Genomic DNA, 229,163 nt, shown 5'->3' with positions numbered 1-229,163 from the left:
GCCACTCGTTCACCGACTTCACGAGGTTCTTGTTGTTCTGGATCACCGGCAGCTTCGTGATGCTCTTCTTCACCGGCAGGTCGGTCTCGACGCCGCTGGTCCAGAACAGGTGGATCTGGTCGAGGTACCAGGCGAGAAAGGCCTCCGACGACTCCTGCGACGGACTCGTGTCGAACATCATCAACGGGTTGATGTAATACACGGTTCCAGTGTCGCCGTGCGGTCCCTTCAAGGGGGCGATCACTTCGAGGTCCGACTGCTGATCCGGGCGGAAGGTCTTGTCGAGCCCGGTCTGGTTGAAGCCCATCGCCACGTGGCCGTCCGTCCAGTCGGTCGCGAGGTTGGTGTTCGTGTAGCTGAGCGAGGGCGGGTCGATGATGCCCTTCTTCACGCACTCGTTCAGAAAATCCAGCGTCTCGATGTTGCGGTCTGTCACGCAGTCGAGGTTGCCGTTCTCGTCGAACATGCCGCCGCCGTTGTTGATCATCAACGCGGACACCGTGTGCTGGGCATCCGTCGTGGTGCTCCCGGCGGCGAGGCCGAGGCCGACTTGCCCCTTCTTCTGCAGGGCCTCGCCTGCCCTGATGAAGGAATCCCAGTCGGTGGGGAAGTCCGCGCCCGCTTTCTCGAGCAGCGACTTGCGCACCCAGAGCACACGAAGATCCATCGACCACGGCAGCGCCGCGTAGCCCTTGCTGGTCTTCATCTGCTGGAGCAGGCCGGGAAGAAAGTCGTTCGCGCCGTTCTTGTCGAGCGTCTTGACCAGGTCGTCGGCGGCAACCACCGAGCCCTGCTCCAAGAAGTAGAACGGCAGGAACGCGGCACCGGATGCGACGGCCGGAGTGGTCTTCGACGCCGCCGCCGACGTGAACGTCTGGTTCCAGTTCGCCCACGGAATCGACTGGTACTTGATTCCCCGGTCGCGGCCCTTCGGCTGGTAACCGTTCACGATGGAACGCGCCTTGGCGGTGTAGGTCGTGCCCGTTCCCCACACCATGTCCCAGAACGTGATGGGGCCCCCGGTGCTGGAGGATCCGCTCCCGGATGCCGCGCACGCGCTCAGCCCGAGGCTCACTGCCACGGCGGCGCTGCCCGCCAGGAACCCTCGTCTGCTCACGCTGCTGGATGCGCCGGTCTGCATGTCAAACTCCTTCGTTTGAGGCGATGTCTCGCGCTTGAATGTGACGTCGGTGCTGCCGTCCTGCCTCCCGCTGCCGCCCATGAACGACCTTGCCGGACTCGGCCGACGGTATTACAGAACCGGTTTAGTAGTCAAGGGCAGAACCGGTTCACTGACCGCTACCGCGCGGGCGCGGGCGCCGGGCCCACGCTCGCGCGCTTCACCAGCGTGGGCGGCTCGAGCCAGGCATCCGTGCCCGTGCCGTCGCCGATCTGCTGGATCAACCGACGGGTGAAGGCCCTGCCGTATTCGACGACCGGATGTGCCAGTGCCGTGACTGGCGGAAGCGCCACCTCGCAGAGCGTCGAATCGATGAACGACGCGACGGAGACGTCACGCGGCACGCCATAGCCCGAGGCGTTGAGGGCCGACAGGCCGGCGAGCGCCATGATGTCGCTGTCGAAGACGATGAACGTCGGCGGGGAGTCCGAGCGCAGAAGCTCCACGGCGCGCTGCGCACCGGCACTCGGGCTGTAGTCCGTGTACACGGTTCGCACGGCGACGCCGTTGTCTCCGGACCACCTGTCGACGGCCCGCTCCCGCAGCACGACGGCCGCCTTCGACGGGTCGCCGCTCACCCACGCGATGCGACGATGGCCGAAGGTGCGCGCGTGATCGAGCAGAGTCGCGACCGTCGTGAGCTCCTGGAACCACACCGTCGGAACCTGCAACCCCTCGGGCACCGACGTCACGCGCAACTCCGCTGGCATGGCGCCTTCGGCCGCGGTCGTGCTCCGAAAGGCCACGAACGGCGTCTCGAGTTCGCGGAGTTGCTCGAACCGTGGCTCGTCGACATCGATGTCGGAGATGAGCACCCCGGCCACGCGCCGCTCGGATGCCCAGCGCCGGTAGAGCACGGCCTCCGCCTCACGATCGGCGACGAGCTTGGTGACGAGCGAGAGGTCCGTGGTCTCGAGTTCCAGTTCGATGCCCGAGAACAGCTCGGTGAAATACGGATCGATCGCGGGGGTCTTGGCGGTACGCACGATCGCCCATCCGACCGAATCACCCCGCGACCCCGACAGCGCCTGCGCAAGCCGGTTGGGTGACCATCCGAGTCGCTCGGCCGCGTCTTTGACCCGCTGGCGGGTCGTCTCAGAGACACCTGGCCGATCGTTGAGCGCGTTGGATGCCGCCCCTTTGCTGACCCCGGCCGCGAGCGCGACGTCCTTGATGGTCACCCGAGCCGGCATGTCGGCCAATCTAGCGCCACGGGCCACGGCCCACCCGACGCGGCGGCGAGCACCTCACCGGACGATCAGCACCGGACACTTAGCGTGCGCGGCGCAGGCCGAGCTGACCGACCCGAGAAGCAGGCCGGCGAATCCGCCTCGCCCGCGAGAGCCGACGATCAGCATCTCCGCACCTTCGCTGCGCTGCACGAGCACGTGCGCCGCCTGACCGTACTCGACCTCTGCGGTCAGGTTGTGCGGGCGATCCTCGCCGTAGGCATCCACGAGCGCCTGACCGAGTGTCTCCTTCGCGAGCTGTTCGAGCGGCTGCTCGGCGTCGGTGTACGGTCCTGGCGACACGGGATAGGTCCATGTGGCGATCGCCTCGATGCCCGCACCCAACAGCCGAGCAAACCTGGCCGCTTCGCGCAGCGCCTGCAACGAGGGATCCGACCCATCCACCCCGACGATGATTCTGGGGAGGATCGGCTGCTCGGCTGCATCGGCTTCAGGCTGGTTCGTGTCGGTCATGACCCCAGCATGGCCCGCTCTCGCGAGCGACCCGCCCTGTGACACGGGTCGGCGGATGCTGCGACGCGGCCGGATTCCGCGCTCAGCGCACGATCAGCACCGGGCACTTCGCGTGCGAAGCGCACTCGGAGCTGACTGATCCGAGAAGCAGGCCCGCGAACCCGCCGCGTCCACGCGAGCCCAGAACGAGCAACTCTGCACCCTCGCTGCGCTCGATGAGCACTTGAGCAGGATGTCCGAACGCGACCAGCGAGGACAGGTTCGACGGAACGTCGGCTCCATAGGCATCCGCGATCGAGTGCTCCAGCGTCTCCTTCGCCAGATCCTCGAACGTCGGACCGTCGCCCATCGCATACGGCCCGACCGACACGGGATAGCTCCACGTCGTGACGGCCTCGATGCTCGCACCCAGGAGCGGGGCGTACTTGGCGGCTTGGCGCAAGGCATCCAACGACGGATCGGAACCGTCGACCCCGACGACGATTCGAGGACCGGAGGTCTGAGCGGTGGTGTCGGCTGCTGGCTGCGTTGTGTCGGTCATGAAGCCAGCATGCCGCGCTTTCCGCGCGGATGCATCCACCTCCGGCGCGCCTCGTCGGAGTCGGGTGACGTCAGCGGCCCGACGTCTCGCCGCCCTGCGCCGCGCGATACCCCTCGTGCACCTCGGCATCGACGCCGAGGGATGTCGCGAGGTCACTCAGCAGAACGAAGAGTTCGTCGCGTTGGGGCGTCGCGAGCGATCCGGCAAGCTCCGCCTCGTGCACTTCGGCGATGCCCCGCAGCTCGCGCAGCTTGGCACCGCCGGCATGCGTGAGCGTCAGTTCATAGCTGCGGCGATCGGCCTCGCTGCGGGTGCGCGCAACGAGGCCGGCGTGCTCGAGCCCATCGATGAGCGCGACCATGCGGCTCTGCACCAGTCCCAGTCGATCGGCGAGGTCGCGCTGGCTGACGCCTGGCTGCCGGCCGAGGATGCGCAGCACGCCCGCCTGCTGCGCCGTGAGCCCCACCTCGGCGACGCGCTCGTCGAAGCGTCGCGACGCGTGGGCGCCGAGTTGGCTGAGCAGAAAGCCGATGCGAGCGGGTCGATGTGTTGGCACTCATCCAGAATACAGCGTTGACAGAATGATTCTGTGATGTAATCATTGCGTGTTGTAACGAATTGAAGAAGGAGCGAGACCATGACATCGCCCACCACGACTCACACGGTGCGCCGCCCGGATGGACCTAACGCGGGTATCGTCGCCGTCGTCGCGACGGTGCTCACGCTCGCGGGCATCGCGATCAGCGCCGCCATCGCAGGGAGTGCAGTGCCCTCGCCGCTCGGCAGCACCGCGGATGTCGCCGCCTACTATGCGCACAACCCCGCCGCCGCCACGATCGGCGGGTTCTTCACGTTCGGGGCATCGGTGCCACTCGGCATCTACGCCGCGACCACCTACGCCCGCATGCTCCGTCTCGGCGCGCGCGTTCCGGGTCCCGCCATCGGGTACTACGGCGGCATCGCCGCAAGCGTCTTCCTCGGCGCCTCCGGCCTCATCGGCTGGGTGCTCGGCCAGTCGATCAGCGGCATGAGCCCCGCGCTCGTGCACGCGTTCGCCTACATCACCTATGCCCTCGGCGGCATCGGATTCGTCGGCGGCATCGGCTTGCTGATCGCGGGAGCGGCCGTTCCCTCGCTGATCCTGCGGCTCACACCTCGCTGGTTCGCGTGGGTCGGCCTGGTGATCGCGGTGATCTCGGAGTTGTCGTTCTTCGCCCTGATCTGGCCGCCGGCGAGCATCGGGCTGCCGATCGGCCGTTTCGCCGGACTGCTCTGGCTGATCGTCGCCGGATTTCTGCTGCCGCACGACCGCCGCGATGTCCCACGCGATCGGAGCGAGAGCAGTCGGAACGCGGCCTGAACGTCAGGATAGAGAGGCCGTGGCGCCCGCTCTTTTCGGCGGCTTCGCAACTGACAAGCGCGAGAAGTACTGTTCGGTGGCGTCGATCATCCGCTGTCGCTGGAGCGGCGTGCGATGCTCGACACGGTCGTAGTTGCGCCAGCGCAGGTTCTTGACGCCGATTTTGCCGAAGGCTCCTTTGAACATCACCTTGGTCACGGGGTCGCCGAACCACCATCGGTATGCCGCAGTCGGAGTCGTCATCACGGTCAGCAGGGTCACGCCGTTCAGCCTTGGCATCAATGATCGGAAGGGGTTGCCTTTCGCTCCCTCGAGTTCTTCGTAGAGCACGCCCTCGGCCAGCACGCGATCCAGGAATCCTTTGGTTGCAGCAGGCATCGCCTCCCACCAGATCGGGAATGCGAACACGAGTTGCTCAGCCTCCAGCACACGCCGCTGGTAGTCCAGCACCTGTGGATCGCTCTGCGTTCGCAGTCGCCACTCTGTGAGATCGTCCGCCGACATGCGGGGGTCGAACCCATCGGCGCTGAGGTCGATCAGATCGACCTCGTGCCCTGCAGATCGTGCACCGCGGATCGCGGCCTCGGTGACGGCCGCGGTGAAGCTCCGCCTGTGTGGCACGTTGTCAGCGGAATCGACCGTGTACGGGTGGTCGAGAACGACGAGGATGCGCATCGTGACTCCTTGATCTCCTATGACGCGTACGTCGGTTTGGATTTGGTTGATCAAACAACCGTTGCATATGCAACCGTCGCCTGTCAAACGAAATGTAGGATGGGCGTCATGGCAAGATCCCGTGCGTCCTCCCCGCCCGCCGGGAAACGGAGTCAACGGTCCCCGTTGTCGGACGCGACCGGTGACATCGCCGCTCTGTGGTTCCTGGTGCGTCGCGTCGACGCGCTGATGGATCGGGCAGGCGAGGCGCTCTACCGGGACGGTCTCGGCATCTCGCTCGCCCAGTTCCTTGTTCTCAGCGTTGTGGATGCGTATCCGGGCGAGATCAACCAGCAGGCGGTCGCCGACCGGCTGGCCCTGACCAAAGGGACGGTGAGTCGGCAGATCGACTCCGCCGTCGCGGCTGGGCTCATGACGGTCGCAGTCTCACCACGCTCGCGGCGCGAGCACGTCGTCACGCTCACTCCCCTGGGCACCGAACTGGTGCGCAAGGGTGACGCCCTGCTCGACGATTCGATGACGGACGGAATCGCAGAGCTCGACGCGCGCGATCTCGCGGCCACGATCCGCACATTGGGGGCTTTGAACACGGCGATGGGAGGCTCACCGCTCGAGGTGTGAAACCGGGTGCGACGTTCGCGCGAGGCGTCGGCGACCGAAAATCGGCAGCGGCTCAGCCCTCGTCGTCCTCCCAATCGGTGTCGTCCACCCAGGGCGCGAGGTCGATCTCGTTGCCCTCCGAGTCGGCCAGGGTCCACCAGTGCGGCGCGAACGCGTCGTTCGCGACGTGTCCGCCGGCAGCGAGCGCCGCCGCGATGCGACCTTCGACTTGAGAACGGGGCAGCGCGAGGTCGATGTGGATGCGATTGCGCTGCGGTCGCGGAGCATCCATCTGCTGGAACCAGACCGATGGCCCGAGCCGGCGAGGGTCGACCAGGTCGTCGTCGCCCCGCCGTTCGTAGGCCAGCACGGCCTCCCAGAACGGAAGCACCTCCGAAATGTCCAGGGCGTCGATCGCGATCTGCACGGTGTGGATCTGCGCGGGCTCGGAACGGATGCCCAACTCTCGCGCAGCATCCGAGATCTGCACCGCAAGGGCGGTGTCGCGCTCGCTCAGCCCCTGCACCTCGTGCGTGCGCAGGCGCACGACGACCGCACCGTAGCGCAGGTCGATGTCGGGGTGGTGGTTCGCGGCATCCGCGAGTGCGCCGATCGCGTTGACGAGTTGCAGCCCCTTCGCGAACGAACCGCTGACGAAGTACGCCGTCGCTCCGCCATAAGCACGATGCCAGTCGTTACCGGGAACCGCCTCGTAGAACTCTCGTACCGTGATGGCCTGCACCATGGATGCCTCCGCACCTCGATCGCGTCGCTCGGACGACTCCATGCAAGACCCCACCACCGACATCGTCAACACTTCGGCGCCCTTCGACTCGCTCCGCTCGCTCAGGGAACTGGGGGCGACGCGCTTCGCTGGCGCAGCGAACAGAGGCGGTGGAATGATGAACCCATGACCGGCACCCTGCACATCACCGGCGATGCGGCCGCCGACGCCCTGTTGTCATCCGATCCGCTCGCCCTGCTCATCGGAATGCTGCTCGATCAGCAGGTGGCGATGGAGACCGCGTTCAGCGGTCCCGAGAAGATCCGCGATCGAATGGGCGGTCTGGATGCCGCCACCATCGCCGCCGCCGATCCCGATGCCTTCGCGAAGCTCTGCTCCACCCCACCCGCTGTGCACCGGTATCCGGGGTCGATGGCCGGTCGCATCCAAGCCGTCTGCAGAGCGATCGTCGACGACTGGGGCGGCCAGGCATCCGCCATCTGGACGCAGGGCGATCCCGATGGACGCGAAGTGTTCAAGCGACTGAAGGCGCTGCCCGGGTTCGGCGACCAGAAGGCGCGCATCTTCGTTGCCTTGCTCGGCAAGCAGTACGGCTTCGACGGAGCGGGATGGCGCGAGGCGGCCGGCGCATATGGCGAGCCCGGATCGCACAGGTCGGTCGCCGACATCGTGGACGAGGCATCCCTCGCCAGAGTCCGGGAGACCAAGAAGGCCCTTAAGGCCGCTGCGAAGCAAGGCTGAGGGCCCAACGGTCGCCGCAGTTCGTCACCTCGCCACGAACGCTTCCCAGGGCACGCGTCTGCGGGCCAGAATGAGCGGCAGCGCGCATCCGTCGCGACGACAGTTCCACCCGAAGGGCAATCCATGACCGACACATCCGAGAAGCGTGACAACGGCTTCGTCAGGTTCCTCAAGCGCAAGTGGCTGGCGATCATCCTCGTCATTCTGCTGATCGTCATCGCCATTCAGAACGGGGTCGCCGACGAGACGTCGAAGATCTTCCTGCTGTTCTGGCATGTGGAGTGGCCGACGTGGGTGGTCGTGCTTCTCGTGTTCATCATCGGCGGCATCGTCGGCTGGATCTTCGCACGCAACCGAGCCGCCCGGAAAGCGCGTCGCTGACAGCACGCTCAGCGAACTGGATACTCGGCGGGCGTCCGACTCACTCCCAGGCTTAGGTCAGAGTCAATACAGCATTCACACTGATGACGCACATAGAGTTGCACCGCGGTCGGGGATATCCCCCCAAAATTCTCGGCCGCGCAGCGCGCGATTCGCCCGAAGCCGCGCGCGAGATCCCCGGATACGCCGTTTCGCGTAGCCGGGGATCTTTTCGGCTCAGAACCGGTGCGTCCGCCCCGGGTTGCAGATGATCCCGCGCAGATCCCGCGCATCGGCACGGTCGGCACCCCAGGGGCACCGACCTAGGCTGACAGCATGGCTGCACCTCGCGAACCCGTCACCGTGACCATCACAGGAGCGGGAGGACAGATCGGATACGCGCTGCTCTTCCGCATCGCCTCCGGCGAGATACTCGGCCATGACACTCCCGTTCGCCTGCGCCTGCTCGAGATCCCCCAGGGCCTGCACGCCGCAGAGGGCACCGCGCTGGAGCTGCTCGACTCGGCCTTCCCGCTGCTGCGGTCCGTCGAGGTGACGGATGTCCCATCCAGCGCGTTCGACGGCACGAACGTCGCGCTGCTGCTCGGGGCCCGCCCCCGGTCGGCCGGCATGGAGCGTGCCGACCTGCTCGAAGCGAACGCCGCGATCTTCGCGCCTCAGGGCGAAGCGATCAACGAGCACGCGGCATCCGATGTGCGGGTGCTGGTGGTCGGCAACCCGGCGAACACGAATGCGCTGATCGCCGCGTCGCACGCACCCGACGTGCCGACCGAGCGCTTCACCGCGATGACGCGGCTCGACCACAATCGTGCGATCGCACAGCTCGCGCTGAAGATCGAGGTGCCCGTCACAGCGATCGACGGCGTCATCGTGTGGGGCAATCACTCGGCGACGCAGTATCCGGATGTCTCGCACGCGACGGTGGACGGCCGCCCCGTGTCCGAACTGGTCGACGCCGAATGGCTCGACGAGGTGTTCGTGCCGCGGGTGGCGCGGCGCGGGGCGCAGATCATCGAGGTGCGGGGGGCATCCAGCGCGGCATCCGCTGCCAGCGCCGCCATCGACCACGTTTACGACTGGGTGAACGGAACCAGCGAGCACTGGACGTCGGCCGGCGTGACGACCGGTGGCACGAACGCCGACGCCGCCACCGCGTACGGAGTACCGGAGGGGTTGGTGTGCTCCCTGCCGGTGAAGTCCGTCGGCGGCGAGTGGGTCGTGGCGACGGGGCTCGAGATCTCGGCGGATGCCCGAGCCCACATCGACGCGTCGGTCGCAGAGCTCGCGGAGGAGCGCGATGCTGTGCGCGCCCTGGGGCTGCTGTAGAAAGCCCGCCACGACGGTCGCAGCGCTCGGCGTCACGCGTCCTTCTGCAGCTGCATCAGCAGCTCGGGGCTGCGGCGGTCGAGGATGCGGCCTCCCACGTTCGCGCCGATCACCAGCGTGACCGGGCCGAGAATGACTCCGACAACGAGGGCGATCCAGCCCCAGAGCGGTTGGCCCGTCACGAGGTTCACGATCAGGAGGGCGATCTCCGGCGCAGTGACCACCGCGAGCACGCCCCACGTGATGAACGTCGATCCGAGCAGGGCGGTATTGGCACCTGGCCGCGTCTTGAACGGGTTGTCGCCAGGGGAAGGCGCGGGGAAGACCACGACGGCAGACGTCACGGAGCAGACACCGAGGCCGCCGAGCAGCAGACCGACGGAGAGGCCGAGCAGGGCGGGCACGGGCATCCAGTCGTGCGCGACGGCTGCGGTGATGAACGTGATCGCGACCACGGCGGGAAGCCCGAAGACCAGCACGGCGGATGCCCGCCCCCACCGGTCGGCGCGCCCCGGCACCGCCTTGCTCATGTGCAGCACGAACGCCGTCGAGTCGTACGACACGTCGGCGATCAGGGTGATGCCGAGCACAAACGCGACGAACGGTCCGGCCGCCTGCAGCAGGAACGTCCCGCCCGTCAGCGACGAGTAGAACCAGAGCAGCAGTGGAAGCACGGGGATGATCACGAGCTGGCGCAGGTAGCGCGGATCGCGGAACCAGTAGGTGAGGCAGCGCGCCGCGATGACGCCCGCCGGCGTGTCAGGGAACCGCCCGAAGAGACCCAGCTTGCCTTGCGCGCGCACGCGTGACGCGGCGTGCACCGGCGTGACGAGCGCACGCGCCAGCCCCCAGCGCCACACCAGGAACACCACGGCGATCGTCGCCAGCCCGATCAGTGCCCTCAGCACCGCGCCGAGCGGATCGCCGAGTGCGACTTGCGACGGGATCGCCCAGATCGCCCCGAGCGGAGTCCACGACATCGCGTTCGCGAGATTCGGCAGCACATCCTTCGAGTTCTCGAGCGACGAGGCGGTGCCTGCGATGATCGGCCCGAGCAACACGAGCGGAATGAAGATCAGGATGCCGGCGGCCTCGCGGAACCGCCGCCCCGACGACAAGCCGCTTGCCGCCGCGGTGACCGCGCGGGACAGCATCACGCAGAGCAGCGCGCCCGCGATGCCGCAGAGCAGGGCGAGCACGGCGATGCCGGGCATCCTGAGCCACGACCCGAACGTGAAGATCGATGCCACCATGGTGATCGCGCCGGGAATACCGACGACGCCGGAGATGAGCAGCCCGGTGAGCAGCTTGTTCAGCGGGATGGGATAGACGGCGAGGTGCGGCGCGTCGAGCGTCTGCTCGATCGGCAGGAACAGCGGGATGATCGCCCAGCCGAGCGTGAGCGCCGAACCGGCGAGCACGATGATGGTGCGCAGCAGATCGACCGGAGCCAAGTTCAGCGCGAACAGGCCGAGGATGACCATGGCGAGCACGAAGAGCCCGTACAGTCCGCCGATGATCACGGCGATCAACTGCCCTACGCTGCGCTTGAGGCTGTTGCGCAGTACGAGGAGGCGCAGCCCTACGAGTACCGCAACCACTCCGGGCCCTCCTGCACGCGTCGGCCTCCGACGAGCTCGACGAAGCGGTCCTCGAGGTCCTCGCCGCCGCGCACGTCGTCGACGGTTCCTGATGCCACGACCCGCCCGCTCGTGATCACAGCGACGTGATCGCACATGCGCTGCACCAGGTCCATCACGTGCGACGACACGATGACGGTGCCTCCTCCGCTCACGAACCCGCCGAGGATGTCACGGATGTTCGCGGCCGACACCGGATCGACGGATTCGAACGGTTCGTCGAGCACGAGAAGCCGCGGGGCGTGCACCATGGCGCACGCGAGCGCGATCTTCTTCGTCATGCCAGCCGAGTAGTCGACGACGAGGGTTCCGGCAGCGGACTGCAGGTCGAGCAGCTGCAGCAGATCTTTGGTGCGCGAAATGGCCGTCGGGCGGTCCATGCCGCTGAGCACGCCCGCGTAGATGACCAGTTGCTCGCCGGTCAGCCGGTCGAACAGCCGCGCGCCGTCGGAAAGCACACCGACCCGCGCCTTCGCATCGAGAGGGTGCTGCCAGACATCCACTCCGTGCACTGCCACCACGCCGGCATCCGGTCGCAGCAGCCCCGTCGCCATGCTCAGCGTCGTGGTCTTGCCCGCGCCGTTCGGCCCCACCAGACCGTAGAAGCTTCCGGCGGGAACGTCGAGGCTGATGCCGTCGACGGCGTGATTCTGCCCGAACGTCTTGAAGAGTCCGCGGATCGACAGCGCCGCCTCCGGGTCCGGATCCGGCGACGCGTACTGAGCCGTCGGCGCGACGTACGCGGCCCGCGCACTCGCAGGTGGCACGGCATCCTGTGCCGGATGCTGCTGCCCCCGCTCGGGCGGAGTCGGAGGGTTCACGGCGGTCATATCGTCCTTTCCGATGACGGTATGGAACTCGTGGTGCTGCAGTGCGACCCTGCGCCGCGAACGCACGACGAATCGTCCGTGCGGTGAGGGCTGAGCTACACACTCTATTGGCGCGAGCGTCCAGCGGCATCCTCCCTGCGACGGATGCCGCCCCTCCTCCCGGCCGCCCGACTACCAGCCGACCGACTTGGCCGCGCCGACGAATCCGATGATCCAGCACGCCAGGCTCAGCACGAGCGCGCCGAGGCCGACCCACCACGACGTCTGTCGCTCCACGATGCGGACGATCCCCCACACGAGTCCGGTGAGCAGCAGGAAGATCGACGCGACGCCCGCGACGATCAGGGAGAGGAACGCACCCTGAGCGCTACACGACTCGGGAGGGCAGTAGTCGATGAACGCCAGGCCGAACAGCGCGACGAATGCCGCCACTCCGATCAGCCCGACGGACAGCACCCACATCACGATCGAGACGATGATGTCCCACACGATCAGCGGAGGCTTCTCGGCGGGCAGGGTCACACCCGCGAGCCTACCGTTCTGTCTACTGTGGGATCCCTGGCAGATGCCGGGAACTCCGGCTGGGGCTGGTAGCTCCGGCTACTGCACCCCACGCGGCTCGATCTACTTCCACTTCCCGGGCGGAAAGGACCAGCTGGTCACCGAAGCGGTGCAGCTCGCAGGGGAACGGTCGCTCGCGCTGATCAAGAGCTTTCGCGGCAAGAGTGCGCGCGGTGTGGCATCCGCCTATCTGGATGCCTGGCGCGAGGTGCTCACGCGCTCGGACCTCTCGGCCGGATGCGCCGCCCTCGCCGTCACCGTCGCGACGGACTCGCCGGAGCTGCTCGAGACGACATCCGCCGTGTTCCGTACATGGCGCACGGAGCTGGCCGCCGCTCTGAAGCAAGGCGGACTGAAGCGCACGGATGCCACTGGCTTCGCCGCCGTGCTCGTCGCTGCCGCAGAGGGCGCCGTCGCGCTCAGCCGTGCGGAGCGAAGCCTCGAGCCCTTCGACGCCGTTCGGCGCCAGCTGCTGGCTCAGGCGACGGCCTTGACGAAAGCGGGCCGACGCTGAGTACGAGCATCCACTCTTTGAACAGGTCTGTCTGATAGTATGCCCGCATGATCACGCGAGAGAAGGGTCCATCGCCACGCGAGCGCCTGCTCGCCGCGGCCGATGACCTGTTCTATTCCGAGGGCATCCACACCGTCGGCATCGACCGCATCATCGAGAAGGCGGGCGTGGCCAAAGGGTCGCTGTACTACAACTTCGACGGCAAGGAAGATCTGGTACGCGAGTACCTGCTGGGCAGGCAGGAGCGCTCGGCTGCTCTGATCGGGAGTGCGATCGCCGCGGTCGAGGATCCGAAGGCGAGGATCCTCGCCGTCTTCGACGTGCTCGGCACGAGGTTCCACCATTCCGACTACAAGGGCTGCGCGTTCTCACGCGCGGTCGCAGAGGCGCAGCCGGGCAGCGCCGAGGTGCAGGAGGCCGACAGCTACCGGGTATGGGTGCACGAGTTGTTCGGCCGACTCGCCTCCGCGCTTCCCATCACGGATGCCGCCGGCCTGGCCGACCGCCTCGTCGTACTGTACGACGGTGCTCGCATGGGCTTCCAGATGGACCGTCGACCCGAAGTCGCAAGCATCGCGCGCGACCTCGCATCCGATGTGGTCGACGCCGCGCTCGCAGCCGACTGAGCGCACTCTGCGGTCCACCGCGACCCTCGCGGGATGGGGCGGCGCGCCGGGCGTCAGCCCAGCACTGCCCGTTCGCGGCGCGCCATGGTGGCTTCGGCGACCGTGCCAACAGCGGCGACGGCGAAGATGACGACCGCGTAAGCGATGCTCGTACCGAGCAGACCGAGCGGCGCGATGAGCAGGCCGCCGATGATCGCAGGAAGCCCGAACGCCAGGTACGCCGCGACGTAGATGGCGGCGAACAACCCGGCCCTTTCGTGCGGCTGAGCAAGAGGAGCCATCGCGCGCAGCGCCCCGGAGAACGAGGCGCCGAACCCGACACCGCCGATGATCCCGCCTCCGACGAACAACGGCAATGAGCCGCCCCAGATGCCACCGATGATCACGGCCGTGCCGACCAGTACAGCGACGCCACCGATGAGAACGGTACGTCGGGCGGTCAGCCCCCCGAGCAGGAATCCGGTGATCGCGGCGGCGGCCGGCGCAGCGAAGGCGGTGACACCGTCGACGGCGCCGCTGTCGATGTGGAACACGTCGGCCACGATCGTCGGGCCGAGTCCCATGAAGAGAGAGGCGAACATCCAGGCGCCCACGATTCCCGGCGCGGCAGCCGCGAATTCACGGCGAGCCTGCCGCGGCACCGCAACACGCGGCACGAGAGCGCTCAGCGCACCCGACTGAGGGCTCGATGTCTCTGGCGAGAGCAGCGCGATCACCAGACCGAGCACCGCCACGATCGCCAGCACCGTGAACACGATCGCGTCGGCGTCCGTGCTCCACTGCACCACGATTCCGGCGAAGAGTGCGCCGAGTCCGAGCCCACTCGCCGCCGCCGTACCCACGATGATCGATCCGAGCCGCTTGAACCGTTCAGGCGCGAGCTCGACGACGGATGCCGTGAACGCGCTCGTCGCGGCACCGGTCGCGATGCCCTGCAAGGCGCGTGCACCGATGACCCATCCGATGTTCGGCGCGAACACGAACGCGATCATCGCCACCACCTGCACCGCCAGCGCCACGGCGATGACAGGACGGCGCCCGACGTGATCCGAGAGCTTGCCAACGACGAGGAGCGATGCGATGAGCGCGAATGCGTAGGTGGCGAAGGCAACCGTCAGCGCCCACGCCGGAAAGCCCCAGTGCTGTTGCAGCAGAAAGAGGATCGGCGTCGGCGCACCCGCGGCGAGGTAGAGGCCGGCAAAGGCGAACGATGTGCCTGCGAACGCGATGCCGCGGGGCAGTGCGAGCCGACGCAGCCCGATGTCGACTACGGCGGTCGGTGCGGTTGCGGGTGCGTCTGTCGTCATGGTGCCTTCTTTCGCCGGAATGGGCATCCGCTCTCTTGAACCGATCTGTCCAAAGATTAGACCAGTCTGTTCAAAGATGCAAAGGGAGGCTCACCCGGTCGAGACCATCTCCGGCGAGCGGGCCCATGACGCGACGACCGGTCGCATACGGTGTGTCGCATCCGGATGAGTGTCGCCCGACGCGCGGCGACGACCGGGCGTTGACGAGGGGGCAGCCGTGGCCGACACAGGGGTGACCGGGCACGCGGGGGCGGCGGATGCCGGACCGAGCGTGCGCATGCTGCTCGCGCTGTCGATACCGGCAATCCTCATCGGCGTCGTCTCCGCAGCGGTGTTGTGGTTGCTCGACCTGCTCTCCGGATGGCTGCAGACCGCCGTCTGGGACGACCTGCCGCACGCCATCGGGATCGGAGCCGGCACCGACAACCCCTGGTGGATTCTCACGGTTCTGACCGTCGCAGGCTTCGCGGTCGGGCTCGTGCTCTGGCTGATGCCAGGGCATGGTGGACCCGACACAGCGACGACCGGGCTCGATTCGCCGCCGCCGCCGCTGAAGACGCTTCCGGGCATCGCGGTCGTGGTGCTGATCGGGCTGGCCGGCGGCGTGAGCCTCGGGCCGGAGAACCCGATCATCGCTATCAACTCCGCGCTGGCGGTTGCGGCGGCTGCGCGCTTCGCCACGAAGGTGCCGCCGGCATTGGTCATGCTGCTCGCGTCGTCGGCCACGATCGGCGCCCTGTTCGGCACGCCGGTCGCTGCAGCCCTGGTGCTCACGGGGACTGTCGCGGCGATCAAAGGCGGCGGGTCACTGTGGGACAAGCTGTTCCTCCCGGTGGCGGCAGCGGCAGCGGGATCGTTGACGATGCACCTGCTGGGCGGTCAGTCGCTGGCCTTCCACGTCGCGCCGTACGGCTCGCCGCGAGCGATCGACTTCGTCACGGGCGTCCTGGTCGCCGCGTTGTCGGCGGGGATCGGCATCGCGGCCGCATTCGCCTTCCCTTACCTGCACTCGGGATTCCACGCCCTGCGGAATCCGTTGCTTTTCGCGACGTTCGGTGGGGTGCTGCTCGGACTGCTCGGCATCATCGGCGGACCGATGACTCTGTTCAAAGGGCTGGAGCAGACCGGCGAGCTCATCTCGAACCCCGGCAAGTACTCCGCAGGAACGCTCGCGGTGTTCGCCATCGTCAAGGTCGTCGCGCTGCTCGTGGCGGCGAGCGCCGGGTTCCGCGGCGGACGCGTCTTTCCTGCGGTGTTCATCGGCGTGGCGATCGGCCTCTTCGGTCACGCCGTGATTCCCGGGATGCCGCTCGGACTCGCGATCGCGTGCGGAGCGATGGGCATCGTGATGGTCGAGACCCGCGACGGATGGATCGCGCTGTTCCTCGGCGTCGCCCTCACCGGCGACCTCACGCTGCTGCCCATGCTCTGCGTGATCACGCTGCCGACCTGGCTGCTGATCACGAAGGCGCCGCCGTTTGAGATCACACCGAAGAGCGGGCTGACGGCTCCGCCCGCGAAGCTGGCATAGCCGCAGCCCGCAGCCCCTCCCACTCGCAATCCACCACTCCCGCCCGCTCAGGTGTCACATACGGTCGCGAATGTCGCGCCGAGACGACCACATTCGACAGCGGAGAAGGCGACACGGAGGTCGGCGCGGCGCAGACCCATCCGCTCCGCTGTCACGTGTGGTCGGTGCGGCGCAGCGATGGCGATCATGTGTGACAGCGCAATGACGCCGCGCACACGCGCAACTATGAGTTGCGCTTTGAGGGCGACGACTGTATCGTGATGCGCAACCGAACATTGCGTATTGAAGGAGACGACGTGGAGTACGGCAGCATCGAGCGCGAGATCTACGTGGATGCCTCACCCGAGATCGTTTTCGAGGTCGTGAGCCGACCCGAGCATCTGCGTGAGTGGTGGCCGGACGATGCGGATCTCGACCCCGTTCCTGGCGGCACCGGCGAACTGCGATGGGGTGAGCACGGCGGTGAACCCATGGTCGTTCCGATGACCGTCGTCGAAGCCGACTCGCCGCGCAAGTTCTCGTTCCGCTGGGCGTATCCCCTCGGCACGCAGCCCGAACGTGGCAACTCATTCCTCGTCACCTTCGAACTCACGCCAGCTGGCGACGGCACAACCGTGCGCATGACCGAGGTCGGGTTCCGTGAGCAGGGATGGGAAGTCGCCGTGCTCGAGTCCGCCTATCTCGACCACGTGGCCGGCTGGGACCGCTTCATCCCGCAACTGGCCGCGTACGCACCGAGAGTGGTCGCAGCGCCATGAGTGCGACGAGCGTCGACGACGAGCTGTGGTCCGCGATCGGCGACCCGACGAGGCGGCGGATGCTCGACATGCTGCTCGCCGGGGGGGCCGGCACAGCCACAACACTCAGCGCCCAATTGCCGATCACGCGCCAGGCGGTCGCCAAACACCTGGTCGTGCTCGACGCTGTCGGTCTCGTTCACGGTACGAGCGTTGGCCGTGAGCGACACTTCGAGGTCGACCGCGCCCAGCTCGCCAAGGCGGCGGCGCAACTCGAGGCGGTCGGCGCCGCATGGGATGCCCGCCTCGGGCGTATCAAGCGCATCGCCGAAAGCATCCAGCGCCAGCGGAACGCCTGACCCGGCAGACCTAGCGCGACACAACACCCACCCGCCGCCCGAGTGCGGCACGCGGGGCGCGCGAGCGCGCCCGCACGAGATGAAAAGGAGAAACACCGATGGTCGACATCATTCACCGCGTCGGGGCGCGACCGTCCTCGCGCGACGCCGCCTACGCGGCACTCACCACCCTCGACGGCCTGAGCGGCTGGTGGACCCGGGACACGACTGGCGAGCCCGATCGCGTCGGCGGCGTCGTCGCCTTCCGGTTCCTCCAGGGCGGCTTCGACATGAAGGTGCTCGAACTGCTGCCAGGCGAACGCGTGCTCTGGGAGGTCGTGGACGGGCCGGCCGAGTGGATGGGTACGACGGTCGCCTTCGACCTGCACGACTCGGAGGACTTCACGATCGTGCTCTTCGCCCATCGCGGTTGGCGTGAAGAGGTCGAGTTCATGAACCACTGCAGCACCAAGTGGGCGACCTTCCTGGTCAGCCTCAAGCAGTTGCTCGAGACCGGGGTGGGCGCGCCCGCTCCGGACGATCTGCAGATCAGCGACTGGCACTGAACCGGCTCATCCCTCGCAAGGGCGGGTCGAGGCGCGGGTCTCGATACGCGACCGCTGCGCGGGCGCTACTCGACCAGCGGGGGCGGGAGGGGCTACCTCTTCTTCTTGGTGAGGGTCTTCTCGTCGATCGGGGCGGTTCCGGATGCCCGCTGCTGGCGGAAGTATTCCCTCGCCTCGTTCTGACGCTCCGCCTCGACACCGCTGGAGATCTTCGCGCGCAGGTGCTCCTGCTCGAAGCCGAAGGCATCCACGAGGCTCTGTGCCTGCGGACGCAGCCGCGCGACGAGTCGGTCGATGTACGCCGTGACCGCCTGTGCCCGCTGGGGCGAAAGCCGGCCGTGGATGATGTGCCAGGCGACGTGCTTCTCGATCAGGCCCAGCCCGAAGAGGTCTCGCAGCCAGGTGAGCACCTGCTTGGTGCCGGCATCCTGAACCGTCTCAAGGGCCTCGGTGAACGCCTCCCATTGCAGCAACTCGCCGTGGGCGCGCGCCGCCTCGATCAGCTCGTTCTGCTGCGAGTTGAAGAGGTCGGCCGCCTTCTCCTTCGGTAGCTTGTTCGCGTTGCGCAGCCGCGTGGCGACCTCGGAGATCATCGTCTCCACGCGATCGGTGAGCAGCTCTCGCTGCACCTCGGGGTCACGAAGTTGTCCGACCGATCGCGCCGTCGAGCCGAAGTCGGCGACCGTCTGAGCCAGACGGCGCAGACCGCTGCCGTGGTAGGCGCGATCGGCGGCCTGCCCGACGACGTAGCGGGTGAGGGCGCCGGCATCCGCCTTGGCGAACTTCTTCGAGTAGTCGGTCAGCAGGCGCTTGGCGACGAGCTGGAGCAGCACGTTGTTGTCACCCTCGAAGGTGACGTACACGTCGAGGTCGGCGCGAAGGCTGGTCATGCGGTTCTCGACGAGGAAGCCGGCACCGCCGCACGCCTCCCGCGCCTCTTGCAGTGTGTCGAGCGCGTGCCAGGTCGACAGCGGCTTGAGCGCGGCGGCGAGGGTCTCGAGGTCTTGACGGTCGTCATCCGAGTCCGCTTTTCCGCTGAAGACCTCGTCGAACTTCACCAGCAGCTTGTCGTGTGCGAACACCTGAGCGTACGTGGTGGCGAGACGCGGGATGAGGCGACGCTGGTGGCGCTGGTAGTCGAGCAGCACCTCTTCGTCGGTATCGCTGCCCGCCGTGAACTGGCGGCGCTGGTTGCCGTAGGTGATCGCAATCGTCAGGCCCATCGCCGCACCGAGCGTCGATGCGCCGTCGAGCGACACACGGCCCTGGACGAGCGTGCCGAGCATGGTGAAGAAACGACGGCCGGGGCTCGCGATGCTGCTCGTGTAGGTGCCGTCTTCAGCGACGTCGCCGTAGCGGTTCAGCAGGTTGTCGCGCGGGATGCGCACATCGGCGAAGTGCAGGCGTCCGTTGTCGATGCCGTTCAGGCCCCCCTTCAGGCCGTCGTCTTCACCGCCGATGCCCGGCAAGAACTCGCCGGTCGCGGCGTCGCGGATCGGCACGTAGAAGCAGTGCACGCCGTGGTTGACGCCGTTCGTGATCAGCTGCGCGAAGAGCGTGCAGGCGATGCCGTCCTTCGCCGCGTTGCCGAGGTAGTCCTTCCACGCGCCGCGGAACGGCGTATCGATGACGAACTCCTGAGTCTCGGGATCGTACGTGGCGGTCGTCGCGATCGAGGCGACATCCGAACCGTGTCCCGTCTCGGTCATGGCGAACGCGCCGGGAACCTCGAGGCTCATGATGCCCGGCAGGTACTTCTCGTGGTGCTTCTCGGTGCCGAGATGCAGCACTGCCGCGCCGAACAGTCCCCACTGCACGCCGCTCTTGATCTGCAGCGACGGGTCTGCTGTGACCAGTTCCTCGAATCCGGCGATGTTGCCGCCGTGGTCGTCGCCGCCGCCGACCGTCTTCGGGAACGCGCGATGCACCTGACCGTTGGCGACGAGCAGCTTCAGTTGGCCGAAAACGCGTGCGCGGTGTTCGTCGAGGGTCAGCCCCTCGATGCGCTGAAGGTCGGGGTTCTTGGCGAACTCGCGGGCGGCGATGCGGATGTCCGCCCACGTGCCCATCAACCTGCGGCCGAGCTCGGCGACATCCACCGTCGCGGGCGGTGCATCGACGTCGATCGGCCCCGTCTGTGCTGTGTAGTCGGAGCGCTGCGGACGCGTGGTGCGCTCGGTCGCGGGCTTCGAAGCGGTGTCAACCATCGCAAGGCCTTCTTCCGTGGGTCGTGTCGGGGATGCTGCGCGCGGCGGATGCTGTGCTGCAGCGGTCGCGACGGATGCGGGCACGGCGAAGCCGGCTGCCGACATCCGTTTCTTCACGGTAGGTCGGCATGCTGTGAGCGGCCAGTTCGCCGTGCGGATGCGACAAACGTGGTTCGAGACGCTCGCCGGATGCCTGTGGAATTGCGCAACGAAGCTCAGGGAGCTGGGTGAGGCCTCGACCAGCGGGCCCAGGCCGCCACGTAGATCGTGAGGCCGGCGATGAGGCCGACGACGACCCAGAGCACCACCGTGAAGTCGATCCATGAGCCGATCGGCGGGGAGCCAGGAAGGAACGTGCGCAGCGGAATCGTTGCGAAGAGCATGGCGCCCATCCAGCCCATGAAGGAGGGTTCGAGCTTGCGCCTGCCGCGGAATGCGGTGATCGCGACGAAGAGCACGAGACACGGCATGGTCACGAGCAGAGCCAGAAGCACGAAGGCGAACGCGATCGTGCTGCCGGAGCGCACGGCCGACAGCTCGACCCGCTGCGAGACGGCGATCGCTTCCCCGAGCGTCTGCGGAGCCTCGGCGACCGGCTTGCCGCGCCCCGCGACGTCGACGCTCCATCCGGGAACCTCCCCTTTGAACCAGACGGAGGTGGGAATCGGCCGCGAGACGCCGTCGGTGGTGACGTACGCCAGCACCAGCATGTGGTCCGCGTGATACCTGTCGAACGGCCAGTTCTCGATCTCACCGCCGGTCAGCACGCTGACCTCCTTCGTCTCCGGCGCGGAGCGCGCCGGGAAGGTGATGACCTGGCTGCCCTGAACCGGAGCGACGATGACGTGGATGTCGGTCGCGACGGAGAACTTGTCGCCCGAGTAGAGGGCGTCGGACGCGTCGATCGTGACGCTCATGTCCGCACGCTGGTGTGCGGCATCCACGCTCTCGACGGTGAGCACGACTGTGACGCCGCCAGACTCCGGCTCCGGCTCCGTAGGCCCGAGGGATGTCACCCGGCCGCTCAGCGCATAGAGCGTGACCACCGCGGCGTAGACCACGACGAACGCGGCGATCAGCACCAGAAGCAATCGAGGCACCCGGCGACGGCTGGCGACGCTCGGCCCGGCAAGCGCAGAGCTCTTCACGTCGTTCATCGCGTCGCCACCCGCGCCATCGTCAACGCGATCCCCTGCGCCGTCCCCCACGCGTGAGAGCCTACGGCTCACGCTGCGTCGGTGGGCGCTGCCATGCTGGATGCCATGACTCGCTTCATCGCGCTGCTCCGCGGCGTCAATGTCGGCGGCCGCACGATCAAGTCCGCGGAGCTGAGCGACGTGTTCCGGTCGCTCGGGTACGACGGCGTGAAGACGGTGCTTGCGAGCGGCAACGTGGTGTTCGATGCGGAGGGCGAGGCATCCGCTCGCCGTGCCGACATCGAGAAGGCCCTGAGCGACCGCTTCGGCTATGACGCGCGGGCACATGTGCTCGCGACGGATGCCCTGGCATCCGTGATCGACGCCTACCCGTTCGCCGCACGCGAAGGCTGGCATCGCTACGTCGTGTTCTTCATCGGTGCGACGCCGGGCGGGCCGGAAACGCAGCGCACCGCCGAACTCGATTCCGTCGCCCGCGATGTGCTCGACCTCACGCTGGACCCCGAGTTGGAGCAGGCGGCCGACGGCGGCTCGGTCGTCTACTGGGCCGTCGAGCGCGGTCGCACCCTCGACAGCGTCGTCGGCAAACGCCTCGGCACGGCCCGCGGCAAGACGCTCACGACCAACCGCAACCTCAACACGTTGGAGAAGCTGCTGTGAGCCCTGCTTCGGAACGTCCCGTTCTGCGTGTGGCCGATGCGGATGCCTGGCGCGCATGGCTCGAAGCGAACCACACGTCGAGCCCCGGGGTGCAGCTCGCTCTCGCAAAGGGCATAGCGGAGGGCATCCGTTACGCGGAAGCCCTGGACGAGGCGCTCTGCTTCGGCTGGATCGACGGCCGCAAACAGGGCCTCAGCGACACCGAGTGGCTGCAGACCTTCACGCCGCGCACCGCGAAGAGCATCTGGTCGCAGCGCAACCGGGAGCACATTGATCGGCTCGAGCGCTCGGGCCGACTGACCGACCGCGGCAGACTCGAGGTGGACCGCGCCAAGGCGGACGGACGATGGGATGCCGCCTACGCCGGCTCGCGCACCATCGAGGTGCCCGACGATCTGGCGGCGGCGTTGGCGTCGAGCCCGGAGGCATCCGCGATGTTCGCGACGCTGACGAGCCAGAACCGGTTCGCCATTCTGTTCCGAATCGGCAACGTGAAGCGCGCGGAGACACGGGCACGCAAGATCACGGAGTACGTGGCGATGCTGGAGCGCGGCGAGACGATTTACCCGCAATTGAGACGAGAGTGATGAGAGCTTGCTCTCATCACCGAGCCGATTGCAGCGGGTTGAGCGGCGCCAGCCGCGATCATCCACAGAAGCTGCGCTGAGCTGGCCGCCGGTCTGGTCGCGGGCGACGCCCTTCGCTAGCTTCGTGTCATGACTCTCTGGATCTGCGCCACCTGCGGCGTCGAGCACCCCGACACCCCCCAACCGCCCACCGAATGCGTGATCTGCAGCGACGAACGCCAGTGGGTGCCGCGCTCAGGCCAGTCGTGGACGACCGCCGATGAGCTGCGGTCGCGAGGCATCCAGATCTCGCTCGACGAGATCGAGCCGGGGCTGATCGCCGTCACGAGCAAGCCCGAGGTGGGCATCGGGCAGCAGTCCATGCTCGCGGCGACCGCAGCGGGCAACGTGCTCTTCGACCCGATCGGCTATGTCGACGCGGATGCCGCGGCTCGCGTGCTCGAGCACGGCCCCGTGCTCGGCATCGTCGCCAGCCACCCGCACATGTACGGAGCGCAGGTGTCGTGGTCGCGGGCACTGGGCGACGCCCCGGTGTACGTCAACGCGGCCGACGTCGAGTGGGTGCGCAGGCCGGATGCGAGCATCCAGCCGTTCAGCGGATCCCTCGACGTCGCCCCCGGACTCGCCCTCCACACGCTCGGCGGGCACTTCCCAGGGAGCACGGCACTGCTCTGGGACGCCGGCGCAGATGGCAAGGGCGTGCTGTTCGCGGGGGACGGGATCTTCCCGAACCCGAACGGCACATCCGTATCCTTCATGCGCAGTTACCCCAACCTGCTGCCGCTGTCTGCTGCGGTCGTCGAACGAGTGGCGTCGCGGGCGTTGGCGCTGCGTTTCGATCGGCTCTACAACAACTTCGGGCGGAGCGTCCCCTCGGATGCTCACGCGATCGTGCGCGCGTCGGCCGACCGGTACATCGAGTGGGTGCGCGGCGACCACGACGACCTGACGTAGTCGCCGCTACTCGGCTAGCGCCGCGGGCGAGGCGGCCACCACCGCGAGGAGCTGCTCGCCGTAGGTCTCGAGCTTCTTCGCGCCGACGCCGGAGATCTGCGCGAGTTCGTCGAGGGTGCCGGGACGCGAGGCCGCGACGCCACGCAGCGTGGCATCACCGAAGACGATGTACGCGGGCACGCCCTGTTCCTTGGCCTGCTCGGCGCGCCAGGTGCGGAGTGCTTCGAACAGCGGATGCGCGGCATCCGGCAGCTCCGCGATGCTCGCTTTCGACGCCCGCGAGCGAGACGCCTTCTCGGGTCGATCCGCCTGCTGTCGCAGCAGCACGGTGTGCGATCCGCTCAGCACGTCGGCGCTCGCCGGCGTGATGGTCAACGTTCCGTACCCGTCGTCGTTCACGGCGAGCAGCCCCTGCGCGAGCAGCTGCCGCACGACTCCGCGCCACTGCTGGTCGCTCAGGTCGTCTCCGATGCCCCAGGTGCTCAGCCCGTCGTGACCGTACTGGTCGACCCGAGGCGTGCGCTTCCCACGCAGGATGTCGACGAGGTGGCCTGCCCCGAAGCGCTGGTTGCGCTCGCGCTTCAACCGCACGACAGTGCTCAGCAGCTTCTGAGCGGGGACGGTGCCGTCCCACGTCTGCGGTGGGTTGAGGCAGGTGTCGCAGTTGCCGCACGGCTCCGACGCCTGCCCGAAGTACTGCAGCAGGTTCTGTCGCCTGCAGTGCGCGGTCTCGCAGAGCGCGAGCATGGCATCCAGGTGCGCTGACATGCGTCGGCGGTGAGCCAGATCGCCTGGCGACTGCTCGATCATGCGTCGCTGCTGCACCACGTCTTGCAGGCCGTACGCGAGCCACGCGACCGCCGGCTCACCGTCACGGCCGGCGCGGCCGGTCTCCTGGTAGTAGCCCTCGACCGACTTGGGCAGGTCGATGTGCGCGACGAAGCGCACGTCGGGTTTGTCGATGCCCATGCCGAAAGCGATCGTCGCGACAATGACGACTCCGTCGTCGCGCAGGAAGCGGGACTGCGTGCGGGCGCGGGTGCCGGCATCCAATCCGGCGTGGTACGGCATGGCGTCGATGCCCTGCTTCTTCAGGTGCTCGGCGGTCTGCTCGACCGTCTTGCGACTCAGCGCGTAGACGATGCCCGAGGCGGGGGTGTCGATCGCGGACTGCCCTTCGAGGCGTCCCGAGTGTGCGGAGGACCCTTCGACGCGCTGCGCTCGCTCAGGGTTCTGGGAGTGGATGAAGTCGACGAGCTGCCTTCGCACCTCGTTCTTCTCCACGATGCGGTACTGGATGTTCGGGCGATCGAAGCTCGAGACGAAGTGCTTGGCGCTCTGCAGGCGGAGCCGCTCGGTGATCTCCTTGTGAGTCGCGTCGGTGGCCGTTGCGGTGAGCGCGATGCGCGGCACGTCGGGCCAGCGCTCCGCGAGCTCGGAGAGCGCGAGGTAATCCGGCCGGAAATCGTGACCCCACTGCGACACGCAGTGCGCTTCGTCGATCGCGAAGAGCGCGATGCGCCCGCGCCCGAGCAGCTGTTTCGTCTGTTCGGACGACAATCGCTCCGGTGCCACGTATAAGAGGTCGAGCTCGCCGCGCAGGTAGGCGCGCTCGACGGATGCCCGCTCGCCGGCATCCTGCGTCGAGTTCAGGAACGCGGCACGAACGCCGACCGCCTTGAGCGCCTCGACCTGGTCGTGCATCAGCGCGATGAGCGGCGAGATCACGATGCCCGTGCCGTCACGGATGATCGACGGCACCTGGTAGCAGAGGCTCTTGCCGCCGCCGGTGGGCATGAGCACGACGGCGTCGCCACCGTCGACCAAGCGGTCGATGATCTCGGCCTGCTCACCGCGGAACGCGTCGTAGCCCCACACGGTGTGCAGCACGTCGAGCGGATCGGCACCGATCATGCGGCGAACTGATGCCTGTTCCAGCCGTGCCTCGAACGCGTCGACGACGTCGTGTCGGCTGCCGACAGCCGACGTTGCGAATTCGGGGCCGTACTCGTCGTCAGGCGGGACGTAGTCATCGGGCGGCAGGTAGTCGTCCGGCGGGAGTGGATCGTCGGGCGGGACGAGGTCGTCCGGACCCCACGCGGCCCCGTCCAGCGGAACGGAGTCGAGGGGATCGGGGGTGCTCACCGGTCCAGGGTACGCGGGCCCGCCGACGCCTGACGCGCTCGGCCGCTCTCGGTGGATGACACGTTCTCCACAGGGCGATGGTGGGGAAGAGCGGCCGCGCCGGGCGGGCATGGTGTCGACTAGCCTGGAAGGCATCCCACTCCATCGAGGACCGGCATGACATCACGCGGCATCCGCACGGCGCGAGGCATCGCGGCCGCGGGCTTCGCCGTCTTCGTCGCCGCACTCTTCCATGATGCGGCGGGAGGCGGACTGCCCTCGCCGTTCGCGGTCGCGCTGGCGCTTGCCTTCGCTGCGCCGCTCTGCATCGCGCTGGCCGGACGCCGCATCGCGTTGTGGCGGCAGGCAGCATCCGTCGGCGTCAGCCAGCTGTTGCTGCACCTGCTGTTCGGGCTCGGAGGCGACTCCACGGGCACCACGCTGAGCGTGCCGGCGGGGCACCTGCATGCCGGCATGCAGATCGGCGTCACGGGCGGGCACGTCGTCGCCATGCATGACGACACGGCACCGATGCTCCTTGCCCACGTCGCCGCTGCGGTCGTGACCATCGCCGCCCTGCGTCACGGCGAACGCGCCATCGCCGCGCTTGCGAACTTCACCGTTCTGCTGGTCACCGCCATCACGAGGCTGGTCGTCACTCCGGTGCCGGTCGTCGTGCGGATGCCCGTGCAGACCCGCCCCCTCACCCTTCGTGCACCTGCGCTGGTGCTCGGCTCGCTTCGCCACCGCGGCCCGCCGGTCCTCTCACCCGCGATCTGATCGCCCGCATCCCACGCCGCACGCCACGTTCTGGCAGAACGTCTCGACGAGACGACAGACAGTGGTGCGTCTGCGACATGCGATGACGTGCGGATGGCCGCGCGCTCGAGCAGAGAAGACATCAGATTCTCTCGCGCTTTATATGCGCGAGCAGGCATACGAAGAGAGCCATGAAGATCAAGAAGAGCATCACCGCCGTCGGCGCCGCCGCGCTGGCGGCAGCAGCACTCGCGCTGGCCGCGCCGCTTGCCGCGAGCGCGCACGTGCGCGTCGACCCGGATCAGGCGTCCGCCGGCAGCTACGCCGTGCTGACGTTCCGTGTTCCGACCGAGTCCGCAACGGCGGGCACGGTCAAGCTGGAGGTCGACTTCTCGACCACCACGCCGTTCACGTCCGTCTCGTACCAGCCTGTTGCGGGTTGGTCGGCGGTCGTGACCACCTCGAAGCTGGCGAAGCCCGTGAAGATCTCGGGCGCCACTGTGACCGAGGCGCCGACCAAGATCGTCTGGACGGCCGATCCAGGCGTGCAGATCGAGCCGGGACAGTTCCAGCAGTTCAGCGTCTCGGCCGGGATCGTGCCCGACACCGACAAGGTCGAGATGCCGGCCACGCAGACCTACTCGGACGGCACCGTCGTGAAATGGGATCAGCCGACACCCGCGTCGGGCGATGAGCCGGAGCATCCCGCGCCCACGCTCTACATCAATGAGGCACCGCCCGGGGATGCGTCGCCGACGATCGTGAGCAGCTCGCCCGCCGCCGCCGCGACGACGAGTTCGGCCTCGACCTCGACAGACGCCGCCGCTCTCGGCCTCGGCATCGCCGGCATCGCGCTCGGTGCGATCGCGCTTGTCGTAGCCGTGCTCGCGTTCACCCGCCGGCCGCGCGTCGCCGCGCAGCCTGCGGCATCCGCCGACAGCGCACGCAGCTCCGACTCCACCTCGGAGGACGTGTGATGCGACGCGTTCGCCTTGCCGCACTCGCCACGGTCGCCGCCATTGCGGCGGCCGTGGCGGTCGGCGCCCTCACGGCCGAGCCGGCGAGCGCGCACGACTACCTCGTCGACAGCTCGCCGAAGGCCGGGTCGGTGCAGACCACGCCGATCGACAAGGTTCGGCTGACGTTCGACGACGTCGTGCTCAACCTGTCGAAGACGGGGCCGTCGGCTCTGTTGCAGGTGACCGGCCCCGGCTCGAAACACTTCGAGACCGGATGCCCGACCATCAGCGATCGCGTTGTGAGCGTTCCGGTCTCGATGGGAGGTGCCGGCGAGTACCGGGCGACCTGGCAGATCGTCTCGGCCGACGGCCACGTCGTCTCGGACTCGATCACCTTCACCTACAAACCGCCGGCAGGTACGAAGGCCGCGGCCGGGACATCCGTCAGTCCGTGCAAGGGAGCCGGCGCCACTGCGACGCCGACCGCCGGTGCGGGCACGGCGCAGGGGACCGTGAACTCGAGCGCAATCGTGATCGTGACCGTCATCGCCGCTGCGATCGTCGTGCTGGCTCTGATCGCTGTGCTCGTGATCGTGCTGACCCGCCGTCGCAGCAGCGACGAGGACGGCGGCGACGACGACGACTGAGGATCATGCGATTCGCCCTCCCGGGGTGACGGGAGCCCACGTCCCGAGTCCTAGCGTTGGACCCACCGTTGCCAACTGGGGGGCATATGCCGGACACGACAGTCAACGTCGACAACTTCACGCGAGCCGAGACGGATGCGATGTTCACCGGCATCCTGAAGCTCACCGGCGGCATCAACGGATTCCATCACGACCGCGAGCTCGGCTCGCTCGACAATCAGACCGTGATCCGCCAGAACCGGGACACGCTCTACTCCGCCGCGATCGTCGACATCTCGGAGGGCGCGTCGCTCACCATCCCGGACTTCGGCGACAGGTACCTCACGGTCATGCTCATCAACAGGGACCACTACATCAATCGGGTGCTGCGCGAACCCGGCACGTTCACCCTCACGCCGGACGAGCTCGGCTCCGACTACATCGCTCTGGCCGCGCGCATCCTGTTCGATCCGAACGATCCGGACGACATCGCCCAGGTGCACGCCCTGCAAGACGGACTGATTCTGGATGCCGCCGCCGCTCGTCCATTCGAGCCCGCGCCGTTCGACCTCGCCAGCCACATGAGCACCCGCGACGCCATCCTGGCCCTGGCGAGGGGCCTCCATGGTTTCGATCGCGCCTTCGGCCGGCGAGAAGCTGTGGATGCCGTACATCATCTTCTCGGTACGGCCGCCGGCTGGGGTGGGCTGCCCGATGACGAGGCCCAGTACATCTCGATCTTCCCCACGAACCCGGAGGGGAAGCACGCTCTCACGCTCCGCGACGTGCCTGCTGACGCGTTCTATTCGGTAAGCGTGTACAACGGCGACGGCTACTTCGATCAGCACGTGCCAGGGGCGACGAACGTGAACAGTGTCTTCGGTGTGCTGAACGACGACGGCTCGCTGACGGTGCGCCTCGGCGAATTCGACGAGGCGCTGCCGAACAGGCTCGCCACACCGCCCGGGTGGAACCTGCTCATCCGGCTCTACCGACCCCGGCTTGACGAAGCACAGAATTGGGTTGCTCCCGAGCTCGAGCCGGTTCCCTGACGAAGCCGCGCCCATACTGGGGGGATGCCAACGCATCTTCTGACCGGCGCATCCTCCGGTATCGGCGCGGCCATCGCCCGAGTCCTGCACGACCGCGGCCACCACCTCGTGCTGCTCGCCCGCAGCACCCAACGCGCCGAGCAGTTGGCCGGCACGTATGCGGGCGCAAGCACACTGGTCGGCGACCTCGAGGCGCCGGAGACGCTCGAGACATCCGTCGGGGCACGCATGCCCGACCACCTCGACTCGCTGCTCCACGTCGCCGGAGTGGTCGACCTCGGCCCGGTGTCCGAGCTGAGTGCGCAGGTATGGCGCCGCACCCTCACCGTCAACCTGGCAGCTCCCGCCGAGCTGACCCGGCTCGCGCTGCCCGGGCTGCGTGCCGCGCGCGGCCGGGTCGTCTTCGTCAATTCGGGTGCTGGGCTGAATGCGTCGCCGGACTGGAGCGCTTACGCGGCCAGCAAGTTCGGACTCCGCGCTCTGGCGGATTCGTTGCGCGCCGAGGAGCGCGACAGTGGAGTGCGTGTGACGAGCGTGTACCCGGGACGCACCGCGACTCCCATGCAGCAAAGGGTGCATGAGCAGGAGGGCACGGCATACGACGCGGACGATTGGATTCGCGCCGAGTCCGTCGCGACGGCCGTGCTGACCGCTCTGGATCTGCCGCGCGACGCCGATCTCACGGACATCAGGGTGCGTCCCGGCAGGTGACCGGAGCCGGGTCGGTCGTCATCAGTCGGCGCGCTTGACGACCCCTGCCAGGGCCTCGAGCTCGGCCAGCCTCGCCTGCGGGCTTCCCGTCACCTCTGCGACCACAAGGCGACTGCCAACCAGGTCCGGATCGTCGATGAGTTCGAGGAGCACGCCGTTCATGGTCAGTCGCAGGGCAGGGTCTTCGTCCGCGTCGACATAGATGGAATCGCTCTCGGTCAACGGCACGACGGCGAGCAGGTCGACCCGGCGTAGCGCCTCCGCTGTCAGCGCGGTTCCACGCTCGATCAGGTCGTCGCGGACATCCCGTCCGGTCAATTCCGCCAGCGCGAGAATGTACGCCAGGAAGTCGATCGGGCCGCGCTCGGCGATGAAATGCTCACCATGCTCGCCACTGACGAGGCGCTCCGCCGAGATGCGGAGCTGCCGGGCGAACATCGACGTGCTCGGGGCGTCCCACGCCTCGTCCATGAGCTCGAACGGGTCGGGGAGCACGGCGAACTCGGGATGACGCAGGGCGAAGTCCGAGACCAAGGTGCTCTTTCCACTGGCGTGGGTGCCTGACACGACGATGCGCATTGCACGAGGGTAGCCCGACCCATCGCGAACGCACTCCCGCGCGTATAGTTACTTCACGTCAAGCAAGTAATTCTGTTGCAACGTCTTGGAGTTCTGTGACCGCCGCCACCACACCGCCGCCCCCTCGCGCACTTTTCACCAAAGACCACCCGCGCTACAAATGGGTCGCGCTGAGCAACACGACGCTCGGCATGCTGATGGCGACGATCAACGCCTCCATCGTCATCATCTCGCTGCCCGCCATCTTCAAGGGCATCGACCTGAACCCGCTCGGCGCGGGCAACGTGAGTTACCTGCTCTGGATGCTGATGGGCTACATGCTCGTCACCGCCGTTCTGGTCGTGACCTTCGGGCGCCTCGGCGACATGTTCGGCCGCGTGCGCATCTACAACCTGGGGTTCATCGTCTTCACGCTCGGATCCGTGGCGCTCGCCTTCGATCCGTTCACCAGCAGCGGCGGCGCGATGTGGCTGATCGCGTGGCGGTTCGTGCAGGGCATCGGCGGCGCCATGCTCTTCGCCAACTCGACAGCGATCTTGACGGATGCCTTCCCCTCGAACCGCCGCGGCATGGCGCTCGGCATCAACCAGGTCGCCGCGATCGCGGGAAGTTTCATCGGCCTGATCGTCGGCGGACTGCTCGCCGTCATCGACTGGCGCGCCGTCTTCTTCGTCAGCGTGCCGATCGGCATCATCGGCACGATCTGGTCGTACATCTCCCTCAAAGAGGTCGGAACGCGCAACCCTGGCAAGTTGGACTGGCCGGGAAACATCACGTTCGCCGTCGGCCTCTTCGCGCTGCTCACGGCGATCACGTACGGCATCCAGCCCTACGGCTCGAGCTCGACAGGCTGGGGCAATCCGTGGGTGATCGGCGGCATCGTCGGCGGCATCGTGCTGCTCGTCGTGTTCACGTTCATCGAGCTGCGCACCAAGGCGCCGATGTTCAACATGCGACTGTTCAGGATCCGAGCGTTCGCCATGGCGAACCTGGCCGGCCTCCTGGCATCCGTCGGCCGGGGCGGCCTGCAGTTCATGCTGATCATCTGGCTGCAGGGCATCTGGCTCCCGCTGCACGGCTTCAACTACGCGGACACGCCGCTCTGGGCCGGCATCTACATGCTGCCGATCACGATCGGGTTCCTGATCGCCGGACCGCTCTCCGGCACCCTTTCGGATCGCTTCGGCGCACGGATGTTCGCCACCGTCGGTCTGGTGATCGTTGCCGTCACCTTCGTGCTGCTGCTGGTCATCCCGGTGAACTTCGAATACTGGCAGTTCGCGATCATCACGGGCCTCTCCGGAATCGGATCCGGCATGTTCGGGGCGCCCAACCGCACCGCGATCATGAACAGCGTGCCCGCTAATCAGCGAGGAGCGGCATCCGGCATGGCGGGTACCGTGCAGAACGCCGGCACGTCCCTCTCGATCGGACTGTTCTTCTCGCTGCTCATCGCCGGCCTGGCCGCATCGCTGCCGAGCGCTCTCTACAACGGGCTGACGTCCCACGGCGTCCCGACGGCAGCAGCACAGAAGATCTCCGAACTGCCGCCAGTCGGCAGCGTTTTCGCCGCGTTCCTCGGCTACAACCCGATCCAGAGCCTGCTCGGCCCGACCGGCGTGCTCGACAAGCTGCCTGCGAAGGATGCCGCCGCGCTGACGGGCAAGGATTTCTTCCCGCAGTTGATCCAGCAGCCGTTCCACGACGGCCTGGTCGTGGTCTTCATCGCAGCAGCCATCATGTCGCTGATCGGGGCCGTCGCGTCGTTCAGCCGCGGCAAGAAGTACATGCACGTCGACACCGTTCCGACTCGTCTTCCTCACACCGGCGCGAAGCACGGCGGAGCATCCGATGCGAACACCCGCACCGCATCGACTCCCGGCGCCGTGACGGCAGCCGACGCCCCAACGGCTGCCGTCACGCATCCCTCGTCCACTGCGAAAGCGGCCGGGCGCCGCAGAGCTGCCGATCAGTAGGATCGACGGATGCCCAATTCGTCCGAGCCCGCCCCGCTCGATCGCGCCGAGACCGCCGCTCGACTCGCGGTGGCGATCGGACGCATCAACCGGCGCATCCGCCCGGTCGGCGAGGGCCTGACCCAGGCACAGCTCTCTGCACTCTCGAGCATCGTGCGCAAGGGGCCGCTGCGTCCAGGCGACCTCGGCCGCATCGAGTCGATCGCCGCGCCCAGCGCGACGCGCGTGATCGCCGAGCTGGAGTCGCGCGGGCTCGTCGATCGACACGCGGATCCGGTCGACGGACGCTCGTCGCTCGTCAGCGCGACCGCCGCAGGATCCGCCGCCGTGCGTAGCGCACGCATCGAACGCGCCGAGCGCATCTCGGTGCTGCTCGACGGACTGGACGACGACGAATTCGCCACGGTGACGGCTGCGCTCGACGCGCTCGAGATCACCGCCGTTCACGTGCCGGAGAAGACGATCGCCGCGGCGGAATCCGGCGCCGCATCGGTCTGAAGGGCAGCAGGTCCCGGCCGAGTGCGCGAGCGCTCGCCTACGCCCGCACCGCGAGCTCCGGCGGAACGGTGGCCTCCGCATCCTCCTCGAGCCAGCACGCGACGAGGCGTCCAGGTTCGGAGCCGCCCGCGGTCGGTTCGATGAGTGTCGGGATCTTCTCGCTGCAGATCGGCATCGCGTAGGGGCAGCGCGGGTGGTAGGGGCATCCGGTCGGCAGGTTCACCAGGTCGGGCGGCGACCCGGGGATTCCCGTCATCTCGCGCCTGGGACCACGCAGTGGGGGAAACGAGTTCAGAAGGCCACGAGTGTACGGATGTCTGGGCTGACGGTACATGCGCGACGCCGGTCCCTGCTCCACGATGTCGCCCGCATACATGATCGCGATGCGGTCGGCGATCTCGATGAGCAGCGACACGTCGTGCGTGATGAAGATGACCGAGAATCCGAGATTCTGGCGCAGGTCTACGATCTGCTCGATGATCTGCCGCTGCATCACCACGTCGAGGGCGGTCGTCGGTTCGTCCATGATGAGCACCCGAGGCTCGAGGGCGAGCGCCATCGCGATCATCACGCGCTGCCGCATGCCGCCGGAGAGCTGGTGCGGGAACGACGAGATGCGCCCTGGGTCGATTCCGACCATGTCGAGCAGTTCGCGAGCGCGATCCTGGCGTTCCGCCTTCGTCGTCTCCGGGCGATGCGCGGCGATGGCATCGGTGATCTGCCGCCCGATGCGGTGCACAGGGTTCAGCGAGTTCATCGCACCCTGGAAAACGATCGCCGTGTCCTGCCAGCGGCTGGCGCGCAGAGCGTCCTCCGGCTGGCGCAGGATGTCGACCGGCTCGCCGCCGTCCTCCGGATAGTAGAGCACCTCGCCGCTGGAGATCAGCCCCGGCGGCGGCAGCAGCCGGGTCGCGCCGTAGACGAGGGTCGACTTGCCGCAGCCGGACTCGCCTGCAAGCCCGAGCACCTCGCCTTCGCGGAGCGTGAGGCTCACGTTGCGCAGGGCGTGCACGCGGTCCTCGCCGTAGCCGTAGTCGACCGAAAGATTCTTGATCTCGAGCACCGGTCGGCCGGCGCCGGTGCCGCGCACGGACCCGCGGGTGCTGTCGGGAGCCTGGGTGGAAACGGTGTTCATCGGGATGCCTCCGGTGCATTGGCTGACGATGGTGTTGCTGGTACCGCAGGGACCGGCACTGCGGAGGGTGCAGGGCCGTGAGCCGTCGGAGCATCGCGCACCATGGCGGTGAACCCGATGCGCGGGCGGATGCCCGTCTTGCGCATCCTGCGCGCGCTGAGCCCCGCGAGTCGCAGGCGCGGATTCACGAACTCGTCGATGCCGAAGTTGATCAACGTGAGCGACATGCCGAGGATCGCGATCAGCAGACCGGCCGGCACGAACCACCACCATGCGCCGCGCGCGAGCGCGCCGTTGGCTTGGGCCCAGTAGAGCACCGTTCCCCAGCTCCAGTCGGTGACCGATGTGACGCCGATGAACGCGAGCGTGGTCTGCGTCAGCACCGCGAACGTCACCGTGCTGATGAAGCTCGAGGCGATGATCGCCGTGAGGTTCGGCAGCGTCTCGAACCACACGATGCGCCACGTCGATTCGCCGTTGGCCCTCGAGGCCTCGATGAAGTCCCGACCGCGCAGCGAGAGCGTCTGAGCACGCAGGATGCGCGCGCCCCATGCCCATCCTGTGACGGCCAGCACGAACGCGATCAGCAGGTTGCCTGCGTTGGGCAACGCACCGGCGACGATCACGATCAGCGGCAGGGCAGGGATCACCAGGAAGATGTTCGACAGCGCGGAGAGGATCTCGTCCGCCGCCCCGCCGAGGAATCCGGCGCTCACGCCGATCAGCACGGCGAGCGCGGTCGCCAGCACGCCGGCGAGCACTCCGACGATCATGACGCCCTGCGTGCCGACCAGTAGCTGCGACAGGATGTCCCGCCCGAGGTGATCTGTGCCGAGCCAGTGCTGCGGACCGGGTGGCAGCAGCAGATCGTTCGTGATCGCGCTGGGATCGTACGGCGCGATCCACGGACCGATGATCGCCAGGATCACGAAGACGCCGAAGATCACGAGGCCCGTGATGGACTTCGCGTTGCGCAGGGACGCGAAGCGCTTGCGGTGACGCTTGCCGCCTGCAGAGGTGGCGGTCGGAGTCGGCTGCGACGTGACATCCGTTCCGATGATCTCTGCGTCGTTGACGATCGGAGCATTCGACATTCTCAGCCCTCCTGTCGGGTGCGCGGATCGAGGAACACGTAGACCATGTCGGCGATGATGTTCGCGATCAGCACCGAAATGGTGATGACGAGGAAGATGCCCTGCATCAGCGGATAGTCATGGGCGTTGATCGCCTGGAACAGGGAATACCCGATTCCGGGATACGAGAAGACCAGCTCCATGACGAGGGTTCCAGACACCACGAAGCCGAGCGACAGCGCGAAGCCCGACACCTGGGGGAGGATCGCGTTGCGTGCCGCGTAGTCGAACATCACGGTGCGTTCCTTGAGGCCCTTCGCCTGTGCGACGGTGACGTAGTCCTCCGACGTGACGGTGACCATCATGTTGCGCTGGGAGAGGATCCAGCCCGCGACCGACGACAGCACGATCGTGATCGCCGGCAGAGCTGCGTGCTGCAGCACCGAGCCGATGAACTCGGTGTTGAACGCCGGAATCAGGGCGCCGTCGTAGCCACCGCCCGCAGGGAAGACCGGGAGGAGCACGGCGAAAACAGCGATGAAGATGAGGCCGAGCCAGAAGTACGGCACAGAGGAGAAGAAGGTGGTGACGGGCAGCACGCCGTCCATCCAGGTGCCGCGACGCCACCCGATGAACGTGCCGAGCAGTGTGCCGAGCACCACCGAGATGATCGTCGAGAGCCCGACCAGGGCGATCGTCCACGGCAGCGCCTGCCCGATGACCTCGCTGACCGGGGTCGGGAAGTACGCGAACGAGATGCCGAGATTGCCATGCAGCAGCTCGCCCCAGTAGGTCCAGTACTGATCCCAGAGGCTCTGCTTCTTGTCGAGTCCGAACAGCACGTACAGCGAGTGGGTCGCACTGGTCGACAGCTGTCCCTGGAACTTGTTGATCAGGGACTGCACCGGGTTGCCGGGCATCAGCCGGGGGATCACGAAGTTGAGGGTGATGGCCGCCCACGCCGTGATCACGTAGAAGATGATTCGGCGAACGAGGAACTTCACGCGGCGACCTCCTTCAGCGGGATGACGGGCGCGGCCGCCTCCCCGAGGTCGGGGATCCGCACGCCCTGCGCCCTGGCATCCTGAGGCACGGCATCAACACCGCCTTCGACCTTGTCGGCGTAACCCCAGCACGCGACCTGACGGTCTGGAGCGATGTCGAACATCGGTGGCGCGGTCTCGCAGAGGGCGGTGGCGAACGGGCAGCGCGGGCGGAACCGGCATCCCGATGGCGGCTTCACCATGTTCGGCGGCTCGCCCTTCGCCCCGGTCTTGTCGAGCACGGCGAGGTTGTCGGGGTCGGGTGCAGAGCGCACGAGCAGCTGTGTGTATGGGTGGGCGGGCTGCTGCGTCGTCGACTCGCTGTCGCCGGTCTCGACGACCCGGCCCGCGTACATGACGTACGTCTCATCGGCGAAGTAGCGAGCGGACGCGATGTCGTGCGTGATGTAGAGGATCGCGATGCCGAATCGGTCGCGCAGGTCCTGCAGCAGGTTCAGGATGCCGACGCGGATCGACACGTCGAGCATCGAGATCGGCTCGTCCGCCAGCAGTACCTCGGGGTCCGCGGCGAGCGCTCGGGCGATCACGACGCGCTGGCGCTGACCGCCGGAGAGCTCGTGGGGAAACTTGTCGAGATATCGCTCCGGGCTCAATTGCACCCGATTCAAGAGATCGTTGAGCTGCTCCTCGAGCTTCTCGCCTCGCAGACCAGGGGTCTGGATGCGCACGGCCCTTGTGAGCACGTATCGCACGGTGTGCACCGGGTTGAGTGACGCGAACGGGTCCTGGAAGATCATCTGCGCGTTGCGCGTGTACCTGCGGAATGCCTTGCCCCGCTTGGCCGTGACAGGCTTGCCGTGCAGCAGGAGCTCTCCGCTGGTCTGCGTGTACAGCCTGGCGAGCAGGCGCGCCACGGTGGACTTGCCGGACCCCGACTCGCCGACGAGGGCGACGACGTGACCTGGTCGCAGCGCGACGTTGAAGTCGTCGACGGCGTGCACGACGCCGGAGCTTCGGATGCCTCGCAGCGGAAAGTGCTTGGTGAGATGCACCGCCTCGAGCACGGCTGCTTCGGGGGCGGGGAGAGGATGCCCGGCAGCGGCCTGTTCGGTCGCGTCGCCGGTGGCGTCGTTGCTCATCGAATTACCTGGTTCTGCGTGGTTCGCGGAAAGGGAATCATGTCCGGTGAACCCGTCGGGGCATGGTCCGACGGGTTCACCGTGACCAGTTCCCTGAGCGAGCGCCAGCGAGTCGAAGGACTAGGAGCCCGGGTGGCCTTGCCTTGGGGCGGCCCTTGCCTTGGACGACCCTTCGACTCGCTCCGCTCGCTCAGGGAGCTGAGGGCGCTACTTGGCGGCCTTCAGCTTGGTGAGGATCAGCGCGACGTTCGGAACCGTCGGCTGCGGGTTGGCGTACGCGTTGCTCTCGGACGGCCACCCCGTGTAGTACTTCGAGGAGAATTCAGCGCCTGCCGGACGGGCATCCATCGCGATCGTCGGAACCTCGTCGAGGTAGATCTTCTGCAGGCCGTCCAGTGCCTTTGCGCGGCCCGCGTCGTCCGTCGCGTCCGTGTACTCCTTGAACAGCGCCTTCGCGTCGTCGTTCTGGTAGCGACCGTAGTTCCAGACAGCGGTCTGGCCGGCTGGCACGTAGTACGCCGGATCGAACATGTCGGAGTACATCTCCCAGGGCGTCACGCCGGCGTTGGTCCAGTGCAGCGCTGCCTGGAAGTCACCGGTGTTCAGGGAGTCGGTCCAGGAGTCGGCGGTCGGTGTGTCGACCTTCGCGTCGATGCCGATCGACTTCGCCGACGCAGCGATGAGCGTCAGGCCGGAGTCGTAGTCGTTCCATCCAGCAGGGTCGATGAGCGTGAACGTGACAGGCTGACCATCCTTGCCGATCAGCGTCGAGCCCTTGTACGTGTACCCGGCGTCCGTCAACGTCTTCTTCGCGGTGGTGACGTCGACCTTGAAGGTCTTGTCCTTGTACGCGTCGGCGATGAACGAGGAGCCGGCGGGCGTGGGGATGCCCGTCACGTTCTTCAACTCCGGGAAGATGCCCGACTCGGCGACCTTGCTCTCCTTGGCACGGTCGACCACGGAGTTCAGCGCCTCACGCACCGCGACGTCGTTGAACGGCGCCTTCTGCGTGTTCAGGGCGAGGTAGTCGATGCCGAGACCGGCGGGGAAGAAGGCCTGGTTGTGGGCCTTGTCCTTGTTGATGTACACGTTCTGGTAGTCGGCGATGAACGTCCAACCCCACTGCGCAGCACCCGTCGAGAGCGCCGTAGTGAGGGTGTCGTTGCCGCTGTACGACGTGTAGCGCAGCTGAGGTGCCGCGAGCTTGCCGCCCCAGTAGTCCGGGTTGGCATCGAGCGTGACGGCCTGCGTCGTCCAGCTCTTCAGCACGTACGGTCCGGTGCCGACCGGATTCTTGTTCGCGTCCTTCGTCGGGTCGGAGATGTTCTTCCAGATGTGCTCCGGCACGATGAAGAGCTGCAGCACCTTGATCTGGTTGACGTACTGACCGGTCGTGAAGTCGACAGTGACGGTGTCGCCACTTGTGGTGATGTCGCCGTAGGGCAGACCCTCGGTGTTCAGCGCCGCGTTCTTCTTGCGCAGCTCGAGGGAGTACGCGATGTCCTTCGCGGTGAACGGCTTGCCGTCCGACCACTTCACGCCGTCGCGGGCGGTGATGGTCAGTTGCGTGTAATCCTGATTCCATTTCCAGGACTTGGCCAGCCACGGAACTGCCTTGTTCGCCGGGCGGGTGTCGTTCACTTCGGCGAGCGGTTCGTAGATCGCGAATCGGTAGCCGAGCGACGATGCCGCCGAGGTGTTCAGGAACGGGTTCGAGTTGTTGGTCTGCGGACCGTTCGGCATGCCGATGGTCAGCGCGTGGGAGCCCGAACTCGAGCTGCCCGAACTGCTCGAGCAGCCGGAGAGCGTGAGCCCGACGGCAGCGATCGCCACTGCTGCGGCGATCAGTCCTTTCTTGATCTTCATTTCTCTATGCCTCCTTGCATGGTGAGGGGATAGGGGTGCTGTTACTGCGGAGCTCCGTCACCGGCTGCGGATCCGGTGACGGTGGCTGAGATCCGTAGGTCGCGACTGGACCTGCCGGCGTGCACCAGATAGGCGCACTCCGGTGTGGCCCAGGCGTGCGCCTCGGTGTCCCAGATCTGGAAGGAACGGTGGGGGATGACGACGTGCGCCGTGCCCTGCTCCCTTGGCGCGACGTCGAGCGTCGCGAAGCCGGCGAGCCAGCGCAGCGGGCGCGAGTCATCCGCTTCGGCGGGCTCGAGGTAGACCTGCACGACCTCACGGCCGGGTCGATCGCCGATGTTGCTGACGACGACGTCGACCTCGAGGTCTCCCTCGGCAACGGATGCCGCGGCCACGGCATCGTAGCGCCACGTCGTGTAGCCGAGTCCGAAGCCGAACTCACGGGCTGGGGTTCGACCGAGCCGGTCCCAGGCGCGGTGACCGACATCCACGCCCTCGCGGTAGACGATGCGACCGTTCACCGGGAGGCCGTTGGGAACGGGAACGTCGGCCTCGGACGCGGGAAGGGTCCAGGGAAGCCGACCCGACGGCTCGGTCGCGCCGGTGAGCACGTCGGCGAGCGAAGCGCCGGCCTCCTGGCCGGGCAGCCACCACCAGAGAACGGTGGAAACCTCCTCGAGCCACGGCAGCAGCACCGGCGCTCCGGCGTTCACGACGACGACCGCGCGCGGATTCGCCTCTGCAACGCGTCGCACGAGTTCGTCCTGGTGCCCCGGCAGAGCGAGGGTCGGGCGGTCCCAGCCCTCGGACTCCGTCTCGGGGTTGGTGCCGATCACGACGACGGCGACATCGGCGGCTGCCGCGGCGGCGACCGCCTCCGCGATCTCGACGTCGGCGCCGACCTCGGGGGCGAGATGCCGCAGGTGAACGCGGGCGAAGCGGCCGAAGGCGTGGGCGTCGACGACCTGGGCGGTCACGGTGATGCGGGCTGCGGCATCCGTTCCACCCGACAGCCGCGCCGCGACGGCCTGCGGGTTGGCGTACGACGAGTCGAGCACGACCTCGGGGCCGACGACCTGGCGGGATGCCGACACCTCGCGCCCGTTCACCACGACCGTGTGCGCTCCGACCGGCGCGATCTCGACGAGATGCTCGCCCGGCTCGCGCAGTGCGACGGCGGTGGTGAGGCGGACCGAAGCGGCTGCGTCGGGGAGGTCGGTGATCCACACCGAGCCCTGTGCCGACGGGATGCTCCTGGTCGCGACGACGACGCCGCTCTCGTCGAGCAGCTCAGCGCGGATGCCCTGCGTGCCGTCGGGTGCAGCGAGGTCTGCATCCGCGACCACCGGCGCGCCGACGAGCGTGCTGCCACCACGGTGCAGCGTGACGGCCGCGCCAGGGAACGCCTCGGTCAGCGCCTGAAGCGGGTCGGAGAGAAGCGGCGGGTCGACGTGGGCGCTCCCACCACCCTGCACGAACGGTGTCACCGCGTTGGCGCCGATCAGCGCGATGCTGCGCACGGCGGGATCGAGCGGCAGCAGGCTCTGCTCGTTGCGCAGCACGACTGTCGAGCGCGCGGCCGCCTCGCGCAGTTGGGCGCGCACGGCATCCGAACCGGGCTGCAGCATGCTCGCGTCACGCGGTCGTACCGGGTCCGCTTCGTCCAAGCCCTCCGCGAACACCTCGCCGAGCGCACCGACGCGCTGCGCGAGCAGCAGGATGCGGGCCACCTTGTCGTCGATCACCGACTCGCAGACGTCTCCGCGCTCGACAGCGGCGAGGAGGTCCTCGTCCCAGGGTCCGCCTGGGCCGGGCATGACGAGGTCGAGCCCAGCCAGCGCAGGCTCGACAGCGGTCTTCGTGGCGAGCCAGTCGCTGATGACGACGCCGTCGTAGCCCCACTCGCCTTTCAGCACGTCGGTGATCAGAGCCGTGTGCGCGGTGGCGGGCGAGTCCTCGCCAAGCGCATCCAGCTCGTTGTACGCGGCCATGATCGTCCATGAACGGGCCTGCTCGATGACCTGCTGGAACGGCGCGAGGTAGACCTCTCGCAGCGTTCGCTCGTCGATCGCCGAGTGGTACTCGGTGCGATCGGTCTCGGTCTCGTTGCCGACGAAATGCTTGACGCAGGCTGCGATGCCCTCGACCTGGATGCCGCTGATGAACGGCACCGCGAGGCTTCCCGCGAGCAGCGGATCTTCCGACAGGCACTCGAAGTGCCGGCCGCCGACGGGACTGCGCTGCAGATTGACGACAGGGGCCAGGATGACGTCGACGCCCTTGCGCTTCGCCTCGTTCGCCATCAGTGCGCCGAGGCGTGCGATCAGGTCACGGTCCCACGTGGCGGCGGTCGCGCTCGGGGCGGGAAGCTGCGCAGAGGGGATGCCGTCGCCGTCGATTCCTCGAACACCGATCGGACCGTCGGAGACCGTGAGCGACCGCAGCCCGATCGCGCCCGACGCGTGGAGCGTCCACGTGTTCGAACCGGTCAGCAGCCGCACCTTCTCAGTCAGACTCAGCCGCCTGATGGCCGACGCGATCGACACCCGCATGGAGGCATCGGGTCCTGATGCGGCGCTGACGGATGCAGCTGGTGCTGTCTGGGAGGCCGGGCTGGGGCTCACGCCTATACTCCGAATCAGGCTCGTCGTTGAGGGGGACGCAGGCCATGCTGGCACAGTTACTTACATGTCAGTAAGTTAAACCCGATAACGTTTCCGTAACGCGGCGATGCCCCTTGCGTCGCGACAAGCGGTCCTTCGAGGAGGCAGCGGTGTCCGATCACGCGGATGGCACGGCCGACCAGGCAGCGTCGCCCACTACGACATTCAGCGAGCAGAATGTGCCCCTGACCGCGGAACAAGCGGCGAACCATGCGCAGAAGAAGCCACCGTCGAAGCAACAGGCCCGCACGCTCGAGCGCCGCGAAGCAGTGCTCAAGGCCGCGATGAGCGTGTTCGGCGCCCACGGCTACAACAAGGGCGCTCTCGTCGAGGTCGCCCAGCAGGCCGGCATGACGCATGCCGGCGTGCTGCACCACTTCGGCAGCAAGGAGGGCCTGCTCGTCGCTGTGCTGCGCTACCGCGACGGCGAGGCTGTCGATGGCGTGCAGGGCATGCCGCAGGTCGTCGGACCGGCGTTCCTGTCGCACCTGCTCGATACCGTCGAGCTCAACACGCAGCAGCGCGGGGTCGTGCAGACCTATGCGGTGCTGTCAGCGGAGTCGGTGACCGAGGGGCATCCGGCGCAGGAGTACTTTCGCGGCCGCATGGTGGGGCTGCGCGCGAAGCTGGTCGAGGTCATCCGCGAGGTCGTCGGCGACGGGCCGTCGGAGAAAGAACTGAACGACGCGGCCAGCGCCCTGATCGCCGTGATGGACGGCCTGCAGGTGCAGTGGCTGCTCGATCCGGATGCCGTCGACATGCCGGGCACCGTCGAGCTGGTGATGAACGAGATCATCGAGCGGCTGGCATCCGGTCACGAGGCGCCGAGCGCCAGAGTGCGCGCAACGGCAGTGCTCGACGGGCGGGTGGACGGGGGCGAGCACTAGCGGCACCTCGCCGGCGGCCACCGTCCGCCGACAGACGTGTCTGCCAGACTCCGCACGTGGAATTCTCGCAGCCTCCGGTCGTTTCGATCAGCCGACGTGCGGATGCGAATACGCGTCCCGGCTCGTGGCCGATGACCGTACCGGCGGTTGCCCAGCTGCTCGACGACGGCCTGCGCCTTCCGCCGGGCGTGACGTTTCTCGTCGGAGAGAACGGTTCGGGCAAGTCCACGATCGTGGAGGCGGTCGCCACGGCGTACGGCTTCTCTCCCGAGGGCGGATCGGCCTTCTCGCAGCACCGCACGCGCGCCACCGAGTCACCTCTGTCGGACTGGCTGCAGTTGCAGCGCGGCATCGGTGCGGGCCGCTGGGGGTTCTTCCTGCGCGCAGAGACGATGCACGCGTTCTACACCTACCTCGAGCAGAACCCGAGCCGAGGCCCGGAGCCGGCGTTCCACGAGATGAGCCACGGCGAGTCATTTCTGGCGATCCTCGAGACTCGCTTCGACTCGCCCGGGTTCTACTGCCTCGACGAGCCGGAGGCAGCACTGTCGTTCGGGTCGACGTTGACGCTCATCGCCACTCTGCACCGCATCGTCGACGAGGGAGGTCAGGTGCTCTGCGCCACGCACTCTCCGGTGCTCGCCGCCTTGCCAGGGGCGAACATCCTCGAGATCGGGTCGTGGGGGATGCGCAGCGCCGCGTGGGAGGACCTCGAACTCGTGCAGCACTGGAGGTCGTATCTCGATGCGCCGGAGCGATACCTGCGACACCTCCTGGGCTGAGGTCCCGGGCCGTTCGGCCGCTTCACCGCACTGGGGAATCGGATAGCAGACCCTTGACACGCGCTCAGCAAACGGACCACACTTTCATCACGCCTTGGCGGAAGTGAGCCCTGTTTGCACGCCGTGCGTGCACGCCAGGTGTCGCAGTTTCTCAAGCCTGTTCGAAGGAGAACATCGTGAGTAGTCCTGCCACGCGTCTGCGCCGAACATCGAGGATGGTGACCCTTCTTGCGACGGCAGCACTGGCGATCACGGGCCTCAGCCTCGCGGGCAGCCTGCCGGCCAACGCCGCTCCGCTTTCGCACGGAAAGACCGTGACGTCGTCGACCCCGAACAGTGTCGATACGAGTAATCCGACCTGTGCGACCACGAACGTCGCACTGAACCGGCCGGCTACCGCGTCGAGCACGCAGGACGCGAACCAGTTCGCGGCATCCGCCGCCGTGGACGGCAACGGCACCACCCGCTGGTCGAGCGCGGCGAGCGACCCGCAGTGGCTGCAGGTCGACCTCGGTTCGAGCCAGGCGATCTGCGGAGTCTCGATCACCTGGGAGGCCGCCTATGCGAGCGCGTTCCAGGTGCAGACATCCGAGAACGGCAAGGACTGGACCGACATCTACTCCACGGCGACTGCGACCGGTGGCGCGCAGACGCTCGACGTGGCCGGCAGCGGACGGTTCATCCGTGTCTACGGCACCGTGCGCGGCACGCCGTACGGCTACTCGATCTACGAGTTGCAGGTCTTTTCGAGCGGGGCGGACGGCAACGACGATCCGACCCTGAACGCCGGATGCCAGCCCGACGGCTCGTACGTCGCACCGGCCGCGCCCGACTTCGGCGACAACGTGGTGATCGTCGACCCGAGCATGACCAACGCGCAGATCAACGCGAAGCTGGCCGCTGTCTCGAACGAAGACGAGTTCTCCGCGAATCGCCACCAGGTGTACTTCCTGCCGGGCACCTACGGCTGCGGAACGGACACCGACAACACGACGGCGACGAACATCATCAACGCGAACGTCGGCTTCTACGAGTCGGTCGCCGGTCTCGGCGCATCGCCCGACGACGTGACGATCAACGGTGCTCTGCACGTCGAGCCCGTGCAGTCCGACCCGACCCAGCCGTGGGCAGCGCAGAGCCCGGGGTCGCTGGACAACTTCTGGCGCAGCTTGAGCAATGTGAAGATCAACCCGATCCAGCAGCCGCTGGGCGACGACGCCTCGCGCACGTACCCGGAGGGCATCACCGACCAGAACACGATGCGTTGGGCGGTGTCGCAGGCATCCCCCCTGCGTCGCGTCGACATCACCGGCAACCTGACGGTCTTCGGACGTTTCGGCGCCTACGCCTCTGGCGGCTACATCGCTGATTCGAAGGTGGCCGGCACGGTCCAGAACGGCTCGCAGCAGCAATGGTACACACGCGACAGCACGGTGGGCAGCTGGGACGGCGCCGTCTGGAACCAGGTGTTCTCCGGCGTGCAAGGCGCCCCGAGCGACGCCTCCTACCCGTCGCCGCCGTACACGACACTGAACGCGACGCCCGAGAGTCGTGAGGCGCCGTTCCTCTACGTCGACGGCGGGCAGTACAAGGTGTTCGTGCCGAACGCGAAACAGGATGCCTCGGGAGCCGACTGGTCGACGGATGCCGCACACGGCACATCCCTCGGCATCGATTCGTTCTTCATCGCCAAGCCGAGCGACTCGGCCGCGACGATCAACGCGCAGCTGGCCGCAGGCAAGAACCTGATCGTCACGCCCGGTGTCTACGACCTGAGCGAGTCGCTGAAGGTGACGCGCGCCGACACCGTGATCCTCGGTCAGGGTGAGGCGACGCTGTCGCCGACGAGCGGCAACGCGGCGATCGAGATCGGCGACGTCAAGGGCGTGAAGGTCGCCGGCGTCACGATCGACGCGGGTGCGAAGACGAGCGACGTGCTCATCCAGGTTGGTCCGAAGGATGCCTCGGTCAGTGACTCCGCCGACCCGACGACGCTGAGCGACGTGTTCGTTCGCATCGGCGGCGCTCACGCCGGCAGCGTGAAGACCGCGATCGTCGTGAACAGCGACAACGTGCTGCTCGACGACATCTGGTCATGGCGCGCCGATCACGGCACGGGTGTCGGATGGACCGACAACACGGCTGAACACGGCCTGATCGTGAACGGCGACCACGTCACAGCGACCGGCCTCTTCGTCGAGCACTACCAGAAGGCGCAGGTCGTCTGGAACGGCAACGACGGAACGACTGTGTTCTATCAGAGCGAGCTGCCCTACGACCCGCCGACCCAGACGGACTGGATGGACGGCACCCGTGACGGCTACGCGTCGTACCAGGTGGCGGACTCCGTGACGAGTCACCACGCATACGGCCTCGGCGTCTACTCGTTCTTCGATCCGACGCGCGAACAGGGCGGGGTCGACCAGAACGTGTTCGCCGAGTCCGCCATCCAGGCGCCGGTGAACCCGAACGTGACGTTCCACCACGTGGTCACGCAGTTCCTGAACGGTGGAGGGGGCATCACGCACGGCGTGAACAGCACGGGCAACACCGTCTCGGCCACGTCGCCGACCGGATCGACGGCGTACGTCGTGGACTATCCCCCGGCGGGCACGCCCGCCACGTCGATCACGTTCGGGGCGTCGTCGGCGGCGTCGGCATCCGGGTGGTATCGGGGTCCGTTGTCGCTGACGGTCGCAGCCACGGGTGACACCTCCGCCGCACTGACGGCGAGCGTCGACGGCGGTGCCGCAGCCGCGGTGACCGGCCCGATCACGCTCAACGACGGCGAGCACACCGTCGCCGTCACCGCGAAGGACGCCGACGGCGATGTCGAAGCCGTTGCGACGTGGAGCGGCAAGATCGACGGCACGGCGCCGACGGCATCCGCATCCGCTGACCCGAAGACCGCAACGGTGAGCATCACCGCCAGCGACTCCGGGTCGGGGGTCGCGAACGTGCAGTACGCGATCGACGGCGGCGCCTGGCAGACGTACTCGGCGCCGATCGTCGTCACGGGCACGCATGCCGTGAGCTATCGGGCGACGGATGCCGCGGGCAACGTGTCCGCGACGCGAAGCCTGTCCATCGCGCCCACCTTCATCGTCGATCCGACGTCAGTGAAGACGGGTGGCTCGCTCGCCGTCGGCGGTACGTTCCTGTCGCCGGGGACCTACACCGTGCAGCTCGGCACCACGAAGCTGGGCACGGTGCGCGTCGGCGCCAACGGCGTGCTCGCCGCCACCGTCAACATCCCCCTCGGAGCGAAGACGGGTGCACAGACGGTTCAGCTGGTGGATTCGGGAAACCACACGGTGGCGTCCGCGAGTGTGACCGTGTCGCGAGGGTCGATCTTCGACACGCTCGCGAACCTTATTCAGCAACTGGTGGACTACATCCTGGGGCTGCTCGGCTTCTAGCTGGTCGCGACTCGGCCAGGACGCGTGTCTGCGCCAGGTCCGCACTGCCGCACCGCACAAGGTGGAGCAGTGCGGACCTGGCGCTGTGGCGCGCGGTGCGGGCATCCGTCAGGCGGCGACCGGCCCGAGTCGCGCACCGCCGTCGGTCTCGATCACGGTGCCGGTGAGGTTGCGATTGGTCGCCGCGAAGACGACGGCCTCCGCCACCTCGTCTGCCGTGGCGACGTGCCCGACGGGTAGTGTCGCTGCCGTCTGCGCGAACAGCTGCGCGCGAAGCTCGGCCGGCACGAAATCCCACCACGGGGTGTCGACGCCTCCCGGGCTCACCGCGTTCACCCTGATCGGGGCGAGCTCCGTGGCGAGTGGCCGCACGAGTCCTTCCACCGCCGCGTTCAGCGACCCGATTCCGGCCGTCTCGTTCATGCCCATGCGTGCCGTGATGGCCCCGATCAGGGTGATGGACGCGTCCGCCGCCAGGTGCGGGATCGCTGCTTGCATGCTCGTCACCGTCGGCCAGTACTTCGCATCGAACGCCGACCGCAGCACATCGACATCGAGCGTCGAGAATGCCCCGGCGCCGGCGCTGCTCGCGACCGTGATCACGAGGCGGTCGAGTGTTCCAAGCTCGGCGAACACTGCGTCAAGCGCGCCCCGGTCGTTCGCGTCGAGGACATGTCCGACGAGCTCAGGATGCTCGCCCGTCGCCGCAGCAACACGCTCGCCCCTGCGTCCCGCGACATGCACGCTGTCGCCGATCGCGGCCAGGCGCATCGCCGCAGCGAGTCCGATTCCCGATGTTCCCCCGATGACGAGTGATGTGGTTGTCATGTCTCCTCCTATTTCGAACCGTACCGTCTCGAAATGCAGACTAGCATGGCAGTGTGAGCAAGGTGCAGGCATCCGATCGGACCTCCAAGGCCGGGCGAAAACGCAGCGAGCAGAGCCGGGATGCCATCCTCGCGGCCGCCTTCGCGCTCTTCACCGAATCCGGACTGCGCGCACTCACGATCGAGGGCATCGCGGCCGAGGCAGGCGTCGGCAAGCAGACCATCTACCGGTGGTGGCCGTCGAAGGCACACGTTCTCATGGAGGCCGTGACGCTCAACGCCGAGCAGGTCGTGTCGACTGAGGATCACGGCAGCTACGAAGGAGACCTCAGAGCGTTTCTGACGGAGTCGTTCGATGTCGGACGCGCTCCCGGCGTCGTCGAGCTCCTCGCGGCGCTGATGGGCGAGGCCCAGGTGGACTCGGAGTTCGGCCAGGTGTTCCGCGACCAGTTTCTGACGAGCCGGCGCGAGGCCCTCGCCGTGATCGTCGATCGTGCGCTCGCCCGTGGCGATTTCCCGCACGACCTTCGCCGCGAGACGGTTCCGGACGTCGTGTTCGGCGTGATCTGGTATCGGGTGCTTGCCACGCGCACGCCGCCGGACGAGCGACTCGTCGGCGAGCTGACGCGGATGCTCACAATGGAGTCACCCTCCCCGATCATTACGCTCGGAACATGACGCAAGACCGAGTCCAGCCCGAGCTTCTGCCGGGCGAGGTCGAGGAGCCGCTTGCCGGTGGGGATGTCACGGAGGGCGTCGTTCGGGTCGGCGATACCGTCCGACGACCGGCGAGTCAGGTGTCGGATGCCGTGCGTCGCGTCTTGAAGCACTTGGAGTCCGCGCGATTTGGCGGCGCACCCCGCTTCCACGGCGTAGACGCACGTGGTCGCGACGCTTTCGACTACATCGATGGTGACGTGGCTGGTCGCCCATGGCCCGCCTGGGTCGCTGATCAGGGATCTATCGCGAGTGTGGCGCGGCTGGTCCGTGCCTATGACGATGCGATGGTCGAGCTCGGCGTTCCTGCTTGGGCGGAAGGGCTGCGGCTACCCGCGCCGCAGGGCATTCCCGAATCGATTGCCGGCGCGCCGACCTTCATCGCCCACCTGGATATCACTCCCGAGAACGTCGTGTTTCGCGAAGGGCGCGCGTTCGCTCTGATCGATTTCGACCTCATCCGTCCAGGCACTCGCGCCGAAGAGGTCGTCAACATGCTGCTCTGGTGGGGCGCCTGGATGCCGGAATCAGATCGTGAGGACGTCGCCCGTCGCCTCGATCCGGTGGACACCGGAGCTTTGATCGTCGATGCATACGGCCTGGATGATGCGGCGCGGGCCACCCTGGTCGACCTGTCGATCAACGGTGCAGATCGCTCCTGGTTCACGATGAAGTCCCGCGCAGAGACGCTCGGCGGAGGCTGGCGACGCATGTGGGAAGAGGGCGTCGGTGATCGCATCCTGCGCCGTGCACAATGGCTGCGGGACAATCACGACGAGCTGGCCCGCGCCGTCGGTCCGACCGTGTAGAGCTCGCGACGATCACGAACCCTAGACGGCGACGGGCCGCCGCTGCTCGGCGGGGATGATGATCCACATCGCCAGATAGGCGATGAACTGCGGGCCGGGCAACAGGCACGAAAGCAGGAACAGCAATCGCACCGTGAAAGGTCGGATGCCGAAGCGACGAGCGAGCGCTGCGCACACACCGGCAATGAGCCGGCCTTCGAGAGGACGTTCGAGAGTGTTCATGCACCCAGTCTTGTCAGGGCCGGCGCCCACCACCATCGGGGAAACCCCCTAACGCACCCGGACGTCTCCCCGAGTTCAACCGCGATCCGGAAGCGATCGGGGCAGTCCGAACTGTGGGAACGTGCGGCTCTCGAATCGGGTCAGGGCACTGATCTCGGAGCCGGCGAGGGTGAGGACCAGGAGTCCTGCGCCGTGGCGCAGTCCGTCTCTACGTCGCAGATAGTAGGCACCGAACGCAAGCTGGCCGTTGGCTCGCGTCGGCGATGGCACGAGTTCATAGACGGCCCCCTCGCCCATCACGCTCGCATAGAACCTTCTGATCGCATCGCGTCCGTGGTATTCGAACGGGAGCGGTGGCATCGTGACCGTCGCATCGTCGGTGAGCAACGCGACGAGGGCTTCGATGTCGCCGTCTTCGTAGGCGCGCACGAACTTCGACGCCAGCGTCCATTCAACGGCCGAGTTCGCTGCAGGGGTCGGTCGGTGGTCAGCCTCCGGGGAGGTCCGGCGCTTCAGCGTTGCACGCGCCCGCTTCAGCGCACTGTTCACCGCGTCGACGGTCGAATCGAGCATGTCCGCGACCTCGTCAGCGTGGTACCCGAGAACGTCACGCAAGATCAGAACGGCGCGTTGGCGAGCCGGCAAGAACTGCAGGGTCGTGATGAAGGCCAAGGACATTGCCTCGACCTGCTCGTAATGCGTCTCAGGATCTGACGGCGCCGTCGGTGCGTCTGCCAGCAGTGCATCTGGGTAGGGCTCCAGCCACAGAACCTCACCGAGCCGGCTCGGCTCTGGAGCAGCGAATTCGAACATTTCCCGCTCCTTCAGCGCTCGCCGACTGGTGGCGCGTAGCGCATTGAGACACGCGTTGGTGGCGATGCGGTACAGCCAGGTTCTGATCGATGCGCGCCCTTCGAATGATCCGAGACCTTGCCAAGCGCGCAGAAGGGTGTCCTGGAGCGCATCCTCTGCGTCGTGGAAAGATCCGAGCATCCGATAGCAGTGCACCTGCAGTTCCCGACGATAGGGGTCAGTCAGGGTGCGGAAGGCGTCTCCGTCTCCGGCGCGTGCCTTCGTGAGCAATTCGAGCTCGGTGATTTCCATCTCGCTCCGATTCTGGCCTTGCTTCTCGTTCGCTGATACGGACCCCGGCCGCACGCCAAACCGGGCGGTTGTCCTGTCGTTGGCCGCAATCGCCGTCATGACCGTTCCGATCACGGGAGCCAGATCGTGCGGATACGCGCAAGGCGCCCAGTTTCAGGCGGTGCCGGGGTCTGCATCCATGACAGCCCATTCGGATTCCAGAACAGAGGGTGACATGAGTGATTCATCGAGCAAGATGACGATCGTGGTCGGCGCAAGCCGCGGGCTTGGGCGAGAAATGGCCCTTGCATTCGCGGCCGCCGGTGACTCGGTAGTGGGGGTCTCGAGAACTGGCAGCACGTCGACCGGCGTCGACGATGGCATCCGAGAGGAGATCGCCGACGCGACGGATGCCGATGCCGCCGCCGCCCTGCTGACCCGGTATCAGCCAGACGTCGTCGTTGTCGTGGCCGGCGCCGTTCCCGGCATGGCGCCGCTCACCGAACAGACGTGGGAGACGTTCTCCGTCAACTGGCACGCCGACGTGAAGATCGCCTTCACCTGGCTGCAACAAGCACTGCTCGTGCCCCTCAAGCCCGGCGCAGAGATCGTGATCATCAGCAGCGGTGCCGCAGTGAAGGGATCGCCCGAAAGCGGCGGGTACGCCGGCGCGAAAGCGGCCCAACGATTCCTCGCCCAGTACGCCCAAGACGAATCTCGTCGAGCCGGTCTCGACCTCACGGTCACCACTGTGTTGCCGCAAATGACGCCGCACGGCGCCGTGGGCCGCAGCGGCATCCGGGCCTATGCCGCCAGGGCCGGCCAAACCGAGGATGCCTACACAGAGCAACTGGCCCCGTTGCTCACACCCGAAACCGCCGGCACGGCACTCGTCCAATTGCTCAAGACACCGGCCCCACGCGAGGCAGACTCGTACCTCCTCACCGGCGCCGGACTGCGTCCGCTGGCGACATGAGCTGCCGCGGGCAGACAATGACCGGAGACTTCGTCACGCGGCCACTCGACCATCGGGAAAAGCGCATCCGGCGACCGATCGGGTTGCAGGCGACCGCAGCGAAATCCCAGAACGAACCCCTTCGCGGGCGACCGCGAACGCCGGCACGTCCGCGACGTCGAACGCGACAGCGTTCACGGCCTTGTCCACGTGATCGGGGATGACCGCGTCGAAGAGCTTTCTCTTCGAGCAGGATGGCCCACCGAACGTGAACCCGTAGACTCTTCGACGAACGTGACACGAACCGAGGAGGTGAGCCCGATGTACACACTGTCCACTCTGGGCGCTCCTTCGAGTTCACGATCGCGCGACTGACGTAGCCGTCGCAGGGAGCGCTTGCCAGGCACTCTCAGAAAGCTACGACCATGAATCTTTCTCTTCAGCGCAACGCGCACACGACGCCAGCCGAAGTGCAAGAACATCGCTCCGGCACGGCTCTGGTTCTCGCTGGCGCCGGAGCGGCCGGCAATGCCTGGCAGCTCGGTCTCATCGCCGGCCTGTCCGAGGCCGGGGTAGATCTCACCGCGGCCGATCTCATCATCGGGACATCCGCAGGCTCGACGGTGGCTGCACAGATCACGAGCGGGAAACGGCCCGCGGAGCTTTACGCCGCCATCCTTGCCGAGGGGCCTCCACCGATGGCCGGTGACAGGTCGGACAGGGGACGCGGCCACCTCTCCGGGCCGAACTACATGGAATGGTCGAATGCGATCATCGCCGCAGCCGAGGATGCGTCCGATCTGCGCCGCAGAATGGGTGTCGCAGCGCTCGAAAGGGAAGCATCCGACCGCTCTGGCCAGAACCGATGGCACGACATCGTCGCCGCACGGCTTCCCAGCCATGACTGGCCGCAACAGCGGGTGCTGATCACGGCGGTCGATGCGCAGACAGGGGTACCCGTCGTGTTCGACCGCCGCAGCGGAATCGACCTGGTGGATGCCGTTGCCGCCAGCACGAGCAACGGCTTCGGAGGGCCTTACAAGATCGGCGAGAACCGATACATCAACGGCGCCTATCGACGCAGTTCGAACGCCGACCTTGCGGCTGGGTACAGGCAGGTGCTCGTGCTGGAGCCATTCAGCGGCGCATCGCGACACCCGCTGGAGTGGGGCATGGATCTCGCAACCCAGGTCGAGGAGTTGCGCGCCGCCGGCAGCAGAGTCGAGACCGTCTTTCCGGATGCCGGCTCGGGCGACGTGTTCAACGCCAATGCCTTGGATCCGTCGACGCGGCTGCCGGCAGCACGGGGCGGCCACGCTCAAGGACTGTCCCTCGCCGGGCAGCTCGCCGTGTTCTGGCGCCGACGCTAGCGAGACGGGTCACTGGATCAGCACGGCTCTCGAGAACCTGCAGCGGGGTTCGTTCAACTCCCGGTCTTCACCCCGCTCAAAGTGCTGTGCAGGTCCTGACCCGTGGCCTTTTGGTAGGCCTTGAAGCTGGAGTATGTCTTCCCGAGCCATCCGAACGAGACATCTGACGTACCGCTCACCGCGAAGGTGTTCTTGTCGCTGACGTTGTGGCCGCTGACCTTGTCTGCGTCGGCTCGCTCGACGGTCCCAAGAAGGGCGCCGGCGTCGTTGGTCGCGGTGATGGTGTTGTTCTCGAACACGTTGTCGTACGCGTAGAACTGGATGAGCACTTCGGGCGAACCGTCGTTCAGTTTGTTGTTGTTGCGCAGGGTATTGCCGACGAACTGATTGTCATGGGATTGCCCCGTTTTGACATCGCCGCAGTCGCTCGCGCCATCGCAGTAACCTCCGGTGGCGATTCCGACGTACAGGCTGTTGTTGATCGTGTTCGATCGCACATCGACGTGGTCTGCAGAACCGCGCGCATTCTCTGCAGCGACTTCGATTCCGATGTCGTTGCCCGTGACCACGTTGTTTCGAATCGCGATGTGTGTGGCCCCATCGACGTAGATCCCGTCGGCGCAATTGCACCAAACGCCGTCCTCGTAGTACGCGGGGTTGCCCTGCGACCTGATGTAGCTCACGGTGTTATCTGAAATCACACCGTTTCTCGCTCGATTGAGATCGGTGTACCGGTACTTGCCCGAAAGTGTCGGTTCGTAGCCGATCGCGTCGATTCCGATGTTGTTGTTGTCGTGGATGTCGTTGCCCGAGATGGACCATCCGTCGACGTTCCCATTGACCACGACGCTCTCGCTCGCGCCAAGGCTGAGGTGATCGACCGTGTTCTTGCTGATCGTCAGGTCGCTGATGGAGTGAGAGGCATTGTCCCCGTAGACGGCGATGCCGTGAGCGTTGATATCGAAGCTGCCAAGGGTCTGGTTGTCATTGCCGAGATCATGCACGTGATTGCCGCTGATACGAATGTGATCGTCGGCTCCGTGCACATAGATTCCGATCGGCATGGCATCCAATTCGCTGGACCGATAATCGGTTATCTCCAGGCCCGACAGCGTCACATGGGAACTGCCGGCGATATTCACCATCGCGGATCGGCCATCCGCGGGCTTGAACCGTGAGCCGTCGAGTATCACGTGTTCGTGTCGATAGGCCTCGATCGTGACACCGGTAGCACCGGTCAAATCGACCTTTTGGTAATAGCGGCCGCCGCGGACATCCACAGTTCCGCCTCCGTGGAGTCGTTTCACGGCCTCCTGCACCGTCTGAAGTGGCGCACTGATAGTGCCGGCAGCGCGATCGCTGCCATTGGGCGCAACGAAGGTCGTCTTGGACGTGGCCGCTGCGGAAGTGGGTGCCGCGAGGCCGAGACCCACCAAGGCAAGAGCGGCGAGCGATGACAGCAGAGCCGGACGGAAAGTCGACAACATTGCGAATCCCATCTACGAATGCCCCGCCTCGAGCAATTCTCTGGCGAAACGCGCCGGACCTACCAAACAGGCAGCCAGCTGGGCTCTTCGTAACTATCGCGAAGCTATCAGCCGATCTCGCGCGGCGACACCAATGCGCACTATGAATGAGTGATTGCGCGTGGAGCACCGGGATTCTCGGGCGGCGCGGTCGGATTCGGTTCCGTCGGGTCGGGGAAGGTCGGCTCGACCGGGGTGGGCACACTGGGTTCGCTGGGCGACGGCACGGTCGGCTCGGAGGGCGTACCTGGGCCGCCAGGCTGATTCGGCTGGTCGGGCGTTGGGGATTCCGGCGTTCCGGGAGGGTCAGGCGTTCGGGGAACGTCGGGCACGTGCGTGTCGTCGCGGATGTTCGGTGCTTCGGTCATGAGGAGACGCTCGCGCCTGCTGCCCGATTCCGCCAGGGGTTGACGCGTCGACATCGACAGCAAAGCGCGGCCCACCTGAAAACAGGACGGACCGCGCTCTCCCACCCAGAACAGGCGAAAACGTCCTGTTGCGGAACACTCGTCCTGTTCTCGGGTGGGTGGGGTGTGCGCCAGGTGCTGGCAGCGGGGCTGCCGGCACCTGGCGCTGTGGCTACTCGGCCTTGGCGACGACGTCGCTGATGCGGGCGTCGCCTGCGACGACATCCTCGAACGCCGCCTCGATCTCCGCGCGACCGAGCAGCTCGGTCATGCGACGACGGCGCTGGCGCGGGATCAGTGTGACCACCGTGCCGGGCTTGCCGGCGCGACCGGTGCGGCCGGAGCGGTGCAGGTACGTCTTGTACTCGTCCGGGGCATCCGCCTGGATGACCAGGTCGATGTCGTCGACGTGGATGCCGCGAGCAGCGACATCCGTCGCCACGAGCACCGAGACTCGACCGTTCGACAACTTGTCGAGGTTGCGCTGACGGCGCGACTGGCTGAGGTCGCCGTGCAGCGAGACGGCCGGAATGCCGGCGTCGTCGAGCTGCTCAGCGAGCTGTTCCGCGAACGCACGCGTACGGGCGAAGACCAGCGTCTTGCCGTCGCGGTCGGTCAGCTGCTCGACGATCGCACCCTTGTCGCGGTGCTCGATCACGAACACGCGGTGGTCGATAGTGCCGGATGCCTGATCCTCACCCGCGACCTCGTGCACGGCCGGCTCCACGAGGAACTCCTTCACCAGAGCGGCAACACCGGTGTCGAGCGTCGCCGAGAACAGCAGCTTCTGGCCGCCATCGCTCGTGCGACGCAGGATGCGCTGCACCGGCTCGAGGAACCCGAGGTCGCACATGTGGTCGGCCTCGTCGAGAACCGTGATGACGACCTCGCTGAGGTCGAGATGGCCCTGCTCGATGAGGTCCTCGATGCGACCGGGCGTGCCGATCACGATGTCGACGCCGCGACGCAATGCACCCACCTGGCGGGCCTGCGGCACGCCGCCGTAGATCTGGGTGGTGAACAGTCCGACGCTGCGCGCGATCGGCTGCACCGTGCGGTCGATCTGCAGAGCGAGCTCGCGGGTCGGCGCCATGATCAGTGCGCGCGGCGAGCGTCCCATGGTGCGCTTGCCGCTCGCGCGACCCGACTCCGACCAGAGCTGCATGAGACGCTCGACCAGCGGAGCACCGAAGGCGATCGTCTTGCCACTGCCTGTACGACCGCGGCCGAGCACATCGCGCCCCGAGAGCACGTCGGGGATCGTCGCGGCCTGGATCGGGAACGGTGCAGCAGCACCGAGCTCAGCCAGAACTCGCTCGATGTTGCCACCGAGACCGAGGTCGCCGAAGGTCACGCCGTCGACATCGGATGCCTGGATCGCATCCGCCTGCAGGCGCTCGAGCACGACGTCGTCGTTGGACGTGTGCGTGGCGTGCTGCTCGTCGCGCTTCGGGTAGAAATCGCTCGCGCGCTGCTCGCGCGGGGCTTCCGTGCTGCGGGCGTCGTTGGAACGGCGCGGACGGTCCTCGTTGAACTGACGACGCGGGCGATCGTCGCTGAAGGTGCGACGTGGACGGTCGTTGTCGAAGTTGCGGCGCGGACGCTCGTCGTTGTACTGACGGCGCGGACGGTCATCGCTCTGCTCACGACGGGGACGATCGTCGCTGAAGGTGCGACGCGGACGATCCTCATCGAAGCTGCGGCGGGGACGGTCGTTCTCGAACTGACGACGCGGGCGGTCGTTGTTGGAGTCACGACGGGGACGGTCGCTGTTGAACTCGCGACGCGGACGCTCGTCGTTCGAGTCACGACGCGGACGATCGTCGTTGAACTGACGGCGGGGACGGTCATCGTTGAAGTCGCGACGCGGACGCTCGTCGTTGAAACGACGGGCCGGACGGTCGTCGTTCTGACGCCGGCGGTCGCCATCGTACGAACGGGGTGCGCGGTCGTCGCGGTACGAACGCTCCCCACGCTGACGGTCGTCGCGCTGCTGACGCTCGTCGCGGCCACGGTACGGGCGGTCGTCGCGGTTCGGGCGAGCCTCGTCGCGGTTGCCGCGATAGCCGCCATCACGGCGGTCGGTGCGCGGAGCGCGGTCATCGGAGCGGTCGCGCGAGGGGTACGCGGATTCGCCTCGTGCTCCGCCGCGCGGACGCACGGGAGCGACACCGCGGGCGGCGCGCTCGTCGGCGGTCCAGCGACGCTTGGGGGCGGCATCCGATTGGTCGGTCGCGCGATACCCGCGGTGGCCGGCGCTACGGCTGCCGGGCTTCACACCGGACTTCTTGTCGGCGTAGCGCGGATCGAAATCGCGCGCGACACGGCCGCCAGTCGGCTTCTTGTTCTTAGGCATGATGATTTCTCTGGGTTGTCTTAGGTGTGCATGGCAGAAACCGCGACAGTACGTCGCGTCCTTGCAGAACCTTGGGCAGACAGCACTCAGCTGCCACCGTGAGGGCCGTTCACATACAGTGGTTATCCGCTTGTCGATCGGTGCGAGTGCACCAGCGGAACCGGCCCAACGAACTTACAAACCCATCCACGCTCACTGCGCGGTGTCCAGAGCCGACCAGATAACAGTACAGGATGCCCGCTGGCAGCGGGCTGAGCGGCCTCAGCCGGCGATTCTCCAACGTCGCACGGCAGCCTCGACGACCAGCATCACCACGAGCACGACGACCACTGCGGCGAGCTGAACGATCACCGGGGCAACCAGCCCGACGAACGCCGTGGCGAGCACGACCAGCACGCCGATCAGGCGAACGCCGATCGGTCCCAGCCGAAGGGCGAGTCGGAACATCGCCTCACCCGCAACGAACATCGCGGCTCCGACGGCAACGAACCAGACGAACGGAGGTGAAGCGATCGCGAACGCGTCGACGAGCGAACCGTGGAGCCCAGCCGCCAAGAAGATCAGCCCGACGATCATCACCAGGTGATCCGCGTAGAACGCGCTCATGCCGAGGGCGGCGCGGCGCTGCGGCGAGGCAGCCGTCATCACAGCGACCGCCCGGTCGTCGTCTCCGGAGAAGTAGCACCACCAGAGAGCGGCCACGACGGCAACCGTCGCCACCGCTCCTGCCACCACTGCTGGGCCGAGCTCACGGCCGACGAGCCCGGCGCCGACCGAGACGATCGATTCACCGAACACGATGATCATGACGAGGCCGTGCCGCTCGACGAAGTGTGCAGGACCGAGTGGCAACCCCACCCGCCGCGCGATCAGGCCAGAGATCGCGAAGCAGACATACGGCGCGAGCAGGAAGGGCCACTTGTACGGTTCGCCGACGAATCCCGAGGCGATCAGGCTGATCGCTGCGAGCAGGTTGAGCGGTCCGACCCGCAGCATCGCGCGCATGCCACTGATGCCTCCGCGTGCAATGAACATGCCGGCGTGGATCACCACGACCACGGCGTAGCAGATGCCGAAAAGCACGCCGCTGTCGCCCCAGACATCGGCGATCGCCAGCGACATCACGAGGAATGTCGCCATCGCCGCGATCAGCAACAGCCGGCTCAGCACAGTCTGCTGCGCCGCCTGGTTGGTCAGCCACGAGTAGGCGGCGTACATCCACCACACGATGCCGACCGTGATCGCCGCCTGAACCGCGACGATCACGGTCGGATGCTCGACGATCGACCCCGCCACCTGGCTCACGGTGAACACGAAGACGAGGTCGAACAGCAGCTCGAGCGTCGACACTCGCGAGGCGATGCGCCCCGCGCGCCCCACGGGCCGGGTCGCCTTCGGGGAATCGGTCACGCCCCATTGTCGGATGCCCGCGACCGACTGAGAAGATCCGCAGACCGGTTCGGCTCCGATACGTGCTCCCGATCAGGGTTTCGGGCACGCAGTGACATATTCTCGTTTGCAGCCTGCCCCATTGAGCAGACAGCTACACCCTCGAAGAATCCCGACCACTGTGAACACAGCACAACCGGAGGGCCGTCGCCCGCACGGGCGTCGCCTGCGCGCCCTTCTCTTCTCCGCGGCGGCAATCGTCGTCGCCGCCACCGCGATCGCGGTCGGAGTCGTCGGCGGCACGCAGCGCGCGAGCGGCACCGATACCGGTTCCGCGTCGGCCGCGGGCGGCGTGGCGGGAAGTGCCACGGGGATCGGCTCGTTCGTGGCACCCAATGGCATCCGCACCGTCGCGAACGTTCGATACGCCGTCGCGGGTGGCGCATCGCAGCGGCTGGATGTCTGCCTGCCGCTGACGACGGGATCGAGCCGGCCCGCGGTGCTCGTCGTGCACGGCGGCGCGTGGACGCATGGCGACAAGTCAACCGCCGGCTGGCACTCCGTGTGCCAGTGGCTCGCGTCGGAAGGCTTCGTGACCTTCTCGGCCGACTACTCTCTGGTGCCTCGGTCGCGGTTCCCGGTGGCGATCGACGAGCTCGCGAAGGCGATCACGTGGATGCGCACGGCATCGACGGTGGCGCGCTACGGCATCGATCCGAAGCGCATCGGAGTCTTCGGCGGTTCGGCGGGCGGAAGCATGGCCGCACTGCTCGCCACTCGCGGGTCGGGCGCGACGGATCGCGGAACCCGCGTGGCGGCTGTCGCCGAGATCTCAGGGCCCGTCGACATGACGGCGAAGGGGCAGACCCTCGGGCGCCCAGGCGCAGGCATCCAGCGCATCGAGCTGGACTACCTCGGATGCTCGACGTTCGCGAACTGCCCGCAAGCGGCGACGGCGTCCGCGATCACGCACGTCGACTCGAGCGACCCGCCCACGTTCATCCAGGGCTCGGCCGGCGACTTCGTTCCCCACGAACAGGGCGAGGCGTTCGCCATGGCACTGGCGAAGGCCGGCGTGCCGCACGTCTCACGCGTGGTCCCCGGCAACGCGCACTCGATCGCCGAGCTCGATGCCTCGACCCGCTCCGACATCGCCGCCTTCCTGCACCGCTACCTCGGCCGCTGACGCTGCTTCGCATCAACGGCGTCCCTCCCGAAACATCGACGACACAGGCGTTGCCTACAGTGTCGTCGTGCCATCGGTTGTGACCCTCGAACTCGAGACGGCCTACGCCCCGGGAATCGAAGAGCTGCTGCGCCTCGGTTCGGAGTACGCGCTGTCGCTGTATCCGCCGGAGGAGTGCTTTCTACTCACGCCCGCCGAGCTCGACGAGCCGGGCGTGCGGGTGTACGTCGCTCGCACCGAACGCGGTGATGCCGTGGCGATGGGCGCCCTCGTGCCGCACGGCGACGAGGGAGAGTTGAAGCGGATGTTCGTGCATCAGGATGCCCGCCGCCTCGGCCTGGCATCACGCATCCTGACCCGCATCGAAGACGATGCACGCGCAATCGGCCTCACCCGCCTGGTACTCGAGACCGGCCGCCTTCATGATGCGGCTCTTGCGCTCTACGGCAGGCACGGGTACTCGCGGATTCCGCGATTCGGCCCGTACGTCACGTCGTCGTCCAGCGTCTGCCTCGCCAAGTCGCTGACCGCATAAGCGACGAGTGGTCGCTCAGCCCTCGAAGACGGCTTCCGCCTCGTTCGCCACCGCAAGACGCACCGATTCCTGGAATCGCGGCGCTATCGGCGGTAGTTCGGCGAGCGGATACCATCTGACATCTGTGTTCTCGTCGTCGCCCACGGCGGCCTCGCCCGACACATACCGGCAGCGGAATACGACGTCGAGGTACTGAGCGCGGTCGCCGTTGCCGTATTCCACGGGGTCCGTGACCGTCACCCAGACGAGCCGCTCCGGCTCGACGACGACGCTGGCCTCCTCGAGAGCCTCGCGTCGCGCGGCCGCCGCCGGATGCTCGCCCGGATCGATGATGCCGGTGATGGGCGTCCACGCGCCGGTGTCCGCCCTGCGCACCAGCAGCACCTCCTGCGCGCTTCCCTCGCCGCGGAGCACGACCGCTGTCGTTCCGCTCAGCCAGAGCGGATGCGTGCCGATCTGCTCGCGCAACGACAGGATGAAATCGGGAATCGGCATGTCTCGAGCCTAAGGTCCGTCAGACAGTTCGCTGCAGGCGGCGGCGCACCCGCTCAGCCGACCGGAACGGGCTCGGGCTCGTCGGGAGCCGACGCGGGCGGCGTGCTCGGCGGCGTTGACGCGGCCGGCTCGACCCCACCGGTTCCTCCGCCGTCTCCGCGCTTCGCCGCCTTGCGCGCCTGCCGCCGCCCGCGCGCACCCTCGACGAGGTTGTAGAGGGTCGGCAGCACGACCAACGTGAGCAGCGTGGACGAGACGAGTCCGCCGATCACGACGATCGCCAGCGGCTGCGAGATGAACCCGCCGTGGCCGGTGAGTCCGACCGCCATCGGCAGCAGGGCGAAGATCGTAGCCAGGGCCGTCATCAGAATCGGGCGCAGACGGCGGGATGCGCCGTGCCGCACCGCATCGGGAACCGAGAGTCCTCGCCTGCGGTACTGGTTCACCAGGTCGACGAGCACGATCGCGTTCGTCACCACGATGCCGATCAGCATCAGCACGCCGATCAGCGACGCGACACCCAGCGGGATGCCCGAGATGATCTGCAACGCGATCGCACCCGTCGCCGCGAACGGAACCGAGATGAGCAGCATCAAGGGCTGGCGCAGCGACTTGAACGTCGCCACCATCACGATGTACACGATCAGGATGGCGAGAAGCAGCGCGAGCCCGAGCTGAGAGAACGCAGACGACTGACTCGAGGTGACGCCGCCGATCACCGCTGTCGCCCCGCTGGGCAGCTTGGCATCGGCGAGCGCCGTCGAGACCTGCGAGTTCGCGGTGGTCAGATCGTCGCTCGACGGGGTCGCCGTCACGGTCGCGCTGCGTTGTCCGCCCGAGGTGGTCACCGTCGCCGGGCCGTTCGTCTGCGCGACATCGGCGAGCGCGCTCAGCGGCTGGGGGCCGCTGGTCGTCAGGATCTTCAGGTTCTTCAGCGCATCGACGCTCATCGGCTGGTCCGCGTCGGCGATGTAGATGCTGAGCGTCGTGTCGTTGATCGCCACGGTACCGACCTGGGTCGGCTGCATGGCCTGCGAGACCTGGCTGCCGACAGCGACCTCGCTCAGACCGTATTCCGCAGCCTTGGAGCGATCGACGTTCACCGCAATATAGGGCAGCGATGCGCTCAGGTTGCTCGTCACCTGCGTGACGGAGTCCAGCTTCTTCACCTTGTCGACGATGGTGTCGGATGCCTGCTGCAACTCGGCCTGCGTCGAGGCTGTGATGTCGACCTCGATGTCGCTCGACGCACCGAAGCCGCTGCTGGACGACACGGTGATGTCGCCGTCGCCCTTGATCGTGCCGAGCTGCTTCTCGACGGTGGCCTGCAACGCGTCCTGGTCGGCGTTCGGGTCCGTGGTGATCGAGAAGGTGGCGCCGCCCCCGCCGCCGGTGAAGGCATCCTGCAGCGCGCTGCCGCTGGAGCCGATGGAGAGCTGCACCGTGTCGATGCCCTCGATGCCCTCGAGCTTCTTCTCCACGACGCGCGCCGCGTCATCCTGGGCCTGCAGGCTCGTGCCTGGCGCGAAGGTCTGCGAGACGTTCAGCGTGTTCTGGCCGGTGGATCCGAGGAAGTTCGTCTTCATGAACGGCGTCAGCGCAAGCGTTCCGCCGAGCACCAGCACCGCGATGATGATCGTGACCGCCGAGTGCTTGAGCGTCCAGTTGATGATCGGCAGGTAGCCCCGCTGCAGGCGAGTCGGATGCTCGAGCTCGTCGTGTCCGCTGGCGACGGCGTCGCCGATCGACATGTGGCTCGCCGCATCGTCGGCCGCCAGCTCGGCGGACACCGGCCGCTTCGCCTTCTTGGGCTTCGGCGGCCGCAGGAACCAGTACGCCAACACGGGCACGATCGTCAGCGCGACGAGCAGCGACGCGAGCAGGGCGATCGTGACCGTGACGGCGAACGGACGGAACAACTCGCCGGTGACGTCGCCCACGAACGCGAGCGGCAGGAATACGGCAACGGTGGTGATCGTGGAAGCCGTGACGGCTCCGGCGACCTCGCGCACGGCATCCACCACCGTCTTCGCCCGATCGACCCCGGCGACGAGATGTCGTTTGATGTTCTCGATCACCACGATCGAGTCGTCGACGACTCGTCCGATCGCGATGGTCAGTGCGCCGAGGGTGATGATGTTCAGCGTGTAGCCGCTCGCCCACATGCCGATGAACGTGATCAACACGGAGGTCGGGATCGAGATCGCTGTCACGAGCGTCGACCGGATGGACAACAAGAAGATCAGGATCACGATCACCGCGAAGAGCAGGCCGAGCAGGCCCTCTTCGGTCAGCGAGTTGATCGACTGCGTGATGAACGGCGCCTGATCGAAGACCGTCGTGAACTTCGCACCGTGGCCGAGCTTGTCCCGCAGGTCGGGCACGAGCTTGTTGACGGCCTGGGAGACCTCGACGGTGTTGGCGCTCGGCAGCTTCGTGACGGCGATGGTGAGTGCAGGCTTGCCGTTCACCCGCGAGATCGAGGTGCTCGGGTCATCCGTGATCTTGACGGATGCCACATCACCGATCGTGGACACCGCCGGCGCCTGCGCGGCAGCTTCCCCTGCGGCGGCGGACGCGTCAGCCGCGCTTCCGGTAGCGGAGCCGGCGGTCCCGGATCCAGCGGATGCCTGCGCAGCTCCCGCGCTCGCGGTTGCGCCCGCACTCGCACTCGGCACCAGCGGAAGAGACGCGATCTGGTCGACGGAGGTGATCGTCGATCCGGCCTGCACCGACAACGTCTTGTCGTCCTGCGTGATCGAGCCGGCTGGCAGCAGCACGCCGTTCTGGCTGAGCGCGTCCTTAATGGACTGCACACTGCCACCGGCCGCGGCGAGCTTCGCGGCATCCGGCGTGATGGTCACGCGCTGGCCGATCTCGCCGATGAGTTGCGCATCGTTGACGCCGTCGATCTTCTTGAGGTCGGGCAGTACGAGTCGGTTGATGTCGGCGCCGAGCTGCTTGCCGCTCTCGTCGCTCGTCACCGCCAGCTGGATGATCGGCAGGTCGTCGATGCTGCCCTGGATCACCTGGGGATCCACATTGTCGGGCAGAGTCGACTTGATGCGGTTGATCGCCTGGTCGAGCTTCTGCGACGAGTTGTCGAGGTTGGTCCCGTAGTTGAATTTCACGGTGATGATCGACTGGTTGGTGCTGCTCACCGCCGAGGTGCTGTCGAGGTCGGGCACGCCCTGAATGGCTGTCTCGATCGGCGTGCTCACGTCGTTGTTGACGACCTCGGGCGACGCGCCGGGATAGCTGCTGACGATCGCCAGCTGCGGAAAGGAGATCGATGGCGCGAGCTCCTGCTTGAGGTTCGTCAACGCGATGGCCCCGAAGACGGCGACGACGATCGTGATGAGCGCGATGAGCGCCCTGTTCTTCATGCTGAGAACGGCGAGGGAGTGCACGCGAGATCCTTTTCAGGTCGGTGGCGACGCGATGTGCAGAACGTCGGCAACTCCGCCGAACTGTGTGATTATCACACTCCCTGCTGAGCGGTTGACGTTTGTCAACGCTTCGGAAGGCTCGAATCACACGACGGCGCTCAGACCGCCCTGCTCGCCGTACGGATGCCTGGATGCCTCCGGCCATGCCGTCACGAGGGTCGCGACCGCGCGACTCATCGCCTCAGGACCGCACGTGAGGGGGAAGCGGAGAAAACGCTCGAACGCACCGTCGATGCCGAATCGCGGTCCGGCGGTGATGAGCAGGCCGTGCGAGCGCGCGGCGAGCGCGAGCTGGGAGCTGACCGGCTCGCCGATGCCCACCCAGGCCGCAAGGCCGCCCGCCAGATTCGGAACGGTCCATGCCGGAAAGTGCTCGGTCAGTTCGCGCACGAGCGCGTCGCGACCGGCGGCGAGAACGGCACGTCTCTCGGCGAGCACCTCGGGCATCCGCTCGAGAAGGTATGCGGTCGTGAGTTGCTCGATGATGGGGGTGCCGAGATCCATGTTCGCCCTGGTGGCGAGCAGCCTGCGGATGATCGAGCGCTCGGCCCTGATCCAGCCGATGCGCAGCCCGCCCCACATGGTCTTGCTGGCGGAGCCGATCGTGATGACCGGCACACCCCTCGCACCGGACGCGAGCGGCTGCATCGCGATGTGCGGGTCGATCGCCAGCTCCGCCGGCGTCTCGTCCGCGACCACGATCGTGCCCTGCCCGGCCGCCGCATCCAACAGCTGGCGGCGCACCGCGGCCGGCATGACGCGTCCCGTCGGGTTCTGGAAGTCGGGCATGACGTACGCGAGCGTGGGGCTGGCGCGACGGATGCCCGCGACGAGCGCTGCGGCATCCCACCCCGTCTCAGTCTCGGTGGAGACCGGCGCGGTGACGAACCTCGCGCCGACGGCCTGGAACGCGTCGTACGCGTGCGGATACGTCGGCGACTCGATGAGCACGCGATCGCCACGGCTGAGGAACACACGCGCGATGAGGTTGATGGCCTGCTGGGCTCCGGTCGTCACGAGAATCTCGTCTGCATCGGTCGGCAGCCCGCGCTGCGTGAAGCGCGCAGCGACCGCCGACCGCAGCGACGGCAGTCCGACCGCCTCATAGCCGGTGCCGCCGAGGTACGCGGGCAGATCGCGCACGGCGCGCGCGAGGGCATCCGGCAGCAGCGAGGTGGCCGGCGGCGCCGCCTTGGAGAGGTCGAGCAGCCCCTCGCCGATCGGATCGGAGGCGGGCGCCGATCCGAGCTTGACCACGGTGCCAGAACCGCGCACACTCTGGGCGAGGCCGAGATCACGCAGCCGCTGGTACGCGGCGGCGACGGTCGTGCGGCTGACGCCCAGCCGTTCGGCCAGCTCGCGTTCCGCCGGCAGCCGGCTCTCGGCCGCCAGCCTGCCGTCGATGAGAATCAGACGGATGCGGTCGGCCAACGCCTCGTACGCCGTCGCGTCCGTGCGCCACTCGCCGAGCAGGCCGATGAGTGTCTTGGAACCGATCGGTGTGGACGTCACCAGTCCACCTTATGCAGATTGGCACTGTTCCACTAGGCCAATCGTGGGATTGGATTGACATCATGCAGCCGATCGCCACTGCCCCGACAGCCACAGTATCGACAGGCGCCGCCCTGACCGTCTCAAGCGGGTTCGCGCGCACCGCACGACGCTTCAGCCTGCCGACGCTCGCTCCGATTCGCCGCCGGCCCGCCTCGCGCACCCGGCGCATGACCCAACTGCTCATCGGCCTGTTCCTCTACGGCATCGCCATCGCCACCATGATGCAGGCGTCGATCGGCATCGAGCCGTGGGATGTGCTCGCTCAGGGCATCACGCTGCGCACCGGTATCCCGTTCGGCCTCGTGACCAACATCGTCGGCGCCCTCGTGCTCCTGCTGTGGATCCCGCTTCGGCAGCGCCCGGGGATCGGCACCGTGCTCAACGTGCTGCTCGTCGGGCCCTCCGCGCAGTTCGGCCTGTGGGCCATACCGCAGCCGAGCGAGCTGTGGGCGCGCATCCTGCTGTTCGCGGGCGGACTGGTGCTGATCGCCATCGCGTCCGGACTCTACATCGGAGCGCAACACGGGCCGGGCCCGCGCGACGGGCTGATGACCGGCCTTCACGCGCGAACCGGCCGGCCGATCTGGCTGGTGCGCACGGCGATCGAGGCGACGGTGCTCCTCATCGGCTGGCTGCTCGGGGGCAACGTCGGCTGGGGCACTCTCGCGGTCGTCGCCTTCATCGGGCCGCTCGTGCACCTGACCATCCCGTTGTTCGCGCTGCAGGTGCAGCCCCGCACACTCGGGCGGGCCGACGTCTGCGACGAGGGACCGGCATCCGACCCGGGCCGTTTGATCGAGACGGATGTCGCGGCTCGCGCCCGCGTCGCACCCGACGGTTCCGGTTGGCCGTTCGCCCGTCGCTGAGGCGAGCCGTTTCGCCGAACTCGTGCCGCACCGAGTACGAAGCGGCTACGCCAACCGCGACGTGTCGATCATGATGCGGTCGTGGCGCTGCGGGTCGGCGAGGACGGGCAGTTCGCGACCGATGGCCGCGATCGTCTGCTGCTTCTGCACGCTGCTGAACCCGATGCGCATCACCGTCGAGTAGCCGGAATTGCCGCCGACCGGAGTCACGTCGAGGGTCAGATCCCAGACACCGCCAGGTGCCGTCGGCACGCCCGCCGGCGGCTGCACGGCATACGCAGCGAGCACCCGAGCCGTCGTCGGCAGGAGTCCGAGCGCCACGGCGCCGCCGGCGAGCGCCTGGGCGCTCTCCTGCGGGGTGAGCCCGCCACCCGGCGCACCGGGAAGCGGCCGCGACGGGTCGCCGATGACGCTCGGCGAAGCGAAGACCGAGGCCCCCGTGGCCTGCGCAGCGGCCATTTGTTGCGCCTGCTGGGCGGCATACATCTGCGCCACCTCGCGGTTCGTCGGCATCTGATCCCACCTGATCTTCAGGCGGTCGGGATGCTCCCGGTCGAACGTCACGGGAAGCGTCTGGCCGGGCTGCGGCCACTTGGCCACCGGCGTTGCCAGCGAAGAGTGGTGCACCGAGGTCGGCGTCACGCCAGGACCCGAGACGACACCGTCCATCGAGCAGTTCTCGTACACGGCGCCGCCGGACGCGATAGAACAGGAGACCAGATTGAACTGGCCGTCGACCGGATCCTTGATTCTGTTGAACAGTCCCATAACACTCCCCACGCGAATCACCCAACGCTAGCGTGGCGCTCGCCTCGGCCAGACCGAGCTGAAAGGGGCAACGCTGACGGGCATCCATGCGTCCAAGGCGGACTTCAGCCAGGACGACCTCGCCGGCCTATCCCTGCGGGGCGCCGACCTGCGCGGGGCCGACCTCACTCAGACGACCCTGAAGGATGCCGATCTCACGAACGCGGACCTCACGAACGCGGCCCTCACGAACGCCACGCTCGTCCAGGCAGACCTCTCGGGGGCGAAGCTCACCGGTGCAAAGATCTCCGGCGCCGCGCTCGATCAGGCAGATACCACTGGGACGAGGGTTGAGGGCAGCTCGGGCGCCTTCCCACTGGATGCTTACTCGGCGCTTCTCACGTTCATCCTGTCGCTCATCGTGTTCATCCCGAGCCTGCGCACGTCGCAGGGTCGCGCTGCTGCGTGGCTCGCCCTGCTGATCGTCGCGGCCGGATCCGCTGCCGAACTGGTCTCGGTGATCGGCTGGGCACCGACGCTGGACGCCCTGATCGTCCTGCCGCTCCTCCCGCCGATCGTCTTCCTGGCGATCTACGTCGGCACCTCGCTGCACAAGATGCGCGGCGGATGGGCAGCGGCCGTTTCGGTGCATCCTGCCACTTTGAGCATCCGCGGCCACCTTGCGTGGCTGCACTTGCTCAAGGTGGCCGCGAACGCGGCATCCGGATGTCCACTTGCCTTCGAGCGCGCTCGAATCCGTAGCGTCGTGGGTATGACGAAGACATCACGGAGCAAGACATGGATCATCACCGGCGCAACGTCCGGGCTGGGACTCGCCCTGACCACGGCGGCTATCGCATCCGGGGACCGCGTCCTCGGCACGGCGCGGCGATCCGAACGTCTCGACGGGTTGGTCCGTGAGTTCGGCGAGAGCTTCGTGCCGGTGCGTCACGACGTGCGTGACATCGACGGCGCGGCGGCAACGATCGAGCGTGCGATCGACGCGTTCGGCGGCGTCGACGTTCTCGTCAACAACGCCGGGGGCGGTCTTGTCGGCGCCGCCGAGGAGGTCACCGATGATGAGTTGCGCGACATGCTCGCGCAACATCTTTTCGGGCCGGCTGCCTACGTGCGAGCCGCGCTGCCCCACATGCGCGCCGCCGGGCATGGTGCGATCGTGCAGATGAGCAGCCAAGGCGGTCGGCGAACCTTCCCAGCGGTCGGCAGCTATTCCGCCGGCAAGTTCGCCTTGGAGGGTTGGTCGGAGGCTCTTGCCGGCGAGGTTGCACCGTTCGGTATCCGCGTGCTGATCGTGGAGCCGAGCCGCTTCCGCACGAGGTTCAACCAGCAGGACGTGCTGCTTGATGCAAAGCGCAATCCAGAGTACGACGGCGTGATCGGCACAGTGCGAACGGATATGTCGGGCGCCGACGGATTGCAGGAGGGCGATCCCGTTCGTGCGGCGGCGGCCATCCGACTCGCACTGGAGTCCCCGGATGCCCCGCTACGGCTCCCTCTCGGAGCCGCGGCCGTTCGCAACATCGCCGCCGCCTACCAGCGATCGCTCGATGAGCTCCGCACCTGGACGGCGGTGAGCGAGTCGGCCGACTTTCCCGACGCGGTGTCGGCAACGCGCGCTTTCTGAGGACCTACGGTGTGATCATGGCGACAGACGTACTGATCGAGCAGCTTCTGCGAGTGCCGGAGGATTCCGGCACGTCGACGATCGCGACTCTTGATGGGCTCCTGGACGATTCGACGATCGAGGCTTCGGCAGCGCCCAAAAGCGTGGCCGAAGCCGCCCGGCTCGTTGGTCTGACGGCGCACACACTGCGTTATTACGAGCACGAGGGCCTGGTGCGACCGGCACGGAACTCGTCGGGGTATCGCGAGTACTCGGCGTTCGACCTGCGACGTCTCGTCTTCCTCACACGGATGAGGGTCTCTGGCATGACGATGCACGACCTCAAGCGCTACATCGCGCTCGTGGAGCAAGGAGACCCGACCATCTCCGAGCGCCGCACGATCATGCTCGAGCAGCGTGAGCGCATTCGGCGGCAGCTTCGGGGCCTGGAACTGGCCCTCGAGACCACCGAATACAAGATCCATGTCTACGGCGGCACACCCGACGCCTCCTGATCTGACAGCACCCGGCGGGGCGCGCGGGTGCGTTAGAGGTTGCTCTCCGCGTACACACGCATCGCGTCGCGCACGAACGCGGCGCTTTCCGATCCGCCGTAGTGCGCGGCGAAACGCTCGTCGGCGACGTACATCTCGCCGAGGCCGATGAAGTACTCCTTCGTCGGGCGGCCGTCCTTGCTCCCCGGAGTCCCCGGCACACTGCCGAGCCACTTCGCTTGTCGCGCAGCGAGCGCTTGCGCTTCGTCGCCGGCCGGGTCGATGCCGCGGGCGGCGGCATCCTTCCAATCGTCGCTCAGCGATTGCTGGCGCTGCTGCCACTCCGCCCGCTCAGCGTCGCTCATGCCGCGCCACCAGGCGTCGCCCTTCGCGTACGCGTCCTTGCCCCAGCGCTCCTCGACCTCCTCCTTGTACTGCGTGTGATCGAATCCGTCGAATGCCGTCTCGGCCATGATCGGTTCTCCTCTCTGTAGTGCGTCGATGGTGGATGCGACGGATGCCGCTTGCCTCGCCAGCCGGTCCCGCTCGGCCTGCAGCCAACTCAAGTGGTGCTGCAGCGCCGGTACCGCGTCGGTCTGCCGTTCCAGCGCCTCCGCGATGGCCGGCAGCCGCAGCCCGAGCCCGCGCAGCAGCAGGATGCGCTGCAGCCGCACGAGCGCGTCGCCGTCGTAGTAGCGGTAACCGTTCTGGCCGATGCGGCTCGGCTTCAGCAGCCCGATGTCGTCGTAATGACGCAGCGTGCGACTCGTCGTGCCGGTCAACCGGGCCAACTGCTGAATCGAGCGTTCGTGCTCGGCAGCGGCCGTGGCATCCGTGTCATCCGTCATGTCTCTGACGATAAAGGTTGACGTTGCGTCAATGTCAAGCGTCGCGCGCCGTCGCCAACGGCTTTCATCTGCAGACGAGGTTCTGCGCTCACGCGATTCATACGCCCGCCACTTGCAACATCCAAGAACGCGATATATCGTGTTACTCATCAGTCGCGATATATCTCGATTGTCCGAATGAAACTTCCCGAAGAAGAAAGGTACCGACGATGACTCAGGAACGCTGGCTCGTGATGCCAGGTGAGAGCAAGACCATCGACTTCGAGGTCGTGCGCAAGCTCAAGGTGAGCCTCGTCGGCGGGCAGGTCGATGTGATCGGGCACGACGAGCCGACCGCTCGCGTCGAGGTGAACGACGTCGATGGCAAGGAGCTCAAAATCTCCATCGACGGCGACACCCTCGAGGTCGACCACCCACAGTGGCGCTGGGACAACTTCATCGACGTGTTCCGCTCCTGGCGCGGCAAGGCGCGAGCGGATGTCACCATCCTCGTTCCCCGTGACGTCGTGCTGAAGCTCGGCGTCGTGTCGGCGACGGCGCTGGTCAGCGGACTGGTCACTGACGCGAAGCTGAACACCGTCAGTGGTGAGATCACGACCGACGGCTTGATCGGAGACGTCGACCTCAACACGGTCAGCGGCGAGCTCACGGCACGTGACCACCGCGGCGAGGTGACAGCCCACACGGTCTCCGGCGACATCACGGTGTCGGGCAGCGTGCCGAAGTTCTCGGTCGACGGCGTCAGCGCGAACATCTACCTCGACCTGTTCGACGTGCCCTTCAACGTGAACACGAACACGGTCTCCGGTGACGTCACCCTGCGCATCGACGAGGGGATCGGCGTGCGCTACCGCATCAACACGGTCAGCGGCGTCGCCCACCTCGACGGCACGACGATCGTGCGCGGGTCGATGGGAAAGACGTTCACCCACCAGACCGGCACGCTGGAGGGCCGCTGGCTCGACATGTCGTCCAATTCGGTGTCGGGCAACCTCTCCGTCGTACGCCGCACACCTGCTGCATCGCAGCAGAGCACGGATGCCACGAGCGGCGCGGCATGACCCCCGCGGTGTTCTCGCACGGAAGCTTGCGGCTGTACCTGCTCAGTCTGCTCGACGAGTCCCCGAAGCACGGCTACGAACTCATCCAGGCGCTCAGCGATCGCTTCGGCGGCACATACAGTCCGAGCGCCGGCACCATCTATCCGCGGCTGGCGAAGCTCGAGGAGGAGGGCCTGGTCACAAAGACCGCCGTCGGCCGCAAGACGGTGTACGCGATCACCGACGCGGGGCGCGCTGAGCTGCAGTCACGGGCATCCGATCTCGACGACATCGAGCACGAGGTCACCGACTCGCTGCGTCGCATGGCCGACGAGGTGCGTGCCGGCGTGACCGAGGCGATGAAGAGTCTGCGCGCCGACCTCGCCACCGCCGCACGCGAGGCGAAGCAGGACGCCAAGGAGCAGGCGAAGCGAGGCACCGCATCGACGGCGAGAGTCTTCGATCTGCAGGCAGAGTCGCGATTCGCGCTCCGCGAGGCTGAGATCGTGCTGAACGAGTTCCGTCAGCAGGTGCGCTCCGACTTGCGGCGGGCATCCGGACTCGGCGGAATTCCGGATGCCGTCGTCGCGGACCTGCGAGGCGACCTCGCGAAGGTGCGCGACGACATCGTGCGCCGGCTCTCACTCTGAGCCAGGCGTAGTCGCCTTCGCAGCGTCGCGATCGCGTACGGCGTGCGCCGTGCCTCAGTCAGGCCACCCGTCCGGTCTCCGTGACGGTGCCGTCCGGGCAGTGCATGAACACGTGCCCTTCCTCTTTCTCCGTGCGATGACCGGCGAGCGACTGGCCGCAGAGCGGACACGTCGTGGCGTGCGGTGACTCAGCACCGTAGGGGCCGAGCGGCGGGGGTCCCAGCACCGGGATCAGTTTGCCGTCCAACCACTCGGCCGCATGGGCCAGGCCGTGCGCGTGGACCGTTTCGCCACTCGTTTTGCGTGGCATGCCGCCAGGTTAAGCCCACACCCCCGGAAAGGCTCCGCCCTCTGCCGCCGGTCGACCAGCAGGGGCGCTACGAAGTGCGTGGAAACCGCCGCTGAACGGGCGAAACGTCGTGTAGGCCGTGCGCGCGCCGTTACTACGCTGTGGGTTCGCTCGGCGGCCCGACGCGCTGACTTGACAGCCATTAGGCAGGTAGTAGTGTCATCCCTCGTGACAAATGAGGGGAAGGTCCCCGGGCTAGACGGTCGCACCGCAAAACGGTGGCTGATCGGGGAACCTCTACCCAGCGAGAAACTCGAGGGGCAGCTGCTCCCCAAGCACCTCGCTCTGCCGATCTTCGCGAGCGACGCGCTGTCGTCTGTGGCCTACGCGCCGCAGGAGCTCATGATGGTGCTCCTGATCGGCGGCGTCGCCTTCCTGGCCTACTCGCCGTGGATCGCTCTCGCGGTCATCGTGCTTCTGCTCACGGTGGTCGCGTCGTACCGACAGCTCGTCAAGGCGTACCCGTCGGGCGGCGGCGACTACGAGGTCGCGCACAAGAACCTGGGCGAGAAGGCCGGCCTGGTCGTGGCATCCGCTCTGCTCGTCGACTACGTCATGACGGTGGCCGTCTCGGTGGCCAGCGGCGTGGACAACATCATCTCGGCGTTGCCGTTCCTCAGCGAGTTCCGCGTCGAGCTGGCCGTGGGGTTCGTCATCCTGATCGCCGCCATGAATCTGCGTGGCGTTCGTGAGGCGAGCAAGGCCTTCGCGGTGCCCACCTACCTCTTCATCGGGTCCATCGTCGTCATGATCGTGACGGCGCTGATCCGAACCGCTCTCGGCTTCGCGCCAGTGGCGGAATCGGCGCAGTACGCGGTGAAGACCGAGGGCGTGGCCCAGGCCGCCATGATCCTGCTCCTGCTGCGCGCCTTCTCCAGTGGATGCTCCGCCCTCACCGGCGTCGAAGCCGTCGCCAATGGCGTGCCCGCGTTCCGCACACCTAAGATCCGCAACGCGCGGACGACGCTGCTGCTGATGGGCGGCATCGCGATCTTCCTCTTCGCGGGGCTGATGGCCGTCTCGCTGATCAGCGGCGTGCACTACGCAGAGAATCCCTGCGATCTGATCGGGTGGAAGCAGTGCAGTACGGAGCCGCAACGGTCTCTGGTCGCGCAGCTGGCATCCGCGACCTTCGGCAACAACTCGATACCGTTCTTCATCGTGCAGGCGGCGACAGCCATCGTGCTGCTGCTGGCCGCGAACACGGCGTTCAACGGGTTCCCGCTTCTCGGCTCTGTGCTGGCCCGCGACTCCTACGCACCGAAGGCGCTCTCCACCCGCGGTGATCGCCTCGTGTTCTCGAACGGTGTGATCGCCCTGGCGCTGGCCGCGATCGTGCTGCTGATCGTCTACGAGGCGAACCTCACCAACCTGATCCAGCTCTACATCATCGGTGTGTTCGTGTCGTTCACCCTGGGTCAATCCGGCATGGTCAAGCACTGGATCACGCTGCTGCGCGGTGGCGCGACCGAGCGGTTCAGCATCATCCGCTCACTGTGCATCAACGCGTTCGGCGCGCTGCTGACGTTCAGCGTGCTCGTCGTCGTCACGATCACCAAGTTCACCCACGGAGCGTGGCTGGTGTTCATCATGATGCCGATCCTGTTCCTGCTCATGATGGGCGTGAACCGGTACTACCGGGACGTGGCCAAAGAGGTCGAGGTCGATCCGACCACCACCTTCGGCGCCAGCGGCGACCACGCGATCGTGCTCGTCGGCAAGATGCAGAAGCCGGTGTTGAAGGCCCTGGACTATGCGATCGCCGCCAGACACCAGTCGATCGAGGCTGTGCACATCTCCGTCGAGGACGAATCGACCGACCTGCTGCAGCAGCAATGGCACGACATGAACATCCACGTGCCCCTCACGATCATCGAGTCGCCGTACCGCGACTTCGGCATTCCGTTGATCAAGTACATCAAGCACAGGCGTGAGGAACGCGGCTCGGAGGTGACGACGGTGTACCTGCCGCAGTACATCGTCGGGCACTGGTGGGAGGGCATCCTGCACAACCATCGCGCCCGCCGCATCTCCAAGCAGCTCATGCTCATGCACGGCGTGACCATCGCGCTCGTTCCGTGGCTGCTCGATTCGACGGAGCTCATCTACGGTCGCCGATCGCGTCCGCTGCCGGGGCAGGATCGTCGTGGTGAACCGATTCGCGCCATTCCCCGACGGCCCCTTGCGCCGGCGAGTGCCGCCGGTGCGTCGCGCGGACGACGGGATGCCGCAGCCAAGCCGACGACAGCGACCCCCGAGACACCGCGCCGCGGCCAAGACGGCACACCGACCCCCGGTCAAGGCGGAACCCCGGCGTCCGGCCAGCACGGCACCGCAGCATCCGGGCAGCCCGACTCGAAACAATCGGGCGACGACACGCCGACGCCGACGCACGCCGGCCGCCGCTGAACCCTCAGGCCGCTCGCGTGGGCAGCGGCATCACCTCGCGGCTGCGGAAGTGCTCGTACACGACCGACGTTCGCACGTCGGCGATCTCGGGACGCTGCGTGAGCCTGTCGATCACGAACGCGTAGAGCGCGTCGTTGTCGGGCACGGCGACGTGCACGATGAAATCCTCGGTTCCGCTGGTGACGAAGACCCCGATCGTCTCGGGCAGCGCGGCGACCCAATCGCGGAACGACTCGATCCGCTCGCGCGAAGGCGGCCGGATGCGCACGGCGATGAGCGCCTGAACGCCACGGCCGACCGCGTTCAAGTCGACGTCCAGCGTGGCACCACGGATGACGCCTCTGCGCTGCAACGCCCTGGTCCGCTCCAGCGCCGTGCTGGGTGAGACGCCCACGGCGGCCGCCACGTCGCGATTGCTCGTGCGCGCGTTCGACTGGAGCACGCGCAGAATCGCCTGATCAAGTTCATCCATGTCGCCTATTGTTCCGTCTTTGCCGAATTTCGTTCGACCAGCCGCACACGACATTGCACTTTCTTCTATCTTTGACGGGTTCTTCCGATCGCAAACCGAAGGGATCTGATGTCGATGATCACCACCGACCACACCGTGGGATTCACGGAGGACGAGATCGACACGTCCGCGCCGACACGATCCACGCGGCTGAAATGGGTCATCATCGTCAACGACCGTCTGCCGTCCGGCCGAGCCGTCAACGCAGCGGTCTGCGCAGCCGCGGCGACGTCCCGGCGCGTCACGGGCATTCTCGGCAGCGCGGCCGTCGACGCCGACGGAAACACCCACGAAGGTCTCCCTTGGGCCGGGTGCTCGATTCTGGTCGCCGACACCGCGATGCTGCGACGCATCCGTCTCAAGGCGGCCGGATCACCCGGCTGTTTCGTCGCCGACACACCGCTGGCCGCGCAAGAGACCCGCGTCTACGACGAGTATCTCGACACCTTGCGTTCCGTCGCCGCCGATCAGATCGACTACTCGGCGATCAGTCTCGTCGGCCCGCGCAATCGCGTCGATCGCATCACCGGGCGTCTACCGTTGATGCCGTGAGCCGCAAGTCGAGGCATCGACCGTCTCAACTCATGCGCTCACCGGCATCGGCCGCAAACGGAAGACTGGGATGACGGGCGGCGGTCTGCCCGAGAAGCCGATGGAGTTGTGGAAAACAATGCGGAAGATGGGCCCCAGCACAGCGGGACGACTGTCGAGTTACACGGACGCGGTGTTCGCCGTCATCATCACCATCATGGTGCTGGAGCTCCGGCCTCCCGCTTCCGCGGATTTCACGGCATTGCTCGCACTCTGGCCGACCGTGATCAGCTACGTCGTGAGCTACGCGTTCATCGCGATCATCTGGATCAACCATCACTACCTGATGGGCTATATCTCCGTTCCCTCGTTGCGCCTCATCTGGCTCAACTTCGGCCACTTGTTCTTCGTGTCGCTGCTGCCCTTCGCCACGGCCTGGATGGCTGAGACCGTGCTGGCGCGCGGGCCGGTCGTCACCTACGCGTCGTTGTTCGTCCTGACCGACGGAATGTACAACCTGTTCGAGCGAGAGATCCTGCGGAACTCGTCCGAGTTCTCGGCGAGCGAATATCGAGCTACCCGACGCCGATCGCTTCTCGCGCTGCTCTTGTTCGCCGTGGCGGCCGGACTGGCCGCGATCGAGCCGTGGCTCGGGTTCGGCGTGATCTGTGTCGCCTTGGCGCTTCACCTGGTGCCCGATGTGAGCGGTTGGCGGAGAGTACCCAGACGAGCACGTCGCAGCAGGCGGCTGGCGCCCTGACCGACACCCTGTGCACAGCTGTTCGCCCTGAGCCGTCGATCCGACTCTCCTCCGCAGCCACTTCGCGCAACCACAGCCAGGCGTTGTGGCTGCACGCAACACGTGGCCGCGAACGCTCGGCCTCGCTACGCTTCTGCGCGTTTGGGCTCGACGTCGTAGCCGAGCGCGGTCAGCACGCGGACCGCGCCGCTCTTGCCACCTTCGAAGTCGGCCGAAGCCAGACGGTCACCCGTCGCAAGCTCGTACGCGGCGCCGAGTATGGCCTTGGGCGGATACGCACGTCCTGCTTCCACCAGGTCGTAGGTGGTCGTGGGGGCGAAGCCGAACCGCGAGAAGAACGCATCCGCTCCCAGGTGGTCGTACTCGTGCAGTGCGGATTCGACGTGCTCGGTTGTAACCAGGGACCAATCGATCGCGCGCGCCATCGTCCTACCACCTCTCTCGCGCGGCGTCGCAGACGCCGACTTCCCGTTGTGCAGGTTAGCCCGTCGTCGGGGTCGGCGGGGCACAATCGTCGGACACGGAGATCATCGGCGAGAGGAAGAAGAACGTGGCCATCAGTCTCGGGGACAGCAAGGTAGTCGTGGTCGGCCGAGGATCAGGCATCGCGAGGGCCATCGCCCTGGCCGCCTCGGCCGCGGGCGCCGACGTCATCGTCGCAGGCCGCCATCCGGACGACCTCGACGACGCCTATCGGTCCGAAGGATTCCGCGCGGAGCGCGTCGACCTCAACGACGAAGGATCGGTCGCCGCGCTGGCGGACCGCCTTGGACGGGTCGACCACATCGTCAGCACCGCCTCTGCGCGAGCCCGCGGAGACCTGCGAGACCTCGACCGCGACGCGGTGAGGCTCTCCTTCGACACGAAGGTGGTCGGGCCGTTGATGCTGGCGAAGCACTTCGCCGACCGATTCAACCCCGGCGGTTCGTTGACGATCTTCTCCGGCGTCGCGGCGTTCAAGGTGGCCACAGGATTCTTGGGCGTCGCTATCACGAACGGCGCGGCGGACACGCTCGCTCGTTCGCTCGCCCTGGAGATGGCTCCCGTGCGCGTCAACGCCGTCTCTCCCGGTGTGATCGACACCGGTGCCTGGGACGGACTGGGAGAACAGGGTAAGGCCGACTACTTCGAGCACTTCCGCACGCACAACCCGGCCAGAAGAATCGGCTCCGCCGACGACGTCGCCGAGGCGGTCCTCTTCGCGATGACGAACGAATTCCTCACCGGCGCGAACCTGCACGTCGACGGCGGGGAACCGCTCACCTGATTCGTCAGGGCTCGTCGGGCACCGCCGGCGGATGCGACGATCTGATCACGAGCTCGGGAGTGACGAGCCGGTGGCGCGGGGCATCCGGTGCACCCTCGAGCAGGGCGAGAACGCCTTCCGCTACTTCGCCTAACCGCTGATCGACGCTCGAGAAACCCATCGCCGCCGAGACGGGCGTGTTGTCGAACCCCACGACGGGCAGCGCCGCCTGCTCTCGTACCACCGCTCCGAGCGCGAGGCTGTCGCTCGCGGCGACCACGGCCTCGAGGTCGGGCACCCGCGCGGCCAGACGCGACGTGGCATCCCGCCCAGCGGCCACAGTGTCGACGCCGGCCTCCTGCAACCGGTCGAGGTCCTCGCCGAGGCCGGCGGCCTGCATGGCGTCGACCCAGCCGCCCCTGCGCTCGTCGCCGGTACCCGACCCGCCCGGCCAGCCGACGAATCCGATGCGCTGCAGACCTCGTCGAAGCAGTGACTCGGTCGCGTCGCGCACACCGGCGCGCCCGTCGACATCGACCCACGGATGCCGCGGGTCGTTCATGTCGTCGATGCCCCACGGGCGGCCGAACGTGACGAACCGCTGCGCATGTTCGATGAGCCACTCGGTGCGGGGGTCGCCGTGGAACGTCGAGGTGAGCACGAACGCGTCGACGTCGGAGCCGTCGATCAGGCGGCCGAACTGCCTGATCTCGTCCTCTGGACTCGTGGCTGTGAAGAGCAGGATGCGCAGGCCGACGGCATCCGCCTGCTCGGTCAGCGCGTGCAGGAACCTGTCCAGGATCGAACCGGAAATGCCGTCGACCATGGGATCGAGGCGGATGCCGATGGTCGAACTCTTCTGCGTGCGCAACCGGCGAGCTGACGCATGCGGGCGGTATCCCAACCGTTCGATCGCCTCGCGCACGCGCTCACGTGTGTCAGGCCGCACGATGTCCGGAGCGTTCAGCACGTTCGACACGGTCTGGCGGGAGACACCGGCGGCGAGCGCGACGTCGTGCACGGTCGGCAGTCGTGACATCGGTTCCTCCTCGTCGACGGCGACGGATGGTGCGGGTGTCGGCCCCTTCGCACGAAGCCGCAGCGCGACGGGGTTGCCTTGACACGGCATGCGTCGCGGGTTACTTTGACCGTACACGAATTTGAACGATCAAATGAGTCAGCGACTCGGTCTTTTGATCGTTCTAATCACCGCGAGGACGCCACAGTCGCGTGTCGCGCGGTCCATGCACACAAGGAGTCACACCATGCAAAGACGCACACGATGGCTGGCGTCCGGCGCGCTCGCGGTGGCAACCGCACTCGCGCTGAGCGCCTGCGGTTCAGGTTTCAGCGGCAGTAGCAGCACGTCGACGAGCGGGGCCCTCACCTCCTCGAAGAAGCCACTGACCGTACTGATCGGCTCGAGCGGGCCGGCCGAGACGAAGGCCGTGACCAGCGCCGTCGGCGACTGGTCGAAGTCGTCGGGCACCGACGCCAAGGTTCTCGCGGCGAACAACCTCGACCAGCAGCTCGCGCAGGGCTTCGCGGCCAAGAAGCCCGCGGATGTCTTCTACCTGTCCACCGGAGCGCTTGCGGGATACGCCTCCAACGGCGATCTTCTTTCCTACGGCAGCATGCTTTCGAACAAGAGCGACTTCTACCCGAGCCTCGTGAAGTCCTTCACATACAACGGGCAGCTCTACTGCGCACCCAAGGACTTCTCGACGCTGCAGCTCGTCATCAACACCGACATGTGGAAGGCGGCGGGACTCACGTCCTCCGACTACCCCAAGACCTGGGACCAGCTGGAGGCCGTCGCGAAGAAGCTCACCACGTCGTCGCACGTCGGGCTGAGCATGAACGGGCAGTACGAGCGGATGGGCGCCTTCATGGTGCAGGCCGGCGGCAATTTGATGAACGCGGACAGCACGAAGGCGACCGCCAACAGCGCGGCCAACGTCTCGGCGCTCACCTACCTGAAGAAGCTCCTGAACGAGGGCGTCATGAAGACGGCGAAGGACCTCGGCCAGGGTGACGGCGGCCAGGCGCTCGGCACAGGCCAGGCGGCCATGACGGTCGAGGGCAACTGGGTGCAGGGCGAACTCTCGAACGACTACCCGAACGTGAAGTACACGGTCGTGCAGTTGCCGGCAGGCAAGGCCGGCATGGGAACGCTGCAGTTCAGCAACTGCTGGGGCATCGCGGCCGACAGCCCGAACCAGAAGGCGGCACTCAAGCTGGTCGAGCAGCTCACGACCAAGCAGGACCAGCTCGCGTTCTCGAAGGCGTTCGGCGTGATGCCGTCGATCAAGTCCGCGGCGTCGGAGTGGAAGAGCGAGAACCCCGCGTCGGCGGCGTTCCTCGAGGGTGCGTCGTACGCGCAGGGCGTGCCGACAGCCAAGGGCTCGGCCGACGTCGTCACGAACCTCGACTCGCAACTCGAGAGCCTGGCGACGAGCGATCCGAAGACGCTCCTCGACCAGACGCAGAAGAACCTTCAGGCGCTGCTGAAGTAGCACCGTGACGACAACCACGATCCGCCCTCACCGCTCGAACATCCGACGCGGTGAGGCAGCGTCGGGGTGGCTCTTCACCGCTCCGATGCTGATCTTGCTTGGACTCTTCCTGGTCATCCCGGTGCTGATGGCACTCTGGGTCAGCTTCTCGGACTGGGGCGGGAACGGCAGCCCGTTCTCGGGCAACGTGCACTTCGTCGGCACGCAGAACTACCAGAGCATCTTGAGCGGCGGCGGCCTCGCCGAGCAGAACTTCGGCACGTCGCTGCGCAACAACGCCTGGTACGTGGTCCTCGTCGTGCCCATCCAGACCGCCGTGTCGTTGTTCCTCGCCGTGATGGTGAACCGCGCCGTACTGCGGGGTCGCGGATTCTTCCGCACGGCGTTCTACTTTCCGTCGGTCACCAGCTCGGTCGCGATCACGGTGCTCTGGCTGTTCCTCTTCAGCACGACCGGAGCCATCAACAAGGTGCTGTCGTGGGTCGGCATCCACGGGCCGAACTGGTTCAACGACCCCGACGGCATCCTGCATCTCTTCCTCGGCCTGTTCGGCGTGCAGAGCGGACCGGCGTCGCTCACCTCGAGCGGATTCCTCGGCGTCACCTGGTGGGACTGGCTGGCGGGTCCGTCGGTGGCCATGTCCGCCTTCATCCTGATGGCCGTCTTCACGACGAGCGGCACGTTCATACTGTTGTTCATCGCCGCACTGCAGAACCTGGGCGGCGACATCCAAGAGGCCGCCATGATCGACGGCGCGAACGGATGGCAGCGGTTCTGGCGCATCACGCTGCCGCAACTGCGCCCGACGCTCTTCACCGTGCTCACCCTCGGGCTGATCGGATGCTGGCAGGTCTTCGACCAGATCTACACGGGCACCCAGGGCGCACCGGGCAACACGACGCTCACGCCCGCCTACCTTTCGTACACGTCCGCGTTCACGAATCAGGCGTGGGGTCAGGGCGCGGCGATCGCCTTCATCCTCTTCGTCATCATCGTCGCTTTCACCATTCTGCAGCGCTGGATCCTGCGCGAGCGCACGGTGTCGAAGCGCCGCATGAGGGCGTATCTGCCGAAGACCGAGGTTCCGCTGGAAGGAGGTTCGCGATGACCACCGGTGTGAACGCACAACAGCTGTCGGTCGCGGCGACCACCGGCAAGGATCATCCGAAGCCCCGACGTCCTCGGGCTCCGCGGTCGCGCAGGGCGATCATCGCCACGTCGGTGATCTATGCGGTCCTCGTCGTGCTCGCCGTCGTCTACATCTTCCCGTTCCTCCTGCAGGTCGCCACGGCGTTCAAGACCAATCCGGATGCCACCGCCAACCCGGTCTCGCTGATCCCGACCACGTGGAGCACCGCTGCCCTGCAGCAGCTCTTCGTGAACTCGGACTTTCCGCTCTGGTTCATGAACTCGGCGATCGTGACGATCTTCGTCACGTTCGGCCGCGTCTTCTTCGACTCGCTCGCCGGCTACGCCCTCGCCCGGCTGCATTTCCGCGGCCGAAACGTGATCTTCGCGGGCCTGATCGCCGTGATGGCCGTTCCTGCTGTCGTCCTGATGATCCCGAAGTTCCTGGTGATCAACCAGCTCGGCATCTACGACTCCTACACCGGCATGATCGTTCCGCTCCTCGTGGACGCGGCGGGCGTGTTCATCATGAAGGGGTTCTTCGAGTCGATCCCGGTGAGCGTCGAGGAACAGGCACGCATCGACGGCGCAGGGACGTTCCGGCTGTTCTGGTCGGTCGTGCTGCCGATGGCGAGACCGGCGCTCGTGACGATCATCATCCTGTCGTTCCAGGGGTCGTGGAACGAGCTGGCGCAGTTCATCATCTCGGCGCAGAGCCCGTCGCTCACGACACTGACGAAGGGCGTCGCCTCGTTGAGCAGCGGCCAGCTCGGGCAGGGGAACCAGTACCCGCTCAAGCTCGCCGCTGCGGCGATCATGACCATCCCGGTCGCGGTGATGTTCTTCGTCTTCCAGCGCCGCATCATGAACAACAGCGAAGGCGCCGTCAAGGAATAGCGACCGCGTCGCGTCGCCGAAGGGAACCATGCAAGAACACCGTCAACCGCTGCTCAGCGACCAGATCATCGTGCTGCGCGCACCGACCCAGCTGTGGTCCGACCGCACGGGGGATGCCGGAGCGGCAGACATCCACGGCCTCTACCACGGCGATGTGCGCGTGCTCTCGGGAGTCGTGCTGACCGTCGATGGCAGACGGCCGGAGTGGATCTCCGTCGCGCCGCACGGGGCATCCGCTGCGACGTTCACCGGCGTGCTGCGGCACCTCGACGGCGAGGGCGCTGACCCTCGAGTGCGCATCGATCGCGAACGCACCGCGACGACGGATGCCGTCGAGGAGCGCATCGTCGTGCGCTCGGCACGCGACGTGCCGGTGCGCACCAGGGTAGAGGTCGAACTCGCACCGGCCTTCACGCCGATGCAGGACGTGAAGGCGGGCATCCACGTCAGCCACGACTGGGGTTCGACGCTGCGCGATGACGGAGCCGAATGGTCGGACGGCGCGACGACCGCGACGCTGCAGGCGCCGGGATCCGCAGTCCGGTCAGAGCGCGAGAAGACGGTCGTCTCGTGGGGCGTCGAGCTGCCGCCGCAGAGCTCCGTCGAACTCACGTGGCGCGTCGCGATGGCGGATGCCTCGTCGGTGGTCGCTGGAGCGACCGACGCACCTGCGTGGGAGGGATTCTCCGTCGAGAGCGGTGACTCGAGGCTGAGCCGGTGGGTGACCACCGCGCTCTCCGACCTCGACGCGCTGCGCATGTCGACGACGCGGGAGCCGGGCGACGAGTTCTTCGCCGCCGGCGCCCCCTGGTTCTTCACCCTGTTCGGCCGCGACTCGATCTGGGCGGCGCGCTTCCTGCTGCCCGCCTCGACCGAGCCCGCTCTGGCGACGCTCAGGGTGCTCGCCGCGTTCCAGGGAACACAGACCGATCCCGAGACGGCCGAGCAGCCGGGGAAGATCATGCACGAGCTGAGGGCGGGTTCGTTGTCCCTCCCCGACCACGGGATCACGCTGCCGCCGCTCTATTACGGCACGATCGACGCGACGCCGTTGTGGGTGTGCCTGCTGCACGACGTATGGAAGTGGGGCGCGCGGGATGCCGACATCGCTCCCCTGCTGCCGCACCTCGAGGCTGCCATGGCATGGATGCGCGACAGCGGCGACAGCGACGGCGACGGCTTTCTCGAGTACGTCGACACGACCGGCCACGGGCTCGCGAACCAGGGCTGGAAGGACTCGGGGGACTCGATCCAGTGGCGAGACGGGACCCTGGCCGATGGACCGATCGCGCTCTGCGAAGTGCAGGCCTACGCGTACGAGGCAGCCGTGCACGGCGCCGATCTGCTCGAGCACTTCGGCTTGCCTGGCGCGCACGATTGGCGCGACTGGGCTGCGCGGCTGAAGAGCCGGTTCGCCGACGAGTTCTGGGTGGACGACCCGCAGGGCGGACGCTACCCGGCCGTCGCGTTGGATGCCGGCAAGCAGCCCGTCGACTCGCTCACCAGCAACATCGGGCATCTGCTGGGCACGGGCATCCTGTCGCCGGATGAGGAGGCGACGGTCGCCGACCGCATCACGTCGCCCCGCCTGGACTCCGGATTCGGCCTGCGCACGCTGTCGACGGACTCCGCCGGCTTCTGGCCGCTCAGCTACCACGGCGGCTCGGTCTGGACGCACGACACCGCGATCGCGATCGGGGGCCTCGCGCGAGCCGGCATGGGCGAACGCGCAGGCGGGCTGATCGAGGGCCTGCTGCGCGCTGCCGAACGCTTCGACTTCAGGATGCCCGAGCTCCACTCCGGCGACGCCGCCTCCGACACCGGCACCCCGGCCCCGTACCCTGCGGCATGTCGTCCGCAGGCATGGTCGGCCGCGGCCGCGGTGGAAGTGCTCGCGGTACGCCTGGGGCTGCGACCCCACGGCGACGCGGTGTCGGCCGCGCCCGTCGCCGGCGCGGGAAGCATCAGCGTGAAGGGCGTGCGTGTGGGCGGCCGCGCGTTCGACGTCGACACCCCCGGCGACGGCACAGCCGTCGTGACGGCGTCAGCACGAGTCGAGTAGTCGACGCTGGTCGAGTAGCGGGAGAGGGTCAGATCTGCGCCATGATCTGGCGAGCGATGATGCGGCCGGAGCGGTTCGCACCGATCGTCGACGCGTACGGGCCGTAGCCGGCGAGGAAGATGCGCGGATCCGTCCAGACCTGCCCCGATTCCACCGTCACGCCGCCCTGTTTCTCACGCAGCTTGAGAGGGGCGAGGTGGCGCAGCTCCGGACGGAAACCGGTGGCCCAGATGATGGCATCCGCTGCGGTGAAGGAGCCGTCGTTCCAGCGAACGCCTTCCGGCTCGATGCGGGCGAACATCGGACGCTCCTTGAGCAGGCCACGGGCGATGCCCGCCGCGATCTTGCGGGTGAGCGGCACCCCGGTGGTGCTCACGAGGCTGGGCAACGCCTTGCCGGCGCGGGCTGCGGCATCCGCCTCGCGCACGGCCGCCACACCGCCCTCGATCGTCAGCACGGACTCCGTGTTGTAGTCGATCGGGCGACGTGATGCCCACGACACGACATCCGCCACGTTCTCGAGCTCGAGCAGAAAGCCGATCGCGCTCGTGCCGCCGCCGACCACGACGACGTTCTGACCGCGGAACTCCTCTGCAGTGACGTACCCGTTCGTGTGTACATGCCGCCCGCGGAATGTACTCGCGCCCGGGTAGTACGGAACGAACGGCGAACCCCATGTTCCGGTCGCATTCACCAGCACCTGGGCGGCCGTCTCGCCCTCGGAGTGCTGTACGACGAGGTCCGCGCCGCGGTTCACGACCGACGAGATCGTGACCGGTCGCCGCACCTGCAGGCCGAAGTGATCCTCGTAGCGACGGTAGTAACCGGCGACGATGTCCTTGGCCGGAAGCGTGCGGTCGGCGGTGTCGAAGCCGATGCCGAGTTCCTGCATGCCCGGAAGGTCGTGCACCTTGTGCGCACTGCCGAGGCGGAGGGCGTCCCATCGGAATTGCCATGCACCACCGGTGCCGGGGCCACGGTCGTAGACGACGAAATCGACGCCGGGTTCAAGCTGAAAGCGCTTCAGATAATAGGCGACGGCGAGCCCCGCCTGGCCTGCACCGATGACCACCACCTGGGCGCGTTCAGACACTGGGGACACGGTATATACCATCATGGATGACTGTGAACGAGTACCCAGGCTGGCAGTGGCCTGCATGCTAAACTCGTCGCTAGTTTTCATTCCCGTTCGGAACCCCGGTTGAGCGTCATCCGCCCCGGGCCTGTCATCGTGAGGGGGTCTCGCATGGGGCGCGGCCGTCAAAAGGCGAAGCACACCAAAATCGCCCGTGAGCTGAAGTCCTACAGCCCGACTGTGGACTACAACAAGCTCGAGGAAGAACTCACCGGGCACCCGCACGACGACGAGCGATACTCGGCATGGGCCGACTTCGAGTCGCCGGACGGGCAGCGGTCGGACGACTTCCAGGAGCGCTCGGCGGGCTGATCGCCGGAGCGCATCGCGGCGCGCATCCCTCACGGGGTGCGCGTTTTGCGTCCCTTCGCGCCCGGTGGTCGAGTAGCGCCGCCACCCCGGTGGTCGAGTACAGCGGGGCAAGGCAGGTCGGCGGCACCGATGTGACAGATGTCACGCGGATGTCGTGACGGGCGTGTGCACGTCGGCGCGAGGCTCCGCCGCAGAGTGGTCGGTATGAACGCTGAACCAGCACGGCAGACCGCGGATGCCGCCACCCAGACCCTCGCGATCGACGCTCGCGGAATCACCAAGCGCTTCGGGCGCGTGCTCGCGGTCGACGGAGTCGACCTGCGCATCGGCCAGGGCGAGGTCGTCGCTTTTCTCGGACCGAACGGCGCCGGAAAGTCCACCACCATCGACATGCTGCTCGGGCTGAGCCGACCCGACCAGGGCGAGGTGCGTGTGTTCGGCGACTCGCCGCGTGCCGCCATCGCCAACGGGCGGATCTCGGCGGTGCTCCAATCGGGCGGCCTGCTGAAGGACCTCACCGTTCGCGAGACGGTGACCCTCACCGCAAGCTTCTTCACCGCGCCGCGGCCGGTGGATGAGGTGCTCGAGCGGGCAGGCATCCTCGACATCGCGGATCGCATGGTCGGCAAATGCTCCGGCGGTCAGCTGCAACGCCTTCGGTTCGCCCTCGCGCTGCTCTCTGACCCAGGGCTGCTCATTCTCGACGAACCGACGACGGGCATGGACGTGGACGGGCGCCGAACGTTCTGGCAAGCGATCCGAGCGGATGCCTCGCGCGGCCGCACCGTCGTCTTCGCCACGCACTACCTCGAGGAGGCCGATCTCTACGCAGACCGCGTCATCCTGGTGCGCAAGGGCCGCATCGTCGCAGACGGTACGTCGGCGGAGATCAAGAACCTCGCGGCGGGCCGAGTCGTTCGCGCGAAGCTTCGCGGTGCCGACCTCGCTGTTCTGCAGACGATCGCAGGCGTGAAGTCTGCCGAGCAGCAGGGCGACACGGTGATCGTCACAACCACCGATTCCGACGCCGCTGCCCGCTACCTGCTCAACCAGACCTCCGCCGTCGACCTCGAAGTCACGTCGCACAACCTCGAAGACGCGTTCGTTGCGCTCACCGGGGACGCAGACGGTGCCGGCTCAGACATCCAAAGCACGGCCACCGCGCCTGCCCGCGAAAACGCATAAGGACGACATCATGACCACCATCTCTCCTGCACTGCAGCAACGCACAGTTCGCCCCTTCGGAGGCTTCAACCTCACCTACCTGTGGATCGAGCTCAAGCGCAAGCTGCGCAACCGACGCACCCTCGTCTTCACACTGGTGTTCCCGGTGGCCCTCTACCTGCTGGTCGGATACCCGCAGCGGGATGTCGCGCTCGGCAATGTGCCGGTGAGCGCAGGCGGTGTCTCCGTCGCCGCGTACATCATGGTGTCGATGGCTCTGTACGGCGCGATGATGTCGGCCACCGCCGCCGGCGGAGCCGTGGCCATCGAGCGCACGCAGGGCTGGAGCCGTCAGCTCAGGCTCACGCCGGTGAGCCCGATCGCCAACGTCGCCACCAAGATCGTCGCGGGGCTCGTCGTCGGGCTGGTCGCCGTGGCGGCCACGTTCGCCGTCGGCGCCGCAACCGGCGTGCGCATGCCGATCCAGGACTGGCTGTTGGCGGGACTCGCCGTGTGGCTGCTCGGCACTCTCGTCTTCACGACGCTCGGCCTGATGATCGGATACCTCGTGCCGAGCGAGAACTCGATGCAGTTCGTGAGCCTGGCGATCGTGCTGCTGTCGTTCCTCGGCGGTCTGTTCATCCCCCTCGATCAGATGCCGGCGGTGATGCACGACATCGCGGTGTGGACGCCGGTATACGGAATCGGTGAACTCGGGCGGGCACCGCTGACGGGTGACGCATTCAACATCCTGGCTCTGCTTAACGCCATCGGCTGGCTCGCCGTGTTCGCCGCAGGAACGGCGCTGCTGTTCCGCCGCGACACACAGCGCGGCTGACCGCGCCGCGAACTGCGAGAGTAGACGGATGAGTGCCATCCGGTTTCCCACGGTGCAGCTGCCGGAACCGCCAGACGATATCGACGTGACGCGACGAGTCGACGCCAGCGTGCCTGGCGCACCGCATCTGGGACGTCGCTGGTACATCGGCCCGCTCGTTGCGGTGTTCTGGCTGGCGGCTCTGCTGTCGTCGTATCTGCACGGCCCGACCAGCTTGTGGATGAATGTGCTCGCGGTTGCAGGCGGCGTCGCGTACGGCGTAGGCATCGTCGCAGCGGTTCCCGTCGCATGGCGGCTCCCGCGAAGTCACCGCCTCTGGGCATCGGTCGCGCTGTTCGCGTTGAGCTTCGTGCTCTGGCCGATCCTCGGCTGGGCAGTCGGGCAGACCTGGGTCTTCGTCGGCATCGTCATCGGTTTGAGTCTGTTCACGATGCGAGTGACGTACCTTCTCACGGGCACCCTTGTCGGGATGGCGCTCGTCTTCGAGTTGGCAGGCGGCGCGACGGTCAGCGGGGGCGTCTGGATGCCGGCGATCATCGCATCCATCACCATGATGGTCACCGGATTCGCCAGGCAGAACGCCACGATCCGCACCTTGCATGCCACTCGGCTCGAGCTGGCCGCGCTCGAGGTGCAGAAGGAGCGCGGGCGGGTGGCGCGCGACATGCACGACATCCTTGGCCACTCTCTCACGGCCATCGCCGTCAAAGCGGAACTCGCCGGCATGCTGATCGACACGGATGCCCGCCAGCAGGCGCGCGCGGAAGTCACAGCACTCGAAGACCTCGCCCGCGGCGCCCTCGCCGACGTTCGCTCGACGGTGGCCGGATACCGGGGCGTCAACGTGGTCGGCGAACTCGCCAACGCACGGTCGATCCTGGCCAGCGCCGGCATCGAGGCACAGCTGCCGTCCACGGTCGACGAGCTGGCGGCGGCGGACCGCGAGCTCGCCGGCTGGGTCGTGCGGGAAGGGGTCACGAACGTCATGCGACACTCGCGTGCGAGTCTCTGTCGCGTGACGGTCCGAGCGAATCTGGTCGAGGTCGACGACAACGGCCACGGTGCCCCCAACGACGGGGCAGACGATGGCAACGGTCTGCGCGGTCTCCGTGAGCGAGCCGAAGCCGCAGGGTGGCGGCTGAAGACCGGCTCGAGCGACCTCGGCGGTTTCCGACTCACTCTCGTGCGGGGAGATGCCGCGTGACCGATCGAACGATCAGGCTGCTGCTCGCCGACGACCAGGCACTCGTGCGCGGGGCGCTCGCCACCATGCTCGGACTCGAGTCCGACATCGAGGTCGTTGCGGAGGTGGGCCGGGGTGACGAGGTCGTGGCAGCGGCGCTCGGCACGAACCCCGACGTCGCCCTGCTCGACGTGGAGATGCCGGGCCTCGACGGCATCACGGCAGCGGCCGATCTTCGGGAGCGCGCTCCTGGCATCCGTGTGCTGATGGTGACGACGTTCGGCCGGCCGGGCTATCTGCGGCGGGCAATGAAAGCCGGCGTCGCGGGGTTCGTCGTCAAAGACACCCCCGCGAAACGGCTGGCGGCAATCGTTCGCGACATCGATGCCGGCATGCGGGTGATCGACCCGGAGCTGGCGGCGGAGTCGCTGGCCTCCGGAGATTCACCCTTGACAGAGCGAGAGACGGACGTGCTCACGTCGGCGCAATCCGGCGGGACGAACGCGGACATCGCACGTGAGCTGCACCTGTCGGAGGGCACGGTGCGCAACTATCTCTCGAGCGCGATCGGCAAAACCGGTGCGCGAACCCGCGCCGAGGCCGTGCGCATAGCGGTCGAGAACGGGTGGCTGTAGGCGCCGCGCTGGTCGGTTACAGCCAGCCGTTGGCGGAGGCCTGCGCAGCGGCATCCGCTCGGTTGCGGGCACCGGTTTTGCCGATGGCCGCCGAGAGGTGGTTGCGCACCGTGCCCTCCGAGAGGTGCAGCTGCCTGGCGATCTCGTTCACGGAGCCGCCGCGCACAGCAACTCGCAGCACCTCGGTCTCGCGTTGTGTGAGCGGCGAGCTTCCGGATGCCAGTGACTCCGCCGCCAGCGCCGGGTCCACCACCCGCAGGCCCTGCGCGACGCGGCGAACGGCATCCGCCAGCTGGGCCGCTGGAGTGTCCTTCACGACGAAGCCGCTCGCACCGGCTTCCATCGCGCGCCGCAGGTAGCCCGGCCGGCCGAACGTCGTCACGATGAGCGACCTGCACTGCGGGAGCTTGCGGTGCAGCAACTCGGCCGCAGCGAGGCCGTCGAGGCCGGGCATCTCCACGTCGAGCAAGGCGACCTGGGCGTTCGCGTCGCGGGCGGCATCCAGCACTTCGTCGCCCCTGCCGACCTGGGCCACCACTTCCAGATCGTTCTCGAGCTCGAGCAGTGCGGCGAGCGCACCGCGCACGAGGGCCTGATCGTCGGCGAGCAGCAGTCTGATCGGTTCGCTCATTCCGCCCTCACTGTGATCAACGTTCCTCCGTCGTCGCTCGGCCCGACCGTGAGCCTGGCCCCGACCTTCGCCGCTCGCTCGCCCAGCCCCGAGAGACCGTGTCCGCCCACGACCGCGGCCGGCATCCCTCGTCCGTCGTCGCCGATCATGACGGCGTCGCGCTCGAGTCCGACCCAGCAGTTCTTCGCGCCGGAGTGGCGCACGACGTTCGTCACGGACTCGCGCAGTATCCAGGCGAACGCCTCGCGCAGCTGGGGGGCGACCACGTCGCCGGATGCCGGAAGATGAGGCACGATGTCCGCCGCCACGAGCGCGGCGTGCGCCGCCGACAGCTCCGTCTCGAGCGTCATGGCGCGGTACCCGGCGACGGATGCCCGCAGGTCGGCCAGCGCCGCCCTCGACAGCCGTTCGATGTCCGCGAGTTCCGCCTCTGCGCGCTCCGGATCCCGTGCGACGAGCTTGCGGGCGAGCTCGCTCTTGACCGTCACCACGGTGAGCGAGTGCCCGAGCACGTCGTGCATATCGCGGGCGAAACGCTCGCGCTCGTCGACCACGGCGAGTCTCGCGATCTCGCTCTGGGCATCCCTCAGGCGTGCGATCGCCTTGATCTGCTCGCCGAAGGTGAGCATCATGACCGAGATGGATGCCGTGAGTGCCGCAACGTACCAGTAGGTGGCGAACGATCCGGTCGCGGCCACCAGCACAAGTTGTGCCCCCACCACGACGACGATCGTGGTGATCGTGAGCCGGGCAGGCAACCAGCTCATCGCGGCCATGATCGGCACGTACAGCCAGAACCACAACGTGTCGAGCCCGATCAAGGGGAACGCCAAGCAGGTGTAGCCGAAGAAAAGGGCATACGCGATCGCGGCAACCGGCCACGGCCTGCCCCACAGCAGCGGAGGAAGCACGACATAGATCGCGGCAAGCACAGCGACGTGGATGGTGAGCAGAGTCGCCACGAGGGGATCGGCATCGCCGACCCACGTCAGGATGATCGGGATCGCAAGGTACGCGAGCCCCCATAGGGAACCGAAGTACCACCTGCGCGCGCCCCGAGAGCGAACTCGGGAGAAGGCATCCCGCCAGGCGGACGCGAACTGACGGCCGCCCGCCCGCGTCGAACCCGTGTCGGTCGTCACGGAGTTCAGCGTAGGCGGGTCGGCGTCGAGGTGCTCGCTGGACAGGATGCTCACTGCCTGGCAGCGTCGCGGCGGTAGCGCCAGATGATGAAAGCGCCGAGCACCAGAGTCCAGGCCAGCAGCACGAGTACGGGCTCGAGAACGTCGCCGCCCAGGTGTGCGCCCATCTGCCCGAGGCGGTTGAGCCAGTACGACGGAACGATCTGAGCGATGTTCGTCATCCAGGACGGGAGGACCGATAGCGGGACCCACAGCCCGCCGAGGATCGCCATTCCGAGGAAGACCACCATGAACAGGGGCTGTGCGAACTGAGGCTTGGCGAACTGGCCGATCAGCACCGCGATCAGGGCGAACGGGATGACGCCGAGCCAGAGCCCGAGCGCCGCCATCGCCCAGGCTGCCGGGCTCAACGACGCGTGGAAGACGATCACCGAGATGACGATGAGGGCGACGATGCTGACCAGGGCGACGGACAGAGCCGCCACGACCTTCGAGAGCAGGTAGCCCATGCCGCTGAGCGGAGTGAGCCGCAGCTGACGATTCCAGCCGACTGAACGCTCTGTAACGATCGTGAAGGCCTGTCCGAGCGCGGCCATCATGCCGCCGTAGCCGGCCATCTGAACCGTCGTGACGACGATCCACGGCAGCCCCGTGACCTTGTCGAACTGGCCGCTCGAGCCGTAGATGCCGCCGAAGAGCAGCAGCATGACGAGCGGCACAGCGAACGTGAAGATGGTGTTCCGCACGTTCTTCAGCTGGCGGAAGGACTCGAGTCCCAGGTACGCGATGCTCATGAGCGGTCTCCGATCAGGGTGGACTCGCGGCCCGCGGAAGAGGTGGTCAGGGTGGACTCGCGGTCGGCGGAAGACGTGGTCAACGCGAGGAACGCGTCATCCATCGAGTGCGCGGTGACCTCGATGTCGTGGATGTCGTTGTGGTGCGAGAGCAGTGTGCGCAGGGCGGAGTCCGAGTCGTCGCTCACTACGGTGAGAACGTCGCCGCGGTGGTCGACGCTGCGAACGCCGGGCAGCTCGAAGAGCTCGGCCTCGATCTCCGCGCTCCACACGAAGTCGAAGGATGCCCGGATGCGGCGGCCGCTCACCACGGCTTTCACCTCACCCGGAGTGCCGTCGGCGACCACGCGACCGGCGGCCATCATGACGATGCGGTCGGCGTAGGCATCCGCCTCGTCGAGATAGTGGGTGGCGAAGACCACCGTGCGGCCGGCGTCCGTGTACTCCCGCATGGACTGCCAGAACGTGCGGCGGGCTTCGACGTCCATCGCGGCCGTCGGCTCGTCGAGAATCAGCAGGTCGGGGTTCGAGACGATCGCCACGGCGAATCGCGCCCGCTGCATCTGCCCGCCGGAGAGCTTGCTCACGCGCTGCTTGGCGATCTCGGTGCATTTGGCACGCTCGAGCGCCTCCTGCACCGACAGCGGATGCCTGTGCGCCGCAGCGATCAACGCCACCGACTGCGCGACGGTCATGGTCGGCAGCAGCGCCCCGCCCTGAAGCATGGCGCCGACACGTCCCGTCTCGATCGCCGCGCGAGGTGTGCCACCGAAGAGCTCGGCGGCACCCGTCGTCGGAGTGGCCAGTCCCAGCGCCATGTCGATCGTGGTCGACTTGCCCGCGCCGTTCGGCCCGAGCAGCGCGACGACCTCGCCGGGCTGAATGGAGAGGTCGATCCCGTCGACCGCGGTGAGGGACCCGAAGGTCTTGCTCAGGCCCGTCAGCGCAATGGCTGGAGCCTCGATGCCTTGTCTGGTGTTCACGCTTCCTATCGAAGCGGTGAACGGATGCCCGTGCCTCGGCCACCCATCACGTCACGTGGGTGACATTTGTCACTGCGCGCGCCGCGCCTCAAGCAGAATGCGGCTGCTGTACGACACGAAGGCGCCTTCGCGCCGAATCGTCTCGTGCACGGCGCGCAGCCGGTCGCGGTACCGATCGACAGTGAAGTCGGGCACCGTCCAGACCACCTTGCGCAGAAAGTGCACGACGGCAGCGGTGTCGAAGAACTCGATGCGGGTGCGTTCCTCGCGCAATGAGACCACCTCGAGGCCGGCATCCGTCGCACCCGTACGCAACGCGTCGATGCGGGCGACCTGGCCACGCGGCTGCGGCCCCATCAGAAGCTCGTACAGCTCGCTGTTGGACCGTTCGCCGATCTGCTGCGACAGGTACGTGCCGCCCGACACGAGCACCCTGGCGATCTCGGCGAAGTCCGTGACCACCGGATGCCTGCTCGTCACGAGCGCGACGCTCGCGTCCGCATACGGCAGCGGGGCATCCTCTGGCGACTCCACGACGATGCCATCGAACTTCTCCAGCGCCGCCCGTGCGATCGCCACGTTCGGATGCCAGCCCTCTGTCGCCGCGACCACCGGCGGTCGCGGATCGGCGCCGGCCAGGATCTCCGCGTACACCTCGCCGCCGCCCGTCTGCACGTCGAGCACGCTGGACGCGTTGCTCGCGCGAGCCGCGGCCATGCGCGCGTATCCCCAGCTCGGTCGCTCCTCGGTGGCGCGGCCGCTGAACCAGGAGAAGTCCCAGCCCTCGGTCGGCACGGACTCGCCCTCGGCGACCAGGTCATCGAAGTCGGGCATCCGCCCATCGTGTCACGCCACGTCTCATCCGTCGCACCTGGCGGCTCGGGAGGTGTGACGTGCCACGTGCGACGGATGAGACGGGTTCGGCTGCTAGGTGCCGATCGGGCGGGTTGAGGCGGGAACGGATGCTGCCATGGCCGGAACCCACCACTGCGGGTCCGTCCACCTGCCGGAAAGCTCGGCATGAGGCAGATCGGGAAGGTAGGAGGGATCGGCCGAACGACGATCCTGCACGGATTCGTGCAACACGGCGTCGTCGGGGATGCGACGGTGAAGCGGGACCAGAAGGTTCCACGCCCACGAGTTCTTGTGCAGCGGCGCCGCCGCCGCATATGCCCGCTCCACAGCGCAGTACCTGGCGTACGCCTCTGCGGGCTCGGCGTCGCGCAGCAGCAGGTCCTGACAGACGCCGTCGAAGACCCACTTCAGCGCGATCGCGGCCAGGTCGTGGTTCTCGAAGGTTCCTCCGACGTCGCAGTGGACGCCGGGGAACCACACCTCCTCGAACCCTCCCCGCGGGTCGACGGGCACGTAGCGGAACGGGCGCCGCTCCTCGTTGATCGAGACGGCGTGCCGCAACCGTTTCACATTCCAGAGCGACTTCGTGTCGGGCCATTCCAGGCTGCCGAGGCCGCCGAACCACGCTTCGACCGTGTCCCAGACACCGAGATATTCGATGGGGACCGCGTGGATGTCCTTCCCGAGCTTGGCGGGAACGTCCGGGTGGAAACCACCCGACGCGGCGGCGACCGGCTGTCCAGGCGTACCCCAGCACAGGGCATCCGCGAACGCCTTCGCCTCGCGGGTGCGGCGTGCGATCGCCTTCTTCGTGCCCGCCGGCTTCACGTACTCCTGCACCGCGTAGGCGACCAGGTTGGAGGAACCGGAGCGCAGCATGCCGGGCCGGGCGAGCAGCCCGACGAGCGCTCGTGCCGTGAACGCGCCGCGGCTGAAGCCGAAGATGTACACCCGGTCGCCAGGGTGGTAGCGCTCCATCAGCCAGTCGTACGCCTGACTGACCTTGCCCCTCATGCCGAAGCCGAATGCGAGACCGAACGCCCGTGAGAGCCACTTGCCGATCACACCGCGGGCCGTCGCGGACGGCAGAGTACCGACCCCGGGGTCGTAGTACGCGACCTGCTCCGCCGGCCGGTCGAGGTCGAGCATCATGAACACCTTCGCGGCGTTCGTCGGGTGATAGTCGAGCTCGTTGCTCGTGCCGTCGAGACAGATGACGATGTTCTTCGGTGGTGCGGGCGGCTCGTTCGGGTCGAGCCGCCCGCCGGTGCGTTCCGCTGTCATCACGAGCCTCCGACGTTATCTACAAGGAGACGTCGTCCGCCCGTTTGATACGAGAGATGCTCACAAACCCGCCGGTTGAGTAGCGCGCGGCAAAGCCGCACGCGCCGCGGGCGCTGCTCGACCAGCGACTAGGAGTAGTCCCCGACGAGGCGCACGGCGCCGCCGTCGACACCCTTCGCACCCTGCTCGTAGCCGCCGATGTCGTGCTCAGCGGTCGACACCGCGCCGACCTGCCACGCCGGGATGCCGTCCACCGCGAGGGTCGAGACCACGGATGCCGCGGCATCCGCTTCGACGACCGCGAAGAAGCCGACGCCGAGATTCCAGGTGCCCTCTGCACTCTGCAGCGTCGTGCCGGCGAGGTCGCTCAGCACGCGGAACACCGGCGAGGGCGACCAGGTCGAACGGTCGACATCCACCCACGATCCGCGTGGCAGCACGCGCGCGAGGTTGGCGGCGATGCCGCCACCGGTCACGTGGGAGAGCGCGTGAACGGATGCCCCGCTCGGCGACGCGAGCACCCGTAACAGCGGCGCCGTGTAGAGTCGCGTGGGCTCGAGCAAGGTCTCGCCGACCACGCCGCCGAATTCGTCCAGGCGGTCGGTGAACGCGATGTTCCGCTTGGCGAGGATGTGGCGCACGAGCGAGTATCCGTTGGAGTGCAGGCCCGAACTGCCGAGCGCGAGCACGACGTCGCCGTTCCGCACCTTCTCTGGGCCCAGAACGGCATCCGCCTCGACCACACCGGTCGCGGCGCCCGCAACGTCGTAGTCGTCTGCACCGAGAAGCCCGGGATGCTCGGCCGTCTCGCCGCCGACGAGCGCCGTACGCGTCTCGGAGCACGCGGCGGCGATGCCGCGCACGATGTCGGCGATGCGCTCAGGCACCACCTTGCCGCAGGCGATGTAGTCGGTCATGAACAGAGGCCGGGCTCCGACCACGACGATGTCGTCGACCACCATGCCGACGAGGTCTTGCCCGATCGTGTCGTGCTTGTCGAGCGCTTGCGCGATCGCCACCTTCGTGCCGACGCCGTCCGTCGACGTGGCCAGCAGTGGGCGGTGGTAGCCGCGCAGCACGGATGCGTCGAACAGGCCGGCGAATCCACCGACGCCGCCCAGCACCTCCGGCCCGTGCGTCTGCGCCACTGCCGACTTCATGAGCTCGACGGCGAGGTCACCCGCCGCCGTGTCGACGCCGGCCTCGCGATACGTGCTGGTGGAGTTGTCGGTCACGTGATCCAGGGTAGCCGGGCGAAACGGCGTGCTGGATTTCGGAGATCCGAGGCGACACGCCGCTGTGGCGAATTCACGGACGGCGCGTCGGCGTGAATCTCCGAAATTCGGCACACCGTCGGCGCGGAGAGGCCCCGAATGGCCTATCGGCCGTCGAGGTAGTCGCCGTCCTCGAGGTCCTCCAGCAAGGCGACTCCTGCCGGGGTCCAGCCGAGCCGTTGCTTGGTGAGCGTGCCGGATGCCGGCACGTCGGCCCCGTAGATCATGGCCATGAACGGGCTCGCGAAGTGGGCCGCGGCGACCTCCGCCGACAGCGATGCGGTCGGAAGGTTCAGGCCGCGTCCGATCGTCTCGGCGATGGCGTTGAACGGCACCGTCTCGGCCACCGCGTGGTAGATGCTCCCCGGGCGGCCGTTCTCCAATGCCAGTCGGAATAGCACAGCAGCGTCTGAGCGGTGGACGGCCGGCCATCGGTTGCCCCCATCGCCGATGTAGGCGGAGATGCCCGTCTTTCTCGCGATGCCGATGAGCATCGGCACGAACCCGTGGTCGTCAGGGCCGTGAACCGTCGGAGCGAGGCGGACGACACTGGCGCGAACGCCGCGGTCGGCGAAGGAGAAGCAGGCGTCTTCACCGGCGATGCGGAACGGGGCGAGGCCGTTCCTGTCGGGTTCGTGGTCCTCCGTGCCTTCCCTGCCCACCTGCATCACGAGGGTTCCGGAGGTGATGACAAGCGGCTTATCCGTTCCGACCAGAGCCGTTCCGAGAGCGGTGATGGCGTCGACGTCGCGGCGCATCATCGGCTCCGGGTCGGCGAAGTCGCCGCCATAGGCCATGTGGATGACGCCATCGGCGGCAGCTGCGGCCTCGGCCAGAACGTCGAGATCCTCAAGCGACCCGCGCACCGGCGTGGCGCCGAGGGCTTCGAGCGCCCGAGCGGAGGCATCCGATCGGGCGAGTGCTGTGACCGTGTGGCCCGCGGCACGGAGTTCGGCGACGACCGCCGGCCCCGTCTGTCCGGAGCCGCCTGTGATGAAGACCTGCATGAGCCTCATTCCTTCGAGTTCGGGTGACGTTGTAGCGCCACTTACTGGCGTTACATTACGCCACAATATGGCGCAACGCCATCCGGTCGCGTACCGTTGCCCCATGCCCAGAAGCGGAGAGGATGCCCGGCGACGGTTGCAGGATGCCGCTCTCGAGTTGTACCTCGAGCGCGGTTACGACGCGACCACGACGGCGGCGATCGCAGCGAGAGCCGGCGTCAACCACCGGACCTTCTTCCGTCACTTCCCCGACAAGCGCGAGGTGCTCTTCGGCGGAGAGGATGACCTCCGTCGCGAGATCGAGGACTCGCTCCTGAGCGCACCCGCGGAGCAGGCGACCGCCGAAGTGCTCTTGCGCGCCTTCGTCGCTTCCGCGCACGTGCTGGAAGACAACCGGGAGAGTGGCATCGCCCGGCTGCACCTCATCGCCGCCACCCCGGCGCTTCAGGAACGCGACCTCGCCAAGGGCGCGACGATCACGGCATCCATCGCGGCTGCACTGGAGAGACGGGGCGAGCCGACCGACATCGCGAACCTTGCGGCGGCCGTCGGCTGGGCCACATTCCACCGGGCTGCATCCGACTGGATCGATGACCCAGCGCGCTCGCTCGAACAGCATCTGCGCTCGTCCTTCCACGCTCTCGCCGATTTCGCGAGTCCGCTGCGCTCACTCTCCCCTTAGCCCCACTCCCGCCCACGAACGCAGCCACGTCGCGCGTCCGCAGCCCGATGAAGTGGCTGCAGTCGCACGACGTGGCTGCGATTGGGAGACGGATGCCCGCGTCATGCCTCCCGGAAGAAGTCGCGGATGTCGCCGGTCACCGTCTCGGGCAGCTCGAGCGACGCGTAGTGGCCGCCGCGCTCGTGGTCGGCCCAGAACACGATGTTGCTGTTGTCGCGCTCGGCGAAGACCCGCACGGACTTGAAGTCGTCGGCGAACACCGAGACACCGATGCGGGCGTTGTTCACCCGCGGCTCCGCGCCGGAGTGAGCCTCTTCGAAGTGATACCTGCCGAACGCAGCAGACCCGTTGGTGAACCATTCAAGGGCCACCTCGGTGACGACCTGTTCCTTCGTCACCAGGCTCGTGCCGTTGCCGAACGACTCGAAGAGTTCGTTCCAGGCGAGCTGGCCGATCGGGGAGTCGGAGAGTCCGACCGCCACGGTCTGCGGGCGCGAGGCGTTGATGGCGTTGTACCCGCCGACGGACTGGAACCACTGCATGTGCTCGAGCGCCGCGTAGTCGGCGGGCTGCAGCTTCTCGAACTCGGCGGGGTCACCGGACGGGAACGAGAACAGCTGCAGCACGTGCGAGCCCAGGAAGCCCTCCGGCTTGAGCAGGCAGAGCTCGCGGCCGATCATCGCTCCGCCGTCGCTGCCGTGGGCGCCATAGCTCTGGTAGCCGAGACGCCTCATCAGCGTGTCGTACGTGGCGGCGACTCGGGCCATCGTCCAGCCGCGATCGACCAGCGGCGTGCTGAATGCGGTGCCCGGCATCGACGGCACGACGACCGAGAACGCGTCCTCGGCTCGTCCCCCGTGCGCGACGGGGTCGGTGAGCGGCCCGATCATGTCGAGAAAGTCGGCGAAGGAGCCGGGGTAGGTGTGCAGGAGCAGCAGCGGGGTGGCATCCTGCTCCGCCGACGGCACGTGGATGAAGTGCACCGTCTGCCCGTCGATCTCGGTGAGGTAGTGCGGAAAGGCGTTCATGCGCTCTTCCTGCTCACGCCAGTCGAACTCCTGCTGCCAGTAGCCCAGCACATCACGCAGGTAGTGGTTGGGGGTGCCGTAGCTCCAGTCGTCGCCTGGAGCCTCGGCGGGCAGCCGTGTGCCGGCCAGCCGACGGTCGAGGTCGTCGAGGTCGGCCTGGGGGATCGCGATGCGGAACGGGCGGAGGTCCGTGGCATCGTTCGCGTCGAGCTGCGTCGCGTCGGCTGCGTTCTGGTTCGTGCTCTCTGTGTTCGTCATGGTTCAAAGGTAGAATCGATATAGGAATGTTTCGTTCCTAGAGAAAGAAGTTCTCCGATGTCTTCAACGCCCGTGCGGCTGCTCTCGCTGCTCGCCGCGCTGCAGTCGCGGCCGCAGTGGTCGGCGACGGAACTCGCCGCTCGCTTCGACGTCACGACCCGCACCGTGCGGAACGACATCGAGCGCCTCAGGGAGCTCGGTTATCCGGTCGAGACGTCGCGCGGACGCACCGGCGGCTACCGCCTCGGCGCCGGCGCGTCGCTCCCGCCGTTGCTGCTCGACGACGACGAGGCCGTCGCGGTGACACTCGGCCTGCGGGCCGTCGCCACCGGCGCTCTCGAGAGGGTCGCTGAAACCAGCGCCCGCGCGCTCGCCAAGCTGGACTACCTGTTGCCGAACCGGCTTCGCCGCCAGGTCTCCGCGCTGTCGAAGGCCACCGTGCAGGTCGCCGATGACGCGGGCATCCCGGACCCCGACCCGCACCTCGACCCCGATGCGCTGACCGCCATCTCGCTGGCGATCCGGGACACGCATTGGCTGCGCTTCGAGACCGATGGTGCCGCCCGCGTGCTGGAGCCCTATCGCCTGGTGAGCTGGGAGCGCCGATGGTATCTGCTCGGGCGCGACCCGGAGACGGACGAGTGGCCCGTCATCCGTGTGGATGCGATGACCCTGCGCATGCCGACGCACCGGCCCTTCCGACCGCACCCGCTGCCCATGGACGACGTGCGCGCCTACGTGATGCACGCCGTCGCCTACAGCGGGTGGAAGGTGCACGCCCGCGTCACCGTGCTCGCCTCAGCCGAGGAGGTGCGCTCGCGCATCAACGCCGCGGTCGGCATCGTCGACCCGGTCGACGAGCGCACGTGCGTTCTGATCACCGGCGCCGACAGCGTCGGAACGCTCGCCGTCTACCTCGGGCTCCTCGACCTCGACGTGCGTGTGACGGAACCGCCCGAACTCGTGGAGCGGATGCGCACCCTGGCTGCGCGCTACGCGGCCGCCACGCCCTGAGCCCCCGCGATCGCGGTGACGGCGACGTCGATCGCCTCCGCGAAGCGCGACTCCGGCGGTGCACCGAAGCCGAGCACCATGGCAGGCGGATGCGTATCGGAAAGTTCCGCGGACTCCACCCGGTAGGCACGCAGTCCCTCCCAGTGCAGTCCGAGGTCCGCGGCGCGCGCGGCGACTTCCGACTCGGCGACACCTTCGGGGAGTTCGAGGAGGGACTGCAGGCCGGCGGCCATGCCGGTGAGGCGCGCTGCGGGCATCCGCTCGCGCAGTACCTCGTCCGCGTGCTCGCGGCGGGCACGGTACCGCAACCGGGATGCCCGCACCGTGCGGTCGTAGCCGCCGGCGTCGATGAATGCGGCGAGGGCGAGCTCGGTGACGGCATCCGTCGCCGCACCTGCGAGGCGATGCTGTTCGAGCACCGGCGCGGCGAGCTCGCCGGGCAGCACGCCCCAGCCGAGTCCGATCGCCGGCGCGAGCGCCTTGCTCGCCGTGCCCGCGTAGACGACGTGTTGCGGCGCGAGCGCCTGCAGAGCGCCGATCGCCCTGCGGTCGAAGCGGAACTCGCCGTCGTAGTCGTCTTCGATGACGATTGCTCCCGTGTGCTCGGCCCAGCGCACCACGGACGTTCGACGCGCAGCACTCAGCGCCACCCCGGTCGGAAACTGGTGAGCCGGCGTGAGGAGAACGGCGTCGACGTCGAGATCATCGAGCAGGTGGACCGCAGCTCCCTCGTCGTCGACGGGCAACGGCACGGTCTGCAGTCCGGCGTCGAGCAGGACCTCGCGGTGCAAGGCGTGCCCGTACTCCTCAACGGCGATGCGCCGCGCGCCCCGTGTCACGAGCGCCCGCGCGACGAGCCGCAGCACGCCGCCGAAGCCCGGCGCGATCACCACGTCGTCGGGCGTGACCCAGACGCCGCGCGCCCTGGCCAGGTAGCCGGCGAGCGCGACCCTGGCGGACTCGACGCCCCGCAGATCCTGGTAGCCGAGGGCGGTGGCAGGCGCTGCGGCCAGTGCCGTACGCACCGCGGCAGCCCAGGCGGTACGGGGAAATCCCGAGACATCGGGGACGCCGCCCCTCAGATCGAGCCGCAACGTACGCTCCGCGGACGGTTGCGCCCCCACCGTCGGCACGAAGGTGCGATCGGCGACGCTCGTGCCCGAGCCGACACGCGCCTCGAGCCATCCTTCGGCGACCAGTCGGGAGTATGCCTCGGCGACGCTGTTGCGCGCGATTCCGAGGTCACGGGCCAGGCTTCTGGATGCCGGCAGTCGCGTTCCAGTGGCCAGCCGGCCGTCTCGGATGGCCGTGCGCACGGCATCCTCGAGCGACGCGGCCTTGCGGCGCGGGTCGATCGGGAGGTGCAGATCCAATCCGGAATTGGCCCAGGCATCCGTCATGCCATTGGACTCTACCAAGGGGCCATAGCTCTCGTAACGTGATGATCATGACCGACATCGCCAGCACGACCCGCCCCTTCGCTCCCGCTCGTCGCCTCGACTTCGACGGACTCGTTCCCGCCTTCTCCCGCGCCGTCAGCGCACTCGACGACGCAGCCGTCGCGGAGCTCGACCGCACCGGAATCGACGCCGGGCTGCGCGAGCTCGTTCGGCTGCGGGCATCCCAGCTGAACGGATGCTCCTACTGCGTCGACACCCACACCCGCGCCGCGCACGATGCCGGCGAGCCACTGCAGCGCATCGCCGCTGTCGCCGTCTGGGCGGAGTCCAACTTCTTCACGGTCGCCGAGCGCGCCGCTTTCACACTCACGGATGCCGTGACCCGCCTCTCCGAGACGCACGTGCCCGACGAGGTGGTCGCCGAGGCCCGCGCGCAGTACAGCGACGAGCAGGTCGCGGCCCTGCTCTCGCTGATCGTCTCCATCAACGCCTGGAACGAGATCGGCGTGACGGCCCGCTGCTGGCGCCCGCGCCTGGAGCGCTGAGCGTCACTTCCCGCTTCTCCCTTCCCCGATCCCCACCGAATCTCCATTCGCAACCGGTTGTTAGCCGTGCAGTTTGGCGTCCAGGTACTGCTCCCACGTCTGCACTCCGCGCTCAGCCCCCGTGGACAGGATGGCGTCGTGCGACACCGCCTTCGCACCCGCTCCCGGCAGTCCGATCGAGACGATCCACCGGCGTTTGCCCGCCCGTCTCAGGTAGGCGCGCTCGAGTTCGTGAGTCGAGTGCGCCTCAGGGCCGCCGAACTCCGGCACGTACCCGGCGGGCTCGCCCTCCGCGAGGGCGACGAGCCGGTCGGCCACCTCCTCGACGGCGACCGGCTGAACGCGCATCTTCTTCGGCAGAGGGATGACTGGCGACTTCGCCGCGAACTCGGCCACAGTGAAGGCGAGCGTGTGGAACTGCGTCGCCCGCAGGGTGCTGAACGGAATCCCGGACTCCTCGATCACGATCTCGCCCTCGCGCTTCTGCGCGAAGTACTCGAACATCGCGTGATCCACCCGCGAGCGCACCGGAATGCGGTCTGCGCCCGCCACCGAGATGTACGCGATGTGCTGGACACCGGCCGTGCGCGCAGGCGCGACCAGTCGGCGCGCCTTGTCGCCGTCACCCTTCTGGCTGCCGGCGCAGTGCACCACGGTGATGACGCCGGCGAGAGCATCCTCGACACCCGCGCCCGTGTCGAGATCGCCGGTCACATACTCGACGTCCGATCGTGGTCCGGCACCGCGGCGGCTGACCACTCGGACCGCATGCCCGTGCTCACGCAACCTGTCGACGACGAGCGTGCCCAGCGTGCCTGACCCACCGGTGACGAGCACGAGGCCGGCTCGCGGTGAATCGGCTGCACGTTCGGGGATCGACGGTGTCATGTCTCTTCCTTCCGTTCGAGGTCTACACGCTGTTCATACTCACGGCACCGCCGCTCAACACGCCCAATCGCCTCACTGATACGAGCAAGCTCGCATCAGCTTCGCCTCAGTCGTGTGTACTCGCGGCACCGCCGCTCAACACACTCAATCGCCTCACTGATACGAGCAAGCTCGCATCAGCTTCGCCTCAGTCGTGTGTGGGACACTGGTCACGCCGGATTCCCGGCGAACTTTCCCCCACCTCAGGAGCACCTCTCCAGCATGTGCGGCATCGTCGGCATCGTCTCTACCGAGCCGGTCAATCAACTGGTCTACGACAGCCTCCTCCTTCTGCAGCACCGCGGTCAGGATTCCACCGGAATCGCCACAGCTGAAGGCAGCACGTTCCACATCCACAAGGCGCGAGGACAGGTGCGCGAGGCCTTCCGCACCAGGGACATGCGCTCTCTGCTGGGCACGATGGGACTCGGTCACGCGCGCTACACCACGAAGGGCGACGCGACCAACGAGCAGGAGGCGCAGCCGTTCTATGTGAACGCGCCGTACGGCATCATCCTGGTGCACAACGGCAACCTCACGAACACGCGTGAATTGGCGAACGACCTCTTCCACATCGACCGCAGGCACGTGAACTCCACGAGCGACACCGAGCTGCTGCTCAACGTGCTCGCCACAGAGCTGCAGAGTCTGGTCTCCGGCGTCGAGCTCGACCCCGACCAGGTGTTCAAGGCCGTGTCTCACGTGCACGAACGCGTCGAGGGAGCCTATGCGGCTGTCGCGATGATCGCGGGACAAGGTCTGCTGGCGTTCCGCGACCCCTTCGGCATCCGCCCGCTCATCCTCGGCCGCAAGCCGGCCGGCCTGGTGGGCGACGAGTGGATCGTGGCATCCGAATCGGTCGTGCTCGAGGCGCTCGGCTACGAGGTCGTGCGGGATGTCGCGCCGGGCGAGGCCGTCTTCATCACGCTGAGCGGCGAGCTCTACTCCCAGCAGTGCGCGAAGTCTCCCGTGCTCGTACCGTGCTCGTTCGAGTACGTGTACCTCGCGCGGCCGGACTCCGTGATGAACGGCATCTCGGTCTACGAAGCGCGGCTGCGGCTGGGCAACCGGCTCGCGGACACCATCGCCCGCTATGCACCGACAGGTGATATCGACGTGGTCATGCCGATCCCCGATTCGTCGCGTCCCGCAGCGTCTCAAGTGGCCCAGAAGCTCGGCATCGAGTACCGGGAGGGCTTCTACAAGAACCGCTACGTCGGCCGCACCTTCATCATGCCCGGGCAGGCGGAACGCAAGAAGAGTGTGCGACAGAAACTGAACGCGATGTCGAGCGAGTTCAAGGGCAAGAACGTGCTCATCGTCGACGACTCGATCGTGCGCGGCACGACGTCGAAACAGATCGTCGACATGGCACGTGCCGCAGGCGCCAACAAGGTGACGTTCACCTCCGCAGCACCGCCCGTGCGATTCCCGCACGTGTACGGCATCAACATGCCGAGCCGCTCGGAGCTCATCGCTGCAGGACGCAAGATCCCCGAGATCGCACTCGAGCTGGACGCGGACAGCCTCATCTACCAGGAGGTGAGCGACATGAAGGATGCCATCCTCGAGGGCCAGAGCGCCGTCACCGACCTCGAGATGAGCTGCTTCACCGGCGATTACATCACCGGCACCGTCACCCCCGAATACCTCGAGTGGGTCGAGCGCACGCAGTTGAGTTGACTGCGCGCCGGTCCCTGCCCGGCCGGGCAGGGCATCCAGTACGGTCGACGGATGCACAGGCATCCGTGGCGACGACTGCTCGCGTGGCTCATCGACTGGGTCTGCGTGCTCGTCTGGGTCGGCATCCTCGTGGCAATCGGTGTTCCGCTCTACCTGTCGGGAGTGACCGGCGGCGTCGGCCCGATCTCGCTGAACGTCATCAGCGGCCTGGTGCTCGTCGTACCTGTGACCGTCGTGCTCGCGGCACTGGAGGCGAGCCGTTCGGGCGCCACTCTCGGCAAGCGGGTTCTTCATCTGCGGGTTCAGACCCACCAGGATGCTCGCGTCTCCTTCGGTCGAGCGCTCGCCCGAAACGCGCTGAAGATCGCCCTACCGTGGGCCGTCGGGCACGTGGCGGTGATCGCGATCGTCGTCTCGAGCGAGGCCGGGAGCGTGCCACCCTGGGTGTGGGTGGTCACGATCGCGGCCTACGTGCTCCCGATCGCATATGTGGTCGCGCTCTTCGTGCGCAGCGGCCGTACGCCATACGACGCGGCAGCCGGCACGAGCGTGGTGCTCGCAGCGCAGGTCGGATCGCGCGCCCCTCGCTGATCGAGTAGCGCCCGCGCAGCGAGGGCGACCAGTGGGGAGTGACCAGCGGAGGACTACTCGGCGTCGCGCTTCGCCGGTGCAGTCGGCTCGCTGTTGTCCGTCTTGGCCGGCAGCTCGCCGAGGTCGGGCAGCTCGTCGGCGGATGTCCCGACATCGACCTGCCGAACGTCGATACGGTCCGCGAGGACAGTGCGCTCCGTGTGCTTGGTGGCTGCCGCCGCGATGATCGCGGCGAGCGCACCGAGCCCGACACCGACGGCAACGGAACCCACCAACACGAATCCGAACACCGTGTTGCGGTCGTAGCCCGTGCCCTGCGGCAGCGAATACGTGACGATGAACGACGCGACCGCGAAGACCACACCGCCCAAGATCATGAAGCGGCCATAGCGCGGCGTGCGACGCACCCGCACCTCGTGCTCCGACTCGACCGCGACCTCTTCCCGGATCGGCTCGCCGACGGATGCCTCGTCGCCGGCACCCGAGTCCGCCTCAGCAGCAGCGGGAGCGCTGGCATCCTGCAGTCCGGCATCCTGAGCCTCGACGAGCTCCTCCCGAGCCGTCACCTCAGCGGGGGCGGTCAGATCATCGTCATGGGATTCGCGTGGCACTGGCCCATTCTCTCGCACCCTCTGTCACAGTTCCTGACCGCCCGTCGCCCCCTGCGTCGACCCCTCTGCGTCGACCCCTCTGCGTCGACCCGGCACTGTATTGCCGAACCCCCACTCAATTCACGCGAATCCAGGGGTGGCTCGGCAATACAGTGTCGGCTCGACGCAAGAGCGGACTGGGGCGGGGGCGAGGGGGCGGGGTGGGCGTGGGGTAGGGGGCTCAGCGCGGGCGGTAGACCGGGAGGTAGGGCTCGAGGGTGGCTCGGGTGCCGGAGGCGTGCACGACTCCGGATGCGACGGCATCCGACCACGACGTCGCGCCCGTTGCGAGAGCGAGCCAGGTGGCGGCATCCGTCTCGATCACGTTCGGCGGGGTACCTCTGGTGTGCCGCGGTCCCTCGACGCACTGCACGGCACCGAACGGCGGCACGCGCACCTCGACGGTGTTACCGGGCACCTTCTCGGCGAGCGCCTGGAGCAGGTAGCGCACGGCCATCGCCGTGGCGTCACGCGACGCGGATGCCTGCAACGCCGCCGTCACCGCTGTCATGCCGTCCGCCTCGCCGATGCGTGCCCGTGCCATGCCTCTATTCTGCCTGCGGCCCGCCACGGTGCTCGAAGAACCCGAGCAGGGTGCTCGCGACACGTGGCGCACCGCGCTTCTCCGCGGGAGAAGTGTGATCGAGCCCCGAGATCTCGATGCGGCTCGAGCGCGGAAGCACGGCCTCGAGCGCATCGAGCGCGATGGTTCGAAGGTACTCAGGGCTCTTCGATCCGCCGATCAGGAGGACCTCCGTCTGGAGGTCCTCGAAGTCAGAAGCGGTGTCCGCCAGTTCTGCCACGAGCTGCATGTCGTAGTGCGTCGCGGGCAGCAGCTCCTTCAACGGGATCTCGTCGTCCAAGGCGCCAGAAGCCTGAACACCGCGCAGAATCGGGACGACGAGCCATCGTGGCAGACGCGCGAACCAGGGTGGCATACCAAGACCGCGCAAGCAGGTGAGCAGCGCATCCGCCCACTTGCCGTGTGCGACCTCGCGATCGAAACGGCTCACCCAGCCGATCGGGGCCGATCCGTTCACCGACAGCGGCGGCTCGTAAACAGCGACCTGGGTCAGCTGTGGCATGACAAGCGCGCTGCGCAGTGCGACGAGCGCGCCGGAACTCAAACCGAACACCCGTGTGGCTCCGGTTGCCTGGACAAGTGCTCGCACATCCTCGATCTCACGGTCCATCCCGTATTGGTTGCCGTGCCCGCCGCTGAGACCCCGCCCGCGTCGATCGGGCACGATCAGGTCGAACTCGCCCGACAGTGCGCTTGCCAGGGGCATGAGGTCGAGGGAGGTCAGCAAGTTTCCGTGCAGCAAGAGCACGGCCTCTCCCGAGCCGATGCGTCGAAAGCCGATCACTGTGCCGTCGGCCGAGGTCACGTGACCGGTCGAGTGCGTGATGCCGGGAGTCGCTGTCATGAGTCGAGCATCCGCCTCCCCGCTTACACGGTTCTTACGCTGCGCTTTCAGCGCGGAGTCGGCGGCGTTCCGCGCCTGACTACCATGGGCAGCGTGAGGATTCTCGTTCTTGGCTCGGGCGCGCGCGAGCACGCCATCATCCGTGCACTGCTCGCGGAGGATGCCCGCCACGACATCACGGCCGCCCCCGGCAACGCGGGGATCGGCGCCGACGTGCGCACGCTCGACATCGACCCGAACGACGGTGTGCTGGTCGCGTCGTATGCCGAAGCGCACAACGTGGACCTCGTCGTCGTCGGGCCGGAGGCTCCCCTTGTCGCCGGTGTGAGCGATGCGCTGCGGGAGCGCGGCATCGCCGTGTTCGGGCCGAGCAAGGCCGCTGCACAGCTCGAGGGTTCGAAGGCGTTCGCGAAGCGCATCATGGAGGCAGCTGGCGTGCCCACCGGCCGCGCCGAGGTCGTCGGCACCCTGGCGGAGGCCGAGGCGACGCTGGACAGGTTCGGCGCACCGTACGTCGTGAAGGCGAACGGTCTCGCGGCGGGCAAGGGCGTGCTGGTCACGAGCGACAGGGCGGCGGCGCTCGCGCATGCCACCCAGTGGCTGGAGCACGGCACGGTACTCGTCGAGGAGTTTCTCGCCGGCCAGGAGGTCTCGCTGTTCGTGCTCAGCGACGGCGAGCACGTGCTGCCCCTCGCTCCCGCGCAGGACTACAAGCGGCTGCTCGACGCCGACGAAGGCCCGAACACCGGCGGCATGGGCGCCTACTCCCCGCTGCCGTGGCTCGACGAGAACTTCGTCGACGAAGTACTCGAGACCGTCGCGCTCCCGACCGTACGCACCATGGCCGCAGAGGGGACTCCGTTCGTCGGGTTGCTTTACTGCGGTCTGATCGTGACGGATGCCGGCGTGCGCGTCATCGAATTCAACGCCCGCTTCGGCGATCCGGAGACCCAGGTGGTGCTGCCCCGCCTGCTCACGCCGCTCTCCGGCTTGCTCTACGGCGCGGCGACAGGTGAGCTCGGCGGCGTTCCGCGTCCCGAGTTCGCGCTCGACGTCGCGGTCGGCGTTGTGCTGGCGAGCGAGGGCTACCCTGTGGCACCGGTGACAGGACGGGCGCTGCTCGGCCTGGATACGGCATCCGCCGATCCCGAGGTGCAGATTCTGCACGCTGCAACCGACCTGCAGGCGCTGAGTGCGGACGCCACCTCCAGCTGGGCGACCGAATCACCGGTCGCCACCGGCGGACGCGTGCTCACGGTCGTCGCACTGGGTTCGACCTTCGACGAGGCGCGCGAGCGCGCTTACCGTGCGATCGGCTCGATCCACCTCGAGGGCGGCCAGTACCGCACCGACATCGCGGCGCGGGTCGCGGCATCCGCCGCGGACTGAGCCAGGATCCGACGTTCGAGGCTAGGACATGCCCTCAGCGCCGGCCGGTGGGTCGACCAGCAGTGCGACGCGATCGGCGAGGTACGCGTCGAAATCTGTCGTGACATCCGGATCGGCGGTGTTCCACCGCACGAGAGCCTGCCCGTTCTCGACCGTGAGAGAGCCGGATGCCCCCACCAGGCTCTCATCGAGCGCGATCGGCGCCGCGTCGAAGTTGACGCTCTCGCCAGGCTCGAAATGCCCGCGACACGCCGCGACCCGCAGCTGACGCCGCCGCTCGGCCGACGCCGCCTGATACGTCGGGCGGCCGGGCTCGTGGGATCGGGTGATCGATCCCGTCGCGTAGAGCGACGGCCGCGCGCCCGCTCCCTGAACACCTGCACCCTGCACGTCCGCGCCGAGTAGCAGCACGCCGAGCCGCCAGACGTGCGCGACCGGCCGAAGACGTTCGGCCCGTGGGATGAGCAGCACCCGACCCGGGGGCTCGTACTCGGCGAGCGCCTCGGTGCGTGCGCCGGCAGCGAGGAGCCGGGCTGCGGCATCCGTCAGCCCGGCTCGCACGCGCTCGATCGCCGCGGCGTCCGCATCGGCGATTCCCGGTGGCATGGACTCACCCTATGACTCGTTCCGCGCCCGCCCGCCCTCGCAAACGTGACCCGCTCCACAAGGCGGCGGCTGTGCCGTCGCCGAACGCATCCATGCGTTCGACCCGACCGCGGTGCGCTGGACAGGGACCGGCGCACAAGACCGATCAGCGCAGCAGACGCTCCAGGTACGCGTTGCGGAACACACCGTGCGGGTCGTACTTCGCGACCAGCGCGCGGAAGTCGTCGAACCGCGGATACAGCGAAGGAACCACGCCGTCGACGTCGAGGAAGAGCTTGCCCCAGTGCGGTCGCGCCCCGAGCGGGAACAGCGCAGCCTCGATCGCAGGCAGCACGGCCTCGACCGCAGGCTGGTCGCGCTTCCAGGTGAAGTGGATGCCCAGCACATCGGTGCCGTACTCCCCGCTCAGCCAGAGGTCGTCAGCCGCGACCTCGCGCAGCTCCGTCACCTGCAGAACCGGCGCGATCTGGTCTGCCAACGGCAGCAGCGCACGGATGGCGTCGGTCGCCCGAGCGCGCGGCACGAGGTACTCGGTTTGGATCTCTTCGCCGTTCGACGGCGTGAAAGCGAGCTTGAAGTGCGGAAGCCGGTCGTACCAGGGTCCAGGAACCCCGAACTGGTCCGTGCACGCTGTCGCATCGACACCGGGCAGCGGATGCCGCTTCTCGGCCGCCTGCGTCGCCCCGAAGAGCGACGCAGGCGCGGGGTCCTCCGAGACGAGTCGCTTGAGCCAGATCTGCTGAACGCCGCCGACCCAGTTTGTGAACATGCTCACGCTGTAGCCGGACGACGTGATCGCGTCGAAGTTGTCGAGCACGGTGTCCCAGTCGAGCCCCGTGAACACGGTCTGCGCCACCTCGAACGTCGGCACGACATCGAGCGTCACGCTCGTGAAGATGCCGAAGGCGCCGAGGCCGACGACCGCGCCGGCGAAGTCCTCGTCTGCGCGGCGCAGGGTGACGAGCTCACCCGAACCGTCGACGAACTCGAAGCCGCTGACGACCGCCGCCAGGTTGACGTTGCGGTCGCCTGAGCCGTGCGTGGCAGTGGCGATCGCACCGGCGACGGAGATGTGGGGGAGCGAGGCGAGGTTCGGGAGGGCCCAGCCACGGGCATCTAACTGCTGGGCGATGTCGCCGTAGCGCGACCCTGCGGAGACCGTGACGGTGCGCGCAGCCTCGTCGAGCTCGAAGCGCGGGGGCAGCGACGTCATGGCGAGCTGGATGCCGGCCGTGTCGGCGATGTCGTTGAAGCAGTGCCGGGTGCCGAGGGCGCGCACCGTGCTGCCGGCGTCGACGGCATCCGTCACGGCGCGCTGCACTTCGTCGACGGACGACGGATGCACCAGCCCCGCCGACCGATACGTGTAGTTGCCCGCCCAGTTGGTTCCTGCCGATTCGGCCACGTCGCCTCTCCTGCTCTCCCACGGGATGCGCCCCGTTGCGTGTCTGATGGTGTCGATGCGCGAGCCGGATGCCGACATCGCCGCTTTTGTTTTGAGCAAGAACAATTCTGCACGATACGGTCGCTGCCACCAAACCTCCGTCGACAGCGGGCGCTGTCCAACGCTAGACGAAGGCCGTCCGGAACCACAGCCGATCTGCAGTCGGTCTGCGGGCGACCCATCCGTCAGATCGCGGGTAATATCATTACTCCAGTGGTAATAGGTATTATCAGTTGACACTCGTTCTCGCTCGCGGAGATGATCACTTAAGGCAGGGCGGTGCGGCTCCCGTCGCGACGCCTCAGTCCCCTTCTGATTCGTCTTCTTCGAGAGGTGTCCCATGGTGGGAGATTCCCTGGCGTCCGGCATGAGCCGACGCGCTGTACTCACGGGCGGGGCGGTCGCGACCGTGCTCGCCGCGACGGTGACCTTGTCGCCGACAACCCGCGCCGACGCCGCTGCCGCTGCCGCGACGACGGACTTCGACCGAGTCAGGAACCAGTGGCGTGGCACGCTGCTCGGTGACTACGACCCGTCGGACCCTGTGATTCAGAAGTACGTCACCGACTCTGCTGCGGCTGCGCAGCCGTTCTGGACGAGCATGAACACGTCCGCCGGTCGCACGTACCTCTGGTCGGACCTCGACAGCAGCAGCACCTCGGCCGTGCAGCGCAACAACATCGGCCGCCTTCGCTCACTCGCGCTCGCCCTGAAGTCCCCCGGTTCCTCGCTGTCCGACAGCACCCAGCTGAAGGCCGACCTGCTGTCAGCCCTCGACTGGTTCCTCTCCGCCAAGTACGGCCCGTCGGTGCACTCCTACGACAACTGGTGGGATTGGCAGATCGGCATCCCTCTTGCGCTCAACGACTTCTGTGTGCTGATGTACGACGATCTGAGCCCCGCGCAGTTGTCGGCAGCCATGGCGGCGATCGCGCACTACGCACCGGACCCGACGAGCACGGGCGGACTGGTCTCGACGGGCGCCAACCGCAACTGGGCGTGTTCGATCGCGATCCTGCGCGGCGCGCTGAGCCAGGACAGCGCTGTGATCGACAACGCGAAGTCCGCGATCGTGACGATCTTTCCCTATTCGACCAGCAGCGACGGCTTCTACACCGACGGCGGATTCATCCAGCACGTCTTCTTCGCGTACACCGGCGGCTACGGTGTCTCGCTCCTGCAGTACCTCGCGTATTCGATGATCGCGACGCAGGGAACGCCGTGGGCCTTCGATGCCGCCCAGGTCGGCGAGGTCTACGACTGGGTGCAGAAGAACTTTCGGCCATGGATCTACGCCGGCGCCCTGATGGACATGAACCGCGGGCGCGGACTGTCCCGGTTCTACGAGACCGACCACCGGATCGGGCGGCTGACGATCGCCACCATCCTTCAGCTGGCCACCGTGTTCCCTGCGCAACAGGCGCTCACGGTGAGGTCGCAGTGCAAGGGATGGATCGGTGCAGATTCCTTCCTGCCCTTCTTCAGTTACGATCCGGTGCCCATCGAGCAGGTGCGCCTGTCGTCGATCGCAGCGGGACGTGCGCTGGTCGCCGACTCGAGCATCCCGTCGAGCGGTGAATCGACCGACACCGTCGTGGCGACCTCGATGGCACGCGCGGTGCACCGCAGGCCGGGATTCGCCTTCGGCGTCGCCATGGACACCGCGAAGATCAAGCCCTACGAATCCGCCAACTCGGAGAACCTCGAGGGTTGGTACACAGGCGAGGGTGCTGTGTACATGTACTTGCCGAATCAGCTCGGCCACTGGCCCAACGAGTACTGGCCGACGGCCGACAAATATCGCATCCCCGGCACCACGGTGACCAACCGCACATTGACGCTCGGCAAGGGCCGCACCACCGACAACACGTGGGCAGGGGGTGCGCTGCTCGACGGCGACGTCGCACTCGGGATGCCGGTCGTCTTCTCCATCCTCAAGGCCAGAAAATCCTGGTTCTGCGTCGGCGACGTGATCGTCTGCCTCGGCGCTGGAATCACGAGCACGGACCCCGGTGGTATCGAGACCATCATCGAGCAGCGCAACATCGGGCCGAACGGCAAGACTGTCCCGATCATCGACGGCGAGTCCGCGCTGGCGACGGCGAGCAGCACGCCGTCGGACCTCACGCCGAAATGGGTATGGATTCCCAACGCATGCGGCTACGTGTTCCCCGACGGCGCGACGATCAAGGGCATGCGCAACGATCGCACTGGCAAGTGGACTGACATGGACCACCGCGGCGTCTACGACGACACGACCGCGTACTCCCGTCGCTTCATCACCCTCTGGTTCGATCACGGCCTGACGCCGACCGATGCGACGTACGCGTACTTCCAGCTGCCGGGGGCGACACAGGATGCGACGGCCACGATGGCCGCATCGCCCGACGTCGCAGTCGTGGCGAACACCGGTGAGGTGCAAGCGATCACCAGGACGAGAGCCGCCGCGTCGTCCCCCGCCTCGCAGAAGGCGCCAGCAACCTCACCGTCGGACGAGGTTGTCACCATGGCCAATTTCTGGTCGGCGGATGCACCGACGACCGCCGGAATCACGGTCGACAAGCCGGCATCCGTCGTGATGAGCCGCAAGGGCGGGCGTCTGTCGCTCGCGGTGAGCGATCCGACGAAGGCGCTCACGGGAAGCATCACGGTCACGGTCGACGTTGCCGCACGAGCGATCACCTCGGTCGATCCGGGTGTGACCGTGTTGTCGATCAGCCCGAAGGTGGTGATCTCGGTGCCCATGTCCGGTGCCGCCGGGGCGTCGTTCGTCGCCAGGTTCGCTGCACCCCCTTCGCCGCACGGTAGCGGAACGTCGACCGCCGGCAGCGGAGCAGTGGTTTCAGGATGACCGACGCTCACCCCGTGTGACGGAGTCGGAAGAAGGGCGGTGCCTCATCGGCACCGCCCTTCTTCCGCGACGACCATCGTCTCGCGTCGATCAGCCCTTCAGGCCGGTCTGAGCCAGGCCCTCGACGAACTGGCGCTGCGCGATCACGAACACGATCAACACGGGTACCGCCGTCATCGTGGCCGCCGCGAGCTGCACGTTCCACATCGGTCCGCTGTATGGGTCGACGTAGTGCGTCAGCGCCTCGGGCAACGTGAAGAGCCCGGGCGTCGAGAGATACACCGTCGGCTCGAGGTACAGATTCCAAGCGTTCAGGAAGGTGAAGATCGCGACAGCCGCCAGAGCCGACTTCGCCAACGGCATCGCCACACGCCACCAGATTCCAGGGCGGCCGAGTCCGTCGAGACGTCCCGCTTCCTCGAGCTCGCCCGGCAGGGCGATGAAGAACTGCCGCATGATGAACGTGGCCAGCACGCTCGGCGCGCCGAACGACGTGACGAGGATCAGCGGCCAATGCGTGTTGATGAGACCCAGGGAGTTGAAGACCTGGAACAGGGGCACGATCGTGACCTCGCTCGGGATGAGCAGCCCGATCAGCACGACGAGGAACAGGATGTTCTGCCCTGGGAACTTGATCCGCGCGAACGCGTATCCCGCGAGCGAGGAGACCAGCATCGTGACCACCGTCACGACGACCGCGATGTACATGCTGTTGAAGTACTGCTGCGCGAACGGCTGGAACGTGAACGCCTTGACGTAGGCATCCATCGACGGCGTCAACGGGATCAGCGAGGGAGGGAACGCGAAGATCTGGTTCACGGTCTTGAACGACGAGGTGATCATCCACCAGGTCGGGAACAGGAACGGGATCGCGATGATCGAGAGCACGACGTAGAGCAGTGCACGCATCCAGCGCTTGCGGGTGCGATCAGCTTTCATAGAACACCCACCTCTTGCGGAGCTGCCATTGGATGACGGTGAGGATCAGCACGATGACGAACAAGAGGATCGCCAGCGTCGAGCCGTAGCCGAAGTTGTGGAACTGGAACGCCTGTTGGAACAGGTAGTAGACGAGGACCGTCGTCGAGATGCCGGGGCCGCCCTTGGTGAGCACCGCGATCTGAGCGAAGACCTGCAGCGAGCCGACGATCGTGATGATCACGGTCAAGAGAATGGTCGGCGAGATCAACGGCAGCGTGATGCGGGCGAAGACGGTCTGCGCGGAAGCACCGTCGACGCGTGCAGCTTCCTGGATCTCTGCTGGCACTCCCTGCAGGCCGGAGAGGAACAGCACCATGTTCAGGCCGACGTTCTTGAAGACCTGCACGACGATCACCGCGGCCATCGCGGTCGGCCCGCTTTCGAGCCAGTTCGGTCCCGCGATGCCGAACAGCTTGAGAAAGCCGTTGACACCACCGTTGTCCTGCAACAGGAACTGCCAGACGATCGTCCACGCGACGATCGCGATGACGACCGGTGAGAAGAACACGGTGCGGAAGAAGGCGATACCCCGGCCGCTGCGATTGAGCAGTACGGCGAGAAGGAGCGCCAACGGGATGTTGAACAACACGAGCCCGACGGAGAAGATCGCCGTCGCGCCCAGCACGGACGGCATCTGCGGGTCGCTGAGGAGCTTCTGGTAGTTGTCGAGGCCTGCAGGTTCGATGGATCCGCTCAACACGTTCCATTTCTGGAAGCTGTAGTAGACGACCAGCACCAGTGGAATCAGGACGAACGCGACGATGCCGGCCAGTTGCGGAGTGATGAAGAGGTAACCGGCGATGCGGTCCCGGCGCTTCAGCGTCAGGAACCGTCGCCGAGGGCGTTGACCGGCCCCGCCGGCGCGGGTCTCGACCCGTGCCGGCGGAGCCAAGGTGTTCGTGTTCATGGCGGAGACGTTCAACCCGCCAGGCTCGACTGCACCGAGCTGCAGACGTTCTTCAGAATCGAAGAGACATCGGCGTTCGGCTTCCACATCGGCGTCAAGGCGGTCTTGACCTCCGACGCGACCTGAGTCTGGTTGACGTGGCCCGGCCGGGTCACGGCGTTCTTGAGTGATGGGATGACGACGTCGTTGAGCTGCTTCTTGCTCAGCACGGGGTTGGTCGCGGCGAGCGTCTCCGCGTTCACGAGCGACGTACGGGGCGGCGGAAAGTACTGTGCGAGCTTCTTGGCGTTGCTCGGATTCGTGAAGTACGCGAGGAAGTCCTGCGCCTCCTGAGCGTTCTTTCCCTTGGCGAGCACACCCACGCCGGCCTGCCCGATCACGTGATTCGTCGAATCGGCGGTACGCCCGGGCAACGGGAGCATATTCCAGGCGAATCCGCCTGCGGGCAGCAGATTCGCGCTCGAGATCTGCGTGATCACGAAGGCGGAGCCACCCGAGAAGAAGTTGAGGTTCGTTCCGGGTCCCGGCATCGCGTTCTGATCGAAGACCGCCTTGTTGATGAAGTCGAACGCGTCGTTCATCTTCGACGAGGTGAACGTGCACTTCGATCCGTCAGCGCTCCACGGGGCAGCGCCCCACGCGTTCCAGATGGTCGAGAGCAGAGTCCAGTCGTCGTAGTTGAAGTTGTTGACGATGAGGCCGCCCTGGCCGGTCTTGGCGTTGACCTGCGATGCGACGTCGGCGATGTCCTTGAGATCCCATTTGCCCTGGGCCTGGAGTTCCGCCGACGTCGGCTCGCCCGCCTTCTTCAGCAGGGCATCGTTGGCGAAGACCACGAACGGTGACGTCGAGAAGGGGTATGCGTAGAGCTGCTTGTCCTTCGTCCACAGCTTCGCAGCGCTCGAGCCGATGTCACCGTAGTCGTACCCCTTCGTCGCTTTCAACGAATCGGTGAGCGGCGACAGGACTCCCGACTGCACGAAGTCGGTCGCGTCGGTGTCGAGCACCCACGCCAGGTCCGGTGCCGATCCACCTGCGATCTGGGTGGTGAGCGTCGAGGTGTAGTCGTCGTAGGGGAGCGAGTCGAAGGTGATCGACTTGATCTCGGGGTGCGTCTGCTTGTAGGCATCCGCGATCTTGTTGAAAAGGGCGAGTTGGTCGGGGTTGGCCGTCCACGTCGTCATCCTCAGCGACACGCTGTTCGGGGCCGCAGTGGTCTTCGCCGGGGTCGGTGACGACCCGCTGCAGGCTGAGAGCGCTAGCGCGGCGACGGCGATCGCCGCGACTCCTGCCAGCTTCCTTGCTGTTCTCATCAGTGCTCCTTGATCAGTAGCCGGCGACGTCGGGCCAGTGCAGCTCGACGCCGTTGCCGACCAACCGGGTTTGAAACTCCTCCAGAAGAGAAGGAGTGTGGTGGACCGCGCGGGGATCAGTCGCGCGGTCCAGGCAGAAGGCCGCTAGCCAGCCCGCCGCCTCGCCGATCGACCACTCCACCGGGTGGAGCCTGAAGGCGCCGTTGGTGATGTGGGTCGTTCCGACGTTCTTCGCCGCTGGAAGCAGGTTGCGCATCCTGATCGGGATGAGCGCCCCCAGTGGAATCTCGAAGGGCACCGAGGCGATGTCGATGTAGTTGTCGCCGCCGGTGGAGGGATGCAAGTCGATGCGGTACATGCCGACGCCGACCGAGTCCGAGAAGGTCGCGGGCGAATCACTGCCGCGCGCGCCGATCGAAAGGTCCTGCTCGACGACCGTGTACTCGGCGCGGATTCGCCTGGACTCGCGGATGTAGGGCGCCTGGGCGAAGCCGTCATCGGTGCCGGTGACGTCCGGCCGCAGTCGCAACCCTGGCCAACCCCGACCTCCGTCGGGTCTCGGAGCCTCGGTCTGCAGCCAGTAGAGCATCGCCCTGGACTGCCTCCGCGCAGCGTCGAGATGGCTCTCCGCGTCGGGGCTGTCGATGATGCTGCCTCCGACGTAGTCGATCATCGGCCAGTTGACCAGCACGATGTCGCTGTCGAGGAAGCCCGGCTCCAGCACCTTGCGAGCGAGGAGGCGCCGGAACGTCCAGAGCTCCTGGTCCCCGCCGTCCGCTCGCTGGTCGGCGATCCTGGAGAACGGGTCATCGTCGATGTTGGGGGTGAAGTCCCGGGTCACGGTTTCAAGCGTGCGGGGGTGCGGGCCCGTGAGGCCGATCATCGGTGCACCCCAGAACTCCGGGGCGAAGGTGGCCCAGTAGTCGTAATCATCGGGACGCGGAATCGTGTGATCCCCCTCGACGTGATCGACGACGAAGCACCAGGAGATCGCCTGCACGTTGCCGGGATCCGCGACCGCGGGAGCGTTCGGCTCACCCGTGTCCTCTCGCGATTCACTGCCGACCACGTACTCGGTGCCGGTGAGCGGGAGCAGCTCCCCGGTCTCGGTCGCGTCGAGCACGTAGTCGCCGCGCAACTCGATGCGCTCATCCTGGGTCGCTACCTCGACACTGGTGACGACGTCGCCGTCGACGTGTGCCCCGACCGGAACCGCCGGCTGCAGCACGACGAGCCGTCCCGCGCTGATGAACGGGCCCAGCAGCTCGTCGATCACCGCGACCGCGACCTTCGGCTCGCTGCACAGGCGACTGACGAGACCGGCTCCCGGGTTGAGGTAGCGCTGCGCAGCAGCCTCGGCCGACAGCGGGTAGTTGTCGCGGTAGTACCGACGGATGCCGTCGCGCAGCTCCCGATAGCTCGCCGTGCATCCGAACTGCTCGATCCAGGTGTGCTCATCGAGGGTCACGGCCTGGCTGGTCAGCTGGCCGCCGAGCCAGGCGTACTGCTCCGTGAGGATGACGCGCCGCCCGGCTCGTAGCACGGCGAGCGCCGCCGCGACCCCGCCAAGGCCACCGCCGACGACGACGACATCGGTATCGAGCCGCCTCATCGTGCCGTCGCCTGCGCAAGAGTCGAGCCGTCGATCAGGGCGCACGGAAGAAGCTGCTGCTCCGGCAGACCCTCCTCCGCTTCGTCCACGCCGTTGAGCGTCTCGTGCAGAAGCGCCATCGCCGCCGCTCCGAGCGCGATTCGAGGCGCGCTCAAGCGCGTGAAGTCGATGGCCTGGTCTTGCGGCCGGCTCCGCTCGCCGAGTACGACCATCGACAGCTGGGAGGGCACGGCGATCCCCTTCGCACGCAAGGCCGCGTGCAGCGTCTCTGCTTCTGTCGGGTCTTCGACGACGAGAACCGTCGCCCCGGCGGAGACCACGAGGTCGAGTACCTGCTCGACGGAGACATCCTTCAGTTGCGCGGTCTCGACGGCGACGTCGCTCGAGCTGAGCCGCTCGATCAGCCCATCGGCACGATCGCGCGACGATTCGGCATTCAGAGAGAGGTGCACGTACACCGCGCGACGGTGTCCGGCCTCGATGATGCGACTGGCCAGGTCGGCACTCGCGGACTTGTAGTCCAGACCCACCCAGCGGATGTTCTCGCCATCGCGACGTCCGACCGTGACGAACGGGTAGCCGCTTTCGCTCAGTTGTTGCAGCTCGTCGGCGTCCATCTCGCGGCCGAGCAGAAGGCATCCGTCGGCCAGGCGCAGTCGGCTGCGCTCATGCAGGATCTTGCGTCGTCCGTCGACGACCGGCGCACTGGTGAACATCAGCAGGTCGACGCCGAGCTGTTCGGCTGCGCTCTCGATGCCGGTCAGCAGAGGCGTGTAGAAGTCCGAGGTCTCGCTCGGAAATGCGTGCTCGTAGGTGAAGATGCCCACGAGATTGTTCGCCTGCCCCGCCAGCCTGCGCGCGGCCGGATCTGCGACATAGGTCGTCTCGTTGATGACGTCGAGCACGCGCTGACGCGTCGCTTCGGGAATGCGGGCGGAGTCTTCTTTTCCATTGAGCACGAGCGACACGGTCGTCTGACTCACCCCCGCCAACTCGGCGATGCGTTGTTGTGTCACTCGCGGTGCCACGGGCAGCCTCCTTGCTAATGCGCATGAGCATGTGCGCTGCAGCGATGATATGGGCTGATCATGCGCATTAGCAAATTCTCCGGCGCTCTCAGATCACGGTGGCGCCTCCGCCGGCAACGAGCTCCATCGGCGTAGCGACCTGGTCCGATCCGCGTCACGGCTTCGTCCGGCGCGTCCTCCCGCCGGCCGAGATGAAGACGCGGGCCCGTTCCCCGACGAACAACCTTGAGCCGGCCAGTGCGATGCCACTCGTCGCGCCGGTGATCACCGCGACCTCGCCATCGAGCTTTCTCGCCGCTACTTGACCCCCAGTGCGATGTCGAAGCCACCTCCGTTGCGGGCCAGACCCATGATCAGGATGCCTGCCCACTCCAGAGCGTGCGTCGTTTCGAGTCCTCCCGCGTCGAGGGGCCGCATGCCCAGGCTCTCCAGGAACGCCGCGAACCGTGCCCGCGCTTCGGCGTTGCCTCCGGCGAAGAACACGTCCAACGGCTCGTCTGCGGCGAGTACACCGCGGAAGATCGTGTTGAACGCCTTCACGACGTGCGTGCCCTCTGGGGCGGCGGCGGCGATCTGCTGGGTCGCCGAGTTGCCCGAGGCGGTAACGACCCCGTTCGCGTCGGCGTTGAATGGATTGGTGATGTCGACGAGGATCTTGCCGGCTAAGGCATCGCCGTAGTGCTCGACCACCTCGACCGCGCCGGCGTACAGAACGGCGAGGAAGACGATTTCACCGGCCGGCTTTGCGCCGAACGTGCCGACGGTTGCCCGGTCGCCGATCTGGTCGGCGGCTGCCTGAGCCTTGACGGTGTCGCGGCTCATGATCTCGATCGCGTACCCGTGCTTCGCCGCCCGGGTGCCGATGGCGGTAGCCATGTTGCCCGAGCCGATGATGGTGATGGTGGACATAGCGGGTTCTCCTTCGTGGTGGTTGTTGCGGTGGGCCGTGGGAGTGCTCGATGGTGGTCGAGTTCGATCAAGATGAGGCACCCCTCCGGTAGTCGATTGAACCGGAGGGGTGCCTCAGGTATTCCGGACAGCGGCCCGAATCTCGTAAAAGAATGTTCGTCATCGACATGGAGCGGCGTTGCTGCATGAGAAGCGGAGGGGGCCCTCGCCCCGCGAGGTAACCTGGTCGCATGAGCATCGGCGACCTCGAGCTGACGCAGACTCCCCGGCGCCGGGACGCACAAGAGCGCCACGACCGACTCATCGCCGCAGCACGGCGCGAGTTCGCGGCCCGGGGAGTGGACGCCTCCTTGGAAAGGATCGCTCGCGACGCGGACGTCGCCATCGGTACCCTCTATCGTCACTTCCCGACCCGCATGGACCTGCTCATGAGCGCCTTCGAGCCTCGGCTTCGGGAGTTTCTCGACGGGTCGACGAAGGCCCTGGAGATCGACGACCCCTGGGAAGGGTTCGTCTACTATCTGGAGAACCTGTTTCGCGTGCAGGCGGGAGACCGAGGTTTCAACGACTTCCTTTCCCGCCGCTTCCCGGGCAGCGCCGACACCGAGCGCATCCACGACCAGATGTGCGAACAAATCGAAGATGTGCTCACCCGGGCTCAAGAAGCCGGCGAGGCGCGCCCTGACATCACTCTGGCCGACATCGTCAACCTCATCTGGTCCAACGGCCGGATGATCGACGCCACGAGCACCACCGCGCCCAACGCATGGCGGCGCTACCTCTACCTCATGCTGGACGCCTACCGGGCAAAGCGGGCGCACCCGATCCCCGAGCCGCCGATGACGGACAGGCAACTCTACGACGCCATGGTCCACCTCAGCACAGCGGACTGAGGAGCGGCCGCTCGCGGCAGCCGGCCCGCAAACGGTACAGCCTGCGGATACCTCGGGCAGGCCGCCGTCTGAAGGTGGAACCGACAAGCGCGCGCACCTACGATTGGCGCGTGACCACGACGACCCGCACTACCGGAGCCCTAGCCGGCTGGACTCATCTCTACTCAGGCAAGGTGCGCGACCTGTACGTGCCGGAGGGCACGGCATCCGTCGAGACCGCCGACGCGCTGCTCGTCGTCGCGAGCGACCGCGTGAGCGCGTTCGACTTCGTGCTCGAGCCGGGCATCCCCGGCAAGGGCGAGCTGCTCACGACGCTGTCGCTGTGGTGGTTCGACCGGCTCAGCGACGTGCGCAACCACCTGCTCGCCGATCGCACGATCGACGGTGTGGAGCGCATCCCCGCTGCCGTCGCCGGGCGCGCCATGCTGGTCAAGCCCCTCGACATGTACCCGATCGAGTGCGTCGTGCGCGGATACCTCACGGGCACCGGCTGGCTCGATTACCAGCGCACGCAGGGCGTCTGCGGCGTACCGCTTCCCGCCGGCCTGCAGAACGGCGACCGGCTCCCCGAGCCGATCTACACCCCGGCGTTCAAGGCCGAGCAGGGCGAGCACGACGAGAACATCAGCTTCGAGCGCACTGTCGAGTTGGTCGGTGCGGATGCCGCAGCGCAGCTTCGCGACGCATCCCTCGACGTGTATCGGCGGGCATCCGCCATCGCCGAAAAGCGCGGTCTGATCCTTGCTGACACGAAGTTCGAGTTCGGCACCGACCGCACTACCGGCGAGCTCACGCTGGCCGACGAGGTGCTCACCAGCGACTCGAGCCGCTACTGGGATGCCTCAGCCTGGCGCACCGGCACCACTCCCGCCGAGCGCATGGCGAGCTTCGACAAGCAGATCGTGCGCGACTGGCTGTCTGCGAATTGGGACAAACAGGGAACCCCGCCGACGCTCCCTGACGACATCGTGCAGCGCACGGCCGCGCGCTATCGCGAGCTGCTCGAGCGACTGTCAGGGGACTGACGCAGCGAACGAGGCCCCCTGCGCGCCAACCCGGCAACGACCAGCAGCGCGCCGGCAGCGAGCATGGCGGCAGCGGTCCACGCCGTTCCGACGACGCTCGAGCCCGAGTCGGCCAGAACATCGGACGGTGCGGCGGGTGAACTCGGCGGGGTCGAGGGACTCGTACCGGGCGACGACGGCACGACGACGATCTCGGGCGCTGTGACGTTCGCCGCCAACGCCGGCACCACGATCGGGGGCGGCGGGTCGAACCCGGCGGGCGGCAGGACGGCGAGCTGATACTCGTCTCGCTGTTCCGTGACGATCGAGTAGGTGCCATCCGGCTGCACGGGCACCGTCACCGGCGAGTCGTCGATGGCCATGACAGGCGTGCCATCCGATGACTGAAGCTCGACGCTGGTCCCGGGGGGCACCGGCTGCGAGGCATCCGCACCGCCGAGCGCCACCTGACCGGTGATCGTGGCGGTGGGTGCAGGTTGCGCGAGCCACAGCTGGTAGTTCGGGCTGCCGGAGAGCGCGCCGTACAGAAGGCGGATGCCGCGCACCGCGGTCGTGGGCATGAACCAGGCGTACGCGCCGGCCGTGTCCTTGATGTTTCCGTAGACCGTGCCTGGCGTGTACGTGATCGAGGTCGTCCCATAGGTGACGGTCTGGCTGCCCGGCCCCGGCACCCAATTCGGCACGTCGAAGGGTGCGGTCGCAGTCGAGCACACGGAAGGCTTCGGAGAGGCGTTGTCGCAATAGTTGCCGACACCCTGTTCGCCGAGTTCGCTGGCAGGCAACGCGTTGCCTGAGGCATCCAGCGGCTGGATGAACACCCAGTCTGCATCGATGTCACCGACCGCGAATCCCCAGCCTGCGACGGGCGCCGAGTCGAACGTCACCGTGGTGGTGGACGGCGTAGGCGTGCTGGTGGACGGCGGTGTGGGTGCAGGGGACCCGCTGCGCGGTCGCAGGGTCAGGTAGGGCTGCTTTCGCGTCGAGCCGAACTCCTGACCGAACGCGGTGTTCGCTCCGAGGTACGCGGACTCGCCGCTCGGTGTCGTCACGGAGACCGAGTCGGTCGAGACAGTGGCATCCGCATCGCTCGGGCTCGTGAAGGTCGCCGTTCCCGTGAAGGCGTTGGCGGAACCCGATGTCGTCCACGTCGGAAATGCGCCGATCGTGCCGGCCGGCACGGCCGACGCGGGCATCGCCCCGATGATCATCATGGCCCCGAACACCGCCGCAACAGCCAGCGCTTTTCCCCGAATACGCACGAAGGGAACGATACGTGGAATGCACGCGAGTGACCAGAGTCGCCCGGAATGGATGCGTTCGCATCGACGTTGCACACGACATGTCCGACGCACGCAATCTCGACCGGCTCGCCGCCGACACGGCGATGGGCGGCGTGACCCTGCTCGTCGCCGACCTCGATGCCATGACCACCTACTACCGCGACGCGGTGACGCTGCGTGCTGGCGGCAGAAGGCGACCGCGTGGTGCTCGGACGTCGGAACACTACGGTGATCACCCTGCAGCACAGCCCCGAGCTGAAGCGCGCCGCGCCGCGCTCGGCCGGGCTGTTCCACACGGCGATCCTGTTCGAATCGCAGCGGGCACTGGCATCCGCCGTGTACTCCGTCGCACAGCGTGCGCCCGGCACGTTCACCGGCAGCTCCGACCACCTCGTCAGTCAGGCGTTCTACTTCGACGACCCGGAGGGCAACGGCGTCGAGCTGTACTGGGATCGCGACCGCACGCAGTGGAGCTGGACGCACGGTCGCATCGAGATGGGCACGCTCTACCTCGATCCGAACGCGTTCCTGCAGCAGCACCTCGTCGAGCAGGATGTCGACGACCCGGCCGTCGGGGGCGCCAGCGTCGGACACGTGCACCTGTCTGTCGGCGACGTGGCCTCCGCGAGGGAGTTCTACGTCGACCGGCTCGGATTCGACACGACGGCAGAACTCGGCGGATCCGCATTGTTCGTCAGCGCCGGCGGATACCACCATCACATGGCGATGAACACGTGGAACAGTGCCGGCGCCGGCCGGCGATCACCGGCACTCGGGCTCGGTCGCGTCGACATCGTGCTGCCGTCGAACGATGACCTCGGAGCGGCGGCGGAGCGGATGTCGCACTACCGCGTGCCCGTACGCGACGACGGCCGGGCCCTCGCGTTCGAGGATCCATGGGCGAACGCCATCCGGCTGACGGCGTCGTCGCCCACGACGGCCGCGTAGCCGCATCTCGCCGATCGAGTAGCGGCACGGGCGCGTGGCGCTACTCGGCCACCGGGGCTGGATTCTTTGCGCCGACGACGGGCGTGCCCTGCGTTGAGCTCCAGTTCGTCGTGTTCTTCGGCCGCACGAAGAACAGCACAACGACGGCACCGAGCAGCGCGACCGCTGCCGGCAGCAGTAGCGTCTGCGACATGGCATCCGTGAAGGGCTGCGCCACGATCGCGGGAAGCTTCGTTCCGCTGAATTCCGATCCGCTCGACGCGGAGTGCAGGCCGTTCGCCGACAGCCGTCCTTGAATGAGTGCTGCGATCGCCGCGCTGCCGAGCACGCTGCCGACCTGGCGAACGGTGTTGTAGATGCCCGCGCCCGCGCCGGCTTGGGCCGGAGGCAGGTTGTGCGTCGCGGTCACCGACAGCGGTGCCCAGATGAACGCGTTCGCGATACCGAGCACGGCGCTCGGTATGAGCAGGCGCGCCCACACGTCGACGTTCGGGTCGAGCCACGCGGAGTACCAGACCAGGCCGATCGCCATCAGGAAGAGCCCGAAGAACGCCAGGTAGCGCGGATGCACCCGGTCGGCCAGGCGTCCGACGAACGGTGAGATCGGAATGACGACCAGAGCCATCGGCACCATCAACAGCGCCGATTGGGTAGGCGTGAATCCGAGCACCAGCTGGGCGAAGAAGATCAGCGGCAGCGACATGCTCGTGACGGTGAATCCGACCGTGCTGATCGCCATGTTCGCGAGCGAGAAGTTGCGGTCGCGGAAGAGCTTCAGCGGCATCAGGGGTTCGCCCTTGTTGACCGCCTGCCACACCACGAAGGCGGCCAGCACCACGATTCCCGCGATGATCAGCCCCCACACGGTGATCGGGCCGGTGATGGTTCCCCAGTCGTACGTCGCGCCCTCCTGAATGCCGAAGACGACCAGGAAGAGCCCGATCGCGCTGAGGATGACGCCCAGGATGTCGAACGAGTGCTGGTGCGTCGGAAGCTTCGGCACGAGGATCACGGCGGCGATGAAGCCGATCACGCCGACGGGCACATTGATGAAGAAGATCCACTCCCAGCCGAGGCCGTCGACGAGCACGCCGCCGAGCAGCGGGCCGACCAGCATCGCAACGCCGGAGGTGGCGCCCCAGAGCGCCATCGCTGCTCCGCGCTTGTTCGGCGGGAAGGTGCGGGTGATCACGGCCATGGTCTGCGGCGTCATCATCGCGGCACCGAGTCCCTGCACGACGCGGGCCGTGATGAGCAGCTCGATCGAACCCGCGAAACCGCACCACAGCGAGGCGCCGGTGAACAGCACGAGACCGATCAGGTAGATGTTCTTGGGTCCGAAACGGTCACCGAGGCGTCCTGTGACGAGCAGCGGAACCGCGTACGCGAGCAGGTAGGCGCTCGTGACCCAGATGACCGAGTTGATGTCGGTTTTCAGGCCCTCGAGAATCTTCGGGTTGGCGACCGACACGATGGTCGTGTCGACCAGGATCATGAAGAATCCGATGACCAGCGCCCAGAGCGCCGGCCACGGACGAGTCTGCTTGTCCATGTTCTTCTTTCTTGATGAGGAGGGTCGATCGGTGATGACCGATCGAAGTCGATGGGGGTTGTTCGGCGATGCGGATGACCGCCTTTGTTGTTACGACGCGCAGGGCGCGGTCTGATCGACGGTTACCAGTCGATGGTTTCGTTCTTGAGGTCGACGATGAGGGCCTCGACCCAGGCGATCTCCGCCTCGACGACGGCGCGCATGTACGAGGCTTCGAGCCAGTACTTGCGCTCGAGTTGCTTGTTCTCGAGATGATCCACCGCACGACCGACAAGCTCGATCTGACCGTGCATCTCCATTGCGCGCTTGTGCAGCAGCCGGATCACCGTGTCACGGGGCAGGTTGTGCGCCTCGGCGATCGCCTGCGGAAATTCCGGGTACTCGTACTTCCAATCGCCGAGCATCTCGGTGATGCGCTCGAGCATGCGGTCGTGACCGGCATCCGTGATCTCGTAGGTGGTGCGCTCCGGCCGGTTGCCTTCGCGCGCCGTTCCGGTGGCACGCACGAGACCGTCGCGTTCGAGCCTTTCGACCGCGTGGTACAGGGAGCCGGGACGCACCTTGACGATCCGATCCTCCGATCGGGTCATCAACGTCTGGAACATCTCGTACGGATGCATCGGCCGCTCGATCAGCAGGCCGAGGATCGCGATCCCCAGTGGCGTGAGCCCTGCCATGTGCGTTCCTCCTCTCTGCCAGAGCGACGGGTGTGGGCGGCGTGATCGACGCACTTCACCCGGTTTGATTATTCCATCTGGAATATTAGACGCGGAATAGCGAAAATCGCAAGCTCGGCGTGAAGCGTCGACGACGTGTGCTCGACTGCCCGGCTGCCCGACTGCCCGGCTGCCGAGGCGAGACCGCTGCTAGCCGCGGCGTCGCGAGGCGGATGCCGTGAGGTGCGCGCGCATCGCCGCCGCAGCACCGAGGGGGTCGCCCGAGCGGATCGCGTCGGCGACAGAGCGGTGCTCGGCGAGCGCTGCCGCGGCATCCACACCGTCGTGCTGCGCCGGATCGATGCGTGCGTGCGTCACCACGATCGCTCGTGCGCCGACCCGCTCCAGACTCGCCAGCAGGTACCGGTTGCCGGAAGCGGCAGCGACAGCACGGTGGAACGCGAAGTCGGCCTCGACTGACTCGGCGGGGTCCGCGGCATCCTCGAGCGCTGCCGCCGCGGCCTCCACCGCGGCGAGATCACCGTCGGATGCCCGACGTGCGGCCAGCGCAGCCGCCTCGGTCTCGATGGCGAGGCGGAATGCGTGCAGCTCTGCGCGCTCTGTCTCGCTGCGTGCAGCGAGCCAGTCGTCCCCGGCGACGGGCGCCGGCGGTGTCAGCGCATAACTGCCCGATCCGACGCGGGTGCGCACGAGGCCGCGGGACTGGAGCCGCTGAAGAGCCTCTCGGATCACGCTGCGGCTCGCGCCGAATTCCTCAACGAGGCGCCCCTCGCTCGGCAGACGCTCGCCCGGGGCGATCTCGCCGTCGACGATCCGCTCGGCGAGGGTGCGGGCGATCGCTTCCGCGCGCGGTGCTGTCATGCGCTCATCGTCCCATCCGCGCTCAGGCCTCGATCGTGACCGACTCGGTCGTCCACGCCCTCGCCTGGTCGCTGAAGGTGATGCCGAGCCCAGGGCGGTCGGGCACGATCATGCGACCGTCGCGCGTCTCCAGCCGCTCCTCGAAGAGCGGATCGAGCCAGTCGAAGTGCTCCACCCACGGCTCTCGTGGATAGCACGCTGCTAGGTGCAGATGGATCTCCATCGCGAAATGCGGAGCGAGGTCGAGTCCCGCGCGATCGGCGAGAGTCATGAGCCGCAGGAACTGGGTGATGCCTCCGATGCGCGGCGCATCCGGCTGGATGATGTCGCACGAGCGGGCGGCGATCAGCTGCTCGTGCTCGGCGACGGAGGAGAGCATCTCGCCGGTCGCGATCGGGGTGTCGAGTGCGCGTGCCAGATCGGCGTGCCCCTCGGCGTCGTAGGCGTCGAGCGGCTCTTCGATCCAAGTGAGGTCGAACTCCTCGAGGCGACGACCCATGCGGAGCGCCGTCGTGCGGTCCCACTGCTGGTTGGCGTCGACCATCAACGGAATCTCGTCGCCGAGGTGCTCGCGAACGGCGCGCACGCGGCCGAGGTCTTCGAAGACATCCGGCAGCCCGACTTTCATCTTGATGCCTCCGATCCCCTCGTCGATCGACTGGTCGGCCCGGGCGAGCACCTCGCCGATCGACGCGTTGAGAAATCCGCCAGACGTGTTGTACGTGCGCACAGAGTCGCGATGCGCCCCGAGCAGCTTCGAGAGCGGCAACCCCGCGCGCTTGGCCTTCAGGTCGTAGAGGGCGATGTCGATTGCGGCGAGCGCCTGCGTTGCGACGCCCGATCGGCCGACCGAGGCACCCGCCCAGAGCAGCTTCGTGGAGAGCTTGGCGATGTCGTTCGGGTCTTCGCCGATCGCAGTGCCAGCGACCTCTCGAGCGTGCGCATACTGCGCCGGCCCTCCCGCACGCTTCGAGTAGCTGAAGCCGTGGCCGGAGAAGCCCAGTTCCGTATCGATCTCGGCGATCAGGAAGACGACCTCGGTCATCGGCTTCTGCCGCCCTGTGAACACCTTCGCGTCGGAGATGGCGACCGGCAACGGGAGGCGCAGCGTCGAAAGCGTCACCGTACGGATCGCGTCGGGGGTGTAGGTCATGCCCGTTAATCTATCGGACAGATCTGCAATCCATCAGACATATGATCATGGATGCCCGACGACAGGCCTCGACGGCGAGCACCGAATGAGGCGAGCCGAGGAATTCCGGGCGAGGCACGCCGAGGAACCGGATCAGGCGATGCGGTCGTTCCTCAGGCCGAGCAGCGCCGGAAGGTCCGCGATGCTGTCGATGACGGCATCCGCTCCGGCGAAGGTGAGCGCGCGCTCGTCGTGCCACCCCGTGAGCACGCCGACGGTGACCCCGGCGCCGGCCGCGAGCCCGCTCTCGATATCGGAGACGGTGTCGCCGACGACGATCATCGAGTCGACGGACGACGTACCGGTGCGCAGCAGAGCCGTCAGCGCCAGATCTGGGTATGGCCGGCCGCGCTGAACGTCGTCCGAGCACAACACGACGTCGGCGAGGTCGTTCCACGACAGCGCGCCCAGAATCGCCTCCATCGTGCACCGCGTCAGCCCGGTCGTGAGGGCGACCCGAACGCCGTTCTCGCGGAGCGTGCGGATGGTCAGCTCGGCGCCCGGCACCGGCTCGAGCCCCTCGCGCTCCGCCAGTTCGGAGAAGGCGCCTTCGAACTCACCGACCGCACGAGCGGTCTGGTCCTCATCGGCGGCGAGCTCGCGGAGCACCTCGCCCTTGGCCCGGCCGAAGTTCTCGCGCACGAACTCGAGAGCAGACACGCGCGCCTCCGCGGCCGTCGCGATGCCGGCGCGATCCATCGCCAGCACGTACGCGTGCTCCACCATGCCGTCGTCGACGACCGTGGTGCCCGCCAGTGCCAGCACGACGAGTTCCACCTCGATCTCTTCCACCTCGTCGAGGTCGTCGATCTGCTCGTCAGGCACGTCGTCGAGGTCGCGGAATGCGAACTGCTCGGCTGCGCGCCTGCTGCTGACGACGACGTCGTGTGTGCTCATCGAAGACCCCCTCGACCCTGCGTCGGCGAGCACACGGGCGGTACTCACCGGTGGTGACAGTAGGCGACTGCGCGGAACATCCGGCCGAGCGCCGGTGGATGCCAGGTGAACGGCAATCGAGCGATCGGCACGCACACCCGTTCACCGGTAGAATTGCAGGCATCCGTCCCGCAACCTCCAGGGGGTTCACCGTGCCCACCATCGTCGTCGACGTCATGCCGAAGGCCGAGCTGCTCGATCCGCAGGGCAAGGCCATCGCCGGGGCGCTCGCACGCACCGGCCGTGGCAGCTTCGACGTGCGCATGGGCAAGCGGTTCGAGCTCACGACGGATGCCCCCGTGACCGACGAGCTGCTGGCATCCGTTCGGGAGATCGCAGCTGACGTGCTGTCGAACGGCGTGATCGAAGACGTCGTGGCCGTGACAGTGGTCGAGCCGGCAGTCGTCGACGCAGCAGAGATCGCCTGATGCGCATCGGCGTCATCACCTTCCCAGGATCGCTCGACGACCGGGATGCCCGCCGCGCCGTACGCGCCGCCGGCGCCGAGGATGTCGCGCTCTGGCACGGCGACCACGATCTCTCCGGTGTCGACGCGCTCGTCCTGCCCGGCGGGTTCAGCTACGGCGACTACCTGCGCTGCGGCGCGATCGCCAGCCTTTCGCCGATCATGAACGAGGTCGTCGACGCCGCGAACAAGGGGATGCCCGTGCTCGGCATCTGCAACGGATTCCAGATGCTCGCCGAGGCGCACCTGCTGCCTGGCGGGCTGATCCGCAACGACCACGGCGCGTTCATCCGCCGTGACCAGCACCTTCGGGTCGAGAACACCGCGACCGCCTGGACGAACGGCTTCACGGCTGGTCAGCAGATCGTCATCCCGTTGAAGAACGGGGAGGGCGAATACGTGGCATCCGCCGAGACGATCGAACGGCTCGAAGGCGATGGCCGGGTGGCGTTCCGCTACCTGGGTGTGAACCCGAACGGTTCGATCAACGACATCGCCGGTGTGACGAACGAACGCGGCAACGTCGTCGGGCTGATGCCGCACCCCGAGCACGCAACCGAGCCCGGCTTCGGTCCCGACACCCGTGCCGCGATGCGTTCAGGCGTCGACGGCCTGACGTTCTTCACGTCGGCGATCGCCGCACTGCAGGCGGCGTGACCGCACGGGTCGCGTAAGAACGCCAGGGTGTCCGCAAGGTGCAGACACGGTGACCGGTGAGGAGTGCGATGTTCCGGGGCATGCTCGCACGGTTCGAACCGCTCTTCCGCCGCGTCGACCGTCTGGCGGGAGGCCGTCGCTCCGACGTGCGCATCGACGAGGCGATGCTGACGCATCCGCGTACGAAGCGTGCGTTCACCGCGATCACCTGGCTGCTCGTGGTGGAGTTCGCGATCGGGATCGCCGCGGTGGTCGTCGCGCTGGTGCTGGCGACCGACGGCGTTCCCGTCGAGTGGTCGGTGTGGATGCGCACCGTCGTCGTACTCGGCATGACGGCGACGCTGTTCTATTTCGCGTGGCGGGCATCCCTCGGGTACTACTGGGGGTACTCGCGGCTGCGGCTGTTCAGCAAGATCTTCCCCGTCATCACGCTTGTGCTTGCGGCGATCCCCGGGCTGTATCCGCTCTGGATGGTCACCGAGCAGATCGTGTTCAGCCTCATCTTGATCGGCGTCGCCGACTACCTCGACTCGGACCACATGCGAGCCGCGTTCCCGAAGCCACAGCAGGGCTGACGTCTCGCCCCCAGCTGGTTCAACCGACGGCGACCCTGCGGTAACGGATATGGGTCGTCAACGGCGAGTGGAGCACCTCGACGGGCTCGAAGTCGAAGGTCTCGATGCCGTCGAACAAGCGCTCGCCGCTGCCCAGCAGAACGGGCGCGATGTCGAGCGTGAGCTCATCGATCACGCCGGCGCTGAGCGCCTGTCGAACCGTCGAGCCACCGCCCGCGATGTCGACACCTCTGCCGTCGGCCGTTTCGAGTGCCAGCGCGTAGGCGACGTCGAAGCCCTCGGTGACGAAGTGGAACGTCGTCCCGCCCTCCATCTCGATCGGTTCGCGGGCATGGTGCGTGAGCACGAAGACCGGAGCGTGGTACGGCGGCTCGGGTCCCCACCATCCGTTCCACGGTCCGTTCCACTCACCACGGATCGGGCCGAACATGTTCCGACCCATGACGTAGGCACCGCGAGGACGCATGAGCCATCCGTTGGCCGTCGCGTCGGCTTCGGTCGCGCGCGGGTCGCCGACGTGCCAGCCGTGCAGCTCACCGCCCCGCTTGCCCAGCGGATTGTCCCGGCTCTGGTCCGGTCCCGCGACGAAGCCGTCGAGCGAGATCGACATGTGGCAGGTGGTGTCGGGCATCGGAAGCTCCCAGGAATCGGTGACGAACGCAGGTGATATGCGCCAACGTAGCCGATGGCCCCTACGCCTCGGTATGCCCCAACTGCGCCCGCGGCACGAACGCGACCGATGTGCGAGACGACGAGTTCAGCTCGAACAGGATCACCTCGTTACCGTCGCGGCGCAGCACAGGTCCCGGCACGAAGAGTGTCGACTGCGGTCCGCGCGACCAGTAGCGGCCGAGGTTGAACCCGTTAACCCAGGCGATGCCCTTGCCCCAGCCGGAAGTGTCGAGGAACAGTCCCGGAATGGAGCTCGGTTCCGTGTCGAGGTCGAAGTGGGCACGCACAAAGGCCGGACCGCGCACGCCGTCGGCATCCGTCGGAGCCGCGGTGACGGCATCCAGCACGACCGTCAACTCCTCGAGACACAGCGGACGCACGTCCCAGCCGGTCAGCGGCTCGCCGCCCAGCGTGACCGGACCGATCAGCCCCTTCGGCTCCCCGATCCTCGGGCCGTAGTCCACTCGCCCCTGGTCTTCAACCAGCAACGTGAGGCGTCCCGATCCCGCCGGCACGACGAGCGTGCTCTCGTGGTGGTCGCGCGAGAGAACGCCGATGGGTCGGTCGTTCAGGAACACCTGGGCGCGGTCCCGCACCTCGGCGAAGCTGAGCACGGCATCCGCGCGTAGATCGATGTCAGTACCGTAGAGCGCAAAACCGCCGTAGTGCCCGAGCTCGTCGAGGGTCGGCGTCTCGTCGCGATGGTGCTCGGTGCCGAGCCGGTCGGCAACTGCGCGCAACGGGACGACGCGGTCAACGGATGCCGTCAGCTCTGGAGCTGGTTGCGCCACCTGGGGCACCTCGTCGGGCACCGGCGCGTACCTGGCGATGACCTCCCTGAACGCCCAGAACTTCGCCGTCGGATCCCCCGACTCGCTCAGCGGCGCGTCGTAGTCGTAGCTCGTCACGATCGGCTTGTAGACGCCCTTGTCGTTGGCGCCGTTCGTGAAGCCGAAGTTGGTGCCGCCGTGGAACATGTAGATGTTCACGGATGCACCGGCGGCGAGCAGCTCGTCGAGGTCGGCTGCCGACTGCTCGACGGACGTCGTGTGGTGGTGCGCACCCCAGTCGTCGAACCAGCCGTCCCAGAACTCCGAGCACATCAGGGGGCCGGTTGCCTGGTGCCTGCGCAGCACGGTGAGGCGCTCGGCGGCACGGGAGCCGAACGACCCCGTCGTGAGAAGGTCCGGCAGGGTGCCTGCGGCGAGCATGGCATCCGTCGGTTGGTCCACCGTGGTCAGCGGCACGGTGATGCCGGCCGCCCTGGTGACGTCGGTGAGTTCGCGCAGGTAGTCGTGGTCGTCGCCGTAGGCGCCGTACTCGTTCTCGACCTGCACCAGGATGACCGGTCCGCCCCGGTCGATCTGCTGCGGCGCCACGATCCCCAGCACTCGCTGCAGATAGGCGGTCACCGCGGCGACGAAGTTCGGCTCGTTTTCACGAATGCCCACCGCTGCGTCACGGAACAGCCAGGCGGGGAGGCCGCCGTTGTCCCATTCAGCGCAGATATACGGTCCAGGCCGCACGATCAGGTACATGCCGGCCTCTGCGACGATGCGGATGAAGCGCGCGAAGTCATGACGGCCGGACTCGAGCCACACGCCGGGCTCCGGTTCGTGGAAGTTCCACGGAACATACGTCTCGATCGTGTTGAGGCCCATCGCCTTGGCCTTGGCCACGCGATCGGCCCAGTGGTCCGGGTGCACCCTGAAGTAGTGGATGGCGCCGGAGAGAATGCGGAACGGCCGACCGTCGAGAACGAAATCGTCCCCCGCGATACCGAAACTGCTCATGGAATGTTGCCTTCGTGACAGCAGAAGTCGGCCGGCCGAGCGTGCGGCCGACCGACTTCTGTAGGGATGTTGCTACTTGCCCGTTACCGTGAAGCCCTGCTGGTTTCCGTAGGAGACCAGCGCCTTCTGCCAGCTCTGCAGAGCCGGATCGAGACTCGTGCCGTTGGTGTATGCGCTCGAGAAGGAGTCGCTGAACACGCTGTTCGCATAGACCTGATACGGCAGGTATGACCAGCCGGAGAGCACGTTCTTCGACCCGTCGACCAGAACCTGGTTGATCTTCTGGCCACCGAAGTACGCCGGCGCCTGGTTCAGGAAGGAACTGGACTCGAGGTCGGACGTCGTCGACGGGAATCCGCCCGACTTCACGAAGATGCTCGTCGAGGCCTTGCTGTTGTTCAGCCACTTCAGGAACCCTGCGGCGAGCGCCTGGTTCTTGCTCTGCTTCAGCACGGCCTGCGAGCTTCCGCCGTTCTCGGCGTTGGCGGCCTTGCCGTCATACGTCGGCATCGGGGCGACGCGCCAGTTTCCCGAACCGTCTGGCACTGATGCCTCGAAGTTGCCCGGCATCCAGGCGCCGGTCACGAGCGTGGCGATGGTGCCGTTGCCGAGGCCCTTGAACCAGTCGTCGCTCCACCCGGCGACCGGGGAGAGCAGCTTGTTCTCGACCAGCTGGTTCCAGACCGCTGTGTACTTCTTGGTGCCGGAGTCCTGCAGGTTGATGCCGACCTTGGTGCCGTTCACCGTGAACGGGTGGCCGCCGGCCTGCCAGATCATGCTCGTCGCCATGCCTGCGTCACCGGTGTCGGACGTGATGTAGGCATCCGGGTTCGCTGCGTGCAGCTTCTTGGCGTCGGCCACGTACTGGTCCCAGGTGGTGGGAACCGTGAGGCCGTACTTGTCGAACACTGCCTTGTTGTAGAACAGCGCCATGGGGCCGGAGTCTTGCGGCAGGCCGTAGACGCCGCCGTCGATGTTCACGTCGTTCCAGGAGCCGGTCGAGTAGTCGCTCTTCAGCTTGTCGAAGCCGAACGAGGTGAGGTCGACGAGCGATTTGCTGAGGGCGAACTGCGGCAGTGCGAAGTACTCGATCTGCGCGACATCCGGAGCACCGGAGCCCGCCTTGATCGTGTTCTGCAGCTTCGTGTATTCGTCGTTGCTGGTGCCGGCGTTGACGAGCTTGACGTGCACCTTCGGGTACGCCTTCTCGAACGCGGCGACCTGGTCCTTCGCCGAGGGGGTCCACGACCAATAGGTGATCGTGCCGCCCTTGGCGAGCGCCGCTGCGACGTCATCCGAGCTGCCGCTGCTGCCGGTACCTGTCGACGAGCACGCCACCAGCGCGCCGCCGACCATGGCGGTCGCTGCGATCACTGTGGAGATGCGCCGCCAGGTCCGAGCGGAGCGAAGTCCGTTCTTCATGGGGTTTCCTTTCGCTTCTTTGGGGAGGAGATGGGCAGGACGCCCTGGGAGGTGAGGTCTATTGCTTGACGCTTCCTGCGGCGAGGCCGGATTGCCAGAAGCGCTGCAGGAGCAGGAAGATCACGACGACCGGGATGATCGTGAGCAGCGAGCCCGTGATCACGAGGTTGTAGATGGGCACGGCCGCTGCACCGTTCGCCTGGGCACTCCACTGGCTGAGGCCGACCGTGAGCGGATACCATGTCGGGTCGCTCAGCATGATCAGCGGCAGGAAGTAGTTGTTCCACGTCGCGACGACCGCGAACAGCAGCACGGTGACGATGCCAGGCGCGAGCAGCTTGATCGAGATCGTGAAGAACGTGCGGAACTCGCCTGCGCCATCCATGCGGGCCGCCTCGAGCAACTCGGTCGGGATGGCCTCCGAGGCGTATGTCCAGATCAGGTAGAACCCGAACGGACTGATCAGAGACGGCAGGATGATCGCCCACGGCGTGTTCGTGAGGCCGACCTGGCTGAAGAGCAGGAACGTCGGAACCGCAAGAGCTGTACCAGGGACGGCGACCGCACCCAGCACGACAGCGAAGACCACGCGACGACCGGGGAAGCGGAACTTCGCCATACCGTACCCGGCGATGGTGGCCAGCAGCGTCGCGCCTCCCGCGCCGAACACGACGTAGAGCAGGGTGTTGCCGAACCAGTGCAGGAAGATGCCGTTGTCGTAGGTGAACGTCTGGCCGATGTTCTGGAACAGCACCATGGTGTTGCCGAACCAGAGGCCGAACGACGAGAACAAGTCGCCCTGGGTTTTCGTGGCGTTGAAGATGAGCCAGAGCAGCGGCACCACCGAGTAGAGGACGAAGATCACCATGATGATCGTCAGGGTGATCGACTTCTTCGATCGAGGTGCCCCGGACTTGGAGCTCGACCGCATGCGACGTGCGGCGCGCGACGGCGGACGGGTCGGGGTTCGAGTGGTCACTGTTCTCGTGGTCACGGTGCTGTCGCTCGCGGCGCTCATCAGCGGTTCTCCTGACTCGTTCCGCGCAGCTGCACGACGTAGGCGATGACAGCGGTGATGATGCCCATCACGATGGCGACGGCCGCTGCGTAGTTGTACTGCTGACCCGAGAACGACAGGTTGTATGCGTACATGTTCGGGGTGAAGTACGTGCTGATCGCGTTCGGTGCCAAAGGCTTGAGCAACTGCGGCTCGTTGAACAGCTGGAAGCTTCCGATGATCGAGAAGATCGTGGCGATCACGATCGCACCGCGCACGGCGGGGATCTTGATGCTGAAGACGGTGCGGATGGCTCCGGCTCCGTCGATCTCGGCCGCCTCGTAGAGCTCGGTCGGGATGACTTTGAGCGCCGCGTAGAAGATGAGCATGTTGTAGCCCATGAACTCCCAGGTGACGATGTTGCCGATCGAGCCGAGGATCCAGTTGGAGCTGAGCGGCTGCAGCAGGTCGAAGCCGAGCAGATGATTGATGTTGCCGGCGAGGCCGAACTGGTCGCCGTAGATGAAGCCCCAGATCAGCGCGGCGACCACGCCGGGAACGGCGTAGGGCAGGAAGACCATGATGCGGAAGAACCCTGCGCCGTGCACGCGGGCGCTGTCGAGCGCGAGCGCCGCGATCAGCGACAGCACGAGCATGATCGGCACCTGCACGACCAGGAACAGAGAGACTCGGCCGAGCGAGCCCCAGAACTTCGGATCGCTCAGCACGGACACGTAGTTGGCGAAGCCGACGAACGCGTTGCCGCCGACGAGCTGATCGCGGAAGAAGCTGAGGTAGATCGCGTAGACGACCGGTACCACGATCATGGCCAGGAACACGATCGCGAAGGGTGCGATGAACACCCAGCCCTTCCAGTCCTTACGATCTCGCCGGGCCGTTGGCGATTGGCCCTTTCGGCGTGCGGCCGACAACGTCGTCATGTAGGTGATTCCTTTTTCTCGTCCCGATGTTTACGTGAACATCAGCCGCTGTACCATAACATGTTCACGTCAACATGCGCGAAACGAGGGTGAATCGATGACGGAGGCGCGACGAGGCGGCCAACCGAGCAGGGGCCCGTCGATGCAAGACGTGGCCAAGCATGCTGGAGTCTCGTCACAGACCGTCTCGCGCGTCGCGAATGGCCTGCAGAATGTCGAGGAATCGACCAAGAAGCGGGTGCAGGAGTCGATGCAAGCGCTCGGGTACCGGCCGAACAAAGCGGCAAGGGCACTGCGGTCCGGCCGCTTCCACAACATCGGCGTCGCGATGTTCACGCTGTCGTCGTACGGCAACATGCGCATGCTGGATGCCGTGGCATCCGCTGCCGCCGACAGCGGATACTCGCTGACGCTGGTGCTGGTCGGCAAGCCGACGCAGCACGACGTGAGCGACGCATTCGACCGACTGCTCGAGCACGGGGTGGACGGCATTCTGATCGTCATCGAGGCGCATCTGGCCGACGCCGCAGTCGTCGAGCTGCCGGCCGGACTTCCCCTCGTGGTGGTCGACTCGGTGACCCGCTCGGACTATCCCGTCGTCGACAACGACCAGGCGGGAGGTGCACGCCTGGCGACGCAGCACCTGCTCGATCTCGGCCACGAGACGGTCTGGCACCTCGCCGGCCCCGAGCCGTCGTACTCGGCGACCCGGCGACTCGACGAATGGAGGTCGGTGCTCTTGCACGCCGGACGCACGGTACCTCCCGTGATGCACGGCGACTGGTCGACGGCTGCCGGGTACCGAGCCGGTCTGGAGTTGGCGGCACGCGACGATGTCACAGCGGTGTTCGCCGCGAACGACCAGATGGCGCTCGGCCTGCTGCGCGCCTTCCACGAGCTAGGGCGCGACGTACCTGGCGACATCAGCGTCGTCGGCTACGACGACATGCCGGAGGCCGAGTCGTTCTGGCCGCCGCTGACGACGGTGCACCAGAACTTCGAATCCGTCGGGCAGCGCAGCGTGCAGGCCCTGCTCGCTGAGATCGAAGACGGCCCCGGCCGCACCGGGACTCTGGTGGTGCCGACCAGGCTCGTCGTGCGCTCGAGCACTGCAGCCCCGCGCGCGATCGCCGCGACCGGGTAGCCTGCCGACGCCCAGTCGCGGCCGTGCGGAACACATCTAGACTCGAGGGGTTCTGCGCGCTTCATCTGCGCTCACAATCCTCGAGGAGTACGCCGCGTGACCGAGCCCGTGAACCAGCCGCCCGCGAACCGGCAGCAGGGCACAGCACCCGAAGCATCCGCCGCCCCCGTGGCCTCCGGCCTCGACACGGTCGAGAACGCCGCGGCGACCCCGGACAAAGAGCAGCCCTACGCGACGCTCGGACTCAAGGACGACGAATACGCGCGCATCCGCGAGATCCTCGGCCGCAGGCCCACCAGCGGTGAGCTAGCGATGTACTCCGTGATGTGGAGCGAGCACTGCTCCTACAAGAGCTCCAAGAAGTATCTGCGCCAGTTCGGGCAGAAGGTCACGCCTGAGATGAAGAAGAACCTCATGGTGGGCATCGGCGAGAACGCCGGCGTGGTGGATGTCGGCGAGGGCTGGGCGGTCACGTTCAAGGTCGAATCCCACAATCACCCCAGCTACATCGAGCCGTTCCAAGGGGCGGCGACAGGCGTCGGCGGCATCGTGCGCGACATCATCTCGATGGGCGCACGTCCGGTCGCCGTGATGGACCAGCTGCGGTTCGGCAAGATCGACGAGCCCGACACCGCACGCGTCGTGCACGGCGTCGTCGGCGGCATCTCGTTCTACGGCAACTGCCTCGGCCTGCCGAACATCGGCGGCGAGACCTACTTCGACCCGGTGTACCAGGGCAACCCGCTCGTCAACGCGCTCTCGGTCGGCGTGCTCCGCCACGAGGACCTGCACCTGGCGAATGCGTCGGGTGTCGGCAACAAGGTCGTGCTCTTCGGGGCGCGCACCGGCGGGGACGGCATCGGCGGGGCATCCATTCTGGCCTCCGACACGTTCGCGTCGGGTGGCCCGACCAAGCGGCCGGCCGTGCAGGTGGGCGACCCGTTCGCCGAGAAGGTGCTCATCGAGTGCTGCCTCGAGTTGTTCGCGGAGAAGCTGGTGGAGGGCATCCAGGACCTGGGCGCCGCCGGCATCTCGTGCGCGACCAGCGAGCTGGCCTCCAATGGTGATGGCGGCATGTACATCTCGCTCGACGATGTCCTGCTGCGCGACCCGACGCTGACGGCCGAGGAGATCCTCATGTCGGAGTCGCAGGAGCGCATGATGGCGGTCGTCACGCCAGAGAAGCTCGACGCGTTCCTCGCCGTGACTGCCAAGTGGGATGTCGAGACGAGCGTGCTCGGCGAGGTCACCGACACGGGGCGGCTGATCATCGACTGGCATGGCGAGCGGATCGTCGACGTCGACCCTCGCACGGTCGCGGTCGACGGGCCGGTATACGACCGCCCCGTCGCATACCCGGCGTGGATCGACGCGCTGCAGGCATCCTCGGCCTCCACCTTGGCGCGACCCGACGGCACAACCGAGTCGGGCACGGCCGAGCTGCGCGACCAGTTCCTTGCGCTGGTCGGCTCACCGAACCTCGCCGACAAGAGCTGGATCACGAACCAGTACGACTACTACGTCGGCGGCAACACGGCGCTCTCGTTCCCCGACGACGGCGGGATGATCCGCGTCGACGAGGGCAGCGGCCTCGGCTTCGCGATCGCCACCGACGCCAACGGCCGCTACGGTCAGCTCGACCCGCGCCAGGCTGCGCGTCTGGCGCTCGCGGAGGCGTACCGCAACGTCGCCGTCACCGGGGCCGTGCCCGCCGCGGTCACGGACTGCCTCAACTTCGGATCCCCGGAGAACCCCGAGGTGATGTGGCAGTTCTCCGAAGCGGTCGAGGGGCTGTCGGATGCCTGCCTCGAGCTCGGCATCCCGGTCACCGGCGGCAACGTGTCGTTCTACAACCAGACAGGCGCCACCCCGATCTTCCCGACGACGGTCGCCGGTGTGCTCGGTGTGATCGACGACGTCGCACGTCGCATCCCCTCGGGCTGGCAGGATGCCGGCGACAACATCTACCTGCTCGGCACCACCCGCGAGGAGCTCGACGGTTCGGCGTGGGCCGGAACCGTGCACGGTCACCTCGGCGGTCGCCCGCCGGTGGTGGATCTCGACGCTGAGAGGCGTCTCGCAGAACTTCTGCGAGCCGGATCGCTGGAGAGCCTCGTCGGCTCAGCGCACGACCTCTCAGACGGCGGTCTCGCCCAGGCGCTCGCCGAGAGCGTGCTGCGCTTCGGTGTCGGCGCTCGCGTGTGGTTGAGCGAGATCGTCGAGCGCGACGGCGTGGACGTCGCGACCGCCCTGTTCTCCGAGTCCACCGGACGGGTCATCGTCTCGGTGCCGCGCGAGGACGACGTCAAGTTCCGCGGACTGTGCGATGGTCGCGGCTACCCGGTGCTGCGCATCGGCGTCACGGACGCAGCTGTCGGCGAGCAGCCGGTGCTCGAGGTGCAGGATGTCTTCACCGTCGGCCTCGAGGAGCTGCGGGCATCCCACCAGGCGACGCTCGCCGAGCACTTCGGCCCGGTCGTCGGCCAGGGTGCGGCGCAGGAGTACTACACCCCCGGCGCCTGACCCCGCGCCGCCCGCCGGCGCGCCCCCGCCCCGCGAGCACCAGCGGGCGTCCGTTCGCCGACGGCGGTGGCGGGATGGGTTGGCGGGTGGGCGGGGTGGCCGAGGCGGGTCGACGGACTCTTGACCGGGCGGTCAATCAGTTCTACCGTTGTGAGTACCCCGATGGCGGGTCGGCGAGACACGTGGGCACGCACTCGGAGCGACATCGAGGAGGTGTTGATCCATGAAGAAGTGGACACGGTGGCAGGACTGGGTGACGGTGGCAGCTGGTGCGGTCGTGGCACTCGCCGCGATCTGGGTTGCACCGGCGGGTCTCTCGGTCGTCTTGATGGTCGTACTCGGCGTGCTGCTCGTCGCCGCGGGCCTCGTGAACCTCGCGATGCCGGGCCTCGAGTGGATGGAGTGGGTGCACGGCGTGATCGGCGTGCTTCTCTTCGTCTCGCCGTGGGCGGGCATGTACGCGACGCAGATGGGCGCTGCATGGTTCTCGTGGGTGTGCGGTGGAGTCGTCATCGTCGTGACCGTGCTGGAACTGATGCCGAGCTTCACCGAGCGCCGTCATATGGCGCACTCGCACTGAGCATGACACCACAGCGCAGAACCGGCAGCGCGGCCGACACGAGGGCAGGCATCCTGGATGCCGCCGAGCGACTCTTCGCCGAACGCGGCTTCGACGCCACGCCGACCTCCGCCATCGCGGAGGCGGCCGGCGTGCCGAAGGGACTGCTGTTCTATTACTTCCCCACGAAGAAGGAGTTGCTGCGCGCCCTCGTGGCCGAACGGATGACGCTGGGCCCGCTCGACATCGACGCGTTCGCCGAGCCCGGCGACCCGGCGCGCTCCCTGCTCAATCTGACGGCGAAGATCAGGGAGCTCGAGAAGTCCTCCCACGTGCTCGGAATCATCGTCTCGCGGGAGCAGCACACGCATCCCGAGGTGCTGACCGCACTGCTGGAGCACCGAGACCGGCTTCAAGCCCTCATCGAGCGAGTGCTTACGGCGAGCTCGCCTGTGCGTCCGACCGCCGCACGGTTGCGGAGCGCAGCACGTGCCTGGATCGGCATCCTCGCGCTGGGTTCCGACCACGCGACCGAGGCCGCGCGCACCGAACTCACGGCCCTCGCCGACTTCGTCTGCGACGGGCTGCTGCCCGGCAGGCGAGCAAGCGCGACGGGCTGAGAGCGCTACGACTCCTGCGGTGTGCGACCGACGCGGGATGCCGCGGCCAGCGCGGCCAGCGCGAGAACGCTTCCGAGCACGAAGCACGCCGTGAACGGCCATGACCCGCCCGCTGCAGTCAGCGACGCGAACACGAGACCGGCGATCGCGACGGCAGACGACGCGCCGACGGCATCCGCGATGGCCTGCGCCGAGCTGTTGAAGCCCTGGTCTACCTGAGTCGAATAGCCGATCATCATCACGGAGAGCCTTGGTGTCGCGAGGCCCATGCCCAGGCCCGCGAAGATCCACACCCCGAAGAGCGTGAACGGCGAGAGGCCGAACGCCGAGATGAGGGTCGTTCCGACGAGACCGAACGCGATGGATGCCACGCCAAGCACGATCCAGCCCCGGTTGCTCAAGCGGCGCCCGAGCTTGCCCTGCAGCCATGACCCGCCCGACCAGGCGATGGCGCCGCCGGTCAGCGCGAGTCCCGCGATGGCCGGGCTCAGGTGATACCGGTCGATGAGCAGATAGGGCACGTAGACCTCGCAGGCCAGCTCGGCCCCCGATATCAGGATGCGCGTGATCATCACCGAGGGCAGCCCCCGCGCCACCCGGAGAGTCCCCTGCGGCAGGAGCGGACGCACCGCGATCGCCAGCGTCGCGATCGCCACGAGGAACATCGCCCACCGCCACGCGCCCTCCAACTGGGTGGCCGTGCCGACAGCCAGCACGGAACCTGCGGCGATCACGGACCACACGATGCGAGAAGGTCGCAGCGGCGGCGCGTCATCGTTTCGTTCGGAACTGCCGCCCACCAGAACGCGGCGGATCATCACGAGTCCTGCGACGGCGACGACGATGACGCCGAGGAAGATCCACCGCCAGCCGACGGTCTCGGCGAGCACCCCGGCGAGGAATGGCCCGACGAGCGACGGAACCACCCACGCGGTGGAGAAGCCGACGAAGATCATCGGCTGCAGCCGAACGGGATACCTCCTGGCCACCACCACGTACAACGCGACAGTGAGAGCGCCTCCGCCGAGTCCCTGCACGAGACGTCCGATGACGAGCACGACCATCGTCGGCGCCAGCCCTGCGACGGCCAGCCCCGCGACGAAGAGCACGACGGAGATCACCAGCGGCGTCGACGGACCGCGTCTGTCGCACCACGCGCCGGCGACCACCATGCCGATCACGCTCACGGCCGTCGACCCGGAGAAGGCGAGCGTGTACAGCGAAGCCCCGTGCAGCTCGCGCGCGATCACCGGCATCACGGTGGTCACGGCCATCGCCTCGAACGCGACGAACAGAACGAGCGCGCACATGCCGATGGTGATCCAGCGCAAGCGCGGGCCGAGCACGCCGTTGGCGTCGAGGGTCGAGGGGATGGCTGCCGTCGGCGCGGCATCCGTCTTGTCGGTCATGCTGACCACGGTAGGACCGCAACTATGGTTGAGGTCAAGGAGGTGAGGCATGCCGAGGGTGACGGGCGGGGCGCATCGCATGCTCTCCGTCGGAGAGCTGGCGGAGCGCAGCGGCGTTGCTGTCTCTGCCCTGCATTTCTACGAGCGCAAGGGACTCGTGGCCAGCGAACGCACGGCGGGCAACCAACGCCGCTATCGAAGGGACATGCTGCGCAGGGTGGCGTTCATCCGCGTGTCGCAACGGGTGGGCATCCCGTTGGCCGACATCCGCACAGCACTCGACTCGCTGCCGGACGGTCGCACTCCCACCAAACGCGACTGGGCGCGATTGTCATCGATCTGGCGCGAGGCACTGGACGAGCGCATCGCGGCGCTCGAGCACCTGCGCAACGACCTGACGGGCTGCATCGGCTGCGGATGTCTGAGCCTACGCACCTGCAGCCTGCAGAATCACGACGACGAGCTCGGCGACACCGGTGACGGCACAGGGCCGCGGCGGTGGGACGACCTCAATCCACAACCGTGACGAGCACGTCGATGTTGCCGCGTGTCGCGTTCGAGTACGGGCACACCAGGTGGGCGGCATCCGCGAGCGCCTGCGCCTCATCGCGCGCGAGGTTCGGCGCGTAGACGTCAAGTTCGACGGCGAGGCCGTATCCACCGTCACCGTTCGGGCCGATGCTGACGCTGGCCGACACGGCGGCATCCGTCGTGTCCAGCTTCTGGGCACGACCGACAGCGTGCAGGGCGCTCAAGAAGCACGCCGAGAACCCAGCGGCGAACAGCTGCTCAGGGTTAGTCCCCTCGCCCGAACCGCCCATCTCCTTCGGCGGCCTGGCGTCGAGGTCGAGCCGGTCGTCTTCGCTGTGAACGTGTCCGTCGCGTCCGCCGCCGGTGGCGGTGGCGATCGCCGTGTAGAGGGTCTCCATGCGCTCCAGCACACACTGCCGATCTGGATGCCTGCCCAGCGTGGAACGGAGGCCATCGCGGTACGCTCCGCCCCTGCCTGCATCCCTACCCGAGGCCGCTGCTACCAGCTGCCTCGGTGGTTCGGCACCAACGCGATCAGGGGCATGACGGCGAGCAGCAGGCAGGCGAGCACGACGAACGAGATGGCCAGCGCGAAGCCCTGGTCCGTGCTCCGAGCGAGCACAGCAGTCACGATCGAGACGGAGATGATGCCGCCGCCCTGCCGGAACATCCCGCGCAGACCCGCGATCGCCGCGATGTTCTCGGGGGCGAGGTGCATGGTCGCGTTGTTGGCCGCCGGCATGGCGAGCCCCATGCCGATTCCGGTGACCGCTCCCGCGATTGACAGCCACCAGTACGGCGACGCGCTCTGCGGCACGGCGCTGAGACCGACGAGTCCCACGATCACGATCGAGAACCCGATCACCATCGGCAGACGGTACCCGGTGCGCCGCAGCGCCATGGTCGCCATGCCGGCCACCAGGATCATGCCGATCGCCCTGGCCGTGAGCAGGGTGCCTGCCTGAAGAACCGGGATGCCGAACCGATCTTCGGCATAGAGCGGCACGAGGGCGCCGAACCCGAGCGCGGCCGACCCGAGAATCAGGTTGATCGTGTTCATCACGCCGAACCCTCGACCGTAGAGAAGCCGCAACGGGATGAACGGCGCGGCGGCGTACTTGGCGTGCAGAACGAAGCCGACTCCTGAGGCGACGGCGACGAACTCCGGCACGAGGAAGCCCGCGCTGAGCATCGACGATCCGCTGCTGCCGAGATAGGTGACGCCGAGCATGGCGCCGAGCAGCAGCGCTGCCAGCAGGCCGACCCCGATGAGATCGAGGCGACCGCCCTTTCGAGCGACTCCGCGTGGGATGAAGATGAGACCGAGGATGATCAGCGCGATGCCGATCGGAACGTTGACGAGGAAGATTCCGCGCCACGACCACGTCACGACGAAGATTCCGCCGAGCACTGGACCCACGATCCCGCCGATCGGGAAGATGCTCGAGAACATGCCGAGCGCGCGGTCTCTGTCCCGTCCGAAATGGTCCGAGACGATTCCGCTCGCCGATGGCATGAAGGCGCCGCCGCCGATCGCCTGCACAGCTCGAAGGGCGACGAGCACGTAGATGTTCCCGGCAAGCCCGCAGCACAGGGATGCCGTGGTGAACAGCACTGCCGCGAGGAGGAAGACGCGCTTGCGTCCGTACATGTCGGCGAGCTTGCCCGCCAACGGCATGATCAGAATCTGGCCGAGCGCGTAGATGGTGATGATCCACCCGCTCCATGCGATGCCTGCACCCAGCTCGTGCTGGATGGTGGACAACGCTGTGGCGACGATGGTTCCGTCCACCGCGGCCATGAACAACGCCATCGCGACGATCGCGAAGACGAGCCCGCGATTGCGCACCGGCTCCTCGACACCGGTCGACCTCTGCGCAAGCTCGACAGCGGTGGCACCGGACTGCGTGCCGGTGGCGGGCACCGCATCCGAGCGCTCGTGTGACATGGATGACGCCGCCTTGGAGGAAGAATGGGTGGGGATGTTGGTTCCGCACCGAGTCTATGCTTGCCAGCAAGCAAATATTTGACAGTCCCGGCGGCGAGAGCTCACGAGACCCAGGAATGAGGAACCCATGGATGTCGATGCCACAGCTCGACTCCGCGGCGTGGTGAACCGGCTGTCACGCCAGTTCAACGCGTCGGCACGGCACGAGGGTCTGACCCCGACGCAGGCATCCGTGCTGGGCCTGATCGCGTTTCGGGAGTCGATGAGCCTGACGGATGTCGCGACGCTCGAGGGCCTGAACCCCACGATGGTGTCCCGCGTGATCGGGCGACTCGACGAGTTGGGTCTCATCGTGCGGCAGCCGAGCGCTGCCGACCTGCGCGTCACGCTCGTGGCGCTCACTCCGGAGGGACAGGCGATGCACAAGCGCGTGAAGCAGCAGAAGGGGCAGGTCATCGCGGACGGCCTCGACCGCTTGGACGACGCCGATCAGGCCTCGATCATGGCTGCGCTTCCCGCGCTCGAGGCGCTCTCGGGGGCGCTGTCACCGCGCCCTCGCCCGAGTGGTCCGAACGAACCGCGCTGAGTCGGCCGGACCGGCGCCGGGTCGAGTTGGGCTCGATCACACCTCGAAGCTGATGCCCGTCGCAGCCTCGGCGAACTCCCACACCCGTCGCGCGATGCCGGGGTCGCTCGAAGCACGCGATGGATCCTGCCGTGCCGGCTCGCCCTTCACTCGCCAGCGCGGCCCCCAGTAGGAGCCGCCGACGGCGTCCTGCCGCGTCGCAGCTGCGATCACCGGTCGGGCGCCGCTCTGCTTGCTCTGCGTGAACGGCGCCTGCAGCGAGTCGACGAACACCGTGCCTCGCGTCGGCTCGTTCACGCCGGGCACGCGGGGTGTGCGGCCACTGATGGAGTATCCGGGATGCGCGACGACGCTGCATGTCGCCAGCTCGGCCGCGCGCATCCTGCGATCCAGCTCGAAGCCGAACGACTCCAGCAGGATCTTGGACTGCGCGTACGCCCGCCACGGCGTGTAGGCGTGCTCGAGCTGCAGGTCGTCGAGCAGCAGGGTGCTCAGTCTGGTCGCCATGCTGCCAAGGCTCACGACTCTGGCGCCCGGCGTTCGACGCAGGGCCGGCATGATGCCGGCGAGCAGCGCGAAGTGTCCGAGCACGTTGGTGCCGAGCACGAGCTCGTCGCCGTCGACAGTGACCTCGCGGTGACGCGGCGGATGCACCGCTCCTGCGTTGGCGACGACGATGTCGAGGCGGTCACGGTCGGCCAGCTGCGACGCTGCTGCCGCGACGCTCGCCCGGCTCGACGTGTCGAGCAGCAGCACCTCGGTGGACGCCGCTACACCGTCGGCGGCCGAGCGGGCGTGGATGGCGCGGGCTGCGGCATCCGCTCGCTCGGCGTTTCGGCACGCCAGCACGACGTGTGCTCCCGCCGAGGCCAAGGCTGCGGCGGTGAAGAAGCCGATGCCGGAGTTCGCGCCGGTGACGACGGCGGTCCCGCCCTGCTGGCCCGTCACTCGGCCGTCGGCGCTGCGCCGGCCCGCACGTGGTGGTGGATCACTTCGGCGACGACGAAGTTGAACCACTTCTCAGCGAACTCGGGGTCGAGATGGCTCTCGACCGCGATGGCGCGCAGCCGCTTGATCTGGTCGCGCTCGCGTTCCGGATCGGCGGCGGGCAGGCCGTGCTCGGCCTTCAGCCCGCCGACCTGCTGCGTGAACTTGAAGCGCTCAGCAAGCAGGTGGATCAGTGCGGCGTCGATGTTGTCGATGCTCTGACGGATGCTCAGCAGCGTCTCGATGGCGCGACTGCGGTCATCCTGCTGATCGTTCTCGGGCATGCGTCGAGGGTACCGGGTCGCGCTTGGTGAAGGATCACTCGCGCGGGGCGACCGGTTCGGCGAGCACCCTGGTGAGCACCGGTCGGGTCGCCAGCAATCCGAGCCAGATCAGCAGGATGCCGCCGACGATGCTCGCCGCGATGGTCAGCAGTGACGCGGGCGCGAAGATGAGTGCCGCGCCCGCGATGGGCAGGATGACGACGACGGCCGCCACCGCGGATCCGATCGTCACGATGCGCAGCGGCGAGAGAACGGAACGGACGCGCGCGGCATCCATTGTCTTCACCGGCATCCCCATGCGGTCCAGGCTCACGTAGAGGTCGCGTCGGTCGAGGATCGCGGATGCCTGCCCAACGCCGATCGAGCACGCGACCATGAGGAACGAGATGGCGAGCGTGATGAAGACGCCGGTGCGGATGTCGGCCAGCAGCACCTCCTGCGAGTGCGGCATGCGCTCCCCGCTGACCGCCCCGATCATGGCGAGTGCCGTGCCCGCAAAGACGGCGACGAACGTCGTCATCGAGACTCCGCTGACCTGTCGCCAGGCCGCCTTGGGCGATTCGAGCACGGTCCTGGCCGCGATCAGCCGCTGCGGCGTGGTCGCATGCTTCAGCCCCGACTTCGCGAACATCCTGATCACGAACGGTCCCACCAGGCCGAGCACCGCGTTCGCTGCGGCGAACGCGACTACCAGCACGATGACGATCGTGAGTGCTCCGCCGAACATCGAGGGCTGTGCAACGGCCAGCACCACGGCGCCGATGACGAGCACGCCGAGCACGATGCGCATCCAGTGCACCTTCGGCGCCGACTGCCTGGCGCGAACGCCGAGCGGCGAGATGACCACGGCACGCAGACCGATCACGGCGCTGACGGCCGCCAGAAGTCCGACCCCGACGACCACAGCGGCAACGACCAGGGGGTTCAGCAGCAGCGCGCCCGCGCCGAGCGGATGCCCGCGGAATGAGATCAGCCCGACGAGCGGCGTCAGCGCGAGATAGAGGACGACCCCGCCCGACGCGCCGACGATCGCGAGCAGCACCGACTCCAGAACGGTGAGCCGTGCGACGAAGGCAGTGTTCGCGCCGAGCAGCCGCAGCGTCGCGAGGCGGTCGTCGCGGCGTCTCGCCGACAGCCTGGCCGCGGACCCTCCGAGCGTGACCAGCGGCACGAGCAGCAAGGCGCACGCCAGAAGCGCCAGCGCCTGATACGTGAACGCGAGTTCGTCGTGTCGCCCGAAGAACGTCATGGCGCCCGCCAGCGTCGTGAGCAGCAGCGCGGTCGCGACGCCGAACGCCACGATGGGCAGCACGATCGCCGTGCGACCGGATGCCGCCGGACGAGCGAGCAGGCGAGCGATCGCGAGCGTCCTCATCGGGTCTCTCCTCGCTGCTCGGCGGGTGCACCGAACGCTGCCTGGCTCGCGGGCGGCGTCTGCGCATAGTCGAAACCGGCGACCCGTGACCTGGATTCGACGATGCGCCCGTCGCGCAGACGCACCACGCGGCCGCAGCGGGCGGCGATGCCCTCGTCGTGGGTGACGACCACCAGCGTTCGGCCGCGGCCGGTGGTGGAGGCGATCAGGGCATCCATCACCTCCGACGACGTCGTGGAGTCCAACGCACCGGTCGGCTCGTCGGCGAACACGACGAGCGGCTCGATGGCCTGCGCCCGCGCCACCGCGACGCGCTGCGCCTGACCGCCGGAGAGCTGGCCGATTCGCCGCTGCTCGAGACCGGTCAGCCCGAGCTCGGCGAGCCAGCGAGCGGCGAGCTGTTCGGCATCCGTGCGCGGTGTTCCGCGGAGCATGAGCGGCAGGGCGACGTTCTCCAGCGCCGTGAGCTCGGGGATGAGCAGGCCCTGCTGGAAGACGAAGCCGAACGTCTCGCGCCGCAGCGCAGAGCGGGCGCGATCGTTCAGTCCGCTGATCTCGATCTCTCCGCGGCCGGTTCGCAGCAGCATCGAACCCGCGTCCGGCGCGAGGATGCCGGCGAGCACGTGCAACAGTGTCGTCTTGCCGGACCCCGACGCCCCCATGATCGCGACAGCCTCACCCGCCTCGATGGAGAGGTCGACGCCCGCGAGCGCGTGGGTGTCGCCGTACGACTTGGTCAGGGCGGATGCCTCGAGAATCACGGTCATGGCATCCATCGTCGCGGGGCGCCGGCGTCGCTCGCGTCGGGCTGCCGGATGATTCGCTGAGCCCAGAGCTCAGCCCAGAGGATGACCTATCCCGCGACGGGCACCAGACAGGTCGGCGAGCCGGTGGGCACCGTGGCCTCGAGCACGGGCAGCCCGTCGACGATGCGGAACACCGCGATGTCTTCGCTGAGCTGGTTCGCGACGTAGAGACGGTCGCCGAGCTGCAGGTGATGGCGCGGCCAGTTGCCGCCGCAGTCGACGTCGGCCAGCGGTGCGAGGCCGGCACCGGCATCCGTCACCTCGAGCACGCCGACCGCGTTCGCGCCGCGCACCGTGGTGTGCACTCGGCTATCGCCGTCGAACGAGATGTGGGCGCCGGCGTCTCCATCGTGCGCGCCGGCGGCGAGCGCGGGAACCACCGAGGTCACGCTCAGCGTCTCCGGCTCGAGAATCGCGACCTCGATCGAGTACTCGGTGACCACGTAGACGTGTCCGCTCGGGTGCAGCGCCATGTGCCGAGGTCCGCTCCCGAACGGCAGCACGGTCTCGGCGACCGGCACGAGCTCGGCTCCCTCCGCGCGCCAGACGCGCACGGTGTCGTGTCCTAGGTCGGTGGTCAGCACGCGTCCATCCGGCAGGAACAGCGACGAGTGCGCCCTGCTCGGGCGCGGCTCCTCGGCGATCTCCCGATACGGGTCGACGGATGCCTGCGCTTGCGTTCGCCCGACGATCGCGCCCGCTTCGTCGAGTTCGTAGGCGAACACGCGTCCGTCGCCCCAGCAGGTCGCGACGGCATACCGTCCGTGCGGCGCGACGGCCACGTGGCAGACGGCCTCGCCGGCCGGATGCGGGTCGCCGAGCGGCACGAGGTTCCCGCCGTCGATGACGCGGAACGCCTGGATGCGGCGCGCGAACTCCTGCACCGCGTAGACGACGGGAAGCGTCGGGTGGGTCGCCACGAACGAGGGCGAGTCGACGGATGCCGCGGTGCGCACAGCGGTGATCGCTCCGTCGTCGGCGAGGGCGATGCGGGCGATGCCGCGGCCGTGACCACCGGAATCCCCCGTGTACGTGCCGAGCCAGAGCGATGAGGTCATGTCCCCAGTCTGACAGTGCGCTAGAGCTCAGAGCGACGCGGTCGCTCGCGGGCGCCGCCCTCCCCAGCTCTGGTGTGTTGTCGGCCTGTCACCTCACGGCCAGACTGGGCATAGCCGCGTGCCGGTACACACACGTCATCCCGGTCGATGCGGAGAGGATCTGTCATGACCGAACGCATCGGCATCGTCGGCGGCGGCATCGTCGGCATCGCACTGGCGCGCGAGCTCACCGCACGCGGAGCGGGCGACGTGACCGTTCTGGAGAAGGAGCGCCGGCTGGCGCTGCACCAGACCGGGCGCAACTCGGGCGTCGTGCACGCCGGGCTGTACTACCAGCCGGGCTCGCTGAAGGCCCGGTTGTGTGCCGAGGGGCGGATCGGCATCCGTGACTTCTGCGCCGAGAAGGGTCTGCCGTATCGCGAGGTCGGCAAGCTCGTCGTGGCCGTCGACGAGACCGAGCTGCCCGCCCTCGCCGAGATCGAGCGCCGCTCCCTCGCCAACGGTGTGCCCGATCTGCGTCGCATCGACGGTGCAGACCCTCTGCGCGAACTCGAGCCCCACGTCTCCGGTGTCGCCGCCGTGCACTCGCCGCACACCGCGGTGGTCGACTACGTGGCGATCACCGAGGCCATGGCGCAGGATGTCCGGACAGCCGGCGCGCAGATCCTGCTCGGACAGACGGTGGTCGGCATCGACGTGAGCGATGGCCAGCGCGGGCAGGTCGCTCGCGTGACCACCACGAACGGCGAGCACGAGTTCGACCGCCTGATCGTGTGCGCCGGACTGCAGTCGGATGTGCTCGCGACGCTGGCGGGCGCGGACCCGAGCCCGAAGATCCTGCCGTTCCGCGGCGAGTACTGGGCGCTGTCGTCGAACCGCACCGATCTCGTGCGGGGCATGATCTACCCGGTGCCGGACCCGCGCTTTCCGTTCCTCGGCGTGCACTTCACCCGCGGTGTCTACGACGACGTGCACGTCGGCCCGAACGCCGTGCCGGCGCTCGCCCGTGAGGGCTACCGCTGGTCGAAGGTGTCGGCGAAGGACACTTGGCAGTCGCTCACCTGGCCTGGCGCGCGGCCGCTCTTCAAGCAGCACTGGCGGATGGGGATCGACGAGCTCGGTGGCTCGCTGATCAAGAACGTCTACTACCGCCGCGCCCGGCGCTTCATCCCCGAGCTGCGGATGTCCGACCTCGCCACCCGCTCGCCCGCCGGTGTGCGCGCTCAGGCATGGGGCCGCGATGGAGCGCTGCTCGACGATTTCGCCATCGACCGAGTCGGACCGGTCACGCTGGTGCGCAACGCTCCGTCGCCCGCCGCTACCTCGTCGATGGCGATCGCGCGGTATCTCGCAGACAACCGCCTCGCGGACGACCGCCACGCGGCGTGACGCCGGCTCAGGGCAGTGGCCCGATGTAGCGGCCGCGCGGCCGCAACCGCAGAGGACGACGGGTGTACTCGTCGAGCGCGTGCGCGATCCAGCCGGCCATGCGCGACACCGCGAAGATCGCGACTCCGGCATTGGACGGCATGCCGGTGGCGAGCGTCAGCGCGGCGAGCGCAAGATCGACGTTCGGATGCCTGCCGGTGTGCGCCGCCACCTCCGCCGCGAGCCGGTCGACCGCTGCGATGACGGGCGGTCCGCCTGGCAGCGCAGCGACCATCGGCAGGAGCACGCGGGCACGGGCATCCATCTGCACGTAGAGCGGCTGGCCGAAGCCAGGGGCCGCGCGGCCGGTGCGGGCGACGGTCTGCGCGACGGCGGTGCGGGCGTCCGTGCCGTCGAGCACGAGGCCAATCAGCTCGGATGCCGCCCCGCTCGCATTCCCGTGCAGTGCGGAGTCGAGGGCACCGAGTCCGCTCGACACCGCGGCGTAGGGAGTGGCACGAGCGCTGGCCGCCGCTCGCACCGCGAGCGTGGACACGGCGAGGTCATGGTCGGCGAGCAGCACGAGCGCGGCGTTCAGGGCTGCGAGCTCCGAAGGCTGGGAATGCCTGTCGCTGAGTGCGCTCCACAGCCGCTCGGCGATCGATGGGGGCTGTGTGCCGACCCTCACACTTTTTCCTCGGCCCCCTCCGCCGCCTTCTCTTTCTCCTTCTCCTCCGCCACTCCCTCCGCCGCCGCCGAGAACGTCGACGACGCCGGCGATCAGCCGGGCGCCCGCCGCGCGCACGGCGTTGGGATCGAGGTCGTGACGGGTGGCATCCGCCGCGCCGAGCAGGGGAACGGATGCCTGGATGCGGTCGAGATGCGTCGCCGCCGATGGCAGAGACGCGAGCGCTGCGCCGGCGGCTTCGACGGCATCAGGATCGGCGACGAACGGGTCGGCGACCCCTGCGACACCACCGATCGGGCCGGTGGTGTCCGACGACGTGACGCCGTCACCGCCCCTGCCGTCACCGCCCCTGCCATCACCGGCCGTGCCATCCCCGCCCGTGCCATCCAACACCCGCTGCGCGACGCCATCGCTGTCCACCCCGCTCCACAACCATCGCGCGACGCCCTCGAACGAGGCGGATGTCGCCAACCGCCGAGCCGGAATCCCGCGAAAGTACAGCTCGTCGTCCTCGATGAGCGCGATGTCGGTGTCGAGCACCATGAGCGGCGCACCCTGTGCACCCTGCGCATCTTGCGCGAACTGCCAGTCTGGTCGTGGTGCGGTGTGCGCCCGACGGCCGCTCGCGAAGGCCTCGATGTCGAGCGGGTCGAAGGTGGAGCCGTTGGCATTTCGCTGTCGTTCGAGCAGCCCGCGAGACACGTAGGCGTACAGGGTCTGCTGTTTCACACCGAGCCGAGCGGCGGCCTGGGCGACCGTGAGTCGGGGAAGCGCGGCATCCATGTCCTCATCATATTGATTGGATCAACATTGACGAACCGGTGATCAAGTCTCACCCTGAGATCATGACCACCATCAGTCCACTGCTCGAAGCGCCTCCTGGCCTGAAGGGCGTCGTCGTGGCGGAGACGTCGATCGGCGACGTGCTCGGCGCCGAAGGCCGGTACCACTACCGAGGCCACGATGCGATCGAGCTCGCCCGTGCCGGACGCTTCGAGGACGCCTGGCATCTTCTCGTGCTCGGCACGTTGCCCGACGCGGATGCCGGCGGCATCTTCCGAGCGCGCGTCGCGTCCCTGCAGCAGCTGCCGCCGTCGGTGCGGGAGTTCGTCGCCTCGGTGACGGGTCCTCGCGACGCGGCCCACAGCATCCTCGATCCTCTCCGCGGGCTGCAGGCGACGCTGCCGGTACTGGCCGCGTCGAGAGGAGCCCGGCCGATCTACGACCTGAATGAGGACGAGCGCGTGGAAGAGGCCCTCGCGGTGGCGGCGGCCGCGCCGGGCATCCTGGCGGCGTTCCATCGGGCGAGGGTCGGACTCGAGCCCGTCGTCGGGTCGCCACGCCCTGATCTCGGCGTGGTCGCGAACTATCTGTTCCAGGTGACGGGTCGCGAGCCGGATGCCCGTGCCGTGGGCGCCCTCAGCGCCTACCTGATCGCGACGCTCGACCACGGCTTCAACGCGTCGACGTTCACCGCCAGGGTGATCGCGTCGACGGGTGCCGATATGGAGTCCTGCATCGTCGGTGGGCTCGGCGCGCTGTCCGGCCCGTTGCACGGGGGTGCGCCGAGCCGTGCCCTTGACGCGCTGGATGCCGTCGCCGCCGGCTCGTCGAATGCCGTCGGCACCGATTTACCGAAAGCTGTCGGCACCGATTTGCCGAAAGCTGTCGGCATCGATTCATCGGGTGCCGTCGACACCGATTCACTCGAAGGCGACGGCGATCGCGTCGAGCGATTCATCCGGGGCGAGCTGTCCGCCGGCCGACGGCTGATGGGCTTCGGTCACGCGGTCTACCGCACCGTCGACCCGCGCTCGCGCCTGCTGAAGCAGGTGGCTCTCGACTTCGGCGGGCCGAGGGTGGGGCTCGCGGTCGAGTACGAGCAGTCCGCGGAGCGGCTGCTGAACGAGTACAAGCCGGGACGCGACCTGCACACGAACGTCGAGTTCTACGCCGCGGTGGTGCTCGAGCAGTGTGGGATTCCGCGCGAGATGTTCACGCCGACATTCGCCATGGCACGCGTCGTCGGCTGGAGTGCTCATGTGCTGGAGCAGGCGCGCGATCCGAAGATCATCCGGCCGTCGTCGCGGTACGTGGGCAGCTGAGCACTAACCCGCCACCGCTGGCAGTGAGAGCTAACCCACCACCGGCAGCAGGTCGTGGCGCACGACGATCGCATCGCGCGCGGGGCCGACGCCGATCGCCGAGAACCGGGCTCCGGACATCCGCTCGAGCGCCAGCACGTACTCCTGCGCGTTGACCGGCAGGTCCTCGAACGAGCGCGCGCCCTGGATGTCTTCGCCCCACCCAGGGAATTCCTCGTAGATCGGAACCGCGTGGTGGAAGTCCGACTGCGATGACGGCACCTCGTCGAATCGCACGCCGTCGACGTCGTAAGCGACGCAGACGGGAATGCGCTCGAGCCCGGTCAGAGTGTCGAGCTTGGTGAGCACGAAATCGGTGACGCCGTTCACGCGGGTCGCGTAGCGAGCGATCGGAGCGTCGTACCAGCCTGTGCGGCGTGGGCGTCCGGTAGTCGTGCCGAACTCGGCGCCGCGCTGTCGCAGCCACTCGCCCTGCTCGTCGTCCAACTCCGTTGGGAACGGGCCGGCGCCGACACGGGTCGTGTACGCCTTGATGATCGCGATGACGCGGTCGATACGGTTCGGACCCACTCCGGAACCCGTCGCGGCGCCACCGGCCGTCGACGAGGAGGAAGTGACGAACGGGTAGGTGCCGTGATCGACATCCAGCATCGTCGCCTGCCCGGCCTCGAACAGCACCTGCTTGCCCTCGTCGAGAGCGTTGTTGAGCAGCAGCGACGTGTCGGCGACCATGGGGCGCACGCGCTCGGCGTACGAGAGCAGCTCGTCGACGATCTCGTCTACGGTGATCGCGCGGCGGTTGTAGACCTTGACGAGCAGGTGGTTCTTCTGGTCGAGAGCGCCCTCGACCTTCTGGCGCAGGATGCCCTCGTCGAACAGATCCTGAATGCGGATGCCCACCCGGTTGATCTTGTCGGCGTACGTCGGTCCGATGCCGCGGCCGGTCGTGCCGATCTGACGCTTGCCGAGAAAGCGCTCGGTCACCTTGTCCATCGTGCGGTGATACTGCGTGATGATGTGCGCATTCGACGAGACGAGAAGTCGCGACACGTCGACGCCGCGCGCGACGAGTCCGTCGAGTTCCTCGAACAGCACCTCGAGATCGACGACCACTCCATTGCCGATCACCGGCGTGACGCCCTCGGTCAGGATGCCCGACGGCAGAAGGTGCAGAGCGTACTTCTCGTCGCCGACGACCACGGTGTGGCCTGCATTGTTGCCGCCGTTGAACTTCACGACGTAGTCGATGCGACCGCCCAAGAGGTCGGTGGCCTTGCCTTTACCTTCGTCGCCCCACTGGGCACCGACGATGACACTTGCGGGCATTTCCGTTCCCCTCCGGACTGCGCCGGTCGGGGGCAACATGTCCACCTGATTCTATCGGAGTGCCGGCGACGGTCGTTCATCGGGCGGTGCCGACGGCGGTCTCTCATGGGGTAGTGCCGGCGCAGTCGACGCGCGCTCCGTCAACGCGAGCTATCTCACACGGCGCGGCCAACGGCAATCAGTGCGGTCGACGGAAGCGTGAGCCCACCTCCCTTCGTGAGGTCCTCGTAGGCCGCCCGCATCGCTTGTCGACCGGCCTCGCTCTGGTGTCTGTAGTTCGCACCGATGGTCGCGATGCCTGCCTCGACGGCGACCCAGAGATCCCCGGGGCTGATGACGAAGTCCCACGAGACCTCTTCGACTCGCACGTCCGCGAGCCTCGCGTCCGAGAACAACGCGCCGAATCCGCTCGCGCTGCGTTCGAAGTCGTCCTCCGGCGGCAGCCGCGTGCCCGTCAGCGGAACCGCGCGCGAATCACGCATCACGTCGTTCCACAGCTGATTCAGCGGGCTGACCGGTGATGACGGCCAGATGGTGGCGATCACGAGGCCGCCGTGCTTGGCGACTCGCGCCAGCTCCCGTACCGCCAGACGCGGTCTGAGCGTGTGGTTCACGACGAAGTTCGCGGCCACGACATCGAACTCGCCGCCCTGGAAAGGAAGGCCGGGGAGTGCCCCGACGAGAAACGTCAGTCCGGGATGCGCTTTCGACGCGAAGTCGACCATGCCATCGTCGGCATCGACGCCGATGGCGTCGAATCCCGCAGCGCCGAGTGCTGCGGCGACGGTTCCGGTCCCTGTTCCGACGTCGAGAGCCGCTGCCGTCCCGGTGTCGAGGACCCCGGCCCCTCCGGTTCCGCCGTCGCTGGTAGCTGCACCTTCGCCGTCGGGGGCCGCTGCACCTTCGCCGTCGGGGGCCGCTGCACCTCTGTCGTCGGGGGTTGCTGCACCCCTGTCGTCGGGGGTTGCTGCACCTTTGCCGTCGTAGGTAGTTGCACCTTCACCGTCGGCGACCCTTCTGCGTCTCGGTACGCCCCCTGCGGCCTCGACGATGAATGGAATCGTCCCTTCGCATAGCCTCGCAAACGATGCATCGTAGGCCGATGCCATTCCTGCCCAGTCCGTCGCCATTCCAGCCACGCTACCGGGCAGGTTTGCTCCGATTCGGGCGACGGCGACCAGGCGTGGGGGCGAAGACGACCTGGTGAGGGATGCGGTGGCCGGACGCGTCAGGGTGAGCATCATGCGGTCAGGTCATAGCGGGCACGCCCGCCGAGTCGCGGTGTGCGAGAGCAGTCGATCCACGCGGGTGGTATGAACCAGACTCGTACCTTCGTGTAAAGATCAGTGCCGTCTCGTTGGCGTCGCTGAGTGAGCGTTCCTGGGCTCGGATTGTCGATACGGATCTCCCAGCCGTCATCGTGGATGCGGTGATGGCAGTTGGTGCAGAGCAGGATGCCGTTGCTGATATCGGTGGGCCCGGTGTCACGGGCCCACCATCTGAGGTGATGCGCAGCGGTCATGCCTGGCGGGAGACCGCAGAACGCGCATCCACCATCGCGTTCGGCCAGGGCGAGCTTCTGCGCTGGGGTGAAGATGCGCTTCCCGCGTCCCCAGTCGAGGATTTCGCTGTCGCCGCCCAACACGCACGGGATGATGCGGGCATCGACTGCCATCTGTCGCACCGTTGCGGCGGATACCGGTTGTGCGATGCCGTCGATGGCGCCGATCCCGACGCCGTCTTGAAGATCGGTCAGGTTCATCCGGACCACGATCGTGGTGGACGGCGCCGTGGGCACGCCCTGGCAGCCCACGCCGTGCCGACACAGCTCACTCAACGCATCGGCACGCATCTGCGTGATGGTGCGCTCATCCGTCTCGGCCACGCTGGTGCCGTCATCGTGGCGTCGCAGCATCCCGGTGACCATTCCTTCCACTGCTGCGACGATCGGGGCACCGGTGGCCGGATCGAAGCGGCCGATCAGTGCGATCGCACCCGACGCCTCTTGTCGGATCGTCAACCCGCGCTGAGCACGCAGCTCTTCCTCCCTCGGCTGCACACCGTCGGGGTCCAGCAGCGCCTCACCGCGGGCGATCAGCACGCGCAACTGCTCCGCGCTCAGCCCAGGTGCCGACTGCACCAGCTGGCTCTCCATCGCCTCCACCGCGTCACGGTCTGCGCGCAAGGCCACGCGGTCCAGCATCCCGATGATCGCCGATGCAGCCAGCGTGCCGATCGCACCATCCCCAACGGCCTTCGCTACGTGCGGGTGCTTCGCCGGCGCCGCTTCACCGCTCAAGAGCATGCGGGGCGCGGTCGCCTCGCCGACTGCCACGAGACGGAGCGCCTCGCCGACGCTTGTGCCCGTTGTGGTCGAGATCATCTTGCCTGCCGTGCTGAATCCCTGTTGTTTCGCGAGCGACTCCCTGCCCAGCTCGGGTCGCGACTGCCGAGCGATCTCCGCCGCCACCGGCAACGTCGCCGCATCCACCGAGCGCCGCAGCACGCCAAGCGCTTTGTTGACCGCAACCAATTCGGCGGGCGCGAGCCCAACAGCGTCACGATCACCCGACGCGGTACGCAGCGCATCCAGCGCCGACTGCACCGCGTCCAGGAGACGTTTCATGCTTCGACCCTACCGGACACGATCGACACAGTCTAGGAGATGTCTTCGATCTGTGGACAATTTCCCTTTCATCCACAGATCCATCGTGGACGGTCGTCAGGGCATTTGATGATCTATATTGATAGCTATGTTCGATTATCTCTTTCCTCGTGAGGCACACCCATCAGCATCGGGCCGGGCGCCTCCTCGCCCTGCTATCGCCGTCTGCGAGACACGGACTCCGACACCGCGACCGACACCGACACCAGCACCGCTTGGAGCGGTTAGGTGTGGATACCCCGCACGGATACCCCGCACGGATGCTCGTACTTACGAAACGCCCGACGATGCGAACGCATTGACGTGAAGTGGCGCATCGCGAAGACTGTGCGCATGCCAGAGGCGAGAGACAAGCACGAAGCCGAGCAACAGGCCGTTGGCGGAGTCGCCGAGCGTCTCATCGCAAAGCATCCTGAGCTCGATCAGAGCTATATTCGCGAGCTGGTGCAGGCCGAGTACGAGCACCTGCAGCAGGCTAAGTTGCGCGACTACATCCCGGTGCTCGTCGAGCATGCCGTCAAGCAGGACCTGAAGACCGGTAGGGCCAAGGGCTCAAGCGACCGGGGCTAGGTAGGCGCGAGAGCTGGCGCGATGCGATGCGGAATGCAAGCACCCGATCCGGTCGGCGGGCATCCGCCGTGCGGACGCTCGGTGCCCGCTGGCGGCGACGCCCTCAGTCCTCGCCGCGGATGACGATCGACTCGGTCGGCGGTGTCGGGTTGTGCACCGGAATCGGCGCTGTACGTGAAGCCTCGATCTCGGCTGCGGCCGTGGGGTCGGCAACAGTGAGGAACTCGGTGAGGCGAGTGACCTCGTCGGCCTCGCCGATGGCATCCGCTGCCCTGCGCAGTGCGTACAGGGAACGAAGGACGCCGCGGTTCGGCTCGTGCGACCACGGGATGGCCCCGCTGCCCTTCCAGCCGGCGGCGCGCAGCGCGTCAAGTCCGCGGTGATAGCCGACGCGGGCGTAGGCGTAGGACTCGAGCGGCGAATCCGGGTCGAAGGTCGCGTCGGAGAGTTTCGCCCACGCGAGACTGGAGCGCGGATACCGAGCGACGACGAGCTTCAGAACCGTGGTCTCTCCTCCGGCATCGAGGAGTTCGATGACCACGTTCCGCTCGGCGTCGAGGCGGGTTTCTGGCTGATGCTCCGGCTCGGGGAGCAGGCTGTCGGCGGTCATAACGCCATGGTAGTCAGCGCACTGAGGAGCATCTGGAGGCAACCGCACAGTCCCCTGAACCGTGACTTGTCGGGTATCCACACGCGTCGCTCGCCCGAGCCTCACCGCAGCAGCAGCGCGCCCACGAACCCGATGGTCGCTACGAGCAGCGTCGCCAGGAGCGCCAGCAGCAGTGGACGTCCGCCCACCTTCACCAGCTTGCGGATGTTCACCCCCGCTCCCAGCGCGAACATCGCCGCCGCCAGCAGCGCACCCTGCGCCGTCTTCGCGACGTCGAGCACCGGCTCGGGCACGACCCCCACCGATCGCAACACCACCATGACGACGAAGGCGAGCACGAACAGAGGGACGATCGGCGGGCGCTTGCCTGTGGCATCCGTCCCTGCCCGACGACGATGCGCGACCCCGACCACCGCCATCACGGGGGCGAGGAGCAGCACCCGCGCAAGCTTGACCACGACGGCAACGGCGAGCGCGCCGCCGCCGATGATGCCGCCGGCCGCCACGACCTGTGCGACCTCGTGTGTCGACGCACCAGCCCACAACCCCGCCTGCGCAGTCGAGAAGCCGAGGAGCGAACTGACGAACGGAATGAACGGGATCATCAGCGTGCCGAACACCACGACGAGAGCGACGGCGGTGACGACCTCTTCGTCCTTGTCCGTCTGGATCACGCCGTCGACCGCGGCCACCGCCGCCGCGCCGCAGATGGAGAAGCCACCGGCGATCAGGATGCGCTGCGTATACGGAACGCCGAGCCAGCTGCCGATGAGCAGTGTGCCGCCGAATCCGATGCCGACCACCGCGACGACCAGGAGGATGACACCCCACCCGAGCCCGAGGATGTCGCCCAGCACCAGCTGCAGTCCGAGCAGCACGATGCCGAGCCGTAGCAGCTTCTTCGCGGCGAACGCGAGCCCAGCCTCCAACACCGACGGCACGGGCAGCGTATTGCGCACGAGCACGCCGAGAATGATCGCCACGAGCGTCGCGCTCAGCACCGGGACGACGGATGCGACGACCAGCGCGATTCCGACCGCCACCGCACACAGCGCGAGGCCCGGCGCCACCCGGAGGGTTCCGTGCCAGAAGCGTGCCGGCGTCAGACCGACGAGCATCCGGCGCGCGGGCATCCGGCCGATGTACGGCGACGCGGGAGACGGATCGCGTCCCGCAACGTGCGCGGACGACCGAGGGCCGCCGGTGTCTTCTGGCGTCGTCACAGGGACGGGCGAGGTACTGGTCATCATCCAAGGCTCATCGGTCGCGGCCTCAAGCAGTAGACGCCTGTTGCGCATGACGACATATCATTCTGATATGCCTGCCCCGCCTACCTCGCCTGCCTCGCCTACCCCGCCTGACTCGCCTGCCTCACCCTCCGATGCCGTCCGCCGTGGCGTCCGCCGTGGCGACCGGTGGCCGGATCTCGCCGTGCTCGAGCTGCTCGTCGCGGTGTCCGAGCACGGGAGCCTGAGCGCGGGGGCGCGGGCGGTCGGCATGGCGCAGCCGAACGCATCCAGAGCGATCGCCGCATGGGAGACGAGCCTCGGCGTGCGCCTCATCGAGCGGTCGCCGCGCGGATCCCGGCTCACGTCCGACGGCGATGTCGTCGTCGACTGGGCCGTCGCCGTCCTGGATGCCGCCGCCCGGCTTCGCACCGGGGTCGATGCCCTGCGTCGCGAGCAGAACTCCCACCTCACCGTCGCCGCCAGCCTCACGGTGGCTGAGCATCTCATTCCGCGATGGCTCACCCGGCTGCGACGTGAACGCCCGACGCTCGACGTCGGACTGGTCGTCGAGAACTCGTCGGAGGTCTTCGAACTCGTGCAGGCGGGTCGCGTCGACGTGGGATTCGTCGAGACTCCGAGACTGCCGCGTGCTCTGAGGTACAGAGCCGTCGCCAACGATCGCCTCGTCGTGGTCGTGGCGCCCGACCATCCGTGGGCGACACGGCACACCCCGATCGGACCCGACGAACTCGCTGCCGCATCACTGGTGGTGCGGGAGCCGGGCTCCGGCACCCGCACCACCCTGGACGACGCGCTTCACGGGCATCCCCGTGCCGCTCCCGCACTCGAGCTGGCGAGCAACGCGGCCGTGCGGGTCGCGGTGGCGAGCGGCGCCGGAGCGGCGGTGCTGAGCGAGCTCGCCGTCGCATCCGCGGTGAGCAGTGGGGAGCTCGTGGTGGCGCCGACCAGCCGCCTCGAACTTGTGCGCACCATCCACGCGGTCTGGACGGATGCCGCGGCGCTGCACCCCGCCGCGGCCGACCTCGTCGCGATCGCCGGGCGCCTGCCGATCAGCTGACACGACACCGAGACGAGACCGACACGACGCCAAAACGGCGCCAAAACCGCAACGAGACGGCAACGAGACGGCGCCTTCGATGCGTCGGGCGCGCGATCGGATCCTTTGTCTGAGAGATCCTCAGGTCTCATAATGAATCATGGCGACCGAGCGAGGAGCCATCCGCACACCCGACCAACGGCTGCGAGTCTTCGTGAGCTCGACGCTCCGCGAGCTGGAGTCCGAGCGCAAGGCAGTGCGCACCGCGATCGGGCGACTTCGGCTCGCGCCGGTGATGTTCGAGCTCGGTGCGCGGCCGCATCCGCCACGTTCCCTCTACCGGGCCTATCTCGATCAGAGCGACGTGTTCGTCGGCATCTACTGGGAGAGCTACGGCTGGGTCGCACCCGGCGAAACCGTCTCGGGACTCGAGGACGAGTACAACCTCGCCGACCCTCGCATGCCCAAGCTCATCTACATCAAGGCGTCCGAGAAGCGTGACGAACGCCTGCGGCAGCTGATCGACCGCATCCGGTCCGACGACAGTGTCTCGTACATCTCGTTCGCGACCGACAGGCAGCTCAGCGAACTGGTCGCATCCGACCTGGCGACGCTCCTGGCCGAGCGCTTCGACGATAGCCGGACCGAGCGTCCCGCACGGCACGGCGAAGGGAAGCGCGAACCGGGCGATCACCTCCCGCCAGAACCAGCGCCGGCGATGAAGCCCGAACCGCGTGCTCGCCGCACGCCAGGCACGGCCCCGGTGGCGATGTCCGAACTCGCGCCGCCCGAACTCGCGCCGCCCGAACTCGCGCCGCCCGAACCGCCGATGCTCGACCCCGCGCCGCTCAACGCGGCTCGTCCGATTCCGCCCACGTACTCGCCGCTCATCGGACGCGACCACGAGGTGGCGGACGTCGTCGATCTGCTGCGCGACGGCTCCCACCGGGTCATCACGCTCGTCGGACCGGGAGGCGTCGGCAAGAGCCGGCTGGCGCTGGAGGTGCTCGACCGCGCCAAGCACGACTTCGCCGACGGCGGCTATTTCGTGCCACTCGAGAACGTGCTCGAGCCCAGGCTTCTGCTGCCCACGATCGCCTACGCACTCGGTGTGCGTGACACGGGGGAAGTGTCCCTCGAGCAGCGGCTGGGCATCGCGCTCGCGGACAAACGGGTGCTCATCGCGCTCGACAACTTCGAGCAGATCATCGAAGCGGGTCCCACGCTGGTGAAGCTGTACGCCATCGCGCCGTCTGCCCAGTTCCTCGTGACGAGCCGAACCGTGCTCAGAGTTCGCGGCGAGCGCGTCTACGACGTCGAGGGACTCGGCGTGGTCGACGACGACGCGAGCTTCGACGAGGCACGGATGGCGGGGTCCGTGCAGCTCTTCGCGGCGCGGGCATCCGCTGTGCGTCCGGACTTCACGCTCGATGCGTCGAATGCCGAGACCGTCGCCCGCATCTGCGCAACGCTGCAGGGCCTCCCGCTCGCGATCGAGCTCGCCGCGGCACGGATGCGTGTGCTGACGCCACAGGGAATGCTCGAGCGGCTGGACAAGACGCTCCCGCTGCTGGTGGGGGCATCCAGGGACCTGCCCGAACGCCAACGCACGCTCCGCAGCACCATCGAGTGGAGCGCGAACCTGCTCGGCGAACGCGAGCGCGCACTGCTGTTCGACCTGTCGGTGTTCTCGCTGCAGTTCACGCTCGAAGCGATCGAAGCGCTCGGCGCCGAGCGGTCGTGGGGAGGCACGGAACTGGCGGGACTCGACGCACTCGTCGACAACTCGCTGGTGAGACAGCACGAGGTGGAGGGGCATCCGTCGTACTCGATGCTCGTCACGGTGCGCGAGTACGCGCTGGAGAAGCTCAGGGAGACCGGCCAGGAGACCGCCATGCGCGACGCGCATGCCAGGTACTACCTGCAACTGGCGATGCGGCTCGGGCCAGAGCTCAAGGGCGCCGGCCAAGTGGATGCCCTTGCCAGGCTCGAACGCGAGCGCTCCAACTTGCGGGCGGCGGTTCGGCATCTCGTGTACCAGGGCGAGCACGACAGTGCGGCCGACTTCGCCTGGAACCTGCTCGTCTTCTGGTGGATCGGGGGATTCTTCGGCGAGGTGCGCATCTGGATGAAGGAACTGCTCGACTCCGGCGCAGCGATCTCGGAGCGGGCGAGGGCGATCGCCCGGTTCTATGTTCTCTGGATGGGCATGTGGCAGGGCCCGACGCAGGAGGTGGCGGACGGGCTGGAGGAGGTGCGCCGTGTCTTCGAGTCCCTTGGCGACGATGACGGGACGGCCGTCGTGCTCGGCACCACGGCGATGACGCGCGCGCAGATCCCCGGAGCGGACCGAGTCGAAGCGCGGGCGGAGCTCACCAAGGCGATCGAGATCTTCCAGCGTCTCGGCGACGGGTGGGGTGAGGCCGTCGCGTGGGTCACGATGGGCCGTATCGACATGGTCGAGGGCGACAATGACGCGGCGCTCGAGCACTACCGACACGGTGCCGAGGTGTCGCAGCGCACTCGCGACGCGTTCGCGATCACCATCACCGAGCACCACATGGCCCGTCTTCTGCTTTTCCAGAATCGGCTCGACGAGGCCGAGCCAGCATTCGTGGACGCCGCGTACGTTTCGGCAACCCTCGGACACCTGGAGGGTGCGGCATACGGCATCGAAGGGCTGTGCGCGATCGCCGCCGTGCGCGGGCAGGCCGAGCGGGCGGGCATCCTGGCCGGTGCGGCGCAGGAGATGCGCAAGAAGTCGGGCATGTACGACACTCCGTTGTTCGTCTATCACCAGAAGTACCTCGAGCCGCTGCGAAAGGCGTTCCCCGAGCTGATGCGTGGTGCGGAGGAACGGGGCGGGCGCATGCGGGCGTCGGACGTCATGCGCTTCGCCCTGCCACCCGACAAGCAGGAGCAGGCCGCGGCCGCGCTGGCCGGTAAGTAGCTGAGACCATCGACACGATTGTGCACACTCGTGTGCAAGTTAGTATGATGAACTCATGCCAACGATCACCGAGACACCGTCGCCGGCGCGCGCCCGCGCCCCTCGCAGGGATGCCGCCGAGAACAGGACGGCGCTCATCGAGGCCGCGATCCGCGTGCTGAACCGCGATATCGACGGCTCGCTCGAGACGATCGCGGCGGAGGCAGGGCTGACCCGCCGCGCGGTCTACGGACACTTCGCCACGCGCGACGACCTCGTGCGCGAGGTGCTCACGCAGGGGGCGGCGCGCATCGGGGCATCCATTCTGCCGATCCAGCACACGGATGCCCGCATCGAGATCGCCCTCTACGGCGCGACCCTCTGGCTTCAGGTGCAGCACGCGAGCGTGACTGCCGAATTCGCGGTGCGCGGCCCGCACATGCGGCTCGTCGCCGAGGCACTCGAACCCGCGCGGGCCAAGCTGCGCGCGACAGTGCGGCGCGGAGTGCGCGACGGCGTGCTGCGCCGAGACATCGCCCCCGACCGGCTCGCCCGGCTGATCGAGGGCGTCGCGCTCGACGTGCTCACCGAGGCCACGCACGATGGTCTGGACGACCGAGCCGGGCACGCGCTGGTGATGGTCGCGGCGCTGAGCGTCGCGGGGCTCGGCTGGCGAGAGGCGAACGAGCTGGTGGCCGCCACGCCGGAGTTGGCGTACCGCGTGGCATCCGCATCGGGAACGGCATCCGTCGTCAACGATGGAGGGTCCGACAGCGGAGGGTCCGACGGCGGAGCGGCAGATGACACGACGATCGAGGAGCCGACGCGATGAGAATCACCCTGAACGGTGTGTCCAAGCAGCCGGCGCTCGGCACCGTCTCGCTCGCCTACGGCACAGGCGAGGCGGTTCTCGCCCGCGCTGAGACCGAGCAGCGGCCGAGCGTGCTCGGGCTCATCGCCTCCGGCCGCATGAAGCCAGGGTCTGGCACCGTCGCGATCGACGGCAAGGAGGACTCCGGCGTCATTCGCCGCTCCATCGCCCTCGTCGACGCTCCGGACGTCTGCGATCCTGCACCGAACGTCACGGTCGCGGGCGTCACCTCTGAAGAGCTGATGTTCGCCGGAAAGCCGTCCGGTCCCGGTGCAACGAAGCGGATGCTCGCAACCCTCGGCTTCGACTCCCACGCACGCGACGCGATCGGACAGGTCTCGCCGACCGTACGCATCCGCCTTCTCGTCGAGCTCGCCCTGCTGCGCGACGGCGTGCGAGGCGTCGTCATCACCGCACCCGACCGGCACGGCGGCGACCCGAACGTCTGGTGGCACATCGCGCTCGACGTCGCGTCCCGGGGCTACGCGGTGCTCGTCATCGCGGGCGACGCGTCCGCCGCGGCCATCGCAGCACGCTCACTCGTCGAACGCCTCGAGACGCCGTGGGAAGCCCCAGCCCCCGACGACGATCCCGGCCGCGACGACTCCGACGCCTCTTTCCTCGACCTTCCCGACGTGATCACCCGGCCGGTGCCGGTGATCCGCGCACAGCATCCGGATGCCGGCGATCCCGGCGATCCCGGCGATCCCGGCGACACGGAAGACCTCACTCTTCCCGAGCCCGACGCGACACGCGCCGACTCGAGCGACACAGCCGAATCGAGCGACGAATGAAAGTCCCCCAGATGATCGCGGCCGAACTTCGCCGCCTCACCGCCAGCCGCATGGCCACGATCGCGCTCCTCGCGCTGATGTGCGTTCCGATCATCTACGGCGCGCTCTACCTCTGGGCGAACCAGAACCCGTACGGCAAGCTCGACCAGATACCGGCGGCGATCGTCGTGGCCGACAACGGCACCTCCTCGAACGACAAGGCCGTGAACTACGGCGAGAAGGTCGCCGAGAAGCTCGTGAAGGACGGCACGTTCGACTGGCACGTCGTCTCTGCTTCGACTGCGAGCAAGGGCCTCGACGACCAGCGCTACGACTTCGCCATCACGTTCCCCGGCGACTTCTCCCAGCAGCTGGCGAGTGCGTCGACGGATGCCCCGCAACGCGCGACCGTCACCCTGACGACCAACGACACGAACAGCTATCTGGCGTCGACTATCGGGCAGCAGGCGGCCGAGACCATCCGCACGTCGATCGTGCAGGAGGTCAACCAGGAGGCGGCGAGCCGGTTCCTGCTTGCCTTGTCGGACATCCGCTCGAGCTTGTCGACGGCGACGGATGCCGCAGGACAGCTGCTCGACGGAACCACGACCGCGCAGACAGGCGCTTCGACCCTCGCCGACGGCACCTCGCAGCTGGCGAGCGGATCGGCGACGCTGCGCGACGGACTGAACACCCTCGCGTCGCAGACGGCGTCGCTTCCTTCACAGAGCGCGCAGCTCGCGTCTGGCGCTCAGCAGGTGGCGGACGGCAACAAGCAGTTGGCCGGCGTCGCCGATCAGGCGGGGTCGCTGGCGCAGCAGGCGGCGGATGCCGTGCCGACCGTTCGCGCCCAGATCATCGACTACATGGACGCGCAGGGTGTCGATCAGGCGACACAGAATCAGATCCTCGCCCAGCTCGACACGCTCGGCACCAAGGTGGCCGACGGCAACTCGCAGGTGCAGAGTGCGGTCGGCCAGGTCGATCAGCTGTCGAGCGGCTCCGCGCAGGTCGCGGCGGGAGCGTCGCAGCTGGCGGCATCCGCACCGGCTCTGACCAGCGGCATCCAGCAGGCGGCGACCGGGGCATCGCAACTCGCCGATGGATCGGCGAAGGTCGCCACCGGTGCCGCGTCGCTGCGCGACGGCCTCGGCACTCTGGCCGACGGCACCTCGAAGCTCAAGGACGGGCTCCAGAACGGCGTGAATCAGATTCCGGCCAGCACGGCCGAGCTGCGCGCCAAGCAGGCGAAGACCATCGCCGACCCTGTGAAGCTCGACAACTCCAAGCTCACGAGCGCCGGAACCTACGGCGCAGGACTCGCGCCCTTCTTCATCGCGCTGTCGGCGTGGATCGGCATCTACGCCCTGTTCCTCATCGTGAAGCCGGTGTCGCGCCGTGCCATCACGGCGCTGCGGTCGCCGTTTCGCGTGACCCTGGCCGGATGGCTGACGCCTGCACTGCTCGGCCTCGTTCAGATGATCGGGCTCTACGCGATCGTCGCGGGCGCACTGCACTTCGGCGTGAGCAACCCGTTGGGCACGTTCGGAATCATGGCGCTGGCATCCGTCACCTTCGCGTCGATCATCTTGGCGCTGAACGTGTGGCTGGGCAGCGTCGGGCAGTTCCTCGGGCTCGTGCTCATGGTGCTGCAGCTCGTCACGGCCGGCGGCACATTCCCCTGGCAGACCCTGCCAGCTCCGCTCGCCGTGCTGCACCACGCCCTGCCGATGTCGTATGCCGTCGACGGAATACGACAGACGATGTACGGCGGAAGCTCGTCGCTGGCGTGGGGCGACGTGGGCTTCCTCGCCATCTGGCTGGTGATCGCCCTGGCCTTGACGGCGGTCGGAGTCGTACGGATGACGCACCGCCGCACTCTGCGAGACCTGCAGCCCAGCCTTATCGGGTGACGTCTCCCGCGTCCCCGTTGGTCGAGTAGCGCGCACCGAGGACGCGTGCGTGTCTCGATACACGTGCTTCCGGCACCCTGCTCGACCACCGGATCGACCGGTCGTCGCAGACGCCGCCGCGCTAGCGTGTGCGCATGAGATTCGACGACAGGGTGGCCGTCGTCAGCGGCGGCGCCAACGGAATCGGGTGGGCCACCGTGGAGCGGATGCTCGACGAGGGCGCGCGGGTCGCCGTGCTCGACCGAGAGCCCGAGACCGCTGTGCGAAGGCTGGCCGAGCGCGGGGTCGACGCGGCGGCATCCGACTCCCGGGCTGCGGTGTTCGCGTGCGACATACTCGATGCTGCATCGGTGGACGCGGCCGTCGCCGGCGCGCTCGAACGCTTCGGACGCATCGACGTGCTGGCGAGCGTCGCCGGCGGCGACCACGGCAACGATGACGAACTCGACGAGGAGTACTGGAACGAGATCGTCAGCCTCAATCTGCACGGGCCGGTTCGTCTCATCCGTGCCTGCCGGGCGGCGCTCATCGAGAGCAGGGGTGCCATCGTCATGGTGGGGTCGGTGAACGGCATCGCGGCGTGGGGCGAGCCCGCATACGCTGCAGCCAAATCCGGCCTGACGCTCGTCGCGAAGAACCTGGCCGTCTCGCTCGGGCCACTGGGCGTGCGCGTGAACGTGGTCGCGCCCGGCACGGTGCGTACACGCATCTGGGACACCCAGAACAGCCCGGATGCCCTCATCGCGCTCTACCCGCTCGGTCGCGTCGGCGAGCCGGCGGACATCGCGGCGGCGATCGCGTTCCTCGCGTCGGACGAGGCATCCTGGATCACCGGCGTCACCCTGCCGGTGGACGGCGGAGGCCTCGCCGGCCCTCGCATCGCGTTCAAGACCCTGCTCGGTCCGTAGGACATCCGGCGCGCTACTCGACCACCGGATGGCGCTCGCGGTGCCGCCGCCCGATTGACCGGGGTCCTCGATAGTGTGGCCGCGTGACGGCATCCCACGAATCGAGCACACGCTTGCGTCTGCTCCACATCAGCGACACCCATCTCTTCGGCGACGACTCGTTGCACTACGACATCGTCGACACCACGGCGGCGCTGAAGCGGGTGCTCGCGCGGGCATCTCAGACCGAGCACGTCGACGTCGTCGTGTTGTCAGGGGACCTCAGCGAAGACGGCACACCCGCCGCATACCGTCGCCTGCGCGACCTGGTCGAACCCTGGGCGGCCGAGCGAGGCGCCCAGGTCGTCTACGCGATGGGCAACCACGACCTGCCGGATGCCTTCACCGACGTGCTCGGCGACCGTCGCCGTGTGATCGAGCTCGGCGGCCACCGCATCGTGGTGCTCGATTCGTCGGTGCCCGGAGCCGCATACGGCTCGATCTCGGCAGAGCAGCTGGCTTGGCTCTCCGGCGTGCTCTCCGAGCGTGCGGAGCTCGGCACGACCGTGGTGCTGCATCATCCGCCGACGCCCGCCGTCACGCCGCTGCTGCACCTGCTCGAGCTCGACGATCCGCACGCGCTGCTGAACGTGCTCGAGGGAAGTGATGTGCGGCTCGTGCTGAGCGGTCACTACCACCACCCGCTCGTCGCGCTCGAACGGGGCATCCCCATCGTCGTCGCCCCCGGCGTGACCAACACGTCGGATGTCACCGCGCCGGCGGGCGTGGAGCGCGCCACGATCGGCGCGGGGTTCGCGATCGTCGATGTGCCGGCATCCGGCTCGCCGAGGGTGTCGATCGTGACGGCGCCGAGTCCGCGCGACGGAGAGCTCGTGTTCGAGCTGGACGCCGCCGAGATCCGCCGCATCGCCGACGGCTTCGGGGCACCGGCGTGAGGCCGAGGAGCCTGCGACGTCACAAAACGGGACGCTGTCCAGTCGATATGGGTAGGAGCGCACCATCACCAGCGCTGAGCACCTAGGGCTCACCGCAGAACGGGAGAGTCCATGAGAATCGCAGTGGCGGGCGGTACGGGAACCGTCGGACAGCACGTCGTCGCCTCGCTGAACGCGGGCGGGCACGAGGCCGTCTCGCTGTCCCGCGCATCAGGCGTCGACCTGGTCTCGGGCACCGGGATCGATGAGGCGATCCGGGGCGTGGACGCCGTGATCGACGTGACGTCCACCAGCTCCCAGTCGGCGAAGACCTCCATCGAGTTCTTCGAGACCGTGACGCGCAACCTGCTCAGCGCAGAGAAGCTCGCGGGCGTGCCGCATCACGTCGCCCTCTCGATCGTGGGCGCGGCGAAGGCCGACAGCGGATATTACGCGGGCAAGGTCGCGCAGGAGCACCTCGTCATGGCGCAACCAGCGGGCTGGACCATTCTGCGTGCGACGCAGTTCCACGAGTTCGCCGCGCAGATGGCCACGTCGGCGGCGTTCGGTCCGTTGCAGCTCGCTCCCATCGCCCGCACTCAGCCGATCGCCGCGGCCGAGGTGGGAGGCGCGCTCGCGGAGATCGCGCTCGGTGAGCCACGAGGTCTCGACAAGGACCTCGCCGGACCCCGCGAAGAGAAGATGACGCGCATGGTCCGTGCCTACCTGGCCGCGCACGGGTTGCGACGGCTCGTGGTCGACTTTCCCATGCCGGGTGCTATGGGCCGCGGCATGCGGGATGGAAGCATCCTTCCGGGCCCCGATGCCCGCCTCGGCACTCAGACGTTCGACGAGTGGCTCGCGGAGCAGCGGGTCGCCGCACGCGCCTGATCCGCGATCGTGTCGGGCCGGCGTCCGACACTCATCCCTACTGCTGCGTGCTTTCGGCGGCGCGGATGCCGAGAACGGCTCCCACGATCAGGCCTGCGAGTACCGCGCCGATGCCGATCGGCAACCAGACGGCCGCGAGACCCTGAACGGTTGCAATGAGGATGCCGGCCACGAGGCCGACGGCCGCTCCGCAGACCGACGGCAGCACGGCGGCCCGATGACCGGCCATCCACGCTTCGTCCGAGGCGAAGAACGCCGGGAGGCGTAAGCCGATGAACGGATTGCGCGGAATGCGCCCGGCCGCGCAAAGCGGAATCAACACGATGACCGCGATCGACAGGATCGCGACTACCACTGCACCGATGACCACGGTTGGCACCGTACACCTCGGCGCGAGTGAAGAGCGCCCATCGACTCACTGCACTCGCTCAGGGAGCTGGGGTGTCGATCCGCGGAGCCGGCGGAGGGGACGGCAACGCCGCGTGCTGCACGATCCAGGCGTGCATCGCGATCGCGGCGGCGGCTGACGCGTTGATCGAGCGGGTCGAGCCGAACTGCGCGATCTCCACGATGGCATCCGCCGCCGCGATCGCCTCGTCGGAGAGGCCTGGGCCCTCCTGACCGAAGAGGAGCACGCAGCGCTCCGGCAGCGAGAACGTCTCGATCAGCACGCTTCCCGGAACGTTGTCGACGGCGATGATGGGCATCCGCTCGTCCCGCGCCCACGCCACCAGCTCGGCGATCGTGTCGTGGTGCACGACGTGCTGGTAACGGTCGGTGACCATGGCGCCGCGCTTGTTCCAGCGACGACGGCCGACGATGTGCACGGCCTCGGCGAGGAACGCATTGGCGCTGCGCACGATCGACCCGATGTTCATGTCGTGCTGCCAGTTCTCGATGGCGACGTGGAACGGATGCCTGTCGGCATCCAGCTCCGCGACGATCGCCTCCATGCGCCAGTACCTGAACCGGTCGACGACGTTGCGGGTGTCGCCGTTCGCGAGCAGCTCCGGATCGAAGCGTTCGTCCTGCGGCCAGGCATCCGACCTGCCGGGCCACGGTCCGACCCCGTGCGTCGACTGCTCCGGAGTCGGAGTCAGAGTCGGATCGTCGTTCGGCACGACTTTCAGCCTAGGCGGCGGCCGTCGCGAGGACGCAGGGGATCGAGGGAAGACGCCCAGGCTCCGCCCACCCGATGGAAACCTGACTGATTCTCTGCGCCGATACCCTTGATGAAGACGACGAAGGGCGAACATGGCGAACCGCGACGAGATCGAGTGCTGGCTCACCGACATGGACGGCGTGCTCGTGCACGAGAACTCGGCGCTGCCCGGCGCGGCTCAGTTGATCGACGAATGGCGCGACACCGGCACCCCGTTCCTGGTGCTCACCAACAACTCGATCTTCACGCCCCGCGACCTCGCCGCACGGCTGCGCGCATCTGGACTGGACGTTCCAGAAGAGGCGATCTGGACATCCGCTCTCGCCACCGCATCGTTCTGCAAATCGCAGATGCCCGGCGGCAGCGCCTTCGTCATCGGTGAGGCCGGCATCACGACGGCGCTGCACGAAGCCGGCTTCATTCTCACCGAGACCAACCCGGACTACGTCGTGGTCGGCGAGACCCGCAACTACTCGTTCGAGGCGATCACGAAGGCCATCCGGCTGATCGTGGGCGGGGCGCGGTTCATCGTGACCAATCCGGATGCCACCGGCCCGAGCGCCGACGGACCGCTCCCGGCCACCGGCGCCATCGCCGCGCTCATCACCAGGGCGACCGGCCGCGAGCCCTACGTGGTCGGCAAGCCGAACCCGATGATGTTCCGCTCGGCCATGAACAAGATCGGTGCGCACTCCGAGAACACCGGCATGATCGGCGACCGGATGGACACCGACATCGTCGCCGGCATCGAGGCCGGCCTGCACACCGTGCTGGTGCTCACCGGCATCAGCGACCTGGCCGAGATCGACAAGTACCCGTTCCGTCCCGACGAGGTGCTCGACGGCGTCTTCCAACTCGTCTCGTCCGACCCGGTGGAGACGGACGCGTTCTGAGTTGTTCTGCGCGCCCGTCCCCGCCGGGAGCGCCGCAGTCGACTACGCAAACCGCCTCGCTCGCCGCGCTCGAGCCGCGCAGTGACGAATGTCACGGAGTGCGGGTGACGGATGCCGTGGGGCCCGCCCGCTCCGCCGCGGGAACCTGATCGCATGAAAACCTTCCTGCGCAGTCTGTCCCTGGCCGTGGCATCCGGCGTGACGGCCGAGTTCCTGCTCGGCGATCAGTACCTCGGCGGCATGGCGCCGGCCGGGCAGCAGATCGCACAGCTCATCCTGTTCACCGCCTTCTACGGGTCGGCCGCGATCCTGATCCGCGAACTCGCGCGGCGGGCACGGGCCGGATGGCCGGGCATCCTGACCCTCGCCCTCGCGTTCGGCGTGCTCGAGGAGGGCGTGCTCACCCAGTCGCTGTTCAACCCCGGCTATGCCGGATCGCACCTGCTGGCCTACGGCTTTCTGCCCTGGCTCGGCACCGCAACACCGTGGCTGATCTACGTGCTCACGCTGCACGTGGTGTGGAGCATCGGATCGCCGATCGCCGTGATGGAAGGGGCGTTCGGCCGTCAGCCGTGGATGCGCGCCGGCTGGCTCGCGATTCCCGCGACGCTCTTCGTGCTCGGTGGCGCTGCGATCTTCGTCGCGTCCGTCGGCGTGAGCGGCTTCGTCGCCAACGGCGCGCAGCTCGTCGTCAGCGTTCTCGTCAGCGTCGTGCTCGTCGTTGTGACCTTCACCGCACTGCGCGGACGCACGACAGCCAGCGGAACAGCACTGCAGCCGGCTGACGTGCTCGCCGCCCCCACGCGGAACGCGCGAGGGTTCTGCGCCGGGTTCGCAGTCTCGACGGTCGTCGGCTTCGTGCTCGGTGCAGCGTTCCAACTGACGTTCGAGATTCCGCACACGGTGTCGCCGTGGGTGCCCGTCGTCATCATGATCGTGCTGCTCGCAGCGGGTGTCGCGTTCGCGTTCCTGATGCGGCCGGATGCCGTCGGCCTCGGATCGGGCGCCGTCCTCACGTACTGCGGCGTCGGACTCCTGCGCGCGGTGCAGACCGGGCCGGCCGCCGTGATCGAGCAGGTGGTGCTCGTGCTGATCGCACTCGTCGTGCTCGCACTCATCACGAAGCGGCACCTCGGTCGAGGCGCCGCTCAGACCACGGCGACCTCGGCTACGAGCCGCTTCGCCGGCAGCAGGCCGTAGTCGCGCCCGGCCACGGGCTCGATGCCGTACACCGACCTGCCGGCGCGAACGAGGTCGAGGTGCGTTCCCGGCATTCCGAGGATCGCCGCCGAGTTGGCGACGTGGCGCAGTTGAGGAATGATGCCGTGCAGCACCGCAGACTTCACGGCCGAGTGGTACGCGTTCAGCTGACGGTTGTTGTCGGGATGAAGCCTCTCGTCGGCGTGGGCAAGTCGGCTCCAGATGCCCACGATCTCCACATCGGCCGTCGCCTGGGCCTCCGCCGCGGCCTCCAGCAGGTCCTCCCAGAGCAGTTCGGCATCGTCGGCACGTTCCGGTCGAGTGTCGACCTCGAGATGAACCCGTCCCAGCACCTCGGTCTCGACGCTCGCCCGACACACGGCCTCCAGCTGCTCGTGCGTGGCGACCGACAGGTCGACGGATGCCTCGACCGCCAGCTCGACGGATGCCTCGTTCCGCGCATCCCACACCCACGAGAACACCGGCTCGGTGAATCCGGCCTCGCGGAGCGCGAGCGCCTCGTCGACCCGTGCCGCGCCCAGCCACCTGGCGCCGCCGGCGAGCACCGCGCGGGCAGCCGGAACGAGGCCGTGGCCGAAGGCATCCTCAGACACGATCGCCATCACCTGGGCACGCGACTGCCGGTCGAACGTCGCTGCGGCGAGGATCGCCACGTTGTGCTCGATCGCCGACAGGTCGACGATCTCGCGGGCATCCGACTCGCTGCCGCTCATTTCTTGCCCTGCGTCGGCATGCGCTGAGTGGCCCCTGGCGGAACGGGCATCGGTTGGAGGGACGCTGCCGTCTGTGCCGCCAGGTTGGCGGCGGCGGTGTTGGCGTCGAACTGCTCGTTCTTGGGCGCGGGCTGGGCCTTGCCAGGTCGCAGCGCCGAGGTGAAGTCACCGAAGGTGTTTCTGCGCCAGTTGCTGATCGTGCCGAACGTGACGGGACCGTGTCCCGACAGGCCGCCTGCTGCCGTGACCGATTCGATGAGCTGAAGCCCCGACGTGTGATCCGATGCCTCCGGGGCCACGTGCCCGCCGACCGTCCACGGGGAGACGATGATGCACGGCACGCGGAACCCGCCGCCGATCGGAAGGCCGCCGCCCGGGGTGCCCTTCGGCGAGGCGACGCCGACGAACTCCTCCGGATACCGCTGCGGGTCGGGAACGGGCGGTGCGACGTGGTCGAAGAATCCGTCGTTCTCGTCGTAATTGAGCACGAAGACCGTCGAGTTCCACAGGTCCTCGTTGCTCGCCAAGGCCTCGAGCTTGGATGCGAGATACTGCGCGCCGGCAGCAGGAAGGTTCGGCGGATGCTCGTCCGACGCGCCAGGCATGAGCAGCCACGACACGTCGGGGAGCACGCCGTTGGCGCAGTCCTCCTCGAACGCGAGCGTCGGAACGGATGCCGGGGTCGGGTTCAGCGGATCGCCGATGCCGCCGGGGGTACCGTCGCCGAAGAGGGTGCTTCCCGTCATGATCGGGTTGTACAGCTCGTCGGGCACGAGCCCACGGGCCTGGAAGTTCGCGAACCAGGCGAACACGTTGAATCCGCTCGAGGTGCCCGCGAAGTAGTTCTTCGTGGTGTACCCGGCGTTGTAGAGCGTCTCGGCCGAGGTGGGGAACGTCATCGGGTTCGGTGTGACGGTCTCGAGCACGGGGCCGCCGAACTTGCCGGCAGGATCGATGTCTCCGGTCATCCACATGATGCGGTTGGGATCCGTCGGGCCCATGACGGAGCAGTGGTAGGCATCCAGCAGCGTGAACGATTCGGCGAGCGCCCAGTGGAACGGGATGTCCTCACGGGTGTAGTAGCCCATGGTGAACGAGCCGTTGATGTCGCCGTCGGACGCGAGGTGCGTCGTCATCCAGCTGTCCATGGCGCCGTTGTTCCACGATGCGTGCTGATCGCGCCAGTCGTGGGAGAGCGATGGCACCGCTGCGGCACCCGTACTCAGAGTGGACATGTGGTACGGCTCGAGATATCCGTCGGGGTTCGCCGGATCCGGCTGCTGGAAGACGGTGCGACCGTTGGCAAGGCGCAGAGCCTTCGGGTCGCTGAACCCCCGAGCCCCTGGGTAGGTGCCGAAGTAGTGGTCGAACGACCGGTTCTCCATCATCACGTAGACCACGTGCTTGATCTGCTTGAGGTCGAACCGTTGCGGCTTGGCCGTCGCAGCGGCGGCGAGGCCCGCCGGCAGAACACCGGCCAGACCGGCCGCCCCCGCCACGGTCGCCGCACCGGTGAGGAATCTGCGTCGCGAGATGCCGGCGTTCGCGATCCTGTTCGTCTGGGTCATTCGGGTCTCTTCTTCTCGTTCGTCACGGGGGTTGTCGTCCGTTCTCGTGATGTCGCTATCGGCCCGACGGTGCCGGCGTGCTCGTTCCCGTCGGAGTGGGGGATGACGTGCCCGACGGTGTCTGGGTCGGCGTCATGGACGGGGTGGGTGACGTGGACGGCGTCGACGGTGTGGTCGAGGTCGGTGCTGTCGACGTCGGTGCTGTCGAAGTCGGTGCCGGCGTCTCGGTCGGGGTGGGCGTCGGCTTTGGCGTGCCGGTCGCCTTGCCCGGTGCCGTCGGTCCCGCACTGTGACCGGACCGAACGAGCCCGCCGATCACCTGCGCGATGCTCGCGTTCTTCGTGTCGGCGATGTAGAGCGTGCCGGTCGAGCCGTCGATGCCGAGGGCGTACGGCGTGTTCAGCATCGACTTCTCCGGCGCGAATCCGCTGCTCTCACCACCTGCAGCAGGCGCCGCGCCGCTCGCGCCCGCGGAGTTCACCACGGTGCTGATGGTTCCGTCGGGGGCTACCTCGCGTACCGCATTGTTGAACGTGTCCGCGATGAACAGATCGCCCGCGCCGTCGAGCGCGACTCCCTGTGGATCGTTCAGCTGAGCGGAGGTGGCCGGCCCGCCGTCGCCGGAGAATCCTCCGCGTCCGTCGTTCGCCTTGCCTGCCGCGTGGTTGCCGGCGACCGTCGTGATCACGCCGCTGACGGCATCCACTCGACGGATCACGTTGTTGCCGGAATCCGCGATGTAGAGGTTGCCCTTGGCGTCGAGGGCGATACCGGTCGGCATCGTGAGGGATGCCTTGCTCGCCTTGCCCTTGTCTCCCGCGTATCCGGACTTCTTCCCACCGGCGACCTGCAGCATGCGGCCGTCCGGCGTGACCTCGACGACGCGGTTGTTGTACGTGTCCGAGATGTACACGTCGCCTGCCGCGTCGACCGCGAGACCCTCCGGGTGGTTCAGTGCAGTGGACGTGGCGCGGCCACCATGTTTCGAGGAGGGAATGGATCCGTTGCCGGCCCGGCCTGTGCCCGCGATCCGGTTGATCCTGCCGTCGCCGGTGATCTCGCGCACCGTGTTGTCGCCGCTGTCGGCGATGAAGATGTCACCGCGGGAGTCTTCTGCCGTGGTGAACGGCTGGAACAGGGTGGCGGCGGTTGCCGCCTTACCGTCGCCGGTCTCGCCGTAACCCTCGAGAGAGCCGGCGATCACCGTGGTGTTGCCGTTTCCGTCGAGAGTGGCCACGACGTTGTCGCCCGTGTTCGACACGTAGACCCTGCCGCTCGTTGCCGATACTCCGGCCGGACGGTCGAGCGCGCCTGCCACGACGTTCGGCACGACCACGCCGCTGCCCGGATCGACGTGCGTTCCGGTGTCGCCGTTCGCCGCCGTGTACGGCATAGTCTCGATGATCGTTCCGCTCGGGGCCGCGCTCGCGCCGATGACCAGGCTGAGGTCGTCCGCCTCGCCGTTCGAGTCGTTGCCGGAACTGACAGCCGTCGTCGTGATCGTCACAAGGGCCTTCGCCGCTCCGGCCGGAACGGTGCCGTACCAGGCCTGCTGCACAAGGCTCGAGACTCCGCCTCTCTGGCCAGACTTCACGGGGCCGATCGCCGCGTATCCGAGGGTGTCGCCCTTCGCGTTCTGGAATGTCACAGCGACGAGGGCATTGTCGTCTTGCGTTGCGTAACCGCCTAGGAGCGCCGACAGCTTGAAGTCCTTGCCAGCGGCATCCACGTTGCTCAGATCGATGGTCTGAGCCGTCTTCGTGGCGACTCCGGCGATCCCGCCGTTCGGGTTGGTTCCACCCCAGAAGACGCGGGAGCTGGTGCGAGCAGGAGGGTACGTCGAGGTCGACTGCGCGTAGGACTCCGCCACCGCCTCTGGCGCGGGCAGCGAAGACGAGCTCACCCAGCAGTCGGCCAGTGTGATCGGATCGTCGCCGGGAGCGCCCATCCAGATCCCCGGCGTGTAGTCCTCTGCACCCGGATTCTCGATCAGGTTCGTGTCGAGTGCAGGAGTCACGTCATCGGCGGCCGGGCAGTTCGGGCTGGAGCCGTGGGTGCCCGTCGTCAGGTCGTAGCTCTGCCCGGTCGCCGATCCGGAGGTCGGGTCAACCGTGAAGTTCAGGTCGTCCGCAACGCCGTTGTCGTCATTGCCCGTCGAGATGGCAGTGGCCGTCAGTGTGATCACGACCTTCGCCGCTCCCGCCGGAAGGGCGCCGACCGTCTGCACGGGGAGCAGACCGCTGTCGGCCGTCGTGCCTCCGAGGTACGCGAGGTAGTCGGCATCCGCCACTCGCTCGGGCTCGGTGATCGGGTTGGTCGCCGCCGTGCCGATCGCGTTCCCCGTCGCGTCGAGGAACGTCGCGGACAGGGTGGCGAAGTCGCCCTGCGTCGTGATTCCGCCGAGCTTGCCGGAAAGCTGGTAGCTGTGGCCTCCCGCGTTCAGGGAGCCGACGTCGATCGTCTGCGTCGCCGTGCTGGTCGTGCCCTGCACCTGGTTGGTGAAGCCGGGAGCAGGGTCGAACCCTGCGGTTCCCGCGGTGGTGGCGGATGCCGTTCCTCCGAAGAAGAGACGTGCACCACCGACACCCGGGTACGTCTTCGCCGTCGTGGGGTACGACTCCACCACCGCGTCGGGTTCCGGCAGGTCGCTGTGGCTCACCCAGCAGTCCGGAAGGGCGACCTGCGCGTCGGCGGTGCCCGAGCCCGTCACGCCGCCGCCCGTGCCGTACGGGTAGTCGACCAACGTGTAGTCCTCGGCTCCGGGGTTCGAGATCAGGTTGGTTCCGGCGGTGACCGGCGCTTTCGTCGGGCAGGTCGCCGTCTCGTCGTAGTTCTGCGGGGTCGGCGCCACGGCGGAGTCCCCGATCGTGAGGCCGAGGTTGTCGGCGCTCGCGTCGTTGTTGCCCGCCCCGCCGTGGGTGAACGTCATCGTCACGACCACCTGCTCGGCTCCGGCCGGCACGGTGCCGTATGCGGTGCGCGGCACCTCGGATGACACGTCGCCGCGGTCGATGGCCATCACGGGACCGAGCTTGGTGACGGCCGAGCTGCCGGAGGCATCCGTCACGGAATTGCCCGAGCCGTCCTCCCAGGTGGCGGTGATGACGGTGTTGTCGTCCTGGTTGGCGTATCCGCCGAGGGAGCCGGTCAGCTCGAAGGTCTTACCGGCGACGTCGCCGAGCGAGTCGAGCTTGATGGTCTGGGATGCCGTGGTGACGGTTCCCGTCGGCGCCTTGTCGTTCGCGCTCCTGCCGCCGTAGAAGGTGGATCCGGTCGCTCCCGGATAGCTCGACGACACCACGCTGGTGATCTCGTTCGCCGGATCGCTTCCGAGGATGGTCGAGGTCACCGCCCAGCAGTCGGGCAGCAGAACGCCGTCGGGGTCCGGCACCGTGGTGCCGCTGGTCGTTCCGCTCCCGCCGGGAACATCGCCCCGTCGCGTCGAGTACGTGGCGTCCGGATTCGAGACGAGGTTCTTGTTCAGCGCAAGCGTGGCCTGCCCGGTGTTCGACCCGCAATACGAGGAGCTCGTGAGGTCGTAGCTCTGCAGCGTGCTGGTCGTATCGGCCAAGGCCCGGGGAACAGTCGCCCCGACGATGGACAGCACGACGGCTCCGGCGATGACGGCGGCCGTGATGACGGTGGAGCGCCGCCACACGATCCGCTCGCGCAGCTTTGTCCATTTCGATTTCGCTTCGACGCTCACCGGTCGGCCTTCCACGGAGGACATGACGAATCAGCACCGGTCAGGGCGGTGCATGACCCTTCAAAGGGGGGTGGGAACAGGTTCGACCGTGGCCGCCGCAGATGAACGGCTCTGTTCTGGCGGGTGACCGGAAGGGGGTTATTGAGTATCGAGAATGGGTCGCATCAGGACCCTGCCGACGGCGCGCCCAGAGGAGTGGGTTGCATCCGGCAGGAGCGACGGCAAGGACGACCGTGCGGGTCTACTGCTGCGGTCCCGGCCCTGCGAGGCTGCCCGTGATCGGCTGGCCGGACGAGCGGTTCACAAAGCAGTAGTACGACCGCTGGCCGCCCTTCCACTGCTTGTCCGTGACCGGGTACGTGCCCTGGATCTGCGCGTCGGTGAACTGTCCAGCGGCATCCAGGTTCAGGATGCCCGGCCGCGAGCACAGCACGTTGATCTGCGACGCGAGCTGGGCGGCCCCCGGGAACGCGGCCTTCGGGTCGGTCGAGAACGCGCCGGTATAGACCATCTGCGCCGCGTGCGGAGACGCGCAGTCGACGACGGTGAACGTGTCGGCCCACGGGGTGGAGAACGGCTGCAGGCACTCGCCGCCGCGCAGTTCGTTCCAGCCGTGCTTTCCGGGCGCGACCGGGCCTGTTGCGGCGACCGTCGCGGTCGGGGTCGGGGTGGGAGTCGGCGTGGCGGTCGTCGCGGAAGGAGTCGGTGTCGGCGTCGAGACCGGATGCGACACCGAACGTCCCACGACGAACATCGCGATGATCAGCAGCACCAGCAGCAGGGCGGCCGCGACGATCAGCATGATGCGCTGGGCGCGCGGCGACGGTCCACCCTCGTCGGTGTCTGCCGGACCGGAGCCACCCGCACCCGAACCGGAGCCGGCGGATGCCTGCGACGCACCCTCGCTGACACCCGAGCGACGGCCGCCGGCGCGGCGCCGAAAGACGGTGCCCGCTGAGGCGCCAGTGACAGCGGCACCGCCGGCGGCACCCGCAGCCTTGTCGCCCGCGGCGGCGGATGCGGGGACTGCTGAGGCGCCTGCGGCCGCTTCAGCGGCATCCACTGTGTCGTCGGGAAGGTCGAACGCCGCCGCCTCGCTGACCGACGCGCCGGGGACCGCCGACGCGGCCGACAGGGCCGCGAACGCCGCGAAGATGTCGGTCTGAGGCGTCTCGACGTGACGAGGTGCCGTCTCGTCGGCATCAGGGATGCCGCTCTCGGTCGGCTGCGCACCGTCGGCTGATTGTGCATCGGCTGCCTGCGCACTCCCAGCAGCGAACGGAAGCACGGGCTCGTCCTGCTGGAGGCTGCTCGGGGACTCCGGAGCGGCGGTGACATCCGCGACGGGAGCGGGCTTGGATGTCGGCTCGTCGGCGAAGAGATTGCCGAAGAGGGACCACGACGTCGTCTCGGCCGCCGGTGCGGGCGGCTCGACGGGAGGCTCCGCGGCGGGAGCCGCGGGCGCTGCGCCTGGGAACGCGGACGTGGGAGCATCCGTCTCGGGTTCCGGGATGTGAGGTGTCTCCCACGGAAACCTGAAGTCCGACGATCCCGATTCGCCGGCCGGCCGTGGCGGTTCGAAGGTCGGCGGTTCGACGTCGATCGGCTCGGGCAATGTCGGATCCGCTGGCTGCAGCCACGGCAGAGAAACCGTGCCGGGAGCCTGCGGCGGCGTGTACGGCGACGGCTCCACTGGCGGCGCATCAACTGGCGTGGGCTCAACAGGCGGCGGCACAACAGGCATTGGCTGAACGGCCGGCTGTGACTCGGGCGCTGATGCCGCCTGGGGACTCGCAGCGGGTTCGGGCGTCGATGCCGGTTCGGGAGCGGGTGCCGGTTCGGGAGCCGGCTCCTCGTAGACCGGGGCAACATAGGGCGCCAGCCGAACGCTCGGCGGCACGAGGCCGCGCGATTTCGGCACGTCGGCCGGAGGTTCAGGCTCCTGGCCGGAGTCCGCGTCCTGATCGCCGTGGACAAGCGGATCGGGCTCATCGTTCGGCGTCAGCCCCCAGAAGAACGACCCTCCGGTTTCGCTGGGGATCGACGTCGACGGTCCGCGCGGCTCGGGCTCAGGCCGAGGCCGCACGGGCATGTTCAGCTCGGGGATGTCGTACGCGGGCGTCGCAGGACGCGGGGACACGGCGGGCGGGGCAGGCGCCGGCTCAGCGGCATCCGGCGGAAGTACCGGCTCGGGAGCCGCGGGAACCTGCGGGGCGACCGGAGGTGCAGCGGGGGCAGGTGGAACCGGAGGTGCGGGCGGTACAGGCGGGACCGGAGGGACCGCGGGCCCCCTGGCATCCGTACGCCCGCCACGGCGACGTCGCCGCTCGGTCTCCGACCTCTCGGATGCGTCGGATTCCTCGGCCGAGTCGTCGCCGAGACCGCCGAACAACGATGCGAAATCGTCGTCGGACTCGTCGGACCCGTCGCGTCCGTTGCCGAACCCCACTGCCACTACGACAGGCCCAGATCGTCCAGTCCGATGGCGGCGTAGTAGGGGTGGCCGGCCTCTTCGATGACCTCGCGCGCTCCGGTGTTGCGGTCGACGACGACGGCCACTCCCACGATCTCGGCTCCGACCTTCTTCAGCGCCTCAATTGCCTGCAGCGGTGAGCCGCCGGTGGTCGAAGTGTCCTCGAGCACGATCACCCGCTTGCCCGCCAGGTCAGGACCCTCCACCTGCCTGCCACGGCCGTGGTCCTTCGGCTCCTTGCGCACGACGAACGCGTCATACGCCAGCCCGCGTGCAGCACCCTGGTGCAGCACCGCCGCCGCGATCGGGTCGGCGCCCATGGTCATGCCGCCGACGGCATCCACGTTCGGAATGTCCGCGATCAGGTCGATCATGACCTGCCCGATGAGCGGCGCCACCCGGTGGTCAAGACTCACCTTGCGCAGGTCGACGTAGAAGGATGCCTTCTTGCCGCTGGTCAAAGTGAAGTCACCGTGGAAGACGGCGTCGGCCTTGATGTAGTCGATGAGCTGTTGGCGCGTGTCGGTCACGGTGATAAGGATATGCGGGGTCGGCTGAGGATCCGCAGGCGAGGCTTTTGCAGACGAGGCCCCGACCTGCGCGCCCGCTAGCCTGGTGCGATGCGCCATCGCATCGCATCCGTTGCCGCCGGGCTGCTCACGCTGATCGCCTTGGGCGCTATCGGGGCTGCGCCAGCGGCCGCGGCGCAGGCACCCGTGCTGACATCCGCCTCGGCGCACCCCGCGGTCAGCGCCTACTCGGACGACCCCGTCTCCACACTCACCGTCGACCGTTTCGACGCCGTCTTCGACCTGCATCGCGACGCGAACAAGCAGTCGTCGATGACGGTGACCGAGACGATCGCCGTACGGTTCCCCGACAGCGACGCGAACCACGGCATCGAGCGAGCGATCCCGACGTACAACGACGACATCCCGCTCGATGTGCACGTCACGAGCATCACGGATGCCGGCGGCGCCGCTCAGCCCTATTCCGTCGTCGACAGCGACGATTCGAGCTACGGCTCCGACATGCACGTGCTGCGCATCGGCGACAAGAACACCTACGTGCACGGCGCGAAGACCTACGTGCTGCACTACACGCTGAAGAACGTCGTTCGCCACTTCGCCGACTCGAACGACGCCGAGCTGTACTGGGATGTCAACGGGACCGGATGGTCCTCGCCGATCGGCGAGACATCCGTACGCCTGCGCCTGCACGATGGCATCGCGACCGGGCTGAACGGCCAGCTCGCGTGCTACCCGTCGGCATCGGAGACGGATGCCGCGCCGCAGCCGTGCACGATCACTCGCGACGGCGACACCATCACCTCGACCGTCGCGCAGCTCGCCGAATACAAATCGCTGACGGTCGCGATCGGCTTCACGAACAGCGCCTTCGCCGAGCCTCCGCACGCGAGCCAGGAATGGCAGTGGACGGTCATCCCCTGGCTCTTCTTCATCCCACTGCTCGGAGTGCTCGCGTGGGTCATCTCTCTGCGCACCGGTCCGTACCGGGATGCCAAGGGTCGCGGCATCATCATCGCCGAATACGACGCTCCCAAGGGCGTGTGGCCGATGCTCGCCGCCGACTTCCTGCGCAGGGGCAGCACGGCGTTCTCCGCCGAGCTCGTCGGACTCGCTGTGAAGGGGTACATCACCCTCTCGGAGACCACGGATGCCCCGGCCAGCTCCCGCTATTACGTGACGTTACAGAACGCGGACTGGTCGGCTCTCGACGAATCCGAGATCTCGCTGCTCGGCGTGCTCTTCCCGTCGGCCGAGGTCGGCAACCACCGGGTGCTCGACCAGACCGATCGCACACTGGGCGACGCGCTCGCCGCGCACCGGGCATCCGCTCCGAAACGGGTCACCGACCTCGGTCTACGTGAACGCCCGAAGAAGGCGGGCGCCGGTTGGATGCGCCTGCTCACGTTCCTGCTGATCGTCGCGCCGATCGTGCACCTCGTCTTCGCAGGGATCAACAAGGCCGGCGTCTGGTGGGTGGCCGTGCCGGACATCGCTGCCGCGATCTTCGCGATCGTGCTCATGGCACTTTCGGCGCCCCGGTTGCGCATCACCGACAAGGGCGCGGAGGTGCGGGACCACCTCGCGGGCCTGAAGGAGTACATCGAGCTCGCCGAGGCCGACCGCTTGAAGTTCCTGCAATCGCCGAAGACGGCCGAGCGCATCAACGTGCAGGACACGAGCGCCGTCATCAAGCTGTACGAGAAGGTGCTGCCGTACGCGATGGTGCTCGGAGTCTCAGAGCAGTGGGTGAAGGTGCTGCAGGATCGCTACGCGACGACCGGGCAGTCCTCACCGGACTGGTACAGCGGGCCGGCGCCGTTCCTGGGCCTCGCCTACCTGTCGACCGCGATGTCCAGCTCGAGCTTCGCCACGACTCCCGCCTCGACGAGCGGCAGCTCGAGCTCGTTCGGCGGCTCAGGCGGGGGCGGCTTCTCCGGCGGCGGAGGTGGAGGTGGTGGCGGCGGGGGCTGGTAGGCCGCCGCGTCAGTACATCATGCGAGGGTCTGCGTAGTACTTGAACTCCAGCAGGTTGCCCGACGGGTCCTTCAGCATGAACGACTCGTGCTCCTCGACACGGCCCTCGAAGCGGTGGAAGGGCTCGACGAAGAACTCCAGCTCGCGGGTGCGTGCAAGCGCGACGAGCCGACGCCAGTCATCCGCTTCACGGAACGTGACGCCGAAGTGCCTCGGGTACATGCTCGGGTCGAGGTCATAGTTCTCCGAGAGGTGGCAGACCACCTGGTCGCCGAAGAAGTCGAGCGTGATGCGGTCGTCGTAGCGCCTCGCGAGCTTGCAGCCCAGGCCCTTCACGTAGAAGTCGTATGCCTCGTCGAGGTCGCGGGCCGGGATGGCGAGGTGGAAAGCGTCGCGGGGCTCACGCATTGGTGTCTTCTCCTTGCAGTTCGGTGGTGTGCGGTTCGTCGGCAGAGCCGAAGTCGGGGTCGATGGCGGCATCCAGCGCGAGCAGCGTGTCGCTGCGCAGGCCGAGACGCAGGGTTTCCAACGGCACGAGGTCGGAGTGGGCGATGTTGCCGACGTTCACGTCGGAGCCGACCCGTTTGATGAAGTAGGTCTGAAGCTCCTTGGTCGGCGTCTCGAACATGAGACGGTTCACGTCGATGCCGGACTCGAGAATCTCCTCGATGAGTCCGAAGCGCAGCTCGCCGTTCGCCCTGGCGATGCCGCTCTTGCCGCTCTCGCGCGCCTCGGTGATGACGGTGTCGGCGCCTGCGGCCAGGTCTTCGTTGATGTAGCGCACCCAGAGCTCGGGCCGCATCGTCTCAGAACGCTCCGACTCCTTGTAACCGACCTCGCTGTAGATCTTGTATTCACCCGCGACCCGGGCGATGTAATCGGCCTTGCGCTCGTTCGACAGCGCGATCGTGCCGTTCGAGATCTCGACGGTTCGCGCGCCGAAGCCGTCCACGAACGCCCGCCACTCATCGAACTGATCCTGTGACACGTACTTCTCGAAGAGGGTGCCTCCGAAGTAGAAGTCGACGTCGTTTGCCAGCACCGCGTCGATCTTGTGCTGCAGCTGCGCTGTGACGAGCGCTGTGCCCCAGCCGAACTTCACCACGTCGACGAGGCCGCTGTGACTCTCGATGATGTCGATGAACTGAGCGGTCGGAATACCGCCGTCGATCATCATGGTTCGTCCGCGCGAACGCGGCTTGGACTGCCTGCCGGGCAGTGTGAGCGATGTCCTGTGCACTTTCGGATCCTCCCCGCGCCCCGCGGAGCGCGTCAAAGGCCCACTCTTCTCGGTCGGCCCGACAGTTTCCTAGGCGGAGTCTATGCCCCTGCCATGCATGTCGATCAGGCCGATCAGGCCGTGAGCACGGCCGGTAGCTCGAGCAGCGAGTCGACGACGGCGAGGCATCCGCTCTCTGCATCGGCGTCGTGCTCGATGAAGCCCCACGGCCCACGACGGATGCGCACGGTCGCCAGCCCGGCCGCCTGCGGTGCGAGCACGTCGTTGCCTATCTGATCGCCGACGTACACCGTGCGCTCCGGCCGCGCTCCCGCTTCACCGGCGGCACGAACGAAGAACTCGGCAGACGGCTTCGCCACACCCCAATCGGTCGACGAGGCGATGAACGCCGCCCCGAGGTCGAGCGCCCGCAGTCGGTCGCTCGTGAGCGCCGGTTGGTTGCCCGCGATCCCGACCACGATTCCGGATGCCTCGAGCTCGGCCAGCGCCTCCCTCACGTCGGAATAGAGGTCGGCCTCCTCGATGCCCACGTCGAGTCCGGCAGCACGGCGAGCCTCGAGCAGTTCCGCATACGGCGTACCGAGCGCGAAGGACTCGATCACCTGCGCGACCTTGCTGCCACGCGCGATCATGGCGCCGAACACGGCAGAGAACGTGTGCGCGGGCACCCCGAAGAAGCGCGCCCACGCGGCGTATTCACGCGTGCGGTCGAGCACCGTCTCGCCGATGTCGAGGATGACGGCGTCGGCGAGACGAGTAGAGGCATCCTGAATCGGGCGCATGGTTCGATCCTCGCACTCGATGGGCACGCAGCCGTTCGGGTCGAAGTCGCCCAGCGTTCTCTGTTTGAACATCTGCGGTTCATCGCACTTCGACTTGATATTCACTCACTGTCGACAACTTCAGGCTCATGACCTCAAGACCCCTCTCGCGCAAACGCACCCGAATCGTCGTGGCCCTCGGCGCCACCGTCGCGTTGGTCGGCACCGGCGCCATCGCAGCACAAGCAGTGGGTTTCACTTCCGCGCCGTCGCATGACTTCGCGGTGTCTGCGGACTCCTATTCCGGCCACGGCGTCGTCACCGGCAACGTTCTGCAGAACGACCACGGGGCCACCGCGGTCGTTCGCAGCACGAACCCCGCCAACGGCACCGTCGCGATCAACGCCGACGGCACGTTCACCTACACGCCGAAACCCGGCTTCTCGGGCACCGACTCCTTCACCTACACGGCGTCCGACGCAGTTCAGCTGTTCAAGGATGCGACGGCGAAGGGCAAGGCCTTGCCCCCACTGGGCGCGGTCGCCGGCCCGAACGGTACGACCACCTCGATCTCGGGCGAGGGATACGGTTCGTCGCTGGCGCCCGTCCCCGGCAGGGCGGGCTGGTTCTACGGCGTCACCGATCGTGGGCCCAACGCCGACGACCCGCTCGGCAACAAGTCGGAGCCGCTGCCGAACTTCACACCTCAGATCGGCGAGTTCAAACTCGTGAGCGGCAAAGCCGAACTCCAGAAGACGATCACGCTCAAGGGGCCGAAGAACGTCAAGGGACCCGCCGGCAAACTCGGACAGGCGTACAGCGGTCGACCACCCGCACCCGACACCTCGGAGACGATCGATAGCGTCGCCGACAGTCACGGCACGGTGGGAGTGCCGGTGGCGAGCGACCCGGACGGATACGACTCCGAGGGTCTCGTGGCTCTGCCGGACGGCACCTTCTGGGTGTCGGACGAGTACGGGCCGTACATCACGCATTTCGATGCGAATGGGTTCGAGATCGGCCGGCTGACACCCGACAAGAACAGCCCGAACAACAAGTTCCACAAGATCGTCGGGTACCTGCCGGCCGTTCTGGCCGACCGGCTGACCAACAAGGGCATGGAAGGACTGACGATCACGCCGGATGGCTCGACGCTCGTAGGCGCCATGCAGTCTGCTCTGCAGGTTCCCGATCTGGGCAGCACCAAGGCCGGCAAGGTTGCCGCGACGCGCATCATCACGATCAATCTCCACACGTTCCAGACGAAGCAGTACCTCTACCTGCTGGACGATCCGGCAACCACCGGTGACGCCAACAGCGAGATCACTGCCCTGTCGAACACCAAGTTCCTGGTCGACGAGCGCGACGGAAACTTCGAGCCGTTCGCCCAGAAGACGCTCTACGAGGTCGACATCAACGGCGCGACAGATGTCAGCAACCTGACGATCGACGGCAAGTCTCCCGAAGCGTTCGTCGGGACCGACGGCACCAACGCCGCCCTCGCGGCCCTCACCACGGCCGGCGTCCACGTCGCGCAGAAGCAGCCGTACCTGCAGGTGGGAACACTGCTCAGCCAACTCGACCCGAGCGGCGCGCTCTTCGGGCACGACAAGGTCGAAGGTGTCGCGACTGCAGACGGTGGCAAGACCCTCTACCTGTCCAACGATGACGACTTCGGCATCGACTACATCGGCGACAACGGCGACGCGAGCCCGTTGCCGGATGCCGACGGCACCTGGGGCGTGCACCAGAAGGTGCTGCCAGCGACCGGCAAAGAGGACAACGGCGAGATCCTGAAGGTCGACATCACCAAGTTGCCGGCCGTGCTCAAGACCGTCACGGTCACCGTGCACGTTCGCTGACGCCGGATCGCCCGGCGGGAGCGGGGGCTCGGCTACCTGGGTAGCCGAGCCCCCGCTCCCGTTCAACACCAGCCATTTTCACCGTGATCGCTGTCGGTGGCAGCCGCTAGATTGGCGGAATGCGTGTGGCCACCTGGAACGTCAATTCGATTCGTGCCCGTGTGGGCCGCACCGTGGATTGGCTCGTGCGTGAAGACGTTGACGTGCTCGCCATGCAGGAGATCAAGTGCAAGCCCGAACAGTTCCCGCGTGAGGCGTTCGAGGAGGCCGGATACGAGCTGGCGATCCACGGGCTGAACCAGTGGAATGGCGTCGCGTTCGCGTCGCGCGTTCCCCTCGACGACGTCGTGACCTCGTTCGACGGCATGCCAGGGTTCGCCAAGGGGCAGGAGGGCGCCGACCTTCCGCTCGAGGCACGTGCCATGGGTGTCACGGTCGCCGGCCTGCGGCTCTGGAGCCTCTACGTGCCGAACGGACGCGGTCTCGACGACCCGCACTACGCCTACAAGCTCGATTGGCTCGCGACCCTCGCGGCGGATGCCCGCGCCTGGCTCGCCGACAACCCCGACCAGCCACTCGCGCTGATGGGCGACTGGAACATCGCGCCGACGGATGCCGACGTTGGGGACCCAAGCCTCGTCCCCGGCTTGTCCACGCACATCTCGCCGCCGGAGCGCGAAGCGTTCGCCGAATTCGAGACCGTCGGACTGACCGACGTCGTGCGGCACTATCAGCCCGAGGGCTACACGTACTGGGACTACAAGCAGTTGCGGTTCCCGCGCAACGAAGGTCTGCGCATCGACTTCATCATGGGGTCGCAGCCGTTTGCCGACCTCGTCACGCACGCGAGCATCCACCGCAACGAGCGCAAGGGCGACGCCCCCAGCGATCACGTGCCCGTGCTGGTCGACCTCGACCTGTCGCTGAACGGCGCGAACGAGGACGAAGACCGCCCGATGATCTTCGGCTGAGGCATGTCGCCGGTCGAGTAACGCGCGACGCAGCCGCTCGCGTATCGAGACCGTCGCACGGAGGATCTCGATACACGTCACCCTTCGAGAGACCCGGCGGATGCCGACCTCGCAGACGTTCGCCGAACGATGACGGCGGGCGTCAACGCGGTCATGCGCGCGTATGCGGCGCGTTCATGATGGGACGTCGTACGGTGATCGTCGCCCTACGCGATCACGCGAACAGCCAGGCGATGACAAGCAACGCCGGAACCGCCGCGATGCTCGTGATCAGCACGGTGTCGCGAGCGAGCGCCGTTCCCTGTTGATAGCGACTGGCGTAGTTGAAGACGTTCTGAGCCGTCGGCAACGCGGCGAGCGCGACCACCGAGAACAACGCATGCCCGTGCATGCCGAGCAGCAGGCCCAGTAGGAAGGCGACCACGGGCATCACCACGACTTTGCCGACGGATGCCGCGATGATCGGCGCCCGTTCGTGCGCCGCCCGAAGTGGTCGCGCTCCGCGCAACGAGATGCCGAACGCGAGCAGCACCATCGGCACAGCGGCACCCCCGAGGAGTTCCAGGGGCTGCAACACGATCTCGGGCACGCGCCATCCGGCAAAATCGATCACGACGGCGATGAGAGACGCGAGGATGATCGGATTGCGCACCGGCTGGAGCAGCATCGCACGCGCCGACGATCGTCCGTGCGAGGCGATTTCGAGAATGGCGAGCGCGACCGGGGCGAAGACGATCAGCTGGATGAGCAGCAATGGCGCGACGAGCGCCGCACTCCCGAGCACGTACACCGCGACCGGTAGCCCGATGTTGTTGGCATTGGCGTAGCCGGCGCCGAGTGCGCCGATGGTCGTCTCGGCGATCGACCGCGGAAAGAACAGTCTGCTGACCACGATGAACGTCAGTCCTGCGACGACGGATGCCACCCCAGCGACGAGCAAGTTCGTCGAGAACACGTCGCGCAGGTCCGCCTTCACCAACACGGTGAACAGAAGGGCGGGGCTCGCGACGAAGAAGGCGACACGGTTGAGCACGAACCCGGCGGATGGACCGCCGATGCCGAACCGCGCCATGACATAGCCGACGGCGATGACGAAGGCGATGATGCCGAACCCGATCAGCACCCCCGTCACACCACAAGCCTAGGGACCGCTACGTCCTGGTCGTGACCGCGGGGGCATCGTAGGCTCGGGGCATGCCTCACCTGAGCGTGCCGGGAGCTGAGCTGTACTACGAGGCGGATGGCCGGGCATCCGCTCCGTGCGTTCTGCTGATCCACGCGGGGATCGCGTCGCTGCGCATGTGGGATCCGCTCGTGCCCGTGCTCGCCGCCGACCACTACGTCGTGCGCTTCGACACCCGAGGATTCGGGCGGACGACCACGGAGGACGTGAAGTTCAGCGACCGCGACGACGCTCGCGACGTGCTGGATCATCTCGGCGTGACGCGGGCATCCGTCGTCGGGGCGTCGCGTGGCGGTCGCATCGCCATCGACCTCGCACTCGAGTCGCCGGACCGCGTCGCCGGACTCGTGACGATCGGGTCGAATCCGGGTGGATTCCCCGACACGGAGCTGACCGACGAAGAGGATGCCGGATTCGACGCTCTCGACGACGCCTACGAGGACGAGGATTGGCCGCACCTCACCGAACTCGAGACGGCACTGTGGGTGATCGCACCGACCCGCTCGGCGGCGGACCTCGACCCGGAGTTCGTGGCGACCGCGTACGCACTGAACCGTCCGAACGCGACACACCGCTCTGAGGCGCCGGTCTCGATTCCGCTCGAGCCGCCCGCGTACGAGCGCATCTCGGAACTGGCCGTGCCGCTGTTGGCCACGGTCGGTGAGTACGACCTGTCGTTCGAGCTCGCGGCCCAGGCCTTCCTGGTCGACGCGGTGCCCGGCGCCGATGGATACATCTTCAGCGACACGGCGCACCTGCCGAGCGTGGAGCATCCGCAGGAGTTCAACGAGGTGCTCACCGCCTGGCTGGCCCGCAACGGCCTGTAGATGACCTCGCAGGTCGAGTAGCGCCGCGAAGCGACGCGTATCGAGACCCGGGCGATTGAACTCGACCAACGAGGACGCGTCAGCGGCGGCCTGTGAAGTCGTCCATCGAGGAGTAGACGCCGAAGATCGGGCCGGCGATGGCATCCCACGCCTTGATCGGCAGCATGCCCTTCAGCGCCCTCGCGAGCGCGACCGACCTCGGGAGCATGAGCAGCGGACGGCCGGCGAGCATGGCATCCCACACGCGGTCCACCACATAGTCCGGCCGCATGATCGGCGTCAGCAGCGGGCCGCGCGCACCCGCGAACATGCCCGTGTCGATGTAGCTCGGCGCGACGGTCGTGACCTTGACGTTGCCGTGATCCTCACGCTCGAGCTCGAGCCGCAGCGAGTCGCTCCAGCCGATCACGGCCCACTTCGACGCCGCGTACACGCTCATGCGCGGATTCGAGAGCAGCCCGGCGGCGGACGCGACGTTCACGATGCGCTTGGCGCGGTAGGCATCCGCGATCATCGCAGGCAAGAACTCGCGTGCCACGTACATCGGCGCGAGCGCGTTGACCTGCATGATGCGGCGGGTGTCGTCTCCGTTGTCGTGCTCCCAGAACAGCGCGCCGCGCACGATGCCGGCATTGTTGATCAGGATGTCCGGATCGCCGGCATCCTTGCGCACCCGGTGCGCGGTCTGCGCGATGGCGCCGAGCTCACTCAGGTCGACCGCATAGTCGTGCACGGCGGTGCCGGGCTCCGCGATGGTGCGCAGCGCCGCAGCGAGGGTGCGGAGGGATGCCTTGTCGACGTCCCAGAGGACCACGGACTTCGCCCCCTCCAGCACCGCACGTTCCGCATAGAGCCGGCCCATGCCGCTGGCCGCTCCCGTGATCAGGATGCGGGCGCCTCGTACCGTTCGTGCCATGCCTCCATTCTCGCGGGTCCCACCGCTCGAGTCCCTCCCCGGTCGAGCAGCACCGCGAAGCGGCGCTCCGGGCGGGCTATTCGACCAGCGGGGTCAGCGCGCCGAACAGGTCGTTGAGCGCTTCTGTCATCGACGGATGCGTGTAGATCCCGTCTCGAAGCTGCTGCGCCGTGGCGCCGAATCGCATCGCGACCGCGACGGTGTTGATGGTCTCGTGGGAGTCGTACGAGAGCATCGTGACGCCGAGGATCTCGCCCGTTGAGGCGTCCGTCACCGCCTTCATGACACCGCGCGTGTCGCCGACGATGCGGGCGCGCGGCACCGTGGCCATCGCCCCGACCTCGCGCACGGCCATGCGCAGCCGCCTGCCGGTAGTGCGTGCCTCGCGCTCGGTGAGTCCGACTCTGGCGAGCGGCGGCGTGGTGAACACCACGTGCGGTACGGCGACGCGGTCGGCCGTCGAACGAGTGCCTTCCCCGGTGAACTGGTCGAGCACGATGCGGTAGTCGTCGAGCGAGACATAGGTGTACTGCGGACCGCCGTTGACATCGCCGACGGCGAAGACGTGCGGCATGCTCGTGCGCAGATGCTCGTCGACGACGACCGCACCTCGGGCATCCGTCTCGATGCCGACCCGGTCGAGCCCGAGGCCGTCGGTCATCGGGCGGCGGCCGAGCGCGGCGAGCACGATGTCGCCCTCCACCGATTCGACCGTTCCGTCTGGGCGGGTGTATTCGACGGATGCCCCGGCATCCGTCTCGCTCACCCCGCTCACCGCTGCGTCGGTGATGACGCGCACTCCGCTCTCGGCGAGCAGCGCCGCCACGCGGTCCGAGATGTCCTCGTCTTCGGCGGGCAACAGGTGGTCCCGCCGCTGCAGCAGGGTGACCTGAGCGCCGAAGGATGCCTGCATCGACGCGAACTCGACCCCCACGTATCCGCCGCCCAGCACGATCAGCCGGTCGGGACGCGTCGGCAACGAGAGAAGTCCGGTGCTCGTGACCACGCATGCGCAGTCGCGCAATCCGGGGATGTCCGGTATCACCGGAACCGCTCCGGTGTTGATCACGATCGTGTCGGCGCGCACCAGGAGGCGGTCGTCTCCCGCCGTCACCAGCAGCGTGTGCTGGTCGACGAACGCGGCGCGACCCGTGATGACGGTTGCGGTGTCCGCAGTGTCGAGCATGGCGAAGTTCTTGCCGCGCAGCAGCGTGGTCAGTTCGCTCGTCGCCCCGACCGCGGCGGCCCACCGCGCGCTGCCGTCGACGACGTCGCCGAGTGACTCGGGATGCTCACCGCGATACACCAGCGCCTTGGTCGGCACGCAGCCGATGTTGATGCACGTGCCGCCGTACATCTGCGCCGACTGCTCGATCATCGCGATACGCTTCCCGGCCTTTGCGAGCGCTGCGGCGAGGGTCTTTCCGCCCTTGCCGAATCCGATCACGGCGAGGTCGACGTCGAGCGTCGGTTCTGAGTCTGCGGATGTCATGGGTCAAGTGTCGCGCGATGCGGCCGCCACTTCGCCTCTCAGTAGGCTCGTACCCATGTCCGAGCCCGAACGCCGCCCCGACTTCGAGACCCGTCAGATCCACGCTGGGAGCACCGTCGATTCCGACGTGCACGCCCGCATCACGCCGATCTACCAGACCGCCGGATACCTGTTCGAGAGCTTCGACGACGGCGAGGATCTCTTCGCCGGGCGCAGCACCAGGCGCGCCTACTCCCGCAACGACAACCCGACGAACGCCATCGCGGCCAGGCGTCTCGCCGACCTCGAGGGCGGTGTCGACGGCGTCGTCGTCGCGAGCGGGCAGGCCGCCATCGCCGCCGCGCTGTTCGGGCTCGCGCAGGCGGGCGATCACATCCTGGTGACGCAGTCGCTCTACGAGGGCACTCGCGAGATGTTCCGCGGCTCGCTGAAGCGACAGGGCCTCGACGTCGAATACGTGGCGGATGCTGCGACCGACGAGGAGTGGGCATCCCACTTCCGCCCCACCACGAGGGCCGTCTACACCGAGACGTTGCCCAACCCGTTGAACCAGGTGAGCGATATCGAACGTCTCGCTCGCCTCGCGCACGACGGAGGTGTTCCGCTGGTCGTCGACAACACGGTGCCGACGCCGTTTCTGGAGCGTCCGATCGAGCACGGCGCCGACATCGTCATCCATTCCACGTCGAAGTGGCTCGCCGGGCATGGCGCAGTGATCGGCGGCGCGATCGTCGACGGCGGAACGTTCGACTGGGCCGCGAACGCCGACCGTTTTCCCCAGCTGACCGAGTCGTCACGCGAGGGCGTGCCGTCGTACGTGGAACGCTTCGGGAACGCGGCATACGGCGCGTACCTGCGTGCGGTCATCCTGCTCGAGTACGGTCCGACGGTTCCTCCGACGAGCACCTTCCTGCTGCTGGCGGGCATCGAGACGCTGTCGCTGCGCATGGAGCGGCACGTGACCAATGCCCAGCAGGTGGCGGAGTGGCTCGAGGGGAGGCCGGAGGTGGGGCGCGTGCTGTACCCGGGACTGACATCCAGCGACTACCACGAATTGGCGCAGAAGTACCTGCCGCTCGGCGCCGGATCGGTCGTGACGATCGACCTGGCGGGTGGTCGACCGGCGGCGCGGCGCTTCATCGACGCGCTCCGGCTCGTCTCGCCGATGACTCACATCGGCGATGTGCGCACGCTGGCCATCCACCTCGGATCGACGATCCACGGCAAGCTCACCGAGCCGGAGCGGCTGGATGCCGGTATCACGCCCGGACTCATCCGCCTGTCGATCGGGCTGGAGAGCGCCCGCGACATCATCGCCGACCTAGAGCGGGCCCTCGACGCCGCGGCGACGTCCGAGACCACGTGAACCGCAGCCACCTGCGATGACTCGAACCGCAGCCGCTTTGGGCATTCGCAGCCTCTACTCGAGCGGCGGGCGGGCGTCAAGCACCACGGCGACGCGACGCACGGCCTCCACGATCGTGGACGGCTCGCACGCGACGTTGACGCGCACGAAGCCCGCGCCCCCGGTGCCGAATGTCGGACCAGAATTGAAGGCGACGCGGCCTTCCTCGCGGAGGACTTCGGCGGGGTCGTCTCCGAGCCCGGCATCGCGCAGGTCGAGCCAGACGAGGTAGCCGGCATCCGGCACCACGACCCGCACCCGCGGCGCGTGCTCGGCGAGTTCGGACCGCAGAATGTCGATGTTCGCGACGATCTGGCGAACGGTGGCATCCCGCCACTCGGTGCTCTGCAGAGCGGCGAGGCCGGCGTGAAGCCCTAGCAGGCTGGTGCGCGCGGCGGCCTCCTCGGGAAGGCGGGTCAGGACGGCGGCCATGCGATCGTCGGCGGCGACGATCCAGGCGCACTTGAGGGCTGCGAGGTTCCAGGCCTTGCTGGCGCTGGTCACCGTCGCGCTGCGCGCGCCGGCAGCCTCAGCGAGCGGCGCGAACGGCGTGAAGACGACGCCGGGGTGGGCGAGCGGCGCGTGCACCTCGTCGCTGAGCACGGCGACGTCGTAACGTGCTGCGAGCTCGGCCAGCGCCTCGAGGGTCTGCCTGGAATGACATCGGCCGGTCGGGTTCTGCGGGTTGCAGAGCAGCATCGCCTCAGCGCCATCAGCAAACGCGCGCTCGATGCCCTGCAGATCGAGCGTCCATCCGGATGCCTCGACAAGCGGCACCTCGACCGCACGTCCGTGCACCTCGCCGATCATCTCGAAGAACGGGGCATAGACAGGCGGCGTCACCACCACGCGGGCGCCGGCCGGCGGAACGATCAGCCGGAGCGCCTCGACCAGGCCGACAGTGACATCCGTCGCCAGGTGAACGCGCTCGGGATCCACTCGCCAACCCCACTCGCGGGCCGCGAAGTCCGCGAAGACCGGAGCCAGATCGCCAGGGCCGTCCAGGTAACCGGTGTCACCGGAACGCAGTGCGTTCGAGACGGCGTCCACGATCGACGGAGCGAGTTCGAAGTCCATCTCGGCGACGAACAGCGGGAGCACGTCGGGGGCGTACCGGCGCCACTTGATGCTCGTGCGCTCCGAGCGCAGCACCGGCAGTGGGCGCTGTGCGACAGAGGAGACGGGCATCTGGCGATGGTATCCGCAGGGCGGATCGTCGGCACGGCCGGACGACACCGTTGGTAACACTGGGTCGTCGCACTGTCGCGCAGGTGGGGTCAGGCAGGCAGGGTCTTCTCGAACGCGAAGCCGACGAACTCGGCGTCGGGACCGCCGGGCCACGCCGCATCGGAATATCCGGCGCTGCGATAGAGGCCGACGGCCTCCGGCTGACGCGGACCCGTGGTCAGGAACACCCTCCGATACCCGCGCCGCACGGCCTCTGCCTCGAGCTCGGTGAGCACGCGGCGGCTGAGGCCCCGGCGGCGGTGGTCGGGATGCGTCCAAATGCGCTTGAACTCCGCCGTCTGCGCGTCCAGCCGCATGAACGCTCCACCGGCGACGGTCACGCCGTTCTTCTGCACCACGACGAACGCGCCGTGCGGCGCTCGGAACGCCTCGACAGGGTAACGATCGATCTCGACGGATGCCGGCCCGTCGAGCAGGTCGCCGTAGCGGTCGTCGTACTCGCGCTCGAGGTCGTCCAGAATCTCGCGCGCGCGAGCATCCGTAGTCTCGACGTACACGAACGTCAACTCCTCAGTGGGCATTGGGCCCCACCTCCTCCGCCCGCCGATGCTACGGGCAGTGCCCGAGGTATGTCGGGCTGCGCCGCGCGACTCGACCGGCGGACCGGCCGGAGATCAGTAGCTGCGGCCCACGATCGCGACGAGTTCGCTTTCGTCGGCGTCAGCGGCGGGGATCCCGCCGTCTGGCGTCTGCAGGCAGCGCACCGTGACCGCGTGCTCGTTCAGCGCACGCTCGCCGTCTTCGCCGAGCGCCCGCCACGGGATGCGCGCGAACCCGGTCGCCGACGCGTCCATCGCTTCGTCGAAGGTGGAGGCATCCGTCATGCGTTCCTCGAGCCGACGTCGGCCGGACTCGGCCAGGCCGACCTGCATCTCCTCGAGCACGACTGGGATCATCTCGCCGAGTCGCTCGAGGGACACACTCTGCTTCTCGCCGCCGTCACGCCTGGCGATCGTCGCGACTCCCGCATCCAGGTCGCGCGGTCCGATCTCGACGCGAACGGGTACGCCCTTGAGTTCCCAGTCGGTGGCGCGTCGACCGAATCCCTGGTTGGTGCGGTCGTCGAGCCGCGCCCGCACGCCGGCGCGGCTCAGTCTCTGAACGGCATCCGAGGCCGCAGCCAACACCCGTTCGTCGTCGTTGATCGCGAGCACGACAGCTTGGATCGGCGCAATGTGCGGCGGCACGACGAGACCGAGGTCGTCGCCGTGCGACATGATCAGGCCGCCCATCATGCGCGTGCTCGAGCCCCAGGATGTCGTCCAGCACAGCTGCACCTGGCCCGAGGCATCCGTGTAGTCGATGTCGAACGCCCTGGCGAAGTTCTGCCCGAGCTCGTGGCTGGTCGCCATCTGCAGCGCCTTGCCGTCGCCCATCATCGCCTCGCACGTCATGGTGTTGATGGCACCGGCGAAGCGCTCGCGCTTCGTCTTCACGCCGACCAGCACGGGGATCGCCAGCACATCCTGTAGAAACGCGCGGTACACATCCAGATGGATGCGCTGGGCATAGGCCGCGGCATCCTCTCGCGTCGCGTGCGCGGTGTGGCCCTCCTGCCACAGGAACTCGCTCGTGCGCAGGAAGAGGCGGGGCCGCAGCTCCCAGCGCACGACGTTCGCCCATTGGTTCAGCAGCATGGGGAGGTCGCGGTGCGACTGGATCCACTTCGCCATCACCTCGCCGAACAGCGTTTCGCTGGTCGGACGCACGACGACCGGCTCCGTCAGTTCCTTGCCACCGGCGTGGGTGACGACAGCAAGCTCGGGGCTGAAGCCCTCGACGTGCTCCGCCTCGCGCTCCAGGTAGGACTGCGGGATGAACAGCGGCAGGTACACGTTCTCTGCACCGGTCGCCTTGATGCGGATGTCGACCTCCTGCTGCATCCGCTCCCACAGCGAGTACGCATACGGTCGGATGACCATGGTGCCGCGCACCGGACCGTTGTCGGCGAGCTGCGCCTTCTCGAGGACGTCCTGGTACCAGCGGGGGAAGTCGTCCTGTTGCGAGGCGAGGGCACTCGCTCGGGGTTTTGCGGCCATCGGGCCAATTTAGCGGGCTGACGCGATCAGGATTTCACGATAGTGCCGGTCTATCGTGATTTTCCGATCACAATGGCGTATCGTGAAATTCCGATACTAGGGAGATTCGAGATGGCCAGGTACACCGCTCGACTGCACTCGCCCGCGGACTTCGGGCGCGCACTTCAGCAGGCCAGACTTGCACGCGGGATGTCCCAACAGTCGCTGGCCGAAGAACTTGGCCTGCCACAGAGCACAATCAGCGAGTTCGAGACGGGCAAGTCGACGATCTATCTGCGTCGACTGCTGACGCTTGCGAGCGCTACCGGCGTCGAGTTCAACGCAGCGTGGGGAGACGACGATGCGTCTCGCGGTTGAGCTTCACGACACGGTCATCGGAACCATCCAAGGCGACGTGCGCACCTTCGACTTCGTCCCCACGGTCGACGGAATCGAGCGTTTCGGGGTCAACAGTTCAGCACTCTCTGTGGCGATCCCCCTCGTTCCCAAACCGAGACGAGATCACGCGGAACGCCGTCGCAATTGGTTCGCCGAATTGCTGCCTGAAGGCAATCAGTACGACTACATGCTGCAGCAGGCAGGAATCCGCACCGGCGACACGCTCGCGTTCCTAGCAAGATACGGCAGGGATGTTGCGGGTGCACTTCAACTGTGGGACCTCGATGATCCCAGCGAACCGAGGACGCCCGGTCTGAACCCGCTGGCTGATGTCGAGGTACGCGGCCTCCTGCTTGATCCGATCGGCTCGCCGCTCGGCAATTTCCCGGACTCTGGCAAGTCTTCGCTCGGTGGAGTGCAGCCGAAGGTGGTCCTGGTGAGGACGGATGCCGGCTGGGCGCAGTCACTCGGGGGTTACCCGACCACGCACATCCTCAAACCCCGCCTCGACGGCGACATGGCATCCGTGATCTACGACGAGGAATACGGTTCGCGTCTCGCTCGACGTTTGGGCCTGGCTGATTTCGCAACCTCGATCGAGTCGTTCGATGGCTTGCCCACTCTTGTGATCGAGCGGTACGACCGGCTCGACGGCGCGCGAGTGCATCAGGAGGACTTCAGCCAGGCGCTCGGAGCGACCGGCAACGAGAAGTATCAAGAGGTCGGCGGCGTAGTCAGCCTGCAGCGAGTGGCAGAGACTTTGAGGCGAAACGCTCCGGAACAAGATCTCATCCGCCTCGCGCGCATGATCATCCTCGCCGTTGGCATCGGGAACCTCGACATGCACACGAAGAACATCAGCCTCCTCCACCCCGCGGATGGACGCGTAATCCTGGCGCCCGCGTACGACGTGGTCCCGCAGACCCACATGAAGAACGACGGACGGATGGCGCTTGCGATCAATGGGCGTTATCGGCAGGCCGACATCACGCGAGAGGATCTCGCGGCGGAGTTCGGCAAGTGGGGTCTGCGCCGCGCTGACCTCGTCGTCGAAGATACTCTCGAGCAACTCGCAATGATCGTGGATGACGAGGTGGCCACGGAGGGCGCGTACCCGCAGTTGCGGGAGGATGTCTCGGGATTCGTGGGCAATCTACGACACGGACGCGCCGCCGGGCACGGGCACCGCTAGCTCGACCGCCGCCGTCGCCCATCGTCGGCGGCGGACACGAACATCTCGGGTTCGACGCCTTCCAGGAGCACTCCCGGCTTTACACCGAGGGCCCTCGCGATCCGCACCAGGGACTGCACGTTGGGCATCGAGCGCCCACCCTCGTACGCCCGCACGTTCGATGAGTCGATGCCGCTGAGCACCGCGATCTGATCCTGGGTCATGCCCTGACGCTTGCGCTGCTCCGCCATGAGTCCGCCGATGTGGGCGGCGGCAGCGGAGGCGACTCGGGACATCCACTCAGACTCACGTGGCCCCTGCACTGGTGCCAGGGTGTAGGTCACCGGGTACTTGTACGCTCAGAGAATGGCAACAGCACCGAATCGGCCGGAAAGTCTCGTCCGGTCGAAGCAGCGCGTCGCCGACCACGGCGAAGTGTTCACACCGTCGTGGCTCGTCAACGACATGCTCGACCTCGTCAAAGACGAGACCGAGCGGATCGACTCCCGCTTCCTTGAGCCAGCCTGTGGTTCGGGCAACTTCCTCGTGCCGGTCCTGGAACGCAAGCTCGCGGCGGTCCAGGCACGGCACGGTAGGAGCGACTTCGAGAGGCGGCACTACGCGCTCTTCGCACTGATGTGTGTGTACGGCATCGAGTTGCTCGCGGATAACGCAGCGGAGTGCCGAGAGAACCTGCTCGAGACGTTCTCGCGCTTTCTCAAACTCGAACCCGATGACGTCTGGCGGCGCGCGGCGTCTGCGGTGCTCGCTGTCAACATCGTGCAGGGCGACGCACTGAAGATGACGAATGCCTCTGGTGAGCCGATCACCTTCCCCGAGTGGGGTTATCTCGGACGCGGCAAGTACCAGCGACGCGACTTCGGCTACAGCAACCTCACCGAGCGGGCGTCCTTCCAAGGAACTCTCTTCGACGCGTTCGAGGAGCACGAGATCTTCATTCCGGCGCGCACCTATCCGCCGATGTCGATGCAGGAACTCGCGGCATGAGCACCCAGGCCGAATTGCTTCTCGCCCGTCACAACCCGGACGTGCTCACGTGCATCGCAAACCTCTCGAATGACGAGGTGTTCACGCCGCCGGAGTTCGCGAACCGCATGCTCGACACCCTCGCGGACGCCTGGGCGGATGCGAACAACGGAGCCAACATCTGGGCGGACCCTAAGGTCACGTTCCTCGACCCATTCACCAAGTCCGGCGTCTTTCTGCGCGAGATCGTCTCGCGGCTTACCGAAGGCCTCGAGAAGTGGATGCCTGACCTCCAATCCCGCGTCGACCACATCCTGACGAAGCAGGTCTTCGGGATCGGGATCACACGTCTGACCGCGCTGCTCGCCCGGCGCAGCGTGTACTGCTCAAAGGACGCGACTGGACCGCACTCCGTTGCCACGAGCTTCGGCCGCGACTGGGGGAACATCTGGTTCGAGCGGACAGAGCACACGTGGGTCGGCGGACATTTCACGGACAAGCTCGGGCCGGACGGCGACCCCGTGCTTGTCGGACGACGCTGCCGTTTCTGCGGCGCTACCGAGGCGGAGTACGGCCGGAAGTCTGGCCTAGAGACCCACGCCTATGCGTTCATTCACACCGACGACATCAACGCTCGGATCTCCGAGCTATTCGGAGCCGACATGCAGTTCGACGTCATCATCGGAAACCCGCCGTATCAGTTGAGTGACGAGGTGTCCAGCAACACCACAACTCGGATTGTCAGCGCCGTCCCCATCTACGACGAATTCGTCCAGCAGGCCAAGGAACTGCAGCCGCGCTTTCTTAGTCTGATCATCCCGTCACGCTGGATGGCGGGCGGCCGTGGACTCGATACGTTCCGCAAGACGATGCTGTCGGATCGGCACCTTCGAGTTCTTTTCGACTACCCGGACGCGACCGACGTGTTTGGGCAAGGGGTGCGCGTGAGCGGCGGAGTCTGCTACTTCCTGCGCCAAGAGGGATACCTCGGCTCAACTCAAGTAACCACCGTCCGTGGTGACCATGTGAGCGGACCACTCACGCGCAAGCTCGACGAATACGACGTGTTCGTACGAGATGTGGACTCGGTCTCAATCCTGCGGCGAGTGCGCGAGCGGAAAGAGCGCGCTGTCTCGACGATGTTCGTGAGTGGATTCGGGCTGGACACAAACTTTGCGGACTTCCGAGACTCCCGTGATCCCGACGATCTGGTCCTGCATTTGAACGTTGGCGGGATGGGCCACCGACGAGCCATTCGCTACGTTCGTTCGGCCCTGGTCAACAAGGGAAGGAACCTGATCGATGCATGGAAAGTGTTGGTTCCAAGTGCGGCTGGCTACGGGGCTGAGCAGCTGTACGATCGCGTGCTCGGAAAGCCGATCGTCGCGGGCCCCGGTGAAGTCGCTACCGCCACTTATCGGATGATCGGCCCCTTCGATTCCGAAGTACAGGCACGCAACTTCGAGTCGTATTACTCGACGCGATTTTTCCGGTTTCTGGTCTCGCTTCGTAAGGTGACACAACACGCAGCACCGGCAGTCTATTCATGGGTTCCCGTTCAGTCCTGGGATCGCTCGTGGAGAGATGAAGATCTCTACCGGAAGTACGGGATCACCGAAGACGAACAGGCATACATCGGCTCACGCATCCGCGCAGTCGACTGGACTGCGAGAGGCGCCGATGCCGCAGCCGATTGAGGAAATCCTCATTCCCAAGCCCGAGTCCCGCCTCCGCATTTACGCGTACTCGATCGACGACGACGCACACGCCGGCCTCCTCAAGGTGGGCCAGACGACGCGGGATGTGAAGGTCCGCGTGGCGCAGCAACTCAAGACCGCGGCGATCAAGAACTACAAAATCGACCTCGACGAGTCCGCAGTGCGCGACGACGGCACGATCTTCCGCGACTTCGACGTGCGCGCCCGTCTTGTGCAGAAGGGCCTCGAGAACACCGAGCTGGAGTGGATGCGCTGCACGATCGACGACGTTCGCACCGCGATCACGGAACTGCGGACCGGAATCGTGCACCCGGGCATCCATCATGAGACGTTCAAGCCACGCACCGAACAGCGCTCCGCCGTCGACAAGACGTACGACTACTACAAGTCGATCTGGGCCGAGAACGAGGATGCTGTCCCCGAATTCCTGTGGAACGCCAAGATGCGCTTCGGCAAGACTTTCACCGCGTACCAACTCGCCAAACGGATGAAGGCCAGGCGCATCCTCGTCGTCACGTTCAAGCCGGCGGTCGAGGATGCCTGGAAGAGCGACCTCGAGACTCATGTGGATTTCGATGGCTGGCAGTACATCTCCCGCGAGTCGGGCGGCGATCCCGCCAAGGCCGATCCTGAACGCCCGCTCGTGTTCTTCGGCTCGTTCCAAGATCTCCTCGGCAAGGACAAGGCTGGCAACTTCAAGGCGAAGCACTTGTGGCTCACCGAGTTGCAGTGGGATCTCGTGGTCTTCGATGAGTACCACTTCGGCGCGTGGCGCGACACCGCCAAGGAGCTGTTCGAAGGCGAGGATGCCACGGCCGAGAAGAAGGAGCTCGAGCAGGAATTCAGCCAGAATCTCGAGACGTTTGCGGAGGAGATCGAGGAACTCGGCAACGACGAGGATGCCTTCATCCCGATCAAGGCCAGCGCCTACCTCTATCTCTCAGGCACTCCGTTCAAGGCACTCGCCACAGGACGCTTCATCGAAGAGCAGATCTTCAACTGGACCTACACCGACGAGCAGCGCGCCAAGGCGGAGTTCGCGGCGAAGCATCCCGAAACGGATGGCGAGACGGTCTGGAACCCCTACGCCGCTCTGCCAGAGATGCGGTTGCTGACCTACCAGATGCCGGATGAACTCGTCTCCATCGCGCATCAGGGTGAGTTCGACGAGTTCGATCTCAACGCGTTCTTCGAAGCTAAGGGCGACGGTGCTGCCGCGGAGTTCGTGCACAAGGATGACGTACAAAAGTGGCTCGATATCATCCGGGGCTCCTACCTCCCTACGCAGGTCGACGCGTTGAAGGTCGGAACCAAGCCGCCGTTCCCGTACTCGGATGTTCGGCTGCTGCCCTACCTGCAGCATTCGCTCTGGATGCTGCCGCGGCAGGCATCCTGCGCTGCCATGGCGAACCTGCTGGCCGAGAAGCAGAACGTCTTCTGGCACGACTACACCATCGTGAACGTGTCAGCCCCGAATGTCGGGATCGGTCTCGATGCGCTGCCACCAGTCCGCAAGGCGATCGGCAACGGTTTCGACACCAAGACCATCACTCTCACGGTGGGCAAGCTCACCACCGGAGTCACGGTGCCGCAGTGGTCGTCGATCCTGATGCTGCGAAATCTGAAAGCGCCCGAGACGTACTTCCAGGCAGCCTTCCGCGTGCAGTCTCCGTGGTCGATCAAGAACCCGAATGGCGACGACCCGAACGAGGAGGAGATCCTCAAGCCGGTCTGCTTCGTGTTCGACTTCGCTCCGACGCGAGCGCTCCGTCAAATTAGTGAGTACGGCACAGGGCTTGCACCCGACGATCCGAACCCGGAGCACGCCGTCGCGGAACTCGTCAGCTTCCTCCCGGTTCTCGCCTATGACGGGTCGAACATGACGCAGGTGGATGCCGGCGGCATCCTCGACATCGCCATGGCAGGTACGTCGGCCACACTCCTCGCTCGCAAGTGGGAATCGGCGATTCTCGTCAATGTCGACAACGACACGTTGAAGAAGATCATGGCGAGCGAGGCGGCGATGGCCGCGGTCATGAACATCGAGGGATTCCGCGCACTCGGCTCATCGATCTTCGAGACCGTCGTCAACAAGAGCGAATCGGTGTCTGAGACCAAGAAGTCCAAGGGTGATGACATCACTGCGAAGGACAAGAAGGAACTCTCGGACGAGGAGAAAGAGTTCAAGAAGGGCCGCAAGGCAATCCAGGAGAAGCTGATCAAGTTCGCGACGCGAATCCCCGCGTTCATGTACCTCACGGATTTTCGCGAGAACACGCTTCAGGACGTCATTACCAAGCTCGAGCCTGATCTGTTCAAGGCCGTGACCGGCCTGACGGTGGCTGACTTCAACTTGCTGGTGTCGCTCGGGGTGTTCAACGCGGGTCACATGAACCAAGCCGTCTTCGCCTTCCGCCGCTACGAAGACGCTTCGCTCTCTTACACGGGTATCTCCTCGCATAAGGGACTGCGGCGCTACGGGCTTTACGACACCGTGGTCGCAGTTGAAGAGAGCGTCTGACAAGCGAAGTCCCCAACGCCTCACCCACCACGCAACAACGACACCTGAAACGGCCGCAACTCGCCACGCGCGAATCCCTCGGCGATCGTCGGGTCGGCATCCATGAAAGCGCGCGCGGCATCTTCGTCGTCCGCTTCGTACACGCAGATGCCCGTGTTCACATGCCCGAGCGTGGGACCGACCAGGATGATGCTCCCCTTCGCGAACTCGCGCTGAAGACGCTCCCAGTGTCTTGCCCAGACCTCCTGCTCGGCCTGCGTCATCGTGGCGGCGAAGTCGTCGCGCGGGGGATGGATGAAGTAGATCCAGGCACTCATGCCCACATCATCGTCGACAGGCATCCGCGACGATAGGGCCGCCCCGGGTACGCCGTCGTCGGGTAGGTATTCAGTGCACCGGCTCGACCGTGTGCTGGTGCGCGGCCTCGGCGTCCTCGAACTGTCCGTCCGTGAGCTTGAGTGCGAGCCGCCCGTGCGCGAACGCCCCGCCTGCCTTGAGCGCCGCGGCCACCCAGGCTGCTTCAGCCAATTCGCCCCGTGACGCGCCGGCCTTCACGGCATTCGCACTGTGCCCGTCGATGCAATACGCGCACTGCGTGGTGATGGCGACCGCGACAGCGATCAGTTCGCGGTACTTCAGTGGGATCTCCCGGTTCTTCGTGGCGAAAACCGCGGCGTTGAAATCGTTGAACGACGAAAGGATGTCCGGCGTCTCGCTCTTGTAGATCCGGGTGTACTGCTTGTCGTCGGTGTCGAAGTACGTAGTCATGCCCTGTTCCTATCAAGCAGCGCCCGACCGAGCCGCCGTGCGACGAAGTGTGTCCGCGGCGCATAAGCGGGCGACGCCGGATGTCAGCAACGGGACCGTGCATCGGCCCACTCGAACGGGGTTCTACCGACACACCCGGTCCTGCAGGAGCATGATCATCGACCGTCCGAATTGCCCAATATACTTTGTTAAGGTAAGTAATATCCGGACGGATGGTGCACATGACTCGCCGACTCAAGGGCGCTTCGTCCGCCGATACGCGCAGCGCCATCCTCGATCTCATCCGCTCCAGCGGGCAGGTGAGTCGCATCGAGCTCTCCGAGAAGTCCGGACTCACCGAGGCGACGATCTCCAAGATCGTGCGCGCGCTCATCGTCGACGGCCTGGTCGTCGAAGCCGGTTTCGCAGAGTCGACCGGCGGCAAACGTCCGGTGCTGCTGGAGTTGAACACGGCATCCCGTTATGCGCTCGGCGTCTCCCTCGACTACGCCCGCATCTCGCTTGTGCTGTGCAACATCAGCGGCAATGTCCTGCACAGTCACGCGGTCCCGGGAGCCGGACGCAGCAAGCCTCAGACCGTCATCGACCGGGTCGCCCGCGAGATCGGCAAGTTCCTCGACAAGCACGGTATCGACCGCAGCGACGTGATCGGCATCGGCGTCTCCGGCGCCGGACGCCTGGATGCCTCGGGCGGGGTCCTCCGATCGTCCCGCCAAACCGGCGAGTGGGAAGAGTTCGCGATCGAGGCCGCCCTCTGCGAGGCGACGGGCATGCCGGTCATCCTGGAGAACGACGCCAATTGCGCCGCGCTCGGCGAATTCTGGTCGGGGCGCGTCTCGACCGCCCACGACTTCGCAACCATCTACATGGCCACCGGTATCGGCTGCGGGCTCGTCATCAACGGCGACGTCTATCGCGGCGCCTCCTCGAACGCAGGCGAGATCGGGCATCTGTCGCTCGACATCGACGGCCCGGAGTGCTTCTGCGGCTCCCACGGATGCCTCGAGGTGATGGCAACGCCGGCCGCGGTCGTACGCAACGCACGAGACGACCGCGCACTCTGGGAGCGCCTCGGGTTGCAGGAGCGTGAGGGCGAGGATGTCCGCACCTCTTTTGCAACGATCGCCGCGGCTGCGATGAGCGGCGATGAATCCGCCGAATCGCTCGTGCGCCGCTCCGCGCAGTACGTCGCCACCGCCGTGCTCGGGCTCACGAACATCTTCGACCTCGACCGCATCTATCTGGCCGGTCCGGGCTTTGCGACGGCCGGTCCGATCTACCTCGGGGTGGTGCGCGACGTGCTCGAACGCACCGCGTTCATGCGCAAGGTGCACTCCGTTGCGGTGGAAATGGGGGAGACGGGGCCGGGCGCGGCGGCGCGGGGCGCGGCGTCCGTCGTGCTGCACAGCCACCTGACCCCGCACCACCTGCGCGGCTGAAAGCCAGCCCTACACAGCCTCGACCGCGCCGGTCAGGAACTCTCGTAGCCATTCTCCACTCGACTTCACCGTGCGCTTCTGGGTTTCGTAGTCCACGTACACCAAGCCGAACCGCCGCGAGAGGCCGAACGCCCACTCCCAGTTGTCCATCAGCGACCAGCAGAAGTAGCCGCGCAACGGCAGACCGCGATGCAACGCCTCGGCGCAGGCATCCACGTGCAGGCGCAGATACTCCGTGCGCCCCGGATCGTCGACGGACCCGTCGGGAGCGACCGTGTCGGCGTACGCCGAGCCGTTCTCGGTCACGTAGAGCGGCAGCTCCGGTGCGTAGGCGTGCGCCTGCTCGAGCACATCGAGCAGGCCATCGGGGTGGATCTCCCACCCCATCTGCGTACGGTCCGCACCGGTGTCGACGAACCTCACCGATTCGCTGCCCGGGTTCGCGCTCGCAGCACCACTCGCATCCGCAGCGCCCGCTGCGGTCGTGTGACGGCTGTAGTAGTTCACGCCGAGAAAGTCGATCGGCGCCGCGATCTCGAGCGCATCGGATGCCGGCTGCTCCTCGAACCACGCGCGCTCGCCTAGATCGTCGAGCACGTCGACCGGGTACTCACCGGCCAGCACCGGCTCGAGGAACAGCCGGTTCTGCAGCCCGTCGATGCGCCGCGCGGCGTCGACGTCGGCCTCCGATTCGGACGCCGGTCTGATCGAGTACAGGTTCAGCGTGATGCCGACGGATGCCTCCGGCCGCTCCTCACGAATGGCCGCGACCGCCTTGCCGTGCCCCAGCAACAGGTGATGGGCGGCGTGCGACGCCTTGCTCCCCGTGCGACGTCCTGGCGCGTGCACGCCTGAGGCGTAGCCGAGGAACGCCGAGCACCACGGCTCATTCAGCGTGATCCAGTCGGTGACCAGGTCGCCGAGCTCGCGCGCGGCGATGCGGGCATATCCGGCGAAGGCATCCGCCGTGTCGCGAACCAGCCAGCCGCCGGCATCCTCCAGCTCCTGCGGCAGATCCCAGTGGTACAAGGTGGCGTACGGTCGGATGCCTCGCTCGAGCAGCGCCGACGCGAGGGCTCGGTAGAAGGCGAGACCCTCCTGGCTTACGGTGTCGCCGCCGTTCGGCAGCAGCCGGGTCCACGAGATCGAGAATCGGTACGAGTTGACGCCGAGAGATGCCATCAAGTCGGCGTCCTCGATGAACCGGCGATAGTGCTCGTCGGCCACATCGCCCGTCGTTCCGTCCGCGATCGCACCGGGCACGCGAGCGAACGTGTCCCAGATGCTCGGCGTGCGGCCACCCTCTGCTGCCGCGCCCTCCACCTGGTACGCCGCGGTGGCCGTGCCCCAGGCGAAGTCGGCGGGGAAGCCCGCGCGCGTGCTCACGCGGAGACCTCCGCCGAACGCGGCGCCCAGTCCTTCGACGGCGCGAACCAGTCCGATCCGGCGTTCTCGGTGAGGGCGATCAGCACGTCGTCGGGTTTGATGCCGATGTCGACGATGTTCCCGATCACGGCGTCATACATGCGTTGCTTGTCCTCCGGCTGGTAGATGTTCGCCAGCAGGATCTGGATGTAGACGATGTCGGTGCGGGCGGCATCCGGGAAGGTCGGCGTGTAGATCAGGTCGCCGTGTTCGTGCAAACGGAAGATCTGGAATAGATCGTCGGCGGGCATCGGCAGCCCGGTGACGAGTCCGTCGTGGATGGCGCGGCTCAGCGCCTCGCGCTTGTCGGCGAGGTCGGCGTGCAGGTCGACGCGGACGAGTGGCATGAGTGTCTCCTTCGATGGTGCGGTGGATATCGGTCGGGAAGGCCGAGCGGCCGGGAAGCGGCGAGCGGATGCCGTCGGCTCAGCCGCGCACGTCGAGCCAGTTGTCGGGCGATGGTCTCAACGAGTCGAGCTCGACCCAGAAGTCGTCGGGCAACTCGACCCGAGTGGACCGCACGATCGCGTCGATGCGGTCTGGTTTGCTGAACCCGACGACGGTCGTGTCGATCAAGGGATCGCGCAGGGACGCCTGGAGCGCCACGGTCGCCAGGTCGGTGCCGTGCTGCCGTGCCAGTTCGTCCATCGACGCGATCGCCGTCAGAGTGGCCGGGCGCACGGGGCGATACCCGTACGAGGTGTTTCCGCCTCGAGGATTCGCGAGGATCCCACCCCCGTAGATCGCGGCGTTGACGACGGCGACTCCACGCTCGTGGGCGTCGAGCACGAGCTGCTCCGCGCTGTGGTCGACGAGCGTCCACCTGTTGTGAATGAGCAGCGCCTCGAAGACACCGAGCGCGAGATACCGCGTCATCGCATGCACATCGCCGCCTGCCACCCCGACGTGGCCGATCACCCCTTCGTCACGAAGCCGCACGAGTGTGTCGACTGCACCACCGGGCGCTGTCATGGCATCGAAGTCGTGGAACTCCGGGTCGTGCAGGTGCACCATCGGCAAGGGAGCGATGCCGAGCCGCTCACTGCTCTCCGACACGGATGCCCGCACCCGCTCGCCCGAGTAGTCTCCGTTCAACGCGTCGACCTTGGTGATCACGAGCGCGTCGTCCGGAAGTCCGCCGAACGCCGTGATGCCCGCCCCGATGCGTTGCTCGCTCGCGCCGCCCGAGTACCCGTTCGCGGTGTCGATGGTGCGGATCGGGCTCGCAAGGATGTCACGGACAAGGGCCACGGCGTCCGCTTCGGCGACCTCGTAGCCGAAGTTCTCCGGCATGCTGCCCAACGGCCCTCCGCCCGCCGTGACGGCCGACACCCTCAGGCCCGTCGAGCCGAGCGTCCGTATCCAGCCGTCGCTGTCCGGGGTCACGGGCGAACTCACGGTCACCCGGCCACCGTGTACGTGAAACCGTCCGCATCGGCGTAGATCGTGCCGTCCGCGCCGTCACCGACGGAGGCGTCGCCGACGGGAGCACCGGTCAGACGGGCGGCGACGTAGCCGGGAGCATCCGTCTGCGGCGCGCGCAGCTCCTTGGGCGCCTGATAGGTGAACACCTCGAGCACGGTGTCACCGCCCTTGAGGTAGTCGATGCGAAAACCCCGGGTGTCGTGCGGCTGAAGGATCGTGCCGTGGTGACGGAAGTCGAACGTGCTGTAGTGATCGCGCGTCGCCTCGAAGTCGTCGACGGTGAGCGCGACGTGATCGAATCTCGGCCGCTCGGGAACGCCCAGCGCATATTCGGCGGCGACGAGCTCCTCGTCAACGACGGTGTTGTACTTCAGGTCGCGCTCGACGAGTTCGAGAAGCGTGCCGTCGGGGTCGAAGAAGAACGTGATGCGCACATCGCCCTCCGCCTCGAGCGGGTCGAGATGGAAGGGCACTCCGGCGTCGCGCAAGCGTTCGGCAAGGGCATCCAGGCCGCTCACCTTGAACCCCACGTGGCGGAAACCGCGCTGCAAGTCGTCGGTCGTCCAGGTCGAGTCCTCGTCGGATCCCGCTCGCACGAGTTCGATCGTCGCGGTCACGACGTCGAGCACAGCGCGGTCCCCGGTCGGCTCACTGACCGGCACCGCGGCGAGGAAGTCGCGGTAGAACTCGAACGATCGCGCGACGTCGGCGACGTTCAGCTGGATGTTCTCAATGGGCATGCTGGTTCTCCTGTCGGTGGTGCTGCCGGCCGCAGTGGTCGGCGATGGTGGATGCCTGTGATCTGTCAGGTGGCTGGACCGGCCGCGGGGCGATCAGTTCTTGACCGCCCCGAGAGTCATGCCGGCGACGAACTGGCGCTGCATCCAGACGTAGACGAGCACCACGGGAACGATTGACATGGTCAGGCCGGCGCACAGCGTCGGCCAGTCGGTCTGGTACTGCCCCACCAGGCCGAACAGCACAGGCTGCAACGGCAACTCATCGGTGTTCTGAAGCACCGTGTTCGCATAGATGAACTCGTTCCAGGTCTGCAGGAACTGGAAGATGATCACGGTCGCGAGTCCGGGTCGCGCCAGCGGCAGCACAATGCGCCAGAAGATGGCGAACTCGCCTGCTCCGTCGATGCGCGCCGCCTGCGTCAGCTCGTCGGGCAGGGTTTCGAAGAACGCTCGCATGAGGAACATCGAGAACGGTGCGGAGCTGGACACGTAGAGCACGACCAGCCCGATCTGGGTGTTCAGCAGCCCGAGGTTCTTCAGCTGCAAATAGAGCGGGATGATCAGCGATGTCGACGGCATCATCAGAGTCGCCAGAAGCAGCACGTAGATGACGTTCTTGAACGGGAACCGCAACTTCGCGAACGCATAGCCCGCCAGCGACGCGAAGACCACCACGCCGAGCACTGTCGCCAAGGTGATCCAGAGGCTGTTGGCGAAATGCAGTCCGAAGTCCGTGGAGTTCCAGGCTCGTGCGTAAGCGGAGAACGAGATCGATGTCGGCCAGAAGCCACCGGTGAACACGGTGTTCGCCGGCCTGATCGAGGTGAGGACCAGCCAGATGAGCGGGAAGATCGTGAACGCGGCGATCGCGAGAAGGATGAAGGCCACGAACGAGCGCCCCACAGGGAACCGCCTGCGCGACCTCGCCTCCCTCGACCGTACCGACGAGGCCGACCCTGTGCGTGATGCGATGGATGTCACCGGCTCGCCCTCCTCGACAGCACGATCTGTACCAGCACGGCGGCGCCGCAGAGCAGCATCACGACGACACTGAACGCGCTGCCGTAGCCGAGCTGCGGAATGGATCCGGCTGTCGATCCGAACGCGAGGCTGTACAGATAGGTGCCGAACACTTCGGATGCGTGGTTCGGCCCGCCTGCCGTCATCACGTAGATGAGGTCGAAGACCTTGAACCCGTTCATCAGGTTGAGGCTGATCACGATGGCGGTCACCACCCGCAGGCTTGGCACCGTGACGTACCAGAACTGCTGCCAGCGGCTCGCACCGTCGACCTGCGCCGCCTCGTAGTAGGTCGGATCGACCCCCTGGATGCCCGCGAAGAAGATCAGCATGTTCATACCGACCGCGCCCCACAGCGAGACCACCATGATCGAGGGCATCACGAGAGCGGGATCGGACAGCCAGTGCTGCTGCCACGCGCCGAGCCCGATCGACTTCAAGAGGTTGTTCAGTGTGCCGAGATTCGGATCGTAGATGAGCTTCCACAGCACGCCCGAGACGACGAACGAGATGATGCCCGGAATGAACAGAAGAGTGCGCACGACCACGCTCAGCCCGCGCCACACGGCACTGAGCAGCACGGCGATCACGAGCGGGATCGCCGTCTGCAGAACGGTGGTGATCACCGCGAACAGGATGGTGTTCCAGAACGCAGTCGCGGCGACCGGGTCGCTGAACATGCGTGCGTAGTTGTCGAGGCCGATCAGGCTCGGGGAGCCGAAACCGCTCCATCTGGTGAAGCTGAGGTAGATGGCGAAAATGATCGGCCACCCGACGAACAGCGCGAAGAGCACCGTGATGGGCACGACGAAGCCATACCCTGCGATGCGCTCCGAGCGCTGCAGCTTCCAGAGGCCCGCACCGGGCCGCGACGATCGTCGCGTCCCGACGCGCACTGTCGATGACGAAGTGCTCATGGCTTCGTCGACTCAGCCCTTGGCGTTCTCGACGGCGGACTGCATGTCCTTGGCCACCTGTGCCGGTGTTGCACTCTGGTCGAAGATCTTCTGCAGCGGGTCACCAGCAGCGGAAGATCCGGGGCCGAACGGAATGTGCGGGCATCCGTCGGTCAGCCAGCCCGCCATCTGCTTCACGTGAGGTTCCGTGATCTGCTCGACGGCGGCCTGGGTCGACGGCATCGCGTTCGACGCGTTCATGAGCTTGGAGTAGACGCCCTCCGAGTACAGGTACTTGAGGAAGGTGAGGGCGGCATCCTTGTTCTTGCTGGTGTCGGAGACTGCCAGGCCGGCACCGGCCTGGTCCGCCGTCCAGTGACGGGCGCCGCTCTTGATCGCCGGAGTCTTCATGATCTTGTAGCGCTTCACGAACTCCGGCGACGCGTTCGTGATGAGACCCGACGGGGTCCAAGAACCGGCGAAGAACGCCGCAGCTCCGCCCGTGTAGAACAGCTGCTGCGACTGGTCGCCTGAAGTGCCCGTCGTGCCCGGCTGAAAGACCTTCGCTTTGACGATCTTGTCATTGAGCTGCAGCGCTTCGACGACGGGCTTGCTGGTGTAGCTGTATCCCTTCTCGAGCTGGTCGAGCTTGAGATACCAGGTCGGGTCACCCGTCACCTGCGTGATCAGCGGAAGGAAGAAGTCCAAGGCGCTCGTCCCGGGGTCGCAGCTGATCGAGACCGCCGACTTGCCGATCGCGTTGATCTTGGCTGCAGCATCGATCAGGTCGTCCCAGGTCTCGGGCTCGCCGTCGACTCCTGCCTTGGCGAACAGGTCGGGGTCGTAGAAGATGCCGAACGTCTGGGCCTCGAATCCCACGGCGTACTGCTTGCCGCCCTTGGTGTACTCGTCGTTCGTCGCCTTGAAGAAGCCCTTGAGGAAGTCGGAGCCGAGGTCTTTCTTGAGGTCGGCGGAGATGCCCTGCTCGCCGTACGTGATGGCGCGCACGTGCGGAGCGAAGATCTCCGGCACGTCGCCGCCGGAGACTGCTGCGGTGAGCGCGGGGAGGTACTGATCGGGCGTTCCGAAGATGCGGCTCTCGATCTTGATGTTCGGGTGCTTGGACTCGAAGTCCGCGATCACCTTGGGCAGCGAGTCCTTGGTCTCGGTGTACCAGGTCCACATACGCACGGTCGCCTTGCCGCCCGAGGACGAAGAGCCCCCGGTCGAGCATGCCGCGAGAAGGCTGGACAGTCCCACCGCTGCCGCACCCACACCCGTCGCCCTGAGAAGGCTGCGCCTGCTCAGCTGCGTGTTGGCCGCACTGGTGATGAAGGAGGAACCGCGATTGCTTGGCATTCTCTACTACTCCTCGTTGAGTCGGTGCTGTCGGATTCGTTCGCACGAGGCGGCGCTCACCGCTTCGATGCACATCGCGGCGCTGGAGGCTCGTGGCCGAGACCTGAATGTTCGGCGCCGTCGTAACTTTCTATCTCAAGGTAAGGAAGTTTGTCAACGAAGAGTGCAGGGACAACGAAGAGTGCAGGGACTCTGCGAGATCCACTCGCACTGTTCGACAGGCATGCTGGTCATCAGGACCCACGGTTCGCCCAGCTCCAGCGGAGCGGATCTCGATTCGCGTCCGATTCGCGGGCGCTACTCGATCGGCGGAGCGGCCGCTACTCGGTCGGCGAGGCCGCGCTCCGCCGCGCCCGGTACGCCGCCCGTTCGGCCGCGTCGAGGTGCTCGGTGGCGTACGAGAGCATGACGGCGGGCATCCGCCGGGCATTCGCATCGAGGAAGCCGACGAGTAGCGATCGGTCGACGCGCTTGCCGACCTCGCGGAGCATCCAGCCGACGGCCTTCTGCGTGAGATCGCGACGATCGCCGTCGTCCAGCAGCAGGGATGCGAGCTCGAGCGTCGTCGAGGCGTCCCCGCCTTTGATGAACGCGAACGTCGAGAGCATGGCGACGCGGCGCCACCAGAGATCGGGCGACTCGATCAGCTCGAACAGGATGAACCGCGGCTTGTCGACGAGGTAGTCGCCGAGCACGAACTCGGCGGAGGCATCCACGAGGTCCCAGTTGTTCACCCGCCCGACCCGCACGGCGCCGAGATAGAACGCGGCGAGGCGGTCCCGCTCGTCGTCGTCGCGGGTGCGCGCGGCCGACGCGGCGGCGAAGGATGCGTTCAATGCGATCAGGCCCGCGAGCCGGTGCTCGTGCACATCGCTTTCGAGCAGGTGCGCGATCGCCTCGAGCGGCAACGGCCTGAAGCGCTTCACCACAGCACGCACGGCGGGAACCCGCACGCCGATGAAGACGTCGCCCTCACCGTATTCGCCGGGACCGGTCTTGAAGTATCGCTGGAGGAACACGGCGTCGCCGGCATCGGATGCCTCGGCGAGCGCCGCCATCACGTCCGTTGCCGCTGCCATGGCCCCCAGTCAACCGCAACGGCCAGCTCCCTGAGCGAGCTCGCTCAGGGAGCTGAGGGTCGTGCTGGATCAGTACCAGCCGGACGACTCGGAGTGACCCCAGGCCGCGCAGGGTGTTCCGTACGAGCCGGCGATGTATCCGAGGCCCCAGCTGATCTGGGTGGCGGCGTTCGTCGCCCAGTCGCTGCCGGCGCTCGCCATCTTGGAGCCGGGGAGCGCCTGCGGAATGCCGGTGGCACCGCTGCCCGCGTTGTACGCCTGGTAATTCCAACCGGACTCGCGGTCCCACAGGCTGACCAGGCACTGGAACTGGTCGCTGCCCCAGCCGTACTTGCTCGCCATCATCGACTGGGCAGTGGCCTGGGCACCCGACGGCGTGTCCACGTTGGCCAGCGCCGCAGCGGCAGCGGCCTCCCGCGCGCGGGCCTCGGCGGCAGCTTTGGCGGCCGCTTCAGCGGCGGCCTTCGCGGCAGCGACCACGGCAGCGTCGTGCGCCTTGGCGGCCTTGTTGGCGTCGACGACCGCCTTGTCCGCGGCATCCGTGAGCTTGTCCAGCTTCGCGGAATCAGACGAATAGTTGGTCTGGAGGTTGCGGATGGCCGTGTCCAGCTCCGTGAGGCTGGCTCGGCCCTTCACCTGCTCCTCGGTGATCTGCGCGACGGCGAGAGCGTTGAACGACGCTTGCGCTGCCTTGTGCTGCACGGTCAGGGGAGCGATCGGCGAGCCCTTCACCACCTCGGATACCACAGCGGCCGTCTTCTTGGCCGGCTCCGCATAGGCGTTCTGCACGACCACGGGTGTTACCACCGCACCGACGGCGACCACGGCGACCGCTGCGACGAGCACGCCGCGCTTGTTGCGCGAGGTCTTGTCGACGAGAGTGCGAAAGGAGGATTTGAGGTTGTCAGGGCTGAGACGAGTGAAAAAGGTCAAAGGGTTCCAATGCTCTGTGCTACCCCCGCGTCGTCCACCTGATTCGCGCGCACGCTCCTCCAGGCAACGGATGCCGCACAGCACGCTTCACGTGCGAACTCATCCGGGCGGGCTGGACACCCCGTTTCCGCCGCGCAGGCGCACAGCGACAATCGCCGGCGCGCTAGGGGCACGCCGAACGAAAGCCCCGCGGAGGCGATAGGCAGCATCCGTCGGGTCGGGGCGGCCGCCCTGACAGCACCTCGACCCCATCGGGTTGTCTTTTGGAGCGGATGCTGCATCCGGGCGACTCAGACACGTTACGCAAAAGGTCTGGACAGGCTGTCCACAGACCCTCCGAGCGCTCTGGGAGCGGTTTCACCGCGGAATCACGCGGATTTCGGCCTCGGAATCAGAGTTGCCCCGATTCCGCAAGTCGTGAGCACTCGCATCCTGTCAGCGCTCGAACGCCCCCGAACGATGGTCACGCGCCGCTTCCGGTTCGACCCGGACCGCGAGCCGCTACGGGGAGACGGAGAGGAACAGGAACGCCGCGAAGATCACCAGGTGCACGCCGCCCTGCAGTTTCGTCGCGCGCCCGGGCACGATCGTCAGAATCGTCACCACGATCGAGAGCAGCAGCAGCACGATCTGGGTGCTGCCCAGTCCGAGCACAAGTTGTCCCGGCAGCCAGATGGAGGCCACCGCCACGGCCGGAATCGTCAGCCCGATGCTGGCCATGGCCGAGCCGAGCCCGAGGTTGAGGCTCGTCTGGATGTGATTGCGCTGCGCCGCTCGCACCGCCGAGATGCCTTCCGGCATCAGGATCACGAGGGCGATGATCACGCCGACGACGGACTCCGGCAGCCCGAGGGCCACGACGCCGCCCTCGATCGACGGCGACTCCAGTTTCGCCAGGCCGACCACGGACACCAGTGCGACGAGCAGCATCACCAGGCTGAGAAGCGTGCGCCCGCGCGTCGGCGGTTCGCTGTGGTCGGACCCGTCGTCGTCATCCGTGGCGTCGAAGGCAGAGGCATCCCGAGTCTCGAGGCCGGCCGTGTCGTGCACAGGCAGAAAGAACTTGCGATGGGAGATGGTCTGCGTGATCACGAAAAGCACGTAGAGCGCCAGCGACGCGATGGCGGCGAACGCCAGCTGCGTCGGCGAGAAGCGCGGTCCGGATGCCTCGGTGAAGTCCGGCAGCACGAGGCAGAGAACCGCCAATGTCGACACCGTCGCGAGCGCCGCGCCCGACCCTTCCGAGTTGAAGCGCACCGTGCCGAACTTGAGCGCGCCGATCAGAATGGCGAGCCCGATGATGCCGGTCGTGGTGATCATGAACGCCGAAAACACCGTGTCGCGGGCGAGTGTTGCTGCGTGTTCGTCGCCGCCGGCGGAGAGGGTGACGATGAGCCCGACCTCGATGATGGTGACCGCGACGGCGAGGATGAGCGATCCGAACGGCTCACCCACCTTGTGGGCGATCACCTCGGCATGCTGAACGGCGACCAGCACGGTCGCGATCAGCACGACGGCGAGCACGATCGCCAGGGCGGTGCCCGGCTTCGACCCCCACGAGAACACCAGAATGATCGCGGCGATCACGGGGATCGCGACGGGTACCAACTTGCCGATGCTCCGGAGCGCGATCACCGTTCAATCATGTCAGGCGCTTCCGCCACGCATCCGAAAACAGGCAGAGAAGCGCTTCCCCCTCGGTAACAGGCACGTTCCGCCTGTTTCAACGCGATTTGCCTGCTTTCGCGGCAGCGCAAGAATGGTCCAGGACGATCGGAGCGAACATGGCAACCCGCAAGTGGCGCACCCTCGAGCCCGGCCAGGTGAGCAGGCTCGTGGTCTTCGACGTGGCGACGGGCGAGACCTCCGTCGTGCACGAGAGCACGGATGCCGTCTTCGAGGCCCCGAACTGGTCGCCAGACGGCGCGTGGCTGGTCTTCAACCAAGACGGACTCATCTACCGCGTTCCGGTCTCCGGCGGCGACGTCGAACACGTGCCGACGGGCAAGATCGACAGTTCGAACAACGACCACGTGCTCTCGCCCGACGGCCGCTACCTCTACGTCTCTGCGGAGGACAAGCACATCCACCAGGTGTCGCTGGCCGATGGCGCGACCCGGCAGGTGACGCACGACCACGATGGTCCGTTCAACCACTACCTTCACGGCATTTCGCCCGACGGCCGCACCCTGTCGTACATCGGCCTCGAGCCGCTCGCCGCGAACCCCGGTCCCGGCACGCCCGCGCTCACGAACGTCTTCACCATCGGCGTCGACGGCACTGATGACACCCAGCTCACCTTCTCCGACAAGCCCCACGACGGTGCGGAGTTCGATCCGACCGGCGAGTGGATCTACTTCAACTCCGAACGCGAGTCGGATGCCGCGGGTCACGCGCAACTCTTCCGCTGCCGCCCAGACGGCGCGGCGGTCGAGCAGCTCACGTTCGACGAGCGCGTCAACTGGTTCCCTCACGTCTCACCCACCAGCCGAGACCTCGTGTACGTGAGCTTCGTGCCGGGCGTGCTCGGGCATCCCGCGAACGAGCACGTGCAGCTGCGCCGCATCGACCCCGACGGTGGCGAGCCGAGCGTGCTCGTCGACCTGTTCGGCGGCCAGGGCACGATGAACGTGACGAGCTGGTCGCCCGACGGCGCACGCTTCGCCTACGCCGAGTACCCGATCGAACCTCCGCTGTCCTCGCCGGTCGAGTAGTCGAGCGACGGCGCAAGAACGTTGCGCGGAATCTCTGATAGACGCAAGAGAGCGAGGCAGATCGGCGAACTCGACCCCGAACCTCGTCGTTAGTCTCGAAGCAGACGCAACGACTATCGACCGAGGAGGTTCGTCGTGTCCACTCTTCTCCCCACCACGGAACACACGGCCGAGGCCCTCGACGCCGACGCCACCGCTCGCCTCGCGACCATCGCCACCGATCTGGCATGGCTCGCACTGAAGGCCGCGGCCACGAGCATCCAGGCCGACCAGATCAAGGACGGCTCGATACCGGATGCCGCCCGTCACGCGGACGCTCGCACTCACGTCGACACGATCGTCGCGTCGATCGACGACCTCGCCCCCCTCTTCCCTCACGACGCCGCTTACCTCGCCGCCGTGCGCACAGATCTGCTGCGCTGGGCCGATGGCGGCTTCGAGATTCCGGACTTCTACGACGCACTCGCCGCCTTCCAGCCCCAGCAGCACCGCATCGACGGGCTACGCCACCTCGTCGTGTTCCCGATGTACACGCAGAACGGCTCGACCGACCGGCACCTCGAGGCGCTGATCGTCGAGACGATCTGGCCGGAGTTCGTCGCCGAGCTGGAGCGCACCGACTACGGCAACAAGCTGTTCGTCTCGCTGCGCCTCGTCGACTTCACGAGCGGATACGACACCAACTCCGCCGTGCTGTTCCCCGAGACCATCGCGATGAGGGAGCTCCCGAAGTTCACCTGGGGCGCGATCTTCCAGGACCGCGAGGCGGCGCGCTACCGGGTCGTCGTTCGGGCAGCATCCGACATCACGAAGCTCGACCTGCCGGATGACGCGGCTCGGCTTCTCGACGACCAGTCCCTCATCGAGCAGACGTTCGTGATGTGGGACATCATCCACGACCGCACGCACATGCGCGGCGACCTGCCGTTCGACCCGTTCATGATCAAGCAGCGCATGCCGTACTTCCTGTACTCGCTCGAGGAGTTGCGCTGCGATCTCACCGCCTACCGGGAGGCGTTCCGTCTCGAGCAGACGCTCGGTGCGGTGCCGGCCGAAGAGCACGGTGTTCATGAACTGAGTGAGGACCAGGCGAGCATCCTGGAGCACGCGAAGCTCGTGCGGTACGCCATTCTGTTCGACCGCATCTTCCGGTTCCCGATCACGGGCACCCGCGTGCGCAACTACGACGGCCTCGGCGGACAGCTGCTCTTCGCGTGGCTGCACCAGCACCACGTGCTCGACTGGACCGACACCCAGCTGTCCATCGACTGGGATGCCGTCGGCGACGCGGTCGTCGCACTCAGCGACGCGATCAACGAGTTGTACTGGCGCTCGATCGATCGACCGAAGACGGCGCACTGGCTCGCCGCCTACGAGCTCGTGAGCGGCGTGCTCGCGCCGAACCCGGCATCCGTCTGGGCGAAGGGGCTGCCGGAGCAGATTCTGGCCGGTGCGCCGAAGGGCTACACGGATGCCGTGCTCGACGACGAATTCCCGCTCTCGATGTTCTACGAGGCCCTGGGCAAGAAGATGGGCGACACCATCGAGTCGACGAAAGGCATCACGGCCGCGTCGATCGCGTGAGCAGAGGGCGGCAGGGTCGAGGCTCCGCCCCGTCCCGCGCGTACTCGGCCATCGAGCCGAGTTCCACGCGTCAGGAGTTGACAGTGCCGACCGTCGTGGCCGCGACGCCCAGGATGCCGATCAGGACCACCAGATAGAACAACAGAAACAGCGCCACGAGGCCGAAGAACACGTAGCCGAGGACGAGTGCTGCGACCGCGAGCCCGTGTCCGCCCTCACCGCTGCGCCTGATCTGGCTCAATGCGACGTGTCCGAGGATGATGCCGAGAATCGACACGAACCAGACGGACACGAAGGCCGCGATCGCCAGGCCGTTGGTCGGCCGAGGAGCCACGATGTAGGCCGGCTGCACGTAGTAGGGCTGCACCGCGTAAGGCTGCACCGCGTAAGGCTGCACCGCGTTGGGTTGCCCCGCGTACTGCTGGTTCGGCTGATAGGTCGGCGCATATGGCTGCTGCGCGTCGTAGGGCTGTTGCTGCGGTGGGCCGTACGGCGGTTGCTGCTGCGACATGGGATGTCGTCCTCCCTGCGGATGCCGCGTCGTAGTCGGGTGGGTGGGTCGGGCATCCGCGTGGCACCCATCCAATCAGACGGCGGGGCGGCGCGCTGCAACGTGTCGCCCCGGCACGACGAGCGCTTCCGCTGCTCTTCCAGAGCCGGCTACCTGGCGGTGACGGAGTTCTCCGTGGCGATCCAGGCGTAGCCGTCGGGGTCGGTGAACGTTCCGCCTGCGACGACCGCGAGTCGGTGCGCGCCGGAACCCGCCTCGTCGATTCCTACCTGCTTGGCCAGTGCCGCCCGCTTGTAGAGGGCGAGCTTGACGGCACCCGAGTCGAACTCGACGTAGGCGGGGAAGCTCTTCGTGGTCGTCAGACCCTGCTCCTGGTAGAAGCGCTTGCTGGCCTTGACGCTGCCGACCCCCAGCAGGATGACGAGCTTTTCGACTTCTCCGGTGGCCGGGCCGGTTGCTGTCTTGTTCGCGCTCGCGATCTGCCACGCGGTGCCGTCGGGTGCCAGGAGCGAGCCACCGTAGCCCCACAGGCTCTTCTCGACGGGTTTGAGAACCTGCGCTCCGCTGGCCAGTGCTCGTTCGACGGCCGCGTCGACATCACCAGGTTGGATGAAGATGAGCGAGGGGGCGAAGCCGCGAAAGCCCGTGCTGGCCTGGGTGGTGGCGCGTACGCCGACACGATCCCCGAGGCCGAGGGCGTCGCGGTAGAAGGACTCGGCAGCCCCGACGGCGTCCGGATTCGTTTCGATGGTGATGCTGTGAATGTTCATGCTTCGACCATAGGAACGGCCTCACGGCGGCGCTTCTCGATTCCTGCTGGATGCGACAGCGAGATGCAACCGCGAGAACGGTCTACCGATCAGTGGGTCTCCCAACGGAACCAGCGAACCCCGATGAACGTGAAGACGACGACGTAGCCCAGGCAGGCCAGCAGTGCGTACGTGTCGTTGTCCACCCATGACGTCGTGCCGATCACGTCGGAGAACAGCGTCATCAGCGCTCCGACCGGAGTCCACTGCGAGACCGACTTCACCACGTCGCCCAGCACACCGGTTCCGCCCAGGATCCCGAGCAGCACCAGCACGATGAACAGGATGCGCCCGATCGCATTGATCGCGGCGGCCGAGGTGACAAGGCCGACGAGCGCCTGCCCGATCGCGAGGAACACGGCGGCACCGACCGCCGCCACCGCGATCACGAGCAGGTACTGCAGGAACGTCGGGGTCAACCCGTGCAGGATAACGCCGACGATCACCACGATGATCGACGCGATCAGATTGGTGATGACCTGCACGGCGATGCGGCTGGTCATGATCGTCCAGGTGGGGGTCGGAGTCACCCTGAGGCGCTGCAGTACACCCGCCTCACGGTCGTGCGCGAGTGTGAGACTGTAGCCGAGAAGGCACGACGTCAGCAGGCCGAGAGTGAGCGCAAGGCCGATGACGAGGCTCGGGTCCCCCAGCCGGTTGCCCGCCTTGGCGAAGCTGGTGACGACCAGGATCGCCACAGGCAGCACCAGGCTGAGCACGGTGGCGACTCTGCTGCGCAACAGCACAATTGCATCCGCCCGCAGAAGCGAACGGAGCGCCAGCCCCAAGGGCGGTCGCACGATGACGGATGCCGACGCCGATTCAGTCACGGATGTCACTTCCCGTCAGCCCGATGAAGACGTCCTCGAGAGTCACATCCCCATGCGCGACGGCGAGCACCCGCTGGTCGTCGCGATGCTTGGCGATGAGGTCTGCCGGGGTCCCGACCGTGAGCAGCTTCCCGTGGTCGATGATCGCCACACGGTCGCACACGGCCTGCGCCTCCTCCATGGAGTGCGTCGTGAGCAGGATGCTCGTGCCGGCCGCCTGCATCCGCTCGATCCGCGTCCACAGCGACCGTCGCGACTGCGGATCGAGCCCAGCGGTCGGCTCGTCCAGCAGCAGAAGCAGCGGATCGTGAATTGTCGCGATATACAGCGCGAGCCGCTGCTGCTGCCCACCGGAGAGCTGCTTGAACCGCTTGCCCCGCTCCTGCCCGAGTCCGATCTCCTCGAGGCTGTCCCGCACCCTCACCGTCGTCAGACGCATGCCGTACAGACCGCCGTAGAGCATGGCGATCTGCTCGATGCTCAGCTCAGGCTGGAAGCTGGAGGACTGCAGCTGCACCCCGAGCCTGGCCTTCGCGTCGAGCGGGCGCTGCCTGGTCTCGATGCCGTCGACCTTCACGGTGCCCGCCCTCGTGGTGACGAGGCCCTCGATCGCGCCGAGCGTGCTCGTCTTGCCCGCGCCGTTCGGGCCGAGCAGGCCGAAGATCTCGCCGTGCTCGATGCGGAAGCTGACGCCCTCCACAACGACCTTCTGCCCGTAGGCGACGATCAGGTCGCTGACCTCCAAGACTGCCGGCACATCGCCGGCATCGGGATCACTCGTCACTGCGCACTCCTCGCGGAGACGGACCGGCAGCAGCCGTCCGTCCCACGAAAAAGATATCACTTTAAAGTCCGCCGCGACCGGCGTCTGTGCGATCGTTCAGACCGCGTTGCTCAGGTCCTGGGCGGACGTCCCCGCCGCGGCAGGGGCGCGACATCCTTCGGCATCCGCCCCGCCTTCTTCAGAGCATCGCGCAGGAGGATCTCGATCTGTGCGTTCACACTGCGCAGATCGCCGGCCGCCCAGCGCGCGATCGCGTCGTGCACAGCCGGATCCAGACGCAGGAGCACCTGCTTGCGTTCCGCGTTCATGACGAATACAGCGTTCCGGTGTTGACGACGGGCGCGGCCGGCTGGTCGCTGCACAGCACGACCATGAGGTTGCTCACCATGGCGGCCCGGCGCTCGTCGTCGAGTGTGACGTAGTCGCTCTCGTTGAGCCTGTCCAGTGCCATCTCGACCATGCCGACGGCGCCCTCGACGATGCGCGATCGCGCCTGCACCACCGCCCCGGCCTGCTGTCGCCGCAGCATCGCCTGTGCGATCTCCGGCGCGTAGGCGAGGTGGCTGATCCGCACCTCGACGATCTCGATGCCGGCCGGTGCGACCCTGGTCGTCACCTCGTACGAGAGCTCGGTGGCGACCACGTCCGTCGCGTCGCGCAACGAGATGCCCTGGCCGCCCTCCGCGTCGTATGGATAAGCCGTGGCGATCTGCCGGAGCGCGGACTCGGCCTGCACCGTGACGAAGTCGAGGTAGTCATCCACCGCGTACACCGCCTTCGCGGTGTCGCTCACCTGCCAGACCACGATGGCGGCGATCTCCACAGGGTTGCCGTCCGCGTCGTTGACGCGCAGGCGTTTGGTCTCGAAATTGCGGATGCGCGCGCTCAGCTTTCGGCGTGTCGAGAGCGGAACGACCCACGACATTCCAGAACGACGCACGGTGCCCACGTAACGTCCGAAGAGCTGGACGACGCGAGTCTCACCTGGTTGAACGATCACGAGCGAGCCGATCACGAGCACGATCGCGAGTATCGGGATCGCGACGAATCGCGCATGCCCGCCTGCGATCAGGAGGATGCCGACGACGACGAGCGCAAGGATCGCGATCACGCCCCATCCGCCGCCGATGCACCGCGCCGGCCTCTCCTCGATGTCGACTCTGGCTCCCGAGTGCACGAACGGCGCCGAATCCGGGCGCTGCGGAGTTGTGGTCATGTCTGTCGCCTCCGCGGCCATCATAAAGTGATATCACTCCGTCGTCCCCGTTCCGGCGCACGCCGCCAGCGTCGCACCCCGCGAAGCCGAGCCCACGTTCGATCGGTGAGAATGGAAGCATCATGACGCACCGCCTCCACGACCCAGCCTCCCGCGCGTTCGCCTCCGACAACTACGCGGGCGCGCACCCCGAAATCATCGACGCGATCACGGCCGCGAACGGCGGGCACCAGATCTCCTACGGCGAGGATGCCTACACCGAGCGCCTGCACGAGGTGTTCGCCGAGCAGTTCGGCGACGGTGTTCAGGCGTATCCGGTCTTCAACGGCACGGGGGCGAACGTGACGGCCCTGCAGTCGATGCTGCCGCGCTGGGGAGCGGTGGTCGCCGCATCCACCGCCCACATCAACACCGACGAGGGCGGCGCTCCCGAGAAGATCGGCGGGCTGAAGCTGCTCACTGTCGACACCCCCGACGGCAAGCTCACGCCCGAACTCATCGACAAGCAAGCATGGGGCTGGGGCGACGAGCACCGGGCGCAGCCGCTGGCCGTCTCGATCACGCAGACCACCGAGGTGGGCACCTGCTACACCGTCGACGAGGTGCGGGCGATCACCGACCACGCTCATTCGCTCGGCATGCGCGTGCACCTCGACGGCGCACGCATCGCCAACGCCGCCGCGCACCTTGATGTCCCGTTGCGCGCCTTCACGTCCGACGCCGGCGTCGACCTGCTCAGCTTCGGCGGCACCAAGAACGGCCTGCTCTTCGGCGAGGCGGTCGTCGTGTTGAATCCGGATGCCTCCGACGGCCTGCACTACCTGCGCAAGGTCAACATGCAGCTCGCGTCGAAGATGAGGTTCATCTCGGCTCAGCTGATCGCCCTGCTCACCGACGACCTGTGGCTGCGGAGCGCGCAGCGATCGAATGCGATGGCTGCCCGGCTGCGGTCCGCGCTCGAGGATGCCGTGACGTGCGGCAGCGCTCCCGGCCTGTCGTTCACTCAGGTGACGGAGTCGAACGGCGTCTTCGCGGCCCTGCCGCATGACGCCGCGGACCGGGTGCGCGAGAGCTTCCGCTTCTACGATTGGGACGCCGCCCGCGGCGAGGTGCGCTGGATGTGCTCGTGGGACACCACCGAAGAGGATGTCGACGGCTTCGTCGCGGCGGTGGTGGAAGCGCTCGCCGCCTAGGCAGTGATGGCCGACATCCGCTTGCGGCGCGTGGCCGTGCTCGTGCTCGAGGGCGCGAAGCCGCTGGATGTCGGCATCCCTGCGCAGGTGTTCAGCACCCGCGACAGCATGCCGTACGAAGTGCGGGTGTGCGGTGCGGCGCCAGGGCTGGTCACCGGCGGCGACGGACTCTCGTATCACGTGGCCGATGGACTCGAGGCGCTGGAGTGGGCCGAGACGGTCTTCATTCCCGGATACCGGTTCCCCGACCGGGATGATCCGTCGCGGGCGGTCATGGATGCGCTGATCGCCGCGCACGAACGCGGCGCCCGGCTGGCCGCGATCTCGACCGGGGCGTTCGCCCTCGCGGCGACCGGTCTGCTCGACGGCAAGCGCGCGACGACGCACTGGCACTACACGCGGGCGCTGGCGGCGAGGCATCCGCTCGTCACGGTCGACGAGAACGTGCTGTTCGTCGACGAGGGGAGCGTGCTCACGTCCGCCGGCGCGGCATCCGGAATCGACTTGTGTCTGCACATCCTGCGCCGCGACCTCGGCGTGAACGCGTCGAACCATGCCGCGCGACGCCTTGTCGCCGCGCCCTACCGCAGCGGCGGCCAAGCGCAGTACGTGCCGCGCAGCGTGCCGGAGCCACTCGGAGAGCGCTTCGCCGACACACGCGAATGGGCGCTGCGCAGGCTGGGCGATCCGCTCACACTCGAGGCTCTGGCCAGGCACGCCGCCGTCTCGCCGCGCACATTCTCACGGCGCTTCGTCGACGACACCGGATACACACCGATGCAGTGGGTGATGCGCGCACGCATCGACGTGGCGCGCGAGTTGCTGGAGAGCTCTGAGCTCAGCATCGAGCAGATCGCCGGCGACGTGGGCCTCGGAACCGGTGCGAACCTGCGGCAGCACTTCCAGAGCATCCTGGGCACGACGCCGAAGGAATACCGCCGCACGTTCACGCGCGGCGAGTAGCCCCGATCACCCCTCGGGCGGCTGGATGCCAGGGGGCGGCGCCGTGAGGTCGCTCTCGTGATGCTGTGCCGTCTCGGTCTCGCCGTGTTCGTCGACGGGAGCCGGCCTGTCGTGCGAGTGCAGCATCGCCGTGATCATCGCGTTGGCCACCGCGAGGAACGGCACCGCGAACAGCGCCCCAGGCACGCCTGCCAACCCCGTGCCCGCCGCGACTCCCACGACC

General features: G+C 67.2%; 214 protein-coding genes and 2 pseudogenes (2 of these 216 only partly in view). 96 read left to right on the top strand and 120 right to left on the bottom strand.

The genetic code is table 11. The annotated features are described in order from the left end of the window. From MJ603_RS03045 to MJ603_RS03025, 5 genes are all read right to left on the bottom strand, one after another. Positions 1-1,141 carry the 5' portion of an ABC transporter substrate-binding protein gene (locus tag MJ603_RS03045; RefSeq protein WP_243062182.1) on the bottom strand. 173 nt of this gene lie to the left of the window's left edge, so only the first 1,141 of its 1,314 coding nucleotides appear in the window; its start codon is at positions 1,139-1,141; its stop codon lies beyond the left edge, outside the window. A 158-nt stretch (positions 1,142-1,299) separates the two neighbouring features. After that, on the bottom strand, positions 1,300-2,373 hold the full coding sequence (locus tag MJ603_RS03040) for a LacI family DNA-binding transcriptional regulator (RefSeq protein ID WP_243062181.1): 1,074 nt from the start codon (positions 2,371-2,373) through the stop codon (positions 1,300-1,302). A gap of 54 nt (positions 2,374-2,427) precedes the next feature. After that, positions 2,428-2,883 carry a universal stress protein gene (locus MJ603_RS03035; protein ID WP_243062180.1) on the bottom strand — a complete coding sequence of 152 codons (456 nt, stop codon included), beginning with the start codon at positions 2,881-2,883 and terminating at the stop codon, positions 2,428-2,430. An 82-nt stretch (positions 2,884-2,965) separates the two neighbouring features. Further along, positions 2,966-3,424 carry a universal stress protein gene (locus MJ603_RS03030; RefSeq protein ID WP_243062179.1) on the bottom strand — a complete coding sequence of 153 codons (459 nt, stop codon included), beginning with the start codon at positions 3,422-3,424 and terminating at the stop codon, positions 2,966-2,968. Positions 3,425-3,494: 70 nt separating this feature from the next. Next, positions 3,495-3,980 carry a MarR family winged helix-turn-helix transcriptional regulator gene (locus MJ603_RS03025; protein WP_243062178.1) on the bottom strand — a complete coding sequence of 162 codons (486 nt, stop codon included), beginning with the start codon at positions 3,978-3,980 and terminating at the stop codon, positions 3,495-3,497. Between the two features lie 81 nt (positions 3,981-4,061). On the opposite strand from MJ603_RS03025, the gene MJ603_RS03020 reads away from it, so the two are divergent. Next, positions 4,062-4,784, top strand: a complete 723-nt coding sequence (locus tag MJ603_RS03020) for a hypothetical protein (protein ID WP_243062177.1) — start codon at positions 4,062-4,064, stop codon at positions 4,782-4,784. A 3-nt stretch (positions 4,785-4,787) separates the two neighbouring features. On the opposite strand, the gene MJ603_RS03015 is transcribed toward MJ603_RS03020, so the two are convergent. Next, the gene (locus MJ603_RS03015) at positions 4,788-5,459 is read right to left on the bottom strand and encodes an NAD(P)H-dependent oxidoreductase (protein WP_243062176.1); all 672 of its coding nucleotides are present in this window, start codon (positions 5,457-5,459) and stop codon (positions 4,788-4,790) included. A gap of 165 nt (positions 5,460-5,624) precedes the next feature. On the opposite strand from MJ603_RS03015, the gene MJ603_RS03010 reads away from it, so the two are divergent. Further along, positions 5,625-6,080 (top strand): MarR family winged helix-turn-helix transcriptional regulator, encoded by a 456-nt coding sequence (locus MJ603_RS03010; protein WP_243062175.1) that lies wholly within the window; start codon positions 5,625-5,627, stop codon positions 6,078-6,080. 52 nt (positions 6,081-6,132) lie between these two features. Here MJ603_RS03010 and MJ603_RS03005 read toward each other — a convergent pair whose 3' ends face one another. Next, positions 6,133-6,846: a VOC family protein gene (locus tag MJ603_RS03005; protein ID WP_243062174.1), complete on the bottom strand. Its 714-nt coding sequence runs from the start codon at positions 6,844-6,846 to the stop codon at positions 6,133-6,135. A gap of 123 nt (positions 6,847-6,969) precedes the next feature. Between MJ603_RS03005 and MJ603_RS03000 the strand changes: the two genes are divergently transcribed. The 3 genes from MJ603_RS03000 to MJ603_RS02990 all read left to right on the top strand — a co-directional run bounded on the left by MJ603_RS03000 (position 6,970) and on the right by MJ603_RS02990 (position 9,252). After that, positions 6,970-7,545: an HhH-GPD-type base excision DNA repair protein gene (locus tag MJ603_RS03000; protein WP_243062173.1), complete on the top strand. Its 576-nt coding sequence runs from the start codon at positions 6,970-6,972 to the stop codon at positions 7,543-7,545. 123 nt (positions 7,546-7,668) lie between these two features. Then, complete coding sequence (locus tag MJ603_RS02995) at positions 7,669-7,926, top strand: LapA family protein (protein WP_243062172.1); 258 nt, start codon at positions 7,669-7,671, stop codon at positions 7,924-7,926. 315 nt (positions 7,927-8,241) lie between these two features. Continuing rightward, positions 8,242-9,252: a malate dehydrogenase gene (locus MJ603_RS02990; protein ID WP_243062171.1), complete on the top strand. Its 1,011-nt coding sequence runs from the start codon at positions 8,242-8,244 to the stop codon at positions 9,250-9,252. A gap of 32 nt (positions 9,253-9,284) precedes the next feature. Here the strand turns inward: MJ603_RS02990 and MJ603_RS02985 are convergent, their stop codons facing one another. From MJ603_RS02985 to MJ603_RS02975, 3 genes are all read right to left on the bottom strand, one after another. Then, positions 9,285-10,853, bottom strand: a complete 1,569-nt coding sequence (locus MJ603_RS02985) for a transporter (protein ID WP_243062170.1) — start codon at positions 10,851-10,853, stop codon at positions 9,285-9,287. After that, complete coding sequence (locus MJ603_RS02980) at positions 10,835-11,722, bottom strand: ATP-binding cassette domain-containing protein (RefSeq protein WP_279238769.1); 888 nt, start codon at positions 11,720-11,722, stop codon at positions 10,835-10,837. Before MJ603_RS02980 ends, MJ603_RS02985 begins: the two co-directional genes overlap by 19 nt. Before the next feature lie 171 nt (positions 11,723-11,893). After that, positions 11,894-12,244: a hypothetical protein gene (locus MJ603_RS02975; RefSeq protein WP_243062168.1), complete on the bottom strand. Its 351-nt coding sequence runs from the start codon at positions 12,242-12,244 to the stop codon at positions 11,894-11,896. A gap of 43 nt (positions 12,245-12,287) precedes the next feature. Between MJ603_RS02975 and MJ603_RS02970 the strand changes: the two genes are divergently transcribed. Both MJ603_RS02970 and MJ603_RS02965 read left to right on the top strand, forming a co-directional pair. After that, entirely contained in the window at positions 12,288-12,797 is a 510-nt protein-coding gene (locus MJ603_RS02970; RefSeq protein WP_243062167.1) for a TetR/AcrR family transcriptional regulator, read from the top strand. Between the two features lie 47 nt (positions 12,798-12,844). Continuing rightward, positions 12,845-13,423 (top strand): TetR/AcrR family transcriptional regulator, encoded by a 579-nt coding sequence (locus MJ603_RS02965; protein WP_243062166.1) that lies wholly within the window; start codon positions 12,845-12,847, stop codon positions 13,421-13,423. 53 nt (positions 13,424-13,476) lie between these two features. Here the strand turns inward: MJ603_RS02965 and MJ603_RS02960 are convergent, their stop codons facing one another. Beyond that, positions 13,477-14,730: an MFS transporter gene (locus MJ603_RS02960; protein ID WP_243062165.1), complete on the bottom strand. Its 1,254-nt coding sequence runs from the start codon at positions 14,728-14,730 to the stop codon at positions 13,477-13,479. 217 nt (positions 14,731-14,947) lie between these two features. On the opposite strand from MJ603_RS02960, the gene MJ603_RS02955 reads away from it, so the two are divergent. The 4 genes from MJ603_RS02955 to MJ603_RS02940 all read left to right on the top strand — a co-directional run bounded on the left by MJ603_RS02955 (position 14,948) and on the right by MJ603_RS02940 (position 17,902). Beyond that, positions 14,948-16,261 carry an ion channel protein gene (locus tag MJ603_RS02955; protein ID WP_243062164.1) on the top strand — a complete coding sequence of 438 codons (1,314 nt, stop codon included), beginning with the start codon at positions 14,948-14,950 and terminating at the stop codon, positions 16,259-16,261. A 296-nt stretch (positions 16,262-16,557) separates the two neighbouring features. After that, the gene (locus MJ603_RS02950) at positions 16,558-17,019 is read left to right on the top strand and encodes an SRPBCC domain-containing protein (protein ID WP_243062163.1); all 462 of its coding nucleotides are present in this window, start codon (positions 16,558-16,560) and stop codon (positions 17,017-17,019) included. After that, positions 17,016-17,357 (top strand): helix-turn-helix domain-containing protein, encoded by a 342-nt coding sequence (locus tag MJ603_RS02945; RefSeq protein WP_243062162.1) that lies wholly within the window; start codon positions 17,016-17,018, stop codon positions 17,355-17,357. Before MJ603_RS02950 ends, MJ603_RS02945 begins: the two co-directional genes overlap by 4 nt. Before the next feature lie 98 nt (positions 17,358-17,455). Continuing rightward, entirely contained in the window at positions 17,456-17,902 is a 447-nt protein-coding gene (locus MJ603_RS02940) for an SRPBCC domain-containing protein (RefSeq protein WP_243062161.1), read from the top strand. A 92-nt stretch (positions 17,903-17,994) separates the two neighbouring features. Here MJ603_RS02940 and MJ603_RS02935 read toward each other — a convergent pair whose 3' ends face one another. Then, a complete protein-coding gene (locus tag MJ603_RS02935; protein WP_243062160.1) occupies positions 17,995-20,109 on the bottom strand; it encodes an acyl-CoA dehydrogenase in 2,115 nt (704 codons plus the stop codon). Positions 20,110-20,324: 215 nt separating this feature from the next. Further along, the gene (locus MJ603_RS02930) at positions 20,325-21,317 is read right to left on the bottom strand and encodes a DUF4436 family protein (protein ID WP_243062159.1); all 993 of its coding nucleotides are present in this window, start codon (positions 21,315-21,317) and stop codon (positions 20,325-20,327) included. Between the two features lie 54 nt (positions 21,318-21,371). On the opposite strand from MJ603_RS02930, the gene MJ603_RS02925 reads away from it, so the two are divergent. The 3 genes from MJ603_RS02925 to MJ603_RS02915 all read left to right on the top strand — a co-directional run bounded on the left by MJ603_RS02925 (position 21,372) and on the right by MJ603_RS02915 (position 23,467). Then, on the top strand, positions 21,372-21,926 hold the full coding sequence (locus MJ603_RS02925; RefSeq protein WP_243062158.1) for a DUF1697 domain-containing protein: 555 nt from the start codon (positions 21,372-21,374) through the stop codon (positions 21,924-21,926). After that, entirely contained in the window at positions 21,923-22,513 is a 591-nt protein-coding gene (locus MJ603_RS02920) for a YdeI family protein (RefSeq protein ID WP_243062157.1), read from the top strand. Before MJ603_RS02925 ends, MJ603_RS02920 begins: the two co-directional genes overlap by 4 nt. A 129-nt stretch (positions 22,514-22,642) precedes the next feature. Next, a complete protein-coding gene (locus MJ603_RS02915) occupies positions 22,643-23,467 on the top strand; it encodes a hydrolase (RefSeq protein WP_243062156.1) in 825 nt (274 codons plus the stop codon). Positions 23,468-23,473: 6 nt separating this feature from the next. Here the strand turns inward: MJ603_RS02915 and MJ603_RS02910 are convergent, their stop codons facing one another. Next, a complete protein-coding gene (locus MJ603_RS02910; RefSeq protein ID WP_243062715.1) occupies positions 23,474-25,381 on the bottom strand; it encodes a RecQ family ATP-dependent DNA helicase in 1,908 nt (635 codons plus the stop codon). A gap of 387 nt (positions 25,382-25,768) precedes the next feature. On the opposite strand from MJ603_RS02910, the gene MJ603_RS02905 reads away from it, so the two are divergent. From MJ603_RS02905 to MJ603_RS02885, 5 genes are all read left to right on the top strand, one after another. Continuing rightward, a complete protein-coding gene (locus tag MJ603_RS02905; protein WP_243062155.1) occupies positions 25,769-26,371 on the top strand; it encodes a hypothetical protein in 603 nt (200 codons plus the stop codon). A gap of 170 nt (positions 26,372-26,541) precedes the next feature. After that, positions 26,542-27,327 (top strand): YcnI family protein, encoded by a 786-nt coding sequence (locus tag MJ603_RS02900; protein WP_243062154.1) that lies wholly within the window; start codon positions 26,542-26,544, stop codon positions 27,325-27,327. Further along, complete coding sequence (locus MJ603_RS02895) at positions 27,327-27,956, top strand: copper resistance CopC family protein (RefSeq protein WP_243062153.1); 630 nt, start codon at positions 27,327-27,329, stop codon at positions 27,954-27,956. Before MJ603_RS02900 ends, MJ603_RS02895 begins: the two co-directional genes overlap by 1 nt. An 86-nt stretch (positions 27,957-28,042) precedes the next feature. After that, positions 28,043-28,987 carry a DUF1254 domain-containing protein gene (locus MJ603_RS02890; protein WP_243062152.1) on the top strand — a complete coding sequence of 315 codons (945 nt, stop codon included), beginning with the start codon at positions 28,043-28,045 and terminating at the stop codon, positions 28,985-28,987. Positions 28,988-29,011: 24 nt separating this feature from the next. Beyond that, positions 29,012-29,698 (top strand): SDR family oxidoreductase, encoded by a 687-nt coding sequence (locus MJ603_RS02885; RefSeq protein ID WP_243062151.1) that lies wholly within the window; start codon positions 29,012-29,014, stop codon positions 29,696-29,698. Between the two features lie 21 nt (positions 29,699-29,719). On the opposite strand, the gene MJ603_RS02880 is transcribed toward MJ603_RS02885, so the two are convergent. Beyond that, positions 29,720-30,277, bottom strand: coding sequence for an ATP-binding protein (locus MJ603_RS02880; RefSeq protein ID WP_243062150.1), 558 nt, complete (start codon positions 30,275-30,277; stop codon positions 29,720-29,722). Positions 30,278-30,372: 95 nt separating this feature from the next. On the opposite strand from MJ603_RS02880, the gene MJ603_RS02875 reads away from it, so the two are divergent. Both MJ603_RS02875 and MJ603_RS02870 read left to right on the top strand, forming a co-directional pair. Then, complete coding sequence (locus MJ603_RS02875) at positions 30,373-32,253, top strand: MFS transporter (protein ID WP_243062149.1); 1,881 nt, start codon at positions 30,373-30,375, stop codon at positions 32,251-32,253. A gap of 9 nt (positions 32,254-32,262) precedes the next feature. Further along, positions 32,263-32,751 (top strand): MarR family winged helix-turn-helix transcriptional regulator, encoded by a 489-nt coding sequence (locus MJ603_RS02870; protein ID WP_243062148.1) that lies wholly within the window; start codon positions 32,263-32,265, stop codon positions 32,749-32,751. A gap of 37 nt (positions 32,752-32,788) precedes the next feature. Here the strand turns inward: MJ603_RS02870 and MJ603_RS02865 are convergent, their stop codons facing one another. The 6 genes from MJ603_RS02865 to MJ603_RS02840 all read right to left on the bottom strand — a co-directional run bounded on the left by MJ603_RS02865 (position 32,789) and on the right by MJ603_RS02840 (position 41,592). After that, positions 32,789-33,886: an ABC transporter ATP-binding protein gene (locus tag MJ603_RS02865; protein ID WP_243062147.1), complete on the bottom strand. Its 1,098-nt coding sequence runs from the start codon at positions 33,884-33,886 to the stop codon at positions 32,789-32,791. After that, positions 33,883-34,980: an ABC transporter permease gene (locus tag MJ603_RS02860; protein WP_243062146.1), complete on the bottom strand. Its 1,098-nt coding sequence runs from the start codon at positions 34,978-34,980 to the stop codon at positions 33,883-33,885. The genes MJ603_RS02865 and MJ603_RS02860 overlap by 4 nt, the downstream gene beginning before the upstream one ends. Before the next feature lie 2 nt (positions 34,981-34,982). After that, positions 34,983-35,963 carry an ABC transporter permease gene (locus MJ603_RS02855; RefSeq protein ID WP_243062145.1) on the bottom strand — a complete coding sequence of 327 codons (981 nt, stop codon included), beginning with the start codon at positions 35,961-35,963 and terminating at the stop codon, positions 34,983-34,985. Next, on the bottom strand, positions 35,960-37,102 hold the full coding sequence (locus tag MJ603_RS02850) for an ABC transporter ATP-binding protein (RefSeq protein ID WP_243062144.1): 1,143 nt from the start codon (positions 37,100-37,102) through the stop codon (positions 35,960-35,962). Before MJ603_RS02850 ends, MJ603_RS02855 begins: the two co-directional genes overlap by 4 nt. Before the next feature lie 207 nt (positions 37,103-37,309). After that, positions 37,310-38,968 carry an ABC transporter substrate-binding protein gene (locus MJ603_RS02845; RefSeq protein ID WP_243062143.1) on the bottom strand — a complete coding sequence of 553 codons (1,659 nt, stop codon included), beginning with the start codon at positions 38,966-38,968 and terminating at the stop codon, positions 37,310-37,312. A 41-nt stretch (positions 38,969-39,009) separates the two neighbouring features. Beyond that, positions 39,010-41,592 carry a beta-glucosidase gene (locus tag MJ603_RS02840; RefSeq protein WP_243062142.1) on the bottom strand — a complete coding sequence of 861 codons (2,583 nt, stop codon included), beginning with the start codon at positions 41,590-41,592 and terminating at the stop codon, positions 39,010-39,012. Positions 41,593-41,741: 149 nt separating this feature from the next. Between MJ603_RS02840 and MJ603_RS02835 the strand changes: the two genes are divergently transcribed. The 3 genes from MJ603_RS02835 (at position 41,742) to MJ603_RS02825 (ending at position 46,719) form a co-directional block, all read left to right on the top strand. Beyond that, positions 41,742-42,518, top strand: coding sequence for a TetR/AcrR family transcriptional regulator (locus MJ603_RS02835; protein ID WP_243062141.1), 777 nt, complete (start codon positions 41,742-41,744; stop codon positions 42,516-42,518). A gap of 56 nt (positions 42,519-42,574) precedes the next feature. Further along, positions 42,575-43,300, top strand: a complete 726-nt coding sequence (locus tag MJ603_RS02830) for an AAA family ATPase (RefSeq protein ID WP_374230795.1) — start codon at positions 42,575-42,577, stop codon at positions 43,298-43,300. A 176-nt stretch (positions 43,301-43,476) separates the two neighbouring features. After that, positions 43,477-46,719 (top strand): discoidin domain-containing protein, encoded by a 3,243-nt coding sequence (locus MJ603_RS02825; RefSeq protein WP_243062140.1) that lies wholly within the window; start codon positions 43,477-43,479, stop codon positions 46,717-46,719. 108 nt (positions 46,720-46,827) lie between these two features. Here MJ603_RS02825 and MJ603_RS02820 read toward each other — a convergent pair whose 3' ends face one another. Beyond that, positions 46,828-47,547, bottom strand: a complete 720-nt coding sequence (locus MJ603_RS02820) for an SDR family oxidoreductase (RefSeq protein WP_243062139.1) — start codon at positions 47,545-47,547, stop codon at positions 46,828-46,830. Positions 47,548-47,600: 53 nt separating this feature from the next. Between MJ603_RS02820 and MJ603_RS02815 the strand changes: the two genes are divergently transcribed. Next, the gene (locus MJ603_RS02815) at positions 47,601-48,224 is read left to right on the top strand and encodes a TetR/AcrR family transcriptional regulator (protein WP_243062138.1); all 624 of its coding nucleotides are present in this window, start codon (positions 47,601-47,603) and stop codon (positions 48,222-48,224) included. Positions 48,225-48,367: 143 nt separating this feature from the next. Next, positions 48,368-49,072: a phosphotransferase gene (locus MJ603_RS02810; RefSeq protein WP_243062137.1), complete on the top strand. Its 705-nt coding sequence runs from the start codon at positions 48,368-48,370 to the stop codon at positions 49,070-49,072. A gap of 21 nt (positions 49,073-49,093) precedes the next feature. Here the strand turns inward: MJ603_RS02810 and MJ603_RS02805 are convergent, their stop codons facing one another. Together MJ603_RS02805 and MJ603_RS02800 are read right to left on the bottom strand one after the other, a co-directional pair. Next, a complete protein-coding gene (locus MJ603_RS02805; RefSeq protein ID WP_243062136.1) occupies positions 49,094-49,294 on the bottom strand; it encodes a PspC domain-containing protein in 201 nt (66 codons plus the stop codon). Between the two features lie 75 nt (positions 49,295-49,369). Further along, the gene (locus MJ603_RS02800; protein ID WP_243062135.1) at positions 49,370-50,398 is read right to left on the bottom strand and encodes a sigma-70 family RNA polymerase sigma factor; all 1,029 of its coding nucleotides are present in this window, start codon (positions 50,396-50,398) and stop codon (positions 49,370-49,372) included. A gap of 214 nt (positions 50,399-50,612) precedes the next feature. On the opposite strand from MJ603_RS02800, the gene MJ603_RS02795 reads away from it, so the two are divergent. Both MJ603_RS02795 and MJ603_RS02790 read left to right on the top strand, forming a co-directional pair. Next, positions 50,613-51,353 (top strand): SDR family oxidoreductase, encoded by a 741-nt coding sequence (locus tag MJ603_RS02795; protein WP_243062134.1) that lies wholly within the window; start codon positions 50,613-50,615, stop codon positions 51,351-51,353. 404 nt (positions 51,354-51,757) lie between these two features. Further along, on the top strand, positions 51,758-52,702 hold the full coding sequence (locus tag MJ603_RS02790) for a patatin-like phospholipase family protein (RefSeq protein WP_243062133.1): 945 nt from the start codon (positions 51,758-51,760) through the stop codon (positions 52,700-52,702). A 53-nt stretch (positions 52,703-52,755) separates the two neighbouring features. Here MJ603_RS02790 and MJ603_RS02785 read toward each other — a convergent pair whose 3' ends face one another. From MJ603_RS02785 to MJ603_RS02775, 3 genes are all read right to left on the bottom strand, one after another. Further along, the gene (locus tag MJ603_RS02785) at positions 52,756-53,982 is read right to left on the bottom strand and encodes a hypothetical protein (RefSeq protein WP_374230793.1); all 1,227 of its coding nucleotides are present in this window, start codon (positions 53,980-53,982) and stop codon (positions 52,756-52,758) included. 825 nt (positions 53,983-54,807) lie between these two features. Beyond that, complete coding sequence (locus MJ603_RS02780; RefSeq protein ID WP_243062131.1) at positions 54,808-56,991, bottom strand: DEAD/DEAH box helicase; 2,184 nt, start codon at positions 56,989-56,991, stop codon at positions 54,808-54,810. Between the two features lie 261 nt (positions 56,992-57,252). Then, entirely contained in the window at positions 57,253-58,401 is a 1,149-nt protein-coding gene (locus tag MJ603_RS02775; protein ID WP_243062130.1) for a low temperature requirement protein A, read from the bottom strand. A gap of 160 nt (positions 58,402-58,561) precedes the next feature. On the opposite strand from MJ603_RS02775, the gene MJ603_RS02770 reads away from it, so the two are divergent. Together MJ603_RS02770 and MJ603_RS02765 are read left to right on the top strand one after the other, a co-directional pair. After that, positions 58,562-59,566, top strand: coding sequence for an alpha/beta hydrolase (locus MJ603_RS02770; protein WP_243062129.1), 1,005 nt, complete (start codon positions 58,562-58,564; stop codon positions 59,564-59,566). 67 nt (positions 59,567-59,633) lie between these two features. Then, positions 59,634-60,101 carry a GNAT family N-acetyltransferase gene (locus MJ603_RS02765; protein WP_243062128.1) on the top strand — a complete coding sequence of 156 codons (468 nt, stop codon included), beginning with the start codon at positions 59,634-59,636 and terminating at the stop codon, positions 60,099-60,101. Positions 60,102-60,116: 15 nt separating this feature from the next. Here the strand turns inward: MJ603_RS02765 and MJ603_RS02760 are convergent, their stop codons facing one another. From MJ603_RS02760 to MJ603_RS02750, 3 genes are all read right to left on the bottom strand, one after another. Next, positions 60,117-60,596, bottom strand: a complete 480-nt coding sequence (locus MJ603_RS02760) for an NUDIX domain-containing protein (protein WP_243062127.1) — start codon at positions 60,594-60,596, stop codon at positions 60,117-60,119. Positions 60,597-60,649: 53 nt separating this feature from the next. Next, positions 60,650-64,006: an efflux RND transporter permease subunit gene (locus MJ603_RS02755; protein WP_243062126.1), complete on the bottom strand. Its 3,357-nt coding sequence runs from the start codon at positions 64,004-64,006 to the stop codon at positions 60,650-60,652. A gap of 123 nt (positions 64,007-64,129) precedes the next feature. Further along, positions 64,130-65,557 carry a PLP-dependent aminotransferase family protein gene (locus MJ603_RS02750; protein ID WP_243062125.1) on the bottom strand — a complete coding sequence of 476 codons (1,428 nt, stop codon included), beginning with the start codon at positions 65,555-65,557 and terminating at the stop codon, positions 64,130-64,132. Positions 65,558-65,766: 209 nt separating this feature from the next. On the opposite strand from MJ603_RS02750, the gene MJ603_RS02745 reads away from it, so the two are divergent. Further along, the gene (locus MJ603_RS02745; protein WP_243062713.1) at positions 65,767-66,465 is read left to right on the top strand and encodes a YitT family protein; all 699 of its coding nucleotides are present in this window, start codon (positions 65,767-65,769) and stop codon (positions 66,463-66,465) included. A gap of 45 nt (positions 66,466-66,510) precedes the next feature. On the opposite strand, the gene MJ603_RS02740 is transcribed toward MJ603_RS02745, so the two are convergent. Beyond that, entirely contained in the window at positions 66,511-67,233 is a 723-nt protein-coding gene (locus MJ603_RS02740; RefSeq protein ID WP_243062124.1) for a hypothetical protein, read from the bottom strand. A 58-nt stretch (positions 67,234-67,291) separates the two neighbouring features. Between MJ603_RS02740 and MJ603_RS18840 the strand changes: the two are divergent. The 3 genes and pseudogenes from MJ603_RS18840 to MJ603_RS02730 all read left to right on the top strand — a co-directional run. Continuing rightward, a pseudogene (locus MJ603_RS18840) lies at positions 67,292-67,534 on the top strand (pentapeptide repeat-containing protein); the annotation flags it as partial. Positions 67,535-67,633: 99 nt separating this feature from the next. Then, positions 67,634-68,857 (top strand): SDR family NAD(P)-dependent oxidoreductase, encoded by a 1,224-nt coding sequence (locus MJ603_RS02735; protein WP_243062123.1) that lies wholly within the window; start codon positions 67,634-67,636, stop codon positions 68,855-68,857. A 17-nt stretch (positions 68,858-68,874) separates the two neighbouring features. Next, a complete protein-coding gene (locus tag MJ603_RS02730; RefSeq protein ID WP_243062122.1) occupies positions 68,875-69,351 on the top strand; it encodes a MerR family transcriptional regulator in 477 nt (158 codons plus the stop codon). 32 nt (positions 69,352-69,383) lie between these two features. Here MJ603_RS02730 and MJ603_RS02725 read toward each other — a convergent pair whose 3' ends face one another. Further along, positions 69,384-70,178, bottom strand: coding sequence for a MerR family transcriptional regulator (locus tag MJ603_RS02725; protein WP_243062121.1), 795 nt, complete (start codon positions 70,176-70,178; stop codon positions 69,384-69,386). A 209-nt stretch (positions 70,179-70,387) separates the two neighbouring features. On the opposite strand from MJ603_RS02725, the gene MJ603_RS02720 reads away from it, so the two are divergent. Both MJ603_RS02720 and MJ603_RS02715 read left to right on the top strand, forming a co-directional pair. Further along, positions 70,388-71,239 carry a DUF4097 family beta strand repeat-containing protein gene (locus MJ603_RS02720; RefSeq protein ID WP_243062120.1) on the top strand — a complete coding sequence of 284 codons (852 nt, stop codon included), beginning with the start codon at positions 70,388-70,390 and terminating at the stop codon, positions 71,237-71,239. Continuing rightward, positions 71,236-71,868, top strand: coding sequence for a PadR family transcriptional regulator (locus MJ603_RS02715; protein WP_243062119.1), 633 nt, complete (start codon positions 71,236-71,238; stop codon positions 71,866-71,868). Before MJ603_RS02720 ends, MJ603_RS02715 begins: the two co-directional genes overlap by 4 nt. 58 nt (positions 71,869-71,926) lie before the next feature. Here the strand turns inward: MJ603_RS02715 and MJ603_RS02710 are convergent, their stop codons facing one another. Continuing rightward, positions 71,927-72,178: a hypothetical protein gene (locus tag MJ603_RS02710; RefSeq protein ID WP_243062118.1), complete on the bottom strand. Its 252-nt coding sequence runs from the start codon at positions 72,176-72,178 to the stop codon at positions 71,927-71,929. A gap of 207 nt (positions 72,179-72,385) precedes the next feature. On the opposite strand from MJ603_RS02710, the gene MJ603_RS02705 reads away from it, so the two are divergent. Further along, positions 72,386-74,626: an amino acid permease gene (locus tag MJ603_RS02705; RefSeq protein ID WP_308220558.1), complete on the top strand. Its 2,241-nt coding sequence runs from the start codon at positions 72,386-72,388 to the stop codon at positions 74,624-74,626. A gap of 4 nt (positions 74,627-74,630) precedes the next feature. Here the strand turns inward: MJ603_RS02705 and MJ603_RS02700 are convergent, their stop codons facing one another. Continuing rightward, the gene (locus MJ603_RS02700; RefSeq protein ID WP_243062117.1) at positions 74,631-75,098 is read right to left on the bottom strand and encodes an Lrp/AsnC family transcriptional regulator; all 468 of its coding nucleotides are present in this window, start codon (positions 75,096-75,098) and stop codon (positions 74,631-74,633) included. 108 nt (positions 75,099-75,206) lie between these two features. Here MJ603_RS02700 and MJ603_RS02695 point away from each other — a divergent pair, with 108 nt between their 5' ends. After that, positions 75,207-75,689, top strand: coding sequence for a DUF2000 domain-containing protein (locus tag MJ603_RS02695; protein WP_243062116.1), 483 nt, complete (start codon positions 75,207-75,209; stop codon positions 75,687-75,689). 127 nt (positions 75,690-75,816) lie between these two features. After that, entirely contained in the window at positions 75,817-76,428 is a 612-nt protein-coding gene (locus MJ603_RS02690) for a TMEM175 family protein (protein WP_243062115.1), read from the top strand. Positions 76,429-76,553: 125 nt separating this feature from the next. Here the strand turns inward: MJ603_RS02690 and MJ603_RS02685 are convergent, their stop codons facing one another. After that, positions 76,554-76,853 (bottom strand): hypothetical protein, encoded by a 300-nt coding sequence (locus MJ603_RS02685; protein WP_243062114.1) that lies wholly within the window; start codon positions 76,851-76,853, stop codon positions 76,554-76,556. A 125-nt stretch (positions 76,854-76,978) separates the two neighbouring features. Between MJ603_RS02685 and MJ603_RS02680 the strand changes: the two genes are divergently transcribed. Continuing rightward, a complete protein-coding gene (locus tag MJ603_RS02680) occupies positions 76,979-77,695 on the top strand; it encodes an SDR family oxidoreductase (RefSeq protein WP_243062113.1) in 717 nt (238 codons plus the stop codon). 4 nt (positions 77,696-77,699) lie between these two features. On the opposite strand, the gene MJ603_RS02675 is transcribed toward MJ603_RS02680, so the two are convergent. Further along, complete coding sequence (locus tag MJ603_RS02675; RefSeq protein WP_243062112.1) at positions 77,700-78,713, bottom strand: LacI family DNA-binding transcriptional regulator; 1,014 nt, start codon at positions 78,711-78,713, stop codon at positions 77,700-77,702. 226 nt (positions 78,714-78,939) lie between these two features. Here MJ603_RS02675 and MJ603_RS02670 point away from each other — a divergent pair, with 226 nt between their 5' ends. Genes MJ603_RS02670 through MJ603_RS02655 form a run of 4 tightly spaced genes read left to right on the top strand, consistent with a single transcriptional unit; the run spans position 78,940 to position 84,277 of the window. Then, the gene (locus MJ603_RS02670) at positions 78,940-80,190 is read left to right on the top strand and encodes an extracellular solute-binding protein (RefSeq protein WP_243062111.1); all 1,251 of its coding nucleotides are present in this window, start codon (positions 78,940-78,942) and stop codon (positions 80,188-80,190) included. A 4-nt stretch (positions 80,191-80,194) separates the two neighbouring features. Then, positions 80,195-81,298, top strand: a complete 1,104-nt coding sequence (locus MJ603_RS02665) for a carbohydrate ABC transporter permease (protein WP_243062110.1) — start codon at positions 80,195-80,197, stop codon at positions 81,296-81,298. Continuing rightward, positions 81,295-82,215 (top strand): carbohydrate ABC transporter permease, encoded by a 921-nt coding sequence (locus tag MJ603_RS02660; protein ID WP_243062109.1) that lies wholly within the window; start codon positions 81,295-81,297, stop codon positions 82,213-82,215. The genes MJ603_RS02665 and MJ603_RS02660 overlap by 4 nt, the downstream gene beginning before the upstream one ends. Positions 82,216-82,243: 28 nt before the next feature. Next, positions 82,244-84,277, top strand: a complete 2,034-nt coding sequence (locus tag MJ603_RS02655; protein ID WP_243062108.1) for a glycogen debranching N-terminal domain-containing protein — start codon at positions 82,244-82,246, stop codon at positions 84,275-84,277. Between the two features lie 28 nt (positions 84,278-84,305). Here MJ603_RS02655 and MJ603_RS02650 read toward each other — a convergent pair whose 3' ends face one another. Continuing rightward, entirely contained in the window at positions 84,306-85,370 is a 1,065-nt protein-coding gene (locus tag MJ603_RS02650) for an NAD(P)-binding domain-containing protein (RefSeq protein ID WP_243062107.1), read from the bottom strand. A gap of 153 nt (positions 85,371-85,523) precedes the next feature. On the opposite strand from MJ603_RS02650, the gene MJ603_RS02645 reads away from it, so the two are divergent. The 5 genes from MJ603_RS02645 to MJ603_RS02625 all read left to right on the top strand — a co-directional run bounded on the left by MJ603_RS02645 (position 85,524) and on the right by MJ603_RS02625 (position 89,544). Next, on the top strand, positions 85,524-85,724 hold the full coding sequence (locus MJ603_RS02645; protein WP_243062106.1) for a DUF3073 domain-containing protein: 201 nt from the start codon (positions 85,524-85,526) through the stop codon (positions 85,722-85,724). Positions 85,725-85,928: 204 nt separating this feature from the next. After that, positions 85,929-86,909 carry an ABC transporter ATP-binding protein gene (locus tag MJ603_RS02640; protein WP_243062105.1) on the top strand — a complete coding sequence of 327 codons (981 nt, stop codon included), beginning with the start codon at positions 85,929-85,931 and terminating at the stop codon, positions 86,907-86,909. Between the two features lie 10 nt (positions 86,910-86,919). Then, the gene (locus tag MJ603_RS02635) at positions 86,920-87,726 is read left to right on the top strand and encodes an ABC transporter permease (protein WP_243062104.1); all 807 of its coding nucleotides are present in this window, start codon (positions 86,920-86,922) and stop codon (positions 87,724-87,726) included. Between the two features lie 28 nt (positions 87,727-87,754). Then, complete coding sequence (locus tag MJ603_RS02630; RefSeq protein WP_243062103.1) at positions 87,755-88,930, top strand: sensor histidine kinase; 1,176 nt, start codon at positions 87,755-87,757, stop codon at positions 88,928-88,930. Beyond that, positions 88,927-89,544, top strand: coding sequence for a response regulator transcription factor (locus MJ603_RS02625; protein WP_308220557.1), 618 nt, complete (start codon positions 88,927-88,929; stop codon positions 89,542-89,544). Before MJ603_RS02630 ends, MJ603_RS02625 begins: the two co-directional genes overlap by 4 nt. Before the next feature lie 16 nt (positions 89,545-89,560). Here MJ603_RS02625 and MJ603_RS02620 read toward each other — a convergent pair whose 3' ends face one another. The 8 genes from MJ603_RS02620 to MJ603_RS02585 form a co-directional block, all read right to left on the bottom strand. Continuing rightward, on the bottom strand, positions 89,561-90,175 hold the full coding sequence (locus tag MJ603_RS02620; RefSeq protein ID WP_243062102.1) for a response regulator transcription factor: 615 nt from the start codon (positions 90,173-90,175) through the stop codon (positions 89,561-89,563). Next, on the bottom strand, positions 90,172-91,371 hold the full coding sequence (locus MJ603_RS02615; protein WP_243062101.1) for a sensor histidine kinase: 1,200 nt from the start codon (positions 91,369-91,371) through the stop codon (positions 90,172-90,174). The genes MJ603_RS02620 and MJ603_RS02615 overlap by 4 nt, the downstream gene beginning before the upstream one ends. After that, positions 91,368-92,111 carry an ABC transporter permease gene (locus tag MJ603_RS02610; RefSeq protein ID WP_243062100.1) on the bottom strand — a complete coding sequence of 248 codons (744 nt, stop codon included), beginning with the start codon at positions 92,109-92,111 and terminating at the stop codon, positions 91,368-91,370. Before MJ603_RS02610 ends, MJ603_RS02615 begins: the two co-directional genes overlap by 4 nt. Further along, on the bottom strand, positions 92,108-93,094 hold the full coding sequence (locus tag MJ603_RS02605; RefSeq protein WP_243062099.1) for an ABC transporter ATP-binding protein: 987 nt from the start codon (positions 93,092-93,094) through the stop codon (positions 92,108-92,110). The genes MJ603_RS02610 and MJ603_RS02605 overlap by 4 nt, the downstream gene beginning before the upstream one ends. 69 nt (positions 93,095-93,163) lie before the next feature. Further along, the gene (locus MJ603_RS02600) at positions 93,164-93,928 is read right to left on the bottom strand and encodes a class I SAM-dependent methyltransferase (protein WP_243062098.1); all 765 of its coding nucleotides are present in this window, start codon (positions 93,926-93,928) and stop codon (positions 93,164-93,166) included. A gap of 93 nt (positions 93,929-94,021) precedes the next feature. Continuing rightward, positions 94,022-95,233 carry a DUF2235 domain-containing protein gene (locus MJ603_RS02595; RefSeq protein ID WP_243062097.1) on the bottom strand — a complete coding sequence of 404 codons (1,212 nt, stop codon included), beginning with the start codon at positions 95,231-95,233 and terminating at the stop codon, positions 94,022-94,024. 128 nt (positions 95,234-95,361) lie between these two features. Beyond that, positions 95,362-96,468, bottom strand: coding sequence for a phosphoribosylformylglycinamidine cyclo-ligase (gene purM, locus MJ603_RS02590; protein WP_243062096.1), 1,107 nt, complete (start codon positions 96,466-96,468; stop codon positions 95,362-95,364). Between the two features lie 143 nt (positions 96,469-96,611). Then, a complete protein-coding gene (locus MJ603_RS02585; RefSeq protein ID WP_243062095.1) occupies positions 96,612-97,514 on the bottom strand; it encodes an SDR family oxidoreductase in 903 nt (300 codons plus the stop codon). Positions 97,515-97,617: 103 nt separating this feature from the next. Here MJ603_RS02585 and MJ603_RS02580 point away from each other — a divergent pair, with 103 nt between their 5' ends. Then, the gene (locus MJ603_RS02580; RefSeq protein ID WP_243062094.1) at positions 97,618-98,196 is read left to right on the top strand and encodes a TetR/AcrR family transcriptional regulator; all 579 of its coding nucleotides are present in this window, start codon (positions 97,618-97,620) and stop codon (positions 98,194-98,196) included. A 101-nt stretch (positions 98,197-98,297) separates the two neighbouring features. Here the strand turns inward: MJ603_RS02580 and MJ603_RS02575 are convergent, their stop codons facing one another. After that, positions 98,298-99,482, bottom strand: a complete 1,185-nt coding sequence (locus tag MJ603_RS02575) for an epoxide hydrolase family protein (protein ID WP_243062093.1) — start codon at positions 99,480-99,482, stop codon at positions 98,298-98,300. 57 nt (positions 99,483-99,539) lie between these two features. Here MJ603_RS02575 and MJ603_RS02570 point away from each other — a divergent pair, with 57 nt between their 5' ends. Next, on the top strand, positions 99,540-100,496 hold the full coding sequence (locus tag MJ603_RS02570; protein ID WP_243062092.1) for a YafY family protein: 957 nt from the start codon (positions 99,540-99,542) through the stop codon (positions 100,494-100,496). Here MJ603_RS02570 and MJ603_RS02565 read toward each other — a convergent pair. Next, positions 100,475-101,896: a PLP-dependent aminotransferase family protein gene (locus tag MJ603_RS02565; RefSeq protein WP_243062091.1), complete on the bottom strand. Its 1,422-nt coding sequence runs from the start codon at positions 101,894-101,896 to the stop codon at positions 100,475-100,477. The genes MJ603_RS02570 and MJ603_RS02565 overlap by 22 nt on opposite strands. A 47-nt stretch (positions 101,897-101,943) precedes the next feature. Between MJ603_RS02565 and MJ603_RS02560 the strand changes: the two genes are divergently transcribed. Beyond that, a complete protein-coding gene (locus MJ603_RS02560; RefSeq protein WP_243062090.1) occupies positions 101,944-102,441 on the top strand; it encodes a carboxymuconolactone decarboxylase family protein in 498 nt (165 codons plus the stop codon). A 60-nt stretch (positions 102,442-102,501) separates the two neighbouring features. Here the strand turns inward: MJ603_RS02560 and MJ603_RS02555 are convergent, their stop codons facing one another. Continuing rightward, the gene (locus MJ603_RS02555) at positions 102,502-103,329 is read right to left on the bottom strand and encodes an SDR family oxidoreductase (protein ID WP_243062089.1); all 828 of its coding nucleotides are present in this window, start codon (positions 103,327-103,329) and stop codon (positions 102,502-102,504) included. A gap of 261 nt (positions 103,330-103,590) precedes the next feature. Between MJ603_RS02555 and purF the strand changes: the two genes are divergently transcribed. Continuing rightward, positions 103,591-105,051 carry an amidophosphoribosyltransferase gene (gene purF / locus MJ603_RS02550; RefSeq protein ID WP_243062710.1) on the top strand — a complete coding sequence of 487 codons (1,461 nt, stop codon included), beginning with the start codon at positions 103,591-103,593 and terminating at the stop codon, positions 105,049-105,051. Between the two features lie 51 nt (positions 105,052-105,102). Beyond that, positions 105,103-105,642 (top strand): RDD family protein, encoded by a 540-nt coding sequence (locus MJ603_RS02545; protein ID WP_243062088.1) that lies wholly within the window; start codon positions 105,103-105,105, stop codon positions 105,640-105,642. Between the two features lie 53 nt (positions 105,643-105,695). On the opposite strand, the gene MJ603_RS02540 is transcribed toward MJ603_RS02545, so the two are convergent. The 3 genes from MJ603_RS02540 to MJ603_RS02530 form a co-directional block, all read right to left on the bottom strand. Continuing rightward, positions 105,696-106,253, bottom strand: a complete 558-nt coding sequence (locus tag MJ603_RS02540) for a hypothetical protein (RefSeq protein WP_243062087.1) — start codon at positions 106,251-106,253, stop codon at positions 105,696-105,698. 220 nt (positions 106,254-106,473) lie between these two features. Then, a complete protein-coding gene (locus MJ603_RS02535; protein WP_243062086.1) occupies positions 106,474-106,836 on the bottom strand; it encodes a sterol carrier family protein in 363 nt (120 codons plus the stop codon). A gap of 4 nt (positions 106,837-106,840) precedes the next feature. Continuing rightward, entirely contained in the window at positions 106,841-107,719 is an 879-nt protein-coding gene (locus tag MJ603_RS02530) for an alpha/beta fold hydrolase (RefSeq protein WP_243062085.1), read from the bottom strand. A 93-nt stretch (positions 107,720-107,812) separates the two neighbouring features. Here MJ603_RS02530 and purD point away from each other — a divergent pair, with 93 nt between their 5' ends. After that, positions 107,813-109,108: a phosphoribosylamine--glycine ligase gene (gene purD / locus MJ603_RS02525; RefSeq protein ID WP_243062084.1), complete on the top strand. Its 1,296-nt coding sequence runs from the start codon at positions 107,813-107,815 to the stop codon at positions 109,106-109,108. 21 nt (positions 109,109-109,129) lie between these two features. On the opposite strand, the gene MJ603_RS02520 is transcribed toward purD, so the two are convergent. Further along, positions 109,130-109,714 carry a hypothetical protein gene (locus MJ603_RS02520; protein ID WP_243062083.1) on the bottom strand — a complete coding sequence of 195 codons (585 nt, stop codon included), beginning with the start codon at positions 109,712-109,714 and terminating at the stop codon, positions 109,130-109,132. Positions 109,715-109,859: 145 nt separating this feature from the next. Continuing rightward, positions 109,860-111,218 carry an FAD-binding protein gene (locus MJ603_RS02515; RefSeq protein ID WP_279238597.1) on the bottom strand — a complete coding sequence of 453 codons (1,359 nt, stop codon included), beginning with the start codon at positions 111,216-111,218 and terminating at the stop codon, positions 109,860-109,862. Positions 111,219-111,498: 280 nt separating this feature from the next. Here MJ603_RS02515 and MJ603_RS02510 point away from each other — a divergent pair, with 280 nt between their 5' ends. Continuing rightward, entirely contained in the window at positions 111,499-114,009 is a 2,511-nt protein-coding gene (locus MJ603_RS02510; RefSeq protein ID WP_243062082.1) for a polysaccharide lyase 8 family protein, read from the top strand. A 90-nt stretch (positions 114,010-114,099) separates the two neighbouring features. Here the strand turns inward: MJ603_RS02510 and MJ603_RS02505 are convergent, their stop codons facing one another. From MJ603_RS02505 to MJ603_RS02480, 6 genes are all read right to left on the bottom strand, one after another. Further along, on the bottom strand, positions 114,100-114,948 hold the full coding sequence (locus MJ603_RS02505; RefSeq protein ID WP_243062081.1) for a carbohydrate ABC transporter permease: 849 nt from the start codon (positions 114,946-114,948) through the stop codon (positions 114,100-114,102). Continuing rightward, positions 114,938-115,897, bottom strand: a complete 960-nt coding sequence (locus MJ603_RS02500; protein ID WP_243062080.1) for a carbohydrate ABC transporter permease — start codon at positions 115,895-115,897, stop codon at positions 114,938-114,940. Before MJ603_RS02500 ends, MJ603_RS02505 begins: the two co-directional genes overlap by 11 nt. 11 nt (positions 115,898-115,908) lie before the next feature. Further along, on the bottom strand, positions 115,909-117,210 hold the full coding sequence (locus MJ603_RS02495) for an extracellular solute-binding protein (RefSeq protein ID WP_243062079.1): 1,302 nt from the start codon (positions 117,208-117,210) through the stop codon (positions 115,909-115,911). Between the two features lie 13 nt (positions 117,211-117,223). Further along, complete coding sequence (locus tag MJ603_RS02490; protein WP_243062078.1) at positions 117,224-118,822, bottom strand: FAD-dependent oxidoreductase; 1,599 nt, start codon at positions 118,820-118,822, stop codon at positions 117,224-117,226. Next, on the bottom strand, positions 118,819-119,850 hold the full coding sequence (locus MJ603_RS02485; protein ID WP_243062077.1) for a LacI family DNA-binding transcriptional regulator: 1,032 nt from the start codon (positions 119,848-119,850) through the stop codon (positions 118,819-118,821). Before MJ603_RS02485 ends, MJ603_RS02490 begins: the two co-directional genes overlap by 4 nt. 297 nt (positions 119,851-120,147) lie before the next feature. Continuing rightward, positions 120,148-120,759, bottom strand: a complete 612-nt coding sequence (locus MJ603_RS02480; RefSeq protein ID WP_243062076.1) for an NADPH-dependent F420 reductase — start codon at positions 120,757-120,759, stop codon at positions 120,148-120,150. Between the two features lie 230 nt (positions 120,760-120,989). On the opposite strand from MJ603_RS02480, the gene MJ603_RS02475 reads away from it, so the two are divergent. Together MJ603_RS02475 and MJ603_RS02470 are read left to right on the top strand one after the other, a co-directional pair. Further along, complete coding sequence (locus MJ603_RS02475; RefSeq protein WP_243062075.1) at positions 120,990-121,652, top strand: TetR/AcrR family transcriptional regulator; 663 nt, start codon at positions 120,990-120,992, stop codon at positions 121,650-121,652. Positions 121,653-121,762: 110 nt separating this feature from the next. After that, the gene (locus tag MJ603_RS02470; RefSeq protein WP_243062074.1) at positions 121,763-122,677 is read left to right on the top strand and encodes a phosphoribosylaminoimidazolesuccinocarboxamide synthase; all 915 of its coding nucleotides are present in this window, start codon (positions 121,763-121,765) and stop codon (positions 122,675-122,677) included. Here MJ603_RS02470 and MJ603_RS02465 read toward each other — a convergent pair. Beyond that, complete coding sequence (locus MJ603_RS02465) at positions 122,641-123,936, bottom strand: hypothetical protein (RefSeq protein WP_243062073.1); 1,296 nt, start codon at positions 123,934-123,936, stop codon at positions 122,641-122,643. The genes MJ603_RS02470 and MJ603_RS02465 overlap by 37 nt on opposite strands. Before the next feature lie 125 nt (positions 123,937-124,061). Between MJ603_RS02465 and MJ603_RS02460 the strand changes: the two are divergent. Then, positions 124,062-124,905 (top strand): annotated as a pseudogene (locus MJ603_RS02460) (VOC family protein). Positions 124,906-124,945: 40 nt separating this feature from the next. On the opposite strand, the gene MJ603_RS02455 reads toward MJ603_RS02460, so the two are convergent. From MJ603_RS02455 to MJ603_RS02435, 5 genes are all read right to left on the bottom strand, one after another. Next, entirely contained in the window at positions 124,946-126,457 is a 1,512-nt protein-coding gene (locus tag MJ603_RS02455) for a DHA2 family efflux MFS transporter permease subunit (RefSeq protein ID WP_243062072.1), read from the bottom strand. 122 nt (positions 126,458-126,579) lie between these two features. After that, positions 126,580-127,134 carry a PadR family transcriptional regulator gene (locus MJ603_RS02450; protein WP_243062071.1) on the bottom strand — a complete coding sequence of 185 codons (555 nt, stop codon included), beginning with the start codon at positions 127,132-127,134 and terminating at the stop codon, positions 126,580-126,582. Positions 127,135-127,323: 189 nt separating this feature from the next. Further along, positions 127,324-127,995 (bottom strand): FadR/GntR family transcriptional regulator, encoded by a 672-nt coding sequence (locus tag MJ603_RS02445; RefSeq protein WP_243062070.1) that lies wholly within the window; start codon positions 127,993-127,995, stop codon positions 127,324-127,326. Positions 127,996-128,017: 22 nt separating this feature from the next. Next, positions 128,018-129,148: a mandelate racemase/muconate lactonizing enzyme family protein gene (locus MJ603_RS02440; RefSeq protein ID WP_243062069.1), complete on the bottom strand. Its 1,131-nt coding sequence runs from the start codon at positions 129,146-129,148 to the stop codon at positions 128,018-128,020. Between the two features lie 132 nt (positions 129,149-129,280). After that, positions 129,281-130,084 (bottom strand): HAD family hydrolase, encoded by an 804-nt coding sequence (locus MJ603_RS02435; RefSeq protein ID WP_243062068.1) that lies wholly within the window; start codon positions 130,082-130,084, stop codon positions 129,281-129,283. A 191-nt stretch (positions 130,085-130,275) separates the two neighbouring features. Here MJ603_RS02435 and MJ603_RS02430 point away from each other — a divergent pair, with 191 nt between their 5' ends. From MJ603_RS02430 to MJ603_RS02420, 3 genes are all read left to right on the top strand, one after another. After that, on the top strand, positions 130,276-130,551 hold the full coding sequence (locus tag MJ603_RS02430; protein WP_243062067.1) for a phosphoribosylformylglycinamidine synthase subunit PurS: 276 nt from the start codon (positions 130,276-130,278) through the stop codon (positions 130,549-130,551). Next, on the top strand, positions 130,551-131,246 hold the full coding sequence (gene purQ, locus MJ603_RS02425) for a phosphoribosylformylglycinamidine synthase subunit PurQ (protein WP_243062066.1): 696 nt from the start codon (positions 130,551-130,553) through the stop codon (positions 131,244-131,246). Before MJ603_RS02430 ends, purQ begins: the two co-directional genes overlap by 1 nt. 68 nt (positions 131,247-131,314) lie before the next feature. After that, positions 131,315-131,821 (top strand): hypothetical protein, encoded by a 507-nt coding sequence (locus MJ603_RS02420; RefSeq protein ID WP_243062065.1) that lies wholly within the window; start codon positions 131,315-131,317, stop codon positions 131,819-131,821. A 19-nt stretch (positions 131,822-131,840) separates the two neighbouring features. On the opposite strand, the gene MJ603_RS02415 is transcribed toward MJ603_RS02420, so the two are convergent. From MJ603_RS02415 to MJ603_RS02395, 5 genes are all read right to left on the bottom strand, one after another. Continuing rightward, the gene (locus MJ603_RS02415; RefSeq protein ID WP_243062064.1) at positions 131,841-132,452 is read right to left on the bottom strand and encodes a dihydrofolate reductase family protein; all 612 of its coding nucleotides are present in this window, start codon (positions 132,450-132,452) and stop codon (positions 131,841-131,843) included. Between the two features lie 61 nt (positions 132,453-132,513). Further along, complete coding sequence (locus tag MJ603_RS02410; RefSeq protein WP_243062063.1) at positions 132,514-134,286, bottom strand: beta-galactosidase family protein; 1,773 nt, start codon at positions 134,284-134,286, stop codon at positions 132,514-132,516. Between the two features lie 72 nt (positions 134,287-134,358). Then, entirely contained in the window at positions 134,359-135,708 is a 1,350-nt protein-coding gene (locus MJ603_RS02405; protein WP_243062062.1) for a sugar ABC transporter substrate-binding protein, read from the bottom strand. Between the two features lie 58 nt (positions 135,709-135,766). After that, a complete protein-coding gene (locus MJ603_RS02400; protein ID WP_374230788.1) occupies positions 135,767-136,726 on the bottom strand; it encodes a carbohydrate ABC transporter permease in 960 nt (319 codons plus the stop codon). Next, complete coding sequence (locus MJ603_RS02395) at positions 136,726-137,646, bottom strand: carbohydrate ABC transporter permease (protein ID WP_243062061.1); 921 nt, start codon at positions 137,644-137,646, stop codon at positions 136,726-136,728. Before MJ603_RS02395 ends, MJ603_RS02400 begins: the two co-directional genes overlap by 1 nt. A gap of 142 nt (positions 137,647-137,788) precedes the next feature. Between MJ603_RS02395 and MJ603_RS02390 the strand changes: the two genes are divergently transcribed. The 4 genes from MJ603_RS02390 (at position 137,789) to MJ603_RS02375 (ending at position 142,492) form a co-directional block, all read left to right on the top strand. Beyond that, positions 137,789-138,790 (top strand): LacI family DNA-binding transcriptional regulator, encoded by a 1,002-nt coding sequence (locus MJ603_RS02390; protein ID WP_243062060.1) that lies wholly within the window; start codon positions 137,789-137,791, stop codon positions 138,788-138,790. Between the two features lie 168 nt (positions 138,791-138,958). Next, the gene (purL, locus tag MJ603_RS02385; protein ID WP_243062707.1) at positions 138,959-141,313 is read left to right on the top strand and encodes a phosphoribosylformylglycinamidine synthase subunit PurL; all 2,355 of its coding nucleotides are present in this window, start codon (positions 138,959-138,961) and stop codon (positions 141,311-141,313) included. Between the two features lie 223 nt (positions 141,314-141,536). After that, positions 141,537-141,893: an SPW repeat protein gene (locus MJ603_RS02380; protein WP_243062059.1), complete on the top strand. Its 357-nt coding sequence runs from the start codon at positions 141,537-141,539 to the stop codon at positions 141,891-141,893. 2 nt (positions 141,894-141,895) lie between these two features. Beyond that, entirely contained in the window at positions 141,896-142,492 is a 597-nt protein-coding gene (locus MJ603_RS02375) for a TetR/AcrR family transcriptional regulator (RefSeq protein ID WP_243062058.1), read from the top strand. 5 nt (positions 142,493-142,497) lie between these two features. Here MJ603_RS02375 and MJ603_RS02370 read toward each other — a convergent pair whose 3' ends face one another. Continuing rightward, positions 142,498-143,901: an MFS transporter gene (locus MJ603_RS02370; RefSeq protein ID WP_243062057.1), complete on the bottom strand. Its 1,404-nt coding sequence runs from the start codon at positions 143,899-143,901 to the stop codon at positions 142,498-142,500. A gap of 49 nt (positions 143,902-143,950) precedes the next feature. Here MJ603_RS02370 and soxR point away from each other — a divergent pair, with 49 nt between their 5' ends. Then, positions 143,951-144,427, top strand: coding sequence for a redox-sensitive transcriptional activator SoxR (gene soxR / locus MJ603_RS02365; RefSeq protein WP_243062056.1), 477 nt, complete (start codon positions 143,951-143,953; stop codon positions 144,425-144,427). On the opposite strand, the gene MJ603_RS02360 is transcribed toward soxR, so the two are convergent. Continuing rightward, positions 144,411-144,830 (bottom strand): organic hydroperoxide resistance protein, encoded by a 420-nt coding sequence (locus tag MJ603_RS02360; protein ID WP_279238595.1) that lies wholly within the window; start codon positions 144,828-144,830, stop codon positions 144,411-144,413. The two genes, soxR and MJ603_RS02360, sit on opposite strands and share 17 nt — an antisense overlap. 101 nt (positions 144,831-144,931) lie before the next feature. Then, on the bottom strand, positions 144,932-146,380 hold the full coding sequence (locus MJ603_RS02355) for an MFS transporter (RefSeq protein WP_243062055.1): 1,449 nt from the start codon (positions 146,378-146,380) through the stop codon (positions 144,932-144,934). 127 nt (positions 146,381-146,507) lie between these two features. Between MJ603_RS02355 and MJ603_RS02350 the strand changes: the two genes are divergently transcribed. Next, positions 146,508-146,966, top strand: a complete 459-nt coding sequence (locus MJ603_RS02350) for a MarR family winged helix-turn-helix transcriptional regulator (RefSeq protein ID WP_243062054.1) — start codon at positions 146,508-146,510, stop codon at positions 146,964-146,966. A gap of 36 nt (positions 146,967-147,002) precedes the next feature. On the opposite strand, the gene MJ603_RS02345 is transcribed toward MJ603_RS02350, so the two are convergent. The 5 genes from MJ603_RS02345 to MJ603_RS02320 all read right to left on the bottom strand — a co-directional run bounded on the left by MJ603_RS02345 (position 147,003) and on the right by MJ603_RS02320 (position 151,476). Then, positions 147,003-147,914: an SDR family NAD(P)-dependent oxidoreductase gene (locus tag MJ603_RS02345; RefSeq protein ID WP_308220556.1), complete on the bottom strand. Its 912-nt coding sequence runs from the start codon at positions 147,912-147,914 to the stop codon at positions 147,003-147,005. Then, on the bottom strand, positions 147,911-148,237 hold the full coding sequence (locus MJ603_RS02335) for a chorismate mutase (protein ID WP_243062053.1): 327 nt from the start codon (positions 148,235-148,237) through the stop codon (positions 147,911-147,913). Before MJ603_RS02335 ends, MJ603_RS02345 begins: the two co-directional genes overlap by 4 nt. A 34-nt stretch (positions 148,238-148,271) precedes the next feature. Continuing rightward, positions 148,272-149,612 (bottom strand): FtsX-like permease family protein, encoded by a 1,341-nt coding sequence (locus tag MJ603_RS02330; protein ID WP_243062052.1) that lies wholly within the window; start codon positions 149,610-149,612, stop codon positions 148,272-148,274. Beyond that, the gene (locus tag MJ603_RS02325; protein ID WP_243062051.1) at positions 149,609-150,379 is read right to left on the bottom strand and encodes an ABC transporter ATP-binding protein; all 771 of its coding nucleotides are present in this window, start codon (positions 150,377-150,379) and stop codon (positions 149,609-149,611) included. Before MJ603_RS02325 ends, MJ603_RS02330 begins: the two co-directional genes overlap by 4 nt. An 86-nt stretch (positions 150,380-150,465) precedes the next feature. Beyond that, positions 150,466-151,476, bottom strand: a complete 1,011-nt coding sequence (locus MJ603_RS02320; protein ID WP_243062050.1) for a beta-propeller fold lactonase family protein — start codon at positions 151,474-151,476, stop codon at positions 150,466-150,468. A 165-nt stretch (positions 151,477-151,641) separates the two neighbouring features. Between MJ603_RS02320 and lhgO the strand changes: the two genes are divergently transcribed. Next, the gene (gene lhgO, locus MJ603_RS02315) at positions 151,642-152,865 is read left to right on the top strand and encodes an L-2-hydroxyglutarate oxidase (RefSeq protein WP_243062049.1); all 1,224 of its coding nucleotides are present in this window, start codon (positions 151,642-151,644) and stop codon (positions 152,863-152,865) included. A gap of 7 nt (positions 152,866-152,872) precedes the next feature. On the opposite strand, the gene MJ603_RS02310 is transcribed toward lhgO, so the two are convergent. Next, positions 152,873-154,315 carry a citrate synthase gene (locus MJ603_RS02310; protein WP_243062048.1) on the bottom strand — a complete coding sequence of 481 codons (1,443 nt, stop codon included), beginning with the start codon at positions 154,313-154,315 and terminating at the stop codon, positions 152,873-152,875. A 62-nt stretch (positions 154,316-154,377) separates the two neighbouring features. On the opposite strand from MJ603_RS02310, the gene MJ603_RS02305 reads away from it, so the two are divergent. Continuing rightward, on the top strand, positions 154,378-155,637 hold the full coding sequence (locus MJ603_RS02305) for a citrate/2-methylcitrate synthase (protein ID WP_243062047.1): 1,260 nt from the start codon (positions 154,378-154,380) through the stop codon (positions 155,635-155,637). Between the two features lie 30 nt (positions 155,638-155,667). Here the strand turns inward: MJ603_RS02305 and MJ603_RS02300 are convergent, their stop codons facing one another. From MJ603_RS02300 to MJ603_RS02290, 3 genes are all read right to left on the bottom strand, one after another. After that, the gene (locus MJ603_RS02300; protein ID WP_243062046.1) at positions 155,668-156,963 is read right to left on the bottom strand and encodes an adenylosuccinate synthase; all 1,296 of its coding nucleotides are present in this window, start codon (positions 156,961-156,963) and stop codon (positions 155,668-155,670) included. A 155-nt stretch (positions 156,964-157,118) separates the two neighbouring features. Then, on the bottom strand, positions 157,119-158,093 hold the full coding sequence (locus tag MJ603_RS02295; protein WP_243062045.1) for a bifunctional 2-polyprenyl-6-hydroxyphenol methylase/3-demethylubiquinol 3-O-methyltransferase UbiG: 975 nt from the start codon (positions 158,091-158,093) through the stop codon (positions 157,119-157,121). 110 nt (positions 158,094-158,203) lie between these two features. Further along, positions 158,204-159,589 carry an HNH endonuclease signature motif containing protein gene (locus MJ603_RS02290; protein WP_243062044.1) on the bottom strand — a complete coding sequence of 462 codons (1,386 nt, stop codon included), beginning with the start codon at positions 159,587-159,589 and terminating at the stop codon, positions 158,204-158,206. Between the two features lie 372 nt (positions 159,590-159,961). Between MJ603_RS02290 and MJ603_RS02285 the strand changes: the two genes are divergently transcribed. After that, positions 159,962-160,198: a three-helix bundle dimerization domain-containing protein gene (locus MJ603_RS02285; protein WP_243062043.1), complete on the top strand. Its 237-nt coding sequence runs from the start codon at positions 159,962-159,964 to the stop codon at positions 160,196-160,198. Between the two features lie 103 nt (positions 160,199-160,301). On the opposite strand, the gene MJ603_RS02280 is transcribed toward MJ603_RS02285, so the two are convergent. Next, positions 160,302-160,808 carry a DUF3151 domain-containing protein gene (locus MJ603_RS02280; RefSeq protein ID WP_243062042.1) on the bottom strand — a complete coding sequence of 169 codons (507 nt, stop codon included), beginning with the start codon at positions 160,806-160,808 and terminating at the stop codon, positions 160,302-160,304. 101 nt (positions 160,809-160,909) lie between these two features. Further along, positions 160,910-162,055 (bottom strand): YeiH family protein, encoded by a 1,146-nt coding sequence (locus tag MJ603_RS02275; protein ID WP_243062041.1) that lies wholly within the window; start codon positions 162,053-162,055, stop codon positions 160,910-160,912. A 70-nt stretch (positions 162,056-162,125) separates the two neighbouring features. Here MJ603_RS02275 and MJ603_RS02270 point away from each other — a divergent pair, with 70 nt between their 5' ends. The 8 genes from MJ603_RS02270 (at position 162,126) to MJ603_RS02235 (ending at position 172,293) form a co-directional block, all read left to right on the top strand. Continuing rightward, positions 162,126-163,115, top strand: coding sequence for a LysR family transcriptional regulator (locus tag MJ603_RS02270; RefSeq protein ID WP_243062040.1), 990 nt, complete (start codon positions 162,126-162,128; stop codon positions 163,113-163,115). Between the two features lie 139 nt (positions 163,116-163,254). Then, positions 163,255-166,044: a DUF4062 domain-containing protein gene (locus tag MJ603_RS02265; RefSeq protein WP_243062039.1), complete on the top strand. Its 2,790-nt coding sequence runs from the start codon at positions 163,255-163,257 to the stop codon at positions 166,042-166,044. 55 nt (positions 166,045-166,099) lie between these two features. Beyond that, a complete protein-coding gene (locus tag MJ603_RS02260; protein ID WP_243062038.1) occupies positions 166,100-166,855 on the top strand; it encodes a TetR/AcrR family transcriptional regulator in 756 nt (251 codons plus the stop codon). Further along, positions 166,852-167,688 (top strand): hypothetical protein, encoded by an 837-nt coding sequence (locus MJ603_RS02255; protein WP_243062037.1) that lies wholly within the window; start codon positions 166,852-166,854, stop codon positions 167,686-167,688. Before MJ603_RS02260 ends, MJ603_RS02255 begins: the two co-directional genes overlap by 4 nt. Then, positions 167,685-169,580 (top strand): YhgE/Pip domain-containing protein, encoded by a 1,896-nt coding sequence (locus tag MJ603_RS02250; protein ID WP_243062036.1) that lies wholly within the window; start codon positions 167,685-167,687, stop codon positions 169,578-169,580. The genes MJ603_RS02255 and MJ603_RS02250 overlap by 4 nt, the downstream gene beginning before the upstream one ends. A 134-nt stretch (positions 169,581-169,714) precedes the next feature. Continuing rightward, entirely contained in the window at positions 169,715-170,488 is a 774-nt protein-coding gene (locus MJ603_RS02245; protein WP_243062035.1) for an SDR family NAD(P)-dependent oxidoreductase, read from the top strand. An 83-nt stretch (positions 170,489-170,571) separates the two neighbouring features. Next, positions 170,572-171,423 carry a metallophosphoesterase gene (locus tag MJ603_RS02240; RefSeq protein WP_243062034.1) on the top strand — a complete coding sequence of 284 codons (852 nt, stop codon included), beginning with the start codon at positions 170,572-170,574 and terminating at the stop codon, positions 171,421-171,423. Between the two features lie 111 nt (positions 171,424-171,534). Then, positions 171,535-172,293 (top strand): SDR family oxidoreductase, encoded by a 759-nt coding sequence (locus MJ603_RS02235; RefSeq protein WP_243062033.1) that lies wholly within the window; start codon positions 171,535-171,537, stop codon positions 172,291-172,293. A gap of 37 nt (positions 172,294-172,330) precedes the next feature. Here the strand turns inward: MJ603_RS02235 and MJ603_RS02230 are convergent, their stop codons facing one another. Together MJ603_RS02230 and MJ603_RS02225 are read right to left on the bottom strand one after the other, a co-directional pair. Beyond that, complete coding sequence (locus tag MJ603_RS02230; RefSeq protein ID WP_243062032.1) at positions 172,331-172,672, bottom strand: SdpI family protein; 342 nt, start codon at positions 172,670-172,672, stop codon at positions 172,331-172,333. Positions 172,673-172,721: 49 nt separating this feature from the next. Beyond that, a complete protein-coding gene (locus tag MJ603_RS02225) occupies positions 172,722-173,414 on the bottom strand; it encodes a TrmH family RNA methyltransferase (protein WP_243062031.1) in 693 nt (230 codons plus the stop codon). A gap of 133 nt (positions 173,415-173,547) precedes the next feature. Between MJ603_RS02225 and MJ603_RS02220 the strand changes: the two genes are divergently transcribed. Further along, positions 173,548-174,348, top strand: a complete 801-nt coding sequence (locus MJ603_RS02220; protein ID WP_243062030.1) for an HAD-IIA family hydrolase — start codon at positions 173,548-173,550, stop codon at positions 174,346-174,348. Between the two features lie 153 nt (positions 174,349-174,501). After that, positions 174,502-175,548 (top strand): hypothetical protein, encoded by a 1,047-nt coding sequence (locus MJ603_RS02215; RefSeq protein WP_243062029.1) that lies wholly within the window; start codon positions 174,502-174,504, stop codon positions 175,546-175,548. On the opposite strand, the gene MJ603_RS02210 is transcribed toward MJ603_RS02215, so the two are convergent. The 5 genes from MJ603_RS02210 to pyrE form a co-directional block, all read right to left on the bottom strand. Beyond that, positions 175,497-176,282, bottom strand: a complete 786-nt coding sequence (locus tag MJ603_RS02210; protein ID WP_243062028.1) for an alanine racemase — start codon at positions 176,280-176,282, stop codon at positions 175,497-175,499. The genes MJ603_RS02215 and MJ603_RS02210 overlap by 52 nt on opposite strands. Next, a complete protein-coding gene (locus tag MJ603_RS02205) occupies positions 176,279-177,850 on the bottom strand; it encodes a phospholipase C (RefSeq protein WP_243062027.1) in 1,572 nt (523 codons plus the stop codon). Before MJ603_RS02205 ends, MJ603_RS02210 begins: the two co-directional genes overlap by 4 nt. A gap of 55 nt (positions 177,851-177,905) precedes the next feature. Continuing rightward, positions 177,906-181,580: a hypothetical protein gene (locus MJ603_RS02200; protein WP_243062026.1), complete on the bottom strand. Its 3,675-nt coding sequence runs from the start codon at positions 181,578-181,580 to the stop codon at positions 177,906-177,908. A 217-nt stretch (positions 181,581-181,797) separates the two neighbouring features. Continuing rightward, positions 181,798-184,005, bottom strand: coding sequence for a septum formation family protein (locus tag MJ603_RS18705; protein ID WP_243062025.1), 2,208 nt, complete (start codon positions 184,003-184,005; stop codon positions 181,798-181,800). A gap of 5 nt (positions 184,006-184,010) precedes the next feature. Further along, complete coding sequence (gene pyrE / locus MJ603_RS02190; RefSeq protein WP_374230835.1) at positions 184,011-184,565, bottom strand: orotate phosphoribosyltransferase; 555 nt, start codon at positions 184,563-184,565, stop codon at positions 184,011-184,013. An 84-nt stretch (positions 184,566-184,649) separates the two neighbouring features. Between pyrE and MJ603_RS02185 the strand changes: the two genes are divergently transcribed. After that, positions 184,650-186,533, top strand: a complete 1,884-nt coding sequence (locus MJ603_RS02185) for a DUF2207 domain-containing protein (RefSeq protein WP_243062023.1) — start codon at positions 184,650-184,652, stop codon at positions 186,531-186,533. A 9-nt stretch (positions 186,534-186,542) separates the two neighbouring features. Here the strand turns inward: MJ603_RS02185 and MJ603_RS02180 are convergent, their stop codons facing one another. The 3 genes from MJ603_RS02180 to MJ603_RS02170 all read right to left on the bottom strand — a co-directional run bounded on the left by MJ603_RS02180 (position 186,543) and on the right by MJ603_RS02170 (position 188,627). Then, the gene (locus tag MJ603_RS02180; RefSeq protein ID WP_243062022.1) at positions 186,543-186,941 is read right to left on the bottom strand and encodes a VOC family protein; all 399 of its coding nucleotides are present in this window, start codon (positions 186,939-186,941) and stop codon (positions 186,543-186,545) included. Next, entirely contained in the window at positions 186,934-187,773 is an 840-nt protein-coding gene (locus MJ603_RS02175) for a phosphosulfolactate synthase (RefSeq protein WP_243062021.1), read from the bottom strand. Before MJ603_RS02175 ends, MJ603_RS02180 begins: the two co-directional genes overlap by 8 nt. Before the next feature lie 113 nt (positions 187,774-187,886). Beyond that, on the bottom strand, positions 187,887-188,627 hold the full coding sequence (locus MJ603_RS02170; RefSeq protein ID WP_243062020.1) for an HAD family hydrolase: 741 nt from the start codon (positions 188,625-188,627) through the stop codon (positions 187,887-187,889). Between the two features lie 56 nt (positions 188,628-188,683). Here MJ603_RS02170 and MJ603_RS02165 point away from each other — a divergent pair, with 56 nt between their 5' ends. Both MJ603_RS02165 and MJ603_RS02160 read left to right on the top strand, forming a co-directional pair. Further along, a complete protein-coding gene (locus tag MJ603_RS02165; RefSeq protein WP_243062019.1) occupies positions 188,684-190,396 on the top strand; it encodes an esterase-like activity of phytase family protein in 1,713 nt (570 codons plus the stop codon). Positions 190,397-190,515: 119 nt separating this feature from the next. Beyond that, positions 190,516-191,367: an exodeoxyribonuclease III gene (locus MJ603_RS02160; RefSeq protein WP_243062018.1), complete on the top strand. Its 852-nt coding sequence runs from the start codon at positions 190,516-190,518 to the stop codon at positions 191,365-191,367. 214 nt (positions 191,368-191,581) lie between these two features. Here MJ603_RS02160 and MJ603_RS02155 read toward each other — a convergent pair whose 3' ends face one another. Further along, positions 191,582-192,499, bottom strand: a complete 918-nt coding sequence (locus tag MJ603_RS02155; protein ID WP_243062017.1) for an AEC family transporter — start codon at positions 192,497-192,499, stop codon at positions 191,582-191,584. A gap of 62 nt (positions 192,500-192,561) precedes the next feature. Between MJ603_RS02155 and MJ603_RS02150 the strand changes: the two genes are divergently transcribed. Continuing rightward, complete coding sequence (locus MJ603_RS02150; RefSeq protein ID WP_243062016.1) at positions 192,562-193,377, top strand: alpha/beta fold hydrolase; 816 nt, start codon at positions 192,562-192,564, stop codon at positions 193,375-193,377. Between the two features lie 79 nt (positions 193,378-193,456). Here MJ603_RS02150 and MJ603_RS02145 read toward each other — a convergent pair whose 3' ends face one another. After that, positions 193,457-194,293: an SDR family oxidoreductase gene (locus MJ603_RS02145; RefSeq protein WP_243062015.1), complete on the bottom strand. Its 837-nt coding sequence runs from the start codon at positions 194,291-194,293 to the stop codon at positions 193,457-193,459. Between the two features lie 76 nt (positions 194,294-194,369). Then, a complete protein-coding gene (locus MJ603_RS02140) occupies positions 194,370-195,785 on the bottom strand; it encodes an FAD-dependent oxidoreductase (protein WP_243062014.1) in 1,416 nt (471 codons plus the stop codon). Positions 195,786-195,840: 55 nt separating this feature from the next. Here MJ603_RS02140 and MJ603_RS02135 point away from each other — a divergent pair, with 55 nt between their 5' ends. Further along, the gene (locus MJ603_RS02135) at positions 195,841-197,151 is read left to right on the top strand and encodes an O-acetylhomoserine aminocarboxypropyltransferase/cysteine synthase family protein (RefSeq protein WP_243062013.1); all 1,311 of its coding nucleotides are present in this window, start codon (positions 195,841-195,843) and stop codon (positions 197,149-197,151) included. A gap of 54 nt (positions 197,152-197,205) precedes the next feature. Here MJ603_RS02135 and MJ603_RS02130 read toward each other — a convergent pair whose 3' ends face one another. From MJ603_RS02130 to proS, 3 genes are all read right to left on the bottom strand, one after another. After that, entirely contained in the window at positions 197,206-198,378 is a 1,173-nt protein-coding gene (locus MJ603_RS02130) for a MalY/PatB family protein (RefSeq protein WP_243062012.1), read from the bottom strand. 89 nt (positions 198,379-198,467) lie between these two features. Further along, positions 198,468-198,959: a GNAT family N-acetyltransferase gene (locus MJ603_RS02125; protein WP_243062011.1), complete on the bottom strand. Its 492-nt coding sequence runs from the start codon at positions 198,957-198,959 to the stop codon at positions 198,468-198,470. A 93-nt stretch (positions 198,960-199,052) separates the two neighbouring features. After that, positions 199,053-200,477 carry a proline--tRNA ligase gene (gene proS / locus MJ603_RS02120; RefSeq protein WP_243062010.1) on the bottom strand — a complete coding sequence of 475 codons (1,425 nt, stop codon included), beginning with the start codon at positions 200,475-200,477 and terminating at the stop codon, positions 199,053-199,055. 111 nt (positions 200,478-200,588) lie between these two features. On the opposite strand from proS, the gene MJ603_RS02115 reads away from it, so the two are divergent. Next, a complete protein-coding gene (locus MJ603_RS02115; protein ID WP_243062009.1) occupies positions 200,589-200,834 on the top strand; it encodes a helix-turn-helix domain-containing protein in 246 nt (81 codons plus the stop codon). After that, a complete protein-coding gene (locus MJ603_RS02110; protein ID WP_243062008.1) occupies positions 200,818-202,047 on the top strand; it encodes a type II toxin-antitoxin system HipA family toxin in 1,230 nt (409 codons plus the stop codon). The genes MJ603_RS02115 and MJ603_RS02110 overlap by 17 nt, the downstream gene beginning before the upstream one ends. On the opposite strand, the gene MJ603_RS02105 is transcribed toward MJ603_RS02110, so the two are convergent. Continuing rightward, positions 202,044-202,322 carry a helix-turn-helix domain-containing protein gene (locus tag MJ603_RS02105; protein WP_243062007.1) on the bottom strand — a complete coding sequence of 93 codons (279 nt, stop codon included), beginning with the start codon at positions 202,320-202,322 and terminating at the stop codon, positions 202,044-202,046. The two genes, MJ603_RS02110 and MJ603_RS02105, sit on opposite strands and share 4 nt — an antisense overlap. A gap of 70 nt (positions 202,323-202,392) precedes the next feature. Between MJ603_RS02105 and MJ603_RS02100 the strand changes: the two genes are divergently transcribed. From MJ603_RS02100 to MJ603_RS02090, 3 genes are read left to right on the top strand one after another with little or no spacing between them, the layout of a single operon-like run. Continuing rightward, on the top strand, positions 202,393-203,034 hold the full coding sequence (locus MJ603_RS02100; RefSeq protein WP_243062006.1) for an N-6 DNA methylase: 642 nt from the start codon (positions 202,393-202,395) through the stop codon (positions 203,032-203,034). After that, positions 203,031-204,710, top strand: a complete 1,680-nt coding sequence (locus tag MJ603_RS02095; RefSeq protein ID WP_243062005.1) for an Eco57I restriction-modification methylase domain-containing protein — start codon at positions 203,031-203,033, stop codon at positions 204,708-204,710. The genes MJ603_RS02100 and MJ603_RS02095 overlap by 4 nt, the downstream gene beginning before the upstream one ends. Then, positions 204,694-207,252 (top strand): DEAD/DEAH box helicase family protein, encoded by a 2,559-nt coding sequence (locus MJ603_RS02090; protein WP_243062004.1) that lies wholly within the window; start codon positions 204,694-204,696, stop codon positions 207,250-207,252. The genes MJ603_RS02095 and MJ603_RS02090 overlap by 17 nt, the downstream gene beginning before the upstream one ends. 20 nt (positions 207,253-207,272) lie before the next feature. On the opposite strand, the gene MJ603_RS02085 is transcribed toward MJ603_RS02090, so the two are convergent. Next, positions 207,273-207,569 (bottom strand): YciI family protein, encoded by a 297-nt coding sequence (locus MJ603_RS02085; RefSeq protein ID WP_243062003.1) that lies wholly within the window; start codon positions 207,567-207,569, stop codon positions 207,273-207,275. A gap of 70 nt (positions 207,570-207,639) precedes the next feature. Continuing rightward, the gene (locus MJ603_RS02080; protein ID WP_243062002.1) at positions 207,640-208,020 is read right to left on the bottom strand and encodes a carboxymuconolactone decarboxylase family protein; all 381 of its coding nucleotides are present in this window, start codon (positions 208,018-208,020) and stop codon (positions 207,640-207,642) included. A gap of 221 nt (positions 208,021-208,241) precedes the next feature. On the opposite strand from MJ603_RS02080, the gene MJ603_RS02075 reads away from it, so the two are divergent. Beyond that, positions 208,242-209,459, top strand: a complete 1,218-nt coding sequence (locus tag MJ603_RS02075; RefSeq protein ID WP_243062001.1) for an ROK family transcriptional regulator — start codon at positions 208,242-208,244, stop codon at positions 209,457-209,459. Positions 209,460-209,468: 9 nt separating this feature from the next. Here the strand turns inward: MJ603_RS02075 and MJ603_RS02070 are convergent, their stop codons facing one another. The 10 genes from MJ603_RS02070 to MJ603_RS02025 form a co-directional block, all read right to left on the bottom strand. Further along, positions 209,469-210,845, bottom strand: a complete 1,377-nt coding sequence (locus tag MJ603_RS02070) for a GH1 family beta-glucosidase (RefSeq protein WP_243062000.1) — start codon at positions 210,843-210,845, stop codon at positions 209,469-209,471. Next, entirely contained in the window at positions 210,842-211,231 is a 390-nt protein-coding gene (locus tag MJ603_RS02065; protein ID WP_243061999.1) for a tautomerase family protein, read from the bottom strand. The genes MJ603_RS02070 and MJ603_RS02065 overlap by 4 nt, the downstream gene beginning before the upstream one ends. Before the next feature lie 79 nt (positions 211,232-211,310). Continuing rightward, the gene (locus MJ603_RS02060; RefSeq protein WP_243061998.1) at positions 211,311-212,288 is read right to left on the bottom strand and encodes an aldo/keto reductase; all 978 of its coding nucleotides are present in this window, start codon (positions 212,286-212,288) and stop codon (positions 211,311-211,313) included. After that, positions 212,285-213,049 carry a VOC family protein gene (locus MJ603_RS02055; RefSeq protein WP_243061997.1) on the bottom strand — a complete coding sequence of 255 codons (765 nt, stop codon included), beginning with the start codon at positions 213,047-213,049 and terminating at the stop codon, positions 212,285-212,287. The genes MJ603_RS02060 and MJ603_RS02055 overlap by 4 nt, the downstream gene beginning before the upstream one ends. Positions 213,050-213,142: 93 nt before the next feature. After that, on the bottom strand, positions 213,143-214,030 hold the full coding sequence (locus MJ603_RS02050; RefSeq protein WP_243061996.1) for a carbohydrate ABC transporter permease: 888 nt from the start codon (positions 214,028-214,030) through the stop codon (positions 213,143-213,145). Then, the gene (locus MJ603_RS02045) at positions 214,027-214,986 is read right to left on the bottom strand and encodes a carbohydrate ABC transporter permease (RefSeq protein WP_243061995.1); all 960 of its coding nucleotides are present in this window, start codon (positions 214,984-214,986) and stop codon (positions 214,027-214,029) included. Before MJ603_RS02045 ends, MJ603_RS02050 begins: the two co-directional genes overlap by 4 nt. 12 nt (positions 214,987-214,998) lie before the next feature. Continuing rightward, entirely contained in the window at positions 214,999-216,324 is a 1,326-nt protein-coding gene (locus MJ603_RS02040; RefSeq protein ID WP_243061994.1) for an ABC transporter substrate-binding protein, read from the bottom strand. A gap of 320 nt (positions 216,325-216,644) precedes the next feature. Beyond that, entirely contained in the window at positions 216,645-217,403 is a 759-nt protein-coding gene (locus tag MJ603_RS02035; RefSeq protein WP_243061993.1) for a DNA alkylation repair protein, read from the bottom strand. Between the two features lie 69 nt (positions 217,404-217,472). Then, positions 217,473-218,336 carry a phospholipase gene (locus MJ603_RS02030; protein WP_243061992.1) on the bottom strand — a complete coding sequence of 288 codons (864 nt, stop codon included), beginning with the start codon at positions 218,334-218,336 and terminating at the stop codon, positions 217,473-217,475. 501 nt (positions 218,337-218,837) lie between these two features. Beyond that, positions 218,838-219,971: a calcium:proton antiporter gene (locus MJ603_RS02025; RefSeq protein ID WP_243061991.1), complete on the bottom strand. Its 1,134-nt coding sequence runs from the start codon at positions 219,969-219,971 to the stop codon at positions 218,838-218,840. A 149-nt stretch (positions 219,972-220,120) separates the two neighbouring features. Here MJ603_RS02025 and MJ603_RS02020 point away from each other — a divergent pair, with 149 nt between their 5' ends. Together MJ603_RS02020 and MJ603_RS02015 are read left to right on the top strand one after the other, a co-directional pair. Beyond that, entirely contained in the window at positions 220,121-221,050 is a 930-nt protein-coding gene (locus tag MJ603_RS02020) for a biopolymer transporter Tol (RefSeq protein ID WP_243061990.1), read from the top strand. 135 nt (positions 221,051-221,185) lie between these two features. Then, on the top strand, positions 221,186-222,634 hold the full coding sequence (locus MJ603_RS02015) for a DUF6421 family protein (protein WP_374230783.1): 1,449 nt from the start codon (positions 221,186-221,188) through the stop codon (positions 222,632-222,634). 70 nt (positions 222,635-222,704) lie between these two features. Here the strand turns inward: MJ603_RS02015 and MJ603_RS02010 are convergent, their stop codons facing one another. The 6 genes from MJ603_RS02010 to MJ603_RS01985 all read right to left on the bottom strand — a co-directional run bounded on the left by MJ603_RS02010 (position 222,705) and on the right by MJ603_RS01985 (position 226,784). Beyond that, positions 222,705-223,145, bottom strand: coding sequence for a DUF4190 domain-containing protein (locus tag MJ603_RS02010; protein ID WP_243061989.1), 441 nt, complete (start codon positions 223,143-223,145; stop codon positions 222,705-222,707). A gap of 149 nt (positions 223,146-223,294) precedes the next feature. Continuing rightward, on the bottom strand, positions 223,295-223,915 hold the full coding sequence (locus tag MJ603_RS02005; RefSeq protein WP_243061988.1) for a glyoxalase: 621 nt from the start codon (positions 223,913-223,915) through the stop codon (positions 223,295-223,297). 89 nt (positions 223,916-224,004) lie between these two features. Continuing rightward, positions 224,005-224,784, bottom strand: a complete 780-nt coding sequence (locus tag MJ603_RS02000; RefSeq protein WP_243061987.1) for an ABC transporter permease — start codon at positions 224,782-224,784, stop codon at positions 224,005-224,007. Beyond that, positions 224,777-225,568 (bottom strand): ABC transporter ATP-binding protein, encoded by a 792-nt coding sequence (locus tag MJ603_RS01995; RefSeq protein ID WP_243061986.1) that lies wholly within the window; start codon positions 225,566-225,568, stop codon positions 224,777-224,779. Before MJ603_RS01995 ends, MJ603_RS02000 begins: the two co-directional genes overlap by 8 nt. Positions 225,569-225,678: 110 nt before the next feature. Next, positions 225,679-225,876, bottom strand: coding sequence for a hypothetical protein (locus tag MJ603_RS01990; protein WP_243061985.1), 198 nt, complete (start codon positions 225,874-225,876; stop codon positions 225,679-225,681). Then, a complete protein-coding gene (locus MJ603_RS01985) occupies positions 225,873-226,784 on the bottom strand; it encodes an SPFH domain-containing protein (RefSeq protein ID WP_243061984.1) in 912 nt (303 codons plus the stop codon). The genes MJ603_RS01990 and MJ603_RS01985 overlap by 4 nt, the downstream gene beginning before the upstream one ends. 122 nt (positions 226,785-226,906) lie before the next feature. Here MJ603_RS01985 and MJ603_RS01980 point away from each other — a divergent pair, with 122 nt between their 5' ends. Both MJ603_RS01980 and MJ603_RS01975 read left to right on the top strand, forming a co-directional pair. Then, positions 226,907-227,977: a low specificity L-threonine aldolase gene (locus MJ603_RS01980; protein WP_243061983.1), complete on the top strand. Its 1,071-nt coding sequence runs from the start codon at positions 226,907-226,909 to the stop codon at positions 227,975-227,977. 6 nt (positions 227,978-227,983) lie between these two features. Then, positions 227,984-228,940, top strand: coding sequence for a GlxA family transcriptional regulator (locus MJ603_RS01975; RefSeq protein ID WP_243061982.1), 957 nt, complete (start codon positions 227,984-227,986; stop codon positions 228,938-228,940). Between the two features lie 6 nt (positions 228,941-228,946). Here MJ603_RS01975 and MJ603_RS01970 read toward each other — a convergent pair whose 3' ends face one another. Continuing rightward, positions 228,947-229,163, bottom strand: the 3' end of a protein-coding gene (locus tag MJ603_RS01970) for an AI-2E family transporter (protein WP_243061981.1). Its footprint extends 959 nt past the window's final position; only the last 217 of its 1,176 coding nucleotides appear in the window; the start codon falls outside the window, past its right edge; it ends in the stop codon at positions 228,947-228,949.

The sequence above is a fragment of the Humibacter sp. RRB41 genome (genome assembly GCF_022761015.1).
In the GTDB taxonomy this organism is placed as follows: Bacteria; Actinomycetota; Actinomycetes; order Actinomycetales; family Microbacteriaceae; genus Humibacter.
This window is presented reverse-complemented; position numbering and strand designations above follow the sequence as displayed.

Bases quoted from the DNA above. Each gene is read 5' to 3' on its own strand.
- MJ603_RS02885 (WP_243062151.1), top strand. From the start codon at position 29,012: ATGCCAACGCATCTTCTGACCGGCGCATCCTCCGGTATCGGCGCGGCC.
- MJ603_RS03035 (WP_243062180.1), bottom strand. From the start codon at position 2,883: ATGACCGACACGAACCAGCCTGAAGCCGATGCAGCCGAGCAGCCGATC.
- MJ603_RS02940 (WP_243062161.1), top strand. From the start codon at position 17,456: ATGGTCGACATCATTCACCGCGTCGGGGCGCGACCGTCCTCGCGCGAC.
- MJ603_RS02935 (WP_243062160.1), bottom strand. From the start codon at position 20,109: ATGGTTGACACCGCTTCGAAGCCCGCGACCGAGCGCACCACGCGTCCG.
- MJ603_RS02265 (WP_243062039.1), top strand. From the start codon at position 163,255: ATGGCGACCGAGCGAGGAGCCATCCGCACACCCGACCAACGGCTGCGA.
- MJ603_RS02035 (WP_243061993.1), bottom strand. From the start codon at position 217,403: ATGGCAGCGGCAACGGACGTGATGGCGGCGCTCGCCGAGGCATCCGAT.
- MJ603_RS02640 (WP_243062105.1), top strand. From the start codon at position 85,929: ATGAACGCTGAACCAGCACGGCAGACCGCGGATGCCGCCACCCAGACC.
- MJ603_RS02205 (WP_243062027.1), bottom strand. From the start codon at position 177,850: ATGACCCAGACGAACAGGATCGCGAACGCCGGCATCTCGCGACGCAGA.
- MJ603_RS02390 (WP_243062060.1), top strand. From the start codon at position 137,789: ATGCAAGACGTGGCCAAGCATGCTGGAGTCTCGTCACAGACCGTCTCG.
- MJ603_RS02635 (WP_243062104.1), top strand. From the start codon at position 86,920: ATGACCACCATCTCTCCTGCACTGCAGCAACGCACAGTTCGCCCCTTC.
- MJ603_RS02150 (WP_243062016.1), top strand. From the start codon at position 192,562: ATGCCTCACCTGAGCGTGCCGGGAGCTGAGCTGTACTACGAGGCGGAT.
- MJ603_RS02160 (WP_243062018.1), top strand. From the start codon at position 190,516: ATGCGTGTGGCCACCTGGAACGTCAATTCGATTCGTGCCCGTGTGGGC.
- MJ603_RS02310 (WP_243062048.1), bottom strand. From the start codon at position 154,315: ATGGATGCCGCGCTTCCCCGACTCACGGTCGCCCAGGCCGCCGCTCGG.
- MJ603_RS02630 (WP_243062103.1), top strand. From the start codon at position 87,755: ATGAGTGCCATCCGGTTTCCCACGGTGCAGCTGCCGGAACCGCCAGAC.
- MJ603_RS02130 (WP_243062012.1), bottom strand. From the start codon at position 198,378: ATGCCCGTCTCCTCTGTCGCACAGCGCCCACTGCCGGTGCTGCGCTCG.
- MJ603_RS02945 (WP_243062162.1), top strand. From the start codon at position 17,016: ATGAGTGCGACGAGCGTCGACGACGAGCTGTGGTCCGCGATCGGCGAC.
- MJ603_RS02350 (WP_243062054.1), top strand. From the start codon at position 146,508: ATGGATGTCGATGCCACAGCTCGACTCCGCGGCGTGGTGAACCGGCTG.
- MJ603_RS02290 (WP_243062044.1), bottom strand. From the start codon at position 159,589: ATGAAACGTCTCCTGGACGCGGTGCAGTCGGCGCTGGATGCGCTGCGT.
- MJ603_RS02730 (WP_243062122.1), top strand. From the start codon at position 68,875: ATGGCGACAGACGTACTGATCGAGCAGCTTCTGCGAGTGCCGGAGGAT.
- MJ603_RS02140 (WP_243062014.1), bottom strand. From the start codon at position 195,785: ATGACATCCGCAGACTCAGAACCGACGCTCGACGTCGACCTCGCCGTG.
- MJ603_RS02505 (WP_243062081.1), bottom strand. From the start codon at position 114,948: ATGAAAGCTGATCGCACCCGCAAGCGCTGGATGCGTGCACTGCTCTAC.
- MJ603_RS02305 (WP_243062047.1), top strand. From the start codon at position 154,378: ATGACCACCATCAGTCCACTGCTCGAAGCGCCTCCTGGCCTGAAGGGC.
- lhgO (WP_243062049.1), top strand. From the start codon at position 151,642: ATGACCGAACGCATCGGCATCGTCGGCGGCGGCATCGTCGGCATCGCA.
- MJ603_RS02355 (WP_243062055.1), bottom strand. From the start codon at position 146,380: ATGTCACACGAGCGCTCGGATGCGGTGCCCGCCACCGGCACGCAGTCC.
- MJ603_RS02360 (WP_279238595.1), bottom strand. From the start codon at position 144,830: ATGGAGACCCTCTACACGGCGATCGCCACCGCCACCGGCGGCGGACGC.
- MJ603_RS02990 (WP_243062171.1), top strand. From the start codon at position 8,242: ATGGCTGCACCTCGCGAACCCGTCACCGTGACCATCACAGGAGCGGGA.
- MJ603_RS02575 (WP_243062093.1), bottom strand. From the start codon at position 99,482: ATGACGAACACAGAGAGCACGAACCAGAACGCAGCCGACGCGACGCAG.
- soxR (WP_243062056.1), top strand. From the start codon at position 143,951: ATGCCGAGGGTGACGGGCGGGGCGCATCGCATGCTCTCCGTCGGAGAG.
- MJ603_RS02320 (WP_243062050.1), bottom strand. From the start codon at position 151,476: ATGACCTCATCGCTCTGGCTCGGCACGTACACGGGGGATTCCGGTGGT.
- MJ603_RS02780 (WP_243062131.1), bottom strand. From the start codon at position 56,991: ATGCCTAAGAACAAGAAGCCGACTGGCGGCCGTGTCGCGCGCGATTTC.
- MJ603_RS02105 (WP_243062007.1), bottom strand. From the start codon at position 202,322: ATGTCCCGAGTCGCCTCCGCTGCCGCCGCCCACATCGGCGGACTCATG.
- MJ603_RS02715 (WP_243062119.1), top strand. From the start codon at position 71,236: ATGACCCCCGCGGTGTTCTCGCACGGAAGCTTGCGGCTGTACCTGCTC.
- MJ603_RS02535 (WP_243062086.1), bottom strand. From the start codon at position 106,836: ATGGCACGGGCACGCATCGGCGAGGCGGACGGCATGACAGCGGTGACG.
- MJ603_RS02075 (WP_243062001.1), top strand. From the start codon at position 208,242: ATGACTCGCCGACTCAAGGGCGCTTCGTCCGCCGATACGCGCAGCGCC.
- MJ603_RS02235 (WP_243062033.1), top strand. From the start codon at position 171,535: ATGAGAATCGCAGTGGCGGGCGGTACGGGAACCGTCGGACAGCACGTC.
- MJ603_RS02545 (WP_243062088.1), top strand. From the start codon at position 105,103: ATGCACAGGCATCCGTGGCGACGACTGCTCGCGTGGCTCATCGACTGG.
- MJ603_RS02530 (WP_243062085.1), bottom strand. From the start codon at position 107,719: ATGACAGCGACTCCCGGCATCACGCACTCGACCGGTCACGTGACCTCG.
- MJ603_RS02565 (WP_243062091.1), bottom strand. From the start codon at position 101,896: ATGACGGATGCCTGGGCCAATTCCGGATTGGATCTGCACCTCCCGATC.
- MJ603_RS02370 (WP_243062057.1), bottom strand. From the start codon at position 143,901: ATGACCGACAAGACGGATGCCGCGCCGACGGCAGCCATCCCCTCGACC.
- MJ603_RS02090 (WP_243062004.1), top strand. From the start codon at position 204,694: ATGCCGCAGCCGATTGAGGAAATCCTCATTCCCAAGCCCGAGTCCCGC.
- MJ603_RS02300 (WP_243062046.1), bottom strand. From the start codon at position 156,963: ATGCCCGCAAGTGTCATCGTCGGTGCCCAGTGGGGCGACGAAGGTAAA.
- MJ603_RS02330 (WP_243062052.1), bottom strand. From the start codon at position 149,612: ATGAGGACGCTCGCGATCGCTCGCCTGCTCGCTCGTCCGGCGGCATCC.
- MJ603_RS02600 (WP_243062098.1), bottom strand. From the start codon at position 93,928: ATGCCCGACTTCGATGACCTGGTCGCCGAGGGCGAGTCCGTGCCGACC.
- MJ603_RS02335 (WP_243062053.1), bottom strand. From the start codon at position 148,237: ATGCCCGAGAACGATCAGCAGGATGACCGCAGTCGCGCCATCGAGACG.
- MJ603_RS02670 (WP_243062111.1), top strand. From the start codon at position 78,940: ATGCAAAGACGCACACGATGGCTGGCGTCCGGCGCGCTCGCGGTGGCA.
- MJ603_RS02285 (WP_243062043.1), top strand. From the start codon at position 159,962: ATGCCAGAGGCGAGAGACAAGCACGAAGCCGAGCAACAGGCCGTTGGC.
- MJ603_RS02375 (WP_243062058.1), top strand. From the start codon at position 141,896: ATGACACCACAGCGCAGAACCGGCAGCGCGGCCGACACGAGGGCAGGC.
- MJ603_RS03030 (WP_243062179.1), bottom strand. From the start codon at position 3,424: ATGACCGACACAACGCAGCCAGCAGCCGACACCACCGCTCAGACCTCC.
- MJ603_RS02865 (WP_243062147.1), bottom strand. From the start codon at position 33,886: ATGAACACCGTTTCCACCCAGGCTCCCGACAGCACCCGCGGGTCCGTG.
- MJ603_RS02065 (WP_243061999.1), bottom strand. From the start codon at position 211,231: ATGCCACTCGTCCGCGTCGACCTGCACGCCGACCTCGCCGACAAGCGC.
- MJ603_RS02995 (WP_243062172.1), top strand. From the start codon at position 7,669: ATGACCGACACATCCGAGAAGCGTGACAACGGCTTCGTCAGGTTCCTC.
- MJ603_RS02740 (WP_243062124.1), bottom strand. From the start codon at position 67,233: ATGGGACTGTTCAACAGAATCAAGGATCCGGTCGACGGCCAGTTCAAT.
- MJ603_RS02850 (WP_243062144.1), bottom strand. From the start codon at position 37,102: ATGAGCAACGACGCCACCGGCGACGCGACCGAACAGGCCGCTGCCGGG.
- MJ603_RS02085 (WP_243062003.1), bottom strand. From the start codon at position 207,569: ATGAGTGCCTGGATCTACTTCATCCATCCCCCGCGCGACGACTTCGCC.
- MJ603_RS02610 (WP_243062100.1), bottom strand. From the start codon at position 92,111: ATGAGCATCGCGTACCTGGGACTCGAGTCCTTCCGCCAGCTGAAGAAC.
- MJ603_RS02410 (WP_243062063.1), bottom strand. From the start codon at position 134,286: ATGAGCAGTTTCGGTATCGCGGGGGACGATTTCGTTCTCGACGGTCGG.
- MJ603_RS03040 (WP_243062181.1), bottom strand. From the start codon at position 2,373: ATGCCGGCTCGGGTGACCATCAAGGACGTCGCGCTCGCGGCCGGGGTC.
- MJ603_RS03005 (WP_243062174.1), bottom strand. From the start codon at position 6,846: ATGGAGTCGTCCGAGCGACGCGATCGAGGTGCGGAGGCATCCATGGTG.
- MJ603_RS02260 (WP_243062038.1), top strand. From the start codon at position 166,100: ATGCCAACGATCACCGAGACACCGTCGCCGGCGCGCGCCCGCGCCCCT.
- MJ603_RS02925 (WP_243062158.1), top strand. From the start codon at position 21,372: ATGACTCGCTTCATCGCGCTGCTCCGCGGCGTCAATGTCGGCGGCCGC.
- MJ603_RS02880 (WP_243062150.1), bottom strand. From the start codon at position 30,277: ATGCGCATCGTCGTGTCAGGCACCCACGCCAGTGGAAAGAGCACCTTG.
- MJ603_RS02555 (WP_243062089.1), bottom strand. From the start codon at position 103,329: ATGACACCGTCGATCCCCGAACGTGCAGCCGATTCACCGCGAGCCGGC.
- MJ603_RS02045 (WP_243061995.1), bottom strand. From the start codon at position 214,986: ATGAGCACTTCGTCATCGACAGTGCGCGTCGGGACGCGACGATCGTCG.
- MJ603_RS02455 (WP_243062072.1), bottom strand. From the start codon at position 126,457: ATGGACAAGCAGACTCGTCCGTGGCCGGCGCTCTGGGCGCTGGTCATC.
- MJ603_RS02700 (WP_243062117.1), bottom strand. From the start codon at position 75,098: ATGGATGAACTTGATCAGGCGATTCTGCGCGTGCTCCAGTCGAACGCG.
- MJ603_RS02645 (WP_243062106.1), top strand. From the start codon at position 85,524: ATGGGGCGCGGCCGTCAAAAGGCGAAGCACACCAAAATCGCCCGTGAG.
- MJ603_RS02520 (WP_243062083.1), bottom strand. From the start codon at position 109,714: ATGCCACCGGGAATCGCCGATGCGGACGCCGCGGCGATCGAGCGCGTG.
- MJ603_RS02860 (WP_243062146.1), bottom strand. From the start codon at position 34,980: ATGTCGAATGCTCCGATCGTCAACGACGCAGAGATCATCGGAACGGAT.
- MJ603_RS02685 (WP_243062114.1), bottom strand. From the start codon at position 76,853: ATGGCGCGCGCGATCGATTGGTCCCTGGTTACAACCGAGCACGTCGAA.
- MJ603_RS02180 (WP_243062022.1), bottom strand. From the start codon at position 186,941: ATGCGTGAGCCCCGCGACGCTTTCCACCTCGCCATCCCGGCCCGCGAC.
- MJ603_RS02845 (WP_243062143.1), bottom strand. From the start codon at position 38,968: ATGAAGATCAAGAAAGGACTGATCGCCGCAGCAGTGGCGATCGCTGCC.
- MJ603_RS02110 (WP_243062008.1), top strand. From the start codon at position 200,818: ATGCGTCTCGCGGTTGAGCTTCACGACACGGTCATCGGAACCATCCAA.
- MJ603_RS02800 (WP_243062135.1), bottom strand. From the start codon at position 50,398: ATGGAAATCACCGAGCTCGAATTGCTCACGAAGGCACGCGCCGGAGAC.
- MJ603_RS02560 (WP_243062090.1), top strand. From the start codon at position 101,944: ATGACCGACATCGCCAGCACGACCCGCCCCTTCGCTCCCGCTCGTCGC.
- MJ603_RS02720 (WP_243062120.1), top strand. From the start codon at position 70,388: ATGACTCAGGAACGCTGGCTCGTGATGCCAGGTGAGAGCAAGACCATC.
- MJ603_RS02055 (WP_243061997.1), bottom strand. From the start codon at position 213,049: ATGCCCATTGAGAACATCCAGCTGAACGTCGCCGACGTCGCGCGATCG.
- MJ603_RS02585 (WP_243062095.1), bottom strand. From the start codon at position 97,514: ATGCAGGTCTTCATCACAGGCGGCTCCGGACAGACGGGGCCGGCGGTC.
- MJ603_RS01985 (WP_243061984.1), bottom strand. From the start codon at position 226,784: ATGACCACAACTCCGCAGCGCCCGGATTCGGCGCCGTTCGTGCACTCG.
- MJ603_RS02220 (WP_243062030.1), top strand. From the start codon at position 173,548: ATGGCGAACCGCGACGAGATCGAGTGCTGGCTCACCGACATGGACGGC.
- MJ603_RS02145 (WP_243062015.1), bottom strand. From the start codon at position 194,293: ATGGCACGAACGGTACGAGGCGCCCGCATCCTGATCACGGGAGCGGCC.
- MJ603_RS03020 (WP_243062177.1), top strand. From the start codon at position 4,062: ATGACATCGCCCACCACGACTCACACGGTGCGCCGCCCGGATGGACCT.
- purF (WP_243062710.1), top strand. From the start codon at position 103,591: ATGTGCGGCATCGTCGGCATCGTCTCTACCGAGCCGGTCAATCAACTG.
- MJ603_RS02380 (WP_243062059.1), top strand. From the start codon at position 141,537: ATGAAGAAGTGGACACGGTGGCAGGACTGGGTGACGGTGGCAGCTGGT.
- MJ603_RS02450 (WP_243062071.1), bottom strand. From the start codon at position 127,134: ATGGCAGGGCTCACGCCACTGGGGATCGCGATCCTCGGCCTGCTGATC.
- MJ603_RS02895 (WP_243062153.1), top strand. From the start codon at position 27,327: ATGCGACGCGTTCGCCTTGCCGCACTCGCCACGGTCGCCGCCATTGCG.
- MJ603_RS02795 (WP_243062134.1), top strand. From the start codon at position 50,613: ATGAGTGATTCATCGAGCAAGATGACGATCGTGGTCGGCGCAAGCCGC.
- MJ603_RS02125 (WP_243062011.1), bottom strand. From the start codon at position 198,959: ATGCCCACTGAGGAGTTGACGTTCGTGTACGTCGAGACTACGGATGCT.
- MJ603_RS02325 (WP_243062051.1), bottom strand. From the start codon at position 150,379: ATGACCGTGATTCTCGAGGCATCCGCCCTGACCAAGTCGTACGGCGAC.
- MJ603_RS02165 (WP_243062019.1), top strand. From the start codon at position 188,684: ATGACCTCAAGACCCCTCTCGCGCAAACGCACCCGAATCGTCGTGGCC.
- MJ603_RS02495 (WP_243062079.1), bottom strand. From the start codon at position 117,210: ATGAGAACAGCAAGGAAGCTGGCAGGAGTCGCGGCGATCGCCGTCGCC.
- MJ603_RS02405 (WP_243062062.1), bottom strand. From the start codon at position 135,708: ATGAAGAACGGACTTCGCTCCGCTCGGACCTGGCGGCGCATCTCCACA.
- MJ603_RS02295 (WP_243062045.1), bottom strand. From the start codon at position 158,093: ATGGCGACGGACTGGGCAGGAATGGCATCGGCCTACGATGCATCGTTT.
- MJ603_RS02965 (WP_243062166.1), top strand. From the start codon at position 12,845: ATGATCACGCGAGAGAAGGGTCCATCGCCACGCGAGCGCCTGCTCGCC.
- MJ603_RS02270 (WP_243062040.1), top strand. From the start codon at position 162,126: ATGCCTGCCCCGCCTACCTCGCCTGCCTCGCCTACCCCGCCTGACTCG.
- MJ603_RS02760 (WP_243062127.1), bottom strand. From the start codon at position 60,596: ATGCCGATTCCCGATTTCATCCTGTCGTTGCGCGAGCAGATCGGCACG.
- MJ603_RS02675 (WP_243062112.1), bottom strand. From the start codon at position 78,713: ATGTCACGACTGCCGACCGTGCACGACGTCGCGCTCGCCGCCGGTGTC.
- proS (WP_243062010.1), bottom strand. From the start codon at position 200,477: ATGGCCGCAAAACCCCGAGCGAGTGCCCTCGCCTCGCAACAGGACGAC.
- MJ603_RS02170 (WP_243062020.1), bottom strand. From the start codon at position 188,627: ATGTTCAAACAGAGAACGCTGGGCGACTTCGACCCGAACGGCTGCGTG.
- MJ603_RS02695 (WP_243062116.1), top strand. From the start codon at position 75,207: ATGTCGATGATCACCACCGACCACACCGTGGGATTCACGGAGGACGAG.
- MJ603_RS02185 (WP_243062023.1), top strand. From the start codon at position 184,650: ATGCGCCATCGCATCGCATCCGTTGCCGCCGGGCTGCTCACGCTGATC.
- MJ603_RS02020 (WP_243061990.1), top strand. From the start codon at position 220,121: ATGGCAACCCGCAAGTGGCGCACCCTCGAGCCCGGCCAGGTGAGCAGG.
- MJ603_RS02100 (WP_243062006.1), top strand. From the start codon at position 202,393: ATGGCAACAGCACCGAATCGGCCGGAAAGTCTCGTCCGGTCGAAGCAG.
- MJ603_RS02095 (WP_243062005.1), top strand. From the start codon at position 203,031: ATGAGCACCCAGGCCGAATTGCTTCTCGCCCGTCACAACCCGGACGTG.
- MJ603_RS02445 (WP_243062070.1), bottom strand. From the start codon at position 127,995: ATGACAGCACCGCGCGCGGAAGCGATCGCCCGCACCCTCGCCGAGCGG.
- MJ603_RS03000 (WP_243062173.1), top strand. From the start codon at position 6,970: ATGACCGGCACCCTGCACATCACCGGCGATGCGGCCGCCGACGCCCTG.
- MJ603_RS02210 (WP_243062028.1), bottom strand. From the start codon at position 176,282: ATGAGCGGCAGCGAGTCGGATGCCCGCGAGATCGTCGACCTGTCGGCG.
- MJ603_RS01975 (WP_243061982.1), top strand. From the start codon at position 227,984: ATGGCCGACATCCGCTTGCGGCGCGTGGCCGTGCTCGTGCTCGAGGGC.
- MJ603_RS02255 (WP_243062037.1), top strand. From the start codon at position 166,852: ATGAGAATCACCCTGAACGGTGTGTCCAAGCAGCCGGCGCTCGGCACC.
- MJ603_RS01990 (WP_243061985.1), bottom strand. From the start codon at position 225,876: ATGAACGCGGAACGCAAGCAGGTGCTCCTGCGTCTGGATCCGGCTGTG.
- MJ603_RS02620 (WP_243062102.1), bottom strand. From the start codon at position 90,175: ATGAGCGAACCGATCAGACTGCTGCTCGCCGACGATCAGGCCCTCGTG.
- MJ603_RS02820 (WP_243062139.1), bottom strand. From the start codon at position 47,547: ATGACAACCACATCACTCGTCATCGGGGGAACATCGGGAATCGGACTC.
- MJ603_RS02275 (WP_243062041.1), bottom strand. From the start codon at position 162,055: ATGACCAGTACCTCGCCCGTCCCTGTGACGACGCCAGAAGACACCGGC.
- MJ603_RS02440 (WP_243062069.1), bottom strand. From the start codon at position 129,148: ATGACCTACACCCCCGACGCGATCCGTACGGTGACGCTTTCGACGCTG.
- MJ603_RS02655 (WP_243062108.1), top strand. From the start codon at position 82,244: ATGCAAGAACACCGTCAACCGCTGCTCAGCGACCAGATCATCGTGCTG.
- MJ603_RS02790 (WP_243062133.1), top strand. From the start codon at position 51,758: ATGAATCTTTCTCTTCAGCGCAACGCGCACACGACGCCAGCCGAAGTG.
- MJ603_RS03015 (WP_243062176.1), bottom strand. From the start codon at position 5,459: ATGCGCATCCTCGTCGTTCTCGACCACCCGTACACGGTCGATTCCGCT.
- MJ603_RS02570 (WP_243062092.1), top strand. From the start codon at position 99,540: ATGTCTTCAACGCCCGTGCGGCTGCTCTCGCTGCTCGCCGCGCTGCAG.
- MJ603_RS02080 (WP_243062002.1), bottom strand. From the start codon at position 208,020: ATGACTACGTACTTCGACACCGACGACAAGCAGTACACCCGGATCTAC.
- MJ603_RS02595 (WP_243062097.1), bottom strand. From the start codon at position 95,233: ATGACAGCGGAACGCACCGGCGGGCGGCTCGACCCGAACGAGCCGCCC.
- MJ603_RS02245 (WP_243062035.1), top strand. From the start codon at position 169,715: ATGAGATTCGACGACAGGGTGGCCGTCGTCAGCGGCGGCGCCAACGGA.
- MJ603_RS02915 (WP_243062156.1), top strand. From the start codon at position 22,643: ATGACTCTCTGGATCTGCGCCACCTGCGGCGTCGAGCACCCCGACACC.
- MJ603_RS02475 (WP_243062075.1), top strand. From the start codon at position 120,990: ATGAGCATCGGCGACCTCGAGCTGACGCAGACTCCCCGGCGCCGGGAC.
- MJ603_RS02580 (WP_243062094.1), top strand. From the start codon at position 97,618: ATGCCCAGAAGCGGAGAGGATGCCCGGCGACGGTTGCAGGATGCCGCT.
- MJ603_RS02890 (WP_243062152.1), top strand. From the start codon at position 28,043: ATGCCGGACACGACAGTCAACGTCGACAACTTCACGCGAGCCGAGACG.
- MJ603_RS02395 (WP_243062061.1), bottom strand. From the start codon at position 137,646: ATGACGACGTTGTCGGCCGCACGCCGAAAGGGCCAATCGCCAACGGCC.
- MJ603_RS02970 (WP_243062167.1), top strand. From the start codon at position 12,288: ATGCCGGGAACTCCGGCTGGGGCTGGTAGCTCCGGCTACTGCACCCCA.
- MJ603_RS02725 (WP_243062121.1), bottom strand. From the start codon at position 70,178: ATGACGGATGACACGGATGCCACGGCCGCTGCCGAGCACGAACGCTCG.
- MJ603_RS02005 (WP_243061988.1), bottom strand. From the start codon at position 223,915: ATGAACATTCACAGCATCACCATCGAAACGAATCCGGACGCCGTCGGG.
- MJ603_RS02510 (WP_243062082.1), top strand. From the start codon at position 111,499: ATGGTGGGAGATTCCCTGGCGTCCGGCATGAGCCGACGCGCTGTACTC.
- MJ603_RS02980 (WP_279238769.1), bottom strand. From the start codon at position 11,722: ATGACCGCCGTGAACCCTCCGACTCCGCCCGAGCGGGGGCAGCAGCAT.
- MJ603_RS02805 (WP_243062136.1), bottom strand. From the start codon at position 49,294: ATGAACACTCTCGAACGTCCTCTCGAAGGCCGGCTCATTGCCGGTGTG.
- MJ603_RS02420 (WP_243062065.1), top strand. From the start codon at position 131,315: ATGTTCCGGGGCATGCTCGCACGGTTCGAACCGCTCTTCCGCCGCGTC.
- MJ603_RS02135 (WP_243062013.1), top strand. From the start codon at position 195,841: ATGTCCGAGCCCGAACGCCGCCCCGACTTCGAGACCCGTCAGATCCAC.
- MJ603_RS01980 (WP_243061983.1), top strand. From the start codon at position 226,907: ATGACGCACCGCCTCCACGACCCAGCCTCCCGCGCGTTCGCCTCCGAC.
- MJ603_RS02745 (WP_243062713.1), top strand. From the start codon at position 65,767: ATGACCCAACTGCTCATCGGCCTGTTCCTCTACGGCATCGCCATCGCC.
- MJ603_RS02435 (WP_243062068.1), bottom strand. From the start codon at position 130,084: ATGAGCACACACGACGTCGTCGTCAGCAGCAGGCGCGCAGCCGAGCAG.
- MJ603_RS02905 (WP_243062155.1), top strand. From the start codon at position 25,769: ATGACATCACGCGGCATCCGCACGGCGCGAGGCATCGCGGCCGCGGGC.
- MJ603_RS02870 (WP_243062148.1), top strand. From the start codon at position 32,263: ATGCCCAATTCGTCCGAGCCCGCCCCGCTCGATCGCGCCGAGACCGCC.
- MJ603_RS02480 (WP_243062076.1), bottom strand. From the start codon at position 120,759: ATGTCCACCATCACCATCATCGGCTCGGGCAACATGGCTACCGCCATC.
- MJ603_RS02900 (WP_243062154.1), top strand. From the start codon at position 26,542: ATGAAGATCAAGAAGAGCATCACCGCCGTCGGCGCCGCCGCGCTGGCG.
- MJ603_RS02040 (WP_243061994.1), bottom strand. From the start codon at position 216,324: ATGCCAAGCAATCGCGGTTCCTCCTTCATCACCAGTGCGGCCAACACG.
- MJ603_RS02115 (WP_243062009.1), top strand. From the start codon at position 200,589: ATGGCCAGGTACACCGCTCGACTGCACTCGCCCGCGGACTTCGGGCGC.
- MJ603_RS02660 (WP_243062109.1), top strand. From the start codon at position 81,295: ATGACCACCGGTGTGAACGCACAACAGCTGTCGGTCGCGGCGACCACC.
- MJ603_RS02250 (WP_243062036.1), top strand. From the start codon at position 167,685: ATGAAAGTCCCCCAGATGATCGCGGCCGAACTTCGCCGCCTCACCGCC.
- purQ (WP_243062066.1), top strand. From the start codon at position 130,551: ATGCGCATCGGCGTCATCACCTTCCCAGGATCGCTCGACGACCGGGAT.
- MJ603_RS02910 (WP_243062715.1), bottom strand. From the start codon at position 25,381: ATGATCGGTGCCGATCCGCTCGACGTGCTGCACACCGTGTGGGGCTAC.
- MJ603_RS02960 (WP_243062165.1), bottom strand. From the start codon at position 14,730: ATGACGACAGACGCACCCGCAACCGCACCGACCGCCGTAGTCGACATC.
- MJ603_RS02200 (WP_243062026.1), bottom strand. From the start codon at position 181,580: ATGTCCTCCGTGGAAGGCCGACCGGTGAGCGTCGAAGCGAAATCGAAA.
- MJ603_RS02500 (WP_243062080.1), bottom strand. From the start codon at position 115,897: ATGAACACGAACACCTTGGCTCCGCCGGCACGGGTCGAGACCCGCGCC.
- MJ603_RS02400 (WP_374230788.1), bottom strand. From the start codon at position 136,726: ATGAGCGCCGCGAGCGACAGCACCGTGACCACGAGAACAGTGACCACT.
- MJ603_RS02415 (WP_243062064.1), bottom strand. From the start codon at position 132,452: ATGCCCGACACCACCTGCCACATGTCGATCTCGCTCGACGGCTTCGTC.
- MJ603_RS02215 (WP_243062029.1), top strand. From the start codon at position 174,502: ATGAAAACCTTCCTGCGCAGTCTGTCCCTGGCCGTGGCATCCGGCGTG.
- MJ603_RS02490 (WP_243062078.1), bottom strand. From the start codon at position 118,822: ATGAGGCGGCTCGATACCGATGTCGTCGTCGTCGGCGGTGGCCTTGGC.
- MJ603_RS02280 (WP_243062042.1), bottom strand. From the start codon at position 160,808: ATGACCGCCGACAGCCTGCTCCCCGAGCCGGAGCATCAGCCAGAAACC.
- MJ603_RS02710 (WP_243062118.1), bottom strand. From the start codon at position 72,178: ATGCCACGCAAAACGAGTGGCGAAACGGTCCACGCGCACGGCCTGGCC.
- MJ603_RS02010 (WP_243061989.1), bottom strand. From the start codon at position 223,145: ATGTCGCAGCAGCAACCGCCGTACGGCCCACCGCAGCAACAGCCCTAC.
- MJ603_RS02690 (WP_243062115.1), top strand. From the start codon at position 75,817: ATGGGCCCCAGCACAGCGGGACGACTGTCGAGTTACACGGACGCGGTG.